Origin of the sequence: Rhizobium fabae (assembly GCF_003985135.1) — a bacterium.
In the GTDB taxonomy this organism is placed as follows: domain Bacteria; phylum Pseudomonadota; class Alphaproteobacteria; order Rhizobiales; family Rhizobiaceae; genus Rhizobium; species Rhizobium pisi.
In genome coordinates, this window is sequence record NZ_ML133646.1 from 394,645 (window position 1) to 574,992 (window position 180,348).

General features: G+C 60.6%; 178 protein-coding genes, 7 tRNA genes and 2 pseudogenes (1 of these 187 only partly in view). 66 read left to right on the forward strand and 121 right to left on the reverse strand.

The window, feature by feature from the left end; translation table 11 throughout:
- The 4 genes from EFB14_RS05005 to EFB14_RS05020 form a co-directional block, all read right to left on the reverse strand.
- Window positions 1–1,057, reverse strand: the 5' portion of a protein-coding gene (locus EFB14_RS05005; RefSeq protein WP_425375424.1) for an ABC transporter ATP-binding protein. The gene continues 152 nt to the left of window position 1, outside the view; the window shows 1,057 of its 1,209 coding nt (coding positions 1–1,057); it begins with the start codon at window positions 1,055–1,057; its stop codon lies off the left edge, out of view.
- Entirely contained in the window at window positions 943–1,791 is an 849-nt protein-coding gene (locus tag EFB14_RS05010) for a carbohydrate ABC transporter permease (RefSeq protein ID WP_125844686.1), read from the reverse strand. The genes EFB14_RS05005 and EFB14_RS05010 overlap by 115 nt, the downstream gene beginning before the upstream one ends.
- A complete protein-coding gene (locus EFB14_RS05015) occupies window positions 1,784–2,722 on the reverse strand; it encodes a carbohydrate ABC transporter permease (protein WP_125844688.1) in 939 nt (312 codons plus the stop codon). Before EFB14_RS05015 ends, EFB14_RS05010 begins: the two co-directional genes overlap by 8 nt.
- 80 nt (window positions 2,723–2,802) lie before the next feature.
- A complete protein-coding gene (locus tag EFB14_RS05020; protein WP_126823253.1) occupies window positions 2,803–4,107 on the reverse strand; it encodes an ABC transporter substrate-binding protein in 1,305 nt (434 codons plus the stop codon).
- A 200-nt stretch (window positions 4,108–4,307) separates the two neighbouring features.
- Between EFB14_RS05020 and EFB14_RS05025 the strand changes: the two genes are divergently transcribed.
- From EFB14_RS05025 to EFB14_RS05035, 3 genes are read left to right on the forward strand one after another with little or no spacing between them, the layout of a single operon-like run.
- Window positions 4,308–5,507 carry an ROK family transcriptional regulator gene (locus EFB14_RS05025; protein WP_126823255.1) on the forward strand — a complete coding sequence of 400 codons (1,200 nt, stop codon included), beginning with the start codon at window positions 4,308–4,310 and terminating at the stop codon, window positions 5,505–5,507.
- A gap of 32 nt (window positions 5,508–5,539) precedes the next feature.
- Window positions 5,540–6,640, forward strand: coding sequence for a Gfo/Idh/MocA family protein (locus EFB14_RS05030; protein WP_126823258.1), 1,101 nt, complete (start codon window positions 5,540–5,542; stop codon window positions 6,638–6,640).
- A gap of 18 nt (window positions 6,641–6,658) precedes the next feature.
- Window positions 6,659–7,300 carry a ThuA domain-containing protein gene (locus EFB14_RS05035; protein WP_126823260.1) on the forward strand — a complete coding sequence of 214 codons (642 nt, stop codon included), beginning with the start codon at window positions 6,659–6,661 and terminating at the stop codon, window positions 7,298–7,300.
- Between the two features lie 53 nt (window positions 7,301–7,353).
- Here the strand turns inward: EFB14_RS05035 and EFB14_RS05040 are convergent, their stop codons facing one another.
- Complete coding sequence (locus EFB14_RS05040; RefSeq protein ID WP_126823262.1) at window positions 7,354–7,833, reverse strand: DUF2938 domain-containing protein; 480 nt, start codon at window positions 7,831–7,833, stop codon at window positions 7,354–7,356.
- Window positions 7,834–8,077: 244 nt separating this feature from the next.
- Between EFB14_RS05040 and EFB14_RS05045 the strand changes: the two genes are divergently transcribed.
- Window positions 8,078–8,875, forward strand: a complete 798-nt coding sequence (locus tag EFB14_RS05045; protein WP_126823264.1) for a creatininase family protein — start codon at window positions 8,078–8,080, stop codon at window positions 8,873–8,875.
- Window positions 8,876–8,896: 21 nt separating this feature from the next.
- On the opposite strand, the gene EFB14_RS05050 is transcribed toward EFB14_RS05045, so the two are convergent.
- Window positions 8,897–9,847 carry a LysR family transcriptional regulator gene (locus EFB14_RS05050; RefSeq protein WP_126823266.1) on the reverse strand — a complete coding sequence of 317 codons (951 nt, stop codon included), beginning with the start codon at window positions 9,845–9,847 and terminating at the stop codon, window positions 8,897–8,899.
- Window positions 9,848–10,029: 182 nt separating this feature from the next.
- On the opposite strand from EFB14_RS05050, the gene EFB14_RS05055 reads away from it, so the two are divergent.
- The 7 genes from EFB14_RS05055 (at window position 10,030) to EFB14_RS05085 (ending at window position 16,561) form a co-directional block, all read left to right on the forward strand.
- On the forward strand, window positions 10,030–11,046 hold the full coding sequence (locus tag EFB14_RS05055) for an ABC transporter substrate-binding protein (RefSeq protein WP_126823268.1): 1,017 nt from the start codon (window positions 10,030–10,032) through the stop codon (window positions 11,044–11,046).
- A 68-nt stretch (window positions 11,047–11,114) separates the two neighbouring features.
- Window positions 11,115–11,939 (forward strand): ABC transporter ATP-binding protein, encoded by an 825-nt coding sequence (locus tag EFB14_RS05060; protein WP_126823270.1) that lies wholly within the window; start codon window positions 11,115–11,117, stop codon window positions 11,937–11,939.
- Window positions 11,939–12,781 (forward strand): ABC transporter permease, encoded by an 843-nt coding sequence (locus EFB14_RS05065; protein ID WP_126823272.1) that lies wholly within the window; start codon window positions 11,939–11,941, stop codon window positions 12,779–12,781. The genes EFB14_RS05060 and EFB14_RS05065 overlap by 1 nt, the downstream gene beginning before the upstream one ends.
- Window positions 12,781–14,094 (forward strand): cytosine deaminase, encoded by a 1,314-nt coding sequence (locus EFB14_RS05070; RefSeq protein WP_126823274.1) that lies wholly within the window; start codon window positions 12,781–12,783, stop codon window positions 14,092–14,094. The genes EFB14_RS05065 and EFB14_RS05070 overlap by 1 nt, the downstream gene beginning before the upstream one ends.
- Before the next feature lies 1 nt (window position 14,095).
- A complete protein-coding gene (locus tag EFB14_RS05075; protein ID WP_126823276.1) occupies window positions 14,096–15,505 on the forward strand; it encodes an FAD-binding oxidoreductase in 1,410 nt (469 codons plus the stop codon).
- Window positions 15,502–16,083, forward strand: coding sequence for an NAD(P)H-dependent oxidoreductase (locus EFB14_RS05080; protein ID WP_126823278.1), 582 nt, complete (start codon window positions 15,502–15,504; stop codon window positions 16,081–16,083). The genes EFB14_RS05075 and EFB14_RS05080 overlap by 4 nt, the downstream gene beginning before the upstream one ends.
- An 85-nt stretch (window positions 16,084–16,168) precedes the next feature.
- Window positions 16,169–16,561, forward strand: a complete 393-nt coding sequence (locus EFB14_RS05085) for a RidA family protein (RefSeq protein ID WP_126823280.1) — start codon at window positions 16,169–16,171, stop codon at window positions 16,559–16,561.
- A gap of 60 nt (window positions 16,562–16,621) precedes the next feature.
- On the opposite strand, the gene EFB14_RS05090 is transcribed toward EFB14_RS05085, so the two are convergent.
- The 3 genes from EFB14_RS05090 to EFB14_RS05100 all read right to left on the reverse strand — a co-directional run bounded on the left by EFB14_RS05090 (window position 16,622) and on the right by EFB14_RS05100 (window position 17,440).
- Window positions 16,622–16,858 carry a hypothetical protein gene (locus EFB14_RS05090; protein WP_126823282.1) on the reverse strand — a complete coding sequence of 79 codons (237 nt, stop codon included), beginning with the start codon at window positions 16,856–16,858 and terminating at the stop codon, window positions 16,622–16,624.
- Window positions 16,858–17,028: a hypothetical protein gene (locus EFB14_RS05095; protein ID WP_164735986.1), complete on the reverse strand. Its 171-nt coding sequence runs from the start codon at window positions 17,026–17,028 to the stop codon at window positions 16,858–16,860. The genes EFB14_RS05090 and EFB14_RS05095 overlap by 1 nt, the downstream gene beginning before the upstream one ends.
- 154 nt (window positions 17,029–17,182) lie before the next feature.
- A complete protein-coding gene (locus EFB14_RS05100) occupies window positions 17,183–17,440 on the reverse strand; it encodes a DUF982 domain-containing protein (protein ID WP_125845090.1) in 258 nt (85 codons plus the stop codon).
- A 492-nt stretch (window positions 17,441–17,932) separates the two neighbouring features.
- On the opposite strand from EFB14_RS05100, the gene EFB14_RS05105 reads away from it, so the two are divergent.
- Entirely contained in the window at window positions 17,933–18,760 is an 828-nt protein-coding gene (locus tag EFB14_RS05105; protein ID WP_126823284.1) for a nickel-binding protein, read from the forward strand.
- A gap of 148 nt (window positions 18,761–18,908) precedes the next feature.
- Here EFB14_RS05105 and EFB14_RS05110 read toward each other — a convergent pair whose 3' ends face one another.
- Window positions 18,909–19,193 carry a DUF982 domain-containing protein gene (locus tag EFB14_RS05110; protein ID WP_125844720.1) on the reverse strand — a complete coding sequence of 95 codons (285 nt, stop codon included), beginning with the start codon at window positions 19,191–19,193 and terminating at the stop codon, window positions 18,909–18,911.
- Between the two features lie 301 nt (window positions 19,194–19,494).
- Between EFB14_RS05110 and EFB14_RS05115 the strand changes: the two genes are divergently transcribed.
- The gene (locus tag EFB14_RS05115; RefSeq protein WP_126823286.1) at window positions 19,495–19,677 is read left to right on the forward strand and encodes a hypothetical protein; all 183 of its coding nucleotides are present in this window, start codon (window positions 19,495–19,497) and stop codon (window positions 19,675–19,677) included.
- Window positions 19,678–19,783: 106 nt separating this feature from the next.
- Here the strand turns inward: EFB14_RS05115 and EFB14_RS05120 are convergent.
- Window positions 19,784–19,859: transfer RNA gene (locus EFB14_RS05120), tRNA-Lys, on the reverse strand.
- Window positions 19,860–20,069: 210 nt separating this feature from the next.
- Between EFB14_RS05120 and EFB14_RS05125 the strand changes: the two genes are divergently transcribed.
- From EFB14_RS05125 to EFB14_RS05135, 3 genes are all read left to right on the forward strand, one after another.
- Window positions 20,070–20,819, forward strand: coding sequence for a cytochrome c biogenesis CcdA family protein (locus tag EFB14_RS05125; RefSeq protein WP_126823288.1), 750 nt, complete (start codon window positions 20,070–20,072; stop codon window positions 20,817–20,819).
- A 209-nt stretch (window positions 20,820–21,028) separates the two neighbouring features.
- The gene (locus EFB14_RS05130) at window positions 21,029–21,964 is read left to right on the forward strand and encodes an MBL fold metallo-hydrolase (protein ID WP_164737486.1); all 936 of its coding nucleotides are present in this window, start codon (window positions 21,029–21,031) and stop codon (window positions 21,962–21,964) included.
- Window positions 21,965–22,134: 170 nt separating this feature from the next.
- Window positions 22,135–23,097, forward strand: coding sequence for an AEC family transporter (locus EFB14_RS05135; protein ID WP_126823290.1), 963 nt, complete (start codon window positions 22,135–22,137; stop codon window positions 23,095–23,097).
- Here the strand turns inward: EFB14_RS05135 and EFB14_RS05140 are convergent.
- The 5 genes from EFB14_RS05140 to cysG are packed head-to-tail and all read right to left on the reverse strand — an operon-like array spanning window position 23,065 to window position 28,271.
- Window positions 23,065–24,276, reverse strand: coding sequence for a UbiH/UbiF family hydroxylase (locus EFB14_RS05140; RefSeq protein WP_126823292.1), 1,212 nt, complete (start codon window positions 24,274–24,276; stop codon window positions 23,065–23,067). The two genes, EFB14_RS05135 and EFB14_RS05140, sit on opposite strands and share 33 nt — an antisense overlap.
- Window positions 24,277–24,315: 39 nt before the next feature.
- On the reverse strand, window positions 24,316–24,828 hold the full coding sequence (locus tag EFB14_RS05145; protein ID WP_126823547.1) for a DUF934 domain-containing protein: 513 nt from the start codon (window positions 24,826–24,828) through the stop codon (window positions 24,316–24,318).
- Window positions 24,829–24,838: 10 nt separating this feature from the next.
- Window positions 24,839–26,509, reverse strand: a complete 1,671-nt coding sequence (locus EFB14_RS05150; RefSeq protein ID WP_126823294.1) for a nitrite/sulfite reductase — start codon at window positions 26,507–26,509, stop codon at window positions 24,839–24,841.
- A gap of 8 nt (window positions 26,510–26,517) precedes the next feature.
- Window positions 26,518–26,832, reverse strand: coding sequence for a DUF2849 domain-containing protein (locus EFB14_RS05155; RefSeq protein WP_126823296.1), 315 nt, complete (start codon window positions 26,830–26,832; stop codon window positions 26,518–26,520).
- A gap of 2 nt (window positions 26,833–26,834) precedes the next feature.
- Entirely contained in the window at window positions 26,835–28,271 is a 1,437-nt protein-coding gene (gene cysG / locus EFB14_RS05160; RefSeq protein ID WP_126823549.1) for a siroheme synthase CysG, read from the reverse strand.
- Between the two features lie 266 nt (window positions 28,272–28,537).
- On the opposite strand from cysG, the gene EFB14_RS05165 reads away from it, so the two are divergent.
- Window positions 28,538–29,125: a deaminase gene (locus tag EFB14_RS05165; RefSeq protein WP_126823298.1), complete on the forward strand. Its 588-nt coding sequence runs from the start codon at window positions 28,538–28,540 to the stop codon at window positions 29,123–29,125.
- 6 nt (window positions 29,126–29,131) lie between these two features.
- The gene (gene mazG, locus EFB14_RS05170; protein WP_126823300.1) at window positions 29,132–29,971 is read left to right on the forward strand and encodes a nucleoside triphosphate pyrophosphohydrolase; all 840 of its coding nucleotides are present in this window, start codon (window positions 29,132–29,134) and stop codon (window positions 29,969–29,971) included.
- A 195-nt stretch (window positions 29,972–30,166) separates the two neighbouring features.
- Here mazG and hflX read toward each other — a convergent pair whose 3' ends face one another.
- The 8 genes from hflX to dusB form a co-directional block, all read right to left on the reverse strand.
- Entirely contained in the window at window positions 30,167–31,492 is a 1,326-nt protein-coding gene (gene hflX / locus EFB14_RS05175; RefSeq protein WP_126823302.1) for a GTPase HflX, read from the reverse strand.
- A 77-nt stretch (window positions 31,493–31,569) separates the two neighbouring features.
- Window positions 31,570–31,812 (reverse strand): RNA chaperone Hfq, encoded by a 243-nt coding sequence (gene hfq / locus EFB14_RS05180; RefSeq protein WP_003539403.1) that lies wholly within the window; start codon window positions 31,810–31,812, stop codon window positions 31,570–31,572.
- A gap of 111 nt (window positions 31,813–31,923) precedes the next feature.
- Window positions 31,924–32,787, reverse strand: coding sequence for a D-amino-acid transaminase (locus EFB14_RS05185; RefSeq protein ID WP_126823304.1), 864 nt, complete (start codon window positions 32,785–32,787; stop codon window positions 31,924–31,926).
- A 64-nt stretch (window positions 32,788–32,851) separates the two neighbouring features.
- Complete coding sequence (gene ntrX / locus EFB14_RS05190; protein WP_125844744.1) at window positions 32,852–34,216, reverse strand: nitrogen assimilation response regulator NtrX; 1,365 nt, start codon at window positions 34,214–34,216, stop codon at window positions 32,852–32,854.
- Window positions 34,206–36,476 (reverse strand): sensor histidine kinase NtrY-like, encoded by a 2,271-nt coding sequence (locus EFB14_RS05195; RefSeq protein WP_126823306.1) that lies wholly within the window; start codon window positions 36,474–36,476, stop codon window positions 34,206–34,208. The genes ntrX and EFB14_RS05195 overlap by 11 nt, the downstream gene beginning before the upstream one ends.
- Before the next feature lie 193 nt (window positions 36,477–36,669).
- The gene (ntrC, locus tag EFB14_RS05200) at window positions 36,670–38,121 is read right to left on the reverse strand and encodes a nitrogen regulation protein NR(I) (RefSeq protein WP_126823308.1); all 1,452 of its coding nucleotides are present in this window, start codon (window positions 38,119–38,121) and stop codon (window positions 36,670–36,672) included.
- A complete protein-coding gene (locus EFB14_RS05205) occupies window positions 38,118–39,272 on the reverse strand; it encodes a two-component system sensor histidine kinase NtrB (RefSeq protein ID WP_126823310.1) in 1,155 nt (384 codons plus the stop codon). Before EFB14_RS05205 ends, ntrC begins: the two co-directional genes overlap by 4 nt.
- Window positions 39,269–40,288 (reverse strand): tRNA dihydrouridine synthase DusB, encoded by a 1,020-nt coding sequence (gene dusB, locus EFB14_RS05210; RefSeq protein WP_126823312.1) that lies wholly within the window; start codon window positions 40,286–40,288, stop codon window positions 39,269–39,271. The genes EFB14_RS05205 and dusB overlap by 4 nt, the downstream gene beginning before the upstream one ends.
- A 142-nt stretch (window positions 40,289–40,430) precedes the next feature.
- On the opposite strand from dusB, the gene EFB14_RS05215 reads away from it, so the two are divergent.
- Both EFB14_RS05215 and EFB14_RS05220 read left to right on the forward strand, forming a co-directional pair.
- Window positions 40,431–41,648 (forward strand): bifunctional 2-C-methyl-D-erythritol 4-phosphate cytidylyltransferase/2-C-methyl-D-erythritol 2,4-cyclodiphosphate synthase, encoded by a 1,218-nt coding sequence (locus EFB14_RS05215; protein ID WP_126823314.1) that lies wholly within the window; start codon window positions 40,431–40,433, stop codon window positions 41,646–41,648.
- Complete coding sequence (locus EFB14_RS05220) at window positions 41,645–42,142, forward strand: CinA family protein (protein ID WP_183604822.1); 498 nt, start codon at window positions 41,645–41,647, stop codon at window positions 42,140–42,142. Before EFB14_RS05215 ends, EFB14_RS05220 begins: the two co-directional genes overlap by 4 nt.
- Window positions 42,143–42,152: 10 nt before the next feature.
- Here the strand turns inward: EFB14_RS05220 and EFB14_RS05225 are convergent, their stop codons facing one another.
- Complete coding sequence (locus tag EFB14_RS05225; RefSeq protein ID WP_126823316.1) at window positions 42,153–42,605, reverse strand: type II toxin-antitoxin system RatA family toxin; 453 nt, start codon at window positions 42,603–42,605, stop codon at window positions 42,153–42,155.
- Between the two features lie 9 nt (window positions 42,606–42,614).
- A complete protein-coding gene (locus EFB14_RS05230) occupies window positions 42,615–43,208 on the reverse strand; it encodes a P-loop NTPase family protein (RefSeq protein ID WP_126823318.1) in 594 nt (197 codons plus the stop codon).
- Between the two features lie 368 nt (window positions 43,209–43,576).
- Here EFB14_RS05230 and EFB14_RS05235 point away from each other — a divergent pair, with 368 nt between their 5' ends.
- Complete coding sequence (locus tag EFB14_RS05235; RefSeq protein WP_245438204.1) at window positions 43,577–44,239, forward strand: class I SAM-dependent methyltransferase; 663 nt, start codon at window positions 43,577–43,579, stop codon at window positions 44,237–44,239.
- Between the two features lie 40 nt (window positions 44,240–44,279).
- Here the strand turns inward: EFB14_RS05235 and lipA are convergent, their stop codons facing one another.
- The 14 genes from lipA to betI all read right to left on the reverse strand — a co-directional run bounded on the left by lipA (window position 44,280) and on the right by betI (window position 57,159).
- A complete protein-coding gene (gene lipA / locus EFB14_RS05240) occupies window positions 44,280–45,251 on the reverse strand; it encodes a lipoyl synthase (protein WP_126823320.1) in 972 nt (323 codons plus the stop codon).
- Window positions 45,252–45,392: 141 nt separating this feature from the next.
- Entirely contained in the window at window positions 45,393–45,641 is a 249-nt protein-coding gene (locus EFB14_RS05245) for a GlsB/YeaQ/YmgE family stress response membrane protein (RefSeq protein WP_126823322.1), read from the reverse strand.
- A 25-nt stretch (window positions 45,642–45,666) separates the two neighbouring features.
- Window positions 45,667–45,921, reverse strand: coding sequence for a GlsB/YeaQ/YmgE family stress response membrane protein (locus EFB14_RS05250; protein WP_085737168.1), 255 nt, complete (start codon window positions 45,919–45,921; stop codon window positions 45,667–45,669).
- A gap of 117 nt (window positions 45,922–46,038) precedes the next feature.
- Complete coding sequence (lpdA, locus tag EFB14_RS05255; protein ID WP_125844769.1) at window positions 46,039–47,487, reverse strand: dihydrolipoyl dehydrogenase; 1,449 nt, start codon at window positions 47,485–47,487, stop codon at window positions 46,039–46,041.
- A gap of 16 nt (window positions 47,488–47,503) precedes the next feature.
- Window positions 47,504–48,085 carry a GNAT family N-acetyltransferase gene (locus EFB14_RS05260; RefSeq protein WP_126823324.1) on the reverse strand — a complete coding sequence of 194 codons (582 nt, stop codon included), beginning with the start codon at window positions 48,083–48,085 and terminating at the stop codon, window positions 47,504–47,506.
- Between the two features lie 2 nt (window positions 48,086–48,087).
- Complete coding sequence (locus tag EFB14_RS05265) at window positions 48,088–48,729, reverse strand: SGNH/GDSL hydrolase family protein (protein WP_126823325.1); 642 nt, start codon at window positions 48,727–48,729, stop codon at window positions 48,088–48,090.
- 19 nt (window positions 48,730–48,748) lie between these two features.
- A complete protein-coding gene (locus EFB14_RS05270; protein ID WP_126823327.1) occupies window positions 48,749–50,089 on the reverse strand; it encodes a pyruvate dehydrogenase complex dihydrolipoamide acetyltransferase in 1,341 nt (446 codons plus the stop codon).
- 15 nt (window positions 50,090–50,104) lie between these two features.
- Window positions 50,105–51,499 carry a pyruvate dehydrogenase complex E1 component subunit beta gene (locus EFB14_RS05275; protein ID WP_126823329.1) on the reverse strand — a complete coding sequence of 465 codons (1,395 nt, stop codon included), beginning with the start codon at window positions 51,497–51,499 and terminating at the stop codon, window positions 50,105–50,107.
- A gap of 15 nt (window positions 51,500–51,514) precedes the next feature.
- Complete coding sequence (gene pdhA / locus EFB14_RS05280) at window positions 51,515–52,561, reverse strand: pyruvate dehydrogenase (acetyl-transferring) E1 component subunit alpha (protein WP_125844779.1); 1,047 nt, start codon at window positions 52,559–52,561, stop codon at window positions 51,515–51,517.
- A gap of 144 nt (window positions 52,562–52,705) precedes the next feature.
- Complete coding sequence (locus EFB14_RS05285) at window positions 52,706–53,026, reverse strand: FtsB family cell division protein (RefSeq protein ID WP_125844781.1); 321 nt, start codon at window positions 53,024–53,026, stop codon at window positions 52,706–52,708.
- Window positions 53,027–53,164: 138 nt separating this feature from the next.
- A complete protein-coding gene (gene eno / locus EFB14_RS05290; RefSeq protein ID WP_126823331.1) occupies window positions 53,165–54,439 on the reverse strand; it encodes a phosphopyruvate hydratase in 1,275 nt (424 codons plus the stop codon).
- Window positions 54,440–54,579: 140 nt separating this feature from the next.
- Window positions 54,580–55,425 (reverse strand): 3-deoxy-8-phosphooctulonate synthase, encoded by an 846-nt coding sequence (gene kdsA, locus EFB14_RS05295; RefSeq protein WP_126823333.1) that lies wholly within the window; start codon window positions 55,423–55,425, stop codon window positions 54,580–54,582.
- Window positions 55,422–56,318 carry a VOC family protein gene (locus EFB14_RS05300; protein ID WP_126823335.1) on the reverse strand — a complete coding sequence of 299 codons (897 nt, stop codon included), beginning with the start codon at window positions 56,316–56,318 and terminating at the stop codon, window positions 55,422–55,424. The genes kdsA and EFB14_RS05300 overlap by 4 nt, the downstream gene beginning before the upstream one ends.
- 262 nt (window positions 56,319–56,580) lie before the next feature.
- Window positions 56,581–57,159: a choline-binding transcriptional repressor BetI gene (gene betI / locus EFB14_RS05305; RefSeq protein WP_126823337.1), complete on the reverse strand. Its 579-nt coding sequence runs from the start codon at window positions 57,157–57,159 to the stop codon at window positions 56,581–56,583.
- 109 nt (window positions 57,160–57,268) lie between these two features.
- Between betI and choX the strand changes: the two genes are divergently transcribed.
- The 3 genes from choX to lexA all read left to right on the forward strand — a co-directional run bounded on the left by choX (window position 57,269) and on the right by lexA (window position 60,106).
- Window positions 57,269–58,207, forward strand: a complete 939-nt coding sequence (choX, locus tag EFB14_RS05310; RefSeq protein ID WP_126823339.1) for a choline ABC transporter substrate-binding protein — start codon at window positions 57,269–57,271, stop codon at window positions 58,205–58,207.
- A gap of 11 nt (window positions 58,208–58,218) precedes the next feature.
- Window positions 58,219–59,037, forward strand: coding sequence for an alpha/beta fold hydrolase (locus EFB14_RS05315; RefSeq protein WP_245438205.1), 819 nt, complete (start codon window positions 58,219–58,221; stop codon window positions 59,035–59,037).
- A gap of 349 nt (window positions 59,038–59,386) precedes the next feature.
- Window positions 59,387–60,106, forward strand: coding sequence for a transcriptional repressor LexA (gene lexA / locus EFB14_RS05320; RefSeq protein WP_125844796.1), 720 nt, complete (start codon window positions 59,387–59,389; stop codon window positions 60,104–60,106).
- Here the strand turns inward: lexA and EFB14_RS05325 are convergent.
- The gene (locus EFB14_RS05325; protein ID WP_126823343.1) at window positions 60,087–62,519 is read right to left on the reverse strand and encodes a ComEC/Rec2 family competence protein; all 2,433 of its coding nucleotides are present in this window, start codon (window positions 62,517–62,519) and stop codon (window positions 60,087–60,089) included. The two genes, lexA and EFB14_RS05325, sit on opposite strands and share 20 nt — an antisense overlap.
- Before the next feature lie 288 nt (window positions 62,520–62,807).
- On the opposite strand from EFB14_RS05325, the gene gltA reads away from it, so the two are divergent.
- A complete protein-coding gene (gene gltA, locus EFB14_RS05330) occupies window positions 62,808–64,097 on the forward strand; it encodes a citrate synthase (RefSeq protein ID WP_125844800.1) in 1,290 nt (429 codons plus the stop codon).
- 82 nt (window positions 64,098–64,179) lie between these two features.
- On the opposite strand, the gene lpxB is transcribed toward gltA, so the two are convergent.
- From lpxB to EFB14_RS05420, 18 genes are all read right to left on the reverse strand, one after another.
- Window positions 64,180–65,349 (reverse strand): lipid-A-disaccharide synthase, encoded by a 1,170-nt coding sequence (gene lpxB, locus EFB14_RS05335; protein WP_126823345.1) that lies wholly within the window; start codon window positions 65,347–65,349, stop codon window positions 64,180–64,182.
- Entirely contained in the window at window positions 65,346–66,227 is an 882-nt protein-coding gene (locus EFB14_RS05340; protein ID WP_126823347.1) for an LpxI family protein, read from the reverse strand. Before EFB14_RS05340 ends, lpxB begins: the two co-directional genes overlap by 4 nt.
- A gap of 3 nt (window positions 66,228–66,230) precedes the next feature.
- On the reverse strand, window positions 66,231–67,049 hold the full coding sequence (lpxA, locus tag EFB14_RS05345; protein ID WP_126823349.1) for an acyl-ACP--UDP-N-acetylglucosamine O-acyltransferase: 819 nt from the start codon (window positions 67,047–67,049) through the stop codon (window positions 66,231–66,233).
- The gene (gene fabZ / locus EFB14_RS05350) at window positions 67,046–67,513 is read right to left on the reverse strand and encodes a 3-hydroxyacyl-ACP dehydratase FabZ (protein WP_004678630.1); all 468 of its coding nucleotides are present in this window, start codon (window positions 67,511–67,513) and stop codon (window positions 67,046–67,048) included. Before fabZ ends, lpxA begins: the two co-directional genes overlap by 4 nt.
- A complete protein-coding gene (lpxD, locus tag EFB14_RS05355; RefSeq protein WP_126823351.1) occupies window positions 67,506–68,573 on the reverse strand; it encodes a UDP-3-O-(3-hydroxymyristoyl)glucosamine N-acyltransferase in 1,068 nt (355 codons plus the stop codon). The genes fabZ and lpxD overlap by 8 nt, the downstream gene beginning before the upstream one ends.
- 50 nt (window positions 68,574–68,623) lie before the next feature.
- Window positions 68,624–70,963 (reverse strand): outer membrane protein assembly factor BamA, encoded by a 2,340-nt coding sequence (gene bamA, locus EFB14_RS05360; protein ID WP_126823353.1) that lies wholly within the window; start codon window positions 70,961–70,963, stop codon window positions 68,624–68,626.
- A gap of 196 nt (window positions 70,964–71,159) precedes the next feature.
- The gene (gene rseP, locus EFB14_RS05365; protein ID WP_126823355.1) at window positions 71,160–72,293 is read right to left on the reverse strand and encodes an RIP metalloprotease RseP; all 1,134 of its coding nucleotides are present in this window, start codon (window positions 72,291–72,293) and stop codon (window positions 71,160–71,162) included.
- A 28-nt stretch (window positions 72,294–72,321) separates the two neighbouring features.
- Window positions 72,322–73,152 (reverse strand): phosphatidate cytidylyltransferase, encoded by an 831-nt coding sequence (locus EFB14_RS05370; RefSeq protein ID WP_126823357.1) that lies wholly within the window; start codon window positions 73,150–73,152, stop codon window positions 72,322–72,324.
- Entirely contained in the window at window positions 73,152–73,895 is a 744-nt protein-coding gene (locus tag EFB14_RS05375; RefSeq protein WP_126823359.1) for an isoprenyl transferase, read from the reverse strand. The genes EFB14_RS05370 and EFB14_RS05375 overlap by 1 nt, the downstream gene beginning before the upstream one ends.
- 37 nt (window positions 73,896–73,932) lie before the next feature.
- Window positions 73,933–74,493, reverse strand: a complete 561-nt coding sequence (frr, locus tag EFB14_RS05380) for a ribosome recycling factor (protein WP_126823361.1) — start codon at window positions 74,491–74,493, stop codon at window positions 73,933–73,935.
- 52 nt (window positions 74,494–74,545) lie between these two features.
- Window positions 74,546–75,268, reverse strand: coding sequence for a UMP kinase (pyrH, locus tag EFB14_RS05385; protein ID WP_125844820.1), 723 nt, complete (start codon window positions 75,266–75,268; stop codon window positions 74,546–74,548).
- Window positions 75,269–75,364: 96 nt separating this feature from the next.
- A complete protein-coding gene (gene tsf / locus EFB14_RS05390; RefSeq protein WP_126823362.1) occupies window positions 75,365–76,291 on the reverse strand; it encodes a translation elongation factor Ts in 927 nt (308 codons plus the stop codon).
- A 240-nt stretch (window positions 76,292–76,531) separates the two neighbouring features.
- The gene (gene rpsB / locus EFB14_RS05395) at window positions 76,532–77,299 is read right to left on the reverse strand and encodes a 30S ribosomal protein S2 (RefSeq protein WP_008526906.1); all 768 of its coding nucleotides are present in this window, start codon (window positions 77,297–77,299) and stop codon (window positions 76,532–76,534) included.
- A gap of 220 nt (window positions 77,300–77,519) precedes the next feature.
- Window positions 77,520–78,626 carry a substrate-binding domain-containing protein gene (locus EFB14_RS05400; RefSeq protein WP_126823364.1) on the reverse strand — a complete coding sequence of 369 codons (1,107 nt, stop codon included), beginning with the start codon at window positions 78,624–78,626 and terminating at the stop codon, window positions 77,520–77,522.
- Window positions 78,626–79,243, reverse strand: coding sequence for a 5-bromo-4-chloroindolyl phosphate hydrolysis family protein (locus tag EFB14_RS05405; protein ID WP_126823366.1), 618 nt, complete (start codon window positions 79,241–79,243; stop codon window positions 78,626–78,628). Before EFB14_RS05405 ends, EFB14_RS05400 begins: the two co-directional genes overlap by 1 nt.
- A 7-nt stretch (window positions 79,244–79,250) precedes the next feature.
- A complete protein-coding gene (locus EFB14_RS05410; RefSeq protein ID WP_126823554.1) occupies window positions 79,251–80,819 on the reverse strand; it encodes a substrate-binding domain-containing protein in 1,569 nt (522 codons plus the stop codon).
- A gap of 14 nt (window positions 80,820–80,833) precedes the next feature.
- On the reverse strand, window positions 80,834–81,910 hold the full coding sequence (locus tag EFB14_RS05415) for a toxic anion resistance protein (RefSeq protein WP_126823368.1): 1,077 nt from the start codon (window positions 81,908–81,910) through the stop codon (window positions 80,834–80,836).
- 198 nt (window positions 81,911–82,108) lie between these two features.
- Complete coding sequence (locus EFB14_RS05420) at window positions 82,109–82,945, reverse strand: cell envelope integrity EipB family protein (protein ID WP_126823370.1); 837 nt, start codon at window positions 82,943–82,945, stop codon at window positions 82,109–82,111.
- A 136-nt stretch (window positions 82,946–83,081) separates the two neighbouring features.
- Between EFB14_RS05420 and EFB14_RS05425 the strand changes: the two genes are divergently transcribed.
- The 4 genes from EFB14_RS05425 to EFB14_RS05440 all read left to right on the forward strand — a co-directional run bounded on the left by EFB14_RS05425 (window position 83,082) and on the right by EFB14_RS05440 (window position 86,020).
- Window positions 83,082–83,552, forward strand: a complete 471-nt coding sequence (locus EFB14_RS05425) for a RidA family protein (protein WP_126823372.1) — start codon at window positions 83,082–83,084, stop codon at window positions 83,550–83,552.
- Complete coding sequence (locus EFB14_RS05430) at window positions 83,549–84,268, forward strand: glycerophosphodiester phosphodiesterase (protein WP_126823374.1); 720 nt, start codon at window positions 83,549–83,551, stop codon at window positions 84,266–84,268. The genes EFB14_RS05425 and EFB14_RS05430 overlap by 4 nt, the downstream gene beginning before the upstream one ends.
- A gap of 76 nt (window positions 84,269–84,344) precedes the next feature.
- Window positions 84,345–85,535, forward strand: coding sequence for a GNAT family N-acetyltransferase (locus tag EFB14_RS05435; protein ID WP_126823376.1), 1,191 nt, complete (start codon window positions 84,345–84,347; stop codon window positions 85,533–85,535).
- Window positions 85,536–85,588: 53 nt separating this feature from the next.
- Window positions 85,589–86,020 carry an HIT family protein gene (locus EFB14_RS05440; RefSeq protein WP_126823378.1) on the forward strand — a complete coding sequence of 144 codons (432 nt, stop codon included), beginning with the start codon at window positions 85,589–85,591 and terminating at the stop codon, window positions 86,018–86,020.
- Window positions 86,021–86,094: 74 nt separating this feature from the next.
- Here the strand turns inward: EFB14_RS05440 and clpA are convergent, their stop codons facing one another.
- The 6 genes from clpA to EFB14_RS05470 form a co-directional block, all read right to left on the reverse strand.
- Window positions 86,095–88,584, reverse strand: coding sequence for an ATP-dependent Clp protease ATP-binding subunit ClpA (gene clpA, locus EFB14_RS05445; RefSeq protein WP_126823380.1), 2,490 nt, complete (start codon window positions 88,582–88,584; stop codon window positions 86,095–86,097).
- A gap of 10 nt (window positions 88,585–88,594) precedes the next feature.
- Window positions 88,595–88,948, reverse strand: a complete 354-nt coding sequence (gene clpS / locus EFB14_RS05450; protein ID WP_008526939.1) for an ATP-dependent Clp protease adapter ClpS — start codon at window positions 88,946–88,948, stop codon at window positions 88,595–88,597.
- A gap of 277 nt (window positions 88,949–89,225) precedes the next feature.
- Entirely contained in the window at window positions 89,226–89,597 is a 372-nt protein-coding gene (locus EFB14_RS05455; protein ID WP_126823382.1) for a phasin family protein, read from the reverse strand.
- A 272-nt stretch (window positions 89,598–89,869) separates the two neighbouring features.
- A complete protein-coding gene (locus EFB14_RS05460) occupies window positions 89,870–90,073 on the reverse strand; it encodes a DUF3126 family protein (RefSeq protein ID WP_010021897.1) in 204 nt (67 codons plus the stop codon).
- A gap of 137 nt (window positions 90,074–90,210) precedes the next feature.
- Window positions 90,211–91,044 (reverse strand): serine O-acetyltransferase, encoded by an 834-nt coding sequence (cysE, locus tag EFB14_RS05465; protein ID WP_126823384.1) that lies wholly within the window; start codon window positions 91,042–91,044, stop codon window positions 90,211–90,213.
- A gap of 140 nt (window positions 91,045–91,184) precedes the next feature.
- Complete coding sequence (locus EFB14_RS05470) at window positions 91,185–91,970, reverse strand: alpha/beta fold hydrolase (RefSeq protein WP_126823386.1); 786 nt, start codon at window positions 91,968–91,970, stop codon at window positions 91,185–91,187.
- Window positions 91,971–92,115: 145 nt separating this feature from the next.
- On the opposite strand from EFB14_RS05470, the gene EFB14_RS05475 reads away from it, so the two are divergent.
- Entirely contained in the window at window positions 92,116–92,361 is a 246-nt protein-coding gene (locus tag EFB14_RS05475) for a zinc-finger domain-containing protein (RefSeq protein ID WP_126823388.1), read from the forward strand.
- A 27-nt stretch (window positions 92,362–92,388) separates the two neighbouring features.
- Window positions 92,389–93,543 carry an FAD-dependent monooxygenase gene (locus tag EFB14_RS05480; protein ID WP_126823390.1) on the forward strand — a complete coding sequence of 385 codons (1,155 nt, stop codon included), beginning with the start codon at window positions 92,389–92,391 and terminating at the stop codon, window positions 93,541–93,543.
- A gap of 36 nt (window positions 93,544–93,579) precedes the next feature.
- Here EFB14_RS05480 and EFB14_RS05485 read toward each other — a convergent pair whose 3' ends face one another.
- On the reverse strand, window positions 93,580–94,770 hold the full coding sequence (locus EFB14_RS05485; protein ID WP_126823392.1) for a cystathionine beta-lyase: 1,191 nt from the start codon (window positions 94,768–94,770) through the stop codon (window positions 93,580–93,582).
- 360 nt (window positions 94,771–95,130) lie between these two features.
- On the opposite strand from EFB14_RS05485, the gene EFB14_RS05490 reads away from it, so the two are divergent.
- The 4 genes from EFB14_RS05490 to EFB14_RS05505 all read left to right on the forward strand — a co-directional run bounded on the left by EFB14_RS05490 (window position 95,131) and on the right by EFB14_RS05505 (window position 99,411).
- On the forward strand, window positions 95,131–96,156 hold the full coding sequence (locus EFB14_RS05490) for an amino acid ABC transporter substrate-binding protein (RefSeq protein WP_126823394.1): 1,026 nt from the start codon (window positions 95,131–95,133) through the stop codon (window positions 96,154–96,156).
- A gap of 97 nt (window positions 96,157–96,253) precedes the next feature.
- Window positions 96,254–97,447, forward strand: coding sequence for an amino acid ABC transporter permease (locus tag EFB14_RS05495; protein ID WP_126823396.1), 1,194 nt, complete (start codon window positions 96,254–96,256; stop codon window positions 97,445–97,447).
- Between the two features lies 1 nt (window position 97,448).
- Window positions 97,449–98,603, forward strand: a complete 1,155-nt coding sequence (locus tag EFB14_RS05500; protein ID WP_126823398.1) for an amino acid ABC transporter permease — start codon at window positions 97,449–97,451, stop codon at window positions 98,601–98,603.
- Between the two features lie 34 nt (window positions 98,604–98,637).
- The gene (locus tag EFB14_RS05505; RefSeq protein ID WP_012483654.1) at window positions 98,638–99,411 is read left to right on the forward strand and encodes an amino acid ABC transporter ATP-binding protein; all 774 of its coding nucleotides are present in this window, start codon (window positions 98,638–98,640) and stop codon (window positions 99,409–99,411) included.
- Between the two features lie 58 nt (window positions 99,412–99,469).
- On the opposite strand, the gene EFB14_RS05510 is transcribed toward EFB14_RS05505, so the two are convergent.
- Window positions 99,470–100,036, reverse strand: a complete 567-nt coding sequence (locus EFB14_RS05510; protein ID WP_245438206.1) for a hypothetical protein — start codon at window positions 100,034–100,036, stop codon at window positions 99,470–99,472.
- Window positions 100,037–100,412: 376 nt separating this feature from the next.
- Between EFB14_RS05510 and EFB14_RS05515 the strand changes: the two genes are divergently transcribed.
- The 3 genes from EFB14_RS05515 to EFB14_RS05535 all read left to right on the forward strand — a co-directional run bounded on the left by EFB14_RS05515 (window position 100,413) and on the right by EFB14_RS05535 (window position 104,621).
- Window positions 100,413–100,835, forward strand: a complete 423-nt coding sequence (locus tag EFB14_RS05515; RefSeq protein ID WP_126823401.1) for a DUF3597 domain-containing protein — start codon at window positions 100,413–100,415, stop codon at window positions 100,833–100,835.
- A gap of 477 nt (window positions 100,836–101,312) precedes the next feature.
- The gene (locus EFB14_RS05530) at window positions 101,313–101,627 is read left to right on the forward strand and encodes a hypothetical protein (protein WP_126823403.1); all 315 of its coding nucleotides are present in this window, start codon (window positions 101,313–101,315) and stop codon (window positions 101,625–101,627) included.
- Window positions 101,628–102,566: 939 nt separating this feature from the next.
- Window positions 102,567–104,621, forward strand: coding sequence for a M10 family metallopeptidase C-terminal domain-containing protein (locus tag EFB14_RS05535; RefSeq protein ID WP_126823405.1), 2,055 nt, complete (start codon window positions 102,567–102,569; stop codon window positions 104,619–104,621).
- Between the two features lie 141 nt (window positions 104,622–104,762).
- Here the strand turns inward: EFB14_RS05535 and EFB14_RS33935 are convergent.
- The 3 genes and pseudogenes from EFB14_RS33935 to EFB14_RS05550 all read right to left on the reverse strand — a co-directional run.
- A pseudogene (locus tag EFB14_RS33935) lies at window positions 104,763–104,912 on the reverse strand (ATP-binding protein); the annotation flags it as partial.
- 112 nt (window positions 104,913–105,024) lie between these two features.
- Window positions 105,025–105,101 (reverse strand) — tRNA-Arg (locus tag EFB14_RS05545).
- A gap of 57 nt (window positions 105,102–105,158) precedes the next feature.
- A complete protein-coding gene (locus EFB14_RS05550; RefSeq protein WP_125844868.1) occupies window positions 105,159–105,464 on the reverse strand; it encodes an ETC complex I subunit in 306 nt (101 codons plus the stop codon).
- A 77-nt stretch (window positions 105,465–105,541) separates the two neighbouring features.
- Here EFB14_RS05550 and EFB14_RS05555 point away from each other — a divergent pair, with 77 nt between their 5' ends.
- A complete protein-coding gene (locus EFB14_RS05555; protein WP_126823407.1) occupies window positions 105,542–105,772 on the forward strand; it encodes a hypothetical protein in 231 nt (76 codons plus the stop codon).
- A gap of 326 nt (window positions 105,773–106,098) precedes the next feature.
- Window positions 106,099–106,175: transfer RNA gene (locus tag EFB14_RS05560), tRNA-Pro, on the forward strand.
- A gap of 70 nt (window positions 106,176–106,245) precedes the next feature.
- On the opposite strand, the gene EFB14_RS05565 is transcribed toward EFB14_RS05560, so the two are convergent.
- Together EFB14_RS05565 and EFB14_RS05570 are read right to left on the reverse strand one after the other, a co-directional pair.
- On the reverse strand, window positions 106,246–106,734 hold the full coding sequence (locus EFB14_RS05565) for a DUF192 domain-containing protein (RefSeq protein ID WP_126823409.1): 489 nt from the start codon (window positions 106,732–106,734) through the stop codon (window positions 106,246–106,248).
- A 1-nt stretch (window position 106,735) separates the two neighbouring features.
- Window positions 106,736–107,314, reverse strand: a complete 579-nt coding sequence (locus EFB14_RS05570) for a cold-shock protein (RefSeq protein ID WP_125844872.1) — start codon at window positions 107,312–107,314, stop codon at window positions 106,736–106,738.
- Window positions 107,315–107,507: 193 nt separating this feature from the next.
- Between EFB14_RS05570 and gloA the strand changes: the two genes are divergently transcribed.
- From gloA to EFB14_RS05590, 4 genes are all read left to right on the forward strand, one after another.
- Entirely contained in the window at window positions 107,508–107,948 is a 441-nt protein-coding gene (gene gloA / locus EFB14_RS05575; RefSeq protein ID WP_126823411.1) for a lactoylglutathione lyase, read from the forward strand.
- A 166-nt stretch (window positions 107,949–108,114) separates the two neighbouring features.
- Entirely contained in the window at window positions 108,115–109,194 is a 1,080-nt protein-coding gene (locus EFB14_RS05580) for a D-Ala-D-Ala carboxypeptidase family metallohydrolase (protein WP_126823413.1), read from the forward strand.
- Window positions 109,195–109,391: 197 nt separating this feature from the next.
- A tRNA-Glu gene (locus EFB14_RS05585) sits at window positions 109,392–109,466 on the forward strand.
- Window positions 109,467–109,543: 77 nt separating this feature from the next.
- Window positions 109,544–109,618 (forward strand) — tRNA-Glu (locus EFB14_RS05590).
- Between the two features lie 198 nt (window positions 109,619–109,816).
- On the opposite strand, the gene EFB14_RS05595 is transcribed toward EFB14_RS05590, so the two are convergent.
- Window positions 109,817–110,521 carry an FkbM family methyltransferase gene (locus EFB14_RS05595; RefSeq protein ID WP_126823415.1) on the reverse strand — a complete coding sequence of 235 codons (705 nt, stop codon included), beginning with the start codon at window positions 110,519–110,521 and terminating at the stop codon, window positions 109,817–109,819.
- Between the two features lie 624 nt (window positions 110,522–111,145).
- On the opposite strand from EFB14_RS05595, the gene EFB14_RS05600 reads away from it, so the two are divergent.
- Window positions 111,146–111,220, forward strand: a tRNA-Glu gene (locus tag EFB14_RS05600).
- Window positions 111,221–111,267: 47 nt separating this feature from the next.
- On the opposite strand, the gene recJ is transcribed toward EFB14_RS05600, so the two are convergent.
- From recJ to EFB14_RS05625, 5 genes are all read right to left on the reverse strand, one after another.
- Entirely contained in the window at window positions 111,268–113,070 is a 1,803-nt protein-coding gene (gene recJ / locus EFB14_RS05605; RefSeq protein ID WP_126823417.1) for a single-stranded-DNA-specific exonuclease RecJ, read from the reverse strand.
- 160 nt (window positions 113,071–113,230) lie between these two features.
- Window positions 113,231–113,473, reverse strand: a complete 243-nt coding sequence (locus EFB14_RS05610) for a hypothetical protein (RefSeq protein ID WP_126823419.1) — start codon at window positions 113,471–113,473, stop codon at window positions 113,231–113,233.
- Between the two features lie 159 nt (window positions 113,474–113,632).
- Window positions 113,633–114,958, reverse strand: coding sequence for a homoserine dehydrogenase (locus EFB14_RS05615; RefSeq protein ID WP_126823421.1), 1,326 nt, complete (start codon window positions 114,956–114,958; stop codon window positions 113,633–113,635).
- Between the two features lie 61 nt (window positions 114,959–115,019).
- Window positions 115,020–116,237, reverse strand: coding sequence for an LL-diaminopimelate aminotransferase (locus EFB14_RS05620; RefSeq protein ID WP_125844884.1), 1,218 nt, complete (start codon window positions 116,235–116,237; stop codon window positions 115,020–115,022).
- Between the two features lie 221 nt (window positions 116,238–116,458).
- Window positions 116,459–116,872: an SHOCT domain-containing protein gene (locus EFB14_RS05625; RefSeq protein ID WP_126823423.1), complete on the reverse strand. Its 414-nt coding sequence runs from the start codon at window positions 116,870–116,872 to the stop codon at window positions 116,459–116,461.
- A gap of 146 nt (window positions 116,873–117,018) precedes the next feature.
- Here EFB14_RS05625 and phaC point away from each other — a divergent pair, with 146 nt between their 5' ends.
- A complete protein-coding gene (gene phaC, locus EFB14_RS05630; RefSeq protein WP_245438209.1) occupies window positions 117,019–118,863 on the forward strand; it encodes a class I poly(R)-hydroxyalkanoic acid synthase in 1,845 nt (614 codons plus the stop codon).
- A gap of 207 nt (window positions 118,864–119,070) precedes the next feature.
- Window positions 119,071–120,426 (forward strand): DUF2778 domain-containing protein, encoded by a 1,356-nt coding sequence (locus EFB14_RS05635; protein WP_126823425.1) that lies wholly within the window; start codon window positions 119,071–119,073, stop codon window positions 120,424–120,426.
- A 30-nt stretch (window positions 120,427–120,456) separates the two neighbouring features.
- On the opposite strand, the gene EFB14_RS05640 is transcribed toward EFB14_RS05635, so the two are convergent.
- On the reverse strand, window positions 120,457–121,614 hold the full coding sequence (locus EFB14_RS05640; RefSeq protein WP_126823427.1) for a pyridoxal phosphate-dependent aminotransferase: 1,158 nt from the start codon (window positions 121,612–121,614) through the stop codon (window positions 120,457–120,459).
- Window positions 121,615–121,808: 194 nt separating this feature from the next.
- On the opposite strand from EFB14_RS05640, the gene EFB14_RS05645 reads away from it, so the two are divergent.
- From EFB14_RS05645 to aat, 5 genes are all read left to right on the forward strand, one after another.
- Window positions 121,809–122,564 carry a DsbA family protein gene (locus EFB14_RS05645; protein WP_126823429.1) on the forward strand — a complete coding sequence of 252 codons (756 nt, stop codon included), beginning with the start codon at window positions 121,809–121,811 and terminating at the stop codon, window positions 122,562–122,564.
- 161 nt (window positions 122,565–122,725) lie between these two features.
- Entirely contained in the window at window positions 122,726–123,163 is a 438-nt protein-coding gene (gene aroQ, locus EFB14_RS05650) for a type II 3-dehydroquinate dehydratase (RefSeq protein ID WP_126823431.1), read from the forward strand.
- Window positions 123,164–123,183: 20 nt separating this feature from the next.
- Window positions 123,184–123,657, forward strand: a complete 474-nt coding sequence (gene accB, locus EFB14_RS05655; RefSeq protein WP_126823433.1) for an acetyl-CoA carboxylase biotin carboxyl carrier protein — start codon at window positions 123,184–123,186, stop codon at window positions 123,655–123,657.
- Window positions 123,658–123,661: 4 nt separating this feature from the next.
- Window positions 123,662–125,017, forward strand: coding sequence for an acetyl-CoA carboxylase biotin carboxylase subunit (gene accC, locus EFB14_RS05660; protein ID WP_183604823.1), 1,356 nt, complete (start codon window positions 123,662–123,664; stop codon window positions 125,015–125,017).
- Window positions 125,018–125,024: 7 nt separating this feature from the next.
- A complete protein-coding gene (gene aat, locus EFB14_RS05665; RefSeq protein WP_126823435.1) occupies window positions 125,025–125,639 on the forward strand; it encodes a leucyl/phenylalanyl-tRNA--protein transferase in 615 nt (204 codons plus the stop codon).
- A 30-nt stretch (window positions 125,640–125,669) separates the two neighbouring features.
- Here aat and EFB14_RS05670 read toward each other — a convergent pair whose 3' ends face one another.
- From EFB14_RS05670 to gatB, 5 genes are all read right to left on the reverse strand, one after another.
- The gene (locus EFB14_RS05670) at window positions 125,670–126,110 is read right to left on the reverse strand and encodes a DUF2155 domain-containing protein (protein ID WP_126823437.1); all 441 of its coding nucleotides are present in this window, start codon (window positions 126,108–126,110) and stop codon (window positions 125,670–125,672) included.
- Between the two features lie 127 nt (window positions 126,111–126,237).
- Window positions 126,238–126,636, reverse strand: coding sequence for an NADH:ubiquinone oxidoreductase subunit NDUFA12 (locus EFB14_RS05675; protein WP_125844901.1), 399 nt, complete (start codon window positions 126,634–126,636; stop codon window positions 126,238–126,240).
- A 104-nt stretch (window positions 126,637–126,740) separates the two neighbouring features.
- A complete protein-coding gene (locus EFB14_RS05680) occupies window positions 126,741–127,211 on the reverse strand; it encodes a GNAT family N-acetyltransferase (protein WP_376772309.1) in 471 nt (156 codons plus the stop codon).
- 7 nt (window positions 127,212–127,218) lie between these two features.
- Window positions 127,219–127,722: a GNAT family N-acetyltransferase gene (locus EFB14_RS05685; RefSeq protein ID WP_126823441.1), complete on the reverse strand. Its 504-nt coding sequence runs from the start codon at window positions 127,720–127,722 to the stop codon at window positions 127,219–127,221.
- A 3-nt stretch (window positions 127,723–127,725) separates the two neighbouring features.
- Window positions 127,726–129,228 carry an Asp-tRNA(Asn)/Glu-tRNA(Gln) amidotransferase subunit GatB gene (gene gatB, locus EFB14_RS05690; RefSeq protein ID WP_126823443.1) on the reverse strand — a complete coding sequence of 501 codons (1,503 nt, stop codon included), beginning with the start codon at window positions 129,226–129,228 and terminating at the stop codon, window positions 127,726–127,728.
- Between the two features lie 148 nt (window positions 129,229–129,376).
- On the opposite strand from gatB, the gene EFB14_RS05695 reads away from it, so the two are divergent.
- A complete protein-coding gene (locus EFB14_RS05695; protein WP_126823445.1) occupies window positions 129,377–129,688 on the forward strand; it encodes a DUF1294 domain-containing protein in 312 nt (103 codons plus the stop codon).
- A 4-nt stretch (window positions 129,689–129,692) separates the two neighbouring features.
- Here EFB14_RS05695 and EFB14_RS05700 read toward each other — a convergent pair whose 3' ends face one another.
- Window positions 129,693–130,202: a GNAT family N-acetyltransferase gene (locus tag EFB14_RS05700; RefSeq protein ID WP_126823447.1), complete on the reverse strand. Its 510-nt coding sequence runs from the start codon at window positions 130,200–130,202 to the stop codon at window positions 129,693–129,695.
- A gap of 312 nt (window positions 130,203–130,514) precedes the next feature.
- Between EFB14_RS05700 and EFB14_RS05705 the strand changes: the two genes are divergently transcribed.
- Window positions 130,515–130,772 carry a YjhX family toxin gene (locus EFB14_RS05705; RefSeq protein ID WP_126823449.1) on the forward strand — a complete coding sequence of 86 codons (258 nt, stop codon included), beginning with the start codon at window positions 130,515–130,517 and terminating at the stop codon, window positions 130,770–130,772.
- A gap of 52 nt (window positions 130,773–130,824) precedes the next feature.
- Here EFB14_RS05705 and EFB14_RS05710 read toward each other — a convergent pair whose 3' ends face one another.
- The 5 genes from EFB14_RS05710 to EFB14_RS05730 all read right to left on the reverse strand — a co-directional run bounded on the left by EFB14_RS05710 (window position 130,825) and on the right by EFB14_RS05730 (window position 134,214).
- The gene (locus EFB14_RS05710) at window positions 130,825–131,100 is read right to left on the reverse strand and encodes a hypothetical protein (RefSeq protein WP_126823451.1); all 276 of its coding nucleotides are present in this window, start codon (window positions 131,098–131,100) and stop codon (window positions 130,825–130,827) included.
- Window positions 131,101–131,121: 21 nt separating this feature from the next.
- Window positions 131,122–131,622 (reverse strand): GNAT family N-acetyltransferase, encoded by a 501-nt coding sequence (locus tag EFB14_RS05715; protein ID WP_126823453.1) that lies wholly within the window; start codon window positions 131,620–131,622, stop codon window positions 131,122–131,124.
- The gene (gene gatA / locus EFB14_RS05720; RefSeq protein WP_126823454.1) at window positions 131,613–133,094 is read right to left on the reverse strand and encodes an Asp-tRNA(Asn)/Glu-tRNA(Gln) amidotransferase subunit GatA; all 1,482 of its coding nucleotides are present in this window, start codon (window positions 133,092–133,094) and stop codon (window positions 131,613–131,615) included. Before gatA ends, EFB14_RS05715 begins: the two co-directional genes overlap by 10 nt.
- Before the next feature lie 58 nt (window positions 133,095–133,152).
- The gene (gene gatC, locus EFB14_RS05725; protein ID WP_092748043.1) at window positions 133,153–133,440 is read right to left on the reverse strand and encodes an Asp-tRNA(Asn)/Glu-tRNA(Gln) amidotransferase subunit GatC; all 288 of its coding nucleotides are present in this window, start codon (window positions 133,438–133,440) and stop codon (window positions 133,153–133,155) included.
- Between the two features lie 69 nt (window positions 133,441–133,509).
- Window positions 133,510–134,214, reverse strand: coding sequence for a metal-dependent hydrolase (locus EFB14_RS05730; RefSeq protein ID WP_126823456.1), 705 nt, complete (start codon window positions 134,212–134,214; stop codon window positions 133,510–133,512).
- Between the two features lie 117 nt (window positions 134,215–134,331).
- Between EFB14_RS05730 and ruvX the strand changes: the two genes are divergently transcribed.
- Window positions 134,332–134,826, forward strand: a complete 495-nt coding sequence (gene ruvX / locus EFB14_RS05735; protein WP_126823458.1) for a Holliday junction resolvase RuvX — start codon at window positions 134,332–134,334, stop codon at window positions 134,824–134,826.
- Here ruvX and EFB14_RS05740 read toward each other — a convergent pair.
- Both EFB14_RS05740 and EFB14_RS05745 read right to left on the reverse strand, forming a co-directional pair.
- Window positions 134,763–135,095 (reverse strand): DUF6105 family protein, encoded by a 333-nt coding sequence (locus tag EFB14_RS05740; protein WP_126823460.1) that lies wholly within the window; start codon window positions 135,093–135,095, stop codon window positions 134,763–134,765. The genes ruvX and EFB14_RS05740 overlap by 64 nt on opposite strands.
- Before the next feature lie 294 nt (window positions 135,096–135,389).
- Window positions 135,390–136,049 (reverse strand): TetR/AcrR family transcriptional regulator, encoded by a 660-nt coding sequence (locus EFB14_RS05745; RefSeq protein WP_126823462.1) that lies wholly within the window; start codon window positions 136,047–136,049, stop codon window positions 135,390–135,392.
- Between the two features lie 248 nt (window positions 136,050–136,297).
- Between EFB14_RS05745 and map the strand changes: the two genes are divergently transcribed.
- The 5 genes from map (at window position 136,298) to EFB14_RS05770 (ending at window position 142,265) form a co-directional block, all read left to right on the forward strand.
- Window positions 136,298–137,134, forward strand: coding sequence for a type I methionyl aminopeptidase (gene map / locus EFB14_RS05750; RefSeq protein WP_125844926.1), 837 nt, complete (start codon window positions 136,298–136,300; stop codon window positions 137,132–137,134).
- A 7-nt stretch (window positions 137,135–137,141) separates the two neighbouring features.
- Window positions 137,142–137,957, forward strand: coding sequence for a RadC family protein (gene radC, locus EFB14_RS05755; RefSeq protein ID WP_126823464.1), 816 nt, complete (start codon window positions 137,142–137,144; stop codon window positions 137,955–137,957).
- 118 nt (window positions 137,958–138,075) lie between these two features.
- The gene (gene sthA / locus EFB14_RS05760) at window positions 138,076–139,482 is read left to right on the forward strand and encodes a Si-specific NAD(P)(+) transhydrogenase (protein WP_126823560.1); all 1,407 of its coding nucleotides are present in this window, start codon (window positions 138,076–138,078) and stop codon (window positions 139,480–139,482) included.
- 60 nt (window positions 139,483–139,542) lie between these two features.
- On the forward strand, window positions 139,543–140,346 hold the full coding sequence (locus EFB14_RS05765) for an endonuclease/exonuclease/phosphatase family protein (RefSeq protein ID WP_126823467.1): 804 nt from the start codon (window positions 139,543–139,545) through the stop codon (window positions 140,344–140,346).
- 149 nt (window positions 140,347–140,495) lie between these two features.
- The gene (locus EFB14_RS05770) at window positions 140,496–142,265 is read left to right on the forward strand and encodes a B12-binding domain-containing radical SAM protein (protein WP_126823469.1); all 1,770 of its coding nucleotides are present in this window, start codon (window positions 140,496–140,498) and stop codon (window positions 142,263–142,265) included.
- A 101-nt stretch (window positions 142,266–142,366) separates the two neighbouring features.
- Here EFB14_RS05770 and EFB14_RS05775 read toward each other — a convergent pair whose 3' ends face one another.
- The 5 genes from EFB14_RS05775 to EFB14_RS05795 all read right to left on the reverse strand — a co-directional run bounded on the left by EFB14_RS05775 (window position 142,367) and on the right by EFB14_RS05795 (window position 146,573).
- Window positions 142,367–142,786, reverse strand: a complete 420-nt coding sequence (locus tag EFB14_RS05775; protein WP_126823471.1) for a nuclear transport factor 2 family protein — start codon at window positions 142,784–142,786, stop codon at window positions 142,367–142,369.
- Window positions 142,787–142,955: 169 nt separating this feature from the next.
- Complete coding sequence (gene tig, locus EFB14_RS05780) at window positions 142,956–144,440, reverse strand: trigger factor (RefSeq protein ID WP_126823473.1); 1,485 nt, start codon at window positions 144,438–144,440, stop codon at window positions 142,956–142,958.
- Window positions 144,441–144,642: 202 nt separating this feature from the next.
- Window positions 144,643–144,727, reverse strand: a tRNA-Leu gene (locus EFB14_RS05785).
- A 152-nt stretch (window positions 144,728–144,879) separates the two neighbouring features.
- Window positions 144,880–145,470: a GDYXXLXY domain-containing protein gene (locus EFB14_RS05790; RefSeq protein ID WP_126823475.1), complete on the reverse strand. Its 591-nt coding sequence runs from the start codon at window positions 145,468–145,470 to the stop codon at window positions 144,880–144,882.
- Window positions 145,467–146,573, reverse strand: a complete 1,107-nt coding sequence (locus EFB14_RS05795; RefSeq protein ID WP_126823477.1) for a DUF2157 domain-containing protein — start codon at window positions 146,571–146,573, stop codon at window positions 145,467–145,469. The genes EFB14_RS05790 and EFB14_RS05795 overlap by 4 nt, the downstream gene beginning before the upstream one ends.
- 848 nt (window positions 146,574–147,421) lie before the next feature.
- Between EFB14_RS05795 and EFB14_RS05805 the strand changes: the two genes are divergently transcribed.
- The 3 genes from EFB14_RS05805 to trmFO all read left to right on the forward strand — a co-directional run bounded on the left by EFB14_RS05805 (window position 147,422) and on the right by trmFO (window position 149,539).
- Window positions 147,422–147,568: a DUF1127 domain-containing protein gene (locus EFB14_RS05805; RefSeq protein ID WP_008527135.1), complete on the forward strand. Its 147-nt coding sequence runs from the start codon at window positions 147,422–147,424 to the stop codon at window positions 147,566–147,568.
- A gap of 300 nt (window positions 147,569–147,868) precedes the next feature.
- Window positions 147,869–148,012, forward strand: a complete 144-nt coding sequence (locus tag EFB14_RS05810) for a DUF1127 domain-containing protein (protein ID WP_010030024.1) — start codon at window positions 147,869–147,871, stop codon at window positions 148,010–148,012.
- 93 nt (window positions 148,013–148,105) lie between these two features.
- Window positions 148,106–149,539 carry a methylenetetrahydrofolate--tRNA-(uracil(54)-C(5))-methyltransferase (FADH(2)-oxidizing) TrmFO gene (gene trmFO, locus EFB14_RS05815; protein WP_126823479.1) on the forward strand — a complete coding sequence of 478 codons (1,434 nt, stop codon included), beginning with the start codon at window positions 148,106–148,108 and terminating at the stop codon, window positions 149,537–149,539.
- 9 nt (window positions 149,540–149,548) lie between these two features.
- Here the strand turns inward: trmFO and EFB14_RS05820 are convergent, their stop codons facing one another.
- The 5 genes from EFB14_RS05820 to yajC all read right to left on the reverse strand — a co-directional run bounded on the left by EFB14_RS05820 (window position 149,549) and on the right by yajC (window position 154,272).
- The gene (locus tag EFB14_RS05820) at window positions 149,549–150,016 is read right to left on the reverse strand and encodes a hypothetical protein (protein WP_126823481.1); all 468 of its coding nucleotides are present in this window, start codon (window positions 150,014–150,016) and stop codon (window positions 149,549–149,551) included.
- 71 nt (window positions 150,017–150,087) lie between these two features.
- A complete protein-coding gene (locus EFB14_RS05825) occupies window positions 150,088–150,945 on the reverse strand; it encodes a phytoene/squalene synthase family protein (protein WP_126823483.1) in 858 nt (285 codons plus the stop codon).
- A 2-nt stretch (window positions 150,946–150,947) separates the two neighbouring features.
- Window positions 150,948–151,334, reverse strand: a complete 387-nt coding sequence (locus EFB14_RS05830) for an Mth938-like domain-containing protein (RefSeq protein WP_125844950.1) — start codon at window positions 151,332–151,334, stop codon at window positions 150,948–150,950.
- A 4-nt stretch (window positions 151,335–151,338) separates the two neighbouring features.
- A complete protein-coding gene (gene secDF, locus EFB14_RS05835) occupies window positions 151,339–153,879 on the reverse strand; it encodes a protein translocase subunit SecDF (RefSeq protein ID WP_126823485.1) in 2,541 nt (846 codons plus the stop codon).
- Window positions 153,880–153,924: 45 nt separating this feature from the next.
- The gene (gene yajC / locus EFB14_RS05840; protein ID WP_125844954.1) at window positions 153,925–154,272 is read right to left on the reverse strand and encodes a preprotein translocase subunit YajC; all 348 of its coding nucleotides are present in this window, start codon (window positions 154,270–154,272) and stop codon (window positions 153,925–153,927) included.
- A gap of 206 nt (window positions 154,273–154,478) precedes the next feature.
- Here yajC and EFB14_RS05845 point away from each other — a divergent pair, with 206 nt between their 5' ends.
- Window positions 154,479–155,351: an ATP-binding protein gene (locus tag EFB14_RS05845; RefSeq protein ID WP_126823487.1), complete on the forward strand. Its 873-nt coding sequence runs from the start codon at window positions 154,479–154,481 to the stop codon at window positions 155,349–155,351.
- 156 nt (window positions 155,352–155,507) lie between these two features.
- Here EFB14_RS05845 and EFB14_RS05850 read toward each other — a convergent pair whose 3' ends face one another.
- The 13 genes from EFB14_RS05850 to EFB14_RS05910 form a co-directional block, all read right to left on the reverse strand.
- The gene (locus EFB14_RS05850; protein ID WP_126823489.1) at window positions 155,508–157,103 is read right to left on the reverse strand and encodes a peptidoglycan DD-metalloendopeptidase family protein; all 1,596 of its coding nucleotides are present in this window, start codon (window positions 157,101–157,103) and stop codon (window positions 155,508–155,510) included.
- A 251-nt stretch (window positions 157,104–157,354) separates the two neighbouring features.
- Window positions 157,355–158,008: a protein-L-isoaspartate(D-aspartate) O-methyltransferase gene (locus EFB14_RS05855; RefSeq protein ID WP_126823491.1), complete on the reverse strand. Its 654-nt coding sequence runs from the start codon at window positions 158,006–158,008 to the stop codon at window positions 157,355–157,357.
- Window positions 158,005–158,778, reverse strand: a complete 774-nt coding sequence (surE, locus tag EFB14_RS05860; RefSeq protein ID WP_125844962.1) for a 5'/3'-nucleotidase SurE — start codon at window positions 158,776–158,778, stop codon at window positions 158,005–158,007. Before surE ends, EFB14_RS05855 begins: the two co-directional genes overlap by 4 nt.
- Before the next feature lie 4 nt (window positions 158,779–158,782).
- Window positions 158,783–160,066, reverse strand: coding sequence for a serine--tRNA ligase (gene serS / locus EFB14_RS05865; protein ID WP_126823493.1), 1,284 nt, complete (start codon window positions 160,064–160,066; stop codon window positions 158,783–158,785).
- 102 nt (window positions 160,067–160,168) lie between these two features.
- Window positions 160,169–160,996 (reverse strand): twin-arginine translocase subunit TatC, encoded by an 828-nt coding sequence (gene tatC, locus EFB14_RS05870; RefSeq protein ID WP_125844966.1) that lies wholly within the window; start codon window positions 160,994–160,996, stop codon window positions 160,169–160,171.
- The gene (gene tatB / locus EFB14_RS05875; RefSeq protein WP_126823495.1) at window positions 160,993–161,604 is read right to left on the reverse strand and encodes a Sec-independent protein translocase protein TatB; all 612 of its coding nucleotides are present in this window, start codon (window positions 161,602–161,604) and stop codon (window positions 160,993–160,995) included. The genes tatC and tatB overlap by 4 nt, the downstream gene beginning before the upstream one ends.
- 51 nt (window positions 161,605–161,655) lie before the next feature.
- A complete protein-coding gene (locus EFB14_RS05880; protein ID WP_003538990.1) occupies window positions 161,656–161,847 on the reverse strand; it encodes a twin-arginine translocase TatA/TatE family subunit in 192 nt (63 codons plus the stop codon).
- A gap of 182 nt (window positions 161,848–162,029) precedes the next feature.
- Complete coding sequence (gene scpB, locus EFB14_RS05885; RefSeq protein ID WP_126823497.1) at window positions 162,030–162,734, reverse strand: SMC-Scp complex subunit ScpB; 705 nt, start codon at window positions 162,732–162,734, stop codon at window positions 162,030–162,032.
- Window positions 162,731–163,588: a segregation and condensation protein A gene (locus tag EFB14_RS05890; RefSeq protein ID WP_126823499.1), complete on the reverse strand. Its 858-nt coding sequence runs from the start codon at window positions 163,586–163,588 to the stop codon at window positions 162,731–162,733. Before EFB14_RS05890 ends, scpB begins: the two co-directional genes overlap by 4 nt.
- 18 nt (window positions 163,589–163,606) lie before the next feature.
- The gene (nagZ, locus tag EFB14_RS05895; protein WP_126823501.1) at window positions 163,607–164,620 is read right to left on the reverse strand and encodes a beta-N-acetylhexosaminidase; all 1,014 of its coding nucleotides are present in this window, start codon (window positions 164,618–164,620) and stop codon (window positions 163,607–163,609) included.
- Between the two features lie 167 nt (window positions 164,621–164,787).
- Complete coding sequence (locus tag EFB14_RS05900; protein ID WP_126823503.1) at window positions 164,788–167,988, reverse strand: SPOR domain-containing protein; 3,201 nt, start codon at window positions 167,986–167,988, stop codon at window positions 164,788–164,790.
- A gap of 61 nt (window positions 167,989–168,049) precedes the next feature.
- On the reverse strand, window positions 168,050–169,807 hold the full coding sequence (gene argS / locus EFB14_RS05905) for an arginine--tRNA ligase (protein WP_126823505.1): 1,758 nt from the start codon (window positions 169,805–169,807) through the stop codon (window positions 168,050–168,052).
- Between the two features lie 63 nt (window positions 169,808–169,870).
- Entirely contained in the window at window positions 169,871–171,088 is a 1,218-nt protein-coding gene (locus EFB14_RS05910; RefSeq protein ID WP_126823507.1) for a deoxyguanosinetriphosphate triphosphohydrolase, read from the reverse strand.
- Between the two features lie 234 nt (window positions 171,089–171,322).
- Between EFB14_RS05910 and erpA the strand changes: the two genes are divergently transcribed.
- Together erpA and xth are read left to right on the forward strand one after the other, a co-directional pair.
- The gene (gene erpA / locus EFB14_RS05915; protein ID WP_126823509.1) at window positions 171,323–171,655 is read left to right on the forward strand and encodes an iron-sulfur cluster insertion protein ErpA; all 333 of its coding nucleotides are present in this window, start codon (window positions 171,323–171,325) and stop codon (window positions 171,653–171,655) included.
- Between the two features lie 228 nt (window positions 171,656–171,883).
- The gene (gene xth / locus EFB14_RS05920) at window positions 171,884–172,675 is read left to right on the forward strand and encodes an exodeoxyribonuclease III (protein WP_126823511.1); all 792 of its coding nucleotides are present in this window, start codon (window positions 171,884–171,886) and stop codon (window positions 172,673–172,675) included.
- A 71-nt stretch (window positions 172,676–172,746) separates the two neighbouring features.
- On the opposite strand, the gene exoR is transcribed toward xth, so the two are convergent.
- The 6 genes and pseudogenes from exoR to EFB14_RS05950 all read right to left on the reverse strand — a co-directional run.
- The gene (exoR, locus tag EFB14_RS05925) at window positions 172,747–173,550 is read right to left on the reverse strand and encodes an exopolysaccharide production regulator ExoR (protein WP_126823514.1); all 804 of its coding nucleotides are present in this window, start codon (window positions 173,548–173,550) and stop codon (window positions 172,747–172,749) included.
- Window positions 173,551–173,569: 19 nt separating this feature from the next.
- Entirely contained in the window at window positions 173,570–174,040 is a 471-nt protein-coding gene (locus EFB14_RS05930) for a hypothetical protein (RefSeq protein WP_126823562.1), read from the reverse strand.
- A 228-nt stretch (window positions 174,041–174,268) separates the two neighbouring features.
- On the reverse strand, window positions 174,269–175,546 hold the full coding sequence (locus EFB14_RS05935) for an OmpP1/FadL family transporter (RefSeq protein WP_126823516.1): 1,278 nt from the start codon (window positions 175,544–175,546) through the stop codon (window positions 174,269–174,271).
- Between the two features lie 399 nt (window positions 175,547–175,945).
- A complete protein-coding gene (locus EFB14_RS05940; protein ID WP_126823518.1) occupies window positions 175,946–178,789 on the reverse strand; it encodes a valine--tRNA ligase in 2,844 nt (947 codons plus the stop codon).
- Window positions 178,790–178,906: 117 nt separating this feature from the next.
- Window positions 178,907–179,788: a PopZ family protein gene (locus EFB14_RS05945; protein ID WP_126823520.1), complete on the reverse strand. Its 882-nt coding sequence runs from the start codon at window positions 179,786–179,788 to the stop codon at window positions 178,907–178,909.
- A 409-nt stretch (window positions 179,789–180,197) separates the two neighbouring features.
- Window positions 180,198–180,348: pseudogene (locus EFB14_RS05950) on the reverse strand (IS5/IS1182 family transposase); the annotation flags it as partial.

Consider the following 180,348-nt stretch of genomic DNA (forward strand, 5'->3'; position numbering starts at 1 on the left):
CGCCTGTGGGTTCCACCAGCATCGTCCGGCCGGCGAGCGGCGTGCCTGCTGATAGACCGGGGACGAGGTGTTCGGGGCGCAGGCCGACCGTGATTGCCTGACCGGCCTTCACCTTGCGATCGGGCGCGATGCGGATCGCGGTCCCATCACTGAGGCGGGCCGCAGGCTGACCGTTTTCACCGTCCACCGTGCCGTCGAGCATGTTCATCGCCGGCGATCCGATGAAGGCGGCGACGAAGAGATTGGCTGGCTTCTTGTAGAGTTCGAGCGGCGTACCCGCCTGCTCCACCCTGCCGTGATTGAGCACGACGATGCGGTCGGCGAGCGTCATCGCCTCGATCTGGTCGTGGGTGACATAGATCGAAGTGGTCCTCACCTTCTGGTGCAGTGTCTTGATCTCCGAGCGCATCTGCACGCGCAGCTTGGCATCGAGGTTGGACAGCGGCTCGTCAAACAGGAAGACTGCCGGATTGCGCACGATGGCGCGCCCCATGGCGACGCGCTGGCGCTGGCCGCCGGAAAGCTGGGCCGGCTTGCGGTCGAGCAGCTTGGCGAGATCAAGCATGCGGGCGGCCTCGGCGACGCGGGCCTCGATCTCAGGTTTCGCCACGCCGGCGAGCTTGAGATTGAAGCCCATGTTTTCAGCGACCGTCATGTGCGGATAGAGCGCGTAGGACTGGAAGACCATGGCGATGTTGCGTTCGCGCGGCGTCATGCCGTTGACGACCTTGCCGCCAATCGCAATCTCGCCATCGGTTATCTCTTCGAGGCCGGCAATCATCCGAAGCAGCGTTGATTTTCCACAACCGGACGGTCCGACGAGGGCGACGAATTCCCCATCCTCGATATCAAGCGAAATGCCGTGGATGACGTCGACGGCGCCATAGGTCTTGCGGATGTCGTTCAGTTCAACGGATGCCATGAATCCTCCAATGGCTCGGCTCAGGACTTCACGGCACCGGCGGTCAATCCGGCGATGATGTGTCTCTGGGCGACGAAAAAGACGATGATTGTGGGAAGGATGGTGAGCGTGATGAACGCGAGCACCAGCTGCCATTCCGTGCCGTATTCGCCGCGATAGACCATGATGCCGAGCGGCCAGGGATACTTGGATTCCGAATTCAGCATGATCAGCGGCAGAATGTAGCTGTTCCAACTGCCGACGAAGGAGATGATGCTGACGGTGGCGACGATCGGCCGGGAAAGCGGTAGCGAGACATGCCAGAAGAATCTGAGATAGCCGCAGCCGTCGACAAAGGCCGCCTGGAACAATTCTTCCGGAAGGTTGCGAAAATAGTTCCGAAACAGCAGGATACTCATGCCGAGACCAAAGGCCACCTGCGGCAGCACCACGCCCCAATAGGTATCCAGCAGGCCGAGATCGCGGATGCGGATGAAGAGCGGCAGGATCGCCGTCGCCGCCGGAAACATCAGGCCGAGCAGGAAATAATTGAGCAGGAAGGACGAACCGAAAAACCGGACATGGGCGAAGGCGAAGGCCGCCATGGACGACACGATCAGCGTCAGGAGAACGGTGAGTGCTGCGATAACAAGCGAATTGCCGATCTGCAGCCAGTAGCGTTCGCCAAAGAGAATGTCGGTATAGTTCGCCCATTGCCATTCCGTCGGCAGACCGAAGGGATTGGTGCGCAGGTCGCCCAGCGTCTTGAAGCCGCCGAGCGCCGTCGTCAGCAACGGCACGAGCACGATCGCGGCGATCAGGCTTAGCGACACATAGAGATAGATGCGTGTCGACGCGCTCATGCGGATGGAAGAGCTCATATCAGTCATGGCGCATGAAGATCCTTTTGTAGCCGAAGGCGAGCGTCACGCAGATGATAAAGAGCACCACGCCGACGGCGCTGCCGAGACCGACCTGCATGCGCATGACACCATAAGTGTAGAGGAAGGTGACCATCGTCTGGGTGGAGTTGGAAGGCCCGCCGCCCGTCAGCGGCATGATCATGTCGAAAAGCTGCAGCGAGCCGACGACGGCAAAGAAGATGGAAAGACGTAAGGTGGAGCCGAGCAGCGGCAGCGTGACGTAGCGGAATTTCTGCCAGCCGGTAGCGCCGTCGATTTCCGCCGCCTCCAGCACGCTCTTGTCGACGGATTGCAGACCGGCGATGAAGAGCATCATGTGGAAGCCGAAATATTTCCAGACGATGACCCCGAGCACGGCATAGATCGCCACGTCCTTGTCGGCGAGCACGTAAGGGTTTGCGAAGCCGAAGAAGTTGGAAACGGCGGCAAACAGGCCATAATCGCCATCATAGACGAAACGCCAGATGAGGCCTGCGGCAACATCCGCCAGCACATAGGGCAGGAAGAAGATCAGGCGGTAGCCGACGACACCCGGAATGCGATGGGCCAGCATAGTGGCAAGCCAGATGGCAAGCGGCACCTGGATGCAGATCGAGATGACGATGATCAGGCCGTTATTGACCAGCGCCTGGGTGAAAGCCGCATTCCGGAACAAAACCTGGAAGTTGCGGAGCGCGATGAACTCGGTCGGCGTGCCGTAGCCGTTCCATTTGTAGAGGCTGTACCAGGCGGCCTCCCCCATCGGCATGATGACGAAGAGCGTAAACAGCAACAGCGCCGGCGGCAGAAAAATCAGCAGCACCGTCAGCCGGTCGTGCGCGACCGAGCTTTTCCGGTTTGCGGCTCGTCTTGCCGGGCTTACGGCTGATGTCATCGATGGGACTGAAATATTGGCCATGGCTCCTGCTTTCGTATGTCGGCAGCAATGCTGGCGCCCCGCTCTTCATCGGAGCGCCAGGAAGGGTCTGCAAGCGCTGGTTATTGTTCCAGTTCGAAAGCGTCCTGGATCATCTGGGCGCCATCCTTGGAATTCATCTGTCCGGAGACGATTTCCACCGAGGCGTCGTTGACGACACGGCCGACGGCCGCACCGAGATCCTGGTCGAAGAAATTCTGATGCCAGGTCGAACCCGCAAGCTGTGTTGCCGATTCTGCAATCAGCGGGTTGACGACGCCGTCGTCGGCACCGACGGCAACGGGAAGCAACATGCCTGACTTGGCCATCGCGCGCTCGTTGTCCGCATTCGTCAGGAAAGCGAGGAAATCGATCGCCTCCTTGGAGGCCTTCTTGGTGACGGCCCAGCCGTTCAGACCGCCGAGCGTATCCGTCGGCTTGCCCGCGCCGCCTTCGACCGTTGGGAAGACGAAACGGCCGATATTGTCCGACGAAAGCCCCTTGCCGTCGCCGGCATTCTTGCGCTGGTTGGCTTCGGTGCTTTCAAAGCCGAGGATCATCGCCGCCTTGCCGTCACCGAAGACACCGAGCGTCTGCGGCCAGGTTGCGCCGAGATAGCCGGGCTGGAAAGGCTCAAGCTTGCCGAGTTCGGCAAGGTCGTCGCCGGCCTTGATGATCGCCGGATCAAGGAAACCTTCGCCCTCGCCCTTCTTGGCCGCTTCGAAGACCTTTTGGCCGCCTTCGCGCATGACGAGATAGCTCCAGTAGAAATGGATCGGCCATTTCTCGCCGCCGCCGCCCGCAATCGGCACGATGCCGGCCGCCTTGATCTTCTTCACCGCTTCGAGAAAATCGGTCCAGGTCTTAATGTCCTCGGCTTTAACGCCGGCCTTGGCAAACAGCGCCTTGTTATAGAAGAAGCTGACCAGACCGACCTTGTAGGGGATCGCCCAGGTCTTGCCGTCGAAGGTCAGGCCATTGACTGAGGCCGGGGTATAGGCACTGCGCAGTTTGCCGCCATCGGCATCGAGTGCTGCCGTCACATCCTGCAGGGCGCCGGTCTCGGATTGCTGCTTCAGGACGCCACCGCCCCAGCTGAAGAAGAAATCCGGCACGTCATCGGACTGCAGCAGCGTGGGAAGCTTGGCCTTGAAAGCCTCGTTTTCGAGGAACTGCATCTGGATGTCGACGTCGGGATGCTGGGCCTCGTATTTCTTGGCGATATCCTCCCAGACCGCGACGTTTTTCGGATCGAGCTCGAGATGCAGCCACTTGACCACCGTCGTCGCCGAGGCAGCATTTGCTCCTGCCAGCAACATGCCGGCTGCCGCAGCCATGGATGCAATGCGCCTGCCGCCGAAAGCGGCGCTCTTCAGCATAAAATTCATGATTTTCCTCCCAGGGGACCTATCCTCACAATTTTTCCCCAATGCGGATTAATTCAACGGAGCTTTCACCCAATGTCAACCCGACTGCCTGTATTTTTATCAAATGCGCTTGACAGAGCCGCTAAATTGCTTGTTATTTATTTCGTAACCCGTTAAAAATATTGGCTTCCGCCTAAAGAAACGATCGCCGGCTAATTTTCATGAAGACTGCAGATCCAGAATTGATGCGCGCGATCAATCGCTTGAACGTGCTCGATACCGTCCGGCGCCATGGTCCGATCGCGCGCATCGAGATCAGCGAGCGCACCGAACTCTCCACCACCACCGTTTCCGCCATCACCGCCTCGCTGCTCGACGACGGGCTGATCCTGCCGCGCCACGAAGGCGACATCCGCAACGAGGCGGTGCGCGGAAGGCCGCGCGTGATGCTGGAGCTCAATCCCGATGCGGCCCGCGTGGTCGGCGCCAAAATCGCCGCCAACAGAATGGTCTTCGTGGTCACCAATTTCCGTGGCGACGTGCTGTCGAAGCTTGCTCTGCCGATCCGCATCGATCGGCAGCCGATCGGTGTCATCGCCGATCTCGTCGAGGACGGGGTCCGGCGCTGTGTGGTCGATGCAGGGCTTTCGCTGGAGGATGTCGATACTATCTGTCTGGGCTTTCCCGGCGTCATCGAGCATCGCACCGGCTATATAAGAAGCAGCCCGATCTTCCGCGATACCAATGTCGATTTCGCCGCCGAAATGTCAGCGCGGCTTGCAACCCCCACCATCGTCGAAAGCGACGCCCATGCCATTACGCTCGGCCATCACTGGTTCGGGAAGGCACGCGACCTCGAGGATATGGTGTTGATATCGTTGGAACAGACGCTGGGGCTCGGCGTCCTGCATGGCAACCGCCTTTTCCGCGGCGCCGGTGGCCTCAGCCACAACCTCGGCGATCTCGTGCTCGGCACAGGACCCAATGGCATCGTGCGGCTTTTCAGCCAGGCAGGCGAAAGCGCGATCCTGGGTGAACAGCAAGCCGACGGGCGTTTTGCCGAAGCGATCCGTCTCGGGCGCGGCATGAACCATGCCCAGGCACTGATCAAGGCCGATGACGATCGGCTGATCGGGGCCGCCATCCGCGCCGGTGAAGCGGTCGGATTGACCATCGCCAACATCGTCACCCTCTTTGCGCCGCCGCGGGTCATTCTGGTCGGCTCCAGCCTGGCGCTCGGCGAACCCTTTCTCAACAGCCTGCGCGATTCCTATGCACTTGCCATTCCCCCTTCGCTGCGTGGGGTGAGCGAACTCGTCTTCGATGATTCTACAGACGATTTCTGGGCGCAGGGTGCGGCTGCCGTGGCGCTGTACGAACTCTACGAATCGCCCTGGAGCACGACGGGGCCGGCGCTCTGAGGAGCGACACATCAAGATCAATGGAGGAATTCATGGACAAGGTCGGTATCGGCATCATTGGATGCGGCAATATTTCGGGCGCCTATCTCACCGCGATGGCATCCTTTCCCATTCTCGACATCCGCGGCGTCGCCGATCTCAATCGGGAACTGGCTGAAGCGAAAGCTGCGGAATTCAACGTCCCAGCCAAGAGCGTCGAGGAGCTTTTCGCCGATCCCAAGGTCGAGATCATCGTCAATCTGACCATCCCGAAAGCCCATGTCGCGGTCGCGATGCAAGCTCTCGATGCCGGCAAACATACCTACTCCGAAAAGCCGCTCGGGATTAATTTCGCAGAAGGGAAAAAATTGGCGGAGGCCGCCAGGGCCAAGAACCTTCGCATCGGCGCCGCCCCCGATACTTTCCTCGGCGGCGGCCACCAGACGGCCCGCGCCTTAATCGACGAGGGCGTCATCGGCCAGCCGGTCGGCGGCTCGGCAACCTTCATGTGCCCCGGTCATGAACGCTGGCATCCGAACCCGGCCTTCTACTACGAGGTCGGCGGCGGGCCGATGCTCGATATGGGTCCCTATTACATCACCGATCTCGTCAATCTTCTCGGGCCTGTGTCACAGGTGGCGGGCTTTGCAACGACGCCGCGTGCGGAACGGCTGATATCAAGCGAACCGCGCAACGGCGAGCGCATTCCCGTACATGTTCCGACCCATGTCGCCGGCATGATGGCCTTTGCCAACGGCGCCGTCGTCCAGATCGCCATGAGCTTCGATGTCGCAGGCCACAAGCATGTACCGCTCGAGGTCTACGGAACCGAGGGAACGCTTATCGTGCCCGATCCGAACAAGTTCGCCGGCCCTGTGGAGTATCTGAAGAAGGGCGGGCAATTCGAGGACCAGCCGATCACGGCCCCCTATGCCGACGGCAATTACCGCTCGCTCGGCGTCGCCGACATGGCGCATGCGATCCGCTCCAACCGGCCGCACCGCGCCAATGGCGATCTGGCGCTGCATGTGCTCGAAGTCATGGAAGCGTTCCACACCGCCGCCTCGACCGGCAGGACGGTCACCATCACCACGGAGACGGAGCGCCCTGCTCCATTGTCCGATTCCATCGTCGTCGGACGGCTGGCGAAATAAGTTTCAGGAGGAAAGAGAATGCGTGAAGCACTGATCGTTTGGGGCGGCTGGAGCGGACACGAGCCGCAGGAATGCGCCGAAATCATCAAGATCATGCTCGAGGAGGACGGCTTCAAGGTCTATCTCGAACACGGCACCGAGGCCCTCGCCGACCCTTCAGTCCATGATCTCAGCCTCGTCGTGCCAATCATGACGATGTCGAAGATCGAGAAGGAAGAGGTCAAGAACCTCGCGGCCGCGATCGAAAGCGGCGTCGGCATCGCCGGCTATCACGGCGGCGCGGGTGACGCCTTCCGCGACTCCGTCGATTACCAGTTCATCATCGGCGGTCAGTGGGTGGCGCATCCCGGCAACATCATCGACTACACCGTCAACATCACCCGGCCGGACGATCCGCTGATGGAAGGCATCGCCGATTTCCCCTACACTTCAGAGCAATATTACATGCATGTCGACCCCTCGAACGAGGTACTGGCGACGACGAAATTCACCGGCGATCACGCCTACTGGATCGACGGCGTCGTCATGCCCGTCGTCTGGAAGCGGAAATACGGCAAGGGCCGCGTCTTCTATTCCTCACTCGGCCATCAGGCCAAGGAATTCGACGTTCCCGAGATGAAGACCATCTTCCGCCGCGGGGCCAACTGGGCCGCACGATAGGGTTAATATCCCGGGCCGGAAACCGGCCCGGGATTGGATAAACCGACCCAGGATTAGCGGATGATCAGGGCGGTGCCGTAGAGCCCCAGCGCAAACACCGTGTGGGCGACGAGGTTGAGGCACCGCACCTTGTTCGGCGTCGGATGTTTGGAGGCGGCCCAACCGATGCCGAGGCCGGGCTGCAACAGGAACCATCCCGCGCCGACCGTGACGATGCCGAAGATCCAGGCGGGAAGAAATGTCGGTGCGACCAGCCACCCTTCCCCCATGATAATCGCGAAGATCACGCCATAGAGAATGCCGACGGCGTAGTGGCTGATCCAGCCGAGCGCCAATTCATGCTCATAGGGCTCGGCGTCGGCGATCGCTTCATGGAACACCTTGCCGCGACCGAGATGCCAGAACCACCGGCCGACCGGCGCCCAATTGGCCGCCGGCTGGCCGAAGACCTTTGCGAGTACGATCGCCCAAAGGTCCATAAGAATGGTTGCGCCGGCGCCGATCATCAGGCCGCGCCACAGAATATCGAACATTGAAAATCACCGGAAAGCGTTGAATTGCGGAGGCACTACAAAACCATCGCAAACACGCAGGCGCAATGGTCTCGTTGAACGGACTCGCTGCTATCAGGCATCTAATTGTGGAAGCGAGGCGGTTTTGATGGGGCCGTGCCCCGTCATCCGCAAAAAGGCATCGGTGCGGGCGCAAATTGATGCTTTTCGCATGTAGCGATATTCCCTACTCACTGTCTCAAACGGCAATGAGAGGCGCACGGCGATGGCAATGCCATTCTACTGGAACGAACTGAACAGCAACGATTTCGCCGGACTTTCCCCTGACACCACGATCGCCGTGTTTCCGATCGCCTCCACCGAACAGCATGGGCCCCACCTGCCTATTGCAACCGATGTCGCCATCGCCAACGGCATGCTTGCCGAGTTGCGGAAGCAGAAGCCTGCCGATCTCGATTTTCTTGTGCTGCCGACGCAGGAGATTGGTAAAGCCAACGAGCATATTTACGGGCCCGGAACGCTGTCGCTTGGCGCGGAACTGCTCATTCCGGTCTGGACCGCGATCGGCGCCAAGGTTGCCGAAGCCGGCATCCGCAAGATGGTGATCGTCAATTCGCATGGCGGCAATGTCGATATCATGAGCATCGTCGCGCGGGAGCTGCGCGTCCGTTACGGGATGGCCGTGGTTTCCACGCAATGGGGCCGCTTCGGCCATCCCGAAGGCATGATCAGCGAACATGAGCTGAAATACGGCATCCACGGCGGCGAAGTGGAAACGTCGCTCATGCTCCATTTCCGCCCCGATCTGGTGCGGATGGACAAGGCGCAGAATTTCACATCCAAGGCGGAATGGATGCGCGAGCAATCGAAATACATCCAGCCGCTGCCGCCGCATTCGCTTGCCTGGATCGCCCATGATCTCAATCCCAATGGGGTCGTCGGCAACGCGTCGCTCGGCGCAGTCGAAAAGGGCGAAGCGATTTGCCGCCACCAGGTCCGGGGTTTTATCGAACTGCTCTATGACCTGAAGCGCTACCCGCTCTCCAATCTTTATTCAAAGTAAGCGCCCTGTCCGAGACCTAGTTCAGATCGCGGCGGATTTCTCCGTCGCGATGTGGCCTTTGGCCTGCAGCTCCTCCACCAAGCCGGCCAGTTCCGCCAGGAGGTATTCGACAAACAGGCTGGTGGCGGAATCGAGCGGCGCCCGCGCGCGGGCGAAAAGCTTCATCGTTTGGTGGCGTGCATGCGGCTCCGCGATCGGTCGGAAGACCAGTTCGCCCTGCCGGCACTCGGTGATGACATCGAGCGGGTTCAGCATGGTCACCCCTGCCCCCGATTTGACGAGCTTTTTCAACATCTCCGACGCATTGGTTTCCAGGACGGGCTCGACATGCACGTCAAGGCGCGCCATCGCCAAATTGATCACGTCGCGCAGGCTGGTGCCTTGCTGCGCCAGCACTAGGCGCTCCTGGACGATATCCGCCAGATTGATCGGGCCTGAACCGATCAGGTGGTGACCGGGCGGCAAAACCACTCCAATCGGAATGTCGAAATTGCCGAGCGTTCGAATGCCGGGTGTGGCCGGAATATTGAAGCCGAGACCAATATCGACCTCGCCCGAAAGCACCGGGTTGACCGTCATCGTGCCGGCGTCGTTGCGCAATTGCATGAAGACCCTGGGATGCTCCGACTGGAACCGCGCGATGATCTCCGGGAGCGGACCTGCCGCGAGACCGACCGTGGTCACCAGACGCACCTTGCCCGCCTGCTGCATCTTCAGGCTGCGAATCCGTCCTTCCAGCCGCTCGTAATTCTTCAAGACGTCGCGAATATGTTCAATGCAGAGCTCGCCGGCTGCCGTCAGGCGCAGACCGCGCGGCAGCCGCTCGAAGAGCGGCGCTCCCATTTCTTCCTCCAACGCCAGAATCTGTCGGTTGATCGCCGAAGACGCCACATTCAGCCGCGCCGCCGCCTTGCGGATCGAGCCCGAGCGCGCGATCTCGTTGATATAGAGAAGCTTTCTGGAGTGCAGCATCACAACCTCGTTGCACAAAAATAAAGCACACAGCGCAAATTAGGCACAGGCTTTCAATGAGATGCCGAAAAGGCATCATTGCGCACGAAATTTGATGCTTTTCAAAGAGCAAAGCAACCGCTCCTATGAAGAAAATCGGACGTCGCCGCAGACGTTGCGAACTCAGAAGGGGAACGTCGATCATGCCCAATACACTGAAGAACAGCGTCATTTCCGCATTCGTCGGCCTTGGCGGCATGCTTGCCTCCATTGCATCCGCTCAGGCGGCCGATAAAGTCAGCTATGGCACCAATTGGCTGGCGCAGGCCGAGCATGGCGGGTTCTATCAAGCGGTTGCCGACGGCACCTATGCGAAGCACGGCCTCGACGTCACCATCGTGCAGGGAGGCCCGAATGCGGCAAACAGCGCGCTGCTGATCTCGGGCAAGATCGATTTCTACATGGGCGGGCCGCAGGGCGAAATCTCAGCGGTCGAACAGGGTATTCCGCTCGTCGACGTCGCGGCGATCTTCCAGAAGGATCCACAGGTGCTGATTGCGCACCCGGACGCCGGCATCGAGAAATTCGAAGATCTTGCGAAGTTGAAGACGCTGTTTCTCGGCAAAGACGGCTATCTCACCTATTTCGAATGGATGAAGGCGAACTTCAAGGGCTTCAAAGACGAGCAGTACAAGCCCTATAATTTCAGCCCGGCGCCGTTCCTCGCCGACAAGGAATCCGCGCAGCAAGGCTACCTCACGTCGGAACCCTATGAGATCCAGAAGCAGGCCGGCTTCGAGCCGAAGGTTTTCCTGCTCGCCGACAACGGCTACTCTCCCTACTCCACGATGATCACCACCACACAGACGATGATCGACAGCAAGCCTGATGTCGTTCAGCGCTTCGTCGATGCCTCGATCGAAGGCTGGTACAATTATCTCTACGGTGACAACACCAAGGCGAACGAGTTGATCAAGAAAGACAATCCTGAAATGACGGATGGTCAGATCGCCTACTCCATCGCGAAAATGAAAGAATACGGCATCATCGAATCCGGCGACAGCCTGGACAAGGGTATCGGCTGCCTTACAGACGCGCACTACAAGGCATTCTTCGACGAGATGGTAGCGATCAAGGTGTTCAAGCCGGGGACGGACTACACAAAGGCCTTCACGACGAAATTTGTCTGCAAGAGCACCGGAATGGCGATGAAGAAGTAAGCCGCAACGCGGCCTGTGATCCGCTGCAAACAGGGCGGATCACATCCCCTGCATGAACGAGACAGGCAATGCTCCCAGCAGAAGCTCAGGCCCTATCCCCGAAAGAGACGCGCAAGCGGTCGCTTGTTGTCATGCAATCGGTTTCGAAAGTCTTCTCCAGCGGAACCGTGGCCCTTTCAAACATGTCGCTCACCGTCGAAAGCGGTGAATTCATCAGCCTGCTCGGCCCCTCCGGTTGCGGCAAGTCGACAGCACTGCGCATCATCGCCGGTCTCGGCGATGTCACGTCCGGCGCGATCGACTGGCCGAGTTCGCGGATCAATTCGAGGGGCCTTCCGGAGGGGGATATCAGCTTCGTCTTCCAGGAGCCGACGCTTATGCCCTGGAAGAACGTGTTCGACAACGTCCACCTGCCGCTGAGACTCAGGCATATTTCGAAGGCGGCGGCGCATAACCAGATCATGGAAGTACTGAGCACCGTCGGCCTCCAGGATTTTGCGAAGGCCTATCCGCGTGAACTTTCCGGCGGCATGAAGATGCGCGTCTCGATTGCCCGTGCGCTGGTGACGAAGCCGAAGCTTCTGCTGATGGATGAGCCTTTCGCGGCGCTCGACGAGATCACCCGCCAGAGGCTGAACGACGACGTGCTGCGGCTCTGGAAGACAACAGGCATTACAGTCATCTTCGTCACGCATTCAGTCTTCGAATCCGCCTATCTCTCCAACCGCATCGTCGTGATGAAGGCGAGGCCGGGGCGCGTGCATGCGGACCTTCCGCTGACCACCAGCCTGGAACGGGACGCGCATTACCGCACCTCGGAAGAATACCGCAAAGCCTGCGAGACGGTCTCGCATTCGCTCATCGGGGCGATCAATTCGGCGGAGGATCATTGATGAGTGACGAAACCGATACGCCGCCGCCTCTCCCTCAGAGCGCCGCAAGCGCCAGGCGACACGATCTTGCGTTGCGCATCGCCGTCCCCTTCCTCGTCATCGCCCTGTTGATCCTGATTTGGTCCGCCTATGTGAAACTATCCGGCGTGCCGCCTTATATCCTGCCTGGCCCGGTCGCCGTGGCGAACGCCTTCGTAACGGACTGGGGCACGCTTGCCCCTGCCCTTTGGGTCACCACCAAGATCACCTTCATGTCGCTGATGCTGGCGTTGGTCGGCGGCGTCGGCTTTGCGATCTTCCTCGTGCAGTCGCGCTGGATCGAACTCGCCTTTTATCCGCTCGCCGTCATCCTGCAGGTGACGCCGATCGTGGCGATCTCGCCGCTGATCCTGATCTATGCGCCCTCGACGCAGGTGGCGCTGCTGATTTGCGCCTTCCTCGTCGCTTTTTTCCCGATCCTTTCGAATATGGTCCAGGGGCTGAAGAGCGTCGATCACAATCTGATCAACCTGTTCGAACTCTACGGTGCCTCGCGCTGGCAGACGCTGCTCTTTCTCAAACTGCCTGCCGCCCAACCCTATTTCATGACCGGCCTGAGGATCGGCGGCGGCCTTGCGCTGATCGCCGCCGTCGTCGCGGAATTTGCGGCAGGCTCGGCGGGCGCCGGGTCCGGCCTCGCCTTCCGGCTGCTCGAAGCACAGTACCGGCTGAATATTCCGCGCCTCTTCGCCGCGCTATTGATGCTCTCCCTGCTCGGTGTGGCGATCTTCGCCGTCACCTCGTTCATTTCCTGGCTGAGCCTGCATCGCTGGCATGAGAGCAGCCTGAAACGGGAAAACTGATGTCCTATTCCTTCATTTCCCCGCCCAATGCCGGCCGCTTCGTGCTGAGCAATGCGACGCTGCCTGCCGTCGCCGCCGTCGGATTTGATGCGCTAGCCGCCGAAGGGCTCGTCAAAGCCGATATCATCATCACTGACGGCATCGTTTCGGCGCTACTTCCACCTGGCGAGGCGCCAGTGGAATTCGCTAGGTCCGACCTCAAGGACGGCATGGTTTGGCCCTGCTTCGCCGATATGCATACGCATCTGGACAAGGGTCATATCTGGCCGCGCAACGCCAATCCGGACGGCACCTTCATGGGCGCGCTTGAAGCGGTGCGTGCGGACCGCGAAGCCCACTGGTCGGCGGCCGATGTCAGGAAACGCATGGAATTCTCGCTGCGCTCGGCCTATGCGCACGGCACCAGCCTGATCCGCACCCATCTGGATTCGCTGGCGCCCCAGCACCGCATTTCCTTCGAGGTCTTCGCCGAGATGCGCGAGGTCTGGAAGGACAGGATCGCGCTGCAAGCGGTGGCGCTCTTCCCGATGGATGACATGGTGGACACGGCCTATTTCGCCGATCTCGTCGCCGTCGTCCGCGAAAAGGGCGGGCTGATGGGCGGCGTCACCCGGATGAATCCCGATCTCGACAGCCAGCTCGACACGCTTTTCAAAGCTGCGGCCGACAACGGGCTCGATGTCGACCTTCATGTCGACGAGACCGACGACCCTACGGCCGAGACGCTGAAGGCGATCGCGGAAGCCGTATTGCGCAACCGGTTCGACGGCAAGGTCACGGCAGGCCATTGCTGCTCGCTTGCCCGGCAGGACGAGGAGAGGGCAAAGCGCACGGTCGAACTCGTCGCAAAGGCGGGCATCTCCATCGTCTCGCTGCCGATGTGCAATATGTATCTGCAGGACCGCTATCCCGGCCGCACGGCGCGCTGGCGCGGCGTCACGCTTTTCAAGGAACTGGCGGCAGCCGGCGTCGCGACAGCCGTTGCCTCCGACAATACACGCGATCCCTTCTATGCCTATGGCGATCTCGACCCCGTCGAAGTGTTCCGCGAGGCGGTCCGCATCCTGCATCTCGACCATCCCCTGGATACGGCCGCGCGTGTCGTCACCACTTCGCCCGCCGACATCCTCGGCCGGCCTGACATGGGGCGCATCGCCGTCGGCACTGCTGCCGATCTCGTGCTCTTCAGCGCCCGGCGCTGGAGCGAATTTCTTTCCCGTCCGCAGTCCGACCGCGTCGTGCTTCGCCGCGGCAAGGTGATCGACCGCAGCCTGCCGGACTATCGTGAACTCGACAGCGTCGTTGGAGCCTGACATGCCGGATTATCAGACGATCAAAAAGGAACTCGAAGGCATCGCCATCGAAGACAATCCGGCGCTGGTGCGCCAGAAGAGCCGGGATTTCTACTGGTACTCGCCGGTCCTGAAGGCGCAGCTCGACAATGTGACGGCCGATCTCGTCGTCACGCCGAAAAACGAGGAAGAGGTCATCCGGACGCTGAAGGTCGCCTTCGCCCATGGCGTGCCGGTGACACCGCGCGGCGCCGGCACCGGCAATTACGGCCAGGCCATGCCGCTTTCCGGTGGCATCGTGCTGAATCTTGCCGCCATGGACAAGATCAAAGAGATCCATCCCGGCCGGGTCGTCTGCGAACCGGGCATCGTGCTTGCCCAGCTCGACAAGCAGACCAAGGCGCATTCCGGCCAGGAGCTGCGCTTCCATCCCTCGACGGCGCAGACGGCAACCGTCGGCGGCTTCATCGCCGGCGGCTCTGGTGGCGTCGGCTCGATCACCTGGGGCGGCCTGCGCGATATCGGCAATATTTTGCGGCTGCGCGTCGTCACCATGGAGGCCGAGCCTCGCGTGCTCGACCTCACCGGCTGGGACCTCCAAAAGGTCAGCCATGCCTATGGTACCAACGGCATCATCACCGAAATCGAGATGCCACTGGCGCCCGCCTATGACTGGGTCGACGTGCTCGTCGGCTATGACGACTTCATGGCCTCGGTGCGCTTCTCGGACGCGCTCGCTAAGTGCAACGGCATCCTCCTCAAGGAGATCGCCCCGATCGCGGCACCCATCCCGCACGAATATTTCACCCGTCACAAGCCCTATATCCGCAAGGGGCAATCGGTTGTGGTGCTGATGATTGCGCCGCATTCGATGGATGCCTTCCTCGCCTTCACCTCAGCCCACAAGGGCGAGGTCATCTTTCGCTCCGACAAGGTCGAGAGCATGAAAGGCATCCCGCATGCCTATGAGCTTGCCTGGAACCATACGACGCTGCGCGCGCTGAAGGTCGATCCCGGCTTCACCTATCTGCAGGTTCAGTATCCGGGGCCGGATCATGTGGCGAAGGTTGCCAAGATGGTGGAGATCTTCGGCGACGAAGTTCCCGGCCATCTCGAATTCATCAAGTTCGACGGGCAGATCCAGTGCTCCGGCCTGCCACTGGTGCGCTACACCACCGAGGAACGCCTTGAGGAGATCATCAGGATCCACCAGGATCACGGCTGCCCGATCTTCAATCCACACCGCTATACGCTGGAGGAAGGCGGCATGAAACGCACCGACAAGGTGCAACTCGCCTTCAAGCACGAGACGGACCCCAAGGGGCTGTTGAACCCCGGCAAGATGATCGCGTGGGAGAATCCGGACTTCGACTTCGATGCCGGTAAGAACTATCTCTTCCCCGGCCTTGCGAGCGTCATGGAGGCCTCATGAGGGTTCTGGTGCTGCACTCGCACCCGGTCGAGGAAAGCTACGGCAAGGCGCTCTACAAACAGACGCTGGAAAGCTTGCAGAAGGCTGGTCACGAGGTGGATGCCTGCGACCTCTACGCCGAGAATTTCGATCCCGTGCTCTCCCGGCACGACCGGCTCGCCTACCACGATTACCCCGGCAATACCGCGCTGGTGAAACCCTATGTTGAGCGGCTGAAACAGGCCGAAGGGCTGGTGCTGGTCACGCCGATATGGAATTTTGGTTTTCCGGCCATATTGAAGGGTTATTTCGATCGCGTCTGGCTTCCAGGTGTCTCCTTCGAACTGGTCCACGGCAAGGTGGAATCGCGATTGCGCCATATCAGCAAGCTCGCCGCTGTGCTGACCTATGGCGCAACGCCGTTCCGCGCCTTCGTCGCCGGCAATCCGCCAAAGAAGATCGTCAAGCGCGTGCTGAGAGCACAGATCAACCCGCTGCGGCCGGTCACCTTCCTTGCCCATTACGACATGAACAATTGCACTGAGGAAACACGGGCACGGTTTCTGGAGAAGGTGAAGTTCACCATGGAGCGTTTCTGAGGACGTTTACCGCGACCGGCATCTGTCTGTTATTGAACCAGATGGAATGACCACCGAAGCATCCTCGTTCAAGCAGGGAATGCCGATGAAGACGATTCTCAATCCCTCATCTGTCCGCCGCCCATTCGGAAATTACAATCATGGGCTACTGGTGCCGGCGGGCGCCTCGTTGCTCGTGACCTCAGGGCAGCTCGGCATCGGTCTCGACGACAAGGTGCCGGAGGATATCAGCGCGCAGGCAGAGCTTTGCTTCGAAGCAATCAAGGCAATTCTGGCCGAGGCGGAGATGAGTTTCGCCGACGTCATCCGCATTTCCGGTTTTGTGACCAAGCGCGAGGATTTCCCGGCCTATATGGCCGTGCGAGATCGCTATACCCTCGATCCGAAGCCGACCTCGACGCTGATCATCGTCGGCGGCTTCACCCGCCCCGAGTTCCTCGTGGAAGTCGAGGTCACGGCCGCCAAGGTGTTTGGCTGAGCGAGCCGGACGCCGACATGCGCGGTCAGTTGCTGTCGACATCGCCACCGTGCCGGTGGCTCAGAGAACGTCCCGTTCATATCGCGGCGTCCACCCACGGGTCATGCCGCGGCTCATCGCCCTCTCCGCCAACGCCAGTTGCTGGCGCAGATGTTTGCAGTCGTCGAGCAGCGAGCGTATCGCCGCCCTGGCATTGTCGTCATGCCATGCGAGCACGGCTTCGACTTCCCATGCCTGATCGGACCGAGCTTGATCAGGCGATACCTGATCGGGTTTCGAGGTTTTTGCCGGCTGCATCAGTTCAGCGCCAGCGGCAATTGAACCGGGCGCGGCAAGGGCGGTAGCGGCCGGCTGAGTTCTACCTTTTTCTGCCAGGCAGCGCGCCGCAACTGATCCCGCTCGCGCGCCGCGCGGGACGCTTCGACGAGGGCTAGGGCGTTGGCGATCACCTGTTCCGTATGCGTCATGATCATCTCCAATGTTCCTGTTTTGTTCTAAATTAAAACTTTGGCCGAGGAAGTCAAGTGCTGTGACGATCTTGTGCGCAAAATGGCAGGCAAGCTCGAGGTTTCGATCGTCAAACCGAAGGTTTTGATAGTGACGCCGGGAATATACCGGGTATTAGCCCGCAGCTTCTATCACGGCGATGCCGGCCTCTTGCGCCGCCCTGATGAACACGGCGCGTACGTGCTCCGGAGGGAGATCGCCGATAATGGCATCGAGACACGCCTTTACGGCTTCGAAATATTCCTCGCCGTCATCGACGGGCCAGTCGTGGAGAAGCGTGCGCGCGGCATCCCACACAGAGTTAATAACGGCATAATGAGCGAGCCCTATGGAGGCCAAGCCGACCGGTCGAAAATTTGCCGTCTGTCTCACTTTGCTACAGCTTTTCCCAATTTCCGTGAGCATGTTAGTATCTTTGCAATTTCCGTGCCGGATGGGAAGCACTGTTGAAGCGTCGAGGTTTGGCGGGATTTGTTTTGATCGGCGATAGCAGCAGACATGACTCCAATTCCCTGTAGGCCCTCGCTTTCGATACGCGATAAAGCATGGGCGATGCGTGGAACGCCTTCAACATGCTGAAGGTTCCATGGCCTGTAGAGGCTTGCTGATTAAAATTCAGGCTTTCACCCAGAGCTTGCAACAACGCACGTATCAATCATGTATCGACCCACTCAAGGTCGCATTCTGCATGTACTTCATCGGAACATGAGAAGCTCTTCCCAGAGCCATTCGACGCCATTTTCTTTGCCGCAAGCATCTCCAACAGTTCAATATTAGTGCTCGACTGTGCCAGAGGTGGACGGAACAGGGCTCAGACCGTACAATGCGCCACGTCCATATGCGGCGGATCGGGAGGAGCGTGCGATGCCCATCTTCATGGACCGGCACTATCTTGAGGGAACGTCAGCTGCCGAGGTTGCCCAGGCGCATCGCATGGACCTCGATATTCAGGATCGCTACGGCGTCAAATTCCTCACCTATTGGTTCGACCAGCGGCGTGGCACCGCTTTTTGTCTCGTGGATGCACCAGACATGGAAACCGCGCAGTGTGTGCATCGCGAGGCCCACGGCTTCGTCGCCAACGAGATCGTCGAGGTCGCCTTATCGGCCGTCGAGGCTTTTCTCGGCCGAATTCACGATCCTGAGCCAGCACCCGGCCAATCCTTGGGTCAAGTGGATCCCGGCCACCGGGCAATCCTCTTTACCGACATTGTCGGCTCGACCGAGATGACATCGCGCCTCGGCGACCGCATGGCGACCGAACTCGTTCGGGCGCATGACGCCGTGGTGCGCCGATGCCTCAGCCATAATTCAGGCCGCGAAGTGAAGCACACCGGCGATGGGATCATGGCGGCTTTTGCCGAAACGACCGCCGCGGTCGAATGCGCAATGGCGATTCAGAAGGAATTCAAGCATTACAACGGCGGAAACGCCGAGCCCATCCATATCCGCATCGGACTGGACTGCGGCGAGCCGGTCGAGGACAGCAACGACCTCTTCGGCTCGACCGTACAACTTGCCGCGCGTCTCTGTGCGGCAGCCTCGGGTGATCAGATCCTCGTCTCGGAGAATATTTTCCGGGAATACGGCGCCGCCGATCTATTTGTCCATGCGACGCGCCGTCGGCTCAAGGGATTTTCAAAGCCCGTGCTGGCCTTCCAATGCGACTGGACCGGCGCCGGTCTCGGCTAAGTCTAGTCGAGACCGACGCCGGGTTGGTCGCCGACAATAACCACCAACACGTATCGTCATGCGGCAATCGTGAAATGCGAACTGTGCGAAAGTGGTTCCGGGCCGCGCATGACGGCACTGCCATCAGCTGGCTCGGAAGCCGCCTTCCTCAAGCATTGCCGATATTTTGATCGCTAAGCACCCGATCGAATTTGGGGCCGCCCTCGAGCACGCCCGACATCTTCAGAAAACGCCGGAAATTTTCGCGCGCTGCGCTGAGCGGGAAACGCCCGCTTGCCGTATCCCTGCACGCCTTCAACAGCGTATCATATGCCAAGCCTCGTTTGTCCTCCGGCCATTCGTCCAAGACATCGAAGATTTCATCGAGACATGTGATCTGATCGATGAAATGTCTCCTATGAAGAAAAACCGGATCAAACCGAGCTTCAGACATAGTATCCTCCCATTTATAATACTTTTTATGCTATAACTGTACTGAAAAAACGCGATTCATTCAACAAAAAATTGGCTATATCAGACTCACATCATTGCTGAAATCGCTTCCATAACGACAGAATAGCTCGATCAGAGTATTGAAATGATATTAATCTTATTCGAGGTGGAGGCGTCGTAAGCTGAACTGATCGATCGCGCCGCCATTTCGGATCAAGTGAGCGTGATCAACGCGTGCCGTAAGTTTTCGTGTAGGCTTACGATGCCACGGTCTCGCACCACCCTTTCAAGGAGAGGCTCACATGAACCGTTTTCTCACGTTGGCAGCCGCCGGGGCACTGCTCGGTGCGTCCATGATCACCTCCGCCTGCACGTCGCCTGCAAGGCACGACAATGAAGATTTTCAATATCAGCGCGATACTTCGATAAACCCGGCATGCGCGGGCGGCTTCAGACCCGGCAATGCCCGCTCGTGCAGTTATTGAAGGATCCAGACGTCCGACATTCGTTTGGCCCGCGGCAACGGGCCACGTCGGCATCGGCTCGACGGCGCAGGCCACCAAGGATTTCGAACTTATCTATTGAGGCATATGGTGAGAGCGTCGGGGTTCGAACCCGAGACCTACTGATTAAAAGTCAGTTGCTCTACCGGCTGAGCTACGCTCTCCCTCTCCGCGGGTGTGATGCACCCCGGCTGGAAGTGGGCGGAACATAGGCAGGCGACCCATTGCGGTCAACCGAAAAATTTGTCTTTTCCAAACGTTCGGCACATTTCTTGCGAGCACAAAGCGCATTTCTGCCAAGCGCAAAAAGGTGATTGGCAATCCCGGGCCTGGAAAGCTAGGAACATGACGCAGATTGCAGCCGGAGAGAATGCGTGTCGATTGCCGATATTTCCCTGTGGAGCGCGCTGATTGCCGGGGCGCTTTCCTTCCTGTCGCCCTGCGTGCTTCCCCTCGTCCCGCCCTATCTCTGCTACATGGCCGGCATATCGGTCGAGCAGTTCCGCGGCGGCGGCGAGATTGCAGTGGCACCTGACATCAGGCGCGGCGTCTTTTTCTCCGCGCTGCTGTTCACACTCGGCTTTGCCACCGTCTTCGTGGCGCTCGGCGCCGGCGCTTCCAGCATCGGCATGGCGCTTCGCCAGCATCTCGACCTCTTGTCCAAGATCGGCGGGCTCATCATCATCGTCATGGGTCTGAATTTCCTCGGCCTCTTCCGAATCGGGCTGCTTGCTCGCGAGGCGCGCTTCCAGGGCAACGGCAAGCCGGCGACGCTGACGGGCGCCTATGTCATGGGCCTTGCCTTCGCCTTCGGCTGGACGCCTTGCATCGGCCCGGTGCTCGGCGCGATCCTGGGTGTTGCCGCTTCGCGCGAGACGGTCGGCTCCGGCGCGGGGCTGCTTGCCATCTATTCGCTCGGCCTTGCGATTCCCTTCTGGATCGCCGCTGGTTTTTCCGGCGCCTTCATGCGGTTCCTGTCGCGCTTCCGCCGCCATCTCGGCACGGTGGAAAAGGTGATGGGCGTTTTCCTCGTGCTTACCGGCCTCGCCTTCCTGTTCGGATGGATCAGCAACGTGGCGATCTGGTTCCAGCAGACCTTTCCGATTCTGATGCAGATCGGCTAGTCGCATTCGCTGCCTCTGATCGATTGCTCGATCATCCGCGTTCATCAGCACGCCGCCTGCGGTAAAAGAGGCCGGACCTATGCCGTGGTATGGCTTGCCCTGTCCATCGAGGCCACTCGCCCTTATCCCTCGACCCAATCGATCGCCAACACGCCTCCATGTAGCGTCGTCGATGCCGCGTTTAAGGCGGCGGTCAGAAGGAGACGAACATGAACCTTGAGACAAAGATGAGCCTGGAAAACGCCGCACACCCCGGAAAACCTCGGCTCGACGAGTTGGTTCCGTCGCGCTACGCGCTCAATATCGGCGAGATTAAGGTGCTTGTGGTCAGCGATGGGGTGCTACCGCTCCCAACTGCGATGTTGGGCCACAACGCCGACCCGGCCGCCCGGGCCGCCTGGCTGGGCGACATGTTCCTGCCGCAGGATGCCTTCGACTGGGCGCTGAACGTGGTCGTGGTGCGCAGCGGCAAGCAGACCATACTCATCGACGCTGGGCTGGGTCTGGACCCGGACTTGAACTTGCCGCGGGCCGGGCAGTTGATGAAGCGACTGGAAGCCGCCGGCATCGATCTTGGATCCGTGACCGACGTCGTGCTGACGCATTTGCACATGGACCACATTGGCGGGCTGCTCGTCGACGGGGTGAAGGAACAGCTGAATCCGGAGCTGCGGATCCATGTGGCCGCGGCCGAGGTCAAGTTCTGGGAAGCGCCCGATTTCTCGCATGTCTCGATGCCGGCGGGCTTTCCTGACGCGCTGCGGGCGACCGCCAAGCGGTTCAGTAAAGAATACCGGAGCCAGCTGCAGCTGTTCGAGGATGAGCATGAAGTGGCGCCGGGCGTGGTCGTCTCTCGTACCGGCGGCCACACCCCCGGGCACAGCGTGGTCCGCGTGGCCTCAGGCAACGACCGTCTGATGTTTGCGGGCGATGCCGTGTTCGCGGTCGGGTTCGACCACCCCGACTGGTTCAACGGCTTCGAACACGACCCCGAGGAGGCGGCACGCGTTCGGGTCCGTCTGCTGCGGGAACTAGCGGCGACCGGCGAACTGCTGGTGGCAACTCATATGCCGTTTCCTTCCGTTGGCCATGTCGCGGTCGACGGCGACGCCTTTCGTTGGGTCCCGGTCTTCTGGGACTACTGACCGCTTGTTGGGTTGGCGCCTCAATGGAATTAGAGCGTTTCCGTCTTTTGACGAAAACGCTCTATCTCTTTGTTTTCACGCAATTCCAGCAAAACCGCTGTGCACTTTTGCTGGAATTGTTTTAAGTCAGATCCTTACCCGCCTGTAATCCCCGTGCACTGGAAGACCTCTTGGCCGATATCGTCAGCCTGCTATTGCCGTTCTTCGGCCTGATCCTGATCGGTTACATCGCCGCCAAGGCGACCAAGCAGCCGGCCGAAGCGCTCGGGTGGCTCAACACCTTCATCATCTACGCCGCTCTGCCCGCCTTGTTCTTCAAGCTCGTCTCGCGCACGCCGATCGAAGAGTTGACGCGCGTCGATTTCATCGTCACCGATATCGCGGCGACCTATGCGGTCTTCATCCTGCTGTTTGCTATCGGCCGCATCCTGCGGGGCAATTCACTCGCCGATTGCACCATCCAGTCCTTTGCCGGCGCTTACGGCAATATCGGCTATATGGGACCGGGTCTGGCGCTGTTGGCGCTTGGCGAAAGGGCTGCCGTGCCGGTGGCGCTGATCATCTGCTTCGAGAACGCGCTGCATTTCATCGTGGCGCCGGCGCTGATGGCAGCGGCCGGTGACGACAAGCGGTCAGCCGGCCGGCTTGCCGCCGACATCGTGCGCAAGGTCACGCTGCATCCCTTCATCCTGTCGACGGCGCTGGGCTTTGCCGTGGCCGCCTTGCACATCGACCAACCGCCGGCGTTTCAGCGCCTCGTCGACTACCTCGCCCAAGCGGCCGCTCCCTGCGCGCTCTTTGCCATGGGCGTGACGCTGGCACTCCGGCCGCTGAAGCGGGTCCCGATTGAGATCTCATATATCGTGCCGGCGAAGCTGATCCTGCATCCGATCCTGGTCTTCATAGCGTTGACTGGTGTCGGCGGTTTCGAGCCGGTGTGGATCCATGCCGCAGTGCTGCTCGCCTGCTTGCCGACGGCAACAAACGTCTTCGTCATCGGCCAGCAATACGGCGTCTGGCAGGAGCGCGCCTCTGCGACGATCCTGATCACGACGGTGCTTTCGGTGATGAGCGTTTCGCTCTGGCTGATCGTGATCCGCTCAGGCTTTCTTCCGCTTCAGCTTTTCCCGTAGGGCAGCCGGAATATCGCGCAAGCCCCGGCCCGGCTCGATGCCCTCACGCATGACGATGCCCCGCAGCGGCGGTATGGCCGAGAGGATATGCAGGCCGGCGGCGCGCAGCATCTGCACGGGCAGGAAATCCGAGAGCAGCGAGCGATTGAGAAGGTCGACACTTGCCGTGCGCGTCATGATGTCGGCGCGGCGTCTGCGGTCGAAGCTGTCGCCGGCATCGGCCGGCACCGGCAGTTCCGCCCTGTCGCAGAGGATTTCGGCCAGCGCCATGACATCACGCAGGCTGAGGTTCAGGCCCTGCGCGCCGATCGGCGGGAAGATGTGGGCGGCCTCACCGATCAACGCGATCCGCCCCTTGCCGAAGCGATGCGCCATCATGCCGGAGAGCGGCCAGACCTGGACGCCCTCTTCGACGCTCACCTTGCCTAGCATGGACTGCATGCGCGCCTCGACGAGCGCACCGAGTTCAGCAAGCGGCAATTCGATGCGGGAAGTCGCCTCAGTGGGGTCCTGCACCCAGACCAGGCTGGAGCGATTTCCGGGCAGCGGCACCTGCGTGAAGGGGCCGTGTTTCGTGTGGAATTCCGTCGAAATGTTCTGATGCGGCAGCGAATGGGCGAAATTCAGCACCATGGCCGATTGCGGGTAGGACCAGTTGCGAACGCCGATGCCGGATGTTTCGCGCAGCTTCGAGCCGCGGCCATCGGCGCCGACGGCAAAATCGGCCGAAAGCGTCTCGCCGTTGGCAAGCGTAATCGAGACGGCCTCGCTTGATATTTCGATCGATTCGGCCATTTCGGGGAAGCGGGTGATATTGCCCTCGCCGGCTGCCGCCTCTTCGAGGATATCGATCAACACCTTGTTGGGAAAATTATAGCCGAAGGCATTAAGGCCGACCTCGGCCGCGCGGAAGGTGGTGGTCGGTGCGCGCAGCAGCCTGTCGGTGCCGTCGACGATGCGCATGCTGGTCAGAGGAGCGGTCGCGGGGCGGAGCTTTTCCCAGAGCGCCAGCCGGTCAAGGAGGCGGATCGACTGGTCCATCAGCGCCGTTGTACGCTGATCCTCCTTTGGAGCGACCGGGGCCACCAGCGCCACATCGCGGCCGCCGCGGGCAAGCGCGATTGCGGCGATCATGCCGGCGAGACCGCCACCGATCACCGCCACTTCGAATGTCTTCATGCTACTGTTCCGCCATCGTAAAAGGGCGGACCGGCCGCTTTATGCGGCCGGCTTCGCCTGACGGCGCCAACTATAGCCCTTGCCGGCTTCGGCGTCACGCACCGCCGGCTGATAATGATGGGGAATCGCGGGAAGACGGTTTTCGGCAAGCCGCTTCAGCGCCGTGGCGTTGGTGACGGCAAAGCTGTCGATGCCGACGCGCAGCATCAGCGGAACCTGATCGATCAGCACGTCGCCGACAGCGCGCAGCTCGTTGGTGTAGCCCAAGCGCTGGCGCAGCAGCGAGGCATGGCTGAAAGCGCGGCCATCGTTGAACGCCGGAAAGGCGACGGCGACGATCTCAAGGCGATAGAGATAGGGCTCCAGCTTACGCACATCGTCGGCCGGCTTGATCAGCACGCCGAGGCCGACATCGTTGCTTTCATCCGCCTTGGCGATCAGTTCGTCGAGACTGAGCAGCGGCTTCTGCTCCTCGGTCGCCTTCACCTCGTCGGTTTCGATCACCCAGGGATCGTTTTCGACAAAACCGGTTTCTCTCCAGATCTTCGTCATCATCCCCTCCTTATGCCGCTTCTGCGGCCGAGCCGTAGAGCGCGGTCTTGAAAGGCTGCGGTCCGACGCGGCGATAGGCGGCGAGGAAGGTTTCGGAATGATCCAGGCGCAGGCCGAGATAGGTGTCGACGATCGTCTCGATCGCGTCCGTCACCCGGTCCGGCTCGAAGCCGCGGCCGATGATTTCGCCAATCGAGGTATGTTCGTCGCCGGAGCCGCCGAGCGTGATCTGGTAGAGTTCGGCGCCCTTCTTCTCCACACCGAGCAGGCCGATATGGCCGACATGGTGATGGCCGCAGGCATTGATGCAGCCGGAGATCTTGATCTTCAGCTCACCGATTTCGGCCTGGCGATCGGCATTGCCGAAGCGGCGGGAGATTTCCTGTGCCAGCGGAATGGAGCGCGCATTGGCGAGCGCGCAGTAGTCCAGCCCAGGACAGGCAATGATATCGGTGATGAGACCGGCATTGGCTTCGGCCAGATTGATAGCGACGAGGCCGCGATAGACGGCTTCGAGATCGGCAAGCGCCACATGCGGCAAGATCAGGTTCTGCTCATGGCTGACGCGGATTTCGTCGAAAGCGTATTCCTCAGCGAGATCGGCGATCGCATCCATCTGCGAGTCGGAGGCATCACCCGGAATGCCGCCGATCGGCTTCAGCGAGATCGTCACCATGCCGTAATCCGGGTTCTTGTGCGGCTGCACGTTCTGCTGAACCCAGCGGGCGAACTCGGGATCGGCTTTCTTCCAGCGGGCGAGGTTTTCCCAGCCTTCGGCGCGCTCCGGCAGAGCCGGCGGTGCAAAATAGGCAGCGATCGTCTCGACATCCTTTTCCGGCAGCTTGAGTTCCGTATCCTTCAGCGCGGCGAATTCGACTTCCACTTGGCGCGCCAGTTCCTCAGCACCCGTTTCGTGTACGAGGATCTTGATGCGAGCCTTGTACTTGTTGTCGCGGCGGCCGTGCAGATTGTACACGCGCATGACCGCTGTCGTGTAGGAGAGCAGGTCTTCCTCGGGCAGGAAATCGCGGATCAGCTTGGCGATCATCGGCGTACGGCCCTGGCCGCCGCCGACATAGACGGCAAAACCGATCTCGCCCTTGTCGTTCTTCTTCAGGTGCAGGCCGATATCGTGGACCTGGATCGCGGCGCGGTCGCGCTCGGCGCCGGTGACCGCGATCTTGAACTTGCGCGGCAGGAAGGAGAATTCCGGATGGACCGACGACCACTGACGCAGAATTTCGGCATAGGGACGCGGATCGGCAATCTCGTCGGCGGCAGCGCCGGCGAAGTGATCGGCCGTGACGTTTCTGATGCAGTTGCCCGACGTCTGCAGCGCATGCATCTCGACGCTCGCAAGGTCGGCGAGCGCATCGGGAATGTCCGACAGTTTCGGCCAGTTGAACTGCAGGTTCTGGCGCGTGGTAAAATGGCCATAACCGCGGTCGTAGGTGCGGGCGATATGGGCGAGCATGCGCAGCTGGCGTGAGCTCAGCGTGCCATAGGGAATGGCGATGCGCAGCATATAGGCGTGGAGCTGCAGGTAGACGCCGTTCATCAGGCGCAGCGGCTTGAACGCGTCCTCGGCGAGCTCGCCGGAAAGGCGGCGCTGCACCTGATCGCGAAACTGCTCGACGCGCTCGCTGACAAAGGCATGGTCAAATTCGTCGTAACGGTACATCGTCTTCCTCAGACTGCAATAAATTCGGGATCGGCGGGAGCGTAGCCCGGGGCGTATTCCATGGTCGGACCTTGTGCGCGGATGCGCTCGCGAAGGCGAAACGGCCAGAGAATACCGTTGGTTTCCTGGACTTCGACGACGGCCACGTCAACGACCTCGTTGTCGGCATAGGATTTCTTGCCGATAGCTTCCAGCGCCGCAACGGCTTCATTGTGGCGGGCAACGAGCGCCTCCTGCAGCGAGGTGGACCACTTCCCGTTCGCATCCAGCCATACGGCAATGCCGTCTGTCAGCCGGTTGGCGGTCAGAACCTTGTCTACCATATTCAGCTCCTTGCAAGTTCCTCGAGCCGGGCGTTCGCGCGCACCAGCGGCTCGGACAGTTCGAAATTGGCACCGGCGACCGCATCGCCGATAATGACCATGACAGGTCCCGTCAACTCGTCGCGGTGCTGCAGATCAGGCAGATCGGCGAGCGTGCCATGCAGCAAGCGGCGCTCAGCGCGGCTGGCATTTTCGATGACGGCGACGGTGGTCTCGGAAGGAATGCCCGCCTGCATCAGACGCTCGGCAACGGAGGCGGCAACCGTGCGGCCCATATAGACGGCAATCGTTGCGCCAGACACGGCAAGGCTTGCCCAATCGGGCAGCACGTCGCCTGTGAGATCATGGCCGGTCGTGAAGACCAGCGAGGAGGCAACGCCGCGCAGCGTCAGCGGCAGCTCGAAATCGGCAGCGGCGGCGAAAGCCGAGGTGATGCCCGGCACGACCTCATAGGTGATGCCGGCAGCGCGCAGCGCCGCCATCTCTTCCCCTGCCCGGCCATAGACCAAGGGATCGCCCGATTTCAGACGAACGACGCGTTTACCCTGGCGGCCGAGATCGACCAGCAGGTCGTTGATCTCTTCCTGAGACTTCGAATGGCAGCCCTTGCGCTTGCCGACCGAAAGCCGCTCGACATCCCGGCGGCCCATATCGACGATCGCCTGCGGCACGAGGGCGTCATAGACGATGACGTCGGCTTCCATCATCACGCGCTGGGCCCGCAGTGTCAGCAGGTCCTCAGCACCCGGACCGGCGCCGACCAGCCAGACGTGACCGGCGACCCTGTCCATCGCCCGCAACAGCCCATCGGCGGCATGGCGAGCCTGCGGCAGGTTGCCGTTGGCGACCGCATCGGCAACAGGGCCGGAGAAGAACCGGCGCCAGAAGACGCGGCGGGAAACGCCTCGCGGCACGAGCTGTTCGACGGCTTTACGATAGCTCGTTGCAAGCCCGGCGAGCCGGCCGAGCGAGGGCGAAAGAAGCTGGTCGATCTGCGCACGGATCATCTGCGCCAGAACCGGCCCAGCCCCTTCGGTGCCGATCGCGACGGCGACGGGCGCACGGTTGACCAGCGCCGGCGTGAAGAAATCGCAGTAATCGGGCTGATCGACGGCATTGGCCGGAATTCTCGCGGCACGGGCGGCATCGACAATGCTGCGGTCGTCAGCTTCATTGCCGGTTGCTGCAAAGACCAGCGCAGATCCCTCGACTTGGTCGGCGGAAAAGGCAGAGCGCACGGTTTCAATGCGGTTGGCGATCAGGAAGGAATGATAATCGGCTTCCGGCCGATCGGCATAAGCGACGATCTGCGCCCGAGTGTTCAGCAACAGCCGCACCTTGGCAAAGGCTTCATCGCCATTGCCGAAGACAGCCGTCTTCTGGCCTTCCACGCGAAAGAAGGCGGGAAATACCGAGAGCTGTTCAGTCTTGGGAGGCATCATCAATCCACTTCGAAGTTGCCAGAATATGCCCGTGATCGACAAGGGATTGAAGGAACAGAAATTCGAAAGCCCGAGCAAGCGCGTATTCTTTTGCTCGTCCGATCAACGATTTGAGAAAAGTCAACCGTACTGACGGAAACCGTCCTACCCCACTCTTTTTGTTGCGGTGCAGTATAAAGCCTGTGACAAACGGCGTCCACCGGCGATTCGCGCATTTCACTCCCGCCATCCAGGCGATAGACTGGCGAAAACCGGAGAGTCTCATGCCCGACAAGACCATCGCCCCCCGCCTGCTTTCGGTCATCGAAGACGACATCCTGCCTTTGACGGAGCGTGGTGTTTCGCTTGGCAACAAGGTGTTCGGCGCGGCGATCCTGCGGAAATCCGATCTTTCGCTCGTCATTGCCGAGACCAACAACGAGCTGGAAAATCCGCTCTGGCATGGCGAGGTGCACACGCTCAAACGCTTCTACGAGCTCGGCGAGAAGCCGCCGACCAAGGATCTGATCTTCCTTTCGACGCACGAACCCTGCACCATGTGCATGTCGGCGATCACCTGGGCGGGCTTCGACAATTTCTACTATTTCTTCAGTCATGAGGATTCCCGGGATGCCTTCGCCATTCCGCACGATCTGAAGATCCTGAAGGAAGTCTTCGGGCTTGAACCCGGCGGCTACCGCAGGCAGAACGCCTTCTGGAACAGCTCTGCCATCGCCGACCTCGTCGAAACTGAAGAGGCTGCGCTGAAAACCACCCTCAAGGCACAAACCGCCCGCATCAAGGCGCGCTACGACGCGCTGTCCACCACCTACCAGTCGTCGAAGAGCGCCAACGACATTCCGCTCAACTGAGGCAACATGGAACCTTCCAAAAACATTTCGCGGCTGATCGAGATCATGGCAGCCCTTCGCCATCCCGAAACCGGTTGCCCCTGGGACATCGAGCAGAACTTCCAAACGATCAAGCCCTATACGATCGAGGAGGCCTATGAGGTATCCGACGCGATCGAACGCGGGGATATGGACGACCTCTGCGATGAGTTGGGCGACCTGCTGCTGCAGGTCGTCTTTCACGCGCGCATGGCCGAGGAAGCCGGCGAATTTTCCTTCGGCGACGTGGTGAACGCCATCACCACCAAGATGATCCGCCGCCACCCGCATGTCTTTGACCGTTCGGAGGCCGATACGCCTGACGCGGTGAAGAGGCAGTGGGACGAGATCAAGCAGGCGGAGAAACGCGAACGCGCCGAGCGGCGGTCAATGCGCGGCATCACCGAGGATTTCAAGAGCGGATTCCTCGGCTCCGTGCAGCGCAGCTTCCCGGCTTTGACGGAAGCGCTGAAGCTGCAGGAACGCGCCGCCAAGGTCGGCTTCGACTGGTCGGCACCGGAACCGATCCTCGACAAGATCGAGGAGGAGATCGGCGAATTGCGGGCAGCGCTAAAGGAAGGCGACCGGGCAAAGGTCAGCGACGAACTCGGCGACCTGATCTTCGCCGTCGTCAATATCGGGCGGCATGTGAAGGCCGATCCGGAGCAAGCACTACGTGGCACTAATACGAAATTCCGTCGTCGCTTCAGCCATATAGAGCATGTTCTTGAAGCGGAAGGCGAGACGCTGGAGAATGCAACGCTCGAGCGGATGGAGGAAATTTGGCAGGCGGCAAAAGCGATCGAGCGGGCTGTGACAGCTGGCTGAGTGAGCACAGCGTTGCCACATCTCCCTTCTCCCCGCGGGGAGAAGATGCCGGCAGGCAGATGAGGGGGTGAGCGGCAAAGCCGCGAATGCGCTGAGCGTAAGCGAAGGGCAACATGAAGGTTGCACCGTGCGGGCCCCTCATCCGACCCTTCCACCTTCTCCCCGCTGGGGAGAAGAGGGAGCAAGAAACCCCGCTTACCGTTCCCAATCTTCCTTTGAAGATTTCGGGCCATTGCCGATGCGGCGCTCGAGTTCGGTCGCTTCGGTTTCGGATAGGCGCAGATCGAGCGTAATCGAGCCGTCCTCATTATCCTCGCGGCCGTCGACGATGGCGTGGTCGTAAAGCCATGGCAGCAGCGCCAGCTTGTCGACAGGAAGGCGGATCGTCGTCTCGGTCATCACGCCTGACAGTCTGCGGCTGATCTCTTCCATAAGCGTATCGACGCCCTCGCCGCTGACGGCGGAAACCGCGACCACGTTCCCGGCACCGGCGGCTTTCTGCACCATGGCGTCGTGGACCTCCGGCTCCAGCCGGTCGATCTTGTTCCAGACCTCGATGAGCCGCTTGCCGGCTTCGGCCTCGTCGATGCCGAGATCGCCCAGGATCTGCATCACGTCGGAGCTCTGCGCCTGGTTGTCGGGGTCGGACATGTCGCGGACATGCAGGATGAGATCGGCTTCCAGCACCTCTTCCAGTGTCGCACGGAAGGCGGCGACGAGATGGGTCGGCAGGTCGGAGATGAAGCCGACGGTGTCGGACAGGATGACGGTGCGGCCGTGCGGCAGCTTCATGCGCCGAAGCGTCGGGTCGAGCGTCGCAAAGAGCATGTCTTCGGCCAGCACGCCGGCGCCAGTGATGCGGTTAAACAGCGTCGACTTACCGGCATTGGTATAACCGACCAGCGCCACGATCGGGTGCGGCACCTTCCGGCGCTTGGCGCGGTGGAGCTGGCGGGTTCGCACGACCTGCTCCAACTCGCGTTCGAGCTTGATGATGCGGTCCTGCAACAGCCGCCGGTCGGCTTCGATCTGGGTTTCGCCGGGGCCGCCCATGAAGCCACCACCGCCGCGCTGACGCTCAAGGTGGGTCCAGCTTCGGACCAGGCGGCCCTTTTGATAATTCAGGTGGGCGAGATCGACCTGTAGCGTGCCTTCCTTGGTGGAGGCGCGGCGGCCGAAGATTTCGAGGATGAGGCCCGTCCGGTCGATGACCTTGGCGTTCCATTCCTTTTCGAGATTGCGCTGCTGCACCGGCGTCAGCGGATGGTCGACAATGACGAGACCGGAGTCGCGCTCGTTCAGCAGCGCCTTGATCTCCTCGATCTTGCCGGTGCCGAGCAGCGTCGCCGGCCTTGGATCATTGACCGGTACGATCTGGCCGTTGACGACGTCGAGGTCGATTGCCTGGGCAAGGCCCGTCGCTTCTTCAAGCCGGCTTTCCGGGGTGCGGGTGGAGGCCGATTCGGTCTGGCCACCGCGACTGCGGGATTTCAGAACAGGCACGACGACGGTCGCGCGCATGTCATCCCTGTGCTTGGCGGCCTCAGGGATGATCGAATCGTTCTTGGTATTGCGTGTCGAAATGACGGCTGATCCTGTTAGGACGCGGCTTCTTCGCTCTCGAACATCTGCATGGGCTGGCCCGGCATGATCGTCGAGATCGCATGTTTATACACGAGCTGCGAATGGCCGTCACGGCGAAGAAGAACACAGAAATTGTCAAAAGACGTAACAACACCCGTGAGTTTCACGCCGTTGATCAGAAAGATTGTCAGGGAAATCTTTTGCTTGCGAACAGTATTGAGAAATAAGTCCTGCAGATTCTGAGAACGTTCCGCCATCGCGCCGCTTCTTTCTTTATTGCCGACCTGATCTGGCCGGTAGAATATCAATCAACCTCACCATGCAAGACCGGCGGCACCCTCATTCCACCCGTCCAGCAAATCTTGGTATCAAATCGCAATCTTTTCCGCAACGTCGAAAAAGGCTTCGCGGACTTTCTGCGAGACGCTGCCCGGATGACCGTTGGCGATAGGCTGGCCATCGACGGAAACGACCGGAAAACAAATGCTTGTTGCTGCAGTGAGGAAGACTTCGCGGGCCGCGAGCATCTCGGAAACGGAGAAGTTCCGCTCCGTGATCTTCAAGCCGAGCTTGGCGCCGACATCCATCAATGTGGTGCGGGTAATACCGCGCAGGATGCCGTGTTCGGCCGGGCGCGTCACCAGCGTTCCATCCGAATCTACCATCCAGACATTGGTCGCCGCCCCTTCCTTCACCATGCCGTCGCCATCGACATAGATCGCCTCCTGGGCGCCGGCTTCCTTGGCCTGCTGACGGGCCATGGCGTTCGGCAGCAGGCCGACGGATTTGATGTCGACACGGTCCCAGCGGTTGTCGGCGACGGTGATCGCCCTGATGCCGTTGGCATTCTTGGCCGCGATGATCTTCGGGTCGGTGCTCTTGGCTGTTATCACCAGGGAAGGCGACGTTCCCTCGGCCGGAAAAACATGATCGCGCCGGGCGACGCCGCGCGTCACCTGCATATAAAACAGCCCGTTGCGGACATGGTTGCGGCGCAGCGTCTCGCGAATGACCTGCGTCAGCGCCGCCCGGCCCATCGGCCAGGCGATGCGCAATTCGCTCAGCGAACGGTCGAGACGGTTCAGATGGCGCGTGAGGTCGACGATATAGCCGTGGCGCACCTCGCAGACCTCGTAGACGCCATCGGCAAATTGGTAGCCACGATCCTCGATATGCACGCTCGCATCGGAATGCTTGACGTAGCGGCCGTTCACATAGGCAATTCTCGGCATGGGTAACCTGGTTTTCCGGGAAGCAATAAGGGATGTGGCGCGGCTTCGGCCGCGCCTGGCATAATCAGACGCCGAGCGACTTCAGTTTGCGGTGCAACGCCGAACGCTCCATGCCGACGAATTCCGCGGTGCGCGAGATGTTGCCGCCGAAGCGGTTGATCTGGGCGATCAGATAGTCCTTCTCGAACATCTCGCGGGCTTCGCGCAATGGCAGCGTCATGATGTGATAGTCGTTCTTGGCGGAAACCTTCGGCAGCATGTCGCCGAGGTCGGTCGGCAGCATGTCGGCGGTGATCGGCGCATCCGGCCCATCGGTGCGGGCCAGGATCATCAGCCGCTCGATATTGTTGCGCAGCTGGCGGAGATTGCCCGGCCAATCATGCGCCTGCAGCACGGCCATGGCGTCGTCGCCGATGCGGCGCGGACGGATGCCGGCCTGCTCGGAGATCTGGCGCATCAACTGGTCGACCAGGAAGGGAATGTCCTCGCGCCGCTCGGCAAGTGCGGGCACACGCACCGGCACGACGGCGAGGCGATGATAGAGATCCTCGCGGAACCAGCCTTCGGCGATGCGGCTTTCGAGATTGTAGGCGGTCGACGAAATGATGCGGACATCGACCTTGACGCGCTTGGAGCCGCCGACGCGTTCGAACTGCTGATCGACGAGCACGCGCAGGATCTTGTTCTGCGTTTCGCGCGGCATCTCGCCAACCTCGTCGAGATAAAGAATACCACGATGGGCTTCCTCGAGCGCGCCGATCTTGCGTGCCTGGCCGGGCGTGCCCTCGGTTCCGAAAAGAGCCACTTCCATCCGGTCGGGCGTGATGTTGGCGGCGTTCAGCGCGACGAAGGGGCCGTTGGCGCGAGCCGATTTCTTGTGGATCATCCGCGCCACGAGTTCCTTGCCGGAGCCGGATGCGCCGAGGATCATGATGCGGCTGTTGGTCGGCGCTACCTTCTCGATCGTCTGCCGCAGCTGCGAAACGGCGACCGAGGTGCCGATCAGTTCCAAGGCGTCGCCGGTGCGCCGTTTCAGCTCGGACACCTCCCGCTTCAGCTTGGAATTCTCCAGTGCACGCTCGGCGATCAAGATCAGCCGGTCGGCCTTGAAGGGCTTCTCGATGAAATCGAAGGCGCCGCGCTTGATCGCCGAGACGGCGGTCTCGATGTTGCCATGGCCTGATATCATCACGACGGGCAAATCAGGATGGCGGGTCTTGATCTCGTCGAGCAGCGACAGACCGTCGAGCTTGCTGCCCTGCATCCAGATGTCGAGGAAGATCAGCCGCGGCACGCGGTCGGAAATCGCCGCCAGCGCACTGTCGCTGTCATGGGCCGTGCGCGTCTCATGGCCCTCGTCCGAGAGAATGCCGGAAACGATCTCGCGAATATCGTGCTCGTCATCGACGACGAGAATATCAGAGGCCATAAACGCTTTCCTTGTCATTGGCTGCGGGAGTGGCAGGCGTCGGATCCCGGCGTGGCAGATGCACGCGGATCATGGCCCCTCTTCCCCGGTCAAAATCGGCGGGCGCATCGTGCAGCTCGAGCTGCCCGCCATGTTCCTCGATGATCTTCTTGACGATGGCGAGGCCGAGGCCGGTGCCCTTCTCGCGCATCGTCATATAAGGTTCCAGGATGCTGTGACGGTTCTCCACCGGCAGGCCGCGGCCGTTGTCGATCACGTCAACGGTGAAGCGGTCGCGGCTGGTATCGAGTGCTGCGCGCACGAGAACCTTGCGCTCGTCCCGTTCATCGCTCGGAACAGCTTCCAGAGATTCCACGGCATTCTTGATGAGATTGCCGAAGGCCTGGCCGAGCATGCGGCTGTCGAACAGTCCATCCAACGGCTGGTCGCCGAAATCCTGCTCAAAGGTGACGTGATGGTTGCCCATCTCCCGCAGGAAGATCGCGTCGCGCAGGATGTCGCGCAGGTCGCTCGGCTCCTTGGTCGGCTTCGGCATGCGGGCGAAAGCGGAGAATTCGTCGACCATGCGGCCGATATCGCCGACCTGGCGGATGATGGTATCCGTGCACTGGTCGAAGACGGCCCGATCGCCCTGGTCGATCTGCTTGCCGTAGCGGCGCTGGATGCGCTCGGCGGAAAGCTGGATCGGCGTCAGCGGGTTCTTGATCTCATGGGCGATGCGCCTTGCCACATCGCCCCAGGCAGTCGAGCGCTGGGCAATGACGAGGTCGGTGATGTCGTCGAGCGTGATCACGTAGGATTCGCTCATATCCCGCACTTCCTCGCGGGTGACCTGCACGCTCAGCGTCCTGACCGTGCCGCCGCGCACGAGCGCGATCTGCTTGCGGAAATCGCCGCGATGGCGCTGCGCCGCTTCGGTCAGCACCTGATCGACCTCCGGCGCGATATCGGCCAGCTGCTTGCCGAGCATGTCGTCGGCCGACATCGTCATCAGCGTCTCGGCCGAACTGTTGACGATGGCAATGCGGCGGTCCTGCTCCACACCGATGACCGCGGCGGTGACGCCCGACAGCACCGCTTCGATGAAGCGGCGGCGGTCGTCGACTTCGTCCTTGGCTTCGAGGATCTCGTCGCGCTGGGTGCGGATTTCCGAGATCATCTTGTTGAAGGTGCGCGAGAGATTGGCAACGTCACCATCAACGGCATGCACCGGCACGACGATGTCCATATTGCCTGATGCAACGCTGTCGGCCGCCGTGATCAATAGGCGGATCGGCCGGACGATGCGGTCGGCGACCGCAATCGCCGTCCAGATTGCCGCCAGAAGCACGATTAGCGCGAAGCCGATGTAGAGCACGGCGAAGGCGATCTGCAGCGAGAAGCGGTTGGCCTCCATCGAACGGTATTCGGTGGCGTTCTCCTCCATCATGCGCATGGCGCCCATGACCTTGGGATCGACGGCGCGCACGGTATAGAGGAACGTCCCCTGGATAGCGTCGAGCTTGATGATGGCGCCGACGAGGTTGGTGACGCCGGGCGGAATGAGCGTCGGCTGGCCGGCGGCAGCCTTTTCCAGCGCATCCTGCGGAATGGCCGGCAACGGCTTTTCGGTGGAGATGTCGGCCTGAACGATCACCGATCCGTCGCGCTCGACGAGGAAGGCGCCGAGCAGGCCGCGTCCCCTCGCCTGACGCGTCATCAGTTCGGCGAAACCTGTTCTGTCGAGGCTGTAGAGGGCGCGGTTACGCTCCAGGTCGTTGGCCATGGAGACCGTCTGTCCCTGCAGGTAGCTGGCATTCTCCATCATATAGGCTTGGCCGATATTGCGCGACGAACTGACGATCGACTGGGTGCGCAAGGCAAACCAGCGGTCGAGGCCGGCATTCAGCGTGATACTGGCGAAGATGGCGACAAGGATCGCCGGCGTGATCGCGACGATCGAGAAGAGCACGACGATGCGGATATGCAGGCGTGCTGCCGCGCGGCCGCGGGTGCGCGCCTTGAGCAGCCTTGCGACCTCGCGGCCGATCAGGGCAATCAGCGTCAGGACGAAGAAGGAATTGACGATCACCGAAGTAATGACGACATGCGAGTTCGGCGCGATCGGCGTCAGGCCGAGCAGCACGAAAAGCGTGATCGTGGCACAGAGAAGCGCGCCGCCGGCGAGCACGAGGCCAGGCACGGCAAAAAGGGCACGACGGTCGGTCACCGTCGTCACCGCCTCGCCCGCCGTCGCCGGCGATACCCCATCCTGCGTCATTCGGCCTCTCTTCAGGCGGCACCTGCCGCCCTCGCCTCCGATTGAAACCAAGCAACGCCGGCTCAAGAAGCCAGCGCAGCAACGACTCGATCGGGAGCGAAATGTCCAAAACCCTAGCGTGACCTTTAAGCAACGCATTGTGGCGAAAATGCAACGCACTCGGTCACATTGTCAAGCCGGAGGAGCCCGTCGCTCAGGCTGTGCGTGAGCTCCTGTAGACCGAAACGCCAAGTTCCCGGATCTTCTTGCGCAGGGTGTTGCGGTTGAGACCGAGGAGATCGGCGGCCTTGATCTGATTGCCGCGCGTTGCCGTCAGGGCGGCGAGGATCAGCGGATATTCCATTTCCGTCAGCACTCGGTCGTACAGGCCGGGGGGCGGCAGATTTTCGCCGAAGCTTGAGAAATAGCTGCGCATATTCTCTTCGACGGCTTGCGCGATCGTCATCGAGCCGTTGCGGATCGGCCCCTTGTCGATCGGGCTGTCGGGCACGTCGGAGCGCAGCTCGGCATCGATGATCTCGCGGGTGATGACGTCTTGCGGATAGAGCGCCATCAGACGGCGGATGAGGTTTTCCAGCTCGCGGACGTTGCCCGGCCAGGCATAGGCCTTCATCAGTTCCAGGGCTTCCTGATCGAAGCGCTTGGAACCGAGGCCTTCCTTTTCGGCCTGCTGGATGAAATGGCGCACAAGATCGGGAATATCCTCGGCGCGATCGCGCAGCGGCGGCAGGCGCAGTGGCACGACGTTGAGGCGGTAATAGAGATCCTCGCGGAAGAGGCCCTGATTGATCGCCTGCTTCAGATCCTTGTTGGTGGCGGCAACGATGCGCACGTCCGTGCGGATCGGTGTGCGGCCGCCGACGGTGGTGTATTCGCCCTGCTGCAGGACGCGCAGAAGCCGGGTCTGGGCATCCATCGGCATGTCGCCGATCTCGTCGAGGAACAGCGTGCCGCCTTCGGCCTGTTCGAAGCGGCCGGTCGAGCGGGTCTGCGCGCCGGTGAAGGCGCCTTTCTCGTGGCCGAAGAGCTCAGATTCGATGAGGTCGCGCGGGATCGCGGCCATGTTGATCGCGACGAACGGGCCGTTGCGGCGCTTGCCGTAATCATGCAGGGCGCGGGCGACGAGTTCCTTGCCGGTGCCGGATTCGCCGGTGATCATCAGCGTCAGGTCCGTCTGCATCAGCCGGGCGAGCACACGGTAGATTTCCTGCATGGCCGCCGAGCGACCGACGAGCGGCATGCCGTCCTGCATATCCTCTTCGAGCTTGGCCGGCTTGCGCTTCGGCTCGGCGAGCGCACGGCCGATGATGCCGATCAGCTCGGTGAGGTCGAAGGGTTTCGGCAGATAGTCGTAGGCGCCCTTCTCCGACGCCTTGATGGCGGTCATGAAGGTGTTCTGCGCGCTCATGACGAGAACCGGCAGGTCGGGGCGCGCCTTCTTTATGCGCGGCAGCAGATCGAAGGCGTTCTCATCCGGCATCACCACATCGGTGACAACAAGATCGCCCTCGCCCGCCGAAATCCAGCGCCAGAGGGTTGCGGCGTTGGAGGTGATGCGAACGTCATAGCCGGCGCGGCTCAAAGCCTGGTTGAGCACGGTCCGAATGGCCGCATCATCATCTGCAACGAGGATCGTAGCTGTCATCGAGAAGGTCCTGTCGAGCTTACGGTAGAGGCGTCTTCCAGCGAGGCATCCTTCGATGCCGGCATGAGAACGCGGAATGTCGTGCGGCTGTTCTGGCTGTCGCATTCGATGATGCCGCCGTGATCGCCGATAATCTTGGCGACCAGCGCCAAGCCGAGGCCGCTGCCGTTCGTCTTGGTGGTGATGAAGGGATCGAAGAGGTGCGGCAGCAGATCGGTGGGAACGCCCGGGCCGTTGTCGTGAACGCAGAATTCCAGCGGCAGCGAAATCTTTTCGCGCGTGCCGGCGACCGAAAGGCGAATGCCGGGCCGATAGGCCGTCGTCAGCACGATCTCGCCGTCCGGCCGGTCGCCGACCGCTTCGGCGGCGTTCTTCACCAGATTGAGGAAGACCTGAACGAGCTGATCGCGATTGGCATAGACGGCCGGCAGCGACGGGTCGTAACTCTCGGTGATGCGAATGTTGCGGGCAAAACCCGCCTTGGCGACGGCCTTCACGTGATCGAGCACGGAATGGATATTGACCGGCATGCGATCGACAGGGCGTTCGTCGGAAAAGACTTCCATGCGATCGACCAGCGAGACGATGCGGTCGGTCTCGTCGCAGATCAGCCGCGTCAGCGCCCGATCATCGTCGATCACGGATTGCTCGAGCAGCTGGGCAGCACCACGGATGCCGGAGAGCGGGTTCTTGATCTCATGGGCCAGCATGGAAGCGAGACCGGTCACCGAGCGAGCGGCGGCGCGATGCGTCAGCTGCCGGTCGATCTTGTCGGCCATCGAGCGTTCCTGAAAGACGATGACGACGGCGCCGGGCTCGCTGAGCACCGGGGCGACGTAGAGATCGACGAGCTTGTCCTGGCCGAGACGAGGCGAGCTCAGGTCGACGCGATATTCGTTGACGGGTGCCTTGCGCTCACGCACCTGATCGATCAGGGCGAGCAGCGGGCTGCCGAAGGGAATGAAGGTCGAGATCCGGTAACGCGCCAGGTGCGAGGCGCTTGCGCCGAAAAAGGCTTCCGCCTCCCAATTGGCGAAGGCGACAAAGCCGGATTCGTCGACCATGACGACAGGGTTCTGGATGGCGTTCAGCACGGCCATGGCGACGGTTCCGCCGGCGTGATCGGGCGGAGATGTCATATCCTTCGTCATGCCGCCTCCCGGCCATCGAGAGCATTTTCCGCCAGCGCATCGTAGAGACGGGCGGCCACCTCGCGCGGATCACGCGAGGTCATGATCGCTGCTTTTTCACTGCCTGCAAGCGCCGGGGCGAAACGCTCCAGATACCAGCCGAGATGTTTGCGGGCATGGCGGATCGCCACCGCCTCGCCGTAGAACTCCAGCATCATCCCGTAATGTTCGACGGCGATGTCGGCTATCTCGTACGGCGGCGGCTCGGCGCCGCCCGCAATGACGCCGGCATGCCACGGCCTGCCCTGGCAGCCCCTGCCGATCATGACGGCATCGGCGCCGGAGCGGCGCAATATTTCCTGTGCATCGTCTGCGCTCTCGACATCGCCGTTGGCGATCAGCGGAATGGAGATCACGTCACGAACGGCGCGGATCGCATGCCAATCGGCGCGACCTTCGTAGAATTGCATACGGGTACGCCCATGGATGGTCACGAGCTGGATGCCGGCCGCTTCGGCGCGGCGCGCGATATCAGGCGCATTGATGGTATTTTCGTCCCAGCCGAGACGCATCTTCAGCGTCACGGGGATATCGACGGCCTTGACCGTCGCCTCGATGAGGCCGAGTGCGTGATCGGGATCGCGCATCAGCGCCGAGCCGGAATAACCGCCGATTACCTTCTTTGCAGGGCAACCCATGTTGATGTCGATGATATCGGCGCCGTGATCGGCAGCGATCTTCGCTGCTTCGGCCATCCAACGCGCCTCGCGCCCTGCAAGTTGCACCATATGCGGCCGAAAGCCCGCAGCCCGCAGCCGCGACCAGGATTCGGCTGTGTCGTTGACCAGTTCGCGGCTCGCCACCATTTCGGTGACGACGAGGCCCGCGCCGAAGCGCCATGCAAGCTCGCGGAAGGGCATGTCCGTGACGCCGGACATCGGCGCCAGCACTACGCGGTTCCGCACGGACACGGGTCCGATTCGGAAAGGCGCTGCGAGGTCCTTGGAAATCAATTGATTATCTTTCAGGCACACCATGGAACTGCATTATTTTTAGCCATTGTTCTGTAGCTTGCCAAGGGGGCTAGGATCGAAATCGATATTTTTCGGGCAGATGCTGGAAAACGCCAAAGCAAGACGTTAGAGCACTCGGGTCAATTTCGGATATTTTTAGGGATTTATGCTGCAAATGCCTTCCAAGCAACCGATATCGGCCGGAATTGTTATCGTCGCCGCCGGCCGCGGCGAGCGCGCAGGGTCCTCCAAGGAAGGCCCCAAGCAATATCGCATGATCGGCGGCAAGCCGGTTATCGTCCATACGCTTGAAAACTTCATGACATGGGAACTGGCGACGCAGATCGTCGTCGTCATCCACCCCGATGACGAGGCGCTGTTTGCTAGGGCGCTGCGCCATATCATCTCGGCAACGCCGATCGAAACGGTGCATGGCGGCGCCACCAGGCAGCAATCCGTGCTTGCCGGCCTCAAATATCTCCAGGACAAGCACGTCAGCCATGTGCTGATACACGATGCCGTGCGACCCTTTTTCGATCATGTGCTTCTCGACCGCATCGCCGAGAGCCTCGGCGCCGGCGCGCCGGCCGTTCTCCCGGCCATGCCAGTGACCGATACACTGAAACGCACCGACAGCGCCGGCACGGTGCTGGCGACAGTCTCGCGCGAAAGCCTCTACGCGGCACAGACGCCGCAATCCTTCGCCTTCGAAACGATCCTCGACGCGCATGAGAAGGCAGCTGCCAGCGGACGAAGCGATTTCACCGACGACGCTTCGATCGCCGAATGGCTCGGCATCCCGGTAACGATCGTCGAGGGCACGCCCGATAACGTCAAGCTGACGGTCAGGAGCGATATCGCCAAGGCCGACGACAAGCTGTCGGCATCGCTGCTTCCCGACGTGCGTACCGGCAACGGCTACGACGTGCACCAGCTCGTGGCGGGCGACGGCGTCACCCTCTGTGGCGTGTTCATTCCACACGACCAGAAGCTCAAGGGGCACTCGGATGCCGATGTCGCGCTGCATGCGCTGACGGACGCGCTGCTCGCCACCTGCGGCGCCGGCGATATCGGCGATCACTTCCCGCCCTCCGACCCGCAATGGAAGGGAGCGGCCTCGAAGATCTTCATCGAACACGCGGCCCGGATCGTGCGCGAGCGGGGCGGCACGATCATGAATGCCGATGTCTCGCTGATCGCCGAGGCGCCGAAGATCGGTCCGCATCGCGACGCCATGCGGGCGAAATTGGCGGATTATCTCGGAATCGATATCGAGCGCTGCTCGGTCAAGGCGACGACCAACGAGACGATCGGCTTCGTCGGCCGGCGCGAGGGTATCGCGGCGATTGCGACTGCGACCGTCGTTTATCGCGGGAGGAAATGATGAGCCTTTTTCCGCAGGATATCATTTCGGCTGCAGAGGCGATCATCCGCGACTTCACCGCTGCCGGGCTGATGCTCTCCACAGCCGAATCCTGCACCGGCGGACTGATCGCCGGCGCGCTGACTGAGATATCGGGTTCGTCAGCCGTCGTCGACCGCGGCTTCGTCACCTATACGAATACGGCGAAGATGGAGATGCTCGGCGTGCAGGAGGCAACGCTTTCGCGTTTCGGAGCGGTCTCCGAGGAAACCGCGCGGCAGATGGTGCACGGCGCCCTCTTCCGCTCGCGCGCCGACATCGCCGTCGCCGTCACCGGCATTGCCGGCCCCGGTGGCGGATCGGCTGAAAAACCCGTCGGTCTCGTCCATCTCGCCGCCAAATCGCGCACCGGCGCACTCGTTCTCCGGAAAATGCTCTACGGCGATATTGGCCGCAGCGAAATTCGGCTGGCAACAGTCAGGACGGCGCTGGAGATGATAGTTTCGCTTCGCTGACGGCGCTCCGTCAGGCCGCCGCATAAATTTTGCCTGCGCGCGTCTCGAAGGCCTCGGTGAACATGCGGAAGGCGCGATCGAACATCGTGCCCATCAATGCGCCCAGGATACGGCTCTTGAACTCGTAGTCGATGAAGAAATCGACGGTGCAGCCGCCGCCCGGCGCCTCGGCGAAGTGCCAGCGATTGTCGAGATATTTGAACGGACCATCGATATATTTGACCTCGATGACACGCTCGGCCCGGTTCAGCAGCACCTGTGTCGTGAAGGTCTCGCGGATCGCCTTGTAGCCGACCGTCATGTCGGCGATGAGCAGGATCTTGCCGTCGCGCTCCCTACGGCTCTTGATGGCCAGCGCTTCACAGAGCGGCAGAAATTCCGGATAGCGCTCGACATCGGCAACGAGGTCGAACATCTGGTCGGGCGTGTGCGGGACAGGACGGTGTGTTTCGAATTGCGGCATAGGCGGCAATTAAGCGGGCCGGCCGAGAAGATCAAGAAGCTCACGCATCTGGCGGCGGGATTTTAGCTGGAGGACGGGCACATCAGGGCCATGCTCGGCGATGCCGGCAACGATGCGCGGCGCGAATTTCTTTTCGAAGGTCCAAATGAAGCGGAGGAATTCCCAATCGACCTTCTCGATGCAGCCCGGCGCCATTTCCGGCCGGGTGCGGCCGAGGAATTTCATCCATCGGCTGATCGCGCCCCAGACGCAGAGAAGCCGCGGCATGCGTACCCAGACGACGACCTCGGTACGCGGCAGCCGAATGTCGAAAGTCGAGGGATTGGTGCCGTCCATGATCCAACGATCTTCGAGGATTCGGCTGGCGATAATAGCTCTCTGCTCGACCCTGTCGCGCTGCATCCAGCCGGGAAGCCAGCGAACATCGCGATCGAGCGAAAAATAGGAAAGCCCGAAGCGCGCGGCGATCTTCAGCGACAGAGTGGATTTGCCGCCGCCCGAGCAGCCCACGACGAGAATGCGGCGAGCTCTGCGGATATGCTCCGCAGCCCGTTCCAGATCGGTGATCTGCTGACGCAGCGGCAGCTCTGCTCTCAAGTCCATCGTGCAACTCCCTCGCGCCCGTGCGCGCACTTTCCGTGCATGCTCCTAAGCGCCAAAAGCGGCGAGTTGGCTAGCTGCTTCGCGTGACCTGATGATGACGGTAGCGAACGCTCTTGAGATTGCTCCCCCGAGTCAGACGAAGCTGGCCGCGCAACATGCCGTATCAGATATCCCAAGGTTGTTGCCCCCGCGTCATGGCGACAATGGAAATAAAGTGAGCGCCCAGACGATACTCTTTACACGCTATCGAAAATCAATATTTCTGACATATTATAATTATATATATCCCGCACTTATCTAATAATATTTCTTGTTGCATCACAAATAACAACCTATACATTGCCGGAAAATAACGAGTATTGGCGCAAATGAGCTTCCTCACAGAGCATTTTATCAGAAATGCACAAGATATACTTTCAGCCGGGAGCATACAGCTAGACTGGAAATTTCTACGGGCTGAATTTTTCTCTGACCACCGCCTGAAGAGCAGACAGTTCCTGTGTGATTTGTTCCCTAAAGGTGGTGTCGGCGCCGAGTTCGGTGTGTTCACCGGACTATTCTCGACCATTCTGCTGAACCAGGCTAAACCGAAATCCGCCTATTTCGTCGATCCTTGGTGGTTGATTTTCGGAAATCGCTACCCTGACTGGGGCATCTATACCGCCAATGGCCGGCTATCGACGAGCCGCGCCCACAATGTAGCCTCGCAGCGTATTAAAAGGTCTGCGCAAGGCGCAAGCGTGTCGGTCCATGTCGACTATTCAGTGTCTTTCCTTGAGCAGCTTCCCGACGACCATCTCGACTGGGTCTATCTGGATTCTTCGCACTCCTATGAAGGCACGGCCGAGGAACTCAAAGTGTTGAGGCGTAAGGTAAAATCGGGCGGCATCGTCGCCGGTGACGATTGGCATGACGCCGTCGATCATCCCCATAGCGGCGTAGCGATCGCCGTTCGCGAAGCAGTCGGCGCTGGCGCGTTCGAGATGATCGGCAGCTATCCCGCGCTGCAATGGGCGATACGCCGGCCCTGAGCGAACAAATCGCCTCGGTTCCTTGAAAAATTGAGTGTGGCTATTCGGCGGCGATCAGCAGCTTCTTTTCGCGTGCGGCCTTAAGCCGGGCGAAGTCATCGCCGGCATGGTGGGAGGAGCGGGTCAGCGGGCTGGAGGCCACCATCAGGAAGCCCTTGCTGTAGGCGACCGTCTCGTAAGACTTGAATTCGTCGGGCGTGACGAAGCTTTCGACCTTATGGTGCTTGCGGGTCGGCTGCAGATACTGGCCGATCGTCAGGAAGTCGACGTCGGCGGTCCGTAGGTCGTCCATCAGTTGGAGAACCTCATTCCGCTCTTCGCCGAGGCCGACCATGATGCCCGATTTGGTGAACATGGTCGGGTCGAGTTCCTTCACCCGCTGCAGCAGACGGATGGAATGGAAATAACGGGCGCCAGGGCGAACCGTCAGATAGTTGCCAGCAACCGTTTCCATGTTGTGGTTGAAGACGTCGGGCTTGGCGGCGACGACGCGCTCCAGCGCACCGGGCTTCTTCAGGAAGTCGGGCGTCAGGATTTCGATGGTCGTCAGCGGTGAAGCGGCGCGGATCGCCCAGATCACCTTTTCGAAGTGTTCGGCGCCGCCGTCTTCCAGATCGTCGCGGTCGACCGAGGTGATGACGACGTGGCTGAGACCCATTTCCCTGACGGCCTTGGCGACATTCTCGGGCTCCGCCATATCGAGCGCATTCGGCTTGCCGGTTGAGACGTTGCAGAAGGCGCAGGCGCGGGTGCAGATCTCGCCCATAATCATGAAGGTTGCGTGCTTCTTGTCCCAGCACTCGCCGATATTCGGGCAGCCGGCCTCCTCGCAGACGGTGACGAGCTTATGCTCCTTCACGATCGCGCGCGTCTCGGCATACCCCTTCGACGTCGGCGCCTTGACGCGGATCCAATCCGGCTTGCGCATGACTTCCGTGTCCGGGCGATGCGCCTTCTCGGGATGGCGCACACGCTTGGCGTCGGGATTGATCGTGTCGAGGATAGTCACCATTGCAGTATCAGCCTTCCGCCGCCCCTATGCGGCAAACCATCTAAAGCGCATCGCGTCAAACCGCATCCATGCGACACGCTTTAATTCTTTGATGCATGCAGTCGTTATCCCAAAACGCTGCGCACGTTCGGACGACATGCATTAGCGCCGCACCAGCCGCGCAAGGAATATCAACAAGCAGGCGCCGAGAAAACCCGTCACGAAATAACCGAGCCGTCCGCCGACCACCTCGACATGAAACTGCGCGAGGACGGCGCTGGCGACGACCGAACCGACGATGCCGAGCACGATGTTCAGGAAAATCCCGTATCGCGCTTCCATCAGTTTGCCGGCGAGCCAGCCCGCAAGTCCGCCGATGATGATTGCCGAAATCCAGCCGACGCGTTCCATTCCTGCTTTACCCCTCAGTTGCGCCTCAGGCGACCGCCCTTGCAATCAGCACCACAACGATGGCGCCGACGGTGGCGTGGATGATCTGCACGACCAACGCGTTTTCAATGCCCAGCGAGATGCCGAGCGCACTGAACAGATAGCCGCCGACGAAGGCGCCGATGATGCCGCTCAGCAGACACCTTATCAGCCCGCCGCCACCGACGACCAGACTTGCGAGGAAGCCCGCGACCAAACCAATCAGCAAAAATACCAGCAACGCCTGCGTCTCCATAGACATGATGATTTCCTTTCGTTTTTTCCACCCCCGCGAGATGACTTAGGTCATCCGGGGATGGCTCTGGCCACCCAGGGGATGGCTTTGCCACCCCGGGATAAAGGGCGGCCTTGGAAATTATCAAGCGTTCAGCACGCGGCCATAGGCATCGAGAACCGCTTCCTTCATCGTTTCGGATACGGTCGGATGCGGGAAAATCGTGTGCATCAGTTCTTCCTCGGTCGTCTCGAGATTCATCGCGACGACGAATCCCTGGATGAGCTCGGTGACTTCGGCGCCGACCATGTGGGCACCAAGCAACTCGCCGGTCTTCTTGTCGAAGATCACCTTGACCATACCCTGGTCTTCACCGAGCGCGATCGCCTTGCCGTTGGCCGCGAAGGAGAAGCGACCGACGCGGATGTCGCGGCCCTGCTCCTTGGCCTTGGCTTCCGTCAAGCCGACGGAGGCGACCTGCGGATTGCAGTAGGTGCAGCCCGGAACCTTGCCCTTATCGGTCGGATGGACATTCGGAAGGCCGGCGATCTTCTCGACGCAGACGACACCTTCATGCTCCGCCTTGTGCGCCAGCATCGGCGGGCCGGCGACATCGCCGATCGCGTAGATGCCCGCAACATTGGTCTTGCCGTAACCGTCGGCAACCACGCAGCCGCGATCGGTCTTGATGCCGAGCGCCTCAAGGCCGAGGTTCTCGATGTTGCCTTGAACGCCGACAGCCGAAATCAACCGGTCGGCGGTGATCTGCTGCACCTTGCCGTCTGAAGTCTCGACATGCGCGGTGATGCTATTAGCGCCCTTCTCGACCTTCGAGACCTTGGCGCTCGTGAAGATCTTGAGGCCGCGCTTTTCAAGCTGCTTGCGGGCGATGGCGGTGATTTCGGCATCCTCGACCGGCATGATGGTCGGCATGACTTCGACGACAGTGACGTCGACGCCCATCGAGCGATAGAAGCTTGCAAATTCGATGCCGATCGCGCCCGAGCCCATGACGATCAGAGACTTCGGCAATACATCCGGCTTCAGCGCCTCGAAATAGGTCCAGATCAGCTTGCCATCAGGCTCGATGCCCGGCAGCGCGCGCGGACGGGCGCCGGTCGCGATGATGATGTGCTTGGCGGTATAGGTGCCCTCGCTGCTCTTGACGTTCTTCGGCAGCGGATGCTGCGGCTCGACAACAGGCTTCGACGACTTGCCGACGACGATCTCGCCGGGCTTGGTGATCTTTGCCTCACCCCAGATGATGTCGATCTTGTTCTTCTTCATCAGGAAGCCGACGCCGGCGTTGAGACGGGCGGACACGCCGCGCGAGCGAGCGACGACGGCCTTGGCATCCGGCTTGACCGTGCCTTCGAGAACGAGGCCGTAATCCTTGAAGTGATTTGCATGGTCGAGGACTTCGGCCGAACGCAACAACGCCTTTGTGGGTATGCAGCCCCAGTTCAGGCAGATGCCGCCCATATGTTCGCGCTCGACGATCGCGGTCTTGAGGCCGAGCTGGCTGGCGCGAATGGCGGCGACATAGCCGCCGGGGCCGGAGCCGATGATGATGACGTCGTAGGATTCAGCCATGTGTTTCCTGCCTTTGTTACGCTGCGCTGCGGGTCATGAGCACCCACGCGTGTTTTTTGCTGTTTTCGAAGAGCGGCACGGCATCGGCGCGCGCAGCCTCCAAGAATCCGTTTCTTCCATAAAGCGACAAAGCCGCTTCGTTATCGCTTGCGGTGATCAGACTGACGGGCCGCCGATCCGCTCTTTCAATCTGATCGTCCAGCAGCCTGCGTCCGATGCCGATGCCGCGCAGGTGGCTGTAGACGCCGAGACTGCCGATGAACCAGCTTCCCACAACCGTCTTCTGCAAGGCCAGCATCGGCCCGGTCGCCGGGACTGTCGCCTCGATATCGCGTATGCCTTCATCCAACTCATGGCCGATCGCCACACCTGCGACCTCGCCATAGGCCTCGGCGACGACGGCATCCCTCCAGCCGCCGACAGCCTCCTCCTCGCTCATCTTCAGCCTGCCCCGCTCGAGCGGCGTGTCGCTCACGCCGTTCGCCATATCGGCGAACCAGAGCCAGGAGGCGAAGCCGTGCGATGCGATATCCGCCAAAATCGCCAGCTCCGAGGCATCCCGTCGTGAGGCCTGCCGGAGGGCGATGAAGGAGGTCATGCTTAAATCCCCAGCATCATCCGCACGATCGACTCCAGCCCCCGCCCGAGCGCACGCGTATTCTCGGCATCGAGGTGAATGCCATCGAGCGGCGTGGTCTTGGCGACGGAATTGCCGTCGAAGAAGCCACAACCGAGTTCGTCGGCAAGATCACGGTAAAGCGTTGCAAGCTTTGCCGATTCCTCTATGCCTCCCGGGAAAGAAGCCGCGAAGGGCACATTGGCCGTCGCGCAGATTGCCGGCGGCGCCACGATCAGGATATCCGGCCCATCGAATTCGAAGGGCCAGGCATGATTGCGGATCAGCCGCACGAGCCGGCCGATCCCCTGGCATGCGGCAAAGGCCGAACCGGCGACAACCGGCTTCATGTCGTTGGTGCCGAGAAGAAGAATGACGAGATCGAGCGGTGCGTGCGTCTGCAGGATCGTTGGCAGGACGCGCGCTCCGTTACGGTCGCAATCGGCGAGATGGTCATCGAAGGCGGTCGTTCGGCCATTCAGGCCTTCGGCAATGACGCGCGCTTCACTGCCGAGCGCGGCCTGAAGCACGCTCGGCCAGCGGTTCTCATAGTCATGACGGCCGATCGTCTCGGCGTCATAACCCCAGGTCAGCGAGTCACCATAGCAAAGAACGGTCTTGGTCATTTCCGCCTCCGTTTCGCTATCAGACGAGCATGCCCATCGGGTTCTCGATGTAGCCCTTGAAAGCCTGGAGCAGCTCGGCGCCGAGCGCGCCGTCGACGCAGCGATGATCGGTCGAGAGCGTGACGGTCATGACGGTGGCGATTGCCATTTCGCCCTTCTTGACGACGACCCGCTGTTCGCCGGCGCCGACCGCGAGGATCGTCGCATGCGGCGGGTTGACGACAGCTGCGAAGTTCTTCACGCCCATCATGCCCATGTTCGAGACCGAACTCGTGCCACCCTGATATTCCTCGGGCTTCAGCTTGCGGTCCTTGGCCCGCTTGCCGAGATCGCGCATCTCGTTGGAGATCGCCGACAGCGTCTTTTGCTCGGCCTTACGGATGATCGGCGTGATCAGGCCGCCCGGGATCGAGACCGCGACGCCGACATCGGCGTACTTGTGCTTGACCATGTTGTTGTCGGTCCAGGACACGTTGGCATCCGGAACATCGCGCAGCGCCAGCGCCATGGCCTTGATGACCATGTCATTGACCGAGAGCTTGTAGGCCGGGGCATTGTCCTTGCGCGGCGCCGCATCGTTCAGCTGGGCACGGAGCGCCATAAGCGCATCGAGTTCGCAATCGACGCTGACGTAGAAATGCGGGATCGTCTGTTTGGATTCGACCAGGCGCCTGGCAATCGTCTTGCGCATGCCGTCATGCGGCACGAGTTCGTAGGAACCCGGCTCGAAAAGCTTGAGCACGGCCTCTTCGGAGGCGCCCTTCGGTGCAGCAGCGGCCGGAGCTGCGGCGGCCTGCGGGGCTGCGGCGGGTGCGGGCGCAGCAGCAGCCTTGGCGCCGCCACCGGCGACGGCGGCTTCGATGTCGCTCTTGACGACGCGGCCGTGCGGACCGGAGCCGGCAACGGCCGACAGATCGATACCGGCTTCCTTGGCCAGACGACGCGCGAGCGGCGAGGAGAAGGAGCGGTTGCCGTCAACCGAAACCGCTGCGGTTGCCGGTGCAGCGGCCGGAGCCGGTGCGGACTGGGCTGGCGCGGCATCGGCCTTCGGAGCAGGTGCGGCTTCGGCCTTCGGAGCAGCCGAACCGGCGCCGCTTGCGGCGGCAGCGACATCCTCGCCGTCGGCAGCCAGAACCGCGATCAGCGCATTGACCTTGACGCCTTCGGTCCCGGCCGGCACGACGAGCTTGGCGACCGTGCCTTCATCGACGGCTTCGACTTCCATCGTCGCCTTGTCGGTCTCGATCTCGGCGATCACATCGCCTGACTTGACCGTGTCGCCTTCCTTGACCAGCCATTTGGAAAGATTGCCTTCTTCCATGGTCGGAGAGAGGGCGGGCATCGTGATATTGATCGGCATCGAAATACCCTCCCCTTATTTGTAGCAAACGGCCTTCACCGCATCGACGACTTCGCGGACGTTCGGAAGCGCCAGCTTTTCTAGGTTTGCAGCGTAAGGCATCGGCACGTCCTTGCCGGCGATCGTCAGGATCGGCGCATCGAGATAGTCGAAGGCCTGCTGCATGACGCGGGTGGCGATTTCGGTGCCGACCGACGACTGCGGATAACCTTCCTCAACGGTGACGAGACGGCCGGTCTTCTTCACCGATTCGATAACGGTCGGCAGATCCATCGGGCGGATGGTGCGAAGGTCGATCAGTTCGACGTCGATGCCGAGCTTTTCGAGTTCGGCGACCGCCTTCGTCGCATAAGTCATGCCGATGCCGAAGGAGACCACGGTAACGTCCTTGCCCGGACGATGGATGCGCGCCTTGCCGATCGGCAGGACGAAATTGTCGAGCTTCGGCACGTCGAAGTGCTGGCCGTAGAGAATTTCGTTTTCGAGGAAGATGACCGGGTTCGGATCCCGGATCGCGGCCTTCAGCAGGCCCTTGGCGTCGGAAGCCGTATAGGGCATGACGACCTTCAGGCCGGGGATCGCGCTGTACCAGGCAGCATAGTCCTGGCTGTGCTGGGCGCCGACGCGAGCCGCCGCACCGTTCGGGCCGCGGAAGACGATCGGAGCGCCCATCTGGCCGCCGGACATATAGAGCGTCTTGGCGGCCGAGTTGATGATGTGGTCGATCGCCTGCATGGCGAAGTTGAAAGTCATGAATTCGACGATCGGGCGAAGGCCGGCCATTGCGGCGCCTACGCCGACGCCGGCAAAGCCGTGTTCGGTAATTGGCGTGTCGATAACGCGGCGAGCGCCGAATTCCTGCAGAAGACCCTGGGTGACCTTGTAGGCGCCCTGATATTCGGCAACTTCCTCGCCCATGACGAAGACATTGTCATCGGCGCGCATTTCTTCGGCCATGGCATCGCGGAGCGCTTCGCGCACCGTCATTGACACCATTTCCGTACCGGCAGGAATTTCCGGATCGTTCGGCACAAATGCCTTCGGCTCGGCCGGGACCGGGGCGGAAGCCGACGCTGCCGTCGGCTTCTCTTCCTGGGCAATGGGTGCCGCGGCGGCCGGAGCCGGCTGCGAGGCAGCCGGAGCGGCGGAAATCGCATCGGCCGACTCGCCGTCCTGCAGCAGCACGGCGATCTTGGTGTTGACCTTGACGCCTTCGGTGCCGGCGTTGACCAGCAGCTTGCCGATGACGCCTTCGTCGACGGCTTCGACTTCCATCGTCGCCTTGTCGGTTTCGATTTCGGCGATCACGTCGCCGGAAACGACCTTGTCACCTTCCTGTTTCAGCCATTTGGACAGCGTGCCTTCTTCCATCGTCGGAGAGAGGGCGGGCATGAGGATATCGATAGGCATGGGTTCCCTCCCCGATTAGAGCAGAATGTCGGTGTAGAGCTCGGATGCATCCGGCTCCGGATCGGCCTGGGCGAAGTCGGCGCTGTCGGCAACGATATCGCGGACATCCTTGTCGATCGCCTTCAGATCGTCTTCGGAAGCCCAGCCCTTTTCGATGAGGCGTGCCTTCACCTGCTCGATCGGGTCGTGCTCGGAGCGCATCTTCTGCACTTCGTCCTTGGAGCGATACTTCGCCGGATCGGACATGGAGTGACCGCGATAGCGATAGGTCAGCATTTCGAGAATGATCGGCCCCTTGCCCGAGCGGCAATGTTCGAACGCCTCGTCGGCAGCCGCCTTGACGGCGCGAACGTCCATGCCATCGACCTGGATGCCGGGGATGCCGAAGCCGGATCCACGGAGCGAATAGTTCGATTGCGCAGTGGCGCGCGCGGTCGAAGTGCCCATGGCGTAACGGTTGTTTTCAACGATATAAACGATCGGCAGCTTCCAGAGAGCCGCCATGTTGAAACTCTCGTAGACCTGGCCCTGGTTGGCGGCGCCATCACCGAAATAGGCGACGGAGACATTATCGTTGCCGCGGTAACGGTTTGCGAAGGCAAGACCGGTTCCGAGCGAGACCTGGGCGCCAACGATGCCGTGGCCGCCGTAGAAATGCTTTTCTTTCGAGAACATGTGCATCGAGCCGCCCTTCCCGTGGGAATAGCCGCTGCGGCGGCCCGTCAGCTCCGCCATGACGCCGCGCGCTTCCATGCCGGTCGCCAGCATATGGCCGTGGTCGCGATAGGCGGTGATGACCTGGTCACCTTCCTTCTGCGCCATCTGCATGCCGACGACAACAGCTTCCTGACCGATGTAGAGATGGCAAAAACCGCCGATGAAACCCATGCCGTAAAGCTGACCGGCCTTCTCCTCGAAGCGGCGGATCAGCAGCATCTCGCGATAGGCCTTGAGCTCCTCATCGCGGTCGAAGTCGGCTACCGGGCCGCCATTCGATGCTTTCGCTGTAGGTTTTGCTGCTGTCTTGCGGCTGGAAACCGTCGCGGTCTTTCGCGGCGCCATTCAACCCTCCCTATGGTTTGTCGGTTCTCGGTGCCGCGTACCATAGGGAAGAAATATGACCACAGCAATGCCATAATTGCATGGCTCATATTCTGAGTTAAATCATTGAAATACATATGAGAATTAGAATTAACCTAATTCCAGTTAATTTGAATAGTGATTGAATATGACGATCTCGTCTGCGCGCGACATATTAAGCTGGTAACGCGCCTTTTCGTCCAGCATGTCCTTGTCGAGCGAGCCGTCGCTGAGCAGCGCGACCTGACTTTCCAGATGTTCGCGCTTCGCCTTCAGGACTGCAAGCTCTTTTTCGCGCGCGATACGCTGATGCTCGAACGCCTCCGTGGCGCGCAAGCCGTAATCGCCATGGATGCAATGATAGCCGAAGTAGGAAAGGAAGGCGACCGTCATGGCCGGAATGACGAAGCGACCGATTCTTCTCTTCTTATGATGCTTTGTCCACATACACGCATGCTCTTGAACGCATTACCAATTCGTTCAATCTACCGCGCAGAGATTAACCGTTCGTTGACTCTAAAAAAGAGCAACAAAAAACCCGCGCCGATGGACGGCGCGGGTCAAACTTTTGAAAATCAGATTCGATCAGCCGCGGATGATCGAGCGGCCGGCGTACTGGGCCTGGGGACCGAGGCCTTCCTCGATGCGGATCAGCTGGTTGTACTTGGCAAGACGGTCGGAACGCGACAGCGAGCCGGTCTTGATCTGGCCGCAGTTGGTGGCGACCGCGAGATCGGCGATGGTCGAATCTTCCGTTTCGCCGGAGCGATGCGACATGACGGCGGTGTAGGCTGCCTTGTGCGCCGTGTTGACCGCGTCGAGCGTTTCCGTCAGCGAGCCGATCTGGTTGACCTTGACGAGGATCGAGTTGGCGACGCCCATGCGGATGCCGTCGCGAAGACGGGCGGAGTTGGTGACGAAGAGATCGTCGCCGACGAGTTGGGTCTTCTTGCCGGTAAGGTCGGTCAGGGTCTTCCAGCCATCCCAGTCGTCTTCGGCCATGCCGTCTTCGATCGAGATGATCGGGTACTTGGCGGCGAGTTCGGCCAGATATTCGGCCATGGCGCCCGATTCGAGCGTGCGGCCTTCACCTTCGAGAACGTACTTGCCGTCTTTGAAGAATTCCGTCGAGGCGCAGTCGAGGCCGAGGTAGATGTCTTCACCCGGCTTGTAGCCGGCTTTCTCGACCGACTTCATGATGAAGTCGAGGGCCTCGGGCGCGCTCTTCAGGCCTGGTGCGAAACCGCCTTCGTCGCCGACATTGGTGTTGTGGCCCTGTGCCGCAAGTTCCTTGCGCAGCGTATGGAAGACTTCCGAACCCATGCGCACGGCTTCGGCGATCGTATCGGCGCCGACCGGCAGGATCATGAATTCCTGGAAATCGATCGGATTGTCGGCATGGGCGCCGCCGTTGATGATGTTCATCATCGGCACCGGCAGCAGGCTCGCGGAAGCGCCGCCGACATAACGGTAGAGCGGCAGGCCGGAGGCCTGGGCGGCAGCCTTGGCGACTGCGAGCGACACGCCGAGGATGGCGTTGGCGCCGAGACGCGACTTGTTCGGCGTGCCGTCCAGCTCGATCATGATATTGTCGATCTGGATCTGGTTTTCGGCATCGATGCCGCCGATCGCGTCGAAGATCTCGGTGTTGGCGGCATCAACCGCCTTCTGGACGCCCTTGCCGAGGTAGCGCTTGCCGCCGTCGCGCAGCTCGACCGCCTCATGCGCGCCCGTCGAAGCGCCCGAGGGAACCGCCGCGCGGCCCATGCTGCCGTCTTCGAGATAGACATCGACTTCGACGGTGGGGTTGCCACGGCTATCGAGAATCTCGCGGGCAATGATATCGGTGATTGCAGTCATGGGTTCTTCCTGCTCGGGTGGGTGATAAGTCGTTCGGAACCTGTCTTAATCGAAGGTGCGCAAATTACAATGCTGCAATGGGCACCTTCGATTGCGTATCCAATCGTGGCTATAGCACGATCATGTCAGGCTTTTGACTGTCAGCTCTTGGCGACGGCGTCGAAGGCAAGGAGCTTTTCGAGGAGCCGCGGCATGTCCTTGAGATAGACCATGTTCGGTCCGTCGGAAGGCGCATTGTCCGGATCCTGATGGGTTTCGAGGAAGACGCCCGCAATGCCGGCGGCCACCGCCGCGCGCGCCAGCGTTTCGACGAATTCCCGCTGACCACCGGAGGAATCGCCCTGCCCGCCCGGCTGCGCCACGGAATGGGTCGCATCGAAAATCACAGGCGCACCCATCGCCGCCATGATCGGCAGCGAACGCATGTCGGAGACCAGTGTGTTGTAGCCGAAGGAAGCGCCGCGCTCGCACAGAAGCACATTCGGATTGCCGCTGGCGTTGAGCTTCTTCAGGACGTTCTTCATATCCCAGGGGGCGAGGAACTGGCCCTTCTTGACGTTGACGACGCGGCCGGTCTTGGCGGCGGCGATGAGAAGGTCGGTCTGGCGGCAGAGAAAGGCCGGGATCTGCAGGACATCGACGGTCTTTGCCACCTCCGCGCATTGCTCGGCGGTATGGACGTCGGTGATGACGGGAAAGCCGAATTCCTTCTTCAGGTCGGCAAAGACCTCCATGCCCTTTTCAAGCCCGATGCCGCGTTCAGCCGAGAGTGACGTGCGGTTCGCCTTGTCAAAGGAGCTCTTGTAGACAAGGCCGATGCCAAGCTTTCCGCAAAGCTCCTTCAGCGTGCCTGCCACCATGAAGGCATGGTCGCGGCTCTCCATCTGGCAGGGGCCGGCGATCAGCGAGAGACGGCCGGTATTGGAAAAGGTGACCTGGCCGTCGCCTTGGCCGATCTTGACTTCGGAATTGGTATTCGTGCTCATCGTGTTTCCTCGAAGGCGAAGAGCGCGCCCTGGCCGGGCGCGGGCTTCACCAGAATGCGATTGTTCTTGCGCGTATAGGTCACCCCGTTAGCAGCCAAATGCGCTTCTGTCACGGCAAGATCGCTGACATTGAAGAGGATCGCCCGACCGCGCAGGCCGCGCTCGGCCGCTGAGACGGCAATCTCGAAATAGGCTTCCAGCCCTTCCGGCGTCATCAGGCTGATTTTGGCATTCGACGCTGCGATATTGACGCCGAAACCCGTCTTCTCCACAGCCGATTGCGCCACCGCGAGGTTGACATAGGCGGAGAATGCGGCGGGCTCCGGCGCACAGAGCGCCACCTCGGCAATGCCGGTCACGCCATTGGCATGCGCCTCCAGCACACTGCGGTCCGACGGCAGCGGATTGACGCGTTCGACGGCGAAAAGGAAGAAATCGGGCGCGCGCAGATCGCCGGCAAAAGCCAGCTTGAAGCCGGCAATACTCTCCGAACCATCAGGCATCGTCATCGGCCGGCTGAACTGCAGCATCTCGCCGGCGCTCGATCCGTTGCCGACAAAATTCCGATGATCGAAACCAGCATCCTTGGTGGCGAAGGCCACCGCCGAAAGCCCCTCCTCGCCGCAACGAAAGCGGAAGGCCCGGTTGCGGGCGGTGAAGACGTTGCCGCGCCGTGCCGACGCCTCGCTCTCCTCAACGCTCGCAATCCCGAGCGGCTCCAGATAGGTCTTGTCGGCAAAGAAGACGCAGGCATTCTCCGTTCCGAAGGGATGGCGCGCATCGGCAGCGACGGTGAAGCCGAGCTTGCCGAGCCTCTCGCGCGCCAGATCGATATTGACGACGGACAGCACGACATGATCCAGCGGATGCGGTTTGGCGGAATGCGCGTTCATGAAACCCTCCCTGACACGGCAGAGATGTGTGACACCACTGCCTTCTAGGCAAGGCCTGCCTGCCAATCCGGCGAAGTCGAAAACTTGCTACAAGGCCGACTTGGCCCTCTACCAAGACAAGTCGAGCGGACGCAACGAATGCAAGATTTGATCCTACAACGCCGCAGCCGATGCTCTTGTAGGCCGTGCATCATGTTCACACCAAGGAGATTTGCTTAGCCACCGCTAGGCGCTTGCCTCACCTAGCGCGCCCAGCACCGATTCAGCGTGGGATGCGGTATTTCAAATATTCGCGCATCTGATTGAGGGCTATATCTCGGGTCAGGCCTTCCGATTGCAAGCCGGCCCGCAGCCAGAGCCCATCGATCAGCGCTGTGATCGCCAGCGCCACGGCCTCGCATTCGGCACGTGGCAGAAGATGGACCAGCGCCGACATCAGGTTGGAACGCATGCGGGCATGGATCACCTTCTGGATGCGGGCGAGCTGCGGCTCGCGCGGAACCTCGGCGCAAAGAGAAAGCCAGGCGTGGCAGATAGAAGGTCGGAAGAAACGCTCCTCGAAATTGCCTTCGATGATCGCCTCCAGTCGCTCGCGAGGCGTCGTCGCCTGTTTCAGCCGAGCGTTCACCGCTTCACTGAGTGAAAGATTCGCCTCGCGCATCGCATGCTCGAAGAGCTCCTGCTTGCTTCGAAAATAGTGCAGCACGATGCCTTTGGAGGCACCGGCATGGGCGGCCACCTTCTCCAACGTCGCGCCCGCCATGCCTTCTTGCTGCAGCACCTCGAAGGCCGCCTGTCGTAGCTCCTTGCGCCGGATCGCGCTGATCTTAGTCAGTTTCATGCTCGTGCCCGTTCATCTTGTCTCCATCATTGACAATTCTTCCGTAAAGATCAATTATTGACCTATGGGACAATTAAATAACCCAAAGGTCAATAAAAGGGGACATGCAATGATTCAGCATCTGAAGACAGGCGTTCTTTCCATACTCCTCAGTGCCGTAGCCATGCCGGCTTTCGCCGCCGATCCGGAAAGCTGCAAAGTGATCCGCATGGCAGAGCCCGGCTGGAACGATCTCGCCTTCACCACTGGCGTCGGCCTCACTCTTTTGAAGGCCCTGGGATACGAGCCGCGAAGCTCGCTGCTCGGCATCGACGTCATCTATCTCAGCTTGAAAAACAAGGATCTCGACGTCTTTCTTGGCTATTGGGACCCTGCCATGGTCGCCTACTACAAGCCCTACAAGGAGGACGGCTCAGTTGAGAACGTCGTGACCAATCTGAAGGGCGCGAAATACACCTTTGCCGTCCCGACCTACGTCTGGGACGCCGGCGTCAAAGATTTCGCCGACCTGCAGAAATTCCCCGATCAGTTCGAAAAGAAGCTCTACGGCATCGAGCCTGGCTCGAACCAGTTGATGCTGGACGCGGTCCAGGATCAGACGCTCGGTCTTTCCGGCTGGGATGTTGTCGAATCCAGCGAACAGGGCATGCTCGCCGAGGTCAAACGCCACGCAAAGAACAAAGCCTTCATAGTCTTCCAGGGTTGGGCGCCGCATCCGATGAATACCGAGCTGGATATCAAATACCTGACCGGTGGGGACAAGTTCTACGGACCGGATTTCGGCGCAGCCACGGTCTCGACGCAGGTACGCAAGGGTTACCTTCAGGAATGCCCCAACGTCGCAAAACTGCTGCAAAACCTGACTTTCGACGTCGATTTCGAAAACAGAGGCATGGGTTATCTCATGGCGGATGGGCTGGCTCCGGAGGAGGCTGGCCTGAAAGCCATCGTCAGCGAACCGCGACGTCTCGATGCCTGGCTGGATGGTGTGACGACCCTCGACGGCAAACCGGGGCTTGAGGCTGTGAAAGCTAAGCTCGCGCTGTGAGCCCGTTTTTGATGAGTGTCGTCGATCAAAACGGCTGGACGGCCCGCAAGCGCATGCTGCCCCTTACTGAGGGGCAGTCACTCGCATATATTGATACCGGTGGTTCGGGGCCGACGCTACTGCTGCTGCACGGCTACTCGGATTCCAGCCGTAGCTTTTCGCTATTGGAGCCGTGGCTTTGCGGCTACCGACTTATCATCCCGGATTTGCCCGGCCATGGAGGCTCCGTGGTCGGGGCAGGCATGACCGTCGCGGATTTCACCGATGCCATCGTTGCGCTGATGGCGGCTCTCTCTGTTGAGCGCTTCGCGGTCATTGGCCATTCGATGGGAGCCATGATCGGTATCGACCTTACTGCCCGGCTGCCCGACGTTGTTGTCGCACTGGTCACGATTTCCGGCACGGTGCGCCCGGCCTTTCCGCAGCGCGATCCAGTCACGGACGGAATCCTTGGGCTTTGCGATCCGATCGATCCCGGCGATCCATTTTTCGATCTCTGGCACGCCTGCCCGCATCCAGTCGATCCAAGTTTCCTCGCCCCGATCAGCCGTGAGGCAGCAGCCATTTCGGCAGAGATCTGGCATGGTATTCTGGCCTGTTTTTCCACACTCGATCTGACGGAGGCCGCGGCACAGGTCAGAATGCCCGTGCTTTGCATCGGTGGTAGCGAGGATGCGCTGTTCGACGCGGGTCACCGGCTGGCGCTCGAAGATGCGCTCTCGAAAGCACAATCGGTCCTGATGGAAGGATTTGGACATAACCCGCACTGGGAGGATCCCGAAAAGGTCTCGGTGGTTCTCCGCGATTTCTTTCACGTCGCTTTTGCCTGAAAAGCTTCCTCTCTGAGAATGCGCGGCTTGAGCAATCAAGTGGGATCGTCCCGGAAGGTTCAGCAGGCGATATTCCAGTCCGCTTCCTATCCTTCACGAACCGAAATATGCTCGACCGCAAAGGTGTGTCATCGCCAAACTTTGCTAGGCAGGCCGCCATGCAACTATCAGTTGCCAAAGAATGACGCATTACCTGACTACATTCTCGAATAATTCTGAATTGCCGTCTCGTCGCCATTCCAAAGCAATTTTTTGCCTCCTGTTTTACGGAAATTTAGCTACTTGCGGAACACATATGGAACATATAGTGTCTGTTCTGGATTTGTTTCAATCACGGGGTCTGACGTCGATGCTCACGCGCAAACAACAGGAGCTTCTCCTTTTCATTCATGAGCGCATGAAGGAATCCGGCGTTCCTCCGTCTTTCGACGAAATGAAGGATGCCCTGGATCTCGCCTCCAAATCCGGCATCCACCGCCTGATCACGGCGCTCGAAGAACGAGGTTTCATTCGCCGCCTACCGAACCGGGCCCGCGCGCTCGAGGTCATCAAGCTTCCGGAGGCCTATAGCCCCAGCATCCAGCCTCGGCGCGGCTTTTCGCCGAGCGTCATCGAGGGCAGTCTCGGCAAACCCCAGCCGGTCGCCCCTCCCGCTTCCGTGAAGCCCGTCGCCGAAAACGGCAACTCGATCTCCGTACCGGTCATGGGTCGAATCGCCGCCGGCGTTCCGATCTCGGCGATCCAGAACAACACGCACGACATCACCGTTCCGGCCGACATGCTCGGTTCCGGCGAACATTATGCGCTGGAGGTCAAGGGCGATTCGATGATCGATGCCGGCATCTTCGATGGCGACACCGTGATCATCCGCAACGGCAGCACCGCCAGTCCCGGCGACATCGTCGTTGCCCTCGTCGATGACGAGGAAGCGACGCTGAAGCGCTTCCGCCGCAAGGGCGCCTCGATCGCGCTGGAAGCGGCCAACCCGGCATACGAGACCCGTATCTTCGGGCCGGATCGCGTCAAGGTTCAGGGCAAACTCGTCGGGCTCATTCGCCGCTATCATTGAGATCAGCTTTGCCGGAATCTGCAAAGCTGTCGCTGCGCCAATCATAGGCGCGGTGGCGCATCCAAGGTCGCAGCAATGTGTCGAATGCCGTTGCAACCTCGATCCCCCTTTCGGTAAAGCGAAGCTCGACCGCCCCTGTCTTGCGCAGCGTCTCGCCCGTAAAGAGCAGCGCGCCGGAACGGCAGCGGTCAAAGCGCAAGCGGACCGGTGTGACGACGATATCAGCTGTATCACAAGCCGGTCCGAGATAGGCGACATTGTCGATGACAGTCAGTGTCTTTCCATTATCAAGTAGGGTGGTGCACCAGGCGGCCTTCAGGCAGGAAAAGTGTGACGGTGGGTTGGTGGCGATCGCCTGTCTCATCGCCTCTCGGGCGTCATTCTGCTGATCCGGCGAGAGTTGCAGCCTTTTGCCTTGAGGCGCAGCAGGCGCGTTGCTCATCCCAACCATCACCGGCTGGCGGTGTTCTTCGATGGCAAGCGCGCGTTTCCATTGTTCGAAGATAAAAGCTGGTGGCTTCGTGCGGTTCGAAGCCATCGTCTCGCCATCGACGATAGCGACCAGACCGCCGTCTTCGGCAATGGTGACGTTGGGGGCCGCCTCTGACGGCAGCATCACGACAGCCAGCGTGGAAATCGCGACGATTGCCGTTCCAATGTGCCGCAGGCGGGTTTTGAGCAATGTCAGCAAGAGAAAGCCGAAGACAGCCGTCGGGAAATACCAACCGGACAAACGGCCCACGTCTACATTGCCGCCCCAGCCGGATACCGTGTTTGCAATTGCGATCACCAGATCGAGCCCAGTGCCTGCGACCTGCCATGCCCAACCGTCCAGGCCAAAGGGCATCAGCAGCATCGCGATCATGCCGAATGGCATGACAACAAAGGAGATCACCGGCATGGCTGCGAGATTTGCCGGCAGCCCATAGGCGGTCAGGCGATGGAAATGCTCGATGGAAAACAGCGCGGTCGAGAAACCGCCGATCAATGAGGTCAGCAAAATTCCGCCGAAGAAGCCGCCAACCATTAAGAAGGGTTTCATGATCGGCAGCTTGGCGAAGGCGTTCTCCCGCATCGGCCGCATTTTCCAGAGGTCGTAGCCCGCAACCAGCGCAAGCGTAGCGGCAAAGGACATCTGGAAACTCGGCCCCAGCACCTCTGATGGCGAGACGGCAAGGATTACGAGAGCGGAAAGCGCGACGTTCCTGAGACTGATCGAAGGCCGGTCGAAGAAGACGGCGATCAGCATAATCGCCATCATGATAAAGGCGCGTTCGGCGGAGACGGCAAAGCCCGAGATCATATAATAGGCCGTCACAGCTAGGAGCGCGCCGGCGGCGGCGATCTTCTTTGTCGGCCAGGCTTGAGCAATGCCCGGAATCAGGCTGAAGATCATGCGCAGGCCGACGAAGAAAATGCCGGCCGACAGTGCCATGTTGAGGCCGGAAATCGCGATGATGTGCGCAAGGCCAGACTGCCGTAGGGCTTCCGTAGTTTGGTCCGAGATCGCCCGTCTCTCATCGGTGACAAGAGAGGCGGCAAAAGCGCCTGTGTCGCCGGGCAGAATAGAGCGTATGCGGTCGCCGATGCGGCTGCGCAGCCGATAGAGCCATTCGAGCAGAGCCTCCGACGTCGATCGCGCAGCCGCAGGCCCCGTCGGCAAATCGACCCTGTCAGGCGCGCCGTAGAAGAAACCGTTGGCGCCGATGCCGTCGAAATAAGCCCCGAAGGAGAAATCGTTGAGCGCGGGAAGTGCGGGACCTGCCGGCGGCGTCAACCGCGCCCTGCCAGTTATGATATCGCCGATCTCGAAAGGCGTGTCCGCGCCGCGGACGATCGCGGTGATCCGTTCCGGCGGTCGCTTCACCTCGGGCGCCTCAGTGCGCATAACTGCAAGAATGTAGCGGTACCGCCCGCGACCGTCGCCTTCGCGTCGTTCGACCCGGCCGGTCACTGTCGTCGTTACTGATGAATCGAGGATCACCGTCGAGGCACGCCACGTCTCGAACTGTGCTGAGAGCATGCCGCAAACCACGAGCGCAAGTGCGACGAACGTTGCCCGCAATGCCGCCCGGCTATGAGTGGTGACAAGCACCGCGATCGCCAGCACCAGCAGACAGAGCAGCAATGCGACGACCGGAAAATCCGATGCCGCGAGAAACCAGAAGGCCGCCCCGGCGCCGAGGAAGACCGGCGAGAAAAGCAGCAGGCGACCATGGTCCGCTTCCTCTCCCAGCATGCGGACGGAGGCACGCATCGATCGGGCAGTTATAACAGGCAGCCGATGACGCAACGGCGTCGCCGACTGCGTCCTTGCCGGTAGCGTCGTCTCGACAGGCGCGGAAAGACCCGAGGAGCCGGCAATGCCTGCGCCTGTTTCCCGCCGCAATTCGACTGTCGTCAAGTCCTGCATGCACCGCCCAAGGCATCCCGAAGGCGGCCAGAATGCAACCTCCAATCAGATCCGGCAAGAATAATCGATTGAAATATGAGGGGAAATCACGGGCGCCAAAAGTCCAGTCGAATCATCGGCTTCCGTTATGCGTGCGGCTCATCGCTGCAGTGCCTAAAAGGTGATGCCGCAATGCACAAAATGCCATCACGGTAACTTGGCATTAGCCTCGCGATCATATAGCTATCGGTGAGGACGCTTAACCCCTATGGCGCTTTTAAGGCGCTACCGACATTTCGGAGGATCAGCATGACGGATCAAAGCGCTACAATAAAAATCGGTGACAAATCAGTCGACCTTGCCGTCAAGAGCGGCACGATCGGCCCAAGCGTCATCGATATCGGTGCCCTGTACAAGAACACCGCTTCCTTCACGTACGATCCGGGTTTTACCTCGACCGCATCCTGTGAATCGAAAATTACTTACATCGACGGCGACGAAGGCGTGCTGCTGCATCGCGGCTATCCGATCGAGCAGCTCGCCGAGCATGGCGACTTCCTCGAAGTCTGCTACCTGCTCCTCTACGGCGAACTGCCGACGGCCGTGCAGAAGAAGGATTTCGATTATCGCGTCACGCACCACACCATGGTGCACGAGCAGATGAGCCGCTTCTTCACCGGTTTCCGCCGCGATGCGCATCCGATGGCCGTCATGTGCGGCTGCGTCGGCGCGCTGTCGGCCTTCTATCACGACTCGACGGATATCACCGATCCGCACCAGCGCATGGTCGCCAGCCTGCGCATGATCGCCAAGATGCCGACGCTTGCCGCCATGGCCTACAAGTATCACATCGGCCAGCCCTTCGTGTACCCGAAGAACGACCTCGACTATGCGTCGAACTTCCTGCGCATGTGTTTTGCCGTTCCGTGCGAGGAATATGTGGTCAATCCGGTACTCGCCCGCGCCATGGACCGCATCTTCATCCTGCATGCCGATCACGAGCAGAACGCCTCGACCTCGACCGTCCGCCTCGCCGGTTCGTCGGGCGCCAATCCGTTCGCCTGCATCGCCGCCGGCATTGCCTGCCTCTGGGGGCCCGCTCACGGCGGCGCCAACGAAGCAGCGCTCAACATGCTGCATGAGATCGGCACGGTCGACCATATTCCGGAATATATCGCCCGCGCCAAGGACAAGAACGATCCGTTCCGCCTGATGGGCTTCGGCCACCGCGTCTACAAGAACTACGATCCGCGCGCCAAGATCATGCAGAAGACCACGCATGAAGTGCTCGGCGAACTCGGCATCAAGGACGATCCGCTGCTCGAAGTGGCGATGGAGCTGGAGCGCATCGCGCTCACCGACGAATACTTCATCGAGAAGAAGCTCTATCCGAATATCGACTTCTATTCCGGCATCACGCTGAAGGCGCTCGGCTTCCCCACGACTATGTTCACCGTGCTCTTCGCGCTCGCCCGCACCGTCGGCTGGATCGCGCAGTGGAACGAGATGATCGAGGATCCGGAACAGCGCATCGGCCGTCCGCGTCAGCTTTATATCGGCGAACCGAAGCGTGATTACATCCCGGTTTCGAAGCGCTGATCGCTTAACACTTTGAATTCACGCATCGGTCCGAAACTCTCTGATTTTCGGACCGATGCGATCGCAAAAAAAGAAAACCCGGTCAGAAACGGCCGGGTTTTTTCTTTTTCAGGACGTCGAGAAGAATTTCGGCGGCATGCTCGCCGGGCGGCTTTTCGGTCTGCATCCGTTGCCAGACGAGTTCGTAGCCTTCCGTCATCGCCTTGAGCTGGCTGGTGTCCGCTGACAGCCTTTCCATCCAGCGTGCCAGGCTTGCGCCGCGGACGACATCGTTCAGATATTCCGGCACGATCGCGTAATCGGCAATCAGGTTTGGTAGCGCGCCGGTCCAGGTCTTGATGCCTGACGTCAGCATGCGCATGATCCAGTCGACCTTGTAGGCGGAGACGACGGGAACCTCGGCAAGCGCCAGTTCGAGAATAACGGTTCCAGACGCCGCCATGGCTGCATCGGCTTCAGCGAAGGCCTTCCATTTTGCCTCTGCACCGATAACGATCTCCGGCTTTACCGCCCATCCCGCGGTCATTTCGCGGACAAGCGCCTGTTTGTGCGTCACCGTCGGCAGAATGAAGCGCATCGGCCCATTGCGGGCGACAAGTTCATTCGTGGCAGCCTCGAAATAAGGCATAAGCTTCTTGATTTCGGAAGAACGCGAGCCGGGAAGAAGAAGGATCGCACCGTTGCCGGGCTGTCTCCCGGCACGCAGGCGCCGGGTCTCCAGCAGGGCCGGGTCGGCGATCAGGCGATGCCCCACATAGGTCGTTGCCGGGCCGCCGAGTGCGCGCATCGTCGCCGGCTCGAAGGGAAGAACGGCGAGCACGTGATCGACATAGCCGAGCATGCGCGTGGCACGGTATTCCTTCCAGGCCCAGACGCTCGGGCAGACATAGTTGACCACCGGCAGATCAGGCAGCGCGGTGCGAACTCGCTTTGCGACGCGATGGGTGAAATCGGGGCTGTCGATGATGAGAAGGACATCCGGCCTTGCGGCGACGATTGCCGCCGCCGTTTTGCGGATCAGGCTAAACAGCCTCGGCAGCCGGCTCAGCACCTGGGTGATGCCCATGATAGACAGCTCGGAGAAGTCAAACAGGGATCTCAAGCCTTCGGCCTGCAGCCCCTCGCCGCCGACGCCGACGAGTTCCACCGGTCCAGCATGAATGCGCTTCAGGGCGGCAATGAGGTCGGCACCGAGCAGATCGCCCGACACCTCACCGGCGATGACGGCAACCTTCAGCGGCGTCCCGTTCATTCTAGCCCCCATGCTGGCAGGCCGCGATCGATGCCGCAGACGAAAAGCCCGGCCTCGTTGGCGGCCCGGATGACGCCGGCGCGATCGAGCACCAGCGAGCGGCCGGCCTCGACGGCGATGCCGGCAAGACCAGCCTTTTTTGCATTGAAGACGGTGGAAGCGCCGATCGCAGGCAGATCGGCGCGGATATCCTGCTGCGGCTTGCAAAGCTTGACGAGCGCGCCCCGGCGGCGCGGCGAGATCCGCCCGGCTGCTCTGAGACCTGTCACGCGCTCGAGCATCTCATCGGTACCTTCAAGACCCTCCATCGCAACGACCCGCCCGCCGATGCTGACGGCGCCCTGCCCGACATCAAGCCGGCCGAGCATCTCGGCGGCTTCGGCCGCGCGAGCGATATCGCGCCGGTCTTCCTCTCCGGGCGCCACTGCGCCAAGCGGGCCGACGGCAGCCAGAAGGTCGGGGGCAATCTCATGGGCGCCAACGACGCGCCGGCCATTTCCTTCGATCAGCCGGATCACCATCTGCAGAACCGTATCATCGCCACCGGACAGCAGAGTCCGGATGGCAGCCGGCACCTTCATGAGAATGCGCAGCGTCGGGCGTACCTCGCGCCATTCCGGCCGCCGGCGCACGCTGCCCGACATCACGACGCGGCCGACGCCATAGCGGTTGAACAATCCATCGAGGGCTGCGAAATCCCCGATGCCGACAACGGCATGGTCATAGCCTTCCCAGCGCCGATCGCTTTCGTCCTTCAACGCGACGATAACAGGATTTTCGCCGGCAGCACGCGCAGCCTCGGCGACATAGGAAGGCAGAAGGCCACCGCCGGCGATGATCGCCAGCCGGCCTGCAGCGGTGTCGCCCGATAAAGTCACGGACTAGCCTTTCTGCCCCCGGGTGGGTGAGGACAGAGCGCGATCGCTATCGGAAGCGATGAAATCGAGGATCTGGATCACCTGCTCGCAATCGGCATATTCCTCGCGAATGGCGGCGGCGTTTTCGCGGACGGAGGCCGTCCCTTCAAAGATCGCCTTGTAGGCGCGGCGCACTCTGTGGATGACGGCGCGGTCAATCCCGGCGCGCGTCATGCCGACGACATTGAGGCCGCTCAGCAGGCCGGGATTGCCGTTCAGCATGCCATAGGGAATGACGTCGTAGCTCACGGCCGAAAGACCGCCGACGAAGGCCTGGCGGCCGACGCGGGTGAACTGGTGAACGGCCGATCCGCCGCCGAGGATGACGCGATCCTCGATGACGACATGGCCGGCGAGCATGACATTGTTCGACATGATCACGTGATTGCCGACACGGCAGTCATGCGCGACATGGGAATTGGCAAGGAAGAGGTTGTTGTCGCCGACGATCGTCTGGCCGCCAAAATCGGCCGTCCCGGTGTTCATCGTCACGCCTTCGCGGATCGTGCAGTTGGCGCCGACCGTCAGCGTCGTCTCCTCGCCGCCATGATGCACGCTCTGCGGATCGCCGCCGATGACGGCCATCGGGAAGATACGCGTGCCCTTGCCGATTACAGTGCGGCCGGTGACGACAGCATTCGACAAGAGTTCGACATTCGCATGCAGGACGACATGCGACCCGACATGGCAGAAGGGACCGATCTTGACGCCCTCACCGATAACAGCACCGTCATCGACGGCGGCCATCGGATGAATACGGGCGCTTTCGGCGATATTGCTCATGCCTGATCCTTACGAACGATCATCGCGCCGATATCGGCTTCGGCGACAAGCGCACCGTCGACTTTGGCGTCGCAATGGAATTTCCAGATGTTGCCGCGCTGCTTGTGCTTCTTGACATGGAATTCGACGCGATCGCCGGGCACGACGGGCTTACGGAAACGCGCATTCTCGATGGTCATGAAGTAGACGAGGTTGCCCGGCTGGCCTTCCTTCTTGGCACAGATTGCGCCCGCAGTCTGTGCCATGCCCTCGATCAGCAGGACCCCCGGCATGATCGGAGATTCCGGAAAATGGCCCGTGAAATGCGGTTCGTTCACTGTCACATTCTTGATGCCGATCGCCGCGTTGTCACCGTCGATCTCGATGATCTTGTCGACCATGAGAAACGGATAACGATGCGGCAGCAGCTTCATGATTTCAATGATGTCAGCCGAAGAAAGCGTTGTCGTGGCTTCCTCAGTCATTTTCCTTGCCTCCAGGGTTCCTCCCGCGCAGCTTGCTCTTCGACACCTGCTGCGCGGCCTCTCTCAGATAGTCTTTTAACGGACGTGCAGGTACACCGCCATATTGCCCGCCGGCGGCAAGATCGGTCATGATACCGCTTTTGGCGGCGATCTGCACGCCGTCACCGATCGTAACATGCCCCTTGATGCCAACCTGGCCGCCGATCTGCACGCCATTGCCGATCTTCGTGCTGCCGGCGATGCCAACCTGGGCGACGATGGCGCAATGGCGGCCGATCTGCACGTTGTGGCCAATCTGCACCTGGTTGTCGATCTTGGTGCCCTCGCCGATGACCGTGTCGTCCATGGCGCCGCGGTCGATCGTGGTATTGGCGCCGATCTCGACGTTGTCCTGAATGATCACCCGGCCGATCTGAACGATCTTGATCATGCCGCGCGGACCTGGCGCATAACCGAAACCATCCTGGCCGATGCGGACGCCGTTGTGGATGATGACGCCATTGCCGATCAGCGCGCAGAGAATGCTCGCGCCGGCAGCGATCGAACAATCCCGTCCGATCTTGACATTCGGGCCGATGACAGCGTGCGCGCCGATGCGCGTACCCTCGCCGATCTCGGCATGCGCACCGATAATGGCCATCGGCTCGACGATCACGCCCTTTTCGAGCTTTGCGCTCGGATCGATCACTGCACTTGGCGCGATCTCGTTTTCACCCGGCGAAAAGACTTGAGGGCGCAATGCGGCGGGATAGAACAGGCCACCCGCCATGGCGAAAGCAGCATGCGGATTAGACGACAGGATGACCGGGATATGCTCGGGCACGAGGTCGGTGAGCGCCTTGTCGCAGATCACCGCCGAGGCCTCGCATGTCGCCAGCTCATCGCGGCTGCGACGCGACAGGATATAACAGACATCCCCCGGCCGTGCCCGACTGATAGGGGCCACGGACCTGACGATGACATCGGCATGGTCGGAATTGACAAGTTCCGCCCCAAGAAACTCTGCCAGCTCAGCGAGCTTCAGACCTTCATGGGGCAGAAAAAATACGTTTTGCTCCATCGGCAATGCTCCAGAACGGAATTGAGTCTTACAGTTCCGGACTGCCGATATCAGAATTGGTTGTTGATGCCAAACTTGAAGTTCTGCGTCTTGTCGAAGTCTTCCTTGAGAACCGGGATCGCGTAATCCAGACGCAATGCACCGAAGGGAGACTGCCAGACGACACCGACGCCGACGGAAGCGCGCAGGGAGGCATCTTCGCCATCGATGCCGTCGCCCCTCAGGTCAACGTCGTTGCCGAACAACGTGCCGGCGTCGGCGAAGACCGCGCCACGCAGGTTGAAATCGCGCGGGAAGCCGGGCATCGGGAAGGTCGCTTCAGCCGATGCCGTGAAATAAGTCGTACCGCCCAATGGATCGTCGTTGTTGCCCGAAACACGCGGGCCGATGCCCTTGTTTTCAAAGCCACGAATATCGCCGTTGGTCAGCGTGAACTGGTCGAAGACATTGAGGTGCTCGCCGAAGCCGACGACATAACCGGCACCAGCGGAGAGCGAGCCGATGATATCGGCATCGTCGGCGAGCAGACGATAATAACGAGCCTTGCCGTAAATCTTGTAGAATTGCGAGTCGCCGCCGAGGCCGGCAATTTCCTGTGTCGCCGTCGCATAGATGCCTTCACGCGGCAGGATCATATCGTCAAGCGTGTTGTAGGTCAGCGTCTGCGAGACGGAGGAACGTGTCCACGGGCTATCCTCGACGAGGTGCTGATATGGAGCGGACAGGTCGGCAAGATCGCTGTTGCTCGCATCATACTTCATCTGCTTGTAGTTATAACGGAAGGTCGTCGCCAGATCTTCGGTGATCGGCGCAGTGACGCGCAGGACGACACTGGTTTCCTCATAGTCATAATTGCTGTTGCTCGACGTTTCGCTGCGGTTGACGTCGAAGCCTGCCGCGAGACGATAGCCAAGGAAATAGGGCTCGGTGAAGCTCACGCCGTAGCTGCGCGAACCTTCTTCGCCGCCGCCGGCAGAGATGCGGATGTACTGGCCGCGGCCGAGGAAGTTCTTTTCCTCGATCGATGCTTCGAGCAGCAGGCCGTCACCGCCAGCCGCATAACCCGCGCCGACACCGAACGAACCGGTCGACTGATCCTGCACGTCGACGACCACGACGACGCGGTCCGGCGAGCTGCCCGGCTGGGTGGTGATATTGACGGACGAGAAGTAACCGAGCGCTTCAAGGCGACGCTTGGCCTTGGTGATCATCTGCTGATTGAAGGCATCGCCTTCGCTCATGTCGAATTCGCGGCGGATGACGTAGTCGCGCGTGCGGCTGTTGCCGCGAATTTCGATACGCTCGACATAGGCGCGTTCGCCCTGGTCAACCAGATATTCGACGCCGATCGTGTTGTTGTTGAGGTCGCGGTTACCGCGCGGCGTTACGCGCGCGAAGGGATAACCGGCAGAGGCCACCTGATCGGAGATCGCTTCGATCGACTTCTGCACCTCCTTGGCGTCGTAGACATGGCCCTCCTTCGTGCGCACGAGAGGCTGCAACTGATCCGAGCCGACGCCCTCAACGGTCGACTGAACGGTCACCGGCCCGAAGTCGTAACGCTGCCCTTCCTCGATGTTGAAGGTAAGCGTGTATTTGTTGGTCGCCTCGTCGAAGGTGGCATCGGAAGAAACGATGCGCATGTCGGCATAGCCGCGATTGTAATAGAACTGGCGCAGCGCTTCTTCGTCGGCGTGGAGCTTGTCATCGTTGTAGACGTCCTTGCGGGTCAGGAACGAAAGGAAGTTCGACCGCTTGGTCTGGATGACGGCAGCCAGGCGGCCGGCGCTGTAAGCGTTGTTACCGACGAAATTGATCGCGTCGATCTTGGTGCGGTCACCCTCGTTGATGACGAAAGCGAGGTTGACGCGGCCTTCGCCGAGCGGCACCACCTGCGTCGTCACTTCGACTTCGCTGCGGCCGGTGGCGGCATAGGCATCCTTGATCGCCTGGATGTCGGACTGGATCTGGGTGTCGCTATAGGGGCCGGCAGCATGGGTCTGGACGAGCGTCGCGAGCTTGTCGTCCTTGATCTTGCGGTTGCCGTTGAAGACGACCTGATTGACGAGTTGGGCTTCCTGAACGTTGACAACGAGCGTGCTTCCCGAAACCGAGATCTTCACGTCGGAGAAGTAACCCGTTCCGTAGAGCTGCTTGACGGAGTTATCGATATCGGTGTTCGAAAAACTCTTGCCGGGAGCGATCGTAAGGTTCGACCGGACGGCTTCCGCGCCGACACGGCTTGCGCCGCGCACATCGATGCGCTGGATGACCGCGGCCTCAGCGGCCGTAGCGGAAACGAACGTCAAAGCACCTGCGCCCGAAGCAACAACACTAGCAGACAGCGCAACCGCCGATACTGCGTTCAAAAACTTTGAACCAGCCTTCATTTCACCTATTACCTTTTTTCCCTCGTCCCCGTCCCCGGGAAAACCCGATTCCGGTCACGTGTGTCGTTTTACCCGCTTTTGACATACAAGCAAGGGAGGTCGTTAATTTCTGTTTACTTCATTTCCAAGCGTGACCCATTCGCCACTACAGCCTTGAAACATCGTAAATAAATAGTAATTCCCTCACCCTGCGCGTTTATCCTATGAGCGCGCTAATGTCGTTCCAAGTCGCAAAAACCATCAATGTAAGTACCATGGCCAAGCCAATGCGAAATGCAATTTCCTGGGCCGCGGAGCCCAGCGGTTTTCCCCTGATCGCTTCCACCGCATAGAACATCAGGTGGCCGCCATCAAGTACCGGAACCGGCATCAGGTTAAGCAATCCTATCGAAACTGAAAGCACCGCAGCGAGCTGCAGCACCGCACCTATACCAAGCGTAGCCATCTGGCCCGAAGCTTGCGCCACGCGGATCGGCCCGCCCAATTGATCGGCCCGCATCGATCCGGTGAGGAGATTGCCGATATATTTGAAGGTGCCGGTGACGATATCCCGGGTCTGGATCACGCCCTCGCGCAGCGCCTGAAGCGGCGTATAGGTCTGCAGACGGAAGTGGCCGACCTCCTGATTGGTGACGATGCCGATCAGGCCTACCTCGATCTTGTTGCCGAACTGGTCGGTCATGTCGGTGCGTTGCGGCACCATCGGCAGGTCGAGCTTCTGACCGCCGCGCTCGATCGTCACGACGATCTTCTGGTTCGGGCGGATGCTGACATAGCGGCGCACGTCGTCGAAAGTCTCGACCTTGCCGCCGTCGATGGCGACCAGCAGATCGCCGGGAAGAATACCGGCGGCGGCAGCCGCGCTCTCCGGCTTGACCTCGGCTACGACGGGGTCGGCGACGGTGCGGCCATAAACCGCGAAAAGAATGGTGAAGATGGCTATCGCCAGCAGAAAATTGGCAATCGGGCCTGCCGCGACGGTTGCCGCACGTTTCCACAGCTTTGCGCCGGCAAAGGAGCGCGCCCTGTCCTCCTCGGACATGGCCGCGAGCTTATCGGCGTCGGGTTTGCTCGATGCATCCTCGTCGCCGAAGAACCGGACGTAACCGCCGAGTGGGATCACCGAAATCTTCCAGCGGGTTCCATGGCGGTCGGTGAAGCCGAAAATTTCGGGACCGAAGCCGACTGAAAAGGCGAGGATGCGGATGCCGCTCCAGCGCCCGACGAGATAGTGGCCCATCTCATGCACGAAGACGAGCAGCGAGAGCACGAGGACGAAGGGAACGATATAGCCCGTCAGAAATCCGAATATGCCAGTCACCGCTTCCATGTGTTTCTTCCGTCAGGCTGCCGCGTCATCAGAGGCCGAACAATGCCGCACCGAGCGACGTCATCCCGCTTCCCTTTATCAGGGAAAAAAGCCCAGCAAGCAAGAACGCCGAAAAACAGGCAAAAATCAGTCCGTCGACCCGGTCCATGACGCCGCCATGCCCCGGAATGAGACGGCTCGAATCCTTGACCCCGAATTTTCGCTTGATGAACGATTCGAAAAGATCACCCGACTGACTGCAAACCGACAAAACGAGCGCCACGCAAGCGGCGATGATTTCAGCGCCGGGAAGGAGAAAATGCACGAGAACGACGCCGGCTGCGACCGCCGAAACGGCGCCGCCGATTGCGCCCGACCATGTCTTTCCAGGTGAGATCGAAGGCGCCAGCTTCGGCCCGCCAAGAGCCCGGCCGACGAAATAGGCCAGGATATCGGTTGCCCAGACGACGGCAAAGACGAAAAGCATGGCGTAGAGGCCGGGCCGATCATCGCTTCTGATCGCGGCGAGCGCCAGGCCGGTAGCACCGGCATAAAACAAGCCCGCCGGAAACCAGCGGCTCGTGCCGTGCAGGATGATCAGGGCGATGCCGACGGCGGTGACGCCGACCAGCATGCCGGTGGCGAATTCGAAATTGCCGACGAGCACGAGAAAAGCGATCGCCGCCTCGCCGATCCAGCCGACGACATTGGCGACCCAGTCACGCGCGATGCCGGTAATCCTGGACCATTCATAATAGATCAGCAGCCCGATTACGGCCGCCAGAACGCGGAAGGCAAGGCCGCCATACCAGGTGGCTGCAAGAACGATGACAGCAAGAACCAGTCCTGAAACGATGCGGAGGTTCAGTTCCCTCTGCATCAGGTGCCGACCGCAGCCGCCTGCGACGACAGGCCGCCGAAGCGCCGATCGCGAGAGGCAAATTTTTCGAGCGCCTGGCGGAAGATCTCGGGGCTGAAATCCGGCCAATACTCCGGAAGAAAGATGAATTCCGAATACGCGGCCTGCCAGAGAAGGAAGTTGGAAAGCCGCTCCTCGCCGCTGGTGCGGATGATAAGATCCGGATCGGGGATACCCGCCGTGTCGAGCCGGGCGTTGATCAGCGCGGGCGTGATGTCCTGCGCCCTCAGGCGACCGTCTTCGACGTCTCTCGCCAGGCTCACCACAGCGCGTGAGATTTCGTCGCGCGAGCCGTAGTTGAAGGCGATGACGAGCGTCAGCGCCGTATTCTCCTTGGTCGTTTCCTCGGCTTCGAGCAGCAGGCCGAGAATGTCGCTTCGCAGACTGTGACGGTCGCCGATCACCTTGATCCGCACGTTCTGTCGATGAAGCTCGGCAAGGTCGCGCCGAATGAATGCCTTGAGCAGACCCAGCAGATCGGAGACCTCGGCTTCGGGCCGGCGCCAGTTCTCCGAGGAGAAGGCAAAGAGGGTCAGATATTTGATGCCCACGGCCCCAGCGGCGCGCACCGTCTCACGCACGGTCTCGACACCCTTGCGATGGCCCATCGTGCGCGGCAGGCCGCGCTGCTTGGCCCAACGACCATTGCCGTCCATGATGATGGCAACATGCTCTGGCACAGTTACAAATGCAGATTCCGACATTTCCCGTCCGGTCTTTCTCGGCAAAGGCACAGATCCCTTAGACCTGCATGATTTCCTTTTCCTTCTCGGCAAGCAAGCGGTCGATCTCGGAAATCGTCTCGTCCGTCATCTTCTGGACGCGTTCCGACTGCGCCCTGCCCTCGTCCTGGCCGATCACGCCATCCTTTTCGGCTTTCTTGAGGCCGTCCATGCCGTCACGGCGGACGTGGCGAATCGCTACCTTGCTCTTTTCGGCATAATCGTGAGCCACCTTGACGAGCGACTTGCGGCGCTCCTCGTTCAGTTCCGGCAGCGGAATGCGCAGGTTCTGGCCGTCGACGATTGGGTTGAGGCCGAGATTGGATTCGCGAATTCCGCGGTCGACAGCGCCGACCATCGACTTGTCCCAGACGGACACCGACAGCATGCGCGGCTCCGGCACGGTGATGTTGGCGACCTGGTTCAGCGGCATGCGCGAACCGTAAGCCTCGACCGTCACCGGATCGAGAATATTGGCCGAGGCGCGACCGGTGCGCAGCGATGCAATGTCGCTCTTGAATGAGGAAATCGCACCGTCCATGCGGCGCTTCAGTTCCTTGATGTCGATACCTTCACTCATGTCTATGCTCCCGTCTGGCGAGGGCTGCGCCGGAAACGCGGCGCAGCTCATATCAATTGTCGGAGACGATGGTCTTGAGGCCACCGCCCGTCAAGATTTCAGCAAAACCGCCCTTCTCGTGGATCGAGAAGACGATGATCGGAATGGAATTCTCCCTGGCGAGCGCCACGGCGGCAACGTCCATCACCGCAAGCCCCCTGTCCAGCACCTCCTGGTGCGTCAGGCGGTCGAGGCGGGTCGCATCGGGATATTTCTTCGGGTCGGCGGTGTAGATGCCGTCCACCTGCGTGCCTTTGAAGATCGCTTCCGCGCCCATTTCGGCGGCACGGAGTGCCGCGGCGGAATCGGTGGTAAAGAAGGGGTTGCCGGTGCCGCCGGCGAAGATCACCACACGTCCCAGCGACAGATGATAGAGGGTCGCGCGCTGCGAGAAGCTTTCACAGATCTCGGGCATCGAGATCGCCGAGAGCACCACCGTGTCGATGTTCAGCTTGCGCAGCGAGGTCGCCAGCGCCAGCGCGTTGATGATGGTGCCGAGCATGCCCATGTGGTCGCCGGTGACCCGGTCGCCGCCCTTGGATGCAACGGCGACACCGCGAAAGATATTGCCGCCGCCGACGACGACGCCGACTTCCACGCCCATATGCCTTGCTTCGGCGATATCAGATGCAATCCGGTCCGCCACCGTGACATCGATCCCGAAACCCTGGCTACCCATGAGCGCTTCGCCGGAAGCCTTGAGTAGAACGCGTTTATAGACAGGCTCTAAAGACATCTTGGCTCCTCGTAAATTGCCGTGAATGCCCGATACACGAAGGGCATCGCGTTGTCACGCGATGCCCTTCGTGTTTTCCCAATTATGGGTGGAAGATCAGCCCTTGGCGGCAGCAGCAACTTCGGCTGCGAAATCGGTCTCTTCCTTCTCGACGCCTTCGCCGAGCAGAAGACGCGCCATGCCGGTGACTTCGATCGGCGCGCCGACAGCCTTTTCAGCTTCCTTGATGGCAGCTGCGACGGTCAGGTCAGGATTGATGACGAAAGCCTGCGAGAGAAGTGCAACTTCCTCGAAGAACTTGCGCATGCGGCCTTCGACCATCTTCTCGATGATGTTGTCGGGCTTGCCCGAAGCGCGCGACTGCTCGATGAAGACGTTGCGCTCGCGTTCGGCGACGGCGGCATCGACTTCTTCCGGGCGGATCGCCAGCGGCGCGGTCGCAGCGATATGCATGGCGACCTGACGGCCGATCGCGTTCAGGGCTTCCTTGTCGCCGGTCGACTTAAGAGCGACGAGAACGCCGAGCTTGCCGAGACCGTCGGAAACGGCATTGTGGATGTAGGTAGCGACGACGCCGTCTTCGACGGAGAGAGCGACTGAACGGCGGAGGTTCATGTTCTCGCCGATCGTTGCGATCGCATCCTTGATCGTGTCGGAAACGGACTTGCCGGATGCCGGGTATGTCGCAGCAGCAACAGCTTCTACGGTGCCGTCTGTGGAGACGGCGACCTTGGCGATGCCGCGGACGAGATCCTGGAAGGCATCGTTACGGGCGACGAAGTCGGTTTCGGAATTGACCTCGACGACGACGGCCTTCGTGCCGGCGCTCGCAACGGCGATGAGGCCTTCGGCAGCGGTGCGGCCGGACTTCTTGTCGGCCTTGGCGATGCCCTTGGCGCGCAGCCAGTCGATCGCCGCTTCCATGTCGCCATTGGTTTCAGCAAGAGCCTTCTTGCAGTCCATCATGCCTGCGCCGGTCTTCTCGCGCAGTTCCTTCACCATTGCAGCCGTAATCTCGCTCATTAGCTTCCTCTTGTCGGTTCACACGGTGGGCCGCAAAGCGCGGCTCGGCACCGGATTGACGCACGAAATGTACTTGTATGTATGACAGCGTGATGAAGACGCGCCATAACGAAACTTATCTGGCGAAGCGCCCGATGCCTTCGCCCTGAAACAGGCAAGGCCGCCGAACTTCGATGAGTCGCGAGCGGCCTTTCCCAGTCTCTGCAAGCTTTGGCGGATTTTTCGGTCCGCCCGCTTTCATCAGCCTTCGGCTGCTTCCTCGAGAGCCGGTTCGACCGGAACTTCGGAGGATGCGCCGAGATCGCGGCCGGAAGAGCTCTGCTGACGCGCGATGCCGTCGATGGCGGCGCGGGAGATCAGCTCGCAGTAGAGAGCGATCGCACGCGATGCGTCGTCGTTGCCCGGGATCGGATAGTCGATCAGGTCAGGGTCGCAGTTCGAATCGATGATGGCGACCACCGGGATGCCGAGGCGCTTGGCTTCGTCGATCGCGATCTTTTCCTTGTTGGTGTCGATGATGAACATCAGGTCGGGAGTGCCGCCCATATCGCGGATACCGCCGAGAGCCTTGTCAAGCTTTTCACGCTCGCGCTCGAGGTTCAGGCGTTCCTTCTTGGTGAAGCCCTGGGCTTCGCCACCGAGGATTTCGTCGAGCTTGCGCAGGCGCTGGATCGAGTTCGAGATCGTCTTCCAGTTCGTCATCATGCCGCCGAGCCAGCGCGAGTTGACGTAATACTGGGCCGAGCGCTTGGCGCTGTCGGCAATGATCTCCGACGCCTGGCGCTTCGTGCCGACGAAGAGAACGCGGCCGCCGCGGGCAACGGTATCGCTGACGACCTGAAGGGCGCGCGACAGCATCGGAACGGTCTGTGCCAGGTCGATGATGTGAATGTTGTTACGATCGCCGAAGATGTACGGCTTCATCTTCGGGTTCCAGCGGTGAGTCTGGTGACCGAAGTGAACGCCTGCCTCGAGAAGCTGGCGCATAGAAAAATCAGGCAATGCCATGCCTTTATACTCCTTTTCCGGTTGAACCTCCGCAAGGCGAACAGCATCCTCTTCGAGAATGCCACCGGCGGAACAGCCCGGATTTCTCCCGGACGATCCCATGCCTTACGTGTGGAATGCCGGTGCCCATACATTCGATTTGACGCAAAAGCAAGGCTCATGCCAAAAAATCGACTTTATTCGACTGAGGCGGCGACTATCCGCTCCCCTCGGATGCCGCTCAGCTTGCCAGCGTCGACAGCAGCGACAGCATGACACCGGCATCGGGCATCGGCAGGACGGCATCGACCTCGGCGGGAAGCAGGCCCGATACGGCGCTGTCCGCATTGCCGGTGGCGGTCCCGAGCGGACCGCGGAATCCATGCCTCGTCCAGGCGAGCTCCTGCAGCCGCGGGCTGGTCAGCGCCTCGATCAACCGGTTGGCGGTCTCGTCGACGACGATCAGCGGATGCGCGGAATAGACGGTCGGGCGCGGATAGAGCACCACCGGCTTTGCGCCGGCGCTTGCCTTGATGCGCTCCCAGCGCGTGGGATCGGCGAGGATCCATTCGACCAGCTGATTCTCGTAGCCGACGATCATCGGCTCGCCGCCGAGGCCGCCAGCCAGATACTGGTCGAAAAGCTTGCCCGATGAAGGCGATTTGAATCCCATGTTGCGGAAGATCGCCTGTACCTTGCCGCCGAACGTGGCAAGATCGGCTGATGTCGCGACATTGCCGCTGAAAAGGCTAAGCACGAGGCCTGCGAACATGAAGCCGGAATTGGAGCGGTTCGGATCGGTCGAGACGATGCGGGCGCGGCCGTAGAGCGAATTGACGCCGAGCTTCGACCAGTCGGCGCCGGCAAGGATGGCGTCAAGCAGCGCCTTGAGGTCGAGCTGGTGATGCCCTTCGTTCGTTACCGTCACCAATCCCGCTTTCATCAACCCATCGACCACGGGCTGCCAGGAATAGACGACGATGGGCGTGTTCAGGACGACGCGGTCGTTGCGAATGCTGACGCCATTTTGCCTGGCTATATCGACCATGATCGAGGAGGACGGCCAGAGGAATTGCGGATGCTGCGACAGCAGCGCCTGTTCGCGTACCATCTCCACCGAGCCCGCTACGCGGCTATCCACCGTCAATCCGTATCCGCCGAGCGCTCTGACGACATCAGGGTCGGCCAGGAAGGCTTCCTTCTCGCCGCCGACGAAGCCGAAAAACGTTGTGCGGCTGCCGAGCAGGCCCTGCAATTCCGGCCGGTCCCGGACGGCGAAATAACCGCCCGTGCCGACGATGCCGGCTCCGAGCAGTCCCACTCCAAAGGCGCGGCGAGAAAGGGCCATCAGCGTCCGAGATCCTCTTTGAGCGATGCCTGGATGAGGCGGAGATCGGTGTCGAGCGTGCCGAACTCTTCATCGACCAGGCTGTCGGCATAATGGACGAAGGCCTCCTCAAGCTTCACCAGCACGGCGCGCACCTCCTCCAACTGCCTGGGATCAGGAACGCGCTTGGCCTCGATGACGGCAAAACCTTCCGCCACCTCGGCGGCACGCGGCAGATAATAGGAGAGGAACCGCCGCACCGCGTTGGCGTTTTCGGGCTTGGCCTCGACCTTGCGGAACACGTCGGCGGCGATTTCGGCGAGGTGCAGGACAGCGGCCGCGGCCTGCTTGTCGCTTATCCCTTCAGCGGCAGTCTCCAGCCGCTCCGCAGAGGGAACGGCGGCCTCCAGCAGGTCACGGGCAAAGGCGACGCGCCCGCGGCCGATATTCTTGATATCGAGGCCTTCGAACAGGCGGCGTGGCGTCAGCAGAATGACGAGGCCGGCAAAGATGAAAAGGGCGATGATGGCGGCGATCCAGAAGGGCATGCCGGCGACAAAGCTCAGGAGCGGCACGGTGATTGCCGCCACCAGTCCCGCAGCGATCCAGTTGCCGTCATTGCCGAGCCAGTTGCGCATGCCTGTCCTAATTATAGCCGCGCGCGGTGCGGAAGGCGGTGGCAAGATCCGAGCCGCCGTCGAATACCCGCGCCGCGGTCAGCTTGGCGAGGCTGTCGAGCTGGGTTTTGTCGGCATCGCCGAATGTGATGCCGAAGATCGGCACATGCGGCTCCATCGCGTTCCATTCACGTGTGAAAGCCTGGCTTTGATCATCGGACTTCCCGTCGGTCATGATGACGATGGCGGGCAGATAAGTCGAGAGCCTGTCGGTTCTGGCGATCTGCTGCAAGGCGCGTTCGGCGCAGGCATACATGTTGGTGCCGCCATTGGCCCTCTGTTGCGAAATCTCGTTGAGCAACCCTTCCTGCTCCAGCGGATTTCCGCTTGCCATGAAGGTGTTGCGCACGCTGCCGTCGAAAGGAATGACGATGATCTGGTCGGCGGGCGACCATTGCACCAGCACCTTGCTCGCCTCGTCTGGTGTCAACAGGAAACGCATCGCCTTCTGCAGTTGATCCTCGCCGTTCCCCTGCATCGAGCCGGAAAAATCGAGGCAGAGCGCGGTCAGAGACGGCTTGCGCAGCGCGGCCTGATAGAGGGTGAGCGCCTGGCGGATGACGCCCGGCTCCGGCATGCGGATGGCGGTTACGAGCCGGGTGGGATCGAAATTCCAGTTCGGTTCCGGTTTGGCGGCAACGTCGGTCAATGGAATGCGCCGGCCGGTATCGGCGATGCGCTGCTGCACGGGGGCTGACCTGAGATAGGCGAGCAGATCGTTGAAGAAGGTCTGGACCTCGGGCCCGCGCCCGTGATCGACGAAGCCGATCGGCGAATCCGCCATGGCCACGCCATCGGCCGGATAAATCGCGTAAAGCGGCTCCTGCGACAGGGCGGCAAGCTTGTCGTTGGTCTCCTTCAGCACCGCCTCGTAGTTCCACATCGCGTCGTAGAGAGTGCCCTTGCTGGCGGCGCCGATGTAAAGGTCGGCGAGCCAACCCGAAGAACCTGAGGAACGCTCTACTCCTGAGAGCAGCGAGCGGACACTCTCCTGGGCGCTTTTGTTGTCGAGATCGCCAGGTTCGATCACCGGCCTGTTGCCGAGTGCGCTCGACAACATGGCGAGATAGGCGCTGGCGCCCGAGTTGGATTGCGTCGCCGATGTCATCAGGAATTTCAGCGATCCGCCTTCGACAGCGGCGAGGATGTCCTTCATGAAGACGTCCTTGCCGATCCAGCCGAGCTGCTGTGCCTTCGACCTGCGCACGCCCAATACCACCGGCGTTTGCGCGACCGAGGTCAGGCTCTTGACGCGACGCCTGGTGTCGAACATGTCGACCCAGACACTTGAGGCCGGCCAGACCGCGTCCTGCTCGACGCCCTGCTCATTCTGCAGCGCCAGGCCGATATCGAGCGTGCCTTCGTATTTGAAAGTGCAGGTGGCGTTCTTCTGCTTGCAGAATTCCTCGACGATCGGTTGCAGGACGGTGTTCTCCGACCCCGAGACGATCGAGAAATCCGGACCCCGGCTGAAGGAATCGCAGCCCGCAAGGGAAAGTGCGGCAAGAAGTGCCAAGCCCGAAAGCAGCGTTCGCATCGTCGTCTTGCCGATCACGCTTGGGTCATCGCCTTCTTGAGTTCAATCGTCATCTGCTCCATCTGCTGCTCGGCGAGCGCCCGCTTCCGGCGCCCCTCCTCCTGAACCTGAAGCACACCTGATATGGTGTCGATCAGATCCTTGTTCGCCTTGGCGAGCGTGTCGATGTCGACGATGCCGCGCTGCGACTGCTGTTCGATCGCGATCGCCTGGTCCTTCATCATTTCCGATGCCTGGCGGATCATGTCGTTGGTGGCGTCGGTCACCGCCTTCTGCAGGTCGAGCGCCGATTTCTGCCGTGTCAGGCCGAGCAGGATCACCATTTTCTGCTTCCAGGCCGGCACCGTCAGCGCCGAGGTGGCCTGCAGGTTCTCGATGAGTGTTTCGTCGCCTGCCTGGACGATGCGGATTTGCGGCAGCTGCTGGATGCCGAGCTGGCGGGCCTGCTGCAGGTAGAACACCCGCTTCTCCAGTCGGTCAAGCGCCTGCAGGCTGTCCTGATAGGTCTGCGCCTCCAGCATGCCGCCGCCGGGACCGGTCGCGGCGGCTTCGGCCTGCGCCTTCAGCTTCGGCAGCTCGACGCTGCGGAAACGCTCGGCAAAATTCTTGCCGGCCTGCACATAGGCGTCAAGGCGCATGATCGACTGCCTGGTTTCCTCATGCAGGTCGTCGAGCAGCGCGATGTCGCGCCTCAGCGTATCCTTGTGACGGTCGAGCTCCAGGCCGATCCGGTCGATCTGGCCGGCCACATCCTCGAATTCCTCCTTGAAGCGTTCGAGTTGCGCCTTGGCGGAGAGGAAGATGCGGCTGAGGAAACCCTTGTCCTTCAGCGATGCCGGATCGAGGCTCTTCGACTTGAGGATGATGTCGGTCAGCAGGCGGCCTACCTCGCCGAGATCCTTGTTGCGGACCTCGCGCAGGATCCTGTCTGCATAATCGCTGACCGTCTGCTGGGCACGATCGCCATAGACGGAAATGCCGGCGCGGTCGGTGATGCTGATGCTATCGGAAATGCGGGCAATTTCCGCCGGATCGGCGACAACAACCGGCAGGGCGGCATTCTGAACAGTCGCGACGTCGGTATCTGCCATAGGTCGGGCTTTCCAAGCTTGCGGCGCGCAATGGTCTTCGAGGCCTATCTTCGCAATAAACAGGCCTGGTCGCAATGGCTTGGCAGCAAAGATCGCGACCTCGAAGAGCACGACGACGCGCCAGCGACTCAGCCATTGCTGGTCGCCGAACCATAGTGAATTTTATGATACAGTTTTATGACGGCGCAGAAGCCCCGCCTACTTGCAGACCTCGGCCTTGCGATCGAGCAGCTCCAGCTTGGCGAGCTTTCCGGTTAGAACGAAATCGCCATAATCCATCGTCAGATCGCGGGTGATGCCGTTCTCATAAAGCTTGAAGGACATGCGATAGACAGGCAGCGCATCCGATTTCGCATTCTCGTTGAAATAGGCGATGGTCACCGGCCAGAAAGCAGCCTTTGAGAAGGCGCCGGCATTGCCGGCATCGGCCTCCTCGGCAACAGGGACTTCCTGTTTACCGACGATCGTTGTCGTTACCAGCGACTTATCGCCGTCATCAGAGCCGTCGAAGACACGGGCCTCAAAGAAGCGCTTGCCGTCCTTGGCATTCTGGATCACGTCGAGCATGTGCTCGGTCGGAAAACGGCTTTCGGCAAGCTGAAGTTCGCGGCTCGCCGGCTGCGTGAGATCAACCTTGACGCCGTCCGGCTGATCCTGGGCCGCGCCGTTGACCTCCTTGTCGAGCTGGTCGTCGGTGAAGGATTTGGTGTCGAAGGTGAATTTGCCGTCCTTCAGATTTTCGAAAGTCTTCGTCTGCTGGTCGCTGACGCGCACGCTGTCACCGGTGTTGATCTGCGTCACAAAACGGAAATTGGTGGTGAAGCCCTTGCAGTAGCTGCCGTCGAATTCATAGACCATGCGACCGTACATGCCGGCGATGCCGGAGCGGTCCGAGGCGTCCTTCAATTCCAGATCGTAGACCGCGCGATGTGCGACGAGGCCGGTCGCGATCGCAGCGCTTACCGCGGGCGCAGCCGCCCATGCACTGGCGGAAACGCTGGCGAAAAGCAGAGCGACAAGACTCGATCGGAACATTCATTAACTCCTGTTGGACTCGGTCGCGATGTTATAAGAACGCTTTCGGCCAAATCGAGGCTCGAACCTGTCATATTAAAGATTCCAGTCTTGATGCATAATTTTTGAAGAATTGACAACAAAAGCGGAGACGAAAATGTCCAATGAAATTGCAGCGCGCCTGACTGAGATGGGGATAACCCTGCCGGAAGCCGCAGCACCTGCTGCAAATTACGTTCCCTATGTCATCAGCGGCAATCTTCTCTACATCTCCGGCCAGCTGCCGCTCGAAGGCGGCAAGGTTGCAGTATCCGGCCATCTCGGCAAAACCGTCGATGTTGCCGCGGGTCAGCGTGGCGCCGAACTCTGCGCCATCAACATCCTTGCTCAGGCGAAGGCAGCGCTTGGCGGCGATCTCGGCCGCATTCGTCGTGTCATCAAGCTGAACGGCTTCGTCGCCTCGGCGCCCGACTTTGTCGAGCAGCATCTCGTCATCAATGGCGCCTCGAACCTGATTGCCGGCGTGCTCGGCGAAGCCGGCAAACATGCTCGTGCCGCCGTCGGCATGGCCGCCCTGCCGCTGAACGCCGCCGTCGAGATCGATGCTATCATGGAAATCGCAGAATGACCAATGCCGACTGGATCAAGGACGTGCCGGTTGCCCATCGCGGCTATCACGACCTCAACAGGCTTGTCTGGGAAAACACGCTTTCGGCCTTCTCGCGCGCCGTCGAAGCGGGCTTTGCGGTCGAATGCGACCTGCATTACGCCTCGGACGGCGTGCCGATCATCTTTCACGACGAGGATCTGCAGCGCCTCTGCAATCTCAACGGCGACATCCGCGAGCGTACCTCCAGGGAACTCGGACTGATCGCCATCGGCGGCACCAACGATAAGGTGCCGACGCTGCGCCAGCTCCTCGATCTCGTCAAGGGCAAGGTGCCGCTGGTGCTGGAGCTCAAGGGCCGCGAGGCCGATGACGAGGGATTTGCCGAAGCCGTGCTCGAGGTGCTCGAAGGCTATGAGGGCAAGGTCGCATTGATGAGCTTCGACCACTGGCTGCTGCGCGACCTAAAGACGCTTGGCTCACCCTATCCGCTCGGACTGACCGCCAACGGCAACACGCCGGAGGAGTTCGAGGCTCATGCGAAAGCGATGGCGATCGGTCTGGATTTCATCTCCTATTATTATGACGACCTGCCGAATGCCTTCATCACGGGCGAACGCGGAAAGGGTCTTCCCGTCATCACCTGGACGGTGCGTGACGAAGAAGCGCGCCGGCGTACATTCGCAAACGCCGACCAAATGACCTTCGAAGGCTTCGATCCGCGCGTGGTGGTTTGACGCTCGCTTTTTGGCCAAGATCATGCGCAGACTGACGTAGAGCCGAACCATCCCCCACAGGCTTCGCATTTGCCCCATGACCGATGAATTATCCATTCGCGTAGAACGCTCCTTCACCGCGATTTCCCCGGAGAGCTGGTCCAGACTTTCCGGGGCGTCGAAGGCTTGCAGCACGCTTGCCTATAATCCCTTCGTTTCGCACGCTTTTTTGTCGTCGCTGGAAGAATCCGGCTCAGCCACCGCCGAGACCGGCTGGCTCGGCCATCACCTGCTGCTCGAGACCGATCGCGGCGAACTGATCGGCGCCCTGCCCGGCTACCTCAAGAACCACAGCCAGGGCGAATATGTCTTCGACCACGGTTGGGCCGACGCCTTCGAGCGGGCCGGCGGACGCTATTATCCCAAACTCCAGTGCTCGATCCCGTTTACCCCGGCCACAGGTCCGCGTCTTCTTGTCGCCGAGGGCTTGCCGCGGCTGGCGATCCAGAATGCGATCGCCGAAAACCTGAAGGAGGTCGTGCGCCGGCTCGGCATCTCCTCGGCCCATATCACCTTCGTGCCCGACGAGGAGATCGGGGTCTTCGAGATGGACGGGTATCTGCACCGCACGGACCAGCAGTTCCATTTCATCAATGACGGCTATGCCAATCACGAGGAGTTTCTCGAAACGCTTGCCTCGCGCAAACGCAAGGCATTGCGCAAGGAGCGCCGTGCCGCCCTCGAAAACGGCATCAGCATCGACTGGCTGACCGGCAGCGATCTAACGGAGCGCATCTGGGACCAGTTCTTCAAGTTCTATATGGATACTGGAGGCCGTAAATGGGGCCGACCCTACCTCACCCGCAAGTTCTACTCGCTGATCGGCGAGCGCATGGCCGACGACATCCTGCTCGTCATGGCCAAGCGCGACGGCCGCTATATCGCCGGCGCGATTAATTTCATCGGCGGCGATACGCTTTACGGCCGTCACTGGGGCTGCATCGAGGATCATCCGTTCCTGCATTTCGAGGTCTGCTATCATCAGGCGATCGACTTCGCGCTGTCGAAAGGGCTGAAGCGAGTCGAGGCAGGCGCACAGGGCGAACACAAGCTCGCCCGCGGTTACCTGCCGGTGACGACGCATTCCGCCCACTACGTCGCCCATGCCGGCCTTCGTCGAGCGATCGGCGATTATCTCGCGCGCGAGCGCGCCGATGTCGAACATATGAGCGAGGTGCTGGGCGAGCACAGTCCCTTCCGCAAGGGCGAGCGTCAGCAGGAGGATTGACGCCGCCCTGCCGGCCGCGCTACCCGATCAACAGGAACTGAGGAGATTTCGCGATGACCAGCCCGGCCGCCTATGACGACAACAATATCTTCGCCAAGATCCTGCGTGGCGAAATCCCCTCGCATCGAGTCTACGAGGACCAAAATACGGTCGCCTTCATGGATGTAATGCCGCAGGCGCCGGGCCACGTGCTCGTCGTTCCGAAGGCGCCGTCCCGCAATATCCTCGATGCCGATCCCGCCACCCTCACTCATGCAATTATCGTCGTCCAGAAGGTCGCTAAGGCGCTCGAGGAGGTCTTCGATGCCGATGGCGTATTCATCGCCCAGTTCAACGAACCGGCCGCTGGGCAAACGGTGTTCCATCTGCATTTCCACATCATCCCTCGCCATCAGGGCGTGGCGCTCAAGCCGCATTCCGGCAGGATGGAGGACGGCGCCGTGCTTGCAGCCAATGCCGAAAAGATCAGGGCAGCGCTGGCGTAGCACCGGCTTTGGCCAATGCCCCAAAACAAAAAAGGCCGCTGTTGAGCGGCCTTTTCCAATTTAGTGATGATATCTCACTTCTTGCGCGGAACCTTCGGAACCGTGCTTCCCTTTTTCGGAGCGTCGCGGACCTCAGGCTCGGCCTGCGGGACTGTCTTGGCGCGGGCCTTGGGCGCCGCTTTCGTCTTCAGCTCGCCATCGCCCTGGTCATCGGCTTCGGGATGGACGACTTCCGCTTCCGGCTTCGGCTTGATCGGAGCCGTATCCGGAATGGCTTCCAGCACGATGCCCGGCTTGCCGTCTTCCTTCGGACCGACGGTGACGTTGACAACGCCGCCCTTTTTCAGCTTGCCGAAGAGGATCTCGTTGGCAAGCGGCTTCTTGATCGTGTCCTGGATCACGCGGGCAAGCGGGCGGGCGCCCATCTTCTCGTCGTAACCCTTTTCCGCCAGCCAGGCGATCGCATCCTCGTGCAGGTCGAAGGTGACATTCCTTTCGGAAAGCTGGGCCTCCAACTGCATGATGAACTTCTGCACGACCTTGTGAATGACGGCCGTCGGCAGCGCCGCGAAGGGAATGATCGCGTCGAGACGGTTGCGGAATTCCGGCGTGAAGAGACGGGTCAGCGCCTCCTCGTCCTCGCCGGTGCGCTTGGACGAACCGAAGCCGATCGCGGCCTTGGCCATTTCCGAAGCGCCCGCATTGGTCGTCATGATCAGGATGACGTTGCGGAAGTCGATCTTCTTGCCGTTATGGTCGGTCAGCGTGCCGTGGTCCATGACCTGCAACAAGATATTGTAGATATCGGGATGCGCCTTCTCGATTTCGTCGAGCAGGACCACGCAATGCGGATGCTGATCGACGCCATCTGTAAGAAGACCGCCCTGGTCGAAACCGACATAGCCGGGAGGTGCACCGAGCAGGCGCGAAACTGTGTGCCGCTCCATGTACTCGGACATGTCGAAGCGCAGAAGCTCGACGCCAAGCGACGACGCCAGCTGCTTAGCAACCTCGGTCTTGCCGACGCCGGTCGGACCCGAGAAGACATAGGAGCCGATCGGCTTGTTCGGTTCACGAAGGCCGGCACGCGCCAGCTTGATCGAGGTCGAGAGGGCTTCGATCGCGATATCCTGGCCGTAGACAACCGAACGCAGTTCCTGCTCGAGATTGGCGAGCACGGCTTCGTCGTCCTTCGATACGGTCTTCGGCGGAATGCGGGCCATCGTCGCGATCGTCGCCTCGATCTCCTTTTCGGTGATCAGCTTGCGGCGCTTCGACGGCGGCAGCAGCATCTGAGCCGCACCCGTCTCGTCGATCACGTCGATCGCCTTGTCGGGCAGCTTGCGGTCGGAGATGTAGCGGGCCGACAGTTCGACGGCCGACTTGATCGCATCGTTCGAATACCTGAGGTGGTGATACTCTTCGAAATAGGGCTTCAGGCCCTTCATGATCTCGATCGCATCATCGATCGACGGTTCGCTGACGTCGATCTTCTGGAAACGCCGGACCAGCGCCCGGTCTTTCTCGAAGAACTGGCGGTATTCCTTGTACGTGGTCGAACCGATGCAGCGGATCGCGCCCGACGAAAGCGCCGGCTTCAGCAGGTTCGATGCATCCATCGCGCCGCCCGACGTGGCGCCGGCGCCGATCACCGTATGGATCTCGTCGATGAAGAGCACGGCGCCCGGATATTCTTCCAGCTCCTTGACAACCTGCTTCAGGCGCTCTTCGAAATCGCCGCGATAACGTGTGCCGGCGAGCAACGTGCCCATGTCGAGCGAGAAGATCGTCGCATCGGCGAGCGCTTCGGGAACCTTGCCTTCGACGATGCGCTTGGCAAGGCCTTCGGCGATCGCCGTCTTGCCGACGCCGGGATCACCGACATAGAGCGGATTGTTCTTCGAACGGCGGCACAGGATCTGGATGGTGCGGCTCACCTCGGCGTGACGGCCGATCAGCGGGTCGATCTTGCCACCCTTGGCCTTCTCGTTGAGATTGACGCAATAGGCCTTGAGCGCATCCTGCTGCTTCTTGGGGCCGCCTTCCTCTTCGCCGCCGCGCGCCGTCGGCTTGCTTTCCGATTCGTCCTCAGCACCGCGCGGAGGACGAGCCTCCGAAACGCCAGGCCGCTTGCCGATGCCGTGGGAGATGTAGTTGACGGCGTCGTAGCGGGTCATCTCCTGCTCCTGCAGGAAATAGGCGGCATGGCTTTCGCGCTCCGCGAAGATCGCGACGAGCACGTTGGCACCGGTTACTTCCTCGCGGCCGGACGATTGCACGTGAATGACGGCACGCTGGATGACACGCTGGAAGCCGGAGGTCGGCTTGGAATCCTCGTCATAACCCGTGATCAGATTGGAAAGTTCGTTATCGACATATTCGACGAGCGTCTTGCGGAGCGCATCGAGATCGACATTGCATGCACCCATAACCGCTGCCGCATCGGCATCGTCGATCAGGGCGAGCAGCAGATGCTCGAGCGTCGCATATTCGTGGTGCCGCTCGTTGGCAAAGGTCAGTGCCTGATGGAGCGCCTTCTCTAAACTAGGCGAAAATGTTGGCACGTTCAGATCCTCACTTCTTTTCCATGACGCATTGCAGCGGATGCTGGTGCTGCCGGGCGAAGTCCATCACCTGGCTGACCTTCGTTTCCGCTACCTCGTATGTGAATATTCCGCATTCCCCGACGCCGTGATTGTGGACATGGAGCATGATGCGGGTGGCACTTTCACGATCCTTCTGAAAAAAACGCTCCAGAATATGAATGACAAATTCCATGGGTGTGTAGTCGTCATTCAAAAGCAGCACGCGGTAGAGATTAGGCTTCTTGGTCTTCGGCTTCGTGCGTGTGATGACCGAGGTTCCGCGATTTCCGTTGTCCCCGTTCCTTTCGCTGTCGTTCTGCATCCGGATCGGCTTTGCGATCATTGTCATTCATTCCTCGATCAATCCGGCGGAGCATGGGAGGGTGCTTTTCCCGCCGAATATCTGAAACACTAACTTAGTTCATAATAGGCTGATTTTAAGCCCCCTGTCAGACACTGCAATCAAGAAATGCCCGGCATTCACGGGAAAGACCAAAAAAGTCCCTGGCCAATCCCATGCAGGCGTTGCAGCAAAAGCGGAAACAAAAAAGACCGGCCACAGATGAGTAGCCGGTCCCTATTTTTCAATATGTAGCGCAGGTTGCGCTGTCAAAATCGCCTTATGCGGCGACGGATGCCGTCGGCTGCGCCGATTTCGGCGCCTTGGAGACGGCAGCAGCGATCGGAGCCTCGTAGGGCTTGTAGGCGGACTTGGCGAGATCGGCATACATCTCGCCGAGCTTCGTCGTTTCGGAGACGAAGCCTTCGAAATACGACTTTACGTAGCTGGTCTGCAGCTCGAAGGCCGCCTCAAAGCTTTTGGCGCCGGCCAGCGTTTCGAAATGCGTTACCGCGTCCTGAAAGGATTTCTTCGAATATTCAGCGGCTTCGGCGGCGATCGCCTGAAAGCCCTTGGCTGTGTCGGAATAGGTTCTCAGCGCCGTATCGACGGCTTCCTTGCTCTTCTTGTTGGCATCGTCAAAGTTGAACATGGCCGTCCTCCGTTGGGGCTGTTGGTGGCGGCAGGGTAGCTGCAACGCACAAATAGTCAAGTAGTCTTGTGCGCCGCAAAACACCCATTGGTTGCATTACAATTATATAACAAAGTAAGCGCGCTGGGGCACGTACGTCTTTAATTGATTTTGCTAATATATATCACAATGCCACAACCGGAAGCTTTAAATAAATTTTGGCCCGGGAGCGAAAAAACAAAAAAGACCGGGCGGATCGCGCCGCCCGGTCCTCTTGGAGCTTTCGAGGACGATCAAAGATCGACGTCGAGGATCGCCATCGAAAAGTTGTAGGAGCGATCGCCGTCCTCGTCATCGATATAGACGACGCCCAGAAATTCTTCGCCGAGGTAGACTTCCGCAGAATCATTCTTGCGCGGACGCGCCTTGACGATGATCTGTGGGTTGAACATGCGTTTGAAATAGGCGTCGAGCTTCTTGATTTCTTCTGGCTTCACTCTGTCATCTCCGTGAACGGTCTTGATGAGCCGCTTCTTGCACAGCAAAAGCAGCGGTGTAAAGGCAGAGTTGCCGCTTGGAACAGCTGTCCCCGCTCCAATCCTGCCGACTTCTCCTACCCTCTTCCAACAGGCGCTCAGATATCGGCGCCGATGACCTGGTCCATATTGCGCGACGGCTCGGAACAACCAGCCTCGCCGACAACCTTGGCCGGAACGCCCGCGACCGTCTTCTTGGGCGGCACGGCCTTCAGGACGACCGAACCGGCCGCGACACGCGAGCAATAGCCGATTTCGATATTGCCAAGAATCTTCGCGCCGGCGCCGATCATGACGCCGCTGCCGATCTTCGGATGGCGGTCGGCGCCCTCCTTGCCGGTGCCACCGAGCGTGACCCCGTGCAGGATCGAGACGTTGTCGCCGATAACGGCTGTCTCGCCGACGACGAGGCCGGTCGCATGATCAAGGAAGATGCCTTTGCCGATGCGGGCGGCCGGATTGATGTCGGTCTGGAAGACGCTGGAGGAGCGGCTCTGCAGATAGAGCGCGAAATCACGCCGACCGCGGTTCAGCAGCCAATGAGCCAGACGATGCGTCTGCAGCGCATGGAAGCCCTTGAAATAGAGCACCGCCTCCATGAAACGCAGGCAGGCGGGATCACGGTCGTAGATGGCCTGGATGTCGACGCGCAGGATGGAGCCCCACTCAGGCCAATCGAGGAGCATTTCCTCGAAGGTCTGGCGAAGCAGGTTCGCCTGCATATCCGGATGGTCGAGACGTTCGCAGATGCGGTGAATGACGCATTCCTCGAGCGAATGGTAGTTGATCACCGTCGAGTAGAGGAAAGCGGCGAGAACCGGGTCACTTTCGGCTGCGATCCTTGCTTCCTCGCGCAGGCTGTCCCAGATGGGATCCATCACCTTCACGGGATGGCCTGTCTCAAAAGCACGAATGTCTGTCTTTGCGACCATCGCCGCTCTCCTCGCTGCCTTCAGGAATGCCGTTTTCGGAATGCCGATATATAGAGGAAAACGCCAATAACATAAATGGGTGCCATCGCCATGGTTTTTTAGCATGGCTTTTCGGCTTCACGATGATGTCACCGACGATGTCACCCCTTGGCGACTCTCGCATAAAAGGCCAGCACCGCCTGCTTGAAAACCTTGTCGCCGACGGCGAGCATATGATCGCGGCCCGGAATATCGAGCGCTTCGGCATTGGGCATCAGCGCCGCCAATTCCTGCGGCGAACCGGCAATATCGTCCTTGGTGCCGACACCGATCAGCGTCGGCATGTCGAGTTTGCCCATATCCGAGCGGGCGACGAGATCGCGCGAGCCGCGGATGCAGTCGGCAAGGGCGATGCGGTCACTCTTCGTCTGCTCGGCGAAGGCGCGGAACATGCGGCCGCGGGCATGTGTCACCTCGTCCAGCGAGGGAGCAAGCAGCGCATCGGCAATCGGATCCCAGTCGCCGACGCCATCGGTCATGCCGATGCCGAGGCCGCCGAGCACCAGCGAACGGACGCGATGCGGATTGGCGAGTGCTGCAAAGACGGAAATGCGCGCGCCCATGGAATAGCCCATGACATTGGCTTCCGGGATGCCGAGATGGTCGAGCAGCGCTATTGCATCGCCTGCCATGACCCAAGGACGATAGGCTTGCGCATCGTGCGGCTTGTCGCTTGCACCATGGCCGCGATTGTCGATGGCGATCACTCGGTAACCGGCATCATCAAGCGTCTTCAGCCAGCCCGGATGCACCCAGTTGACGTTTGCCGTCGAGGCAAAGCCGTGGATCAACAGCACCGGCACACCGGACGGATCGCCCTCGTCGAAAAAGGCAAGCCGCAATCCGTCATGGGTGAAGCTTGAAAATGCAGGCGTATTCAGGTTCATCGGACCTTCCTTTTTGGCGCGACCATAATCGAGCCGCCTGTCAGCGTGAAGCCAAAAACTGTGGCTGGTACAGCGCTTTGGCTCTACACATTTGCGACGAAGGCTTATAAGGTCCGCGCACGTTTCAAAGCATTCGGAGAGCGACATGGCCGGCCACAACATTCCCCACTTCCAGAACGACGGCGGTCACCGCGTCATCGAGGTCGGCGTCAAGGAATTCATGTGCACCGGCGCTTCGGCTCCCTTCGACCATCCGCACATCTTCATCGACATGGGCGACGACGACGAGAAAGTCTGCTCCTACTGCTCGACGCTCTATCGCTTCAATTCCGCGCTCAAGCCCAGCCAGACCAATCCGGCCGGCTGTGTTTTCCACGTAAAGGCGGCCTAACCCGTCCAGCTTGGGATCGGACGGACAATGCCGGTCGAACATGCCGCCATCATTGGCGCCGGGATATCAGGGCTGACCGCTGCCCTTTCGCTTTCGCGGCGTGGCATCAGCTCTGATATCTTCGAGCAGGCGGGCGAACTCACCGAAGTCGGCGCCGGATTGCAGGTGTCGCCGAACGCCTCCCGCATCCTTGCCGAACTCGGCATCCTGGAAGGGCTTTCGAAAGTCTGGCTGGAGCCGGACGCGATCCGGCTAATTTCGGGCAGTTCGCTCCGCCAGCTCGCGGCCGTTCCGGCAGGCAATTTCGCGCGCGAGCGCTGGGGCGCTCCTTATGGCGTCCTGCATCGCACCACATTGCAGAAGGCTCTTCTGGCCGCCGTCGAGGCCGATCCGCTCTGCCGGCTTCATCTCGGCGTACGGATGGAGACGGGTCTGCCGTCATTCGAGCGGCCGGCCGATCTCGTCATCGGCGCGGACGGCGTGTGGTCGAAGCTCCGGCCATCCGTTCCCGGCAGTCCCTCGCCGCGCTTTTCCGGCAATGTCGCCTACCGCTTCACCATTGCCGAAGACGAGGCGCCCGGTTTTCTCGACCGGGCAAGCGTTTCCGCCTTCCTCGGCGGGGCGGCGCATCTCGTCTGCTATCCCTTAAAAGAGACCGGCAGCTTCAACATGGTGGCGATCACCGCCGGCAACCTTGCGCCGCAGGCCTGGCAAAGCGAACCGACGGAAGAGCAGCGCGCGCAGTTGCGGGCGCGCCTTTCCGGCTGGAACGCTGCGATCCTCACATTGTTCGAAAGACAGGGCAAATTGACCTTCTGGCCGCTGTTCGAAACCACTACAGGGGCGTGGCAGGACGGCCGCAAGACGGTTCTGATCGGCGACGCTGCACATGCGATGATGCCCTTTGCCGCGCAGGGAGCGGCGATGGCGATCGAAGACGCTTACGAGCTTGCCGCATTTCTTTCCGATCGTCCCGTTGCGGAAGCGTTGGCGCTCTTCGAAAGACATCGCGCGCCGCGCATTGCAAGGCTCCGCCAGCGCGGCGCCTTCAACCGGTTCGCCTATCATGCGAAGGGACCGATCCGGATCGGCCGCGATCTCGTGCTTGGCCTCAAGCCGCCGCAAAGTCTCGCGGCGGATCTCGACTGGATCTACGGCTATCGCGCCCTCCATCTGCCGTAAGGTGCAGCGGGCGACGGCGGCGCCCCGTCTCTCTTCTCAGGCGAGACTTGCAGCCGCAAAACCCCGCTCGATATCGGCCTTGAGGTCGGCCACGTCCTCGATGCCGATCTGCAGGCGGATGACCGGGCCCTCAGTCGGGGCCTTGGCAACCTTGCGGTCGTTGAGATTGGCGTGCAGCGCGAGGCTTTCAAAGCCACCCCAGGAATAGCCGAGACCGAAAATCCGGAGCGCGTCGAGGAAGGCATGCGCCTTTGCCTTGAACTTCTCGGGATGGTCTGCGGCAAGCACGAAGGAAAAGATGCCGCTCGCGCCCTTGAAATCGCGTTTCCAGATGGCGTGAGAGGGAAAACTCGGAAGAGCCGGGTGCAGCACGCGGGCGACATCCTCCCTGCCCTCCAGCCATTCCGCGATTTCAAGCGCGCTTTCGTAGTGCCGCTCGAGGCGCAGTCCCATGGTGCGCAGTCCGCGCAGGATCTGGTAAGCATCGTCGGGTGCGCCGCAGATACCAAGCACGCCGTTGGCTTCCTTCAGCCTTGGCCAATACTCGGCATTGGCCGATACCGTCCCGAGCAGGATATCGGAATGGCCGGACGGGTATTTCGTCGATGCGTGGATGGAGATGTCGACGCCGTAATCGAGCGGCCTGAAATAGAGCGGCGTCGCCCAGGTATTGTCCATCATGACGACGGCGCCGTGGCGGTGCGCAACCGCAGAGATCGCCGGAATATCTTGCATTTCGAAGGTATTGGAACCGGGAGCCTCGGTGTGGACGAGCTTCGTGTTCGGCCGAAACAGCGTCTCGATGCCGGCACCGATCGCCGGATCGTAATATTCCACCTCGACTCCCAGACGCTTCAGCATCGTATCGCAGAAATGGCGCGTCGGGCCGTAAACCGAATCGACGACGAGTGCATGATCGCCGGCGGCGACGAAACCCAGGAACGGAATGGTGACGGCCGCCAGCCCCGAGGGTACGAGGATCGTGCCGGCCGAACCTTCGAGTGCATCGATCGCCTCGCAGAGCGCGTCCGTGGTCGGTGTGCCGCGCGTCCCGTAGGTATATTTCTGCGCATGCGTTTCCATCGTCCGCGCATTCGGAAACAGCACCGTCGAAGCATGCACGACCGGCGGATTGACGAAGCCGTGATAGTCGAACGGGTCATTGCCGATATGGGTCAGGCGGGTATTGATGCCGGCATTCTGCAGCAAGCTGTCTTTGTCTTTCATGTCGGAAATAGCCTTTGGCGAAGGGTCGCGAAACCAAACCTTTGGACGCCTCGCCGTTTCCGGTCAACCCCTTGGAGGCTGGTTGCCGGTGACGTCGAGCACGACGGAATTTTCGATTTTCGCGTTATTTTTCCGCAACTGGACGCCTATTTCATAGCCAATCGCCCATGAATGCAGCCCAATCTGCCAAAATGCTAAATTTTGCCGCAATTATTGATGGCGACACTTGACCATGGTGACATTTGCGACTGTGATAGACCCACTCGCGCCGGGAGGGTGTCGAGGCACATTGGGGGCGGCAGGTTTTCCGCCGGGACTTCCCCACAAGAAAATATAAGACAACGGAAAAGGTTGGGAAAAATGAAGAACAAGCTCCTGTCCGCCGCTCTCGGCGCAGCAGTTTTGGCACTTGGCGCCTCGGCCGCCTCGGCCACCACTCTCGGAGACGTAAAAGCGAAGGGTTTCGTGCAATGCGGCGTCAATACCGGTCTTCTGGGTTTCGCACAGCCTGATGCTTCCGGCAATTGGGCCGGTTTCGACGTCGACTTCTGCAAGGCCGTCGCTTCCGCCGTCTTCGGCGATCCGACCAAGGTGAAATACACGCCGCTGTCGGCGAAGGATCGTTTCCCGGCACTGCAGTCCGGCGAAATCGACATCCTGTCGCGCAACACCACCTGGTCGATCAACCGCGATACCGCGCTCGGCTTCAACTTCCGCCCGGTCACCTACTATGACGGTCAGGGCTTCATGGTTCGCAAGAGCCTGAACGTGAAGTCGGCACTGGAACTCTCGGGCGCCGCCATCTGCGTACAATCGGGCACCACCACCGAACTGAACCTCGCCGACTATTTCAAGGCGAACAACCTTCAGTACAATCCGGTCGTCTTCGAGAAGCTCGAAGAAGTCAACGCCGCTTATGATTCCGGTCGTTGCGACGTCTACACGACCGACCAGTCCGGCCTTTATTCGCTGCGTCTGACGCTGAAGAACCCCGACGAGCACGTCGTCCTTCCGGAGATCATCTCCAAGGAGCCGCTCGGCCCGGCAGTCCGCCAGGGTGACGACCAGTGGTTCGACATCGTGTCGTGGACGGCCTATGCGCTGATCAACGCCGAAGAATTCGGCATCACCCAGGCGAATGTCGACGAAATGAAGAACTCGCCGAACCCCGATATCAAGCGCTTCCTCGGCAGCGAGGCTGACACCAAGATCGGCACCGACCTCGGCCTGACCAATGACTGGGCCTATAACATCGTCAAGAACGTCGGCAATTACGGCGAGGTCTTCGAACGCAACATCGGCCAGGGCAGCCCGCTGAAGATCCAGCGCGGCCTCAACGCTCTCTGGAACAAGGGCGGCATCCAGTACGCTCCGCCGGTTCGCTGATTGCGCACCGCTTGAAAAGCCGGGAAAGGCGGTAAAACGCCTTTCCTCTTCCAAAAAAGAAAAGCCCAAAAACGGGCTCACAGGGGAATGGCGCGGTATGACGCAAGAGGCTTCTGTACCTTACGATACCGGCTGGAGCTTGAGCTCAGCCATGTACGACCCGAAAATTCGGGGCATCTTCTTCCAGATCGTAACCGTCGTGGTGATTGCTGTGCTGACCATATGGGTCACGCACAATACGGCGGTAAACCTCGCCCGCAGCAACACGGCATCCGGCTTCGCCTTCCTGCGCGGACGCGCCGGCTTCGAGATCGGCCAATCGCTGATCGGCTATTCGAGCGATTCCACCTACGGACGCGCACTGCTCGTCGGGATCCTGAACACGGTCCTGGTCGCCGTCACCGGCATCATCACGGCGACGATCATCGGCTTCATCATCGGCATCGGCCGGCTGTCGCACAACTGGCTGATCGCCAAGCTCTGCACCGTCTATGTCGAGGTGTTCCGCAACATCCCGCCGCTGCTCGTCATCTTCTTCTGGTATTCCGGCGTTCTCGCCGTGCTGCCGCAGCCGCGCGATTCACTGCACCTGCCGCTTAACATGTTCCTTAACAATCGCGGCCTCGCCTTCCCCAAGCCGATTTTCGAGACCGGCATGTGGGCCGTCGGGATCGCATTGTTGATCGGGATCGTCGCCACCGTCTTCACTGCGCGCTGGGCGCACAAGCGCCAGGCGGCAACGGGCAAGCAGTTCCACACGATCTGGGCGTCGGTCGGCCTGATCGTCGGGCTTCCGATCGTCGCCTTTCTGTTGAGCGGCCTGCCGCTGTCGTTCGACATGCCGGTCGCCGGCAAGTTCAACCTGACCGGCGGCAGCGTCGTCGGTCCGGAGTTCATGTCGCTCTTCCTGGCTCTCTCCTTCTATACCGCCTCGTTCATCGCCGAGATTGTGCGCAGCGGCATTCGCGGCGTGCCGAAGGGCCAGTCGGAAGCGGCAGGCGCACTCGGCCTGCATCCATCGAGCATCACGCGCCTCGTTGTGGTGCCGCAGGCTCTGCGCATCATCATTCCGCCACTGACGAGCCAATATCTGAACCTGACGAAGAATTCCTCGCTGGCGATCGCCATCGGTTTCGCCGATTACTTCGCCGTCAGCGGCACAATTCTCAACCAGACCGGTCAGGCCGTCGAGCTGATGTTCCTCGTGGTGATCGCCTACCTGCTGCTCAGCATCGTGACATCGCTCTTCATGAACTGGTTCAACGCCAAAATGGCCCTGGTGGAGCGATAAGATGTCTGTATCCAACCAATCCTTCGTCAGAACCACCATACTGGCACCGGAACCAGCCCCGCGCGGCGAAAGGGGTGCGCTTGCCTGGGTCCGCAAGAACCTGCTTGCAACCCCCAGGGATGTGGTGATGACGGTGCTTGCGCTCGCCGTTCTCGCCTGGGTGCTGCCGCATATGATCAACTGGCTGTTCATCCAGGCCGTGTGGAGCGGACCGGACCGGACGTTCTGTGCCACAACAGTGCAGGGCGGCATCCAGCCGGATGGCTGGAGCGGCGCCTGCTGGGCCTTCGTCAACGCCAAGTTCGACCAATTCGTCTACGGCCGTTATCCGCTCGCAGAGCGCTGGCGGCCGACGATCGTCGGCATCCTCTTCATCGCTTTGATGACGCCGATGCTGATCCCGCGCGCGCCGCGCAAGGGGCTGAACGCCATCCTGCTGTTCATTGCCCTGCCTATTCTGTCCTTCTGGCTGCTCTGCGGCGGTTTCGGGCTCGAGCCGGTCGAAACCTCGCTCTGGGGCGGCCTGATGGTGACGCTGGTTCTCTCCTTCGTCGGCATCGCCGTCTCGCTTCCCTTCGGCGTCATCCTGGCGCTCGGGCGGCGCTCGAACATGCCGATCATCCGCACCGTCTGCATCGCCTTCATCGAAATCATCCGCGGCATTCCCCTGATCGCCGTGCTGTTCATGGCAAGCGTCATGCTGCCGCTGTTCCTGCCGACCGGCTGGAATGTCGACAAACTGCTGCGAGCGCTGATCGGCGTTGCGATCTTTACCTCGGCCTATATGGCGGAGGTTATCCGTGGCGGCCTGCAGGCTATCCCGAAGGGCCAGTTCGAGGGCGCCGATTCGCTCGGTCTCAGCTACTGGCAAAAGATGCGGCTGGTCATCCTGCCGCAGGCCATCAAGCTTGTCATACCGAGCATCGTCAACACGTTCATCGGAACGTTCAAGGACACGTCGCTGGTCTCGATCATCGGCATGTTCGATCTGCTCGGCATCGTCCGCCTGAACTTCAGCGACGCTTACTGGGCCAGCGCCGTCACGCCGCTCACCGGCCTGATCTTCGCCGGCTTTACCTTCTGGCTGTTCTGCTTCGGCATGTCGCGCTATTCAAGCTTCGTGGAACGCCATCTCGATACCGGCCACAAACGATAAGAACGCCAAAACGATAAGAATGAGGGAAAGTAACATGGCTGAAGCTCCAGCGAAAAAGCTCACCGTTTCCGCAACGGAAGTGGCGGTCGAGATCATCAACATGAACAAGTGGTATGGCGATTTCCACGTGCTGCGCGATATCAACCTCAAGGTCATGCGCGGCGAGCGCATCGTCATCGCCGGCCCGTCGGGCTCGGGCAAATCGACGATGATCCGCTGCATCAACCGCCTGGAGGAACATCAGAAGGGCCAGATCATCGTCGACGGCACCGAGCTCACCAACGATCTCAAGAAGATCGACGAGGTCAGGCGCGAAGTCGGCATGGTGTTCCAGCACTTCAACCTCTTCCCGCACCTGACGATCCTCGAAAACTGCACGCTGGCGCCGATCTGGGTGCGCAAGATGCCGAAGAAGCAGGCGGAAGAGATCGCCATGCACTTCCTGAAGCGCGTCAAGATCCCGGAACAGGCCAACAAATATCCGGGCCAGCTTTCCGGCGGCCAGCAGCAGCGCGTGGCGATCGCCCGCTCGCTCTGCATGAACCCGAAGATCATGCTGTTCGACGAGCCGACTTCGGCGCTTGACCCCGAAATGATCAAGGAAGTGCTCGACACCATGGTGGGTCTTGCCGAGGAAGGCATGACCATGCTCTGCGTGACCCATGAAATGGGCTTTGCCCGCCAGGTCGCCAACCGCGTCATCTTCATGGACCAGGGCCAGATCGTCGAACAGAATTCACCGGCCGAGTTCTTCGACAATCCGCAGCACGAACGCACCAAGCTGTTCCTCAGCCAGATCCTGCACTAAGAGAGCGAAGCGAGCTTGTTGAAGACCCGCCGAGCCTGGCTCGGCGGGTTTTTGATATTTAACGGGAGGCCGTTATCCGCAAGAGCTGGCAGAGACCGGCAAGACCGGCATCGGAGCCGCCCGAGGCGGAAATATCGACGCAACGAATGAGGATCTTGCGCCGTTGATCGGCAGGCATGCTGCGGAAGGCATCGAGGGTGCGAGCCTCAGCCGCATCGGCGGTGGCGTCCGGCGCAGCCGCCGTAGCGCCCTCACCGCTCGCGCCGCCAACGGAAGCTGTGGCTTTGGTATCGATCCCGCGGAAGCCGCCGGTGCGTGCGTTGATATCAGCATTGACTCCGCGCCCGCCGCCGAGCCCGGCATTGGCGTTTGCGCCGAGGCCATTGCTGTCGCCGGCATTGGCAGTTGCATCCGCATTGACGCCATTCGAGCCGCCGACGGATGCGTTGGCTGTTGCATCAACACCGCCTCCGCCACCGAGCGAAGCTCCAGCATTGGCGCTGACGGCATTGCCTGCATTCGTCGTCACGCCGACGTCGATCGCCCGTGCTTGGCCTACCGGCATGGCAAGGACGGCACAGGATGCGAACAGGACAAGCGGCAGTCCAAGGTGCTTATGAGTCATGATCTTCCTCCGTTTCCATAGGCCGAACGACCGGTCCGGCGGCAGAAAATCGAGGAACGCGCGTGCCTTCGATCGATTGGGCGCCTGCACCTGCAGGACGCTCATGCAAGGCAACGTGATGGGCTTGCGAATGTTTCCCCTCGCCGTGCCGCAAGCGGGCGTTGCGACCGGCGATAATGATTCATGCTTAACGCCATATGAGTAGGAGGCGGGCCGACTGTACCAAAAGCGGGCACCAGGCCGATCACTCTGCCAAGGGGTCCTGGTTTTGCTATCCTTGATTGAAGAGCAAAAATAACCCTTCGCCCGTCTGGATATGCCTGCGGCGAACTCCATGTTTCAGCATGTTCTCATCTACGGAGTTGGAGGTTCACGCATGGGCATTTTCGACAAGATCAAACATGCAATTTTCGGAGAAGCAAAAGCAACCGAACCCGTAGCGACAAGCGCGCCGAAGACAGAGCCCGCACAGGCTCCGGTCTCCCCATCGGCAGCGCCCAGCCCGGCGCCCTCGGCCTCTCCCGCTCAAAGCAAACCGACGACAGTCGATATTGTCCCTGTTCTCGACGCGGCCGTGAAGAAGAACGGCCAGAAACTCGACTGGCGTCACTCGATCGTGGACCTGATGAAAGCAGTCGGGATGGATGCGAGCCTGGCCGAACGCAAGGAGCTCGCCGCTGAACTCGGTTATACCGGCGACACCAACGACTCCGCGAAAATGAATATGTGGCTGCACAAGGCGCTGATGAAGCGGCTTTCGGAAAACGGCGGCAAGGTTCCCGCTGATCTCCTGGATTGATCGAACTGGATCGCATCGCCGCTTCTGGGCGCTAGAGCCTTTCCGGGTTAGATTGAAGCATTCTGCCGGAGCAGATTTTCGTCAGGGCAAAGGCGATTGGCGATGGGCATACCCTAAGGTACGTCCGAGCCGATCGCCTTTGATCCTGGCGGAAATATGCCCGGCCCTGCGGGTTGGCTGAAACGGGCCGGCTGATCGACCGGCCGGCTTGGCCGCAGAGCTGGGCTACGACGCGCGCCGGCCGGTCGACCATTCGACTCCGTTTGAGCCAATAGAATGCTTCAATCTAACCCGGAAAGACTCTAACGTAGGCGTTTCGCGACATGGCTTCTTGAGCGCCCAGGCGACGGATGTGCTACCGCGAGCGCCAACCCTGCCGGCTCTGTGAAGTCACGGGGGCCGCTTGCCTGAAGGCGCGGGAAGCAATAATCTCGCATCGATTACTTCGGATAATCGACCATGGGAGATTTGCATCCAATGAGATTGATGGCGGTAGTAGGTCTTGTACTGAGTGTAGGCTGCATTTCGGCGGCGGAAGCCCCCTCGAACTATCAATCCTATCATGGCGGCATTCGGGTCGATACCGATCCGGTTCTGCTGGCGCGATACGATAGAGCGCTTCAGCACTGCCTGCCGGAGGCGAATTCCTGGCGCAGAGGCTCGCCGGACTCGCAGAGCCTGCTATACAACACGGCTCTCAGAAGCTGCCTCTCCAGGCAAAGCTTCCTTGACAGAGGGGTCTACGCCTATCCGATCCCCAAGGTCTACTTCGATCACTTCCTGGATCGCTGATAAGAGCAGCCTATCATTTCTGTCAGCGGGGAATGCAACGCATTCTCCGGCGTCGCTTTGACGAATGCGTTGCCCAGCAAAGCGTTCCTACTTCCGGTTTGCCCACATTTTCGTGGCCGGTCTTTCCGGCGGATTTGTTGCAGCCGTTGTTTCCGGCCGCATTACCTATGACGATGTCGTCGACGTCAAACAACACCGCTTTACTCCGAAAATCATCAAGATTTTCCAAGGCCGTTAAGACAGGATCGCTCGTCGGCTTGCGGTCTCGTACTTGCAAGCCGTCGGTGACCCGTTCGGCACGCGGTTATCAATCATGCCTTAGGTATGTCTCGTTACCGTTCGTATCGACGACAGCGCCGGCAAAGCCGATGCTCTGGGAGACGGCTGATATTGCGTTCTTGTCGGATGGCATCGTCGTTGCAATCGACCAGTAGGCGGGTCTCCCGGGAGGCAAAGCGACCGCTTCCATTGATCTTCCACCAGGACTGCCGGCTGCAGAACAAGGTCGAATCAGCGGCCATCGCCGGTGCCATCCGAGCTAAATTGTTGTCCACATCCGGCAAAATCTATCCAAAAATTGCTGAATTCAGAAAAAAATGTCGATTCCGCTCTTTGGTGGGAAGATTCCAGTCACGCCCATCAGTTTTTCTAATGTTTTCAATGGATGCATATCTCTGTAGTTGCAGAAAGAATAATTCGCGGCATGCGAGATATATATATTGCCCCATTTTGGGCGACTCGAAATTCACCAAGTATTTCAAAACGTAACTTCGGATCGTTTTGGATAATGTGGCAGCAATATGGCTATGATTCTCAAGCACTTACTGTCGCGTTGCTGTTGCGCCCTCCAAAACGTGGCCTTATAACCCGCCGCCGTAACGACTGATTAACTAAAAATGGTAATTGGTAAAGACAACGCTAAGGTTGAGGAACAAGACCATGACGACATACTACGTATCGGCGAGCAGCAGCGGCGGTGGTAACGGCAGTGCCTCGTCTCCTTTTCACACGATCAGCGAGGCAATGGCAGCGGACCTTAAGCCCGGCGACGAAGTGGTGGTGAAGCCAGGGACCTACAACGAGAGCATCAACTTCGACAAGGACGGCTCGGCGGCAGCCGACATCACGCTACGCTCGGAAGTGCCTGGCGCAGCGCTGATCCGGGCGCCCGCGGGCTCGTACACCGGGATCAGTGTCAACGCCAACTACGTGACAATCGACGGCTTCGACATCAAGGGCGGCACCGGTGACGGCATCGAAGCGAACAACGTCCATCACGTCTCAATTCTCAACAACAAGGTCCACGACAGCGGGGAGTCGGGCATTCAGTTCAACTATTCTGACTTCGTCAAGATCATAGGGAACGAGACCTACAATAACGCGTCGACGGGCTGGTTCTCGGGCATCTCGATCTACGAGAACCGGAACATTACCGGCGATACCTCGACGACCGGCTACCGGAATATCGTACAAAACAACATCTCGCACGACAACGTCACGAAGACGGGTGCGCACACCGATGGCAACGGCATCATCATCGACGATTTTCAGAGCACACAGACGGATGGTCATCCGAACTACACGTTCAAGACCCTTGTCGACAACAACCTGGTCTACGAGAACGGCGGCAAAGGTATCCAAGTTGCCTGGAGCGACTCCGTCACGGTGCAGAACAACACGGCATACCACAACAATCAGGACCCGCTGAACGACGGCACCTGGCGCGGCGAGCTCAGCAACGCGCAGTCGAGCAACAACACCTGGGTCAACAACGTCGCCGTAGCCGACCCATCGGTGAACCAGAACAACACCGCAGTCGATAACACGTCTTACGGTGGCTACACCAACGCCAACACCGTCTGGGCCAACAACATCACTTACAACGGCACGGCCGGCCAGGACTCGGTCAGGACCGATGGCGGCAACGCGATGCCGAGTGCGACGAACGGCAACAAGCTCGGCGTCGACCCGAAATTCGTGGGGGCAGCGAGCGGTGACTTCCACCTTGGCTCCGGCTCGTCGGCGATCGACGGTGGCACCACCAAGTACGGTGTCGGCTCGGTCGATCTGGACGGCCACACTCGTGTCGTTGGGACTGTCGATATGGGTGCCTACGAAACAGGCTCCAGCTCGGCACCGGGAACGCCAACTACGCCGACGCAACCGGGGACGCCAACCACACCGACGCAACCGGGAACGCCGACCACGCCAACACAACCGGGAACGCCAACGACCGTATATACCGGCACCAACGGCAACGATATCATGCCACACACCGGTCAGTCCAACGGCGGCAACGAAACCTTCAAGGGTCTCGGCGGTAATGACGTGTTGAAGGGCGGTGCCGGCGCGGACGTGCTCGACGGCGGTTATGGCAACGACACGGCCAGCTATGAGGGCTCCTCCGGCGGGGTCAACGTCAACTTGGCCACTGGGGCCGCATCGGGCGGGCATGCCACCGGTGACAAGATCGTCAGCATCGAAAACTTGACTGGCTCCAGCTACGACGACGTGCTGACCGGCGGCAATAACGGCGGCAACGTTCTCAATGGCGGGGCTGGCGCGGACAAGCTGGACGGCGGCGCCGGCGCGGACACGCTGAACGGCGGCGACGGCGCGGACGTCCTCATTGGTGGTGCCGGAAAGGACATCATGACCGGTGGCCTCAGCTCGGATACGTTTGTCTTCAAAGCAGCGACGGAATCCGCGCCCGGCTCGAACCGCGACATCATCACCGACTTCCAGCACGGCGTCGATAAGATCGACCTCTCGGCGATGGATGCGAATGGCTCTGCGCTGGGCAATGGAGCCTTCCATTTCCTGGCACAGGAGAATGCCTCGTTCGACCATAAGGCTGGCGCGGTCACTTGGCACTATGAAGACAAGGCTGATGCTACCGTTATCCAGGGCGACCTGAACGGCGACGGCGTTCGCGACTTCCAGGTTCAGCTGCATGGCCACATCCAGCTGGGAGCAGGCGATTTGATCCTGTAACTATGTCAGTTGTGGCGGTCGTCCGATCGCCACAACAATCGTGCTGACGGCGCGCGGATGATCCCGCCGGGAGGGCTTAGCCTCACCCGCGGGATCATCCGCGCGCTGCGTTTTTCGACGGGTGTCAGCCGGCCTTTCGTGGCGCGGCTTTGCGAGGCGATAGCTGTCGCGGTTCATCTCGAGGATGTTGACGTGGTGGGTGATGCGGTCCGGCAGAGCGCCAGTCAGGCACTCGGATCCCAAGGTCTTCGTCCATTCATCGAACGGAAGGTTGCTGGTGATCAAGGTGGGACGCCCGTCCTGCCGCCGTACGCTGGATTGGCTGGACGGCGATCGAAATGTAAGGCCCCGTGACCAGACCTCCTCGGGCTGGTCACGGGGCGGCTTCAAGTCACTGAATTTGTGGCGACCCCTGCAGGAATCGAACCTGCGACAACCTGCTTAGAAGGCAGGTGCTCTATCCAGCTGAGCTAAGGGGCCGTCTGCAGGCCGCACCCAAGAAGCGCGGCCGGATGCGGCATATGTGGACGAGAAATCTCAGTGCGTCCAGGGCTGCGTGCGGGTATAGCGGAAATTATCCGGATAGGCGACGACCTGGCGGACCGGATCCTTCGGCGCGATGACACGGTATTCAATGCCGTTGCGCTGGGCATAGGCTTCAGCCAGCGCCTGCGTTTCGAAAGTGAGTTTCACCTGCTGGCGCATGTCGCCGGAGGAGGTGTAGCCCATGATCGGATCGATCTTGCGCGGCGACTCCTGATCGAATTCGAGCACCCAGAGATGGGTCTTGGCCTTGCCGGACTGCATGGCGGTCTTGGCAGGACGATAGATCTTGGCGGACATGACTGCGCGTCTCCGAATATATGGTCTCAATCCCGTCACCGGGCCTTTGCTGTATCATGATGGGATAAAGCAAAGAGATGAATTTTGCTTATCCGCGAATCCCTCGCTTTTCAAGAAAAAAGGCGGTGCATGCGGCCGTTGCCGGCTCCATGCCTGGGACGAGCGACATCAAGGGAACAGGGGTATCAGTGACCGACGCGGCTGTGGATATACCCTGCCCGCCAGCTTTACCGCAGTTTGAAATACAAGGGATTTTCGGTTGGGTTGCGCAATATTACCGATTGTCTCATGTTGTGATTGCAACCTGATTGCCGCATGCGGCGCGCGGCACTAGTTTACGGCCCAATCAGGTTTAGTGGATTTGCGGTCATGACGAGACGTTCGGCAGAGTTCAATGCCATTGTGATCGGGGCCGGCATTACGGCTTTCTTCTACATTGCCATCAGCTATGCCCAATATGTCGGCCTGCTCGGCCAAGGCTGAGCAACGCTTGTTCTCACGCCAGTTGTGCCCGGCAGGGCAAACCGGCGGCACATCACGTTTTTTGGACGTATCCACATAATCTCCTGCAACGACCGGATTATGGGGTTGCGACGGTGGAGTGAACCGTGTATTCCCCCTGCCATTCACGGCACGGAGTGTAGCGCAGTCTGGTAGCGCATCTGGTTTGGGACCAGAGGGTCGGGAGTTCGAATCTCTCCACTCCGACCATTCAATATCCCGATATTGCTAAATTTATTGAGATCAGCGCGATCGCTCGTATGCCGATCGCATCCAGCCGTCACTTCGCCTTGCTTGTCGTCGTGGCGCTCACGATCTTGTCGCCCGGCTTGATTCCGAGCTTGGCCACGATGCCGGCGTTGAGTTCGACGACATATTTCACCTCCCCCATCGAATCGATGATGTCGCGCGAATAGGGCTTGGCGTTTTCCTTGATGTGGCGGATCGTACCGGTGTCGTCGGCAAAGAGCATGTCGAGCGGCAGGATGGTGTTTTCCATCCACATGGCAACACGCCGCGATTGGCCGAAATCGAAGATCATGCCGGCATCGTCGGCCATCGTCTTGCGGAACATCAACCCACGAGCACGCTGTTCCTCGGTCGCGGCGATCTCGACGGTAAAGTGCAGCATCTTGCCCGCGACGCTCTGGATGAGCAGCGGCTCCTTGTCGAAGCGCACCTGCTCCTCGGCCAAGGCGGGCAGCGCAACCATGAAAAAAAGCGCCAGGATGGCGCTTCTGATCGCATGAAACAGGACGAGGCCGCGCATGTCAGTGCGACCGGCTTGCCGGACTCGGAACGTCTGGATGGATCTCTGCGGCCATCAGGCCCTTTTCGCCGTCGCCGAAGCGCACGAGAACGACCTGGCCGGGGCGCAACTCTGTCAGGCCGAAGCGGCGAAGCGTTTCCATGTGCACGAAGATGTCTTCCGTGCCCTCACCGCGCGTCAGGAAACCGAAGCCCTTGGTGCGGTTGAACCACTTGACAAGCGCACGCTCGAGCCCGCTCGTCGCGGTAACCTGCACATGTGTGCGAACCGGCGGCAGCTGCGAGGGATGAACCGCCGTCGACTGGTCCATCGAGAGGATCTTGAAGGCCTGGTAGCCGCGTTCGCGGCGCTGAACGAGAGCGACGATGCGCGTTCCCTCGAGGATCGTCTGGTAACCGTCGCGGCGCAGGCAGGTCACATGCAGAAGAACATCCTGCATGCCGTTGTCGGGCACGATGAAGCCAAAACCCTTGGCGACGTCGAACCACTTGACGACGCCGGTGATTTCAACAAGATCGACCGCCTCTCCCGATAGCTCGTCGAGGTCGGAATATTCGTTCGATGAAATCCTATCAGCCATTTCGCCAGCCCCTCGAATACGCGTCACACTGTTACGGTTAACTGATTCTTGAAATCAAGATTAACATCTTGGTAACGGATAAGCGCAAGTCCTAGTTTTCGGTTATTCCCAACTGCACATTCTATAAAGATGACTTGCCCGAAGCTGACCTCGGCTCGCTGAAAAAGCCAGCCCCAATAAAGGAGTAGATAGAATGCGTTATCTCCACACGATGGTTCGCGTCAAAGACCTGGATGCTTCGCTCGCTTTTTACACCACGTTGTTCGGGCTGGAGGAGATCCGCCGACACGAAAACGAGAAGGGCCGCTTCACCCTGGTTTTCCTGGCCGCCCGCGACGATCTCGACCGCGCGCGCAGCGAAAAGGCTCCCTGTCTCGAGCTTACCTACAACTGGGATACGGAAGATTATAGCGGAGGACGCAATTTCGGCCACCTCGCTTATGAGGTCGACGACATCTACGCCACTTGCCAGAATCTGATGGACAACGGCATCACCATCAACCGGCCGCCGCGCGACGGAAACATGGCCTTCGTGCGCTCGCCTGATGGAATCTCGATCGAAATCCTGCAGAAAGGCAACCCTCTTCCGGCCGCCGAACCCTGGGCTTCCATGGGCAATACCGGCGCCTGGTAAGCTTTCCTGCCGCAAGGCTTTTGCGAGGCTTGCGGCTTTTTCGATTTCGGGTCCGGCCGGCGCCTTGGCGCTTGCCGCGATCCGGCCCCGCAGGCAATCTCCAACCGACTCGAAGCGGAAGATGGCGTTTTTCGTGCATTTTCCGCATCCACTGGAGACGGCTCGCTTGCGTAATACTGAGATGCGGATGCCCCTGACGGGCGCTTTGCTGATCGCCACCTCGATGCTGGCACTGTCCGGCTGCGTGTCGAACAAGAAGGCGCTCGATTCCGCCGCAGCCGCTCCGGCGGCGCAGGCCGCAACGGTCCCGACAGCTCAACTTGCAACGGCTGCGCCCGCAAAATCCGGCCCGCGCTCGGTCTATAGCGATCCGCAGGTCGTCAATGTTTCCGGCGCGCAAGCCGCGCCTCAGGTCGTTGCACAAAACCCGAATGCTGCCGTGCCGGCGGCAGATCCCGCGACGGCAGCACCTGCCAATATCGGCGGGCTCGTCATGCAGTCGACCCGGATCAACGCGCAGGCGATGAGCATCTTTTCGGATCATCAGCCGGGGCCTCAGAACAACAGCACATCCACCGTCATTCAGCCACAGGCTTATGCGCCGGTGGAAGAAGGTGCTGCGCCGGCAAGAAGCAGCGTCTACAGCCAGCCTGCCGCACCAGGACAGCCGGCGGAGCCGGTGCTGCCGCAGCAATCCTCGCAAAATAACAGCACGCAGGTTGCGCCCGTTCAAACCGCGTCGTTGGCGACGGGCAGCATTCCGACCTCGACGGCGAACGCGCTCTACAGTGCTCCGAAGCAGAACCTGCTCGGCAGTCTCTCCGGCCTCTTGCACAAGGTGGCCCTTCCCGGCATGACGCGCATCGCGCCGAACGGGCTGCATCTCCAGAACGACAATGTCGAGGTCGGCTGTTTCAAGCCAGACCTGTTGAAAGTGATCAAGACGGTCGAAACTCATTTCGGCCGGCCCGTTGTCATTACTTCGGGCTATCGCGACGAAGAGCATAACCGCCTGGTCGGCGGCGCTGACGAATCGATGCACAAGAGCTGCGAGGCGGCCGACATCCGGATCGACGGCGTGCCGAAATGGGATATCGCCGCTTATATCCGCTCGCTGCCGGACCGCGGCGGTGTCGGCACCTATTGCCACACGGATTCGGTCCACCTCGACACCGGCAAAACACGCGACTGGAACTGGGGTTGCGGTGGCAAACGCGCGCCTGTGGCGACGGCAAGAGCCATCTGATCCCATAGGCCAAAACGGCGTGACGCTACGTCAGCCCCAACCGACGGACTTCCAGCAACGCCCACAAACCGTTGATTCGGCTAACCTAATCCCAGATAACTGACCAGCCGAAATATCTGTCATTTTTTTGATAAAAATCGAATTTGCCGCTTGCGGGATCGAAAGGGCCTGACTATAAGGGCGCCACCACGAAGGAAGCGCCCTTCGTCTATCGGTTAGGACACCAGATTTTCATTCTGGGAAGAGGGGTTCGACTCCCCTAGGGCGTGCCACTTTCTCTTCTTATAGAACCCATCGCATCCGCTTGCAGAAGCCTGTGCGCGCGCCTATTTTAACGAAATCGGTTCGCGCGCCCTTCGTCTATCGGTTAGGACGACAGATTCTCATTCTGTAAAGAGGGGTTCGACTCCCCTAGGGCGTACCATAATTCCTCTCGTCTCAATCTAGCCGGACGCAATTTTGCGGAATTTTGACATGAGGTTGCGGAATCTTTGAAAAAGCCCATCAGGTTTTAAGGGCGGCTCAAAGGAGCGTTTAAACCGTTCTCAAAGGGCCGAAAAATATCCTCGCACAGATGCTTCCAGCAGCCGCTCGGGCGAGCACGGGGCACGCGAAAGGCGCTTTATAGATCCTCGCGGATAGAAAAGACGTAGTTATAGGGCGTTCCCGAAGAGCCCTTCTGGACCTCGTCGATCGACAGGGAACGAAGTTTTCGATCTTTCAGGCAATATACGGAATATCCAAACGGCTTGAGATAGTCGATCACACTGGCGACGGCGTTGGGTCGATGTCGGTCTTCCGCTTCGATGAGCAGGTTTGGGCGATCCCGGTTCAATATAGCCTCCGCGCCTTCGAGTACTTTTAGTTCGTGCCCTTCAACGTCGATCTTGATGAAGCCTACAGTGCCGAACTGATAGCTGTCCAAGCGTCGGGTTGGAACGGAAATTTCTTCGACATTTTGCGTCGAAAGCGTATTCTGCTCCTCAATTGTAGCGCAGCCATCCATGAGCTGATCACTAGGGATCCGCATCGTTGCAACGCCATCGCTGTCGGAAAGTGCGACCTGCTCGACCCGAACCGACGAACCGAGCGCAGCCTTCAGAAAAGCTACCATGTTAGGCTGAGGTTCGAAGGCGACGACATCGCGCGCATACTTGGTCAAGAACCAGGAATAGACACCGTAGTTCGCACCGATATCGATTGCAGTCTGGTTCCGACGGCATAATCTATCGAGGATCCGAAGCTCGGGCTCGCCACGGCGCCATTCTCGTGAAGCGCGCGTCCATAGCCTGAACCGAGGTGGCGCGATATTAGCGATATGAAGCATGTAGGTTCCCCCCAACACGAACGCGTTCGCTATCCGCTCGTCGAGCGGCGTGCCTCTATTTCTCCATCTTCAGTGAATTGGCCAACAGTGGCTAGATCATCGATAGTTGATGCCTTGCGCGGCCATTCGCCAAGCCTAGTTCTTTAGGTGAAGCCGAGGTAGCCGAATCCCTTCAATCTCACCAGTTGATGATGGGGGCCGTGGGATTAACTATCTGGCGTCTCAGAGCGGCAGCTTCTCCCGGTAACAACCGCCGATCGACGAAGTCTGGTCGAGGCTTCCGGACGACGTGCAGGCCGAAGTGATCGTGGTTCCTCTGGATTTGCATTAGAGCGGAACCCGTGCTGCGGGAACCATTGCTCCGGCACCCAAGCGCCTGTAGCTCAATGGTTAGGACGTCAGATTCTCAGTCTGTAAAGAGGGGTTCGACTCCCCTAGGACGTACCATCTTGCTGTGTGAGGCTATCAACCCGTCCCCGTCGCTCGAGCTTTTTCGGTTTCGCTGCAGTGCGAAACCGTGATTTTCCACAGCAGCAAAAAAAACGGCGAAAACGATGATTTTTTCGCGCCTTGGCGCTTGCGGCTTTCGAAGGTGCTGACTATAAGGGCGCCACCACGAAGGACGCGCCCTTCGTCTATCGGTTAGGACACCAGATTTTCATTCTGGGAAGAGGGGTTCGACTCCCCTAGGGCGTGCCAGTGTTTTCCCGCTAAATCCCTTATTGGTCAGCGCTTTTCGCGGTCATTCATTTTGCCGGTGCTGCATCGAAGACACGCAGCTGAATGCGGCGTGCGCCCTGGTAATGATCGGCGCCGAGCGCGCCTGCGACATGCAGGTTCGCGCCCCGTGAATTGAGCAGAAGACCGCCGAGAGCGGTATCGGCGGCGCGGAAGGCGATGCCGTCGAGTCGCGATCCGTCCATTGCCTCCAGCGTCACCTTCACGTGTTTCTCACCGACCAGGCGCGCGTCGCGCACACGATGCGCCGGCACGGCAAAGAGCGGCTGCGCGTGGCCTGAGCCATAAGGGCCGGCAGCCTCCAGGCGGTCGATGAGTTCAAGAGTGGCGCCGCTTGCGCCGATTGCGCCGTCGATCTTCAGCGTCTCGTTGGCGACGAGGCTCGCCACCGTCCTTGCCGCCTTTTCCGTGAAGAAAGTCCTCAGCCTGCCCAGATTGTCGCGTTCGACCGTCAACCCCGCGGCCATTGCATGGCCGCCCCCCTTGACGAGTATCCCCTCATCAACGGCGGCCCGCACCATCTTCCCCATGTCGAAACCGTTGATGGAGCGGCCCGAACCAGTGCCGCGGCCGGAGGGATCGAAGGCAATCGCGAAGGCCGGTCGTTTGAACTTCTCCTTCAGCCGCGCCGCGATCAGCCCGACGATGCCGGGATGCCATTTCTCATGGGCGGTGACGATAACGGACGCGCCCTCGCCGTCGCCATACTCGGCGAGCGCCTCGGCTTCCGCCTCCTGCAGCATCATGGCCTCCATCGCCTGACGTTCACGGTTGAGCTCGTCGAGGCGCTGCGCGATCACATCAGCCTCTCCGGTATCGTCGAGCGTCAGCAGGCGGCTCCCAAGCGCCGCGTCGCCGATCCTCCCACCGGCGTTGATGCGCGGGCCGATCAGGAAGCCGAAATGATAGGGCGTCACCGGGCCGGCGAGCCCGGCCTTGCGGAAGAGTGCGGCAAGGCCGGCATTGCTCTGGTGCCGGGCGGCGACCAGCCCCTTCACGACATAGGCGCGGTTGAGGCCCTTCAGCGGTACGACATCGCAGACGGTCGCAAGCGCCACGATGTCAAGCCACTGCAGCAGGTCGATCGCCAGGATGCGTTTGTTGCCGGCCGCACGCAGCAGGCGCAGCGTCGCGACCAGCACCATGAAGACGACGCCCGCCGCACAAAGATGCCCCTGCCCCGAGAGATCGTCCTCACGGTTCGGGTTGACGAGCGCATGGCAGCGCGGCAGCTCATGTGTCACCTGGTGGTGATCGATGACGACGACATCGATGCTGCGCGCGGCAGCGGCAGCAAGCGCCTCGTGACTGGTGGAACCGCAATCGACGGTGACGATCAGTTGGGCGCCGTTGTCGATCAACTGATTGATCGCCGCCGGATTGGGACCGTAGCCTTCGAAGACGCGATCGGGAATATAGATGTTCGCCTTGACGCCGAAATGGCTGAGAAAGCGGAACATCAATGCCGAGGATGCCGCGCCGTCGACGTCATAATCGCCGAAGATCGCGACGTTCTCGCCGCGCTCGATCGCGCTCACAAGGCGGACGGCAGCTTTTTCGCAATCGGTCAGGGTATGGGGATCGGGCATCAGGCCCCGGATCGTCGGATCGAGGAATTCAATCGCCTCGTCCACCGTCACGCCGCGCCCCGCCAGCACGCGGGCAATCAGATCCGGCATTCCGTGGATCTGCGACATGGCCAGCGCACGATTCTGTCCGGCCTGATCGAGCCGCGCGACCCAGCGATTGTCGAGCGCGGATTTCTCCACGCCAAGGAACGCGCGCTGTACGGGATCGACGAGATCTGCCATGCCAAACTCCGCTGACTTCATCTGCTCTTTCTACAGGAGCAGCGGAGATAACATAGCGACGGGTTTGCAGACACGGATTTTTACCAAAGCATGTCGCGCGATAGCGACATGCGTAAAAATAAATCCCGTAAAGCGCGAACGAATCTGGAAGATCGCGATGCTAGAGCACGGCCCAGACGATCAGGGCGATGCCGGCGAGCAGCACCAGCAGGAACGAAAACAGCGTCAGCAAAATGGCCCAGTTGCGGCCTGCCGTGTATTCGTCGCCGTCAGCCCCATCTTGAGCCTCTTCGAGAATCTCACGGTGGACCGGCTCGAGGATTTTCTCAAGCACATCGGGATGGTTCGGCGGCACCTCGCTCGGGCGGCCATACCCCTTCCCGGCATGGCTGTCCTTGCTCATGAAATTCTCCACGCCGACGACTCACCATCTCCGGTTTTATTTATATCAATATTTTCGCATCTGTTAATATAGACTTCCGTTAGGGAAGGTTGAACAGATAATAAAAAAACCGCCCTGCCAGAGACAGGGCGGCGTCCGTCCCGTTTCGGGAAAAGAAGGTCAGCCTTCCTCTTTCGGCCGTTCGATACGAATGACCTGCGGCTCGCCGAAGAGATAGCCCTCCGACTTGATGGAGGCGACGGCCTTGCGCACCGACTCTTCCATCGTCGCGTGGGTGACGAGAATGATCGTCTGATGGTGCGAGGGCGCCAGATGCTGCTTGGAACGCTGGACGATCGATTCAAGCGAGATGTGGTTTTCGGCCATGCGGGTTGCGACGCTTGCAAAGACGCCGGTGCGGTCGAGCACGGTGAGACGGATGAAATAGCCGCCCTCGTGGCTCTGCATCTGCGCCTTGCGGTAGGGTTCCAGCGCCGCGGCGGGATGGCCAAGCACCGGTACGCGCTGGGCGCCCGGCTGGCTCTTGGCGATATCAGCAATATCGCCGAGCACCGACGAGGCCGTGGCATTGCCGCCGGCACCGGGGCCGACCATCAGCAGTTCGCCGAGCACGTCGGATTCGATCGCCACCGCGTTGGTGACGCCGTCGACCTGGGCGATGACCGAATCGACCGGCACCATTGTGGGATGGACGCGCTGCTCGATGCCGGTATCGGTGCGCTGGGCGACGCCCAAGAGCTTGATGCGATAACCGAGTTCGGCGGCGGCGTGGATATCCTCGATCGAGATATTGGTGATGCCTTCGAGATAGATGTCGTCGGCCGCGATGCGATTGCCGAAGGCGAGCGTCGTCAGGATCGCAAGCTTGTGGGCGGTATCGTTGCCCTCGATATCAAAGGCCGGATCGGCTTCGGCATAACCCAGCCGCTGCGCTTCCTTGAGGCATTCGGCGAAGGAAAGCCCCTCCTTCTCCATCTTGGTCAGGATATAATTGCAGGTGCCGTTCATGATGCCGTAGATGCGCGAGACGGCATTGCCCGTCAGCGATTCGCGCAACGCCTTGATGACGGGAATGCCGCCGGCGACCGCCGCCTCGAAGTTCAGCAGCGAGCCTTTCTCCTCAGCGATCGTCGCAAGCTCGACGCCGTGATAGGCAAGCAGCGCCTTGTTGGCTGTCACCACGTGGAGACCACGTTGGAGCGCCGTGCGCACAGAGACGTTGGCAGCCCCCTCGGACCCGCCCATCAGCTCGACGAAGACGTCGATATCGCCTTTTTCGGCGAGATCTTCGGGCCGGTCGAACCAGGTGACGCCGGAAAGATCGATGCCGCGGTCCCGCGTCCTGTCGCGCGCGGAGACCGCCGTGATGATGATCGGACGCCCGCAGGTGACGGCAAGCTCGTTGCTCTTCTGCTGAATGATGCGGACAAGCGAGGCGCCAACGGTGCCCAAGCCCGCAATGCCGATTTTGAGGGCATCTGCCATGGATCGATCCTGAAATGTCTGTGTGGCGGCAGCCGCATGACGCGGCTGCCCAACGGTTGGATTAGCGGTGTGCGTTCAGCGAAATGACGTTATGCATCGTTTCGTCGGCCGTCGACATGAACTTCTTGATGTTGCGCGCAGCCTGGCGGATGCGGTGTTCGTTCTCGACAAGCGCCAGACGGACGTAGTCGTCGCCCATTTCGCCGAAGCCGATGCCCGGGGCAACGGCGACGTCGGCCTTCTCGACCAGCAGCTTGGAGAACTCAAGCGAACCGAGATGACGGAACTTTTCCGGGATCTTCGCCCAGGCGAACATGGTAGCGGCCGGCGGCGGCACGTCGAAGCCGGCCTTGCCGAAGCTTTCGACCATGACGTCGCGGCGACGTTTATAGACGTTGCGGACTTCCGCAATGTCGGAACCATCGCCGTTCAGAGCGTGGGTCGCAGCCACCTGGATCGGCGTGAAGGCGCCGTAATCGAGATAGGACTTGACGCGCGTCAGCGCCGCAATCAGCCGCTCGTTGCCGACGGCAAAGCCCATGCGCCAGCCGGGCATGGAGAAGGTCTTCGACATCGAGGTGAACTCGACCGTCACATCCATCGCACCCGGCACTTCGAGAACCGACGGCGGCGGAGCGCCATCGAAGTAGATTTCCGAATAGGCGAGATCCGAAAGCACGATGATGTCGTGTTTCTTGGCGAAGGCGATGACGTCCTTATAGAAATCGAGCGTCGCGACGAAGGCCGTCGGGTTCGAGGGGTAGTTGAGAATCAGCGCTAAGGGCTTCGGGATCGAATGCCGGACTGCGCGTTCAAGCGGCGGGAAAAAGCTCTCGTCCGGTTCAACCGACATGGAGCGGATCACGCCACCCGCCATCAGGAAGCCGAAGGCGTGGATCGGATAGGTGGGGTTCGGGCAGAGGATCACGTCGCCGGGGGCAGTGATTGCCTGCGCCATGTTGGCGAAGCCTTCCTTGGAGCCCAAGGTGGCGACTACCTGCGTATCCGGGTTGAGCTTGACGCCGAAACGGCGGGCATAATAGGCGGCCTGGGCGCGGCGCAGCCCGGGAATGCCCTTGGAGGAAGAATAACGGTGGGTGCGCGGATCCTGCACGACCTCGCACAGCTTGTCGACGATCGCCTGGGGAGTGGGAAGGTCAGGGTTTCCCATGCCGAGATCGATGATATCGGCGCCGCCCGCTCGCGCGCTTGCTTTCAAACGGTTGACCTGTTCGAAAACATAAGGCGGCAAACGCCGGACTTTGTGAAACTCTTCCATTTCATTCCCCATGGAAAGGCGGCCTTTCGGGCCGCAGTCGAAGTTCGTTCCGTCTCCCGGCGGCTGCGACACGAACTTCAGAATCGCAACGCCGTATTCATCAGACCTAAGCCAAGCGGCAAATCTTTGACGAAAAGGCCGCGCAGCGCGCATTATCAGGAAAATTGCATCTTCCGATCCACCCGGAAGGCTTTGCGTCCAAATCGCCTGAAAGGCAAGGTTTATTTGGAGATTTCGGAGAGCGTATCAGCGCCGTGTTCGGCGGCAAGGCGGCGCATTTCTGCGACCTTGGCCTGGTATTCGGCTTCCGAGATCGCGCCGGCCTTGCGCCGGGCGGCGAGTGCCGTCAGTTGATGCTGCAGTTCGGCCGCCTGTTCGTCGCTCATCTGAACATTGGCGGCCGTCAGCGGCGCACCGAAATTCGGATAGCCGTCCGGGTACTTCGCAAGGCCGCCTTCGACCGCCTCGCCCTTGGTGGCCGGCATGACGACGGCGGTCGGCGCCGCTCGCTTGGCGGCGGCCGCGGCCTTCTGTTCCGCCGTCAGATTGCACCCGGCAAGGGCCATCGCCGCCGCGGCGCAGATCAATGCGGTGCGGTTGAAGGTTGCGATGCGCCGAATGCCGTTCTTCGTCATGCCTCAAATTCCAGTTCTGACTGCTTCGACTGTTAAATTTGTCGCGGACACAAAGCAATAGCATGAGCGGATGCTGGTGGAACTTGTTTTCTCGTTCGGTCGCGATGTACAACGAACTGATAAAAAGAGTGCTGCCGCCGGAGGAAATGGTGACCGACAGCAAGCAGGAGAATGGCGGCAAGGCCGGTTTCGATGCGACCGATCTCGATCCTTATCTATTGAAGGATCCTGAGGCCATGACGATGAATTTCGCCCGGGCGCTCGAAAATCTCGGGAAAGCCGCCTCTGCCTGGCTTGCGCCGCGCGAACGCGGCGAGATCGCCGACAGCGTCGTCGACCCGATGACCGACATGGTCAAGACACTGTCCAAGGTTACCGAATACTGGATTGCCGATCCGCGCCGCACCTTCGAGGCGCAGACGCAGCTGATGTCCTCGTTTTTCGGCATCTGGATGCGCTCGATGCAGCGGATGCAGGGCTTGCAAGGCGAGCCGACGTCAGCCGAGCCGGACACCCGCAAGGACAAGCGCTTTTCGGACGAGGACTGGCAGAAGAATCCCTTCTTCGATTTTCTGCGCCAGGTCTATTTCGTTACGTCAGACTGGGCGGAGAAGCTGGTGTCGGAGACCGACGGCCTTGACGAGCACACCAAGCACAAGGCCGAGTTTTATGTGAAGCAGATCACGGCAGCGCTTTCGCCGAGCAACTTCGTCGCCACCAATCCGCAGCTCTACCGCGAGACGATCGCAACCAGTGGTGAAAACCTGGTGCGAGGCATGAAGATGCTGGCCGAGGATATTGCAGCCGGAAAGGGCGATCTTCGCCTGCGCCAGACCGACATGACGAAATTCGCCGTCGGCCGAGACATGGCGCTGACGCCTGGCAAGGTGATTGCCCAGAACGACATCTGCCAGATTCTCCAATACGAAGCCTCGACCGAAACGGTGCTGAAGCGGCCGTTGCTGATCTGCCCGCCCTGGATCAACAAGTTCTATATTCTCGACCTCAACCCGCAGAAATCCTTCATCAAATGGTGCGTCGACCAGGGGCAGACCGTCTTCGTCATTTCCTGGGTCAACCCGGATGCGCGCCATGCCCACAAGGACTGGGCGGCCTATGCTCGCGAGGGCATCGATTTTGCGCTTGCAACGATCGAGAAAGCGACCGGCGAGAAGGAGGTCAACGCCGTCGGCTACTGTGTCGGCGGCACGCTGCTGGCGGCAACGCTGGCGCTGCACGCCAAGGAAAAAAACAAGCGCATCAAGACCGCGACGCTCTTCACCACACAGGTCGACTTCACCCATGCCGGCGATCTCAAGGTCTTCGTCGACGAGGAGCAGCTTGCAGCGCTTGAAGAGCATATGCAGGCGGCCGGCTACCTCGACGGCACGAAGATGTCGATGGCCTTCAACATGCTGCGCGCCTCCGAGCTGATCTGGCCTTATTTCGTCAACAACTATCTCAAGGGTCAGGAGCCCCTGCCCTTCGACCTCCTGTTCTGGAACGCCGATTCGACCCGCATGGCAGCTGCAAACCATGCCTTCTACCTGCGCAACTGCTATCTCCGGAATGCGCTGACGCGGAACGAGATGATCCTCGACGGCAAGTCCGTGTCGCTGAAGGACGTGAAGATCCCGATCTACAATCTCGCCACCCGCGAGGATCATATCGCGCCTGCCAAATCCGTCTTTCTCGGCAGCCAGTTCTTCGGCGGCAAGGTGGAATTCGTCGTCACCGGATCGGGACATATCGCCGGCGTCGTCAACCCGCCCGACAAAAAGAAATATCAATACTGGACGGGCGGCCCGGCCAAGGGAGAATACGAGGACTGGCTCGAGCAGGCGAACGAGACGCCAGGATCGTGGTGGCCGCATTGGCAGGCCTGGATCGAAACGCATGACGGCAAGCGCGTACCGGCACGCAAACCCGGCGGCGACGCGCTGAATGCGATCGAGGAAGCCCCGGGAAGTTATGTGATGGAACGCGCCTGAGAAGGCGCGCGCATCTCTTTTTGGGACGTCCAGAAAAAGAGCGACGACGCGTAAACAAATTAGAAACCATAATTCGTCATCCTTGCGAAACAAGCCTGAAGTCGCACTTGGTCCAAATTCGGCCCATTTGCGCCTTTACCGGCCCCGGCGAAGTTTATTCAGTCAGTGCCGCCGGCCTGCGTAGCGAGTTTGAAAGACGAGTGTAGTATGGCGTTAGCGGTAGGGACGTTCAATGACGTCACCCCTCTTAGCGGATCTGCTTTGCGTTCGCGCAGATCTCGCGGCTTTCTTTACGGTGTCGTCGGCGCCGGACTTCTGACCTCCACATGGCTGATCGCGACCTTCGCGACGATGCACTCGATCACCGCACCCGTTTCCTCTGCCGACGGCTTACCGCAGGTGGCATCGGCGCCGAAGCTCAAGCCGGCGATGAACCATGAACGGCTGATCCATGTCGGCAAGGCTGACCGGCTGACGGCCTTCGACGCCAAGCCGGTCGTGGCCCTGACGGCCGAGCTCATCCATTCGCATGCGAAAAAGACCAACGCTGCCGCAATGGCATCGCTTGCGCTCGCAAGGAATAACCGTCTCGTCACGCCGGCTGAACCGCCGGTAGCCGTTGCCGCCGCAACGCCGGCCGCCCCCGCCGACAGCGTAAAATTCGCCAAGGACGATATCGTCACGCCCTCGACGGAGGTTGCCCAGGTCGGGGCGGACGAAGAAAACCAAGACCGCATCATCATTCCCTCCAAGGAGGCCGTTGCGGCCGTCCAACTCCCCGCCCTGCTCGCACTGGCCGATGCCGGGCCGCAGCAGATCGCTCCGGCCCCGGTCGAGCCGGCCGCTCCCGCGGCCAAGATGGCGTCGGTGCCTGCAGAAAAATCGGCGCCCGTAGTCGTCGCAGAGGCCGAAGAGCAACCGCCCTTCGATCTCGTTCTGGCGCCGGACGCAGATTCGGTGCCGCTGCCGATGGCGCGGCCCGATGGCCTCGTCGGCAAACCGGCTCCGGCTTCCAAGGGGCAACAGCGCTCCGCCGAGCCTGTCCTCGCCTATGCCAAGCCGAACTCGGCGATCGAGGATGACGAAGACGATGCGGTGCCGCGTTACGACAAGCCGGTCTTCTCACCGAAGCTGCGCGCAGGTGTTGCGATCTACGACATCGAGAACAGCACCGTCTATCTGCCGAACGGCGAACGGCTCGAAGCGCATTCCGGTCTCGGCAAGATGCGCGACAACCCGCGCTATGTGAACCAGAAGATGCGCGGACCGACACCACCGCACACCTATGCCCTCACCATGCGCGAGAGCCTTTTCCATGGCGTCGAGGCGTTGCGGCTGACGCCGGTCGAGGGCGCGGACGCCATCTATGACCGTGTCGGCCTGCTGGCTCATACCTACATGCTCGGCAAGAATGGCGATTCCAACGGCTGCGTCTCTTTCAGGGACTACAAGCGCTTCCTCGCAGCTTACAAGCGCGGCGACATCAGGCAGCTCGTGGTGGTGCCCAGGCTGAACGGCAAACCGGCTTCAACGCTCGCCTCGCTATTTTCGTCGCGCAGCTAAGCGACAGGCGTGGATCGCCGGCCTGGAAGGCTATTTCAGCCAGGCTGCGATTCGCTCCACCGCCTCGGCGATCTCTGCTTGCGAGCCGGCGTAAGACAAACGCAGCGTGCGATGTCCCTCCAGCGGATCGAAATCCATTCCGGGTGTTGCGGCGACGTTGATTTCAGCGAGCATGCGCTTGGCAAACCCCATGCTGTCATTGGTGAAACGCGAAACGTCGACATAGGCGTAGAATGCGCCATCCATCGGCGAAGCCGGCGCAAGGCCGATCCTCGGCAGACGATCGAGCAGCAATTCACGGTTTGCGGCGTAACTTGCCTTGACCCGATCAAGCTCTTCGCCGGCACCGAGAGCGGCCGCCGCGGCGATCTGCGAGAGTTCCGGCGGAGAGATATAAAGGCTCTGCGCCACGCGCTCGATCGGCCGCACCAGGCGTTCCGGCAGCACCATCCAGCCGATTCGCCAACCGGTCATGCAATAGTATTTGGAGAAGGAGTTGATAACGATCGCCTCGTCGGTCAGCTCCAGAGCGCTCGCTTCCTCGCCGGCGAAGGTCAGCCCATGGTAGATCTCATCCGAGATGAAGGCGATGGAATGGGCCTGACAGTAATCCGCAAGCGCCTTCAGCCCCTCGCGGCCCGTCACGGTGCCGGTCGGGTTGGCGGGGCTTGCGAGCAACACGCCTTTCAGCTTCACGCCGCTTTCCTTCTGCGCCGCTTCCAGGCTTTGCGGCGTCAGAGTGAAATGGGTCTCGGCCGTCACCGGCACCTCGAGAACCTTCAAACCCAGCGCGCCGAGGATATTGCGATAGGCGGGATAACCGGGCCTTGCGATCGCCACTGCATCGCCGGCATCAAAAAGCGTCAGGAAGGCGAGATTGAAACCCGCTGAAGACCCGGTCGTGACGGCGATACGCGCAGGATCGATCTCCAGTCCGTGCCGGTCCCTGTAGTGCCACGCAAGCGCGGATTTCAGCCGCGCTGTCCCCAGCGCATCGGTATAACCGATCCGGCCTTCGGCAAGTGCTTCGCGGGCCGCTGCGAGAGCGGCCTGAGGTGCGGGATGCGAGGGTTGACCGACGGCCATCGAGATGACGGCATGGCCGTTTGCACGCCGTTTCGTCGCCTCCGCCAGGACATCCATGGCGTGAAAAGGCTCGACTTCGCTGCGTTTCGATATGGAAAACAAGATCGCTTCTCGCTCGACTTCTGAATAACGGCCCGACAATTGCCGTAATAATCGGCTCATCACAATCCCGCGAGGGGCGCGCGAGGATGAAAAATCCTGTTTGAGGAGCAGAGAACGCGCCGTACCTTGACGCAACGCTCTCAAGTCCATTAACCCGACGACGAGACGATCATACCGCTGATAACGAGGATATCATGGCCTTCTTCCCCACCTTTACCGCAGTGGCGCTTGCCGCATCGATCGCCCTTCCGCTTTCGGCGGCAGCGCTCGACGACCAGCAGAAGAAGGAGTTCGGCGAATTCATCAAGCAATATCTGATCGAAAATCCCGAGATCATGCTCGATGTCCAGGACGCACTGCAGAAGAAGCAGGAAGCCCAGCGGCTGGTGAAAGCCAATATGGCGATCGAAGAGAATAGCACCAACATCTTCGATTCGAAAAACGACGTCACGCTCGGCAATCCCAAGGGCGATGTCACCGTCGTCGAATTTTTCGACTACAATTGCAGCTACTGCCGTCACGCGCTTCCCGACATGCAGGCGATGCTGAAGAAGGACAAGAACGTCCGTTTCGTGCTCAAGGAATTTCCGATCCTCGGACCGGATTCGGTCGCCGCCCACAAGGTGGCCGATGCCTTCCGCAAACTCGCACCGGAGAAATACGCCGATTTCCACGTCGCCCTTCTCGGCAGCGCAGGCCGCGCCTCTGACGAAACAGCGATCGCGGTCGCCGCTTCGCTTGGCGTCAGCGAGGACAAGATCCGCGCCGAGATGGCAAAGAGCCCGAATGACGGCATCGTTCAGGCGACCTATCAGCTCGCCTCCAGCCTCGGTATCAGCGGCACGCCCTCCTATGTGATCGGCAACGAGCTGGTGCCTGGTGCCGTCGGGCTCGACGATCTCGAAGCCAAGGTCAAGAACATGCGCAGCTGCGGCAAGACCGCCTGCTGAGCAGCGAGCTGCCAACCGGGCAACCCATCAAATCGCCAAAATCGAAGCGTTTCAGCCATGTGGACAAATGTGGCACGATTCCCGCCGGCCAATCCGTAAGGGCTTTCAATCAGCCTTCGCGGAGTCTATAGGTTGCCGTCGTGCATTTTACGGAACATTCGATGACGCAAACAATATTTGTTCTGAACGGCCCCAATCTGAACATGCTGGGCAAGCGAGAGCCTGGCATTTATGGCGGCAAGACGCTCAAGGACATCGAGGCGGACTGCAAGGCGGCCGGCCGCGAACTCGGTTTTGATATCGATTTCCGCCAGAGCAACCACGAAGGCACGCTTGTGGACTGGTTCCATGAGGCGGGCGAAAAAGCTGTCGGTGTTGCCATCAATGCAGGCGCCTATACCCATACATCGGTCGCGCTGCATGATGCGATCCGCGCTATTTCAGTTCCCGTCATCGAGCTCCACATATCCAACGTGCATGCACGGGAAGAATTCCGCCACAAGTCGATGATCGCGCCGGCATGCAAGGGCGTGATCTGCGGCTTCGGGCCTCACAGCTACATCCTGGCGCTCCACGCGCTGAAGAACATCACGGCATAAGAAGAAGACAGGGCAACACCATGGCTGAAAAGAAATCGGGTATCGATCAGGCACTGATCCGCGATCTCGCCAACATTCTCAACGAGACGGATCTGACGGAGATCGAGGTCGAGCAGGACGATCTGCGCATCCGCGTTTCGCGCGCCGGCACGACGCAATACGTCCAGGCACCGATCGCAGCACCGGCCTTTGCCGCGCCCGCAGCCGCCGCACCGGCAGCAGCCGCTGCCGCCCCTGCCGCAGCTCCCAGCCGCAACCCCGCAAACGTCGTCAGTGCACCGATGGTCGGCACCGTCTACATGGCCCCGGCCCCGGGCGCGCGTCCCTTCATCGAGATCGGCGCGACCGTCAAGGAAGGCCAGACGCTCATCATCATCGAAGCGATGAAAACGATGAACCAGATCCCTTCGCCGAAGTCAGGCAAAGTGACCGAAATCCTCGTCGATGACGGACATCCCGTCGAATACGGCCAAGCCCTCGTCGTCGTCGAGTAGACCGATGCCCATGATTTCGAAAATCCTCATCGCCAATCGCGGGGAAATCGCCCTTCGCGTGCTCCGGGCCTGCAAGGAGCTCGGCATTGCCTGCGTCGTGGTTCATTCCACCGCCGACGCCGATGCCATGCATGTGCGCCTTGCCGACGAAAGCGTGTGCATCGGCCCGCCGTCCTCGCGCGAGAGCTATCTCAACATCCACCAGATCGTCGCCGCCTGCGAGATCACCGGCGCCGACGCCGTGCATCCGGGCTACGGCTTCCTGTCCGAGAATGCCAAGTTCGCCGATATCCTCGATGCACACGGCATCACCTTCATCGGGCCGACAGCGGACCACATCCGCATCATGGGCGACAAGATCACCGCCAAGACGACTGCGCTGGAACTCGGCATTCCCGTCGTTCCAGGCTCGGACGGCGAAGTGAAGACCGAAGAGGATGCGCTGAAGACGGCCGCCGAAATCGGCTATCCCGTGCTGATCAAGGCCACGGCCGGCGGCGGCGGACGCGGCATGAAGGTCGCCAAGAGTGAGGCCGATCTGATCGAAGCCTGGTCGACGGCGCGCACGGAAGCGGCAGCCGCCTTCGGCAACGACGCCGTCTACATGGAAAAATATCTCGGTAAGCCGCGCCACATCGAGATCCAGGTGTTCGGCGACGGTGAAGGCAATGCCATCCATCTCGGCGAGCGCGACTGCTCGCTTCAGCGCCGCCACCAGAAGGTCTGGGAAGAGGCGAATTCGCCGGCTCTCAACGTCGAGCAGCGCATGAAGATCGGCCAGATCTGTGCCGACGCCATGAAAAAGCTGAAATATCGCGGCGCCGGCACGATCGAATTCCTCTACGAGAACGGCGAGTTCTATTTCATCGAAATGAACACCCGTCTGCAGGTGGAGCATCCGATAACGGAAGCGATCACCGGCATCGACCTGGTGCATGAGCAGATCCGCGTCGCCTCCGGCGGCGGTCTCTCGGTGACGCAGGACGAGGTGCATTTTTCCGGTCACGCCATCGAGTGCCGTATCAATGCGGAGCACCCGCGCACCTTCGTGCCCTCGCCCGGCACGATTACGCATTTCCATGCGCCGGGCGGCCTTGGCGTGCGCATCGATTCCGGCGCCTATCAGGGCTACAAGATCCCGCCCTATTACGACAGCCTCATCGGCAAGCTGATCGTGCACGGCCGCACGCGCGTCGAATGCATGATGCGCCTACGCCGGGCGCTCGACGAATTTGTCGTCGACGGCATCAATACGACGCTGCCGCTGTTCCAGGATCTCGTTTCCAACCAGGATATCGCCAATGGCGATTACGACATCCACTGGCTGGAACACTACCTCGCCAACACACCGACGGCATAGGACAGGAATGGCAGGATCGCGCAGGAAATCACCAGGCATCACCCCTGACATTCTCCTGCGCGCCTATTCCATCGGCCTTTTTCCGATGGCCGAATCCGCCGACGACCCAGAGATCTTCTGGGTCGAGCCGGAACTGCGTGGCGTACTGCCGCTTGACCATTTCCATGTATCGAAGAGCCTTGCCAAGACGGTGCGCAGGCAGCCTTTCGAAATCCGCTTCGATCACGCCTTCGATCAGGTGATCGCGGCTTGCGCGGAAGAGACATCCGGGCGCCCGAGCACCTGGATCAACACGACGATCAGATCGCTCTATTCGACGCTCTTCGACATGGGGCATGCCCATACCGTCGAGGCCTGGGACGGCGATGAGCTGGTCGGCGGCCTCTACGGCGTCTCGCTCGGCTCGGCCTTCTTCGGCGAAAGCATGTTTTCACGCCGTACCGACGCCTCGAAGATCTGCCTCGTGCATCTGGTCGACCGGCTGCGGGAAAAGGGCTTCACCCTGCTCGACACACAGTTCACCACCGAGCATCTGAAGACGTTCGGAGCAATTGATGTTCCGAAGGCAGACTATGCCGCGATACTCGCCGCGGCGATGGAGTCGCCTAATCTAAAGTTTTAAGCCAAATACTGCGTGCTTCGGCATCGCGCGTTAACGGGCTGGCGCCTTCGCGTTATCGGGAGCCGGGACATCCGAGCTTGTCTTGCAGTCCTTCAGCCAGACGTCGTAGATCGGGTGCTCGACGGCGTTGAGGCCGGGGCTGGCGGCGAACATCCAGCCGGTGAAGATGCGGCGGATCTTGCGGTCGAGGGTGATCTCGTCGACTTCCACGAAACCGTCGATCTTCTGCGCTTCGGTCTGGTCGCGGGAATAGCAGGCCTTCGGTGTTACCTGCAGCGCGCCGAACTGTACCGTTTCGTTGACATAGACGTCGAAAGTCGTGATCCGGCCGGTGATCTTGTCGAGACCGGAGAAGACGGCAACCGGATTTTCGATGCGGGCGGCATTTGCCGCTACCGTCGGAAGCAAGGCCGAGAGCGCCAGTAGCGATCCGGCGGCACGCAGGACCATGTTCCGCGTGAAGAGCTTCATGTACCCGTCTCCAGAATTTTCAAATAAGGCCGCGGTCAAGCGCGGCCAACCTGCGGGTAAAGGTCAATTGTGGCTAAAAGCCGAGCCTGAGGATCGGCCCAGTCGCGTCGTCTCAAGTCGAGCCGTCTCAGTTGCCGGGCGTCCAGGCGTCGTAATCGCCGGTGACGCGCGGACGTTCGCCCGGAACAGCAATAGAGCCCGGCGGGCGATAGGCCTGCGGCGAACCGGTATGGTTGGGACGGTGCGGCTTCTGCCATTCCTTGGCAGTGTAGTTTTCCTTGGACGGCGGAACATCGGTGCGATGATGCATCCAGCCGTGCCAACCCGGCGGAATAGCGGAAGCTTCGGCATAACCCTTGTAGATCACCCAGCGCTTCGGCAGACCGTAGGAAGACATGCCGCCTTCATAATAGACGTTGCCGAATTCATCCTCACCGACGCGCTTGCCGAAACGCCAGGTCGCAAAACGCGTGCCCATCGTCTGACCGTTCCACCAGGTGAAGGTTTGAACCAGAAGATTCCACATGTCTTTTCCTTGTGCCCGTCAAAACACGAGCGAAACCAGAATTCATTTCTTCGCTTATGCCGTCGCAACGCCGAATTGTCCAGCGATTCCACGAGAGCCGCGGGTCATTTCAAGGCCATCTTGAAGCCCAGATGCGAGGGCTTGAAGCCCAGCCTTTCATAGAAACGATGGGCGTCCTTGCGCAACGCATTCGAGGTCAGCGCTACCCGCCTCATCCCGCGGCCTTTTGCCTCGGCAATGGCAAATTCGATCATCGCGGCCCCGATCCCCTGCCCGCGCATATCGCCACGCGTCTGCACCGCTTCGATGATCATCGCCGAGGAGCCGCGGCCGGTCAGTGAGGTGGTCACCATTGTCTGAAAGGTGCCGACGACCTCGCCGCCACACTCTGCGATATAGAGCGTCTGGTCGGGCGAAGCCTCGATGACCGCGAATGCCCTGGCATAATCCGGAAAAGCCTCGGGATCGGTCGTATCGCCGTGACCGCCGAGCGCATCGGCGGCAAACAGCGCGACGAGTGCCGGCAGATCGTCTTTACGCGCCTGGCGAATAAGAATCTCTGACGATTCAAGCACCACGACCTCAACGCCCTTCGAGCGGTTTTTCGAAAATCAGCGCCGGAATGCCGGATTGTCCGGGCGCGGCATTCTCGTTGTGGCCGACCTCGGTGAAGCCGTGTGCGCGATAGAAGGCAATCGCGGCCGCATTCCGCGGTTCGACTTCGAGACGCATGATCTCCGCATCCGGGAAGCAGGTTTCGAGTTCGGCGAAAATATCCCGGCCGATGCCCTGCCTCTGCAGCGTTGGGTTGACATAGAGGAGATGCAGCATGACCGTTTTCGTCAGCGCCTGCGACATTGCAGCATAGCCCATGCCGCCGATGCTGCGGCCGTCGTCGGCAACGAGGAATTCGGCATCCTTGCGCACCAGGCGCGCCTTTAGCGCAGCCGGCGTAAAGAGATGGGCGATCAGATCGTCCACCCTGGCCTTGCCGTGGAGGCCGTCATAGGTGGCGTGGAAGCTCTCCGCCAGAAGGGCGCGCACCTTCTCCAGGTCGCGCGCTCCAGCGGTGCGGACGAAATACACCGCTTATTCCTCGATGCCGAGCTTCGCCTTGACGAGCGCCTGGACGGCCTGCGGATTGGCCTTGCCACCGGTCGCCTTCATCACCTGGCCGACAAACCATGCCGCCATGGTCGGCTTCGCCTTGACCTTTTCGACCTGATCCGGATTGGCGGCAATGATCTCGTCCACTGCCTTTTCGATCGCGCCGGTATCGGTCACCTGCTTCATGCCGCGCGATTCGACGATCTCGGCGGGATCGCCGCCCTCGGTGAGCACGATCTCGAAAAGATCCTTGGCGATCTTGCCGGAGATGGTTCCCGCCTTGATGAGATCGATGATGGCGCCGAGCTGAGAAGGCGAAACCGGCGTCTGCTCGATATCCTTGCCGGTGCGGTTCAGCGCGCCGAGCAGATCGTTGATCACCCAGTTTGCCGCGGTCTTGCCGTCGCGGCCTGCCGCCACGGCCTCGAAATAATCGGCGATCGCCTTTTCGGAGACGAGCACGGAAGCGTCGTAGATCGACAGACCGAGCTCGCGCACGAAGCGCTCCTTCTTGTCATCAGGCAATTCCGGCAGGTGGATTTCGAGCGCCTCGATGAAGGCATCGTCGAATTCGAGCGGCAGCAGGTCCGGATCGGGGAAATAGCGATAATCGTGCGCATCCTCCTTGGAGCGCATCGAGCGCGTCTCGCCCTTGTTCGGATCGAAGAGACGGGTCTCCTGGTCGATCGTGCCGCCATCCTCCAGAATGCCGATTTGGCGGCGGGCTTCATATTCGATCGCCTGGCCGATGAAGCGGATGGAGTTGACGTTCTTGATCTCGCAGCGCGTGCCGAAGTCCTCACCCGGACGGCGGACGGAGACGTTGACGTCGGCGCGCATCGAGCCTTCGTCCATGTTGCCGTCGCAAGTGCCGAGATAACGCACGATCGAGCGCAGCTTGGTCATATAGGCCTTGGCTTCGTCGGACGAGCGCATGTCGGGCTTGGACACGATCTCCATCAGCGCAACGCCGGAGCGGTTCAGGTCGACATAGGACATGGTCGCGTGCTGGTCGTGCATCGACTTGCCGGCATCCTGTTCCAGGTGCAGGCGCTCGATGCCGATCTCGATATCCTCGAACTGGCCCTGGCGATCCGGCCCAAGCGAGATGACGATTTTGCCCTCGCCGACGATCGGATCCTTGAACTGCGAGATCTGATAGCCCTGCGGCAGGTCGGGATAGAAATAGTTCTTGCGGTCGAACAGCGAGCGCTTGTTGATCTGGGCCTTCAGGCCGAGGCCGGTGCGGACCGCCTGCTTCACGCATTCCTCGTTGATGACGGGCAGCATGCCGGGCATGGCGGCATCGACCAGCGAGACGTTCGAATTCTGCGGTTTGCCGAATTCCGTCGAAGCACCGGAGAAGAGCTTCGAATTGGACAGAACCTGGGCATGGACTTCCATGCCGACGATGACTTCCCAGTCGCCGGTGGCGCCGGGGATGAAGCGTTTCGGATCGGGCGTGCGGACGTCGACAAGGGTCATCTGATACTCTTTGCAGGCTGTTCTTTTCCACTGGTGAGGTAAAGGAAATGGCGTGCCGGTGCAAGGCTTTCGCCATAGCGTGCAACGCGGTTTGACAGAGGACGGCGACATTTGCCGTGGGTTAACCGAGGCACGATAGAGTCGCCGCATGACGATAATCGATATCACCAAATTGGCCGCACTGTTTCTGACGCTGAACCTCCTCGTCTTCTTGATCTATTTCCTCGACAAGAAGGCGGCGCGTAATGGCGGGTGGCGTATCAGCGAGCGCACGCTTTTGACCCTTGCGCTGATCGGCGGCAGCCTTGGCGCCATGGCGGCGCAGCAGCTCCTGCGGCACAAGACGAAAAAGGAACCGTTCCGGTCAATCCTGGCGGCGATCCTGATCTTGCATGGCGCACTGGCTGCGGTGCTGGCCTTTGCGCCGCAATGGAGCCTGCGCCTTCTTCAGGATTTTTAGCGCGTCAGAATTCCTGCCCGTACCCACCTTGGTCGTCGGAAACAAGCTGCTTCCTCAGCCCGACGGAGGGCACATCACGGTCGAGCTTCGGATTGTAGGCAACCGAGAGCCAGTGGATGCTGTAGCCGTGCTTCCGGAAGAAGCCGATTGCTTCGCTATTGCCCGAATGGGTCTGCATCGCCGCCTTTTCGAAGCCCTGCTCGGCAATGTCCTTTTCTATGCGCTCGAGAAGGGCCGAACCGAGCCCCTGGCGAGTGAAGGCGGGATCGATCCAGAAATCCGAGATGGTTTCGTCCAATCCTTCGCGCGCCGCCCAGCCTGCGACCTGGCCGTTCTGCTCGACGACGGTAATGGTCAGCCAGTCGTTTTCCACGAAATTGCGAAAGGCGTTGCGCGCCGCGTCGATCATCGCGTCCGATTCGCCGATCGCCGCCATCGCCTTCTGCCAGGCCCTCAGCCCGATCTCGCTCAGCAGTTGCGCTTCCCCGTCGCGGGCATTGCGAATGTGGATCAAAGACACCTCCGCGTTACCCTTCAACTAGACCATTGAGTCGCGGATTTTACCAGCACCTGCCATGGAGCGATGCGTCCGAAACTACAATTTTGGACTGGTTTTGATCTGAGCACACACTCTTGACCGGCTTTTCCCGACTGAATAAGAAACCTTATCGAGGTGTTTTATGTTGAGCCTGCCTGAGACCCGGTAAAGGCCCTGCCCGCGAGTTCGCTTGCGCGCATGGGCCCGAAAAAAACGAAGCCCTGACGTTCGAATGAGCGCCAGATCGTTTTTGTGCGCCCTGCCGGGCGCGACACCGGATCTCAACACATGGACATCTCACGCACGGAGCAGCGCATCCTGCATCTTATGGCCCAAGGCGGCCGCATCGAAATTACCCGCGACGACAACAGGAAAATCGGGGCCGTCAGTTGCTTCACCCGCGACGGCTGGCTCTATCCCGGCGTCGACCTCGATCTCTTCCGAAAGCTGAAACGGCTGAGGGCGATCAAGTCCTCAGGCGGCCGGCCCTACCGGATCACCGAAAGAGGGCTGAGGCTGGTCAGGTCGCAGCTGGACAACAGGTAATCCAGGCAGCCACCCTGACCGCTCGTCGAACCGGCGCGGTCAGGGTGAAGTCTCAAGCCTTGGCAGAGAGCTCCGCCCGCATTGCCGACCACTCGTCGGCCATTGCGCCGGTACCGCGCGCCTTGCCGGCGCGGCGATACCAATAGTCGGCATTCCAGTCATCGCGCTCGATGCGATGGCAAAGGGCGTGGCCCCAATCGAAGGGCTGTTCGCCCTCGTGGCGCTGACAGATTTCGTGGACCGCCTGCCACTCCGCGCCCATGGTGAAATCGGCGGCGGCAAGGCGATCGAATGCCTCGATCAATTTCGCAAGATCCTGTTTCGGCATAAGATCTCCTTCTGGTTTCGGCTATCGATCCGTCAAACGCTTTTCAAGATGCACCTTTTCAAGTGGGACGCCCATGCTCTTGGAAAATTCGATGCCGTGCCAGATGATGGTGAAACCGCAGCGTTCGTAAAGACGGATGGCGCCGCCGTTTCTGGCGTGCGTGTCGAGCCGCGCCGTTACCAGCCCCTCGTTCCTCATCGCCTCGCACAGATGGAGCAGAAGCGCCTTGCCGAAACCCTTGCCTTGATGGTCGGGATGCACCCACAAGTCGGAGAGGTAGTTCCTCGCAGTCTGGCGCGCAGCCCAGCCGACAACCTGCCCGTTCAGTTCGGCAATGACGATTTCACCCTTCGTCATACCGGCAAAGGTCTCGAAATCATGCCTGACCCGGGCAATCACACCCGGATCGCGATAGCTATCCTCATAGGGATCGTTCGCCGCCCAGGCGGCAAAACCGACGGTGCCGACCGCCTGGTGGTCGGCTACCGCTATCGGGCGAATGACGAGCCCGCTTACCACCACTTCGCCGGCGTAAACCTGCCGGCGGCCTGCTCGATCACATGGGCGGTCTTGAACAGGGTTTCCTCGTCGAAAGGTTTGCCGATCAGTTGCAGGCCCAGCGGCAGGCCCTTCTGGTCGAGGCCGGCGGGGACGGCGATGCCCGGCAGGCCCGCCATGTTGACCGTCACCGTGAAGATGTCATTCAGGTACATCTTCACCGGATCGGCGGCGAGGTTCTCATCGGCGACGCCAAAGGCGGACGACGGCGTTGCCGGGGTCAGGATCGCGTCGACGCCAGCGTCGAAGGCGAGTTCGAAATCGCGCTTGATCAGCGTGCGGACCTTCTGGGCGCGGATGTAATAGGCATCGTAGTAGCCGGCCGACAGCACATAGGTACCGATCATGATGCGGCGCTTGACTTCCTTGCCGAAGCCGGCCGCACGCGTCTTCTCGTACATATCGACGATATCCTTGCCGTCGACGCGCAAGCCGTAACGGACGCCATCGTAACGCGCGAGGTTCGAGGATGCCTCGGCCGGAGCGACGATATAATAGGCCGGAAGGGCATATTTGGTGTGCGGCAGCGAAATGTCGACGATTTCGGCGCCGGCATCCTTCAGCCAGGCGATGCCCTGGCGCCACAGGGTCTCGATCTCCTCAGGCATGCCGTCGACGCGGTATTCGTTCGGAATGCCGATCTTCATGCCCTTCAGCGACTGGCCGAGGACGGCCTCGTAATCCGGTACGGGCAGATCGACCGAAGTCGTATCCTTGGCATCAACGCTTGCCATCGACTTCAAAAGGATTGCGGCATCGCGCACGTCGCGGGCGATCGGGCCCGCCTGGTCGAGCGAGGAGGCGAAGGCGACGGTGCCCCAGCGCGAGCAGCGGCCATAGGTCGGCTTGATGCCGACCGTGCCGGTGAAGGCAGCCGGCTGGCGGATCGAACCGCCGGTATCGGTCGCCGTGGCACCGGCGCAGAGATGTGCGGCGACGGCCGCGGCCGAGCCGCCGGATGAGCCGCCCGGGACAAGCTGCTGGTTGGAGCCGCCGGCGCGCCAGGGATTGATCACCGGGCCGTAATAGGAGGTCTCGTTGGATGAGCCCATGGCGAACTCGTCCATATTCAGTTTGCCGAGCATGACGGCGCCGTCATCCCAGAGGTTCTGCGTCACGGTCGATTCATAACGTGGCTCGAAACCATCGAGAATGTGGCTGCAGGCCTGGGTGTGGACGCCGACGGTGGCAAAAAGATCCTTGATGCCGAGCGGAATGCCTTCGAGTTCGCCGGCCTTGCCAGCCGCGATACGCTCATCGGAATTCTTCGCCATGACGCGGGCGAGATCCGGCGTGACCTTGATGTAAGCGTTCAGCCGGTCATTGGCCGCATCGATCGCCGAGATATAGGCTTCGGTCAGTTCGAGTGCGGTGATTTCCTTGGCGCGCAGCTTCCGGCGGGCTTCGGCAATGGTCAGGCTGGTGAGTTCGCTCATGATATTTTCGCTTCAGATCTGGAAATGGCAACAGGGGTCGGAAAGAGGCTTCGCAGCCTTATTCGACGACTTTCGGCACCAGGAAGAAATTGTGGTCGGTGACGGGCGCATTGGCGACGACGTCAGCCGCCTTGTTGCCGTCGGTCACCTCATCGGTCCGCTTCTTCATCGCCATCGGGGTGACCGACGTCATCGCCTCGACGCCGTCGACATTGACTTCGGAGAGCTGCTCGACGAAGCCGAGAATGCCGTTCAGCTCGCCAACCATGCGATTTGCCTCGTCCTCGGAGACGGCAATACGGGCAAGTTTGGCGACGCGCTTTACGGTGGCGAGATCGACGGACATGGCATTCTCCGGATGGGATTTTTCCTACCCGCTATAAAGGCCATGTCCGCCTGACGCAACGGGGTTTCGTCAGATCGACAGGCTCTCGGACGGCTTGAGCGCCTTCACCTGCGTCTTCGATCCCTCCATGCCGGCAACAAATTTATCGGCCGTCTGTTCGATGATCGGGAAGGTGCCGTAGTGGCAGGGGATCGCGGTCTTGAAGCCGAAATAGCGCTGGCAGGCAAGGGCTGCCACCGCGCCGCCCATGGTGAAGCGGTCACCGATCGGCACGAAGCCGATATCGGGCTGATGCAATTCGTTGATCAGCGCCATGTCGGAGAAGATATCGGTGTCGCCCATGGCGAAGATCGAGGCTTCGTCGTCGAAATGCAGCATCAGGCCGTTGGCATTGCCGAGTGCATGCGAGACGCCGTCCTCGGTGATCTGCGCGGAGGAGTGCAGCGCATTGGTGAAGGTCGCGGAGAAACCGCCGAGCGCGATCGTGCCGCCGGTATTGCCCATCTCGATCTTGTCGACGCCCTTGGAACCGAGCCATGCGGCGAGATCGGCATTGGCGAGAACGACGGCCCCAGTCTCTTTGGCGAGCGCCACGGTATCGCCGACATGATCGCCATGGCCATGCGTCAGCAGGATATGGGTGATGCCCGAGGAAACGTCCTTGATATCCTGGCCGGAAAAGGAGGCGTTGTAGGTGAGGAACGGATCGAGCAGGATCTTCGCCTTTGATATCTCGATGCGGAAGGCGGAATGGCCAAGCCAGGTGATCTTCATGAAATCTCTCCTTTATTACGTGATGCAAAAACCGGTTTCGATGTTAAGGACATATCTTATGCGGCCGCAAAGGAAAGCGGCGGCGACTTCAATTTCTCTTGACGGGATGAAACGATAATGACGGTGCTGACGATCGAGGAAATGGCTGAGACGCTGGCCCCGGGACAGGCGATCGCAGGCCTTGATCTCGGCACCAAGACGATCGGGCTTTCCATGTCCGATCTCGGGCGGCGCTTCGCCACGCCGCGTCCGGTGATCCGCCGGGTCAAGTTCACTATCGACGCGCAGGCGCTGCTGGATTTTGCCGCAGCTGAAAAAATCGCGGGCTTCGTTATCGGCCTGCCTATGAATATGGACGGATCGGCGGGTCCGCGCGTGCAAGCGACGCGCGCCTTCGTGCGCAACATGGAACAGAAGACGGCGCTGCCCTTCGTCTATTGGGACGAGCGGCTTTCGACGGTTGCGGCGGAACGGGCATTGCTGGAAATGGATGTCTCGCGCGCAAAGCGGGCCGAACGGATCGATTCGGCCGCGGCAAGCTTCATCCTTCAGGGCGCGCTCGACAGGCTTTCCTTGCTGGCAAGGTCTGCTGGAGATGAATTCAACGCCTGACGCGCTGTCCACCAGGAAGCGATCGACTTGCGCTTTCTGAAGCCCATGATTGCGAAGACGACGAGGCTGTCAACGGCGATCGCGCGGGCAACCAGCGGCGGGATGGTTTCCGGCGGAAGGCCGAGCGCCTTGCCATAAACCGCGAAGGTCAGATCATGGACCTGCCGCGTCAGCATGAAGATGCCGAAGTTCATGTCGTAATAGGAAAGCCAGTACCATCCACCCAGAAAGATGATGGGGCCGGCCCAGAAGATCAGAAACCACCTCATGCGGCCTCTCCTCCATGCTTGTGCGCGACGGGCAGATCGAGTGAGACCAACCAGGTCGACAATGCCATGATACAGAGCACCAACGTTGGAACTGCGATGTCCAGCGCCAGGACTGCAAAGAACATCATCGCCATCACGAGAAACACAGCTCTAGCGATTTTGGCTCCCATGGACGTCAACTCGGGACTCTACTCGTATCATCTCTGCTGACCGCCACACTGTCGGGTTAACCGGCGACGCGCAACGTAAACCATTCATTAAGGTTAACATGGCCGCCGCCCCTGTGGATGAGTGTCAGCCGTAGACGCCGCGAACGATGCGCTTCAGCGCTAGTGCCGCCTTCTCCCAGTCCTTCGGCGTCTTCAACGACAGGCCGGCGCACTGCCCGCCGGCCGCACCTGCAAGCACGAGATGCTGGATCGCAGCAATGACGATGGCGTTGACGGCCGCTGCATCCATGCCTTTCGGCGGTGCCAGCGAACCGCGCATGCGCTCCAGCCAGAGCGCGAGCGCCTTCGAGCGCGCTTCGGAGAGCCGCCTCACCTGCTCGGTGTTATCAGATATCTCCCAGGCGAGGATGCGGCGCATCAGCGGATCATTTTTCAAGGCGTCGAGAAGCAGAAGCGCCAGCCGCTCCATCAGATCGCCATAGGTGAGCAGGAACATGCCGCCGGTATCTTCCGGAATGCGATCCCTCACCCATGTGCCGAGATCGGCGCCGATCGCCTCGACCAGTCCGTCGAGGCCGCCATAGTAGCGATAGATCAGCTGCTTGTCGCAACCGGCGCGGCGGGCAACCGCATTGATGCCGAAGTTCTGGAAGCCCTCCTCGGCCAGCAGGCTTTTGGCAGCGGCGAGGATGGCGCGCTCGGTGGCGCCGCGATCGCGCACGCGCCGTTCCGGCTCGGCGCCGGCCTCCGGCGAATTTTCAAGTTTTACCGCTTCAATCAACATGGCCGACCCTTCCCCGCTGTCACCAATCGGTGAGTAGCCGGGAGACCCAGTCCGATCAATCCTATCTCCTTGGGAAGATTGTGGATATTCAAGTCCGGCCGATGATTTGGCACCGGACGGATGCGGAAGGCTGCATGGCCTGCGGATCGGATCCGTTCAGAAATGTCGCGCCGGCGGTTGATCGCGATGGACGAACCCGGCATAGCTGCATTATGAACAATTCTAATATTCTCCACTAAGGCCTTGCAATGGTGAACTATATCGAAGCCTCTTCCGCGCCTCCGAAGAATACGGGCGCCATCCGGCTTTACGACGCGCAAGCATACGAGGGCATGCGCAGGGCATGCCAGTTGACCGCGCGTTGCCTCGACGCGCTTGCCGATATCGTCAAGCCGGGGCTGGTGACCGATGACATCGACCGGTTCGTCTTCGATTTCGGCATGGATCACGGCGCCTATCCGGCGACGCTGAACTATCGCGGCTATACCAAATCGACCTGCACCTCGATCAACCACGTCGTCTGCCATGGCATTCCGAACGACAAGCCGCTGCGCGAAGGCGATATCGTCAATATCGACGTGACCTTCGTGCTCGATGGCTGGCATGGCGATTCCAGCCGGATGTATCCTGTCGGTACCGTCAAGCGCGCCGCGGAGCGGCTGCTCGAGGTTACCTATGAATCGCTGATGCGCGGCATTGCCGCCGTCAGGCCGGGCGCCCGCACGGGGGCGATCGGCGAGGCGATCCAGACTTATGCGGAGGCCGAGCGCTGTTCCGTGGTGCGCGATTTCTGCGGCCACGGAGTCGGCCGGCTGTTCCACGACTCGCCGAATATCCTGCACTATGGCCGCGCCAACGAAGGGCCGGAGCTGCGCGAAGGCATGATCTTCACCATCGAGCCGATGATCAATCTCGGCCGTCCGCATGTGAAGGTACTCGCCGACGGCTGGACGGCAGTGACCCGCGACCGCTCGCTTTCGGCGCAGTATGAACATACCGTCGGCGTCACCTCAGACGGCTGTGAGATCTTCACGCTGTCGCCTGGCGGGCTCGACCGCCCCGGCCTACCGCCGTTCAACGGGTGACCGTCCGATGGCGAAAGGGCCTGTTCCCTCTTCCGATGACGAACTGCCTTTCGAGGAGCCTTTTGCCGCTGACGAGCGCTCGTTCTTCGGGCGGCCGGGAAAACCGTCCGCGCCGAATGCGAGGGCCGTTCTGCCCGCCTCGCTTGCGCCCCAAGAGCATTATCACGGCCATCGCGAGCGCTTGCGAGACCGCTTCCGCGAGCACGGCGATACGGCGCTTGCCGATTACGAAATCCTTGAACTCTTGCTTTTCCGCCTGATCCCGCGGCGCGACACCAAGCCGATCGCCAAGGCGCTGATCGAACGGTTCGGCTCGCTCGCCGGCGTTTTCGGCGCGCCTGCGGCATTGCTGACGGAGGTGAAAGGTGTCGGCGAGGCCGTGGCGCTCGACTTGAAGCTGATTTCGACTGTCGCCCACCGGACCCTGAAAAGCGAACTCAGGAGCAAGCAGGTCCTATCCTCGTGGTCTTCTGTCATCCAGTATTGCCATGCCGCCATGGCGCACGAAACCCGCGAACAGTTCCGTATCCTCTTTCTCGACAAGCGCAACGTGCTGATCGCCGACGAGGTGCAAGGCCGCGGTACGGTCGACCACACCCCGGTCTATCCGCGCGAAGTGGTGAAACGGGCGCTGGAGCTTTCGGCAACGGCAATGATCCTCGTGCACAACCATCCCTCCGGCGATCCGACGCCATCGCGCGCCGACATCGAGATGACCAAGGTGATCATCGACGCCGCCAAGGCGCTCGATATTATCGTCCACGACCACGTCATCATCGGCAAGGATGGTCATGTCAGCCTAAAGGGGCTGAAGCTGATCTGAAAAGCACAGGTCCGGCCGAATCGGCGGCCGTAAAACAATCTGTAACATTGACCGGCTACCGATAGACGGGCGACATTTTTGCGTCGCAAATGATTCCTTTCCAATCCGGGGCTTGATGATGCTTCAGTACGATCTTGTTGTGGTGGGCAGCGGTCCCGCAGGGCGCCGGGGCGCGATCCAGGCTGCAAAACTCGGCAAGAAAGTGCTTGTCATCGAGCAGGGCAAACGCGTCGGCGGCGTGTCCGTGCACACCGGCACCATCCCTTCCAAAACGCTGCGCGAGACCGCGCTCAATCTTTCCGGCTGGCGCGAACGCGGCTTCTACGGCCGGTCTTACCGCGTCAAGGAAGAGATCAGCGCCGATGACCTGCGGCGTCGCCTGCTGATTACGCTCAACCACGAGGTCGAGGTGCTGGAACACCAGTTCGCCCGCAATCGCGTGCAGCATATTCGCGGCAAGGCGAGCTTCATCGATGCGTCGACACTGCAGGTGATCAAGGACGACGGCGAGATCACGCAGGTCACCGCCGCCAGCGTGCTGCTCGCTGTCGGCACCAAGCCGTTCCGCCCCGATTACATACCCTTCGACGGCAAGACCGTTCTCGACAGCGACGAGTTGCTCGACATCCAGGAGCTGCCGCGATCGATGGTGGTTATCGGCGCCGGCGTCATCGGCATCGAATATGCGACGATCTTCAGCGCGCTCGACACAGCCGTCACCGTCATCGACCCGAAGGCGACGATGCTCGACTTTATCGACAAGGAAATCATCGAAGATTTCACCTACCAGCTACGCGACCGCAACATGAAGCTACTGCTCGGCCAGAAGGCCGACAAGGTGGAGACACTCGACAACGGCAAGGTCGAGCTGACGCTCGACAGCGGCCGGCGCCTGACGACCGACATGGTGCTTTTTGCCGCCGGCCGCATGGGGGCGACCGACGCGCTGAACCTTTCGGCCATCGGCCTCGAAGCCGACAGCCGCGGCCGTCTCAAGGTCAATCCGGAAACCTTCCAGACATCGGTTGCCAACGTCTACGCCGCCGGTGACGTCGTCGGTTTTCCAAGCCTTGCCTCGACCTCGATGGAACAGGGCCGCATTGCCGCCCGTGTCGCAATCGGCGCAGTCGCCAAGGAGCCGCCGAAATATTTCCCCTACGGTATCTACGCCGTGCCGGAGATCTCGACCTGCGGCCTGACCGAAGAGGAAATGAAAGAGCGCGGCATTCCCTATGAATGCGGCATCGCCCGTTTCCGCGAAACCTCGCGCGGTCATATCATGGGCCTCGACACCGGGCTTTTGAAGCTGATCTTCTCTCTGAAGACGCGCCGCCTGCTCGGCGTGCATATCGTCGGCGAAGGTGCTACCGAACTCGTCCATATCGGCCAGGCAGTGCTCAATCTCAAAGGCACGGTTGAATATTTCGTCGAGAATACCTTCAACTATCCGACCCTCGCCGAAGCCTACAAGATCGCCGGCCTCGACGCCTGGAACCGGATGGGCGACATCAAGTCCGAACTCTAGGCGCATCGCATAGACGCCGGAGTATGGTTTGATCCGGTCGCCAAACGGAGCCGAATAACATTGCGGATCATTTCGCTGAATGCATGGGGCGGCAGGCTGCATGAAGCCCTGATCAACTATGTCAGGCACGCCGATCCGGATGTGCTGTGTCTGCAGGAGGTGCTGCGTACACCCGGCGCATCTCCAGGATGGGCGGTCTATCGCGACGCGGGATTGGAACTGCCGCAGCGCACCAATCTCTTCGAGGAAATCAGCGCCGCCCTGCCCGGCCACGACGGCTTCTTCTGCCCGACATCGAGAGGCGAACTTTTCGACGGCGATATCGTCACTGCCGCCGAATTCGGGCTGGCGACCTTCGTGCGCAAGACGCACTCCGTCATTGGCCAGGGGCTGGACTTCGTGCACGGCAGCTTTTCAGCCGATGGCTGGGGCGAGCATCCGCGTCCGCGAAATGCGCACTGCATCCGGCTCTTCAGCCGCGACAATGCTTCCACCGTGACCATCGCCCATTTGCACGGCCTGCGCGATCCCGCGGGCAAAGGCGACACGGCGGCGCGCGAAGAACAGGCCGAAGCGCTGGTCAAGCTTATTAAGCGCGTCTGGCCCGGCGACGAAGGGCTCGTCGTCTGCGGCGATTTCAACGTGCTGCCTGACAGTGCAACCTTCAAGGTTCTCGCCAGACTCGGGCTTTCCGATCTCGTCACCGGAAACGGCCTTGTAGATACACGCACCTCCTACTATCTGAAGCAGGGCCGATATGCCGACTACATGCTCGTGACACCGGGAGTGAACATTGCCGAATTCAAGGTGGTCGAGGCGCCGGAGGTCTCAGACCACCGCGCATTGATGCTCGATATCATGTAGTATATTGATGGTTGAGACACTGTGCGGAGTATCGCGCCGCTTTATGCCGTAGTTTGAAGCCGATAGTTCGCATCCTGCGCCGTGCCTGATATGTGCCTTCAACGCCATTTTGTCTCCGGGCAAAAGCTTCTAAAGAAAGATAGATACTCTTGTCCCATTCCCCGGAAGCCGCGCGCAGACGTTTTCAGCTCATCCTGATCAAGCCGTCGCATTATGACGATGACGGCTACGTCATCCGCTGGTGGCGGGCGATGATCCCCTCCAACTCGCTCGCGGCCCTCTACGGCATCGCTGCCGAATGCGCCGAGCGCAAAGTGCTCGGACCCGACACCGAGATCGATATCACCGTCATCGACGAGACCAACACACGGATCGATTTCGCCAAGCTGCTCTCCCAGTTCAAACGCCACGACAATTTCGGCATGGTTGCGCTGGTCGGCGTCCAGTCGAACCAGTATCCGCGCGCGCTCGATATCGCCCGGCCGTTCCGCGATGCCGGCCTGCCGGTCTCGATGGGCGGCTTCCATGTTTCCGGCTGCCTGTCGATGCTCGACGGCAAGGCGGTCGGGCTCGATGCCTGCCGCGACATGGGTATCTCGATGTTTGCCGGCGAGGCCGAAGGACGGCTCGACATGGTGCTGCGCGACGTGGTCGCCGGCGAGCTGAAGCCGCTCTACAATTTCATGAACGACCTTCCCGGCATCGGCGGCACGCCGGTTCCCTTCCTGCCGAGGGACAATATCCAGCGCACGCTCGGGCTCAGCACCAGCTTCGATGCCGGGCGCGGCTGTCCCTACCAGTGCTCGTTCTGCACCATCATCAACGTCCAGGGACGCAAGTCACGCTTCCGCTCGGCCGACGACGTCGAGAAGCTGGTGCGGATGAACTGGGCGCAGGGCATCCATAAATTCTTTATCACCGACGACAATTTCGCCCGCAACAAGGATTGGGAAGCGATCTTCGATCGGCTGATCGAGCTCAAGGAGCGCGACGGCATTCCGCTCGGCCTGATGATCCAGGTCGATACGCTCTGCCATAAGATTCCGAATTTCATCGAAAAATCCAAGCGCGCCGGCGTGACGCGCGTCTTCATCGGCCTCGAAAACGTCAATCCCGATAATCTCACAGCCGCCAAGAAGAACCAGAACAAGATCACCGAATATCGTAAGATGCTGCTCGCCTGGAAGGCGCAAGGCATCATGACGCTCGCCGGTTATATCCTGGGTTTCCCCGCCGACACGCCGGAATCGATCCGCCGCGACATCACGATCATCCAGGAAGAACTGCCGCTCGATGTCATCGAATTCTTCATCCTGACGCCGCTGCCCGGCTCCGAAGACCATCAGGTCCTGTGGAAGAAGGGCGTCGAGATGGATGCCGATCTCAATATCTACGACGTCGAACATGTCTGCACCGCGCATCCGAAGATGAGCAAGCAGGAATGGGAAGACATCTATCACGAGGCATGGTCGCTCTATTATTCGCCTGATCATATGAAGACGCTGCTGCGCCGCGCCGTGGCAACCGGGGTTCCACTGGTAAGGCTCGCCAAGGTTCTCGTTTCCTTTGCGACTACAGTGCCGCTGGAAAACGTGCATCCGCTTCAAAGCGGCCTGCTGCGTCTAAAGACGCCGTCGGAACGGCGCCCGGAGCTGCCGCGCGAAAATCCTCTGGTGTTCTGGCCGCGCTTCGTCTGGGAAACCTTCAGCAAGCATGTCTCGCTCGCCGGCACGATCATCAGCCTGGCAGTCTCGGCATTCCTGATCGCAAGGGACGCCAAGTCGAAGACCTATATGGATCAGGCTTTGACGCCGGTGGCCGATGACGAGGAGGAAACGCTTCACCTCTTCACCCAGACGGCCGGTGGCGCCGCGGCCGTCAGCCATGTCAGGAAAGTCGCGCAACTGACAGGGCATTGATTGCAACGGCGGCCGACGCCCTGTCGGCCGAAAACATGGGCGGCATCAAACTTAAATCAAGTTGATGTCGCGCTTTGAAGCGCTTCGACCTGGATGCCCGTTTAAGCGATTTGGATTATCTGGCTCGTCTCAGCCACCTGCAGCGTGTCGACGAACTCGACGATCTTGACCAGTTTGCCATCCTGGAAATGGATCTTGTCGATGAATTCCGTTTGGAAGCTCACTCCCGATGGGATGTGCCTCACCTCGCCTTCGCGGTGGGCAAAGACCATTTGCTCGTCTTCGTCCACATAGATGGCTGTCCTGATCTTCGATAGGTCCCATACTGTGATAAGCTGCGTTATCGCCTGCCGAAACGCATGCCCGCTTGATTCAGTTGAAAAGGGCGCCAGCCGCATATTGCCGACCATGCGAAAGGTGCAACCCTCGCCGAGCAGCGCCAGCGTGCCCTCGACATCGCCGCGGTCACGCACAGCATACATTTCCTCCACGAGCTTCTTCATGTCGTGCTTTGCAGTCATGTTCAGGTCCTCCCACCGTCAGCGAAATCTGCCGTGAATTATACTTTATTGCAACTCTTTGTTGCTGCAGCTCTATCGTAGAAGACGTTCGGGAATGAACTGCCCCGGATCATAGAAAAAGGCCCCGCACAATGGCGGGGCCTTCCAAACTTTCAGAACGGTCGAGCGATTACTCGGCGCTGTCCTCGGAAGCCTTCTTCTTGGGAGCAGCCTTTTTCTTCGGGGCAGCTTCCTCGCCTTCGCCGGCGTCGGCGGCTTCAGCCTTGGCGGCGGCCTTCTTCTTCGGAGCGGCCTTCTTGGTTTCAGCCTTGGCTTCGCCTTCTTCCTCGGCGAGCAGTTCTTCCTTCGTCACCTTCTTGTCGGTGACGTCGATCTCGGTCAGCAGGTGATCGATGACCTTCTCTTCGAAGATCGGTGCGCGGATCGAAGCGGCGGCGCCCGGCTGGCTGCGGAAGAATTCGAGGATCTGCTTTTCCTGGCCGGGATACTGGCGCAGCTGATCGTAGATGGCGCGCTGCATTTCGTCTTCGCTGACTTCGACACCGGCCTTTTCGCCGATTTCGGAGAGAACGAGGCCGAGACGGACGCGACGTTCGGCGAGCGCCTTGTATTCGTCACGCGCCTTCTCTTCGGTCGTGTCTTCGTCTTCAAAGGTCTTGCCGGACTGGGCGAGATCGTTGTTCACCTGGCTCCAGATGCCGTTATATTCGGCGTCGACCAGCGAAGCCGGGGTCTCGAACTTGTACATCTCGTCAAGCTGATCGAGGATCTGGCGCTTCAGCTTCTGGCGGGTCAGCGAGCCGTACTGCGATTCGATCTGGCCGCGGACGATCTCCTTCAGGCGATCGGCCGATTCGATGCCGAGCTTGGAGGCGAGTTCGTCATTGATCTCGACAGCGCCGGGGGCTGCGACATCCTTGACAGTGATGTCGAAGGTCGCTTCCTTGCCTGCGAGGTTCTTGGCCGGATAGTCGGCCGGGAAGGTTACGGTGATGGTCTTCTCGTCGCCGGCCTTGACGCCGACGAGCTGATCTTCGAAGCCCGGGATGAAGCGGCCGGAACCGATCACCAGTTCGGCACCCTGGTCGGTGCCGCCTTCGAAGGCTTCGCCGTCGACCTTACCGACATAATCCATGGTGATGCGGTCGCCATTTGCGGCCTTGCCGGTCTTGGTCTCGTAGGAGCGCGCGCTTTCGGCGACCTTCAGGACCTGCTCGTTGACTTCGTCATCCGAGATGTCGATGACTTCGCGCGTGACCTTGAGGCCCTTGACGGACTTCAGCTCGATCGGCGGAAGAACTTCGTAAGAGAGCGTGAATTCGAAATCCTGCTCGGCAGCGAGGATCTTGTCGGCTTCGTCCTTGTCCTCAGTCATGGCGATTTCCGGCTGGGTGGCCGACTTCTCGCCGCGGCTGGACAGGATAGCAGCCGGCTGCTCGCGGACGATCTCGTTGACGAGGTCGGCCATGATCGACTTGCCGTAAACCTTCTTCAGGTGAGCAGCGGGTACCTTGCCAGGACGGAAGCCGTTGATGCGGACCTTGTCCTTCACATCGGCAAGACGCTCATTCATCTTGTCTTCCATGTCCTTGGCCGGGATAACGACCTTGATTTCGCGCTTCAGCCCTTCAGCGAGCGTTTCGATAACCTGCATGTCTTCCTACCTTCATGTCGTGGCGGCCGTGCCCAGACGCCGTTCGTTTCTATGAGCACGACGCCGGCAGCGTGCCGCGCGTGGCTTTTCCCAATTCCTGCATCATTCCACCCAAAGGGGAACGGCACTCGCTTCCGGGTATCTGGCCAACCTTACGGTCGTCCGGGACGACTAACTTCTTAGTCTCCCCCTGCAAACAGCCTGGTGCGGGTAGAGAGACTTGAACTCCCACGCCTTGCGGCACCAGAACCTAAATCTGGCGTGTCTACCAATTTCACCATACCCGCGTTCACAAAACCGCATGCCTATGCCTGCGCATGAGGCCTTCCGGAGCGCGCGTCTCTATATCACCCGATTTGGTCGAGGCAAAGGAAAAATGAACGGTAAATGACAGGGGATTTGCGGCCGCAAAGCCGCCGTCCCTCGAAGGGTTCAAGGATCAATAAAGCGGTTCCTCGTAAATCGGCTTGCCGTCAACGAGAAGGCTGCGGATCTGCGTATCTCCGGCTGGCGAGACGCGCACGGCGATCGCGACGTTGCCGTCATTGCGGGCCTGCTCGATGGGCTTGCCCTCGCCTTCGGGAACGTAGTAGCGCTCGATGCCGTATTCGACGCGGATGTTGTCGCCCGCGGCAAGTCCGCCACCATAAAATGGCAGGCTTCGCAGGATCACGGTCTCCGGCTGCGGCGGCAACGCGTTGAAGGACGATTCGGTCACTACCCAGAAACCATCCTGCTGCTTCTTCAGCCGGACCCAGAGGGTTCGCTCGCCGGGTTCGGCCGGAATGCCGCCGGAAATCGTCTGCACCGGCACCGAGGAAATGTCGTAGTTCAAGACGACATAATCGCCGCGCAGGAAATCGCGCGGATCGACGGGGGCCGTTTTCAGCAGCACCTCGGCGCCGTCGCTCAAAATCGACGCCCGGCTCTGGATAATCGTGCCGAGGATCAGGGTCTGCAGGCCGGCGACGATGATTGCCGAGATCAGATAGCCCTTGCCGGACTGCAACCTTGTCATGAACGAGTTCATGCGCGCCCCTCCCGTGCACCTGCGGAAAAGCGCCGCTCGAGCCGGATGACGATCCAGGCGACCAGCGCGACCCCAAGACCGGAAAAGAGAAAGAGACCTGACGTGCCGAGGATCGAGCCGACGGTGACGGAGGCGAGGTAGAGCATCTCGGCGGCAAAGGTCGCATAGGCGAGATAGCGCACCGCTCCATTATCCCTGCCATGGAGCGCGATCGCCAGCACGGACGCCGCAAGCGTCACCACACCGAGCACCGCCAGCTGCCGCCATTCGTCTTCAATCTTGATATGCAGCAATAGGAAACCGATCGCGGCGACAAGAAAGCTGTAGAAGGCGGGGGCCGCACCGGCGCTCCTGACCAGGAAGGCAATCCGCGGGACCGGCAGCGCCGATAGAACCAAGGCCGCCATGCCGCCGACCGCGAAGGCGAGCGCCACCGCGCTCTCTTCATAAAGAGTGTAAAGCCAGGCGAGCCAGCCAACCAGCAGCAGATAGGCCAGATGGCGAGCGCGCTCGGCGCCGGTATACCGCACCAGCGCGATGACGATCGCCGCCATGACGGGCGCCATCCAGGGATCGAGTGCAATCCAATGCGTATCGTTATTCTGCAGATAAACGGCGAAAGACGCCCAGGAGAGGAAGCCCGCGACGACGACGACTGCACCCGAGCGGAACAGGATCGCCGAAATCGTCGCGATCGCGAACCAGAGATACATCACCGTCTGCTCGTCGCCTGAGAGATGATACATCTGGCCGACCAGCGAGATGGCGCCGCCGAAGCTCACCGCGCCGATGACCAGCAAGCCGCTGGCCGCTACTACTGCACCGCGGGCAAGCATCAGGGCGGCGCCGATGTGAACCGCCCAGATCAGGAGAAGGATGGCGCCGACGCGCACGAGACGCGGGATGGCCTCCCAGTTGGAGGCGACGACCAGAAGGATGGCGGCCGCAAGCAGCACCGCCGCCAGCGCCACCAGCACCCTGCCGAGGCTGAAGCTTGCCGGGCGGCTGTCATATTCGGCGAGAAGTGCGCCTGCCGTATCCTCGCCAAGCAGTCCCTTACCCACCCAGAGGGAGAGATCCCGCTCCAACCTGCCGCGATACATGCTCCACCCCTTGATTTGCGCGGCGCTCTTTAAGGCGCTGCAGCTCACGCCGTTATAAACGCAAGCATGGCGGTTCGGAAACGCCCCTGCGACAAATATACAAGATCCTCATTGGTCTAAGTTGGGTCAGCCGTTAACCGTCCGCTTACGTTGGAAGTGCCAATATAAGCGCATACTCGGGAAGCCATGCGCATGTCGCATAGCCCTCATGAGTTTATTGCACTGCAAAATATCCATTAGTCATACTATTTACCAGATATCGAAGCGCGGGGATGGCGCCCCGGCCAGCTCTGCCGATGCCCACGGACGCTTTGTCCGCGACGAGATTCGTAGCTGCGCACTCCTCCTCCCAAGCGCGCTGCGATAGACTGGCAGCAACTCCTCCTCCCAGTTGCCAGTCACTATAACACGCCCGCCGGATCCTCCCCCGGCGGGCGTTTTATTTAGTCAGTGTTTAATTAACGCATTGGCAATCCGGAGTTTTCGCTATCCGGCGCCACGCTGCCGCATTGTCGCCATGTCATTTAACCAAGCCGTGCGATCGAACGGGTAGCTTCCACCAAGGGGTTGGGCGCACAGAATCGCTGGAAACCCCGCGGTTTCGAGCGGCTATAGCCATCCACCGCCACGAACATGGTTACTTTTTTGAGAATCATTCTGCCTATTCCTTGACCACAAAATGGTCAAACCTTGTCGAATAACCCTCGAGCATTGCGTAACCTGCATAGGTGGTCTGAAAACTTGGCTATTTTACTCTTTTGCGCCGCAACATATATTCCGGTCATCAAATAGAGGTCAGCGCCGATCAGTGGCTGCTGGCAGATCAAACCCTCGGAAAGGGGCTTAACATGAACATCACTCGCTCTTTCAATAACTGGCGCAAGTATCGTCAGACCGTTACCGAACTCGGCCGCATGAGCAACCGCGAATTGCACGACCTCGGTATCGACCGTTCGGACATCCATCGCGTTGCCCGTGAGGCTTCCTCCCGCTAATTCAAGGCGATCGCTGCTTCCTCCCAGGCAGCATTGTTCTCGATCGAAACGCCCGCTGGACTCCAGCGGGCGTTTTCTTTTGCCTGCGAGCAACTTGCCAACGGTTGCATGTTTTCCTACCTCGTCAGCCCGCTCAAAAAATATCCATCGCTTAAATCTCGGGCATCACATTGCACAATTGCATGGCAGACGCCTTTTATTTGCACTGCACAATGGGGCTGAGATCACCTATATAAACATCAACCGCAGAGAGACAGGCGATCCCGCCGTCCCGCGGAGATTTGTTCGAGGAAGAAGACAATGAACCCGATCCGCATTGCAAAAAGCTGGCTCAGCTACCGCCGTACGCTCAACGAACTCGGCAACCTGTCCAACCAGACCCTGTCCGACATCGGCGTCAGCCGCTACGACATCCGCAATATCGCATCCCGCTCGTTCCGTTAATAACGAGTGCGATGCTTCCAAGACGGCGCCATGAGGCGCCGTTTTTGATTCCGGGGTGTTGGATCACATCCGCCGACATGATATCAGCCCGGAATGAACACGACCTCTTCCCATTCTCCTATCCACGTCGTCGGCGGCGGGCTTGCCGGTTCGGAAGCCGCCTGGCAGATCGCCAGTTCCGGCGTTCCCGTCATCCTGCATGAAATGCGCGGCGTGCGCGGCACGGATGCGCACAAGACCGACGGCCTTGCCGAATTGGTCTGTTCCAATTCCTTCCGCTCCGACGATGCCACCAGCAATGCGGTCGGCGTCATCCATGCCGAGATGCGCATGGCCGGCTCGCTGATCATGGCCGCTGCCGATCGGCACCAGGTGCCTGCCGGCGGCGCGCTCGCCGTCGATCGCGACGGCTTCTCGGACGCCGTCACCAAAGCAATCCAGGACCACCCGCTCATCACAGTCGTGCGCGAAGAAATCACCGGCCTGCCGCCAAAGGACTGGGACCTTGCCATCGTCGCCACCGGACCGTTGACGGCGCCGTCGCTCGCAAACGCCATCCAGGCGGAGACCGGCGAGGATTCCCTCGCCTTCTTCGATGCCATCGCGCCGATCGTCTACCGCGAGAGCATCGATATGGATATCTGCTGGTATCAGTCGCGCTACGACAAGGTCGGCCCCGGCGGCACCGGCAAGGATTACATCAACTGCCCGATGGATGAAGCGCAGTACAATGCCTTCGTCGACGCGCTGATATCAGGCGATACGGTCGGCTTCAAGGAATGGGAGGGCACGCCTTATTTCGACGGCTGTCTGCCGATCGAGGTGATGGCCGAACGCGGCCGCGAGACGTTGCGCCACGGGCCGATGAAGCCGATGGGGCTGACGAATGCGCATAATCCGACGGTGAAGGCCTATGCCGTCGTGCAGCTGCGGCAGGACAATGCGCTCGGCACGCTCTACAACATGGTCGGTTTCCAGACGAAGCTGAAATACGGCACACAGGCGGAAATCTTCCGGATGATCCCGGGTCTGGAAAATGCCGAGTTTGCCCGTCTCGGCGGTCTGCACCGCAATACCTACATCAATTCCCCTACGCTGCTCGACCCGTCGCTGACGCTGAAATCGCGGCCTGGCCTGCGTTTTGCCGGCCAGATCACCGGCTGCGAGGGTTATGTGGAAAGCGCCAGCGTCGGGCTCCTAGCAGGGCGTTTTGCCGCCGCCGAACGCAAGGGCGAGGCAATCTCCCTGCCGCCGGCAACGACGGCGCTGGGCTCGCTGCTCGGCCATATCACTGGCGGGCATATCGTTACCGACGAGGAGCCGGGCAAACGGTCCTTCCAGCCGATGAACATCAATTTCGGGCTGTTTCCGGAGCTTCAGCCGGGCTCGATCGTCAAGCCCGAGGGCGTCAAGCGCTTCCGCGGCAAGGACAAGACGATCATGAAGCGGCAGCTGATCGCGCGCCGCGCGCTTGCCGACTGCGCTGCCTGGCTCGGCCAGACCGCGCCGCTTGCCGAAAGCGCCTGACCGCCGTTTCTACTGCTTGTTCGCCGCCGAGAGATTGCTCGACGGCAAATCCTTATCCGGCTCGGCGATATAGTTGCCGAGCAGCCAGAGTGCGACTTCCGAGGCCTCCTTGGCGGAGACGAACTCGAAATCGCCGTTGTGAGAGGGCGCATCGAGGAAATCGATCACCAGCCCTCTGCCCGTTGCAGAACTCACGACGCGCACGCGGCCCGGCTCGATCAGATGACAGGAGAAATGGCGCGACATGTTGCGCATGAAGCCGGCCTTGTTGTCGTGCAGACGCACGAAGACGGCCTGGCCGTTTTCCGTCGCCTGCAGTTGGCGGATCGCCTCGTTCGGAAAGGCGCGGCCGAATTCAATGATGGCGAGGCCCGTGTCGTGCAGGCCGTCTTCCTTGTTCTGTGCAGCCATGCGCGTTGCCGCAAAGGCAAAGAAAATGACGATCGCGAAAAGAACGCACCAGACGATAATGCCCACGCCGAATCTCCGTTCCAAAGGGTAGCGGTGAAGTCTTCTAATGCGCGAGACTTGCGCGAATTTGACCGATATCAGATTTTCCTGCGGGCTGCCGAGAGCGCCATCCGGAGCTGGCGGCGCCATTGCGACGGCTGCAGCGGCCGATCGAACAGGAAGACGCCACGATTCTGCGCCTTGAGGAGCACCGGTTCGGCAATCGTTGCCGGCAAGAAGGCCGGAAAGACCGAGGGCGCAATCGGCCCTGCCGCCCTCGCCTTTGCCAGATGCTCGCGACCGAGACCGGCGAAGGCCTCGATGGCGGCAGAGATACGCGGCCTGTCCTGGCCGGCGAGGAAGGCATCCCGGTCAAGACCTGTGGCCGAAAGGATCTGCAGCGGAATATAGACCTGGCCGCGGCGGCGATGCAGCGGCATCAGCAGCAACAGGCCGGCGACCGCCTGGGCGACACCGGCATGGCCGGCGGCACCGGCCGATCCGGCTGCTTCTACCGGCGAAAGCACCAGGCTTGCGAGCTGGATCAGCGCGGATGCGGTTTCACCGGCATACCCTTCAAGAGAAAGCCGCGTCTCCATCGGGTCGTCATAGAGGTCGAAGGTGCGGGCCTCGATCATGTCGATCAGCGTCTTGCGCGGCAGGCGATGGGTTTCGATCGTCGTCAGAAGGGCGGAAGCGACGGGATTGGCGGCCGTCGAGCCGTGCGCGCTGCCTTCCAGCAGATCGCGCCAATATTGCATGCGTACCTCGCCCGGCAAGGGCTCGTGCACCAGGTCACGGATGCGGGCAAGTTCGGCATTGAAGGCGTAAAGGGCTGCAAGGGCGCCGCGCTTGTCCTCCGGCGACAGGAGGCAGGCCAGATAACGGTCGCGGTCGTTGTCGCGCAGCATCGCCAGGCAAATGTCCTGGTTCGTCGCAATATTGGCTTCCGTCATCGTCAGACCGCTATCAACGCCGCAGCGACGGCGCGCTGTTCCGAGAGCATGATATTGAAGGTGCGCACGGCGGCACCCGTGCTCATCGGATCTGAGGAAATGCCGCGCGACTTCAGCGCCTGCTTTAATTCCTCGGGCAGACGGCGAAGCTCGGTTCCGGTGCCGACGAGCAGAACCTCGATATCGGCAGCTTCATCCAGCACACGGCGAAAATTTTCGGGCGACAGCGGTTTCGATATGTCCATGTCCCAGCCGTAGATGCCGGAAGGCAGGCAAAGGATCGAACCGCGATGCGACATATCGGCAAAACGGAATCCACCATTGCCGTAGGTATCGATCGGAGCGCGGCCGGGAAAATGCGCCGCGCGGATTTCTATGCCTTTTGCCATATTTTCAAACCACCGTGCCGGATCTTACACCAGCATCCGTCTTGTTGCTCTCTTCCCCGTCGGGAGCCTCTGGCCGCAGCCGGAAGACGATCAATACTGGAGCGGCGATATAGATCGAAGAGAAGGTGCCGAGAGCGACGCCGAAAAGCATCGTGAAGGTGAAGGAGCGAATGACTTCGCCTCCGAAGAGATAGAGCGCGAGCAAGGCGAGCAGGGTCGTCGCCGCAGTCAAGATGGTGCGCGACAGCGTCCGATTGATCGAGGCATCGATCAGGATCGGCAGCGGCATTTTCCTGTATCGCTGCAGATTTTCGCGCATTCGGTCATAGACCACGACCGTGTCGTTCAGGGAATAACCGACGACCGTCAACACCGCGGCGATGCTCGTCAGGTTGAATTCGATGCCTGACAGTACGAAGAGGCCGAGCATGATGATGACGTCGTGCAGCGTGGCAATGATGGCGCCGACCGCGAACTGCCATTCGAAGCGGATCCAGATGTAGACCAGGATCGCCGCGAGCGCCGCAAGCACACCGAGCGTCGCCATCATCGTCAACTCGCCCGAGATGGCGGGACCGACAACTTCAACGCGGCGGAAATCATAATCCTCCTCGAGCTCGCCGCGCACCAGCGTGGCTGCCGACTGCTCGGCATTCTCGCCCCCGCCCTGGGACTCGATGCGGATCCGTGCACTTGACCGCCCGCCGGTCGGCTCGACCCTGATATCGCCGAGATTGAGATCGTTGAGACGCGATTTTAGATCGGCGACGTCGGCATTGCCCTGCTTCGCCGTCACCTCGATGAGAGAGCCGCCGTTGAAATCGATGCCGAGATGCAGGCCGACGGTGGCAAACGCGGCCATGGCGATCAACGAGATGACCGCCGACACCGTAAAGACATAGCGGCGAATCCCCATGAAACGAATATTGGCATGTTCGAAAAGATGGGTCAGGACGCTTTTCGGCAGATGCCGGGGATGGCGCCGCTTCAGCCAGACGGCGACGATCGAGCGGGTCAGCGTGAAAGCGGTGAAAACCGTCGTCAGGATGCCGACGGCCAGCGTCACCGCGAAACCGCGGATGGATTCGCTGCCGAGGAAGAAGAGGATGACGGCGGCGATGAAGATCGTGACGTTCGCATCGACGATCGTTGCGAATGCGCGTGAGAAGCCGCGGCCGACGGCCTCCGCAAAGGAATAGGTGGTTTTCTCCTCTTCGCGGATGCGCTCGTAGATCAGCACGTTGGAATCGACTGCCATGCCGACGATCAGGACGATGCCGGCAATGCCGGGTAAGGTGAGTGTGGCGCCGGCAAGGCTGAGCGCCGCGACGATGAGGATCAGGTTGAAGAACAGCGAGACGACGGCAATGATGCCGAGGATGCGGTAGAGCGCAATCATCACCGCTGCGACCAGCACGACGGCGACGAGGCCGGCGATGAGGCCGGAGAAGATGGATTCGGCGCCGAAGCTCGGACTGACGCTGCGCTCCTCGACGCTCGTCAGCGTCGCCGGCAAAGCGCCGGCGCGCAGCATCACCGCAAGGTCGCGAACGCCATCCTCGGAAAAATTCGCGGAAACACGGCCCTCGCCGTTCGCAATTGCCGCCTCGATGACCGGCGCCGACATCACCTGGTCGTCGAAGACGATGGCCAGGTGTTTGCCGATATTCTGCCCCGTCATCTCAGCCAGCCGCTCTTTGCCTTGCGCATCGAGACGATAGGCTATCGAGGTGTCCTGCGTCTGCGGATCGACGACGGGCTGGATATCGACCATATTGCTGCCGGTGACGAAAGCAGTGCGATCGACGAGATAGGGAACCGGCGGATCGTCCAGCGAATAGAGGACTTGCGATGTCGCCGGCCAGCGACCGTTCAGCGCCTCCTGCCCCGACATGCTTTCATCAATCAGATGAAAGGAAAGCTTGGCCGGCTGGTTCAGGAGGTTCTTCAACCGCTCCGCATCGACCGATCCCAGCACCTGCACGACGATGCGGTCGGCGCCATCGGGATGGACGACGAAATTGTCGTAGCCGAATCCTGCGATACGGCGGCTGACGATATCGAGCGAGCGGCTCCGAGCGGAGGCGACGTCAGCTGTAATGCCCGCATCGGAAATCTGCAGCGAGAGCTGCCCCTCCCCACCCTGCTGCAAAGCGACATCGGGTCCCGAATGTCCGCCGGCCGCCGTCAAGGGCTTCAGGAGATCGACTGCTTTCTGCGTCTCAGCCGGATCGGTGATCCGCACCGTGACGGTCTGGTCGTTGCCCGTCAGCCCCGTATAGCGGATGCCGGCGCCACGCAGCGCGTTGCGTACATTTGCGACCACCTCTTCCAGGCGGTCCTTGACGATATCGGAACGCTCGACCTTCAGGACGATATGCGAGCCGCCCTGCAGGTCGAGGCCGAGCGTCACGCGGTCATGCCGCAGCCAGTCCGGCAGAGAAGCGCGTTGCGCCTCGCTCAGCAGATTGGGCGCAGCAATAATGACGGCCGCAAAGGCGACGAGCCAAATCAGAAGTGTTTTCCAGCGGGAAAAATGCAACATTCTCTCGACGATCTTCCGATCCGGCGGTCCTGCCGTTATCGTTTGTTATGCCGCGTCGGCCTTGACCGGTTCACCCTTGACACGAACTTCCGAGATGCCGCTGCGAACGATGCGCACGCGAACGCCTTCAGCGATCTCGACTTCGACTTCCTTGTCGTCGACGACCTTCGTGACCTTGCCGACGAGACCGCCGCCGGTGACGACCTGATCGCCGCGGCGGATCGCCTTCAGGGTTTCCTCGCGCTTCTTGGCCTGCGCACGCTGCGGACGGATCAGCAGGAAGTACCAGACGACCATCAGCGGCACGAACAGGATGATCATTTCGAAGCCGGAGCCGCCGAATGCCGATGTGGTGTCGGTCGCGCTCTGGGCGAATGCCGGGGTGATGAACATGCTAAACTCCTAAGGCTTCTACGGCGGAACTCCGCCTCTCTTTTCAGGTTGCCGGACTATAATTACGGCTTCAATGAATGCAACAGAAACAGCCGGAAACCGTACCGATTCCGCTGCCTCATAACCTTTCCGCCGTCAAAACGCCATGCTACCCCGCATCGAAAGATCCAAGCGGATTGCCGCAGCAAGAAATCAGGAGGCCTGCGATGACCGAGGAAATCAACACCGCTCTGCTTATCGAGTTGAAACGGCTCGCAGACGCCGTCGAGCGCCTTGCCGGACCGGCGTCCGCTCTCAACGACTGGGACGCTGCCGATTGCTTCGTCTGGATGCCCCTGCGCCAGCATCTGCAGCCGGTCAAGAGGCCGAACCGCGTGGAACTGAAGCTTATCCGCGGCGTCGATCACGTGCGTGATATCCTGCAGGAGAATACCGTGCGTTTCGCCGACGGTTATGCCGCCAACAACGTGCTGCTCTGGGGCGCGCGCGGCATGGGTAAATCCTCGCTTGTCAAGGCCGTGCACGAGGATGTCAGGCGCGAAAGCGGCATCTCTCTGAAGCTGGTCGAGGTCCACCGCGAGGATATCGCCAGCCTGCCCAACCTGCTCGACCTCCTGAAGGACACGCCGCACCGGGTGATCGTCTTCTGCGACGATCTCTCCTTCGATCATGACGATACCGCCTACAAGTCGCTGAAGGCGGCACTCGACGGCGGCGTCGAGGGCCGGCCTGACAATGTTCTCTTTTACGCCACCTCGAACCGGCGCCATCTCCTGCCGCGTCACATGATGGAAAACGAGCAATCGACGGCGATCAATCCGTCGGAGGCCGTCGAGGAAAAGGTTTCGCTTTCCGACCGTTTCGGCCTGTGGCTCGGCTTCCATAAATGCAGCCAGGAAGACTATCTCGGCATGATCGATGGGTATGCCGATCACTTCAAGCTCGGGCTGGACCGCGAGAAGATGCATGCGGAGGCGTTGGAATGGGCGACGACGCGCGGCGCCCGCTCCGGCCGCGTCGCCTGGCAGTACATCCAGGACCTCGCCGGGCGCATGCGCGTTCACATCGATCGGGCCTAAAGCGCGTCGCGTCAATCCGGAATCATGCGACGCGCTTTAGGTCTTTGATTTATGCATGTCGTTGTCCCAAAACCGCTGCACACTTTTGGGCGACATGCATTAAATGACAAAAGCCCGGCGGGTGGCCGGGCTTTTGCGCTTCCTGGTACGCTGTACCTACTCCAGGAAAGTCATCGGGTTGACTGGAGATGCATCCTTGCGCACCTCGAAATGCACCTGCGGCTGCTTGACGTCGCCGCTCATGCCGGAGACTGCGACGGTCTGGCCGCGCTGGATCTTCTGGCCGCGGGTGACGCTCAGCGTATCGGCGTTGCCGTAGACGGTGACGGTGCCGTCGTCATGCCGGACGAGAACCGTATTGCCGAGTTCCTTGAGGCCGTTGCCGGCATAGATGACGACGCCGTTTTCAGCAGCCTTGATCGGCGTGCCCTGCGGGACCGAGATATCGATGCCGTCATTGCGGTTGCCGTTGACGTTGGCGCCATAGGCAGCAATGACCTGACCGCGAACCGGCCAGCGGTACTTGCCGATACCGGTCGATTCCGGCGCGGCGGAGCTGACGTCGGACTTCTTCTCGACATCGTCGACAGTCTGCGTGGCGGTCGGAGCCTTGTAGGGCGCCGGCTGAAGAGAAGCCGTCTGCTGCTGGGCAGGCGCCGCCTGAGCCGGCTTCGGATCGACCTTCTCGGCCGCGATCGACGCGGTCTTGATCGTATCGGCGCTCGGGATCTTCAGGGCCTGGCCGACGCGCAGCGAATTGGCCGAGAGATTGTTGGCAGCCTTGAGATCGTCGATATCCGCACCGGTCGCCTTGGCGATCTTCGCCAAGGAATCGCCCTGCTTGACGACATAGGAGCCGGCGGGCACCTTTGGATCCTTGCCGGCGCCGGCAGGAAGCTTGCCGGTGGCATCGGCGCTCGCCATCGTCTTGTCGCGGGCGGAATTGGCGCCGGGAACGACGGCGACGTTCTGCTCAGGCGTCTTGGCCGGCTCCGGCATCTTGCCGGGCTTGGAGAGGTCGGCCGTCTGCGATGCCGCCTTGGCGGCATTGCCGCCATTGAAGGTCGGGATCAGGATCGCCTGGCCGGGCTTGGCGGCAGATGCCGTCTTCAGATTGTTGACACGCAGGATTTCGTTTTCCGGAACGCCGAAACGCCTGGAGAGGACCGCGACGCTTTCACCGGGACGCAGCGTCACGGAAGGGGCGTTGGTCGCCGACCAGCCGGAAACCTTCGGCGTCGTGCCCGTCGTCAAAGAATCAGGCGTCATCTTCGGCGCGGCCGGGGCCACCAACCGGGGCTTCTCAGCCTGCGGCGCAGCCGGGAAAGGCTGAGCAAGCGCTACCTCCCTTTCCCGCTGACGGGAGGGTGCCGCAGCCGTCGGCGCAACAAGGTCGGAACGCTGCACCGAGACTGGCGCCGAAGCCAGACGCGCACTCGAATTCGAAGTGCGGATCGGATCATAACTCGGACGCGACGGATAAGACTGACCCATCGCATCACTGCCGCCACCGTAACCAGACTGGCTCGCAACGGCGGAACCACCGAGATCGGCGCGAGGCACAGGATCGGCCTGAGGGCCACCCCTGCGCGGAATGGAACTGGTGGTGATCTGATCCTGCCCTGAGGAGGAAAACAAGTTGCCAAACCGTGTCACATCGGAACTGCAGCCCGTTGCGGCACTTGCCAGCAGACCAACAACCAGAAGATTACCGGCCGACTTCCCGAACTTCGGCGAAAGACTGAAACGCATGACTCGACCCACTGAGAACGCAACCATTTGTGAGTCTATTAAAGCGCGTTAGTATTACCACGCGGTTAAGATGCTGGAATCAGTGCGATAATTTTGAGAAGTTGATAACCATAGCTTACGGGTAAAAAATCGCAGTGCGCAGAGCATGATGCCGAAAAGTGTGAGCGGTTTTCGGGCGACAGCATGCTCTCTTTTTTGGATGGAGATGCGGATTCAGATTTCGGGCCGATCCGGCCTGAAATCATCAGCATCTACAGCAGCGAGGCCAGCCGCGGAACGATCGGCAGATAGGGCGCTTCGAACAGCTCTTCGCGCTCGAACCGGCTGCCGGTTTTCGTCAGCCGCACCATCCGGCATTCATGCTCGGAGATCATCAGCGGCGCGATCATCGAGCCCCCGGAAACGAGCTGGTCGGTATAGAAGCGCGGCATGGAATTGAAGGCAGCCGTCACCAGGATGCGGTCGAAAGTGCCCTCGCCCTGCATCCCGGCGCTGCCGTCGGCGTGACGAATGACGACGCTGCGCAGACCAAGCGTTTCCATCCGCCGCTGTGCGGCTGTCGTCAGCGTCTTGTAACGGTCGATGGACAGAACGCGCTCGGCGATGCGGCCGATAACGGCAGCAGTGAAACCGCTTCCGGTGCCGATTTCCAGGACGCGCTGTCCCGGCTTGAGTTTCAGGTGGTGCAGGATGCGGACGACAAAATCGATGCCTTCGAGGAAGGAACCGCATTCGATCGGTATCGTGCGGCTCGAATAGGCGTCGTCCGCGAATTGCGGCGGCACGAACAGCGAGCGCTGCGTCTGCTCGACCGCCGTCAGCAGGTCGAGGTCGGAGATGCCCTCAGCACGCAACCTGAGGACGAGCGCTGCAAAGCCCTCCTTCTCCGCCAGTCTTGCCGTCAAACCTGTGCTCCGTATCCCAGGGCCCGCGCCACGCGGTCCGTCACGGAATAATCGGTCAAATCCAGTTTCAAAGGCGTTACCGAAATTTTGTTATGCTTCAGGGCATGAATATCGGTGCCTTCAATGAAGGCGCCGGCGCGTTCGCCGAACTTCAGCCAGTAATAGGGAAAGCCCCGCCCGTCGGAGCGGGCGTCGACCTGGAGATTGAAGGCGAGCTTGCCCTGCATGGTCACCTCCGCGCCGTCGACCTCTTCGGGGCGGCAGTTCGGGAAGTTCAAATTGAGGAAGGTGCCGTCCGGCAGATCCAAGACCATCAGCTTCTCGAGGAGCGCCGGCGCATGCGTCTCGCAGACCTCCCACGGCACAAGACGCGCACCGTCCTCGTATAGATAGGCCTGGCTAAGCGCAAAGGAACGCACGCCCTGCATCGTACCTTCGATAGCGCCGGCAATCGTGCCGGAATAGGTTACGTCGTCGGCAACGTTCGAACCCGAATTGACGCCGGAGAGAACGAGATCCGGCTTGATGTCCATCACCTGCCGGATGCCCATGATGACGCAATCGGTCGGCGTGCCGCGTAGCGCGAAATGCTTGTCGGAAATCTTGCGCAGCCGCAGAGGTTCGGAAAGGCTCAGCGAATGGGCAAGGCCGCTCTGGTCCGTCTCCGGCGCCACGATCCAGACGTCGTCGGACAGCGTGCGCGCAATCCGCTCCAGCGCAGCAAGACCTTCGGCGTGAATGCCGTCGTCATTCGTAAGCAGGATGCGCATCGCCTCAAGCCGCCCGTTCGATCTTCGTCAATCCACCCATATAGGGCAGCAAAACGTCCGGAATCGTGACGGAACCATCCTCGTTCAGATAATTTTCGAGAACGGCGATCAGGCAGCGGCCGACGGCGGTGCCGGAACCGTTCAGCGTGTGGACGAACTTATTGTTCTTGTCGTCCTTGCCGCGGTAGCGCGCGTTCATCCGCCGGGCCTGGAAATCGCCGCAAACCGAGCAGGAGGAAATTTCACGGAAGGCGTTCTGCCCCGGCAGCCAGACTTCGAGATCGTAGGTCTTGCGCGAGCCGAAGCCCATATCGCCGGTGCAAAGCGTCATCGTACGGAAATGCAGGCCGAGGCGCTTCAGCACCTCCTCGGCGCAGGCGGTCATCCGTTCATGCTCGGCAACGGCGTTTTCGGCATCGGTGATAGAGACGAGTTCGCATTTCCAGAACTGGTGCTGGCGCAGCATGCCGCGCGTGTCGCGGCCGGCCGAACCTGCTTCCGAGCGGAAGGACGGCGTCAGCGCGGTGAAACGCAGCGGCAGCTTTTCCTGATCGAGGATTTCCTCGCGCACCAGATTGGTCAGCGTCACCTCGGCCGTCGGGATCAGATAGCGGCCATCTGTGGTCTTGAAGAGGTCTTCTTCGAACTTCGGCAGACTGCCGGTGCCGAACACCGCCTCAGCGCGCACCATCAGTGGCGAGCTGACTTCCGTATAGCCGTGCTCTCTGGTGTGGAGATCGATCATAAACTGGCCGAGCGCCCGCTCGAGCTTGGCGAGCGGTCCCGTCAGCACCGTGAAGCGCGAGCCGGAGAGCTTGGCGGCGCGCTCGAAATCCATGTAGCCGAGCGCCTCGCCGATTTCGAAGTGTTCCTTCGGCGTGTGGTTCCAGCGCGGCTTTTCGCCGACGACACGGGTGACGACGTTGTCGTGCTCGTCCCTGCCGACCGGGACGTCGTCGAAGGGGATGTTCGGGATGCGCGAGAGCGCGTCGTTGAGTTCGGCCGTCAACTGCCGATCCTCTTCCTCGATCGCCGGCAGCAGGGTCTTAAGTTCGGCGACTTCGGCCTTCAGCTTCTCGGCGAGCTCGCCGTTCTTCTGGGCCATCGCCGCACCAATCTCCTTGGAGGCGAGATTGCGGCGGGATAGCATGTCCTGGGCCTTCTGCACGGCGGAGCGGCGCTTTTCATCGAGGGCAACGAGACTTTGGGCCAGAGGCTCCGCACCGCGCTTGGCAAGGGCGGCATCGAGCGCTTCGGGATTCTCACGGATCCATTTGATATCGAGCATCGTCGTTCCAGGTCGTTGCAACAGAAATGACCCGGTCAAAGCCTGACCGGGCCTCGACCGGAAGTTGGACGGCGCCTATGAAGGGATTTCCAGGATCGCCGCTTAGACGCTGTCCGTCTTGGCAACGTCCGCGGATTCGGTGTCCTTTTCGAGCGCCTGCCGGGCACGCTGGCGCTCTACGAGTCGCGCCGCATGAATGGAAATCTCGTAGAGAAGGATCGTCGGCAGTGCAAGGCCGATCTGGGACATCGGGTCCGGCGGCGTCAGCACGGCAGCGACGACGAAGGCGAGCACGATGGCGAACTTGCGCTTTTCGGCGAGCCACTGCGAGGTCAGCAGGCCGACGCGGGCAAGCAGCGTGGTGACAACGGGCAGCTGGAAGACGAGGCCGAAGGAGAAGACCAGCGTCATAATGAGGCTCAGATACTCCGAGACCTTCGGCATCAGCGAGATCGCCACCTCGTCATGACCCGGCGCCTGCTGCATCGACAGGAAGAACCACATGACCATCGGCGTGAAGAAGAAATAGACGAGCGCGCCGCCCATCAGGAACAGGACCGGCGAGGCGATCAGGAACGGCAGGAAGGCCTGACGTTCGTTCTTGTAGAGGCCAGGCGCCACGAACTTGTAGACCTGGGCGGCAATGATCGGGAAAGCGACTACTAGGCCGCCGAACATCGCCACCTTGACCTGGGTGAAGAAGAATTCCTGCGGCGCGGTGTAGATGAGCTGAGCCTTCTCGACGTCGAGATGAGCCCACACCACGGCCGTTTTGTAAGGAATGACCAGATAATTGAAGAGATGCTTGGCAAAAAAGAAGCATATGATGAAGGCGACGAAAAACGCGCCGATCGACCAGATCAGCCGCGTGCGCAGCTCCATCAGATGCTCGATCAACGGCTGCGGCTTGTCTTCGATATCACCGCTCATGCCTTGTCCTTCTTCGTCTGCGCCGGCTTCTTCGGCGTTGCGGTCTTCCTGACTGCCGTCGTGCGCTTCGGTTTTTCTACAGGCACGGCAACGGCCGCCGCAACATCGACCTTATCGGCAGCCTTGACGCGCGGCTTGCGCACGACCTTCGGCTTGTCTGCAACCGCAGCGGCCTGGACGGCCGCCGCTGCGACGGGTTCAGGCTGCGCAGGCGCCGGCGCCAGCGGCGGTGTTTCCGGCAGGCTCATCGACGGCGTCGGATCCGATACCGCAGCAGCCGGCACCTCGGTCTTGTTTTCCGTGACCACGGTCGCCTTCTGCAGGTCAGCCTTGATCTCGTTGCCCATCTGGCGAAGCGGGTTCATCGCCTCGCGCAGGCTGTTGACCGGGTTGAGCTTCTGGGCGTCGCTGATCGTCTGGCGAACATCGTCAAGCTCGGCTTCGCGCAACGCTTCATCGAACTGCGCACGGAATTCACCCGCCACCTTGCGGGCGCGCTGCGTCATCTTGCCGAAAGCGCGCAGCATCGGCGGCAAATCCTTGGGACCGACAACGACGATCAGTACGACCGCGATGACCAAAAGCTCGGTCCAGCCAATATCGAACATGCAAGGCTCCTAGACGGGAAGCGCGGGGGCTGCGCTTTTTCCCGGACTTGGTTATTTCGTTTCGTCGGCCTTGTGATCGACGGTCTTTGCGGTGTCCGGCGCGTCTTCGTCCGTCATGCCTTTCTTGAAGCTCTTGATGCCCTTGGCAACGTCGCCCATCAGTTCCGGAATCTTGCCGCGACCGAACAACAACAGCACGATGACCAGAACGATCAGCCAGTGCCACATGCTAAAAGAACCCATTACGTTAACTCCCTGTTTCTATGTTCCCACGATGTAAGGATTTCCGACACCGTTTCCAACATCAAGCCCTTCAAACTGAGCTTAATGTCACGGTATCGCCCTTTGTGACAAGTCATTGACCCATCGAAAAGTGCTGGCTCCATTGTTTTCGCCATGCATGGCAAAAGCAAGACGCAAGCCCCTCAATCTTCAGAGGTGCCGCGTGGCGCCAGCAACCCCAGTTCCTCGAGGTCCATCTGGGTGATCGGGTCCTCGTCCTCGGTCAGTTCGTCGTTCATCAACGGCGAGGGAATATTGAAATTCGCGGGAATGCGGCCCGACAGCAAGCCCGCTCCCTTCAACTCTTCGAGACCGGGCAGATCACGCAGTTCTTCGAGGCCGAAATGGTCGAGGAAATCGCGTGTCGTGCCGAGCGTTACCGGCCGGCCCGGCGTGCGCCGGCGACCGCGGAAACGCACCCAGCCGGCTTCCATCAGCACGTCGAGCGTGCCGCGCGAGGTCTGGACGCCGCGGATATCCTCGATTTCGGCACGCGTGACCGGCTGGTGATAGGCGATGATCGCCAGCACTTCCAATGCGGCGCGCGAAAGCTTCTTCACCTCGTTGTCGTCGCGGCGGATGACGAAGGAGAGGTCGGCAGCAGTGCGGAAGGCCCAGGCGCCCTCGATCTGCACGAGATTGACGCCGCGCGGAGCATATTGCTCCTTCAGGCGGAGCATGATTGCGCGCACGTCGGCGCCCGTGGGCAGGCGCTCGAAGAGGAAAGCTTCGGGAACCGGCTGCGAGGAAGCAAAGACCAGTGCCTCGGCGATGCGTTCGGCCTCGATCTCGGCCTGGAGGTCGCGGCCCTGGTCCTCGAAATCCTCTTCACCCCTGGGATCGATCAAACCGGCTGCTCCTGTTCCACCACCTGCAGGGTGGCGTGTTTAGGACCGCGACGCATGTAAATCGGCTGAAAGGCGCCGTCCTGGCGGATTTCGAGCTTGCCCTCGCGCACCAGCTCCAGCGAGGCGGCAAATGCGCTCGCGATCGCCGTGACACGTTCCTCGGGCGCTGCGAGATAACGCAGCAGATAATGCTCCATCGCCGTCCAGTCGCCGATCTCACCGATCATCTGGGTCAGCAGCTCGCGAGCATCGGTCAGCGACCAGACGGTACGCCTTTCGATCGTGACCTGGGTGACGGCATTACGCTGGCGCAGCGCCGCATAGGCGGTCAGGAGATCGTAGAGGCTCGCCACATAGGCGGATTGCTGCCGGTCGGGAATATGCTCGGGCGCGCCGCGGGCAAAGATATCACGGCCGAGGCGGTTGCGGTTGACGAGGCCCTCCGCGGCCTGACGCATGGCTTCGAGGCGTTTCAGACGGAAGGCGAGCGTTGCCGCCAGTTCTTCGCCGGAAGGACCGTCATCCTTGACCTGCTGAGGAATGAGCAGCCGCGACTTCAGATAGGCAAGCCAGGCGGCCATGACGAGATAATCGGCGGCAAGCTCAATGCGGATGCGCCGGGCGCTTTCGACGAACTGCAGATATTGCTCGGCGAGCGCCAGCACTGATATGCGCGACAGGTCGACCTTCTGGTTGCGGGCGAGATAGAGCAAGAGGTCGAGCGGGCCTTCGAAACCGGCAACGTCGATCACCAGCGCCGGCTCGTGGCTGGCGCGCTCGGCACCGTTATCCTGCCACAGCTTGTCCATCGGCGTTGCCGCCTGGGGACGTTCCGTGCCCTTGACCGTGTTCACTCAACAACTCCCTTACGATCAGACCGTCGCAAACATCGCCTCGAATTCCGCTCTCAATTCCGCTTCGTCGGCCGCATCCGGCGCCCTAAAGCCTGCTTCGACCGCCTTTGCGCGGGCAAGCGACAGGCCGGCAAGCGGAGGAACATTTGCCACGACATCCAGCATCTCGTCCATCTTGCCATTGCAATGCAGCACGATATCGCATCCGCCTGCAATGATATTCGCCGCTCTTTCGCCGATCGTGCCGGAAAGTGCGTTCATCGAGCTATCGTCGGAGAGCAGCAGACCATTGAAACCGATACACTCGCGGATGACGCCGTCGATCACCTTGCGTGAGGTCGTCGCCGGATTGTCGGGGTCGATGGCGGTGAAGACGACGTGGCAGGTCATTGCCATCAGTTCGTCCTTCATCGCGACGAAGGGCGGGAAATCATGGGCCTCCAGCTCGTCGCGCGCAACGGTGACGACCGGCAGCTCCAGATGCGAATCCGCAAAGCCGCGGCCGTGGCCCGGCATATGCTTCATGACGGGCAGCAGGCCGCCGGCCTTCAGCCCCTCGGCGGCAGCGCGGCCCATGGCGATGACCGTCTCGGGATCGTCGCCATAGGCGCGGTCACCGATGACGTTGCTGCTGCCTTCGACCGGCACGTCGAGTACCGGCAGGCAATCGACATCAATGCCGAGGCTCGACAGATCAAAGGCGTGCAGCCGCGACATCAGCCAGGCGGCGCGCAGGCCGAGCGCCGGGTCACGTCGATAGAGATCGCCGAGCGCCTGGCCGGAAGGATAACGCGAGAGGACGGGCGGGCGGATGCGCTGGACGCGCCCACCCTCCTGGTCGATCAGGACCGGCGCATGCCAGCCGACGCTTTCACGCAGTTCGGCGACGAGATCGGAAATCTGCCGCGCTTCGGAGATGTTGCGCCCGAAGAGAATGAAGCCCCAGGGCCGTTCGCCCCGGTAGAAAGCCTTTTCTTCGGATGTGAGGGCAAGGCCGCTGCAGCCAAGGATCATCGCTTTTGATTCGGTCATACCAGAATCTTAGAGCCTTTCCTGGTCAGATTGAAGCAGTCTGCCGAAGCAGGTTTTCGTCAGGGCAGAGACAATTTAGGGCAGAGACAATTTAAGGTCGGGTGCGATGCACAAAAAAGAGCGGCGGACCGATCCGGCCCGCCGCCCTCCTATTCAAAGATCTGACGTTACTTGGAGATCAGGCAGGTTCCGCCCGCTGCGCGATACTGTTCGCACAGTGCCGCGGCCTCATCCTTGGAGCCGGCCGGAATGCGGACACGGTAGAAAGTGCCCTTGCCCGCGATATCGGCCTTGCGGATCTCATGACTGCGACCGGCAAGCACGCTGGCGAATTTCTTCGACAGGCTGGCAAAGGACTTGTTCGCCTCGTCTTCCGATGGCAGCGACGCGATCTGGATGCCGTAGCCGCCGGCCGAAGCGGCCTGTTGCGGCTGAGCGGCAACCGGTGCGGCAGCTGCAACCTGCGTGGTCTTCGGCTGCTGTGCAGGTGGCCGGACATTGCCCTTCTCGGTAACGGTGCCGACGACGTTGACGGGCTGTTCGGCCGGGCGGGCGATCGGAACCGGAGCGGTATCGGTGATCGCCGAGGTCTTGACCGGCCGCGCCGGCGCATCGACCGGGGCGGGATTTGCGGCCTGCGCGTCGGCATTGCCGACAGCCGACGTCTGTGCCGGTGCGGTTTCGACGGGTGCCGCGGAACGAGCGTCGACGGAAGCAACCTCGGCGCTCGTCGGGAAGCTTGCAGCCTTTCCGCCAACCGGAGGCATGGACGGGGCCGGTTGCGCGGACGGAGTTGACGGAGCCGCCAACGCCGGTTGAGCCGGCGATGTCGTCTGGGCAGATTGCGCAGGCTGGGCAGGTTGAACAGGCTGGTCGACGGGTGCCGGTTCGTCGCGAGCGACCAACGTGCCGTCGGGCTTGACGATCATCGTACGGACCTTGCGCGGCGAAACGGACGGCGCCTTGTCGGCATCGCTTGGGGAACTGTTGTCCGCACCGGCCTGGTTCGGCAGCAGACGCGGATCTTCCGTCTCGCCGACCGCAGTCGGCGTGATCTGGTCGTTGGCCCCGGCGTTCTCATCGTCCTCGGGCAATGCTTCCGGCGTCAGCGTGCGCTGGACGACATCGACTGGCGCCTCATCTGAGGAAACGAGCGCTTTCTGCTTCGGCTCCTCGGCGGAACCCGCAACGCGGTCATAGACGGCCTTGTCCTGGTTCGGCACGGTCTTGCCGCCCGGATTTTCCGGAACGACCTTGACCGGCTCCTTGTCGGCCGCGATCACGCGCGGCTCGCCAGACGAGACGATGCCGAGCCCCTCGCCCTTCCAGACGGAGGAATAGATGCCGTAACCGACGCCGCCGAAAACCACGAGCACGACGGCTCCGGCAAGCAGGCGACGCATCGACCGGGCGCGGCTGAAATCAGCGGCCTGGCTTGCCGATTCGATGCGGACTTCGGAGGTCTCGCGACGCTCGACCGGCTCGCGCACGCTGCGGCGGAAATCCTCCTCCAGCGCCCGCTCGAAATCATCGAGGCCGTCGGCGATGGTGGGCTTGACCGGCTTTGCCGCGGCAGCCGCCGTATCCCGGACCGGCACGGGCGTTTCCCGCGGCTTGGCCGGTTCAAAAAAGCTCGCGATTTCCGCATCGAGATCGAAATCGAAATCCGCGGTCTTGGCGACCGGGGCGGGCTGCTCGACCGGCGGCAGCGCCGGCACGTGCATGTCATCGACGGTCTCGGGACGATCCTCCGGGTCGGAGATCATCGCTGGATCGAACGGCAGGTCTTCGGTCGAATCAGCGGCAGCGGCAGGCGCCCAGTTGAAAACCGGAGCCGGAGCTGGGGCCTGCGGCTCGGAAGCGAAGGTAGACGCGGGCCTTGCAGGCGCGATGGTCGCCTGCGGGCGGGCGGGCGTTTCCGGCTGCGGCACAGGCGTTGCCTGTTTGGGCGCGGGGGCTATCGCCTGCGGCTGCTGCTCCGGGGCAGGCTCGGAGAAGTCGAGATCGGCGAGCTCCAGCTCGATGCCGGCAAGATCCAGCTCGAAATCATGGCCGGCGAAGGGATCGTCGGCTTCCTGTACCGGCTGCGGCGCCCGCGAATATGACGGTGCGGCAGGCTGCGGCGGAGCAACCTCGGCAAGCTGCGGCGCGATCGGCCTTGCGGCTTCGGCAGCATAGGCCGGAGCGGGCTCTACCCGAGCGGGCCGGACGGGCGCTTCCGCGACCGGCGCAGACACGATCGCCTCAGGCTGTGCAGGCGCGACAGCAAAGACGGGCGCTGTTTCGACGGGTTCGGGCTGCGGCACAACAGGCGTCGCGAGATTGGCCCGTTGCGGCACAGGATAACGCGATACGTCGGCAAGCAGATCGTCGAGATCGAACGTGCCGGCAGTGTGCGGCACTTCGGGCACCACCTCGGTCAACGCCGCATCGGCCTGGATCTCGCCTTCGACGGCCGCAGCAATGAGATCGAAACCGGCATCGTCCCCGAAATCCTGCAGTTCGTCTTCGATCTCGACGAAATCCTCGGCCTCGGCAGTCTCTTCCGGCGTCGCCACCTCATCATCATGGCGATCGAGTTCGGCGGGATAGCCGAGCGACGGAGCAGCGGATTCGAATTCCTCGGAAGGTTCGACAGCAGCGACAGGCGCAGGCTGCTCGGTCACCGGCTCCGGCTTCACCTCAGGCAGATCTGTAAACGACGTCTCAGCAACCGGCACGGCGGCCGGCTCAATCACCGGCTCTGGTGAAACAACCGGTTCCTCGCGTTTCGCGGCATGGAAATTGGCAAGCGGCAGCCGGATGCTGGCGGCCGACCATTGCGGCGCCTTGGCGGGTTGCGCGATCGAAGAGACCGGGGCTGCGCCGATCGAAAGTTCGAGCTCCTCGATCAGATCGCGCGCACCGCCGAAGGCCGATTGCACCGGCGCCTCGGAGGCGGGCTCGACGGAGAGCTGCTGTTGCGGCCCGGCCGCCCAGTCGGCGGCGAGCGCGTCCCAGCGCTTGTCAGCCGGTGCTGCCGTTTCCTCGACGGGAGCGACGGAAACCGGCTCAGGAGCCTCTGTGCTTTCGGCAACGGGGGAAACATCGAGAACCGGCTCGATATAATCCTCCGCAGAGATATCTTCAGCGAACGGTTCGGCTGGACGATCGAGCTCCGCAAGCGGACGCGGCGAATCGTAACGGTCGAATTCGCGTACGAGTTCTTCATCGAGATCGAGGGCAGGCTCGCGCCGTTCTTCGGTTACCGTGTTTGCCGCAACGCGCGGTTCGAAACCAACGATACGGGCGAGTTCGGCCAACGGATCGTCGTCGGCAAACAGATCGCTTTTTCCGCGCGTATCATACGCAAGTTGTTTCTCAGCCATGCCTATCCCACTCGCAAACGCCAACGCTCAAATGCCAGCGCATTGTGGGGAAATGGTGACGTTATCGCATTTCGTCAGGTGCGGCAGTGCCTGTAATGGCAAGTCCCGACTTCAAAACCGACGCGACGGCGTACACCAGCCCAAGTCTGGCAATACTTGATTCTCGGTTTTTATCATTAACAAATCGTAAGTCCGTCTGATCTTTACCTTTGTTCCAATGCGCGTGGAACGAACTGGCGAGGTCGTAGAGGTAAAAAGCGATGCGATGCGGCTCCTGGGACTGGGCGGCCGCCTCGACGACACGGGGGAATTCGGCGAGCTTGGCGACAAGCTGCAATTCGGCCGGATCGTCAATGCCAGCAACGGCTTTGGCGAGATCCTCGGGTGAAACTTCGAGGTCAGGGAAAGCCTCCCTCGCCTGCCGGAAGACAGACATGCAACGGGCATGTGCGTACTGCACGTAAAAAACCGGATTATCTTTCGACTGTTCCGTCACTTTGGCGAAATCGAAGTCGAGCGGTTCGGAATTCTTGCGGTAAAGCATCATGAACCGGACCGAATCACGGCCGACTTCCTCGACGACTTCCCTGAGCGTGACGAAATCGCCCGAGCGCTTCGACATCTTAACCGGCTCGCCGTTGCGATAAAGTTTGACGAGCTGGCAGAGCAGCACCGTCAGCTTCGCCTTACCGTCCGAGACCCCGCGCGCAACCGCTTCCAGGCGCTTGACGTAGCCGCCATGGTCGGCGCCGAGCACATAGATCATCTCATTGAAGCCGCGGTCGAACTTGTTCTTGAAGTATGCGACGTCAGCGGCGAAATAGGTGTAGGAGCCGTCCGACTTGATCAGCGGCCGGTCCATATCGTCGCCCACTTCGGTCGAGCGGAACAGCGTCTGTTCGCGATCCTCCCAGTCCTCGGCAAGCTGGCCCTTCGGCGGCGGCAGGGTGCCCTTGTAGACAAAGCCCTTGAAGGTCAGGTCGTTGATCGCCGTGCGGATCGCGGCCGCGCCATTGGCATGCAGCGTCCGCTCCGAGAAGAAGACGTCATGATGGACGTTCAGCGCCGCGAGATCTTCGCGGATCATCACCATCATCGCGTCGATCGTGCGATCCTTGACGATCGGCATCCACTGCTCTTCAGGCATGTTGTGCAGCCGCACGCCGTAATCGGCGGCAAGCGACTGGCCGACCGGCACGAGATAGTCACCCGGGTAAAGACCTGAAGGGATCTCGCCGATCTTTTCGCCAAGCGCCTCGCGATAACGCAGGAAGACGGAGCGGGCGAGCACGTCGATCTGCGAGCCCGCATCGTTGATGTAATATTCCTTCTCGACGCCGTAGCCCGCAAAAGCGAGCAGGTTGGCGAGCGCATCACCGACGACGGCGCCACGGCAATGGCCGACATGCATCGGACCGGTCGGATTGGCCGAGACATATTCGACGTTGACCTTCAGCCCGTTGCCAAGCGTCGAGCGGCCGTACTCGGTGCCGGCGCCGATCATCGAGGCGAGCAGCCGCTGCCAGTAACCGACGGACAGGCGAATGTTGATGAAACCGGGACCCGCGACCGAGACATCGGCGACGTCGGCATCTTCCTTGAGCTTGGCGATGATGATGTCGGCAAGCGCGCGCGGATTGGAGCCGAGCGGCTTTGCCAGCACCATCGCGGCATTGGTCGCGACATCGCCATGGCTCGCATCACGCGGCGGCTCGACGGTGATGCGGCCGAAATCGAGCTCAGATCGCTTTTCCCTGACCAGAACGATCTGTTCAAGGGCGGTTTTGATCCTGGCTTCGAAGTCGGTAAAAAGGTTCATCACACTCTTCCATGCATAGGCTGTGCCAAAGGCTCAAATCGGCCCTCGGCGGGCGACCGCTGCCTATCGCAAATCCGGAGTATGGTCAAACAATCGCCTGTGGGCGCTGATCGCATAGGTATCCGTCATGCCGGCGAGATAGTCGCCGACATGGCGGGCTTTCGGCGCATCGGAGAGGCCAGCGATATGATCCACCCAGTAGTGGCTCTGCATTTCCTTCGGGTTGGCCATGTAGGCGCCAAAGAGATCGGTGACGATCTTGGCCGCACCGGCGCGGATGCGCATGATATCGGGATTGCGGTAGATGCGCTTGAAGAGCATCGCCTTGATCTGCCTGTCCGTTTCGGCCATCTGCTCGGAAAACGTGGCGATCACCCGATCGGCTGCGCGCACGTCGCCGGCGCTCTGTGGGCGGATGAGGGAAAGGCGTTCCTGCGCCACGCCGATCACATCCTCGACCATACGCGTGATCTGGCGGCGCATGATCTCATGGGTGAAGCGGCTCGGCTCCAGATGGGGATATCGCTCCCGTACCTCCGCCATCAGCCCGGCAAGGAACGGGATTTCCTCCAGCATGTCGAAAGTCAGGTAGCCGGAACGCAGGCCGTCGTCGATATCATGGGTGTTATAGGCGATGTCGTCTGCGATCGCCGCGACCTGGGCCTCGAGGCTGGCATAGCTTGCAAGCTCGAGATCGTGCAGTTCGCAGTAATCGAGGATCGGCTGGGGAACGGGGCCGCGCGTGCCCACACCTTCCGGCGTCAGAAGCGGACCATTGTGCTTCACGAGGCCTTCGAGGCTTTCCCATGTCAGGTTGATGCCGTCGAATTCGGCATATCGCCGCTCCAGCTTGGTCACGATGCGCAGCGATTGGGCATTGTGGTCGAAGCCGCCATAGGGCAGCAGCACCTCGTGCAGCGCATCCTCACCGGTATGGCCGAACGGCGTGTGGCCGAAATCATGGACCAACGCTACGCCTTCGGCCAGATCCTCATCAAGCTTCAAGGCGCGGGCGAGCGCGCGGGCGATCTGCGCCACTTCGATCGTATGGGTGAGCCGGGTGCGATAATGATCGCCGTCCTGGGCGATGAAGACCTGGGTCTTGTGCTTCAGGCGGCGAAAGGCGGTGGTGTGGACGATACGGTCGCGGTCGCGCTGGAAATCGGAGCGCGTCGGACTTTCGTCCTCCTGGTAGAGGCGCCCGCGTGTGGTCCAGGGGTCCGCCGCATAGACTGCCCTTTCGCTGTTGCCGAAACCCAAAGCACGCCTGTCAATCGTCATTCTTCACCGTCATTCTTCACCGCCATTCTGCCTGTTGCCGCATCTGCCCATTGACGCCGCTTTGCACTCTTCATACCTATAGCCTGGCGAACGGCAAAGAGGCGCTTTCTTAACCGCTTCAGCGCATCATGGCCTTTTCGCGAGGATCATGATAAGTTCCTTAGATATCAGGCATTTGAACATTCGAGTGCCAAAACCCATTCTCTCCGGATCTTGACCCCGGCAGGAGGAAACATGACGGATACGAGTGTAACCCTTTCAGATGCCGCGGCAAAGCGCATCGCTGCGATCGTCAGCGCCGAGGCCGGCAAGAGCGCGTTGCGCGTCTCCGTCGAAGGCGGCGGCTGTTCGGGCTTTTCCTACAAGTTCGACCTTGCCGAAGGCGCTGATGACGACGACATCGTCGTTGAAAAGAACGACGCCAAGGTGCTGATCGACAGTCTGTCGCTCGTCTATATGGCGGGTTCGGAGATCGACTTCGTCGACAACCTGCTCGGTCAATCCTTCCAGATCAAGAACCCGAATGCGGTGGCAAGCTGCGGCTGCGGCACCAGCTTCTCGATCTGAACATCCGACCTACAGCATTGTCCCCATCGAACCGGCGGAAGTTTTGCTTCCGGCCGGTTTGTCGTCTTGTCCTGTTATGAAAGACCGCGATAAAAGAAGCGCGCTAAAGCGTGTCGCGATCTTTCAGATTCGCTTGCCACGCTTTAGGTCTTTTGTTTTCCGCATGTCGTCATCGCAAAACCGCCGCACGCTTTTGCGCGACATGCTTTAAGCCAACAGGACGAAGAGATGAAGATCGCGACTTGGAACATCAACGGCGTCAAGGCGCGCATCGACAATCTCACGCAATGGCTCAAGGATTCCAATCCCGATATCGTCTGTTTGCAGGAGATAAAGACGGTCGACGAAGGGTTTCCACGGCTGGAGATCGAGGCGCTCGGCTACCACGTCGAAACGCACGGCCAGAAGGGCTTCAACGGCGTGGCGATCCTTTCCAAGACTTCCCCCTTCGAAGTCAATCGCGGCCTGCCTGGCGATCCGCTGGATGAGCAGGCACGTTTCCTCGAAGCGGTGTTCACGCTGGCCGACACGCGCATCCTGCGCGTCTGCTGCATCTATCTGCCGAACGGCAATCCCGTCGAAACGGAGAAATATCCCTACAAGCTTGCCTGGATGGAGCGTCTGCGGACGTTCGCCGCCGAACGGCTGGCCTATGAGGAGATGCTGATCCTTGCCGGCGATTACAACGTCATCCCCGAACCGCACGACTGCTTCGACCCCAAAGTCTGGGAAAACGATGCGCTATTTCTGCCGCAGACACGGGAAGCATTCCGCAGGCTCGAAAACCTCGGCCTGACGGATGCGGTGCGCGCGACGACGGACGCGACGCAGCTCTACTCCTTCTGGGATTACCAGGCCGGCGCCTGGCCGAAGAACAACGGCATCCGCATCGACCATCTGCTGCTGTCGCCGGAAGCCGCCGACCGCATGACGTCAGCGGCGATCGAAAAACATGTGCGGGCCTGGGAAAAGCCATCTGACCACGTGCCCGTGATCGCCTATTTCGACTTCGCGGCCTGAGGTTTTTTCTCAAGCTCTGTTTTAAGCATGTCATTATCCTGGAACCGCTGCGCACGTCCAGGCGACATGCATTAGTCGTCGGAGCCGCTTGCGATCGTGTGTGACAGCGATATGGCCGTGCGGCGGTCGGCTTCGTTGGCAACCGAGAAGGCCTGCTCCTGCAGCGCTTCCATCCAGTTGCAATCCTTGGGCTTGCAGCGGTCGAGTGCTGCCGTCATCAGCGCCAGACCGCGCGCGGTCTGGCCTTCGTCGAAAAGAATATTGCCAAAGACGGCCATGGCGCCCGGATGACCGCTCTTGCGGGCCTGGTTCAGCCATTTCTTCGCCTGCTGCGGGCTGGCTGAACCGCCCTCTCCCGCCAGCATCATCTGGGCCAGCTGGAATTGCGCCTCGGCGACGCCGAAGGTGGAGGCGACCTGGAAATAGAGCTGGCGGGCCTGGGTAAGGTCGATCTTAACAGGGCTGCCGGTAATCCCGTGCTTGTAATAATTGGCGAGCGAGAGCAGCGCGTTGACGAAGAAGCCGGTATCTTCCGAACCGGGTTCGACACCTTGCTGGGCGATCTCGCTATAGATCTTGAAGGCTTCGAAATCGTCCTGCGCGACGCCGTCGCCGTCGGCATACATGTTGGCGAGCGCCCAGCGCGACCCGGTATGGCCCTTTTCCGCGGCGTATTTATAGGCTTCGACCGCCTCTTCCTTCTGCCCGTTCTTATAGGCCTTGAAGCCGAACTTGAAGAGATCGAAAGGACCGGATTCCTTGTTGACGCCGGCCTTGATGTCGAATGCACGGGCTGGACAGGTCAGTGCCAGCGCAACGGCCATCGACATGCCCATCAGCATGAACTTGAACAATTTGAACTCGGACGTCACCATTTCAACCGATTTCTTTCGTTCATCCCTGGCAGGTAGCGGCGGCGTTTACGCCGTGCATCCCGCGGATGTAATCCTTCGAGGCGAGCGATCCCGCGGCAAGCTCCATGGCTCCTTTGCCCGCGTCGCATCCAGCCCATTGGCCTTTTCTCAAAGACCGTATTTCCAGCATGTCATCCAGAACCACCCGGCTTCCGGCATGGTCCGACTGCAATCTCTGTGGCACTCTTTTGGTGGGCGCGGCATCCGCCTTCCCGCCTTTATCGCATTCGTAAATAGTAAATGTGACCAAACCGGTATCGACTTCTCCGGCGAAGTTCGGCCGTGCATGTGAGTGGACCGAAAACAACGATCGTGAGTGGATCGACGACGTCATCGTGGGGCCGGATTTGCCGCCGGAACAGCCTTGTTCGGAGGGAGAAACGGCGGCAATCCAACGATTGTCGCCAATCGCGCCGTACGATCTGGTGTTACCGGAAAAAATTCGACCCATGCTACTAGTTACACGCACCGTAAGTCTGCCATCTCCTCGCCTGCAAATACCGCTGCGCTCTCTTTGTGGCGGGAAATGGACAAATTCGCCCCATCGCCACCATACGCCAACCGTCGTAAAAAAGTGTTGCTGAATCGTCACAAATCAGAACGTCGTTTGTCTTGCCGAGCGCCCAAAGAAAAGCCCGGCAGACTGCCGGGCTCGGAGACTTCTACTTGGGGCGCAGGATCAGAACTTGATCTTTACGCTGGTGGAGAGGGCCGCGACCAGATCATCCCCGAAGGAATAGGAGACGTCGTCGCCGTAGGTCTTGCCTTTATACACGAAGGTGCCGGATTCACCGCTGGTCATGATGCCGAGCGCGCCGGCAAGACGCCATTCGACATTTTCGACCGGCGTGTAGGAAACGCCTGCGCCAAGCGTCCACGTGTCTGTCTGGGAGCCATAGCCCTGGCTCGTGCCGCGATCCCAGGTCAGGCTGACGGCGCCCGCCCACTGGTCGTTGAACTTGTGCCCGACGCCGCCACCGATCGTCCAGCCGTCGCGATAGAAGAGATCGAGCGAGGTGAGCTGGGTGCTGCCGTTGCAGGCGACGACGCCCTTGTTGGCCTTCGGGCAGAAGGCGATCGACTGCAGCACGCTCCAGTTCGTCCACTTGACCGAACCGAAGGCAAGCCAGTCGGGCGCAATGCCGCTCTGCAGCTTCAACTCGACAGAATCCGGGGCCTCAGCCGAACCGTAGACCGGGGTGACGACGCCAAGATAGGGATTCCTGGGATTGACGGCCTTCGGCACCTCGGTCAGGTCAACCGTGCCCGTGAGATCGTCATACTTGACCTTGCTGTTGTAGAGCAGGCTGGCGCGGAATGCGTATTCCGGGATTTCGTAGGCGATGCCCGCCCGCCATCCCCAGGCCTGGTCAGAAAGCTCCAGACGACCGGTGCCGTCATAGATCAGCGAGGCCGGCGGTGTGGTGATCGGCGCGACAAGGCGGGTCTTGAAACCCTCGACGGTCTGGTAGAAGCCGCCGCCGATCAGGCGAAGCTGGCCGGGTCCCATATCGAAACGATAGGAGCAGGTCAGGCCGTAGTTGCGGGTGCTGATCTTGGTTTCGATGTTGTTGTTGACGCCCAGCCAGTCAGTGCCGGGATTGGTATGCGCGCCGAAGGGTGTGGAATAGTCGCCCAAGCAATCGATCGCATCGCCGAAACCAACCTTCACGCCGAGATAGGGGACCCAATAATTCTCGGTATCGTCGGCGGTGGTCGAACCGTCACCGATACCATTGGTGCCGAGACCATCGCTCGCCTTGGTGTCCTTGACATTCTTCAGCTTGCGCTGCGGCATGACATAGGTGGCGCCGGACTGGACGGAAAACCGCGAATTGTCGAAGAGAAGGTCGACATTGTATCCGCCGCGCTCCAGACCGCCGGCGAAGGACGGCGATGCAAGCGACGAAAGAAGAACGAGCGACGTTACGCCCTTGGAAAACATACGCGATGCCATTGTGTCTCCCCCACTCCAGCAATTGATGTGGCGACACTCTAGTAAGTGTTCGCCTGATATGGCAACGCGCGCCCTGACAGCGCTTCCCATCGTTCCAGCGGCTAATTTACGTAAAGAAATTGACGGACACGTCAAAAAATCTGGTTAATAAAATTTTATTCCGAGACGGATCACTTTTCGGGCAGCTTTTGGGTATTCATTCCAAACATTGCAGAAGCTGTATCAATCCGACAACAGTGGCAGTTTTCGCCAGCCAGAGGCTCCCAAGACCACAATCCACAGGCTGGAAGCCCGAAATCGGCCGTTTTCAGGACCGAATCGCTCACTCCACGACAGCAAAAAAGACGCGCCGGCGAACGGCGCGTCTTTGAAATAACTTACCAAATGGGCTTGAGAAGCTTAACCGGCTTCGCTCACCCTCGAGAGTGCAATCCTCAAGCTTGCGATCTGCCCCTCCAGTTCCTCGAGCCGCTCCCGTTCGGCCTCGACCACCTCGGGATTGGCATTGGCGACGAACTTCTCGTTGGACAGCTTGCCGTTGATGCGGGAGATCTCGCCGTCCGTCTTGGCGATCGCCTTTTCCAAGCGAGCCTTTTCGGCGGAAAGGTCGATCAGATTGCCGAGCGGCAGGCAGATGGTGGCCTCTGCGACGACGATCTGAGCGGCGCCCTTTGGCGCATCGTCGGCCAGCGATATGGCTTCCACACGCGCGAGCCGTTTGATGGCCGCGTCGTGGCGGAACAGCCTCTCGCGCGTCAGGTTGTTGGCCTTGACGACGACGAGCGGCGCGGTTGCCGACGGCGGCACGTTCATTTCGGCGCGCACAGAGCGGATACCGGAGACGAGGTCGATCAGCCAGTTGATCTCGTCAGCAGCCCCATCGTCGGCATAGGACGGCGCCGGCCATTCAGCATGGCAGACCAGCGTGTCGCGCTCCTTGCCTTCGCCCGCCGTATGCGCCCAGAGCTCTTCGGTCATGAAGGGCATGAAGGGATGCAGCAGCTTATAGATCTCTTCGAGAATATAGGCGCTGCAGGCCTGAGCCTCAGCCTTGGCGCCCTCATCCTCACCATTGAAGACCGGCTTCAGCAGTTCGAGATACCAGTCGCACACTTCGTTCCAGACGAAACGGTAGAGCGCGCCGGCGGCGTCGTTGAAGCGGAAGGCTTCAAGCGCTTCCGTAACGTCACGTTCCGTACGGGCAAGTTCCGTGAGGATCCAGCGGTTGATGGTGAGCTCGGCGGCTTCCGGCACGAAATGCGGATCGCTCTTCGCGCCGTTCATCTCGGCAAAGCGCGTGGCGTTCCAAAGCTTGGTGCCGAAATTGCGGTAGCCGGCGATGCGGGCCGGATCGAGCTTCACGTCGCGGCCCTGCGCGGCCATGATCGCCAGCGTGAAGCGCAGCGCGTCAGCGCCGTATTCGTCGATCAGTTCCAGGGGATCGATGACGTTGCCCTTCGACTTCGACATCTTCTGCCCGTTCTTGTCGCGGACCAGTGCGTGAATGTAGATCGTATGGAAGGGCTCGACGGGATCGCCATTCTCGTCCTTCATGAAATGCAGACCCATCTGCATCATGCGAACGACCCAGAACGGGATGATATCGAAGCCGGTCACCAGAACATTCGTCGGATAGTAGCGCGCGAGTTCCGGCGTCTGGTCGGGCCAGCCGAGTGTCGAGAATGGCCAGAGGGCTGAGGAGAACCAGGTGTCGAGCACGTCCTCGTCTCGCGTCAGGATCTCACCCGGCTTGAAGTTTTCGAGCAGGTCTTCGACATAGGCCTTCATCGGCCCTTCATGCGAGAGGTAGTGCTGGATCGCAGCCTGCAGCGCCTCTTCCTCGGTCTTTTCGACGAAGACCTGACCATCCGGGCCATACCAGGCAGGAATCTGATGTCCCCACCAGAGTTGGCGGGAAATGCACCACGGCTCGATGTTCTCCAGCCAGTTGAAATAGGTGTTTTCCCAGTTCCTCGGAATAAACCGGGCTCTTCCCTCGCGGACAGATTCCAGCGCGGGTTGCCCCAAAGTCTTATTGTCGACAAACCATTGTTCCGTCAGCCGCGGCTCGATCGGCACACCGCCACGGTCACCATGCGGGACCATGTGCTTGTGCGGCTCGATCTTGTCGAGGAGACCGGCCTCTTCGAAAATCTCGACGATGATCTTGCGCGCATGGAAGCGGTCCTGCCCTTCCAGACGGTCCCAGGCGCCATGGAGCGCCGCGGGATGGTCGAGACCTTCGAGGAAATCCTCGTTGTCCTTGATAGCGATCGTACCGTCGATATTCATGACGTTGATCGCACGCAGGCCGGCCCGCTTGCCGACGTCAAAGTCGTTGAAGTCATGTGCTGGCGTGATCTTGACGGCACCGGTACCAGCCGTTGGATCAGCATAGGAATCGGCGACAACAGGGATCTTGCGGCCAACGATCGGCAGGATGACATGCTTGCCGATGATCGGCTTGTAACGCTCATCTTCAGGGTTCACGGCAATGCCGGTATCGCCCAGCATCGTTTCCGGCCGCGTCGTCGCGACGACGATATAGTCACGCGTCTCGAATTCGGTCGGCTTGCCTTCCTCGTCGAAGGCAACCGGATACTGATAGGTGACACCAGGCTCGAGCGGATAGCGCAGATGCCAGAGATGCCCCTTCACCTCCTGCTGTTCGACCTCCATGTCGGAAATGGCAGTCAACAGTTTGGGGTCCCAATTGACGAGGCGCTTGTCCTTGTAAATCAGGCCTTCCTTGTAGAGCGTGACGAAGACTTCGAGAACGGCCTGCGACAGGCCTTCGTCCATGGTGAAACGCTCACGAGACCAATCGCACGAGGCGCCCAGGCGCTTCAGCTGGTTGAAGATCAGCCCGCCCGATTCAGCTTTCCACTCCCAGATCTTGTCGATGAAGGCTTCGCGGCCCATTTCGCGGCGGCCCGGCAGTTGCTGTTCCATCAGCTTGCGCTCGACGACCATCTGCGTGGCGATGCCGGCGTGGTCCATGCCCGGTTGCCAGAGCACGTCCTTGCCGCGCATGCGCTCGAAGCGCACCAGGATGTCCTGCAGCGTGTTGTTGAGCGCGTGGCCCATGTGCAGCGAACCGGTGACGTTCGGCGGCGGGATCACGATGGTGAAGGTCTCGGCCCCCGGCTTGGCGTTCGCGCCGGCGCGGAAGGCGTCCGCCTCATCCCATTTCGCGGCGATTTTCGGTTCGACGGCAGCGGAATCATAGGTCTTGTCGAGCATTTTCTGACCAATTTCGAGGTTCGAGGATGGGCGTTTGTAAATAGGATGGGCACGGCCAAGTCAATAAAAAAGCCGCCCCGGAGACCGGAGCGGCTTTTCAGGAAAAAAGCAATCCGATCAGCGGCGCGGGCCGCGCGCCACGCGCTCGATTTCCTCGCGCACCAGCCGCTCGACCAGCGTCGGCAGATTATCATCAAGCCATTCGCGCAGCATCGGCCGCAGCATGTCCTCTGCGATCTCGTCGAGCGAGCGGCGCTCCGCGCCATCGATCGCCGCGGCGAGTTCTTCGAAAGAGCGGCTGATCTGCAGGCCGGCATCTTCCGAAAGCAGCGTCGGCTGGACCTCCTCCATGACGCTTGGCAGGAAACGCTCGGTCGACGACTGCACGGCCGGTTCCGGTGCCGGCGGCGCTGCTTCGACAGCAGGCGCCGGCTCGGCGACCGCAACTTTCGGCGCTTCCGCGAACATCGGCTCGGCCGGCTGCTGTTGGACCGGAGCATGCTGAACTGGCGCCGGAGCGACGGGGAAAACAGACTGAGCCGGCTGAGGCTCCGGCTGTGGCGCTTCGGCGCGCGGCGGCTCCGGCATCAAGGCCGGCTGCGGTTCGAGCTGACGGAAGGCGCTCGGAATTTCACGCAGCGCCTGCCCGGCCTGTGCGGCGCTGCGCTCGGAGGCGGCGCGCACGCGGGCGGCGACATCGGCCAGCGACAGCGCGCGGGCCGGCACTTCAGGTTCGGGAGCGGTGCCGGCGGAATTGGCGGCGACGAAACGCGGATCGGAGGAGCGCAGGGCCGGTTCGGGAAATTCGACGCCGGCATAGGTGTCGTCAACGGTCAGATGGATTTCGGAACCGTTCTCATCTTCGTCGGTGCCATAGACTGGCGGCAGGGATGCTGAAATCGCCTTGCCGGCACCGGGCTCATTGCTTTCGATGATCTGGCGGATGGAGGCCAGAATTTCTTCCATGGACGGTTCACGCGCTACACTTGGCTGAGCCATATCTATCCCCGTTATCCCAAAACAACGACCGGATGGTGTGGAGAGCGTTCATCCGAATCACCACGACCTTAGAATACCCCAGGCGTGAAAAAAATCATCGCGAATCAAATGAATGCGGCCATGCACAGTTTTGTTACCCAATGTTTGCCGCCGAAAAATCTATAGCGATTTCAGGGTGACGACAGACATGAAACGGAAGTCCCTGTGCGTCGCAGCCATCCGGTCCGACGCGGCGGATTCAGGATAGAGAATGTTTGTGAAGGCTTTCCAGCGGCGCTGACAAAAAAGGGCGCCGATGGCGCCCACAGACTGCTGACAAACCCGTCGATTTTTTCGGCGGGTTTTGCTTTTTTGGCGATTGGATTTTTTGCCGGTTGTGTTTTGGCGGAGGGCGAAGAGAGGTTTCGGCTTACGCCGTGGCCGGTTTTGGTGGTTTTGTCAGGGCCATTGCGATCTTCTTGATGTTTTGGGCGGCCGCAGCCAACAGGCACTGGCATGCGACGCGGGTGCGACTTCGGAAGCGGGCATAGCGATGCCCGTGAAGCTGCTTGGCATCGGCA

Bases quoted from the DNA above. Each gene is read 5' to 3' on its own strand.
- EFB14_RS05010 (WP_125844686.1), bottom strand. From the start codon at position 1,791: ATGACTGATATGAGCTCTTCCATCCGCATGAGCGCGTCGACACGCATC.
- EFB14_RS05015 (WP_125844688.1), bottom strand. From the start codon at position 2,722: ATGGCCAATATTTCAGTCCCATCGATGACATCAGCCGTAAGCCCGGCA.
- EFB14_RS05020 (WP_126823253.1), bottom strand. From the start codon at position 4,107: ATGAATTTTATGCTGAAGAGCGCCGCTTTCGGCGGCAGGCGCATTGCA.
- EFB14_RS05025 (WP_126823255.1), top strand. From the start codon at position 4,308: ATGAAGACTGCAGATCCAGAATTGATGCGCGCGATCAATCGCTTGAAC.
- EFB14_RS05030 (WP_126823258.1), top strand. From the start codon at position 5,540: ATGGACAAGGTCGGTATCGGCATCATTGGATGCGGCAATATTTCGGGC.
- EFB14_RS05035 (WP_126823260.1), top strand. From the start codon at position 6,659: ATGCGTGAAGCACTGATCGTTTGGGGCGGCTGGAGCGGACACGAGCCG.
- EFB14_RS05040 (WP_126823262.1), bottom strand. From the start codon at position 7,833: ATGTTCGATATTCTGTGGCGCGGCCTGATGATCGGCGCCGGCGCAACC.
- EFB14_RS05045 (WP_126823264.1), top strand. From the start codon at position 8,078: ATGGCAATGCCATTCTACTGGAACGAACTGAACAGCAACGATTTCGCC.
- EFB14_RS05050 (WP_126823266.1), bottom strand. From the start codon at position 9,847: ATGCTGCACTCCAGAAAGCTTCTCTATATCAACGAGATCGCGCGCTCG.
- EFB14_RS05055 (WP_126823268.1), top strand. From the start codon at position 10,030: ATGCCCAATACACTGAAGAACAGCGTCATTTCCGCATTCGTCGGCCTT.
- EFB14_RS05060 (WP_126823270.1), top strand. From the start codon at position 11,115: ATGCTCCCAGCAGAAGCTCAGGCCCTATCCCCGAAAGAGACGCGCAAG.
- EFB14_RS05065 (WP_126823272.1), top strand. From the start codon at position 11,939: ATGAGTGACGAAACCGATACGCCGCCGCCTCTCCCTCAGAGCGCCGCA.
- EFB14_RS05070 (WP_126823274.1), top strand. From the start codon at position 12,781: ATGTCCTATTCCTTCATTTCCCCGCCCAATGCCGGCCGCTTCGTGCTG.
- EFB14_RS05075 (WP_126823276.1), top strand. From the start codon at position 14,096: ATGCCGGATTATCAGACGATCAAAAAGGAACTCGAAGGCATCGCCATC.
- EFB14_RS05080 (WP_126823278.1), top strand. From the start codon at position 15,502: ATGAGGGTTCTGGTGCTGCACTCGCACCCGGTCGAGGAAAGCTACGGC.
- EFB14_RS05085 (WP_126823280.1), top strand. From the start codon at position 16,169: ATGAAGACGATTCTCAATCCCTCATCTGTCCGCCGCCCATTCGGAAAT.
- EFB14_RS05090 (WP_126823282.1), bottom strand. From the start codon at position 16,858: ATGCAGCCGGCAAAAACCTCGAAACCCGATCAGGTATCGCCTGATCAA.
- EFB14_RS05095 (WP_164735986.1), bottom strand. From the start codon at position 17,028: ATGACGCATACGGAACAGGTGATCGCCAACGCCCTAGCCCTCGTCGAA.
- EFB14_RS05105 (WP_126823284.1), top strand. From the start codon at position 17,933: ATGCCCATCTTCATGGACCGGCACTATCTTGAGGGAACGTCAGCTGCC.
- EFB14_RS05110 (WP_125844720.1), bottom strand. From the start codon at position 19,193: ATGTCTGAAGCTCGGTTTGATCCGGTTTTTCTTCATAGGAGACATTTC.
- EFB14_RS05115 (WP_126823286.1), top strand. From the start codon at position 19,495: ATGAACCGTTTTCTCACGTTGGCAGCCGCCGGGGCACTGCTCGGTGCG.
- EFB14_RS05130 (WP_164737486.1), top strand. From the start codon at position 21,029: ATGAACCTTGAGACAAAGATGAGCCTGGAAAACGCCGCACACCCCGGA.
- EFB14_RS05140 (WP_126823292.1), bottom strand. From the start codon at position 24,276: ATGAAGACATTCGAAGTGGCGGTGATCGGTGGCGGTCTCGCCGGCATG.
- EFB14_RS05145 (WP_126823547.1), bottom strand. From the start codon at position 24,828: ATGACGAAGATCTGGAGAGAAACCGGTTTTGTCGAAAACGATCCCTGG.
- EFB14_RS05150 (WP_126823294.1), bottom strand. From the start codon at position 26,509: ATGTACCGTTACGACGAATTTGACCATGCCTTTGTCAGCGAGCGCGTC.
- EFB14_RS05155 (WP_126823296.1), bottom strand. From the start codon at position 26,832: ATGGTAGACAAGGTTCTGACCGCCAACCGGCTGACAGACGGCATTGCC.
- cysG (WP_126823549.1), bottom strand. From the start codon at position 28,271: ATGCCTCCCAAGACTGAACAGCTCTCGGTATTTCCCGCCTTCTTTCGC.
- EFB14_RS05165 (WP_126823298.1), top strand. From the start codon at position 28,538: ATGCCCGACAAGACCATCGCCCCCCGCCTGCTTTCGGTCATCGAAGAC.
- mazG (WP_126823300.1), top strand. From the start codon at position 29,132: ATGGAACCTTCCAAAAACATTTCGCGGCTGATCGAGATCATGGCAGCC.
- hflX (WP_126823302.1), bottom strand. From the start codon at position 31,492: ATGCGCGCGACCGTCGTCGTGCCTGTTCTGAAATCCCGCAGTCGCGGT.
- hfq (WP_003539403.1), bottom strand. From the start codon at position 31,812: ATGGCGGAACGTTCTCAGAATCTGCAGGACTTATTTCTCAATACTGTT.
- EFB14_RS05185 (WP_126823304.1), bottom strand. From the start codon at position 32,787: ATGCCGAGAATTGCCTATGTGAACGGCCGCTACGTCAAGCATTCCGAT.
- ntrX (WP_125844744.1), bottom strand. From the start codon at position 34,216: ATGGCCTCTGATATTCTCGTCGTCGATGACGAGCACGATATTCGCGAG.
- EFB14_RS05195 (WP_126823306.1), bottom strand. From the start codon at position 36,476: ATGACGCAGGATGGGGTATCGCCGGCGACGGCGGGCGAGGCGGTGACG.
- ntrC (WP_126823308.1), bottom strand. From the start codon at position 38,121: ATGACAGCTACGATCCTCGTTGCAGATGATGATGCGGCCATTCGGACC.
- EFB14_RS05205 (WP_126823310.1), bottom strand. From the start codon at position 39,272: ATGACGAAGGATATGACATCTCCGCCCGATCACGCCGGCGGAACCGTC.
- dusB (WP_126823312.1), bottom strand. From the start codon at position 40,288: ATGGTGTGCCTGAAAGATAATCAATTGATTTCCAAGGACCTCGCAGCG.
- EFB14_RS05215 (WP_126823314.1), top strand. From the start codon at position 40,431: ATGCTGCAAATGCCTTCCAAGCAACCGATATCGGCCGGAATTGTTATC.
- EFB14_RS05220 (WP_183604822.1), top strand. From the start codon at position 41,645: ATGATGAGCCTTTTTCCGCAGGATATCATTTCGGCTGCAGAGGCGATC.
- EFB14_RS05225 (WP_126823316.1), bottom strand. From the start codon at position 42,605: ATGCCGCAATTCGAAACACACCGTCCTGTCCCGCACACGCCCGACCAG.
- EFB14_RS05230 (WP_126823318.1), bottom strand. From the start codon at position 43,208: ATGGACTTGAGAGCAGAGCTGCCGCTGCGTCAGCAGATCACCGATCTG.
- EFB14_RS05235 (WP_245438204.1), top strand. From the start codon at position 43,577: ATGAGCTTCCTCACAGAGCATTTTATCAGAAATGCACAAGATATACTT.
- lipA (WP_126823320.1), bottom strand. From the start codon at position 45,251: ATGGTGACTATCCTCGACACGATCAATCCCGACGCCAAGCGTGTGCGC.
- EFB14_RS05245 (WP_126823322.1), bottom strand. From the start codon at position 45,641: ATGGAACGCGTCGGCTGGATTTCGGCAATCATCATCGGCGGACTTGCG.
- EFB14_RS05250 (WP_085737168.1), bottom strand. From the start codon at position 45,921: ATGTCTATGGAGACGCAGGCGTTGCTGGTATTTTTGCTGATTGGTTTG.
- lpdA (WP_125844769.1), bottom strand. From the start codon at position 47,487: ATGGCTGAATCCTACGACGTCATCATCATCGGCTCCGGCCCCGGCGGC.
- EFB14_RS05260 (WP_126823324.1), bottom strand. From the start codon at position 48,085: ATGACCTCCTTCATCGCCCTCCGGCAGGCCTCACGACGGGATGCCTCG.
- EFB14_RS05265 (WP_126823325.1), bottom strand. From the start codon at position 48,729: ATGACCAAGACCGTTCTTTGCTATGGTGACTCGCTGACCTGGGGTTAT.
- EFB14_RS05270 (WP_126823327.1), bottom strand. From the start codon at position 50,089: ATGCCGATCAATATCACGATGCCCGCCCTCTCTCCGACCATGGAAGAA.
- EFB14_RS05275 (WP_126823329.1), bottom strand. From the start codon at position 51,499: ATGCCTATCGATATCCTCATGCCCGCCCTCTCTCCGACGATGGAAGAA.
- pdhA (WP_125844779.1), bottom strand. From the start codon at position 52,561: ATGGCGCCGCGAAAGACCGCGACGGTTTCCAGCCGCAAGACAGCAGCA.
- EFB14_RS05285 (WP_125844781.1), bottom strand. From the start codon at position 53,026: ATGTGGACAAAGCATCATAAGAAGAGAAGAATCGGTCGCTTCGTCATT.
- eno (WP_126823331.1), bottom strand. From the start codon at position 54,439: ATGACTGCAATCACCGATATCATTGCCCGCGAGATTCTCGATAGCCGT.
- kdsA (WP_126823333.1), bottom strand. From the start codon at position 55,425: ATGAGCACGAATACCAATTCCGAAGTCAAGATCGGCCAAGGCGACGGC.
- EFB14_RS05300 (WP_126823335.1), bottom strand. From the start codon at position 56,318: ATGAACGCGCATTCCGCCAAACCGCATCCGCTGGATCATGTCGTGCTG.
- betI (WP_126823337.1), bottom strand. From the start codon at position 57,159: ATGAAACTGACTAAGATCAGCGCGATCCGGCGCAAGGAGCTACGACAG.
- choX (WP_126823339.1), top strand. From the start codon at position 57,269: ATGATTCAGCATCTGAAGACAGGCGTTCTTTCCATACTCCTCAGTGCC.
- EFB14_RS05315 (WP_245438205.1), top strand. From the start codon at position 58,219: ATGAGTGTCGTCGATCAAAACGGCTGGACGGCCCGCAAGCGCATGCTG.
- lexA (WP_125844796.1), top strand. From the start codon at position 59,387: ATGCTCACGCGCAAACAACAGGAGCTTCTCCTTTTCATTCATGAGCGC.
- EFB14_RS05325 (WP_126823343.1), bottom strand. From the start codon at position 62,519: ATGCAGGACTTGACGACAGTCGAATTGCGGCGGGAAACAGGCGCAGGC.
- gltA (WP_125844800.1), top strand. From the start codon at position 62,808: ATGACGGATCAAAGCGCTACAATAAAAATCGGTGACAAATCAGTCGAC.
- lpxB (WP_126823345.1), bottom strand. From the start codon at position 65,349: ATGAACGGGACGCCGCTGAAGGTTGCCGTCATCGCCGGTGAGGTGTCG.
- lpxA (WP_126823349.1), bottom strand. From the start codon at position 67,049: ATGAGCAATATCGCCGAAAGCGCCCGTATTCATCCGATGGCCGCCGTC.
- fabZ (WP_004678630.1), bottom strand. From the start codon at position 67,513: ATGACTGAGGAAGCCACGACAACGCTTTCTTCGGCTGACATCATTGAA.
- lpxD (WP_126823351.1), bottom strand. From the start codon at position 68,573: ATGGAGCAAAACGTATTTTTTCTGCCCCATGAAGGTCTGAAGCTCGCT.
- bamA (WP_126823353.1), bottom strand. From the start codon at position 70,963: ATGAAGGCTGGTTCAAAGTTTTTGAACGCAGTATCGGCGGTTGCGCTG.
- rseP (WP_126823355.1), bottom strand. From the start codon at position 72,293: ATGGAAGCGGTGACTGGCATATTCGGATTTCTGACGGGCTATATCGTT.
- EFB14_RS05370 (WP_126823357.1), bottom strand. From the start codon at position 73,152: ATGCAGAGGGAACTGAACCTCCGCATCGTTTCAGGACTGGTTCTTGCT.
- EFB14_RS05375 (WP_126823359.1), bottom strand. From the start codon at position 73,895: ATGTCGGAATCTGCATTTGTAACTGTGCCAGAGCATGTTGCCATCATC.
- frr (WP_126823361.1), bottom strand. From the start codon at position 74,493: ATGAGTGAAGGTATCGACATCAAGGAACTGAAGCGCCGCATGGACGGT.
- pyrH (WP_125844820.1), bottom strand. From the start codon at position 75,268: ATGTCTTTAGAGCCTGTCTATAAACGCGTTCTACTCAAGGCTTCCGGC.
- tsf (WP_126823362.1), bottom strand. From the start codon at position 76,291: ATGAGCGAGATTACGGCTGCAATGGTGAAGGAACTGCGCGAGAAGACC.
- rpsB (WP_008526906.1), bottom strand. From the start codon at position 77,299: ATGGCATTGCCTGATTTTTCTATGCGCCAGCTTCTCGAGGCAGGCGTT.
- EFB14_RS05400 (WP_126823364.1), bottom strand. From the start codon at position 78,626: ATGGCCCTTTCTCGCCGCGCCTTTGGAGTGGGACTGCTCGGAGCCGGC.
- EFB14_RS05405 (WP_126823366.1), bottom strand. From the start codon at position 79,243: ATGCGCAACTGGCTCGGCAATGACGGCAACTGGATCGCTGCGGGACTG.
- EFB14_RS05410 (WP_126823554.1), bottom strand. From the start codon at position 80,819: ATGCGAACGCTGCTTTCGGGCTTGGCACTTCTTGCCGCACTTTCCCTT.
- EFB14_RS05415 (WP_126823368.1), bottom strand. From the start codon at position 81,910: ATGGCAGATACCGACGTCGCGACTGTTCAGAATGCCGCCCTGCCGGTT.
- EFB14_RS05420 (WP_126823370.1), bottom strand. From the start codon at position 82,945: ATGTTCCGATCGAGTCTTGTCGCTCTGCTTTTCGCCAGCGTTTCCGCC.
- EFB14_RS05425 (WP_126823372.1), top strand. From the start codon at position 83,082: ATGTCCAATGAAATTGCAGCGCGCCTGACTGAGATGGGGATAACCCTG.
- EFB14_RS05430 (WP_126823374.1), top strand. From the start codon at position 83,549: ATGACCAATGCCGACTGGATCAAGGACGTGCCGGTTGCCCATCGCGGC.
- EFB14_RS05435 (WP_126823376.1), top strand. From the start codon at position 84,345: ATGACCGATGAATTATCCATTCGCGTAGAACGCTCCTTCACCGCGATT.
- EFB14_RS05440 (WP_126823378.1), top strand. From the start codon at position 85,589: ATGACCAGCCCGGCCGCCTATGACGACAACAATATCTTCGCCAAGATC.
- clpS (WP_008526939.1), bottom strand. From the start codon at position 88,948: ATGATCGCAAAGCCGATCCGGATGCAGAACGACAGCGAAAGGAACGGG.
- EFB14_RS05455 (WP_126823382.1), bottom strand. From the start codon at position 89,597: ATGTTCAACTTTGACGATGCCAACAAGAAGAGCAAGGAAGCCGTCGAT.
- cysE (WP_126823384.1), bottom strand. From the start codon at position 91,044: ATGGTCGCAAAGACAGACATTCGTGCTTTTGAGACAGGCCATCCCGTG.
- EFB14_RS05470 (WP_126823386.1), bottom strand. From the start codon at position 91,970: ATGAACCTGAATACGCCTGCATTTTCAAGCTTCACCCATGACGGATTG.
- EFB14_RS05475 (WP_126823388.1), top strand. From the start codon at position 92,116: ATGGCCGGCCACAACATTCCCCACTTCCAGAACGACGGCGGTCACCGC.
- EFB14_RS05480 (WP_126823390.1), top strand. From the start codon at position 92,389: ATGCCGGTCGAACATGCCGCCATCATTGGCGCCGGGATATCAGGGCTG.
- EFB14_RS05485 (WP_126823392.1), bottom strand. From the start codon at position 94,770: ATGAAAGACAAAGACAGCTTGCTGCAGAATGCCGGCATCAATACCCGC.
- EFB14_RS05490 (WP_126823394.1), top strand. From the start codon at position 95,131: ATGAAGAACAAGCTCCTGTCCGCCGCTCTCGGCGCAGCAGTTTTGGCA.
- EFB14_RS05495 (WP_126823396.1), top strand. From the start codon at position 96,254: ATGACGCAAGAGGCTTCTGTACCTTACGATACCGGCTGGAGCTTGAGC.
- EFB14_RS05500 (WP_126823398.1), top strand. From the start codon at position 97,449: ATGTCTGTATCCAACCAATCCTTCGTCAGAACCACCATACTGGCACCG.
- EFB14_RS05505 (WP_012483654.1), top strand. From the start codon at position 98,638: ATGGCTGAAGCTCCAGCGAAAAAGCTCACCGTTTCCGCAACGGAAGTG.
- EFB14_RS05510 (WP_245438206.1), bottom strand. From the start codon at position 100,036: ATGACTCATAAGCACCTTGGACTGCCGCTTGTCCTGTTCGCATCCTGT.
- EFB14_RS05515 (WP_126823401.1), top strand. From the start codon at position 100,413: ATGGGCATTTTCGACAAGATCAAACATGCAATTTTCGGAGAAGCAAAA.
- EFB14_RS05530 (WP_126823403.1), top strand. From the start codon at position 101,313: ATGAGATTGATGGCGGTAGTAGGTCTTGTACTGAGTGTAGGCTGCATT.
- EFB14_RS05535 (WP_126823405.1), top strand. From the start codon at position 102,567: ATGACGACATACTACGTATCGGCGAGCAGCAGCGGCGGTGGTAACGGC.
- EFB14_RS05550 (WP_125844868.1), bottom strand. From the start codon at position 105,464: ATGTCCGCCAAGATCTATCGTCCTGCCAAGACCGCCATGCAGTCCGGC.
- EFB14_RS05555 (WP_126823407.1), top strand. From the start codon at position 105,542: ATGAATTTTGCTTATCCGCGAATCCCTCGCTTTTCAAGAAAAAAGGCG.
- EFB14_RS05565 (WP_126823409.1), bottom strand. From the start codon at position 106,734: ATGCGCGGCCTCGTCCTGTTTCATGCGATCAGAAGCGCCATCCTGGCG.
- EFB14_RS05570 (WP_125844872.1), bottom strand. From the start codon at position 107,314: ATGGCTGATAGGATTTCATCGAACGAATATTCCGACCTCGACGAGCTA.
- gloA (WP_126823411.1), top strand. From the start codon at position 107,508: ATGCGTTATCTCCACACGATGGTTCGCGTCAAAGACCTGGATGCTTCG.
- EFB14_RS05595 (WP_126823415.1), bottom strand. From the start codon at position 110,521: ATGCTTCATATCGCTAATATCGCGCCACCTCGGTTCAGGCTATGGACG.
- recJ (WP_126823417.1), bottom strand. From the start codon at position 113,070: ATGGCAGATCTCGTCGATCCCGTACAGCGCGCGTTCCTTGGCGTGGAG.
- EFB14_RS05610 (WP_126823419.1), bottom strand. From the start codon at position 113,473: ATGAGCAAGGACAGCCATGCCGGGAAGGGGTATGGCCGCCCGAGCGAG.
- EFB14_RS05615 (WP_126823421.1), bottom strand. From the start codon at position 114,958: ATGGCAGATGCCCTCAAAATCGGCATTGCGGGCTTGGGCACCGTTGGC.
- EFB14_RS05620 (WP_125844884.1), bottom strand. From the start codon at position 116,237: ATGGAAGAGTTTCACAAAGTCCGGCGTTTGCCGCCTTATGTTTTCGAA.
- EFB14_RS05625 (WP_126823423.1), bottom strand. From the start codon at position 116,872: ATGACGAAGAACGGCATTCGGCGCATCGCAACCTTCAACCGCACCGCA.
- phaC (WP_245438209.1), top strand. From the start codon at position 117,019: ATGGTGACCGACAGCAAGCAGGAGAATGGCGGCAAGGCCGGTTTCGAT.
- EFB14_RS05635 (WP_126823425.1), top strand. From the start codon at position 119,071: ATGGCGTTAGCGGTAGGGACGTTCAATGACGTCACCCCTCTTAGCGGA.
- EFB14_RS05645 (WP_126823429.1), top strand. From the start codon at position 121,809: ATGGCCTTCTTCCCCACCTTTACCGCAGTGGCGCTTGCCGCATCGATC.
- aroQ (WP_126823431.1), top strand. From the start codon at position 122,726: ATGACGCAAACAATATTTGTTCTGAACGGCCCCAATCTGAACATGCTG.
- accB (WP_126823433.1), top strand. From the start codon at position 123,184: ATGGCTGAAAAGAAATCGGGTATCGATCAGGCACTGATCCGCGATCTC.
- accC (WP_183604823.1), top strand. From the start codon at position 123,662: ATGCCCATGATTTCGAAAATCCTCATCGCCAATCGCGGGGAAATCGCC.
- aat (WP_126823435.1), top strand. From the start codon at position 125,025: ATGGCAGGATCGCGCAGGAAATCACCAGGCATCACCCCTGACATTCTC.
- EFB14_RS05670 (WP_126823437.1), bottom strand. From the start codon at position 126,110: ATGAAGCTCTTCACGCGGAACATGGTCCTGCGTGCCGCCGGATCGCTA.
- EFB14_RS05675 (WP_125844901.1), bottom strand. From the start codon at position 126,636: ATGTGGAATCTTCTGGTTCAAACCTTCACCTGGTGGAACGGTCAGACG.
- gatB (WP_126823443.1), bottom strand. From the start codon at position 129,228: ATGACCCTTGTCGACGTCCGCACGCCCGATCCGAAACGCTTCATCCCC.
- EFB14_RS05695 (WP_126823445.1), top strand. From the start codon at position 129,377: ATGACGATAATCGATATCACCAAATTGGCCGCACTGTTTCTGACGCTG.
- EFB14_RS05705 (WP_126823449.1), top strand. From the start codon at position 130,515: ATGGACATCTCACGCACGGAGCAGCGCATCCTGCATCTTATGGCCCAA.
- EFB14_RS05710 (WP_126823451.1), bottom strand. From the start codon at position 131,100: ATGCCGAAACAGGATCTTGCGAAATTGATCGAGGCATTCGATCGCCTT.
- gatA (WP_126823454.1), bottom strand. From the start codon at position 133,094: ATGAGCGAACTCACCAGCCTGACCATTGCCGAAGCCCGCCGGAAGCTG.
- gatC (WP_092748043.1), bottom strand. From the start codon at position 133,440: ATGTCCGTCGATCTCGCCACCGTAAAGCGCGTCGCCAAACTTGCCCGT.
- EFB14_RS05730 (WP_126823456.1), bottom strand. From the start codon at position 134,214: ATGAAGATCACCTGGCTTGGCCATTCCGCCTTCCGCATCGAGATATCA.
- ruvX (WP_126823458.1), top strand. From the start codon at position 134,332: ATGACGGTGCTGACGATCGAGGAAATGGCTGAGACGCTGGCCCCGGGA.
- EFB14_RS05740 (WP_126823460.1), bottom strand. From the start codon at position 135,095: ATGAGGTGGTTTCTGATCTTCTGGGCCGGCCCCATCATCTTTCTGGGT.
- EFB14_RS05745 (WP_126823462.1), bottom strand. From the start codon at position 136,049: ATGTTGATTGAAGCGGTAAAACTTGAAAATTCGCCGGAGGCCGGCGCC.
- map (WP_125844926.1), top strand. From the start codon at position 136,298: ATGGTGAACTATATCGAAGCCTCTTCCGCGCCTCCGAAGAATACGGGC.
- radC (WP_126823464.1), top strand. From the start codon at position 137,142: ATGGCGAAAGGGCCTGTTCCCTCTTCCGATGACGAACTGCCTTTCGAG.
- sthA (WP_126823560.1), top strand. From the start codon at position 138,076: ATGCTTCAGTACGATCTTGTTGTGGTGGGCAGCGGTCCCGCAGGGCGC.
- EFB14_RS05775 (WP_126823471.1), bottom strand. From the start codon at position 142,786: ATGACTGCAAAGCACGACATGAAGAAGCTCGTGGAGGAAATGTATGCT.
- tig (WP_126823473.1), bottom strand. From the start codon at position 144,440: ATGCAGGTTATCGAAACGCTCGCTGAAGGGCTGAAGCGCGAAATCAAG.
- EFB14_RS05790 (WP_126823475.1), bottom strand. From the start codon at position 145,470: ATGAACTCGTTCATGACAAGGTTGCAGTCCGGCAAGGGCTATCTGATC.
- EFB14_RS05795 (WP_126823477.1), bottom strand. From the start codon at position 146,573: ATGTATCGCGGCAGGTTGGAGCGGGATCTCTCCCTCTGGGTGGGTAAG.
- EFB14_RS05805 (WP_008527135.1), top strand. From the start codon at position 147,422: ATGAACATCACTCGCTCTTTCAATAACTGGCGCAAGTATCGTCAGACC.
- EFB14_RS05810 (WP_010030024.1), top strand. From the start codon at position 147,869: ATGAACCCGATCCGCATTGCAAAAAGCTGGCTCAGCTACCGCCGTACG.
- trmFO (WP_126823479.1), top strand. From the start codon at position 148,106: ATGAACACGACCTCTTCCCATTCTCCTATCCACGTCGTCGGCGGCGGG.
- EFB14_RS05825 (WP_126823483.1), bottom strand. From the start codon at position 150,945: ATGACGGAAGCCAATATTGCGACGAACCAGGACATTTGCCTGGCGATG.
- EFB14_RS05830 (WP_125844950.1), bottom strand. From the start codon at position 151,334: ATGGCAAAAGGCATAGAAATCCGCGCGGCGCATTTTCCCGGCCGCGCT.
- secDF (WP_126823485.1), bottom strand. From the start codon at position 153,879: ATGTTGCATTTTTCCCGCTGGAAAACACTTCTGATTTGGCTCGTCGCC.
- yajC (WP_125844954.1), bottom strand. From the start codon at position 154,272: ATGTTCATCACCCCGGCATTCGCCCAGAGCGCGACCGACACCACATCG.
- EFB14_RS05845 (WP_126823487.1), top strand. From the start codon at position 154,479: ATGACCGAGGAAATCAACACCGCTCTGCTTATCGAGTTGAAACGGCTC.
- EFB14_RS05850 (WP_126823489.1), bottom strand. From the start codon at position 157,103: ATGCGTTTCAGTCTTTCGCCGAAGTTCGGGAAGTCGGCCGGTAATCTT.
- surE (WP_125844962.1), bottom strand. From the start codon at position 158,778: ATGCGCATCCTGCTTACGAATGACGACGGCATTCACGCCGAAGGTCTT.
- serS (WP_126823493.1), bottom strand. From the start codon at position 160,066: ATGCTCGATATCAAATGGATCCGTGAGAATCCCGAAGCGCTCGATGCC.
- tatC (WP_125844966.1), bottom strand. From the start codon at position 160,996: ATGAGCGGTGATATCGAAGACAAGCCGCAGCCGTTGATCGAGCATCTG.
- tatB (WP_126823495.1), bottom strand. From the start codon at position 161,604: ATGTTCGATATTGGCTGGACCGAGCTTTTGGTCATCGCGGTCGTACTG.
- EFB14_RS05880 (WP_003538990.1), bottom strand. From the start codon at position 161,847: ATGGGTTCTTTTAGCATGTGGCACTGGCTGATCGTTCTGGTCATCGTG.
- nagZ (WP_126823501.1), bottom strand. From the start codon at position 164,620: ATGACCGAATCAAAAGCGATGATCCTTGGCTGCAGCGGCCTTGCCCTC.
- EFB14_RS05900 (WP_126823503.1), bottom strand. From the start codon at position 167,988: ATGGCTGAGAAACAACTTGCGTATGATACGCGCGGAAAAAGCGATCTG.
- argS (WP_126823505.1), bottom strand. From the start codon at position 169,807: ATGAACCTTTTTACCGACTTCGAAGCCAGGATCAAAACCGCCCTTGAA.
- EFB14_RS05910 (WP_126823507.1), bottom strand. From the start codon at position 171,088: ATGACGATTGACAGGCGTGCTTTGGGTTTCGGCAACAGCGAAAGGGCA.
- erpA (WP_126823509.1), top strand. From the start codon at position 171,323: ATGACGGATACGAGTGTAACCCTTTCAGATGCCGCGGCAAAGCGCATC.
- xth (WP_126823511.1), top strand. From the start codon at position 171,884: ATGAAGATCGCGACTTGGAACATCAACGGCGTCAAGGCGCGCATCGAC.
- exoR (WP_126823514.1), bottom strand. From the start codon at position 173,550: ATGGTGACGTCCGAGTTCAAATTGTTCAAGTTCATGCTGATGGGCATG.
- EFB14_RS05930 (WP_126823562.1), bottom strand. From the start codon at position 174,040: ATGGGTCGAATTTTTTCCGGTAACACCAGATCGTACGGCGCGATTGGC.
- EFB14_RS05935 (WP_126823516.1), bottom strand. From the start codon at position 175,546: ATGGCATCGCGTATGTTTTCCAAGGGCGTAACGTCGCTCGTTCTTCTT.
- EFB14_RS05940 (WP_126823518.1), bottom strand. From the start codon at position 178,789: ATGCTCGACAAGACCTATGATTCCGCTGCCGTCGAACCGAAAATCGCC.
- EFB14_RS05945 (WP_126823520.1), bottom strand. From the start codon at position 179,788: ATGGCTCAGCCAAGTGTAGCGCGTGAACCGTCCATGGAAGAAATTCTG.